The 189730-nt window shown below is 41.0% G+C and carries 172 protein-coding genes, 1 tRNA gene and 2 pseudogenes; 76 read left to right on the top strand and 99 right to left on the bottom strand.

Going from position 1 to position 189730, the window contains the following annotated elements; all coding sequences use genetic code 11:
* Positions 1-125: 125 nt before the first annotated feature.
* Together ampE and ampD are read right to left on the bottom strand one after the other, a co-directional pair.
* A complete protein-coding gene (ampE, locus tag ACHSBP_RS06050; protein ID WP_395388353.1) occupies positions 126-974 on the bottom strand; it encodes a beta-lactamase regulator AmpE in 849 nt (282 codons plus the stop codon).
* An 11-nt stretch (positions 975-985) separates the two neighbouring features.
* A complete protein-coding gene (gene ampD, locus ACHSBP_RS06045) occupies positions 986-1528 on the bottom strand; it encodes a 1,6-anhydro-N-acetylmuramyl-L-alanine amidase AmpD (RefSeq protein ID WP_395388352.1) in 543 nt (180 codons plus the stop codon).
* 245 nt (positions 1529-1773) lie between these two features.
* On the opposite strand from ampD, the gene nadC reads away from it, so the two are divergent.
* The 10 genes from nadC to yacG all read left to right on the top strand — a co-directional run bounded on the left by nadC (position 1774) and on the right by yacG (position 12248).
* On the top strand, positions 1774-2628 hold the full coding sequence (gene nadC, locus ACHSBP_RS06040; RefSeq protein WP_395388351.1) for a carboxylating nicotinate-nucleotide diphosphorylase: 855 nt from the start codon (positions 1774-1776) through the stop codon (positions 2626-2628).
* 389 nt (positions 2629-3017) lie between these two features.
* The gene (locus ACHSBP_RS06035; RefSeq protein WP_010561742.1) at positions 3018-3413 is read left to right on the top strand and encodes a type IV pilin protein; all 396 of its coding nucleotides are present in this window, start codon (positions 3018-3020) and stop codon (positions 3411-3413) included.
* Between the two features lie 58 nt (positions 3414-3471).
* Positions 3472-4584, top strand: coding sequence for an isoprenylcysteine carboxylmethyltransferase family protein (locus tag ACHSBP_RS06030; RefSeq protein WP_010561743.1), 1113 nt, complete (start codon positions 3472-3474; stop codon positions 4582-4584).
* The gene (locus ACHSBP_RS06025; RefSeq protein ID WP_010561744.1) at positions 4575-5459 is read left to right on the top strand and encodes a hypothetical protein; all 885 of its coding nucleotides are present in this window, start codon (positions 4575-4577) and stop codon (positions 5457-5459) included. The genes ACHSBP_RS06030 and ACHSBP_RS06025 overlap by 10 nt, the downstream gene beginning before the upstream one ends.
* A gap of 72 nt (positions 5460-5531) precedes the next feature.
* Positions 5532-7217, top strand: a complete 1686-nt coding sequence (pilB, locus tag ACHSBP_RS06020; RefSeq protein WP_010561745.1) for a type IV-A pilus assembly ATPase PilB — start codon at positions 5532-5534, stop codon at positions 7215-7217.
* Between the two features lie 70 nt (positions 7218-7287).
* Entirely contained in the window at positions 7288-8517 is a 1230-nt protein-coding gene (locus tag ACHSBP_RS06015) for a type II secretion system F family protein (protein ID WP_010561746.1), read from the top strand.
* Between the two features lie 6 nt (positions 8518-8523).
* Entirely contained in the window at positions 8524-9408 is an 885-nt protein-coding gene (locus ACHSBP_RS06010) for an A24 family peptidase (RefSeq protein WP_010561747.1), read from the top strand.
* Between the two features lies 1 nt (position 9409).
* On the top strand, positions 9410-10003 hold the full coding sequence (gene coaE, locus ACHSBP_RS06005) for a dephospho-CoA kinase (RefSeq protein WP_395388350.1): 594 nt from the start codon (positions 9410-9412) through the stop codon (positions 10001-10003).
* Between the two features lie 161 nt (positions 10004-10164).
* Positions 10165-11847, top strand: coding sequence for a type IV-A pilus assembly ATPase PilB (pilB, locus tag ACHSBP_RS06000; RefSeq protein WP_395388349.1), 1683 nt, complete (start codon positions 10165-10167; stop codon positions 11845-11847).
* A gap of 167 nt (positions 11848-12014) precedes the next feature.
* Positions 12015-12248: a DNA gyrase inhibitor YacG gene (gene yacG / locus ACHSBP_RS05995; RefSeq protein ID WP_395388348.1), complete on the top strand. Its 234-nt coding sequence runs from the start codon at positions 12015-12017 to the stop codon at positions 12246-12248.
* A 16-nt stretch (positions 12249-12264) separates the two neighbouring features.
* On the opposite strand, the gene ACHSBP_RS05990 is transcribed toward yacG, so the two are convergent.
* Together ACHSBP_RS05990 and ACHSBP_RS05985 are read right to left on the bottom strand one after the other, a co-directional pair.
* Complete coding sequence (locus ACHSBP_RS05990; protein WP_395388347.1) at positions 12265-12987, bottom strand: hypothetical protein; 723 nt, start codon at positions 12985-12987, stop codon at positions 12265-12267.
* 201 nt (positions 12988-13188) lie between these two features.
* Positions 13189-13644 carry a Spy/CpxP family protein refolding chaperone gene (locus tag ACHSBP_RS05985; RefSeq protein ID WP_395388346.1) on the bottom strand — a complete coding sequence of 152 codons (456 nt, stop codon included), beginning with the start codon at positions 13642-13644 and terminating at the stop codon, positions 13189-13191.
* A 154-nt stretch (positions 13645-13798) separates the two neighbouring features.
* Between ACHSBP_RS05985 and ACHSBP_RS05980 the strand changes: the two genes are divergently transcribed.
* The 3 genes from ACHSBP_RS05980 to ACHSBP_RS05970 are packed head-to-tail and all read left to right on the top strand — an operon-like array spanning position 13799 to position 16775.
* The gene (locus ACHSBP_RS05980) at positions 13799-14479 is read left to right on the top strand and encodes a response regulator transcription factor (protein ID WP_010561753.1); all 681 of its coding nucleotides are present in this window, start codon (positions 13799-13801) and stop codon (positions 14477-14479) included.
* A gap of 3 nt (positions 14480-14482) precedes the next feature.
* The gene (locus ACHSBP_RS05975; protein WP_395388345.1) at positions 14483-15862 is read left to right on the top strand and encodes an ATP-binding protein; all 1380 of its coding nucleotides are present in this window, start codon (positions 14483-14485) and stop codon (positions 15860-15862) included.
* Positions 15855-16775 (top strand): alpha/beta fold hydrolase, encoded by a 921-nt coding sequence (locus tag ACHSBP_RS05970; protein WP_395388344.1) that lies wholly within the window; start codon positions 15855-15857, stop codon positions 16773-16775. Before ACHSBP_RS05975 ends, ACHSBP_RS05970 begins: the two co-directional genes overlap by 8 nt.
* Here ACHSBP_RS05970 and ACHSBP_RS05965 read toward each other — a convergent pair.
* Positions 16753-17622: a cation diffusion facilitator family transporter gene (locus ACHSBP_RS05965; RefSeq protein WP_395388343.1), complete on the bottom strand. Its 870-nt coding sequence runs from the start codon at positions 17620-17622 to the stop codon at positions 16753-16755. The genes ACHSBP_RS05970 and ACHSBP_RS05965 overlap by 23 nt on opposite strands.
* A gap of 100 nt (positions 17623-17722) precedes the next feature.
* On the opposite strand from ACHSBP_RS05965, the gene trmL reads away from it, so the two are divergent.
* A complete protein-coding gene (gene trmL, locus ACHSBP_RS05960; RefSeq protein ID WP_395388342.1) occupies positions 17723-18187 on the top strand; it encodes a tRNA (uridine(34)/cytosine(34)/5-carboxymethylaminomethyluridine(34)-2'-O)-methyltransferase TrmL in 465 nt (154 codons plus the stop codon).
* Positions 18188-18304: 117 nt separating this feature from the next.
* Here the strand turns inward: trmL and gpsA are convergent, their stop codons facing one another.
* Genes gpsA through ACHSBP_RS05940 form a run of 4 tightly spaced genes read right to left on the bottom strand, consistent with a single transcriptional unit; the run spans position 18305 to position 20514 of the window.
* A complete protein-coding gene (gene gpsA / locus ACHSBP_RS05955) occupies positions 18305-19318 on the bottom strand; it encodes an NAD(P)H-dependent glycerol-3-phosphate dehydrogenase (RefSeq protein ID WP_395388341.1) in 1014 nt (337 codons plus the stop codon).
* Positions 19319-19324: 6 nt separating this feature from the next.
* Positions 19325-19804: a protein-export chaperone SecB gene (gene secB / locus ACHSBP_RS05950; RefSeq protein WP_395388340.1), complete on the bottom strand. Its 480-nt coding sequence runs from the start codon at positions 19802-19804 to the stop codon at positions 19325-19327.
* Between the two features lie 21 nt (positions 19805-19825).
* Complete coding sequence (gene grxC / locus ACHSBP_RS05945) at positions 19826-20080, bottom strand: glutaredoxin 3 (RefSeq protein WP_054981163.1); 255 nt, start codon at positions 20078-20080, stop codon at positions 19826-19828.
* 2 nt (positions 20081-20082) lie between these two features.
* Positions 20083-20514: a rhodanese-like domain-containing protein gene (locus ACHSBP_RS05940; RefSeq protein ID WP_395388339.1), complete on the bottom strand. Its 432-nt coding sequence runs from the start codon at positions 20512-20514 to the stop codon at positions 20083-20085.
* A gap of 204 nt (positions 20515-20718) precedes the next feature.
* Between ACHSBP_RS05940 and gpmM the strand changes: the two genes are divergently transcribed.
* The 4 genes from gpmM (at position 20719) to ACHSBP_RS05920 (ending at position 25512) form a co-directional block, all read left to right on the top strand.
* A complete protein-coding gene (gene gpmM / locus ACHSBP_RS05935; RefSeq protein ID WP_395388338.1) occupies positions 20719-22260 on the top strand; it encodes a 2,3-bisphosphoglycerate-independent phosphoglycerate mutase in 1542 nt (513 codons plus the stop codon).
* Positions 22261-22263: 3 nt separating this feature from the next.
* Positions 22264-23388, top strand: a complete 1125-nt coding sequence (locus tag ACHSBP_RS05930; RefSeq protein WP_395388337.1) for a murein hydrolase activator EnvC family protein — start codon at positions 22264-22266, stop codon at positions 23386-23388.
* 39 nt (positions 23389-23427) lie between these two features.
* On the top strand, positions 23428-24609 hold the full coding sequence (locus tag ACHSBP_RS05925; protein ID WP_395388336.1) for a S41 family peptidase: 1182 nt from the start codon (positions 23428-23430) through the stop codon (positions 24607-24609).
* A gap of 150 nt (positions 24610-24759) precedes the next feature.
* Positions 24760-25512: a divergent polysaccharide deacetylase family protein gene (locus tag ACHSBP_RS05920; RefSeq protein WP_395388335.1), complete on the top strand. Its 753-nt coding sequence runs from the start codon at positions 24760-24762 to the stop codon at positions 25510-25512.
* Positions 25513-25549: 37 nt separating this feature from the next.
* On the opposite strand, the gene ACHSBP_RS05915 is transcribed toward ACHSBP_RS05920, so the two are convergent.
* Both ACHSBP_RS05915 and ACHSBP_RS05910 read right to left on the bottom strand, forming a co-directional pair.
* Complete coding sequence (locus ACHSBP_RS05915) at positions 25550-26389, bottom strand: HDOD domain-containing protein (protein WP_395388334.1); 840 nt, start codon at positions 26387-26389, stop codon at positions 25550-25552.
* 157 nt (positions 26390-26546) lie between these two features.
* A complete protein-coding gene (locus ACHSBP_RS05910) occupies positions 26547-26945 on the bottom strand; it encodes an HIT domain-containing protein (protein ID WP_395388333.1) in 399 nt (132 codons plus the stop codon).
* Between the two features lie 107 nt (positions 26946-27052).
* On the opposite strand from ACHSBP_RS05910, the gene ACHSBP_RS05905 reads away from it, so the two are divergent.
* The gene (locus ACHSBP_RS05905; RefSeq protein WP_395388332.1) at positions 27053-29266 is read left to right on the top strand and encodes a DPP IV N-terminal domain-containing protein; all 2214 of its coding nucleotides are present in this window, start codon (positions 27053-27055) and stop codon (positions 29264-29266) included.
* 144 nt (positions 29267-29410) lie between these two features.
* Entirely contained in the window at positions 29411-31048 is a 1638-nt protein-coding gene (locus ACHSBP_RS05900; RefSeq protein WP_395388331.1) for a methyl-accepting chemotaxis protein, read from the top strand.
* A 451-nt stretch (positions 31049-31499) separates the two neighbouring features.
* Here the strand turns inward: ACHSBP_RS05900 and ACHSBP_RS05895 are convergent, their stop codons facing one another.
* Positions 31500-33026: a M17 family metallopeptidase gene (locus ACHSBP_RS05895; protein ID WP_395388330.1), complete on the bottom strand. Its 1527-nt coding sequence runs from the start codon at positions 33024-33026 to the stop codon at positions 31500-31502.
* A gap of 89 nt (positions 33027-33115) precedes the next feature.
* The gene (gene dinB / locus ACHSBP_RS05890) at positions 33116-34171 is read right to left on the bottom strand and encodes a DNA polymerase IV (RefSeq protein WP_040642292.1); all 1056 of its coding nucleotides are present in this window, start codon (positions 34169-34171) and stop codon (positions 33116-33118) included.
* Between the two features lie 392 nt (positions 34172-34563).
* Between dinB and ACHSBP_RS05885 the strand changes: the two genes are divergently transcribed.
* The 4 genes from ACHSBP_RS05885 (at position 34564) to ACHSBP_RS05870 (ending at position 38245) form a co-directional block, all read left to right on the top strand.
* The gene (locus ACHSBP_RS05885) at positions 34564-34929 is read left to right on the top strand and encodes a DUF3192 domain-containing protein (RefSeq protein WP_010561772.1); all 366 of its coding nucleotides are present in this window, start codon (positions 34564-34566) and stop codon (positions 34927-34929) included.
* Positions 34930-35071: 142 nt separating this feature from the next.
* Complete coding sequence (locus tag ACHSBP_RS05880) at positions 35072-35824, top strand: LytTR family DNA-binding domain-containing protein (protein ID WP_010561773.1); 753 nt, start codon at positions 35072-35074, stop codon at positions 35822-35824.
* A 54-nt stretch (positions 35825-35878) separates the two neighbouring features.
* Positions 35879-36265: a BlaI/MecI/CopY family transcriptional regulator gene (locus ACHSBP_RS05875; RefSeq protein WP_010561774.1), complete on the top strand. Its 387-nt coding sequence runs from the start codon at positions 35879-35881 to the stop codon at positions 36263-36265.
* 9 nt (positions 36266-36274) lie between these two features.
* Positions 36275-38245, top strand: a complete 1971-nt coding sequence (locus ACHSBP_RS05870; protein WP_395388329.1) for a M56 family metallopeptidase — start codon at positions 36275-36277, stop codon at positions 38243-38245.
* A gap of 37 nt (positions 38246-38282) precedes the next feature.
* Here the strand turns inward: ACHSBP_RS05870 and nqrM are convergent, their stop codons facing one another.
* From nqrM to ACHSBP_RS05800, 14 genes are all read right to left on the bottom strand, one after another.
* Complete coding sequence (gene nqrM, locus ACHSBP_RS05865; RefSeq protein ID WP_010561776.1) at positions 38283-38495, bottom strand: (Na+)-NQR maturation NqrM; 213 nt, start codon at positions 38493-38495, stop codon at positions 38283-38285.
* A gap of 172 nt (positions 38496-38667) precedes the next feature.
* Positions 38668-39690, bottom strand: coding sequence for an FAD:protein FMN transferase (locus ACHSBP_RS05860; RefSeq protein ID WP_040642282.1), 1023 nt, complete (start codon positions 39688-39690; stop codon positions 38668-38670).
* A gap of 96 nt (positions 39691-39786) precedes the next feature.
* Positions 39787-41013: an NADH:ubiquinone reductase (Na(+)-transporting) subunit F gene (gene nqrF / locus ACHSBP_RS05855; RefSeq protein ID WP_010561778.1), complete on the bottom strand. Its 1227-nt coding sequence runs from the start codon at positions 41011-41013 to the stop codon at positions 39787-39789.
* A gap of 20 nt (positions 41014-41033) precedes the next feature.
* Positions 41034-41642 (bottom strand): NADH:ubiquinone reductase (Na(+)-transporting) subunit E, encoded by a 609-nt coding sequence (nqrE, locus tag ACHSBP_RS05850; protein ID WP_010561779.1) that lies wholly within the window; start codon positions 41640-41642, stop codon positions 41034-41036.
* A gap of 10 nt (positions 41643-41652) precedes the next feature.
* On the bottom strand, positions 41653-42282 hold the full coding sequence (locus tag ACHSBP_RS05845) for an NADH:ubiquinone reductase (Na(+)-transporting) subunit D (RefSeq protein WP_010561780.1): 630 nt from the start codon (positions 42280-42282) through the stop codon (positions 41653-41655).
* Positions 42282-43028 carry a Na(+)-translocating NADH-quinone reductase subunit C gene (locus tag ACHSBP_RS05840; RefSeq protein ID WP_010561781.1) on the bottom strand — a complete coding sequence of 249 codons (747 nt, stop codon included), beginning with the start codon at positions 43026-43028 and terminating at the stop codon, positions 42282-42284. The genes ACHSBP_RS05845 and ACHSBP_RS05840 overlap by 1 nt, the downstream gene beginning before the upstream one ends.
* Positions 43021-44220 (bottom strand): NADH:ubiquinone reductase (Na(+)-transporting) subunit B, encoded by a 1200-nt coding sequence (locus tag ACHSBP_RS05835; protein WP_010561782.1) that lies wholly within the window; start codon positions 44218-44220, stop codon positions 43021-43023. The genes ACHSBP_RS05840 and ACHSBP_RS05835 overlap by 8 nt, the downstream gene beginning before the upstream one ends.
* A gap of 4 nt (positions 44221-44224) precedes the next feature.
* Positions 44225-45568 (bottom strand): Na(+)-translocating NADH-quinone reductase subunit A, encoded by a 1344-nt coding sequence (locus tag ACHSBP_RS05830; protein WP_010561783.1) that lies wholly within the window; start codon positions 45566-45568, stop codon positions 44225-44227.
* Between the two features lie 375 nt (positions 45569-45943).
* Positions 45944-47131 carry an enoyl-ACP reductase FabV gene (fabV, locus tag ACHSBP_RS05825; protein WP_395388328.1) on the bottom strand — a complete coding sequence of 396 codons (1188 nt, stop codon included), beginning with the start codon at positions 47129-47131 and terminating at the stop codon, positions 45944-45946.
* 133 nt (positions 47132-47264) lie between these two features.
* Positions 47265-48362, bottom strand: coding sequence for a TRAP transporter substrate-binding protein (locus ACHSBP_RS05820; protein ID WP_010561785.1), 1098 nt, complete (start codon positions 48360-48362; stop codon positions 47265-47267).
* 30 nt (positions 48363-48392) lie between these two features.
* The gene (locus ACHSBP_RS05815; RefSeq protein WP_010561786.1) at positions 48393-49772 is read right to left on the bottom strand and encodes a TRAP transporter large permease subunit; all 1380 of its coding nucleotides are present in this window, start codon (positions 49770-49772) and stop codon (positions 48393-48395) included.
* Positions 49772-50314 (bottom strand): TRAP transporter small permease subunit, encoded by a 543-nt coding sequence (locus tag ACHSBP_RS05810; protein WP_010561787.1) that lies wholly within the window; start codon positions 50312-50314, stop codon positions 49772-49774. Before ACHSBP_RS05810 ends, ACHSBP_RS05815 begins: the two co-directional genes overlap by 1 nt.
* 117 nt (positions 50315-50431) lie before the next feature.
* Positions 50432-50740 (bottom strand): BolA family transcriptional regulator, encoded by a 309-nt coding sequence (locus ACHSBP_RS05805; RefSeq protein WP_010561788.1) that lies wholly within the window; start codon positions 50738-50740, stop codon positions 50432-50434.
* 29 nt (positions 50741-50769) lie between these two features.
* Positions 50770-51381 (bottom strand): alpha-ketoglutarate-dependent dioxygenase AlkB family protein, encoded by a 612-nt coding sequence (locus ACHSBP_RS05800; protein ID WP_395388327.1) that lies wholly within the window; start codon positions 51379-51381, stop codon positions 50770-50772.
* Between the two features lie 42 nt (positions 51382-51423).
* On the opposite strand from ACHSBP_RS05800, the gene ACHSBP_RS05795 reads away from it, so the two are divergent.
* From ACHSBP_RS05795 to ACHSBP_RS05780, 4 genes are read left to right on the top strand one after another with little or no spacing between them, the layout of a single operon-like run.
* On the top strand, positions 51424-52593 hold the full coding sequence (locus ACHSBP_RS05795) for a methyltransferase (RefSeq protein ID WP_395388326.1): 1170 nt from the start codon (positions 51424-51426) through the stop codon (positions 52591-52593).
* Positions 52594-52595: 2 nt separating this feature from the next.
* On the top strand, positions 52596-53156 hold the full coding sequence (locus ACHSBP_RS05790; RefSeq protein WP_395388325.1) for a YajG family lipoprotein: 561 nt from the start codon (positions 52596-52598) through the stop codon (positions 53154-53156).
* A 12-nt stretch (positions 53157-53168) separates the two neighbouring features.
* A complete protein-coding gene (locus tag ACHSBP_RS05785; RefSeq protein WP_100913929.1) occupies positions 53169-53789 on the top strand; it encodes a peptidylprolyl isomerase in 621 nt (206 codons plus the stop codon).
* A 44-nt stretch (positions 53790-53833) separates the two neighbouring features.
* Positions 53834-55189, top strand: coding sequence for an AmpG family muropeptide MFS transporter (locus ACHSBP_RS05780; RefSeq protein WP_395388324.1), 1356 nt, complete (start codon positions 53834-53836; stop codon positions 55187-55189).
* 42 nt (positions 55190-55231) lie between these two features.
* Here ACHSBP_RS05780 and ACHSBP_RS05775 read toward each other — a convergent pair whose 3' ends face one another.
* The 4 genes from ACHSBP_RS05775 to erpA all read right to left on the bottom strand — a co-directional run bounded on the left by ACHSBP_RS05775 (position 55232) and on the right by erpA (position 60876).
* Complete coding sequence (locus ACHSBP_RS05775) at positions 55232-55471, bottom strand: helix-turn-helix domain-containing protein (protein ID WP_010561794.1); 240 nt, start codon at positions 55469-55471, stop codon at positions 55232-55234.
* A gap of 578 nt (positions 55472-56049) precedes the next feature.
* On the bottom strand, positions 56050-59166 hold the full coding sequence (locus ACHSBP_RS05770) for an efflux RND transporter permease subunit (RefSeq protein WP_395388323.1): 3117 nt from the start codon (positions 59164-59166) through the stop codon (positions 56050-56052).
* 11 nt (positions 59167-59177) lie between these two features.
* A complete protein-coding gene (locus ACHSBP_RS05765) occupies positions 59178-60266 on the bottom strand; it encodes an efflux RND transporter periplasmic adaptor subunit (protein ID WP_010561796.1) in 1089 nt (362 codons plus the stop codon).
* A gap of 271 nt (positions 60267-60537) precedes the next feature.
* Positions 60538-60876 (bottom strand): iron-sulfur cluster insertion protein ErpA, encoded by a 339-nt coding sequence (gene erpA / locus ACHSBP_RS05760; RefSeq protein WP_010561797.1) that lies wholly within the window; start codon positions 60874-60876, stop codon positions 60538-60540.
* Positions 60877-61093: 217 nt separating this feature from the next.
* Here erpA and ACHSBP_RS05755 point away from each other — a divergent pair, with 217 nt between their 5' ends.
* The 5 genes from ACHSBP_RS05755 to ACHSBP_RS05735 all read left to right on the top strand — a co-directional run bounded on the left by ACHSBP_RS05755 (position 61094) and on the right by ACHSBP_RS05735 (position 67565).
* Positions 61094-62800 carry a chloride channel protein gene (locus ACHSBP_RS05755; RefSeq protein WP_010561798.1) on the top strand — a complete coding sequence of 569 codons (1707 nt, stop codon included), beginning with the start codon at positions 61094-61096 and terminating at the stop codon, positions 62798-62800.
* 12 nt (positions 62801-62812) lie between these two features.
* Complete coding sequence (locus ACHSBP_RS05750; RefSeq protein ID WP_010561799.1) at positions 62813-63247, top strand: CopD family protein; 435 nt, start codon at positions 62813-62815, stop codon at positions 63245-63247.
* A gap of 48 nt (positions 63248-63295) precedes the next feature.
* Positions 63296-64312, top strand: coding sequence for an aspartate carbamoyltransferase (locus tag ACHSBP_RS05745; protein WP_010561800.1), 1017 nt, complete (start codon positions 63296-63298; stop codon positions 64310-64312).
* Between the two features lie 18 nt (positions 64313-64330).
* Entirely contained in the window at positions 64331-65611 is a 1281-nt protein-coding gene (gene hemL / locus ACHSBP_RS05740; RefSeq protein ID WP_395388322.1) for a glutamate-1-semialdehyde 2,1-aminomutase, read from the top strand.
* A gap of 124 nt (positions 65612-65735) precedes the next feature.
* The gene (locus tag ACHSBP_RS05735) at positions 65736-67565 is read left to right on the top strand and encodes a methyl-accepting chemotaxis protein (protein WP_395388321.1); all 1830 of its coding nucleotides are present in this window, start codon (positions 65736-65738) and stop codon (positions 67563-67565) included.
* Positions 67566-67593: 28 nt separating this feature from the next.
* Here the strand turns inward: ACHSBP_RS05735 and mrcB are convergent, their stop codons facing one another.
* A complete protein-coding gene (gene mrcB, locus ACHSBP_RS05730; protein ID WP_395388320.1) occupies positions 67594-69906 on the bottom strand; it encodes a penicillin-binding protein 1B in 2313 nt (770 codons plus the stop codon).
* A gap of 210 nt (positions 69907-70116) precedes the next feature.
* On the opposite strand from mrcB, the gene ACHSBP_RS05725 reads away from it, so the two are divergent.
* Positions 70117-71169, top strand: coding sequence for an aldo/keto reductase (locus ACHSBP_RS05725; protein ID WP_395388319.1), 1053 nt, complete (start codon positions 70117-70119; stop codon positions 71167-71169).
* A gap of 17 nt (positions 71170-71186) precedes the next feature.
* Here ACHSBP_RS05725 and ACHSBP_RS05720 read toward each other — a convergent pair whose 3' ends face one another.
* Complete coding sequence (locus ACHSBP_RS05720) at positions 71187-71882, bottom strand: hypothetical protein (protein WP_395388318.1); 696 nt, start codon at positions 71880-71882, stop codon at positions 71187-71189.
* Positions 71883-72013: 131 nt separating this feature from the next.
* On the opposite strand from ACHSBP_RS05720, the gene ACHSBP_RS05715 reads away from it, so the two are divergent.
* Positions 72014-72433 (top strand): DUF3429 domain-containing protein, encoded by a 420-nt coding sequence (locus tag ACHSBP_RS05715; protein WP_395388317.1) that lies wholly within the window; start codon positions 72014-72016, stop codon positions 72431-72433.
* A 12-nt stretch (positions 72434-72445) separates the two neighbouring features.
* On the opposite strand, the gene hrpB is transcribed toward ACHSBP_RS05715, so the two are convergent.
* From hrpB to ACHSBP_RS05695, 4 genes are all read right to left on the bottom strand, one after another.
* On the bottom strand, positions 72446-74887 hold the full coding sequence (gene hrpB, locus ACHSBP_RS05710) for an ATP-dependent helicase HrpB (RefSeq protein WP_395388316.1): 2442 nt from the start codon (positions 74885-74887) through the stop codon (positions 72446-72448).
* A gap of 30 nt (positions 74888-74917) precedes the next feature.
* A complete protein-coding gene (gene arsJ / locus ACHSBP_RS05705; protein WP_395388315.1) occupies positions 74918-76126 on the bottom strand; it encodes an organoarsenical effux MFS transporter ArsJ in 1209 nt (402 codons plus the stop codon).
* A 78-nt stretch (positions 76127-76204) separates the two neighbouring features.
* A complete protein-coding gene (locus tag ACHSBP_RS05700; protein WP_395388314.1) occupies positions 76205-77203 on the bottom strand; it encodes an ArsJ-associated glyceraldehyde-3-phosphate dehydrogenase in 999 nt (332 codons plus the stop codon).
* A 10-nt stretch (positions 77204-77213) separates the two neighbouring features.
* Complete coding sequence (locus ACHSBP_RS05695; protein WP_105170511.1) at positions 77214-77537, bottom strand: helix-turn-helix transcriptional regulator; 324 nt, start codon at positions 77535-77537, stop codon at positions 77214-77216.
* A gap of 42 nt (positions 77538-77579) precedes the next feature.
* Here ACHSBP_RS05695 and thpR point away from each other — a divergent pair, with 42 nt between their 5' ends.
* The gene (thpR, locus tag ACHSBP_RS05690; protein ID WP_395388313.1) at positions 77580-78122 is read left to right on the top strand and encodes an RNA 2',3'-cyclic phosphodiesterase; all 543 of its coding nucleotides are present in this window, start codon (positions 77580-77582) and stop codon (positions 78120-78122) included.
* Here the strand turns inward: thpR and ACHSBP_RS05685 are convergent.
* The 3 genes from ACHSBP_RS05685 to ACHSBP_RS05675 all read right to left on the bottom strand — a co-directional run bounded on the left by ACHSBP_RS05685 (position 78119) and on the right by ACHSBP_RS05675 (position 80915).
* Positions 78119-79216, bottom strand: a complete 1098-nt coding sequence (locus ACHSBP_RS05685) for a response regulator (protein ID WP_395388312.1) — start codon at positions 79214-79216, stop codon at positions 78119-78121. The genes thpR and ACHSBP_RS05685 overlap by 4 nt on opposite strands.
* Positions 79217-79333: 117 nt before the next feature.
* Entirely contained in the window at positions 79334-80566 is a 1233-nt protein-coding gene (locus tag ACHSBP_RS05680; RefSeq protein WP_010561814.1) for an ammonium transporter, read from the bottom strand.
* A gap of 10 nt (positions 80567-80576) precedes the next feature.
* Positions 80577-80915 (bottom strand): P-II family nitrogen regulator, encoded by a 339-nt coding sequence (locus ACHSBP_RS05675; RefSeq protein ID WP_010561815.1) that lies wholly within the window; start codon positions 80913-80915, stop codon positions 80577-80579.
* Between the two features lie 295 nt (positions 80916-81210).
* Between ACHSBP_RS05675 and ACHSBP_RS05670 the strand changes: the two genes are divergently transcribed.
* The 4 genes from ACHSBP_RS05670 (at position 81211) to ACHSBP_RS05655 (ending at position 84910) form a co-directional block, all read left to right on the top strand.
* On the top strand, positions 81211-82419 hold the full coding sequence (locus ACHSBP_RS05670; RefSeq protein ID WP_395388311.1) for a sensor histidine kinase: 1209 nt from the start codon (positions 81211-81213) through the stop codon (positions 82417-82419).
* Between the two features lie 18 nt (positions 82420-82437).
* Positions 82438-83541, top strand: a complete 1104-nt coding sequence (locus ACHSBP_RS05665) for a histidine kinase (protein WP_395388310.1) — start codon at positions 82438-82440, stop codon at positions 83539-83541.
* A 102-nt stretch (positions 83542-83643) separates the two neighbouring features.
* The gene (locus ACHSBP_RS05660) at positions 83644-84198 is read left to right on the top strand and encodes a histidine kinase (protein WP_395388309.1); all 555 of its coding nucleotides are present in this window, start codon (positions 83644-83646) and stop codon (positions 84196-84198) included.
* Complete coding sequence (locus ACHSBP_RS05655; RefSeq protein ID WP_010561819.1) at positions 84188-84910, top strand: LytTR family DNA-binding domain-containing protein; 723 nt, start codon at positions 84188-84190, stop codon at positions 84908-84910. The genes ACHSBP_RS05660 and ACHSBP_RS05655 overlap by 11 nt, the downstream gene beginning before the upstream one ends.
* A 110-nt stretch (positions 84911-85020) precedes the next feature.
* Here the strand turns inward: ACHSBP_RS05655 and ACHSBP_RS05650 are convergent, their stop codons facing one another.
* Together ACHSBP_RS05650 and ACHSBP_RS05645 are read right to left on the bottom strand one after the other, a co-directional pair.
* Positions 85021-86253, bottom strand: coding sequence for a diguanylate cyclase (locus ACHSBP_RS05650; protein ID WP_395388308.1), 1233 nt, complete (start codon positions 86251-86253; stop codon positions 85021-85023).
* Between the two features lie 346 nt (positions 86254-86599).
* Positions 86600-87379, bottom strand: coding sequence for a DUF2189 domain-containing protein (locus tag ACHSBP_RS05645; protein ID WP_010561821.1), 780 nt, complete (start codon positions 87377-87379; stop codon positions 86600-86602).
* Between the two features lie 321 nt (positions 87380-87700).
* Here ACHSBP_RS05645 and ACHSBP_RS05640 point away from each other — a divergent pair, with 321 nt between their 5' ends.
* The 5 genes from ACHSBP_RS05640 (at position 87701) to serA (ending at position 92388) form a co-directional block, all read left to right on the top strand.
* The gene (locus ACHSBP_RS05640) at positions 87701-89200 is read left to right on the top strand and encodes a S10 family peptidase (RefSeq protein ID WP_105170503.1); all 1500 of its coding nucleotides are present in this window, start codon (positions 87701-87703) and stop codon (positions 89198-89200) included.
* Between the two features lie 96 nt (positions 89201-89296).
* A complete protein-coding gene (locus ACHSBP_RS05635) occupies positions 89297-89821 on the top strand; it encodes a hypothetical protein (protein WP_395388307.1) in 525 nt (174 codons plus the stop codon).
* 9 nt (positions 89822-89830) lie between these two features.
* The gene (locus ACHSBP_RS05630; RefSeq protein ID WP_395388358.1) at positions 89831-90418 is read left to right on the top strand and encodes a 5-formyltetrahydrofolate cyclo-ligase; all 588 of its coding nucleotides are present in this window, start codon (positions 89831-89833) and stop codon (positions 90416-90418) included.
* Between the two features lie 68 nt (positions 90419-90486).
* Entirely contained in the window at positions 90487-91143 is a 657-nt protein-coding gene (rpiA, locus tag ACHSBP_RS05625) for a ribose-5-phosphate isomerase RpiA (RefSeq protein WP_010561825.1), read from the top strand.
* Between the two features lie 15 nt (positions 91144-91158).
* Positions 91159-92388 carry a phosphoglycerate dehydrogenase gene (gene serA, locus ACHSBP_RS05620; protein WP_010561826.1) on the top strand — a complete coding sequence of 410 codons (1230 nt, stop codon included), beginning with the start codon at positions 91159-91161 and terminating at the stop codon, positions 92386-92388.
* 239 nt (positions 92389-92627) lie between these two features.
* Here serA and radA read toward each other — a convergent pair whose 3' ends face one another.
* Positions 92628-94001 (bottom strand): DNA repair protein RadA, encoded by a 1374-nt coding sequence (gene radA / locus ACHSBP_RS05615; RefSeq protein WP_010561827.1) that lies wholly within the window; start codon positions 93999-94001, stop codon positions 92628-92630.
* A 205-nt stretch (positions 94002-94206) separates the two neighbouring features.
* On the opposite strand from radA, the gene ACHSBP_RS05610 reads away from it, so the two are divergent.
* Complete coding sequence (locus tag ACHSBP_RS05610; protein ID WP_395388306.1) at positions 94207-96738, top strand: PilZ domain-containing protein; 2532 nt, start codon at positions 94207-94209, stop codon at positions 96736-96738.
* A gap of 80 nt (positions 96739-96818) precedes the next feature.
* Here the strand turns inward: ACHSBP_RS05610 and serB are convergent, their stop codons facing one another.
* A complete protein-coding gene (gene serB, locus ACHSBP_RS05605) occupies positions 96819-97790 on the bottom strand; it encodes a phosphoserine phosphatase SerB (RefSeq protein WP_395388357.1) in 972 nt (323 codons plus the stop codon).
* Between the two features lie 83 nt (positions 97791-97873).
* Between serB and ACHSBP_RS05600 the strand changes: the two genes are divergently transcribed.
* On the top strand, positions 97874-98491 hold the full coding sequence (locus tag ACHSBP_RS05600; protein WP_395388305.1) for an AhpA/YtjB family protein: 618 nt from the start codon (positions 97874-97876) through the stop codon (positions 98489-98491).
* Here ACHSBP_RS05600 and ACHSBP_RS05595 read toward each other — a convergent pair.
* The 5 genes from ACHSBP_RS05595 to prfC all read right to left on the bottom strand — a co-directional run bounded on the left by ACHSBP_RS05595 (position 98458) and on the right by prfC (position 105778).
* Positions 98458-99237 carry a TatD family hydrolase gene (locus ACHSBP_RS05595; protein WP_395388304.1) on the bottom strand — a complete coding sequence of 260 codons (780 nt, stop codon included), beginning with the start codon at positions 99235-99237 and terminating at the stop codon, positions 98458-98460. The two genes, ACHSBP_RS05600 and ACHSBP_RS05595, sit on opposite strands and share 34 nt — an antisense overlap.
* A gap of 1 nt (position 99238) precedes the next feature.
* On the bottom strand, positions 99239-99874 hold the full coding sequence (gene pdxH / locus ACHSBP_RS05590; RefSeq protein ID WP_395388303.1) for a pyridoxamine 5'-phosphate oxidase: 636 nt from the start codon (positions 99872-99874) through the stop codon (positions 99239-99241).
* A gap of 578 nt (positions 99875-100452) precedes the next feature.
* Positions 100453-101106 (bottom strand): hypothetical protein, encoded by a 654-nt coding sequence (locus ACHSBP_RS05585; RefSeq protein ID WP_010561833.1) that lies wholly within the window; start codon positions 101104-101106, stop codon positions 100453-100455.
* Between the two features lie 1064 nt (positions 101107-102170).
* Entirely contained in the window at positions 102171-103913 is a 1743-nt protein-coding gene (gene argS, locus ACHSBP_RS05580; RefSeq protein WP_395388302.1) for an arginine--tRNA ligase, read from the bottom strand.
* Between the two features lie 281 nt (positions 103914-104194).
* A complete protein-coding gene (gene prfC / locus ACHSBP_RS05575) occupies positions 104195-105778 on the bottom strand; it encodes a peptide chain release factor 3 (RefSeq protein WP_138630344.1) in 1584 nt (527 codons plus the stop codon).
* 257 nt (positions 105779-106035) lie between these two features.
* On the opposite strand from prfC, the gene ACHSBP_RS05570 reads away from it, so the two are divergent.
* The 5 genes from ACHSBP_RS05570 to ACHSBP_RS05550 are packed head-to-tail and all read left to right on the top strand — an operon-like array spanning position 106036 to position 110020.
* Positions 106036-106941: an ABC transporter ATP-binding protein gene (locus ACHSBP_RS05570; protein ID WP_395388301.1), complete on the top strand. Its 906-nt coding sequence runs from the start codon at positions 106036-106038 to the stop codon at positions 106939-106941.
* A complete protein-coding gene (locus ACHSBP_RS05565) occupies positions 106938-108089 on the top strand; it encodes an ABC transporter permease (RefSeq protein ID WP_395388300.1) in 1152 nt (383 codons plus the stop codon). Before ACHSBP_RS05570 ends, ACHSBP_RS05565 begins: the two co-directional genes overlap by 4 nt.
* On the top strand, positions 108080-108361 hold the full coding sequence (locus ACHSBP_RS05560) for a phosphopantetheine-binding protein (protein ID WP_010561839.1): 282 nt from the start codon (positions 108080-108082) through the stop codon (positions 108359-108361). The genes ACHSBP_RS05565 and ACHSBP_RS05560 overlap by 10 nt, the downstream gene beginning before the upstream one ends.
* Entirely contained in the window at positions 108354-109439 is a 1086-nt protein-coding gene (locus ACHSBP_RS05555; RefSeq protein WP_395388299.1) for a beta-ketoacyl synthase N-terminal-like domain-containing protein, read from the top strand. The genes ACHSBP_RS05560 and ACHSBP_RS05555 overlap by 8 nt, the downstream gene beginning before the upstream one ends.
* Positions 109439-110020, top strand: coding sequence for a hypothetical protein (locus tag ACHSBP_RS05550; protein WP_100913963.1), 582 nt, complete (start codon positions 109439-109441; stop codon positions 110018-110020). Before ACHSBP_RS05555 ends, ACHSBP_RS05550 begins: the two co-directional genes overlap by 1 nt.
* Before the next feature lie 25 nt (positions 110021-110045).
* Here the strand turns inward: ACHSBP_RS05550 and ACHSBP_RS05545 are convergent, their stop codons facing one another.
* On the bottom strand, positions 110046-110492 hold the full coding sequence (locus ACHSBP_RS05545; RefSeq protein ID WP_157813501.1) for a DUF2141 domain-containing protein: 447 nt from the start codon (positions 110490-110492) through the stop codon (positions 110046-110048).
* Between the two features lie 92 nt (positions 110493-110584).
* Here ACHSBP_RS05545 and ACHSBP_RS05540 point away from each other — a divergent pair, with 92 nt between their 5' ends.
* The 5 genes from ACHSBP_RS05540 to ACHSBP_RS05520 all read left to right on the top strand — a co-directional run bounded on the left by ACHSBP_RS05540 (position 110585) and on the right by ACHSBP_RS05520 (position 116522).
* Complete coding sequence (locus ACHSBP_RS05540) at positions 110585-111499, top strand: dialkylrecorsinol condensing enzyme (RefSeq protein WP_395388298.1); 915 nt, start codon at positions 110585-110587, stop codon at positions 111497-111499.
* Between the two features lie 5 nt (positions 111500-111504).
* Positions 111505-112653, top strand: a complete 1149-nt coding sequence (locus ACHSBP_RS05535) for a beta-ketoacyl-ACP synthase III (protein ID WP_100913966.1) — start codon at positions 111505-111507, stop codon at positions 112651-112653.
* Positions 112654-112655: 2 nt separating this feature from the next.
* Positions 112656-113087: a hypothetical protein gene (locus tag ACHSBP_RS05530; protein ID WP_010561845.1), complete on the top strand. Its 432-nt coding sequence runs from the start codon at positions 112656-112658 to the stop codon at positions 113085-113087.
* Positions 113056-114066, top strand: a complete 1011-nt coding sequence (locus tag ACHSBP_RS05525; RefSeq protein ID WP_010561846.1) for a BtrH N-terminal domain-containing protein — start codon at positions 113056-113058, stop codon at positions 114064-114066. The genes ACHSBP_RS05530 and ACHSBP_RS05525 overlap by 32 nt, the downstream gene beginning before the upstream one ends.
* 167 nt (positions 114067-114233) lie before the next feature.
* Positions 114234-116522: a TonB-dependent siderophore receptor gene (locus ACHSBP_RS05520; protein ID WP_010561847.1), complete on the top strand. Its 2289-nt coding sequence runs from the start codon at positions 114234-114236 to the stop codon at positions 116520-116522.
* 97 nt (positions 116523-116619) lie between these two features.
* Here ACHSBP_RS05520 and ACHSBP_RS05515 read toward each other — a convergent pair whose 3' ends face one another.
* Positions 116620-117165, bottom strand: coding sequence for a YfiR/HmsC family protein (locus ACHSBP_RS05515; protein ID WP_010561848.1), 546 nt, complete (start codon positions 117163-117165; stop codon positions 116620-116622).
* A gap of 163 nt (positions 117166-117328) precedes the next feature.
* Here ACHSBP_RS05515 and ACHSBP_RS05510 point away from each other — a divergent pair, with 163 nt between their 5' ends.
* Complete coding sequence (locus ACHSBP_RS05510) at positions 117329-120001, top strand: hybrid sensor histidine kinase/response regulator (protein ID WP_010561849.1); 2673 nt, start codon at positions 117329-117331, stop codon at positions 119999-120001.
* Positions 120002-120104: 103 nt separating this feature from the next.
* On the opposite strand, the gene rimI is transcribed toward ACHSBP_RS05510, so the two are convergent.
* From rimI to ACHSBP_RS05495, 3 genes are all read right to left on the bottom strand, one after another.
* Positions 120105-120551 (bottom strand): ribosomal protein S18-alanine N-acetyltransferase, encoded by a 447-nt coding sequence (gene rimI, locus ACHSBP_RS05505; protein ID WP_010561850.1) that lies wholly within the window; start codon positions 120549-120551, stop codon positions 120105-120107.
* Positions 120536-120754, bottom strand: coding sequence for a hypothetical protein (locus ACHSBP_RS05500; protein WP_395388297.1), 219 nt, complete (start codon positions 120752-120754; stop codon positions 120536-120538). The genes rimI and ACHSBP_RS05500 overlap by 16 nt, the downstream gene beginning before the upstream one ends.
* Positions 120755-120842: 88 nt before the next feature.
* Positions 120843-120919, bottom strand: a tRNA-Trp gene (locus tag ACHSBP_RS05495).
* 182 nt (positions 120920-121101) lie between these two features.
* On the opposite strand from ACHSBP_RS05495, the gene ACHSBP_RS05490 reads away from it, so the two are divergent.
* Entirely contained in the window at positions 121102-122121 is a 1020-nt protein-coding gene (locus ACHSBP_RS05490; protein WP_395388296.1) for a GGDEF domain-containing protein, read from the top strand.
* Between the two features lie 55 nt (positions 122122-122176).
* Here the strand turns inward: ACHSBP_RS05490 and guaA are convergent, their stop codons facing one another.
* Both guaA and guaB read right to left on the bottom strand, forming a co-directional pair.
* The gene (guaA, locus tag ACHSBP_RS05485; protein WP_395388295.1) at positions 122177-123751 is read right to left on the bottom strand and encodes a glutamine-hydrolyzing GMP synthase; all 1575 of its coding nucleotides are present in this window, start codon (positions 123749-123751) and stop codon (positions 122177-122179) included.
* 113 nt (positions 123752-123864) lie between these two features.
* Entirely contained in the window at positions 123865-125334 is a 1470-nt protein-coding gene (guaB, locus tag ACHSBP_RS05480; RefSeq protein WP_010561854.1) for an IMP dehydrogenase, read from the bottom strand.
* A 131-nt stretch (positions 125335-125465) separates the two neighbouring features.
* On the opposite strand from guaB, the gene xseA reads away from it, so the two are divergent.
* The 4 genes from xseA to ACHSBP_RS05460 are packed head-to-tail and all read left to right on the top strand — an operon-like array spanning position 125466 to position 128195.
* Positions 125466-126818, top strand: a complete 1353-nt coding sequence (gene xseA, locus ACHSBP_RS05475) for an exodeoxyribonuclease VII large subunit (RefSeq protein ID WP_395388294.1) — start codon at positions 125466-125468, stop codon at positions 126816-126818.
* Complete coding sequence (locus ACHSBP_RS05470; RefSeq protein ID WP_395388293.1) at positions 126808-127284, top strand: transcription elongation factor GreAB; 477 nt, start codon at positions 126808-126810, stop codon at positions 127282-127284. Before xseA ends, ACHSBP_RS05470 begins: the two co-directional genes overlap by 11 nt.
* A gap of 58 nt (positions 127285-127342) precedes the next feature.
* Positions 127343-127843 (top strand): hypothetical protein, encoded by a 501-nt coding sequence (locus ACHSBP_RS05465; RefSeq protein ID WP_395388292.1) that lies wholly within the window; start codon positions 127343-127345, stop codon positions 127841-127843.
* Entirely contained in the window at positions 127824-128195 is a 372-nt protein-coding gene (locus ACHSBP_RS05460; protein ID WP_395388291.1) for a hypothetical protein, read from the top strand. The genes ACHSBP_RS05465 and ACHSBP_RS05460 overlap by 20 nt, the downstream gene beginning before the upstream one ends.
* Here ACHSBP_RS05460 and cysE read toward each other — a convergent pair.
* Positions 128132-128953, bottom strand: coding sequence for a serine O-acetyltransferase (gene cysE, locus ACHSBP_RS05455; RefSeq protein WP_100914549.1), 822 nt, complete (start codon positions 128951-128953; stop codon positions 128132-128134). The genes ACHSBP_RS05460 and cysE overlap by 64 nt on opposite strands.
* A 175-nt stretch (positions 128954-129128) precedes the next feature.
* Between cysE and ACHSBP_RS05450 the strand changes: the two genes are divergently transcribed.
* Positions 129129-130310, top strand: a complete 1182-nt coding sequence (locus ACHSBP_RS05450) for an MFS transporter (protein WP_395388290.1) — start codon at positions 129129-129131, stop codon at positions 130308-130310.
* Here ACHSBP_RS05450 and ACHSBP_RS05445 read toward each other — a convergent pair.
* Positions 130307-130999: a LysR substrate-binding domain-containing protein gene (locus tag ACHSBP_RS05445; protein ID WP_395388356.1), complete on the bottom strand. Its 693-nt coding sequence runs from the start codon at positions 130997-130999 to the stop codon at positions 130307-130309. The two genes, ACHSBP_RS05450 and ACHSBP_RS05445, sit on opposite strands and share 4 nt — an antisense overlap.
* A pseudogene (locus ACHSBP_RS05440) lies at positions 130991-131074 on the bottom strand (LysR family transcriptional regulator); the annotation flags it as partial. The gene ACHSBP_RS05445 and the pseudogene ACHSBP_RS05440, both read right to left, overlap by 9 nt.
* Before the next feature lie 203 nt (positions 131075-131277).
* On the opposite strand from ACHSBP_RS05440, the gene ACHSBP_RS05435 reads away from it, so the two are divergent.
* Positions 131278-131742: an OsmC family protein gene (locus ACHSBP_RS05435; RefSeq protein ID WP_395388289.1), complete on the top strand. Its 465-nt coding sequence runs from the start codon at positions 131278-131280 to the stop codon at positions 131740-131742.
* A 45-nt stretch (positions 131743-131787) separates the two neighbouring features.
* Here ACHSBP_RS05435 and ACHSBP_RS05430 read toward each other — a convergent pair whose 3' ends face one another.
* The gene (locus tag ACHSBP_RS05430; RefSeq protein ID WP_010561862.1) at positions 131788-132162 is read right to left on the bottom strand and encodes a hypothetical protein; all 375 of its coding nucleotides are present in this window, start codon (positions 132160-132162) and stop codon (positions 131788-131790) included.
* A gap of 203 nt (positions 132163-132365) precedes the next feature.
* Positions 132366-135239, bottom strand: a complete 2874-nt coding sequence (locus ACHSBP_RS05425) for a M16 family metallopeptidase (RefSeq protein WP_395388288.1) — start codon at positions 135237-135239, stop codon at positions 132366-132368.
* Between the two features lie 328 nt (positions 135240-135567).
* On the opposite strand from ACHSBP_RS05425, the gene ACHSBP_RS05420 reads away from it, so the two are divergent.
* Positions 135568-136527 carry a hypothetical protein gene (locus ACHSBP_RS05420; protein WP_395388287.1) on the top strand — a complete coding sequence of 320 codons (960 nt, stop codon included), beginning with the start codon at positions 135568-135570 and terminating at the stop codon, positions 136525-136527.
* Positions 136528-136565: 38 nt separating this feature from the next.
* Here ACHSBP_RS05420 and ACHSBP_RS05415 read toward each other — a convergent pair whose 3' ends face one another.
* The 4 genes from ACHSBP_RS05415 to metA all read right to left on the bottom strand — a co-directional run bounded on the left by ACHSBP_RS05415 (position 136566) and on the right by metA (position 142472).
* Complete coding sequence (locus tag ACHSBP_RS05415; protein ID WP_395388286.1) at positions 136566-137621, bottom strand: ABC transporter substrate-binding protein; 1056 nt, start codon at positions 137619-137621, stop codon at positions 136566-136568.
* A 234-nt stretch (positions 137622-137855) separates the two neighbouring features.
* Positions 137856-140471: a methionine synthase gene (gene metH, locus ACHSBP_RS05410; RefSeq protein WP_395388285.1), complete on the bottom strand. Its 2616-nt coding sequence runs from the start codon at positions 140469-140471 to the stop codon at positions 137856-137858.
* A gap of 8 nt (positions 140472-140479) precedes the next feature.
* A complete protein-coding gene (locus ACHSBP_RS05405) occupies positions 140480-141535 on the bottom strand; it encodes a homocysteine S-methyltransferase family protein (RefSeq protein ID WP_395388284.1) in 1056 nt (351 codons plus the stop codon).
* Positions 141525-142472 carry a homoserine O-succinyltransferase gene (metA, locus tag ACHSBP_RS05400; RefSeq protein ID WP_395388355.1) on the bottom strand — a complete coding sequence of 316 codons (948 nt, stop codon included), beginning with the start codon at positions 142470-142472 and terminating at the stop codon, positions 141525-141527. Before metA ends, ACHSBP_RS05405 begins: the two co-directional genes overlap by 11 nt.
* 411 nt (positions 142473-142883) lie before the next feature.
* On the opposite strand from metA, the gene ACHSBP_RS05395 reads away from it, so the two are divergent.
* From ACHSBP_RS05395 to ACHSBP_RS05380, 4 genes are read left to right on the top strand one after another with little or no spacing between them, the layout of a single operon-like run.
* Entirely contained in the window at positions 142884-143114 is a 231-nt protein-coding gene (locus tag ACHSBP_RS05395; protein ID WP_395388283.1) for a hypothetical protein, read from the top strand.
* On the top strand, positions 143104-143358 hold the full coding sequence (locus ACHSBP_RS05390; RefSeq protein ID WP_010561870.1) for a hypothetical protein: 255 nt from the start codon (positions 143104-143106) through the stop codon (positions 143356-143358). The genes ACHSBP_RS05395 and ACHSBP_RS05390 overlap by 11 nt, the downstream gene beginning before the upstream one ends.
* A gap of 2 nt (positions 143359-143360) precedes the next feature.
* Positions 143361-144962 carry a PepSY-associated TM helix domain-containing protein gene (locus tag ACHSBP_RS05385; protein WP_395388282.1) on the top strand — a complete coding sequence of 534 codons (1602 nt, stop codon included), beginning with the start codon at positions 143361-143363 and terminating at the stop codon, positions 144960-144962.
* A gap of 34 nt (positions 144963-144996) precedes the next feature.
* Entirely contained in the window at positions 144997-147333 is a 2337-nt protein-coding gene (locus ACHSBP_RS05380; RefSeq protein WP_395388281.1) for a TonB-dependent receptor, read from the top strand.
* 45 nt (positions 147334-147378) lie between these two features.
* Here the strand turns inward: ACHSBP_RS05380 and ACHSBP_RS05375 are convergent, their stop codons facing one another.
* The 4 genes from ACHSBP_RS05375 to ACHSBP_RS05360 all read right to left on the bottom strand — a co-directional run bounded on the left by ACHSBP_RS05375 (position 147379) and on the right by ACHSBP_RS05360 (position 152019).
* Positions 147379-148017: a 3'-5' exonuclease gene (locus ACHSBP_RS05375; RefSeq protein WP_395388354.1), complete on the bottom strand. Its 639-nt coding sequence runs from the start codon at positions 148015-148017 to the stop codon at positions 147379-147381.
* Complete coding sequence (locus ACHSBP_RS05370; protein ID WP_010561874.1) at positions 148017-149855, bottom strand: putative nucleotidyltransferase substrate binding domain-containing protein; 1839 nt, start codon at positions 149853-149855, stop codon at positions 148017-148019. Before ACHSBP_RS05370 ends, ACHSBP_RS05375 begins: the two co-directional genes overlap by 1 nt.
* 164 nt (positions 149856-150019) lie before the next feature.
* On the bottom strand, positions 150020-151744 hold the full coding sequence (locus tag ACHSBP_RS05365) for a sodium:solute symporter family protein (RefSeq protein ID WP_395388280.1): 1725 nt from the start codon (positions 151742-151744) through the stop codon (positions 150020-150022).
* Positions 151745-151755: 11 nt separating this feature from the next.
* Positions 151756-152019, bottom strand: a complete 264-nt coding sequence (locus tag ACHSBP_RS05360) for a DUF4212 domain-containing protein (protein ID WP_010561876.1) — start codon at positions 152017-152019, stop codon at positions 151756-151758.
* 372 nt (positions 152020-152391) lie between these two features.
* Here ACHSBP_RS05360 and ACHSBP_RS05355 point away from each other — a divergent pair, with 372 nt between their 5' ends.
* Positions 152392-155838, top strand: a complete 3447-nt coding sequence (locus ACHSBP_RS05355) for a PAS-domain containing protein (RefSeq protein ID WP_010561877.1) — start codon at positions 152392-152394, stop codon at positions 155836-155838.
* Between the two features lie 72 nt (positions 155839-155910).
* On the opposite strand, the gene ACHSBP_RS05350 is transcribed toward ACHSBP_RS05355, so the two are convergent.
* Positions 155911-156516 carry an outer membrane beta-barrel protein gene (locus ACHSBP_RS05350; protein WP_010561878.1) on the bottom strand — a complete coding sequence of 202 codons (606 nt, stop codon included), beginning with the start codon at positions 156514-156516 and terminating at the stop codon, positions 155911-155913.
* 230 nt (positions 156517-156746) lie between these two features.
* Between ACHSBP_RS05350 and purU the strand changes: the two genes are divergently transcribed.
* On the top strand, positions 156747-157580 hold the full coding sequence (gene purU, locus ACHSBP_RS05345) for a formyltetrahydrofolate deformylase (protein WP_010561879.1): 834 nt from the start codon (positions 156747-156749) through the stop codon (positions 157578-157580).
* Between the two features lie 248 nt (positions 157581-157828).
* Positions 157829-158155, top strand: a complete 327-nt coding sequence (locus ACHSBP_RS05340) for a hypothetical protein (protein WP_021032990.1) — start codon at positions 157829-157831, stop codon at positions 158153-158155.
* A 505-nt stretch (positions 158156-158660) separates the two neighbouring features.
* Here ACHSBP_RS05340 and ACHSBP_RS05335 read toward each other — a convergent pair.
* From ACHSBP_RS05335 to trmJ, 12 genes are all read right to left on the bottom strand, one after another.
* Positions 158661-160031, bottom strand: coding sequence for a Gfo/Idh/MocA family oxidoreductase (locus tag ACHSBP_RS05335; RefSeq protein ID WP_010561881.1), 1371 nt, complete (start codon positions 160029-160031; stop codon positions 158661-158663).
* Positions 160032-160172: 141 nt separating this feature from the next.
* Positions 160173-161276: an aminoglycoside phosphotransferase family protein gene (locus ACHSBP_RS05330; protein ID WP_010561882.1), complete on the bottom strand. Its 1104-nt coding sequence runs from the start codon at positions 161274-161276 to the stop codon at positions 160173-160175.
* On the bottom strand, positions 161269-162165 hold the full coding sequence (locus ACHSBP_RS05325) for an NTP transferase domain-containing protein (RefSeq protein WP_010561883.1): 897 nt from the start codon (positions 162163-162165) through the stop codon (positions 161269-161271). The genes ACHSBP_RS05330 and ACHSBP_RS05325 overlap by 8 nt, the downstream gene beginning before the upstream one ends.
* Before the next feature lie 97 nt (positions 162166-162262).
* A complete protein-coding gene (locus ACHSBP_RS05320; protein WP_010561884.1) occupies positions 162263-162640 on the bottom strand; it encodes an STAS/SEC14 domain-containing protein in 378 nt (125 codons plus the stop codon).
* Between the two features lie 130 nt (positions 162641-162770).
* Complete coding sequence (gene fdx / locus ACHSBP_RS05315; RefSeq protein WP_100914000.1) at positions 162771-163109, bottom strand: ISC system 2Fe-2S type ferredoxin; 339 nt, start codon at positions 163107-163109, stop codon at positions 162771-162773.
* Position 163110: 1 nt separating this feature from the next.
* Positions 163111-164970, bottom strand: coding sequence for a Fe-S protein assembly chaperone HscA (gene hscA, locus ACHSBP_RS05310; protein ID WP_395388279.1), 1860 nt, complete (start codon positions 164968-164970; stop codon positions 163111-163113).
* Between the two features lie 16 nt (positions 164971-164986).
* Entirely contained in the window at positions 164987-165514 is a 528-nt protein-coding gene (gene hscB, locus ACHSBP_RS05305) for a co-chaperone HscB (protein ID WP_010561887.1), read from the bottom strand.
* 81 nt (positions 165515-165595) lie between these two features.
* On the bottom strand, positions 165596-165919 hold the full coding sequence (gene iscA / locus ACHSBP_RS05300) for an iron-sulfur cluster assembly protein IscA (protein WP_010561888.1): 324 nt from the start codon (positions 165917-165919) through the stop codon (positions 165596-165598).
* A 3-nt stretch (positions 165920-165922) separates the two neighbouring features.
* Positions 165923-166306 (bottom strand): Fe-S cluster assembly scaffold IscU, encoded by a 384-nt coding sequence (gene iscU / locus ACHSBP_RS05295; protein WP_010561889.1) that lies wholly within the window; start codon positions 166304-166306, stop codon positions 165923-165925.
* Between the two features lie 31 nt (positions 166307-166337).
* Positions 166338-167555 (bottom strand): IscS subfamily cysteine desulfurase, encoded by a 1218-nt coding sequence (locus ACHSBP_RS05290; RefSeq protein WP_199775868.1) that lies wholly within the window; start codon positions 167553-167555, stop codon positions 166338-166340.
* Positions 167556-167574: 19 nt separating this feature from the next.
* A complete protein-coding gene (iscR, locus tag ACHSBP_RS05285) occupies positions 167575-168075 on the bottom strand; it encodes a Fe-S cluster assembly transcriptional regulator IscR (RefSeq protein ID WP_010561891.1) in 501 nt (166 codons plus the stop codon).
* A gap of 185 nt (positions 168076-168260) precedes the next feature.
* On the bottom strand, positions 168261-169001 hold the full coding sequence (trmJ, locus tag ACHSBP_RS05280; RefSeq protein ID WP_100914005.1) for a tRNA (cytosine(32)/uridine(32)-2'-O)-methyltransferase TrmJ: 741 nt from the start codon (positions 168999-169001) through the stop codon (positions 168261-168263).
* A 252-nt stretch (positions 169002-169253) separates the two neighbouring features.
* On the opposite strand from trmJ, the gene suhB reads away from it, so the two are divergent.
* A complete protein-coding gene (gene suhB, locus ACHSBP_RS05275; RefSeq protein ID WP_010561893.1) occupies positions 169254-170057 on the top strand; it encodes an inositol-1-monophosphatase in 804 nt (267 codons plus the stop codon).
* Positions 170058-170104: 47 nt separating this feature from the next.
* Here the strand turns inward: suhB and ACHSBP_RS05270 are convergent, their stop codons facing one another.
* From ACHSBP_RS05270 to queA, 8 genes are all read right to left on the bottom strand, one after another.
* Positions 170105-170944: an ABC transporter substrate-binding protein gene (locus ACHSBP_RS05270; protein WP_100914007.1), complete on the bottom strand. Its 840-nt coding sequence runs from the start codon at positions 170942-170944 to the stop codon at positions 170105-170107.
* Between the two features lie 91 nt (positions 170945-171035).
* A complete protein-coding gene (locus tag ACHSBP_RS05265; protein ID WP_395388278.1) occupies positions 171036-172820 on the bottom strand; it encodes a GGDEF domain-containing protein in 1785 nt (594 codons plus the stop codon).
* Positions 172821-172941: 121 nt separating this feature from the next.
* Positions 172942-173475 (bottom strand): hypothetical protein, encoded by a 534-nt coding sequence (locus tag ACHSBP_RS05260; protein WP_395388277.1) that lies wholly within the window; start codon positions 173473-173475, stop codon positions 172942-172944.
* A 109-nt stretch (positions 173476-173584) separates the two neighbouring features.
* On the bottom strand, positions 173585-174526 hold the full coding sequence (gene secF / locus ACHSBP_RS05255; protein ID WP_237130880.1) for a protein translocase subunit SecF: 942 nt from the start codon (positions 174524-174526) through the stop codon (positions 173585-173587).
* Positions 174527-174535: 9 nt separating this feature from the next.
* A complete protein-coding gene (gene secD, locus ACHSBP_RS05250; protein ID WP_395388276.1) occupies positions 174536-176395 on the bottom strand; it encodes a protein translocase subunit SecD in 1860 nt (619 codons plus the stop codon).
* Between the two features lie 15 nt (positions 176396-176410).
* Positions 176411-176746: a preprotein translocase subunit YajC gene (gene yajC, locus ACHSBP_RS05245; protein ID WP_054979570.1), complete on the bottom strand. Its 336-nt coding sequence runs from the start codon at positions 176744-176746 to the stop codon at positions 176411-176413.
* A 22-nt stretch (positions 176747-176768) separates the two neighbouring features.
* Positions 176769-177896, bottom strand: a complete 1128-nt coding sequence (gene tgt, locus ACHSBP_RS05240; protein WP_054979588.1) for a tRNA guanosine(34) transglycosylase Tgt — start codon at positions 177894-177896, stop codon at positions 176769-176771.
* 202 nt (positions 177897-178098) lie between these two features.
* Positions 178099-179136, bottom strand: coding sequence for a tRNA preQ1(34) S-adenosylmethionine ribosyltransferase-isomerase QueA (queA, locus tag ACHSBP_RS05235; protein WP_100914012.1), 1038 nt, complete (start codon positions 179134-179136; stop codon positions 178099-178101).
* Between the two features lie 253 nt (positions 179137-179389).
* Here queA and ACHSBP_RS05230 point away from each other — a divergent pair, with 253 nt between their 5' ends.
* On the top strand, positions 179390-181888 hold the full coding sequence (locus tag ACHSBP_RS05230) for an EAL domain-containing protein (protein ID WP_395388275.1): 2499 nt from the start codon (positions 179390-179392) through the stop codon (positions 181886-181888).
* Positions 181889-182016: 128 nt separating this feature from the next.
* Positions 182017-182223: a hypothetical protein gene (locus tag ACHSBP_RS05225; protein ID WP_010561903.1), complete on the top strand. Its 207-nt coding sequence runs from the start codon at positions 182017-182019 to the stop codon at positions 182221-182223.
* Positions 182224-182272: 49 nt separating this feature from the next.
* On the opposite strand, the gene ACHSBP_RS05220 is transcribed toward ACHSBP_RS05225, so the two are convergent.
* The 9 genes and pseudogenes from ACHSBP_RS05220 to ACHSBP_RS05180 all read right to left on the bottom strand — a co-directional run.
* Positions 182273-183151 carry a hypothetical protein gene (locus ACHSBP_RS05220; RefSeq protein ID WP_010561904.1) on the bottom strand — a complete coding sequence of 293 codons (879 nt, stop codon included), beginning with the start codon at positions 183149-183151 and terminating at the stop codon, positions 182273-182275.
* Positions 183152-183153: 2 nt separating this feature from the next.
* The gene (locus tag ACHSBP_RS05215; protein WP_010561905.1) at positions 183154-183771 is read right to left on the bottom strand and encodes a hypothetical protein; all 618 of its coding nucleotides are present in this window, start codon (positions 183769-183771) and stop codon (positions 183154-183156) included.
* Positions 183764-184312, bottom strand: coding sequence for an RNA polymerase sigma factor (locus tag ACHSBP_RS05210; protein ID WP_010561906.1), 549 nt, complete (start codon positions 184310-184312; stop codon positions 183764-183766). Before ACHSBP_RS05210 ends, ACHSBP_RS05215 begins: the two co-directional genes overlap by 8 nt.
* A gap of 78 nt (positions 184313-184390) precedes the next feature.
* Positions 184391-185299 carry a hydrogen peroxide-inducible genes activator gene (locus ACHSBP_RS05205; protein ID WP_010561907.1) on the bottom strand — a complete coding sequence of 303 codons (909 nt, stop codon included), beginning with the start codon at positions 185297-185299 and terminating at the stop codon, positions 184391-184393.
* A gap of 318 nt (positions 185300-185617) precedes the next feature.
* On the bottom strand, positions 185618-186892 hold the full coding sequence (locus ACHSBP_RS05200; protein WP_010561908.1) for an inorganic phosphate transporter: 1275 nt from the start codon (positions 186890-186892) through the stop codon (positions 185618-185620).
* A gap of 36 nt (positions 186893-186928) precedes the next feature.
* Positions 186929-187606, bottom strand: a complete 678-nt coding sequence (locus ACHSBP_RS05195; RefSeq protein ID WP_010561909.1) for a TIGR00153 family protein — start codon at positions 187604-187606, stop codon at positions 186929-186931.
* A 218-nt stretch (positions 187607-187824) separates the two neighbouring features.
* Positions 187825-188535, bottom strand: coding sequence for a phosphate signaling complex protein PhoU (phoU, locus tag ACHSBP_RS05190; RefSeq protein WP_010561910.1), 711 nt, complete (start codon positions 188533-188535; stop codon positions 187825-187827).
* Positions 188536-188546: 11 nt separating this feature from the next.
* Positions 188547-189374: a phosphate ABC transporter ATP-binding protein PstB gene (gene pstB, locus ACHSBP_RS05185; protein ID WP_010561911.1), complete on the bottom strand. Its 828-nt coding sequence runs from the start codon at positions 189372-189374 to the stop codon at positions 188547-188549.
* A 39-nt stretch (positions 189375-189413) separates the two neighbouring features.
* A pseudogene (locus ACHSBP_RS05180) lies at positions 189414-189730 on the bottom strand (phosphate ABC transporter, permease protein PstA); the annotation flags it as partial.

Raw genomic sequence — 189730 nt, 5'->3', positions numbered from 1 at the left:
AGGGTTCAGGGTTCAGGGTTCAGGGTTCAGGGTTCAGGGTTCAGGGTTCAGGGTTCAGGGTTCAGGGTTCAGGGTTCAGGGTTCAACAAAATTCTGAACCTGAACTCTGAAATCTCAATTCTTTTTTAACCTACCGACCCCAGTAAAGTAAGAATTGCAATTGCCGCTAGCATTAGCAGCATGTTTCGCTTTACCAAACGCACCATGCATTTAGCTTCAAAGCTGCAGCCGATAAACTCTTGTTCTACACATTCAGCGGCATGGGCAATGTCACCGATGACTCGTCGATTTGGTACTGAAAAGTTAAATACATATTTTAAATAAGTTGCCGTACCTTGGCTAAAGTTACCAATAATTAAATAACCAAAGCTGACAATGCGTGCCGGTAACCAGTCAAGCCAATAAAGGGTTTTATGAAGCACCTTTTTGTGTTTTCGAAAGGCTGATTCAGGGTCATTACGAGTCAGGTCTGCAAAATTTCGAATTAACGCATAACCAAGTGCACCACACACACCAAAGATAACAAACCAAAAAATAACCGCGCCATAATAACGGAAGTTAATCCATGCGATTGTTTGACCGACTGTTTCACCACCCTCCTGTTCAGTACGTTTTTGACCTAATTGAAGCGCATACAGTGTTGCTGCTTCTGCATCATCTCGCTGCAGCGCGTTTAAATACCCCTTGTATTTCTCACGCAAGTAAGCACAACCAAAACACACGAGTAACACAACCACGTTAATCGCTAGTTCAAGCAAAACAAAATCAAACGTTTCACTTACGGCAAAGAGCAACAGCACCGGAAGTAATAGCCAAATAAAGAAATCCACTCGACGCGAGTAAATCTTACTAAATAAACCGTTTGACTCACTTACACTAATAAAATGCTTAACATAGGTATTAAGCTGCCATGCATCTTCTTTTGCGGCTAGTCTTTCAATAATAAGTGCTAAGATTACTGAAATTAAAATCATCTTGTTCTCTGCTACGTTAATGAGGCATGAAAGCGGGCCCAATCAAAGTGTGGGCCAGGATCTGTTTTCCGACCTGGCGCGATATCACTATGACCCGTGATCGCTTTTGAATTTAACTTAGGATAATGTTTTAAAAGCATTTTGACCAGTTCTTCAAGGCTAGCATACTGCTCATTTGTGAAAGGAACATGATCGCTCCCCTCTAATTCAATACCGATACTAAAATCATTACATCCCTGCCTACCTTTATACTCAGACACACCAGCATGCCACGCCCGTTTATTAAATGGCACATACTGAATAACTTCGCCATCGCGGCGAATTAAACAATGCGCTGATACTTCAAGCCCTTCTAAATCTGAAAAACTCGGGTCCGCCTTGCAATCCAAACAGCCTAAAAATAAATCAGAAATATACGGTAAACCAAACTGACCTGCCGGCAACGAAATATTGTGAAGTACAACTAGAGAAATATCTTGTTCATCTGGTCGTTCATTAAAATGAGGAGAAGGTAAAAAGCAAATACCTTGTAATACGTGTTGTTCTATTTGCATGTTTCGAAGTAGCCTGCAGAAATTAGATTTAGATTAACACTTGCCGAAAGAAATCTGAAATCTGAAATCTGAAATCTGAAATCTGAAATCTGAAATCTGAAATCTGAAATCTGAAATCTGAAATCTGAAATCTGAAATCTGAAATCTGAAATCTGAAATCTGAAATCTGAAATCCAATAAAATCATAGCCAACTTAAAATCAACACGATAAAATTGTTACAATTTTCATTTTCTGTAATTTCACTATGGCTCTCTCTCAACAATTAATTTCTCAACTCGTTAAATCTGCACTCGACGAAGACTTAAACTACCAAAGTGCTGATGGCGATATTACCGCACAGCTTATTCCAGTAACTCAACAAGCAAACGCAAAAGTAATTACACGCGAAGCGGGTGTTTTTTGTGGTAAACAACTTATTTTAGAGGTATTTGAACAGGTAGATCCAAGCGTAACAGTGAATGTATTAGTTGACGATGGAGAAGTCATTGAAGAAAACCAAACGTTATTTACCGCGGTTGGTAATGCACGCGCTATTTTAACTGCTGAGCGCACCGCGCTTAACTTTGTTCAAACACTTTCAGGCACAGCAACGATTACCGCCCACTATGTAAAAGAGTTAGTTGGTACAGGAACACAACTGCTCGACACTCGAAAAACAATTCCGGGATTACGCTTATTACAAAAATACGCAGTGAAATGCGGTGGTGGCGAAAATCATCGCATCGGATTATTTGACGCCTTTCTAATTAAAGAAAACCACATTGCTGCCTGTGGTGGCATTGAGAATGCGGTAGCACAAGCGAAAACAAATCATCCAGACAAAAAAGTAGAAGTAGAAGTAGAAAACTTAGCAGAACTACAGTTGGCTCTTGATGCTGGTGCAGACATTATCATGCTTGATAATTTCACAGTTGAGATGATTAACAAGGCGGTAACAATCACTAACAAACGCGCCAAACTGGAAGTGTCGGGTAATATGACATTAGAGACTTTACGCACCTATTCTCAAGCAGGTGTCGACTTTATTTCTTCAGGTGCTTTAACAAAACATGTAAAAGCGCTTGATTTATCAATGCGTTTTGAAAATAATGGCGACTAATTAGTGAACTTTAACTTTTTTCATACAGAAAGAGCAATCCTTTTGTATTAATTTAGGAACATGTAAGCTAATTGTAAAAAAAGATGCTACACAAGTCATAAATGTCGTGCTAGCATCTCATTAGAAATAGCGAGTACAGGAAGTACAGGCTAGTAATAAGGAATTAGTTTTGTTCCTAGTAAGCCAACTTAGTAGTACCTTTAGGTGGTTTTTAGAGACAAATTAATAATTTTTTATGGTTTGGTATTAATCGCTTAGGGAAAAGTTACTAATACTTACTTTCTCATTAGAGAAGTTTAACTATACTAATTAATGGAATGAGTATGCTCTGTTTAACAGGCAGCTCTTTTTAATAACTTAGCCCCATAAACACTCGTTAGAGGTACATTATGAAAAACATGAAACAAACAGCCCAAAAGGGTTTCACACTAATCGAATTAATGATCGTTGTTGCAATCATCGGTATTCTTGCAGCAGTAGCGATTCCACAGTATCAAAACTACACTATCCGTGGTGCAAACAACGCTTGTTCTACTGACGCAAAGCAATGGATGACAGAAAGCGCAATCAAGCTACACGCAGCAGAAGCTGCACGTGCTTACGCTGGTAATGCGTGTACACCGAGCATCACAACTCCACTAACACTTTCAAGCACAGGCGTTACAATGGTCGCTGTAAGCCCTGGTGATAAAACTTATGTAATCGATATGACAGCTGGTACTGTAACTGAACAAGCTGCATCATCATCAAGCGGTGGTGGTTCTACTGGTGGTGGTTCTTTATAATAGTTTAATCAAAATTAAATTATGTTGAGAGGAGCTTTATCGCTCCTCTTTTTTATTTATGAACAAATTATATTTTTCAGGTGTTAGCGCCGCTCTTTTTATCAGTGTCGTTTGGCTATTATTAATAACTATTCCCAAAAGTGAAACGCCAGTAATCAATGCTGAATTTATAGCTGTTATTTTTAATTTTTGCATCGCTTTTATTCTAAGTTTAAATTTTTTTAAGATAAAAAGATTCAATATAGATACTAAGAAACTAATAGGTATTTTCTTTGTAAGTGTAGGGGTTATTGTTGTTGTTAATATAATCTTTTTAATAAACTCAAGTGGTTATTACTTTCTTGAAAATCGAACCTATTACATTCCCTTATTTCTAATTTCTCTACTATTATTTGAAGGCTTATCTCGTGATACTTATTTAGAAAAGTTTGGTGAAAAGCTCATTGCTGATAAATCAAGCGATATTAATTGGCGATATTTTGTTTTATCACTCTTCATCAAAGTATTTTTTGCGTGTTTTTTATTCGACATACAAGTAGAACTTATACAAGCACTTTCTTTAACTGATATATTAAATAAAAGTAACGTAAATTGGTTTAACTCCCTAATTCAATTAGGCTTACTTATTGATGTCAGTATTGCGTTGATCGGATATATATTCGCTGCTAAATACTTTAAAAATAGCATAAAGAGTTTTAATCCTTATTTAACGGGTATTGTTGTTTGTTTTTTATGCTACCCCCCTATAAATGATTTAGTTTCAGATTTTGTGAAAGCCCCTGATAAGTTTGTATGGACACACTGGCTCGAAAAAAACACGCTTTTGTATTGGTTTTGGGGATGTTTAATAACTGTTACTTGGACCATTTATTTTTGGGCTACTATTTCATTCGGCAATACATTTTCTAATTTAACTTATCGGCGACTTATTCACTGGGGGCCATATCGCTATTGCGCTCATCCAGCTTACTTGGCTAAAAATATTTACTGGTGGTTAATGTCAGTTCCTTTTGTTGTTACAACCAGTATCCTAGATACCATAATCGCAGTTTTAGTTATTCTATTCTGGAATGGTATATATTACTTGCGAGCGAAAACGGAGGAAATGCATTTAGCACAATACCCAGCCTATCGCCAATACCTAAAGAAAGTGCCAATAAAATGCTTATAAAATATGTAGCCTTTGCATTACTTTTATCTCCAATTTCAGTGCTTGCGGAACATCAACTTAAAATTTGGTACAAATTTAACGATGATAAAATTAATGGTGAATCGATAAATAATGTTTACCAATGGGCTTCCATTGCAAAGCCAATTACTTATAGATTGTTTACCTATCATATAACTAAAGATACAGTCTCTCTAGCAGCTTTCAGAAGCTGCCTGTATAAGCAAAGCTATAACCCTCTCATATTGCTTGATCACACATCTCAATATCCACAATTGACTAATAATATATTTGATGAGCAAGCCATAGAAGCCCAATATAAGAAAGCACTAGTTAGTAAGCCTTTTAATACCTATCGAGTTAATTATTCAAACTTGAATTATTTACTAATTGGTAAAGAGATGGAGTGTGTAACTGGTAAAGACTTTAAATATTTACGTCAAAGCGCTTGGTCAAACTGGACAAAGACAAAAATCTTGCCGAGTCGTGCGTCTAAATACCCTTTACCTCCATCGTTTGATTCTGTTGGAAATATGCTTACTTCGCCTGTAGGCCTATTTCGTTTTGCTGAAAATTTTATAAAGTGTGCCAATAAAGAGTGCAAAGAGTATCCTGTTGATTTCGACGACTGTGTTTTTGATACATACTGCAATGGTTTTTATGTTCAAAACGTATTTAACAATAAAGTTTTTCAACACAAAGGAAATCTACCAGGTTTAGAAACATTACTTTTAATTGACCCGAAAAATCACTTAATCATTCTTCTGCATTTAAACCACCCACATAACCATCGATTATTTAGCACATCTAGCTTTTTGATCATTCTGAAAAAAATATACAGTGAGTTAAAACTCATTTCTAATGATAATGTCTATTAATTTATTTACTCCTTGACTAAGAAGTAATTATTTTGTGAAATAATCGCAATATGCAGCTAAAAAAATAACTCAATGCAACTATCTTCTCCTCTAATTCGAAAACTTGAAAGCTTTGGGTATCTTGACCGCTCAACTTTAGCAAATAATCATCCCGATACCCCTCTTATTGAACGCCTTTGTAATGCGACACAGTTATCAGCGAAAGAACTGGCGTTTAAAGCTGCTAGCTTGTTTTCAGCACCTTTACTTGAGTTGAATAATTTTGACCTCGATTTTGTTCCTGACGGGAAAGAAAGAAACGAAAAGCTTATAAAAAAGCATAAAGTGCTCCCAATCGCATTAAAAGGCAAAACTCTCTATTTAGCTAGTGCGGACCCTACAAATTTTGATGCGTTTGAAGACTATGAGTTTAATACAGGTTTACAAACTGAAGTGGTGGTGGTTGCATACGATGAACTCAACACCGCAATAGATTCATTGTTTGAAAAGAGTGATGGAATAGAGCTAAGCGATGATCAGCTCAATGAGTTGAGTGGCGTAACTTCGGATATAGATAACAAAGCTGACGAAGAAAGTGATGTAAATGCAAAAGAAGATGACGCTCCAATTATTGTTTACATTAACAAAATTTTAATGGATGCAATTAAGCGCGGAGCTTCAGATTTACACTTTGAGCCCTATGAACACGTTTACAGAATTCGATTTCGTGTTGACGGCGTGTTACATGAAGTTGCTAATCCTCCTATAGGCTTAGAGAGTCGAATTTCAGCACGTATCAAAGTAATGTCTCAACTTGATTTAGCAGAAAAGCGAAAGCCACAAGATGGCCGTATTAAATTAAAAATAACGGCTAAAAAAAGCATTGATTTTCGTGTATCGACTTTACCAACGCTTTGGGGTGAAAAAATTGTAATGCGTATTCTTGATTCATCGAGTGCTATGCTTGGCATTGATGTATTAGGGTACGAACCCGAACAAAAAGAGCTTTATTTAAATGCACTTGCACAACCACAAGGCATGATTCTTGTTACAGGCCCTACAGGCTCAGGTAAAACAGTTTCTCTTTATACAGGTCTAAACATTCTTAACAAACCGGAAAGGAATATTAGTACCGCAGAAGATCCTGTAGAAATAAATTTAGTTGGTATTAACCAGGTTCAAATAAATGCTAAGGCAGACATGACCTTTGCCAATGCGCTTAGGGCCTTCCTGCGTCAAGATCCGGATATCGTAATGGTAGGTGAGATCCGTGATTTAGAAACCGCTGAAATATCTATCAAAGCAGCACAAACTGGTCACTTAGTTTTAAGTACTTTACATACTAACTCCGCACCTGAAACGCTAACGCGTTTAATGAATATGGGGGTCCCCTCATACAATATCGCAAGCTCTGTAAGCTTAATCATTGCTCAGCGTCTAGCAAGGCGTCTTTGTCCAGTTTGTAAAGAACCTGAAACTCTTCCTGAAGAAGAGCTATTAAAACTTGGATTCACAAGTGAACAAATATCTAACCTACAACTATTTAAGGCTGTAGGTTGCGATAAATGCACAGAAGGTTATAAGGGCCGTGTTGGTATATATGAAGTAATGCCAATTACACCAAAAATTGCAGAGATTATTATGCGAGGTGGTAACTCTTTGGAAATTGCAGCAATTGCAGAGCAAGAAGGTATTAATAATTTGCGAAAATCTGGATTAGTGAAAGCAGCTTCAGGTGTGACAAGTATTACAGAGATAAATCGCGTAACGAGCTATTAATGCCTAGAAAGATAAACTAGATAACACTAAACTAATAGAGCCTTTAATGATTTGAGATTAAGGATAAAAAATGGCAAAAAAAGAGAACAATAAAGGCCTAACTACATTTTCATGGGTAGGGGTCAACGCACGCGGAAAGCGCATGGAGGGAGAATTAAATGGCCCCAGTATCGCAATCGTAAAGGCTCAACTCCGTAAACAAGGAATCACCCCGTCCAAAGTTAAGAGAAAATCTCAAACCTTTGGAATGAGCTCTGCTCCTAAGATAACCCCTAGAGACATCGCTGTATTAACAAGACAGATAGCAACAATGTTAACCGCAGGCGTATCACTAATTCAGGCCTTGGATATGATAGCTAATGGGTCCGAAAATAAATCTTTACAAAAGTTAGTAGTTAAAATAGCTGATGAAGTTAAAGCCGGTGATCCTTTAAGTAAAGCACTACGAGCCAACCCTAAGTATTTTGATGAACTTTACTGCGACCTTGTTGAATCAGGCGAACAATCAGGTGCACTAGATCATATATTCGATAGGGTAGCGCTATATAAAGAAAAAGCAGAAGCCCTTAAGTCAAAAATAAAAAAGGCAATGTTTTATCCAATAGCGGTTCTTACGGTTGCATTTATCGTAACGGTGATTTTATTAATATTCGTTGTACCACAATTTGAGCAAGTATTTGCCGGTTTCGGAGCTGAATTACCAGCTTTTACACAAATGATTGTGAGTATATCTGAGTTTATGCAGGCCTATTGGTGGGTGGTGTTTGGCATTATTGGAATAAGCTTTTTTCTGTTTAAAAAAGCCCATCAATCAAACAAACAAGTTCGAGACAATACAGATAGAGCAATATTGAAGCTTCCAATTGTTGGCATGATCCTAAACAAAGCTGCAGTAGCGCGTTATGCGCGCACTTTATCAACCACATTTGCGGCAGGTGTCCCATTGGTTGACGCGCTGCAATCTGCAGCCGGAGCTTCCGGAAATGCTGTATATCGAGATGCAATACTAGAAATTAAAAATGAAGTCAGCTCTGGTAACCAAATGAACTTCGCCATGAAGAACACCGGCGTCTTTCCTGATATGGTTATCCAAATGGTAGCAATTGGTGAAGAGTCTGGCGCAATCGACGATATGCTTGGAAAAGTTGCTAGTATTTATGAACAGGAAGTAGATGATGCTGTAGATGCACTTTCTAGCCTTCTTGAACCCCTCATTATGGTTGTTTTAGGTGTACTAGTTGGTGGTTTAATTGTCGGTATGTACTTACCTATCTTCCAATTAGGTCAAGTAATTGGTTAAATATTAATGAATTATATTGTTGAAGCATTTACATTAGCACCTTGGCTATACTGCGTAACTGTTTTTCTAGTAAGCATATGCATCGGCAGTTTTCTAAATGTTGTTATCTATCGTTTACCAAAAATGATGGAAAACGAATGGAAAGCTGAATGCAGTTTGCTACTTGCTGATAATCTCAAAACACCTTACGAGGCAAGCACAAAGGCATTCAATTTAATTACGCCTAGTTCAACCTGTCCTCACTGTAATACACAAATTAAACCTTGGTTTAATTTGCCGGTATTTGGTTGGTTATTTTTGCGTGGTAAAGCGGCCTGCTGTGGTAACAAGATTTCAGTTCGCTACCCAAGCATTGAGCTTTTAACTGGTCTGTCTGGCCTTGTGATAGCGTATTATTTTGGCATAACTGAGCAAGCCGCTTTGTACTTAATACTGACATACGCACTAATATCACTTATTTTCATTGATATAGACCATATGTTATTGCCAGACCAAATTACTTTGCCATTACTGTGGTTGGTATTAATAGCGTCAGTTATGGGACTTACGATTGAACCATCACAAGCTATTATTGGTGCAGCTGCAGGCTACCTCGTTTTTTGGTCAGTATATTGGGTATTTAAATTACTTACCGGCAAAGAGGGTATGGGCTATGGAGACTTTAAGCTAATGGCTGTTTTTGGTGCTCTTTTAGGCTGGCAGTATTTACCCATGATAGTGTTAATGTCGAGCCTAGTGGGCGCGGTAATTGGGGTTACGCTTCTTTCGATTCAAGGGAAAGACAAAGCAACACCGATTCCATTTGGGCCTTATATTGCAATAGCTGGCTGGATTTCCCTGATTTGGGGTGAACAAATCCAAACCGCTTATTTTAATTTCTTAACATTATAATATGCCAGTTCCAGTAATCGGATTAACCGGTGGCATTTCCACCGGAAAGTCCACTGTATCAAACTATTTCAAAAAACTCGGTATCACTATTGTTGATGCGGATGCGATAGCAAAGCAAGTTGTTGCACCTAACTCATCCAGCCTTGAAAAAATTAAAGTACACTTTGGTTCTCGGATTCTTTTAAATAATGGCGAACTCAATCGAGCCGAACTCAGAAAGCTTATCTTCGCCAACGAATCCGAAAAACTATGGCTTAATAACTTACTGCACCCAATTATTCGCCAAGAAATCTTAAAACAATTAAATGCAGAAAGAGGGCCCTACGTTATTTTGGACGCGCCTCTGTTATTCGAAAATAACCTTGATAAGTTATGTGAAAAAACACTAGTAGTGGACATTCCCGAGGAACTGCAAATTATACGAGGTAGTGAGCGTGACGGTGTCAATCAAGAACAAATAAAACAGATTATTGCAGCTCAAATGCCTAGGAGTATAAAATTAAAAAAAGCAGATTACGTTATTGATAACGCATTATCATTGGATAACACATATGCTCAAGTAATGGCAATTCATCAAAAGCTATCAAACAGATAAAATCTCTGTATTCATATCGTAAACAATCAGTAGCGAATTCATAGTTTGCTCGCAAAGTAAAACTTCACACCCTAAAACATTATAATTTCCTGATTTTTCGTAAAACTTGCAATCCAAGTAATCTCAACAACACTTAAAGTAGATTGATTTGGAGGCAAGTGATGAATGTAAACTCTCCGCTTATTCGTAAATGTGTTGCAATGGGGTTTATCGCGCATGAACAAGTAATCTCAGCCGCGAGTTCAACCACACATATTAGCGAGTTTATCTTAAACAACAGTAAACTTTCATCAAAGCAATTAGCAGGATACTGTTCTTCTTGGTTTAACTTACCCGTCCTAGATATTGCCACGGTAGAGCCTAGCAGCATACCGCTTGATGATATCAGCGAAGAGCTAGTTAAAAAACACCATTTGTTACCCTTATCAAAGTGTGGAAGAACTTTATTCTTAGCCACATCTGACCCAACTAATTTTGATGCCTTCGAAGACTTCGAATTCAACACAGGCCTTCAAACTGAAGCTATAGTTGTTGACTTCAATGCGCTCGAGCAATTTATTGAAACAATATTTAATAAAACTGATGACTTGGCAATATCAGATGAAGAGTTTGAGCAATTTGGCGATATTGAAGTAACTGATACCGAAGCTAACTTATCTGAAGACAGCGCACCAGATAAAGACGATGCCCCTATCATTGTCTATATCAATAAAATTTTGATGGACGCGATACGTAAAGGTGCATCAGATTTACATTTTGAACCTTATGAAAAATCCTATCGTATCCGTTTTCGCATTGATGGCATTTTACATGAGGTAGCATCACCGCCACAAATGCTATCGTCACGCATTTCGGCCCGTGTCAAAGTAATGTCTCGTTTAGATATTGCAGAAAAACGTAAACCACAAGATGGTCGTATCAAATTAAAAATTACAGCAAAGAAAAGTATCGATTTTCGAGTCTCTACCCTACCCACCTTGTGGGGAGAGAAAATTGTAATGCGTATTTTGGATTCGAGTAGTGCTATGCTCGGTATTGATGTGCTTGGTTATGAGCCAGCGCAAAAAGCCATGTATTTAGAAGCACTGTCACAACCTCAAGGCATGATCTTAGTTACAGGCCCCACCGGCTCAGGTAAAACGGTATCACTCTACACCGGCTTAAATATTTTAAACAAAGCTGAGGTTAATATTTCCACAGCCGAAGATCCTGTCGAAATAAACCTTGTCGGTGTGAACCAAGTGCAAATAAACCCTAAAGCAGATATGACATTTGCAAACGCACTTCGCGCTTTCCTTCGCCAAGATCCCGACATTGTTATGGTTGGTGAGATACGTGATTTGGAGACCGCTGAAATCGCAATAAAAGCAGCGCAAACAGGTCACTTAGTATTAAGTACGCTACACACAAACTCAGCACCCGAAACTCTTACTCGCTTACTCAATATGGGCGTACCCGCGTACAATGTTGCAAGTTCTATTAGCTTAATCATTGCACAACGCCTTGCTCGACGCCTTTGCAATAATTGTAAAACACCTGAAACCTTACCGATCGAAGAACTCAAGTCGCAAGGCTTCACTGATCAGCAGATTGGCAATATTACGTTATTTAAAGCTGTTGGATGCGAACATTGTACTGAGGGTTATAAAGGTCGAGTCGGCATCTATGAAGTAATGCGAATTACCTCTGAAATATCACAAATCATTATGTCGGGCGGAAATTCTTTGGATATCGCCAAAGCATCATTAGCGAGTGGATTTAATAGTTTACGACTTTCAGGTCTAGAAAAGGCGGCGTCAGGGGTGACTAGCCTTGCCGAGATAAACCGTGTTACCAGTTACTAAACGCTTGAATTGAGGGTTTACGTTACGCAATGAACTTTGGGTTGAAGAACTATGAACCATATCCGCATTGCCTAGGCAGTATTGAACGGCTGATTTAAACCAAGCGCTTTACTCAAACATAGTTATTCTCTAACATTTGCACTATCAACGTAATTGAAGTTATTTTTATGCCAACAACAGTAAAGTGCCCTACTTGCCAAAAAGAGGTTATCTGGCAAGAAAGCGCAAAATTTCGCCCTTTTTGTTCTAAACGCTGTCAGCTTATTGATTTGGGCGAATGGTCAGAAGAAAATCATACGATTTCCACACCTCTGACCCCCGATCAAGCATTTACTCCTGAGTCTATCGAAGACATCGAAGCAATGCTTGCTGCAAACCAAGAAGGCTTTTTTAAAGATTAATTAGCCTGAACTCGGGTTAATCAGTAAAGGCCACTGAAATATGTGAAATAAGTAATTCAGATGGCCCTTCAAAACCCGAATCGCTGCCAACCATAATCCATACATCGCCATTATCATTAGCCGTGACAGGAATACTTAGCTCGGAGGTCATCTCTTTCGCAATATAACGATTTTCAGCCATACAATCGATACCGTTACTAATATCCCCTACCACCTGACTATGCTCTCCTTGTTCGCCTTGTGTGCCTACATCCCAATTAAGGCGATACATTCCATCTTTAAGGCTATTTTTAGGCTGTTCTGAATGAGTTGCGACTTTGATATAAACAGATTCACCTGGTGGCCCGCCAATGCCTGCACAATTTGATTGAATATTAGTAACTATAGTGGCTTTAAACGACAGGTTATAGCGCTTTGCTGGCCTTAAATTATCAATTTTGCCATAAAGCCCCATAAATAAATCATCTGAACGGTTACTGCCATACAGACGATAGCCATGCTTATCTTCATAAGGTGTTGGTAGCTGTTGATAAGAAGATGCCAGTTCGAAAAAATCCTCCTGCCCTTGCGGATAGTCCGAGAATAACGCTGAAAAATCATGATGGTCGGCATTAAAGTCAATAACGACCGGTTGAGATGTATCTCGATATTGATGCGAGTCACTATCACACGCAACAGACAGTACACATAATGCTGGCACAACAAATGCCGTTCCTATTTTGTTCTTTATATTATTCATAATGTAATTTCCTTATTGACCTGAAATTACATTAGCGCCTTGGGCTAGAAAAAAGTGTTTAACTTTGTGATTAAATGAATAAAATTCGTACACCTTGCACAATAAAAACTGTACAAAAATTCACAAACGTAAATTAATACAATAAAAAGATGCACTAACCAAATACAAACAATATATTTGGTTAGTTACACGATCTGTTAGCTACTTTTCTGCATGTTGCTTTGAACGCTTTTGCTTATTTTTACGTTTCATTACTTTTTTAAGCTTTTCCTGCTGCTCCGTCGTTAACGTATTCCAAACTGCATTTTTATTTTTCGCTTTCATAACAGCAAGCTCGGTGCGTTCACTTTGCTGTTTAGCAAGCATTTGTCTAAATGCCACTTCGTCAAATACTTCAGCATGCACAAGTTCTTTAACATCAGCACGTGTATTCGGATTGCGCTCTTTAAATGCTTTTAGCGCCGCTTTTTCTGCATCAGCAATACTTTTTATTTTATCTTGTTGCACCTTAGTTAAATCTAAACGTGAAATACCGCGCTCTGAAAGTAACATTCGGTACATGTTAAAGCCCTCTTTATGAGGTTTTGCCATAACTACGCTGCTTGAAAGTGCTGCAATTGATAATACTGCCGCCGAAACTAACATTTTAAATTTCATAACATTCTCCAGTTGGGTCTTATTTGGTGTTATGGTTACTTTAGCAAGCTCAATGAAAAGCAACGCAAAGCAATGTAAAGGTTGTGTAAATTGCTTTTTGGCTGCATAGATTCCCCTTAAAATAGGCGTATCCGTTGTATTGCAAGGCAAAGAAATGAACGTACTTCTAATTGATGATGACATAGAACTTAGCGAGTTACTTACCGAGTACCTTTCTTCCCATGAGTTTAATATCACAGCGTGTCACCGCGGGGATACGGGCTTAGAGCAAGCGCTTGCACAAAACTATGATGTTATTTTACTAGATGTGATGTTACCTGGCCTTGACGGGTTCGAAGTATTAAAACAGCTGCGCCAAAGTAAACTTACCCCTGTTATTATGTTAACCGCAAAAGGTGAAGATTTTGACCGTATATTTGGCTTAGAACTTGGCGCTGATGATTATTTAGCCAAGCCATTTAATCACCGCGAATTATTAGCCAGGGTGAAAGCAATCACACGCCGAATCGAAAATATTCAGCAAATGCACAGCAACGCCATTATTGAAGAAAATGGCATTAGGCTAACGCCGCATACCCGCGAAGCATTTGCTGCAGAGCAAAAAATTGAGCTTACTGGTACTGAATTTGAAATTTTGTTTTTACTGTTAAATAACCAAGGTGAAATCGTTAGCAAAGAGACAATTAGCGAGCAAGTGCTAGGTCGAAAACTCGCCGCCTTTGATCGCTCTATCGACATGCATGTCAGTAATATTCGAAAAAAAATAGCAGAGCACATCGAGCAAGAAAAAATAAAAACCGTGCGTGGTGCTGGCTATATTTTGCTTGGAAATTAACTGATGCTAAATAAATTTAACCCAAGAAATTACCTATTTTTTAAAGTGTTTAGTTGGTTTTGGTTAACCATTTTATTTACTTTAACTGTGCTGTTTGTTTTTAGTCAGCTTACTGAGTCTAATGTTGATAGCCATAAACTTCATGGGCCAAAGCTTATCAACCTAAAACGTTTAGCAAATGGTCTCGAGCGTGCACAGCATAAAAAGCCAGATAAAACGCTAGAGCAACTGGCGTCACATCCACGCATTGCCCGTCATCGTTTGTTGTATTTTACGCAAATCGATTCCAATCTGGCGTTTTTTAACCAGCAAAATACACAACAACCTGATGTAAGTTTACTCGCATTTACCCAACAGCTAGAGCCACAAATTATCACCACAGATAAATACCGCGCGTTAGGGCCAGTTAAAGTATCGTATCAGCAACAAACATTTCTAATGTATGAGATTGAACCTTGGCGTACTCCACCACTTGGTTTGCGTATTATTTTAATGCCAGCATGGCTAAAAACGCTGGTCGTTATCGGTGCAACCTTACTGTTAAGTTTACTGTTTAGTCGAACACTAATAAAACCGATAAATAAAATTAAACGCGCGACAACACAACTTGCCAATGGACAACTTGATACCCGTATTGAAATGAATCGTAAATCAGGCGATGAGCTCACAATGCTGGCAAACGACTTTAATGTTATGGCGCAGCGCCTAGAATCTTTAGTAACCAGCCAAAAGCGCCTAATGGCCGACGTATCACACGAGTTACGCTCCCCCTTAACACGCTTACAAATGGCGACAGGGCTTGCACAACTTAAACAATCAAGCGAGCAAGAAAGTTATTTATCACGCATCGAAAAAGAGGCAAACAATCTTGATCAAATGATCTCTGATGTATTAAAGCTATCTAGGTTAGAAGCGAATAATCAATATATTCAAAAAGACCTTCAGCCATTGCAATCAATTCTGCAGCAAGTGCTCAAAGATGCGGAATTTGAATCGGAGCAACAGCATAAACAGCTCAAAGTAACAGGCTCTACCAGCAAACAACTCGAGTTAGATGCTGCACTTATCGCCAGCGCATTTGAAAATATTTTGCGTAACGCTATTAGATATGCAAAAACAACGATTCACTGCGATATTACAGATTGCGATAAAGCCGTAATTGTAACAATTAGCGATGATGGTGAAGGTGTTGAAGCGTCAGAATTACCTATGCTACTTGAACCCTTTTACCGCATTTCACAATCGCGAGAGCGCAATAGCGGCGGCACTGGATTGGGTCTAGCAATAACTAAACATGCTGTAGAAATACACAAAGGTACCATTACACTCGAAAATCAACACAATTCAGGCTTAAAAGTAACCATTACCCTAAATCATGACTAAACAACATAACATCGAACAATTTTGGTCAACCGTCACTCACGCTAAATTAGCGTTTCATGGCAATCAACTTGGCTACGCGTTTATAATACCGAATAACGCCAAAGCAGCTGTGACCATAGTAAATGGTCGCTGTGAAAGCTATTTAAAATATCAAGAGCTCGCCTATAATTTTTATAGCAAAGGATTTGCCGTTTTTATGTGCGACCATCTTGGGCAAGGTGTGTCGAGCCGTTTATTACCCGTTGCAGATAAGGGCTACATTCATAGCTTCGAAGACTATATACAAGGGCTCTCTCTCTTTGTTGAGCAGGTAGTAGAGCAAAACTGGCAAGGTAAGCACTATTTACTGGCACACTCAATGGGCGCTGCGATTAGCTATTTGTACTTGGCAAATCATACACACCCATTTGAAAAAGCTGTGCTCAGCGCCCCTATGTTCGGCATTCCAACACCTGGCTTTCCATACCCTGTAGCAAAATTAATCGTAAATATACTCAGTTTACTTGGCTTAAATACACATTACTTTTTTGGCCAATCTGGATACCTAGAAAAGCCATTTCAGGACAATCCACTGATGCAATGTGAAACGCGCTACAATGCATTTCGCACTTTGTATAAAGAGAACCCAACACTGCAGCTCGGCGGGGTAACTGTAGGTTGGCTCAAACAGGCATTTCGGGCAATTGACCAGATCCAATCCACCTCCACAGCATTACCTATTTTATTGATGCAGGCTGAGCGCGATACGATAGTTGCCAACACATGGCAAGATAAGGTTGTAGCACGCAATAAACCAATGCAAAAGAAATGTTATCACGGCAGTTTGCATGAGATTTTATTTGAGCAAGATGCTATTCGCGATCTTGCTCTAAATGATATTTTTCAATTTTTTAAAACGGATCTTTGTGAATAAGCACATCCACTTCGCCATCCATGATACTGTGAATGGCCTCTTCCACCTCAACCGAAATACGATGAGCATTTGCTAAAGTAAGGTTACTATCAAGCTCTAAATGCAATTGAATAAATTTGGTAGGCCCGCTTTGACGAGTGCGTAACTCATGAAAACCAAGCACCTCAGAGTGAGATAACACCGCCTGTTCAATTTGCAACTTAATGTCATCAGCTAACTCTTTATCCATTAAATAATCAGTTGATTCTTTTGCAACATCATAAGCGTTGTAAAATAAATAACCCGCAATCAGTAAGGTAAATACACCATCACTGTATACCCAACCAAGGTTCGCCAGTATAAGGGCAACAATAACGCTTAAATTTAGCAGTAAATCGCCTTTGTAATGCACTGAATCAGCCTTTATCGCTACCGATTTAGTTTGCTTTAATGCCCAATGCTGAATTGCGATAATTAATAAGGTACACACTACGGCATAAATACTAACAACAACGCCAGTAAATACGGCTTCGCTTTTTACCGGGTTAAATAATCGCTCTACACCATAAAACGCCAGCAAGCATGCGCTACCAGCAATAAATGCTGCTTGTCCAAGCCCTACTAATGATTCAGCTTTACCATGACCAAAGCGGTGGTCATCATCTGCTGGTACAAGCGCAATTCGAAGCACCCAAAAGTTAATGGCAGATGCCGTAATATCTAGCAAGGAATCAGTTAACGAACCCAACATAGTGGTTGAGCCGGTGCTCATCCAAGCCCAAAACTTTGCTGCAACCATGGTGCTTGCTAAAACAAGGGTTAAACTGCTTGAAAGCTTAACCCAATATGCATAATCTTTTTCTTTCATTTTAAAAATGACAAACCTTACCTGCATCACGCTCAAAACATATAGTATCTAACCTGAAAGCTTTGTTAAACTAAGAGAAACTATAAATTTGAGACTTCCCATGTTAGACATTGTACTCTATCAACCAGAAATCCCACCCAACACCGGAAATATTATTCGCCTGTGTGCTAATTCTGGTTTTAATCTTCACCTTATTGAGCCATTAGGCTTTGAATGGGACGACAAAAGAGTGCGTAGAGCTGGACTAGATTACCATGAGTTTAGCCACGTTGAACGTCACGCAAATTTAGATGCCTTTTTTGCTAAAGTACAACCAAAGCGCGTTTTTGCCTGTACTACAAAAGGCTCAGGCCATTACCATAAAGCTAAATTTGAGCGTGGCGACTATTTAATGTTTGGCCCTGAGACTCGCGGCTTACCGAGTGAAGTGATTGAGTCACTGCCAACAGAGCAAAGGCTGCGTATCCCAATGATGCCAGATAGCCGAAGCATGAATTTATCCAATGCCGTTGCCGTATTTATTTACGAAGCGTGGCGTCAGTTTGATTTTGAAGGCGCTGTGTAAACCAATTGAATAGAGCTACTTTATCAAAAGATATACAAGGCTAATAAAAATAAAGGCTTTACCACATTTATGTGGTAAAGCCTTTTTAAACAGATATAGCTATTTTTGAAATTAGAACTAAGCTTCCGCTTTTTTCTGCCTGCCAAGTAAATTCATTGCAGCAAGCTTTACGTCTTGCCCTTTATAAAGCACATTGTAAATTTGCTCACAAATTGGCATTTCAATACCACTGCGCTCAGCAAGTAAAAACACTTCTTTGGTATTGCGATAACCTTCAACCACTTGGCCAATTTCTTGTTGTGCTTGCTCAACTAACTGACCTTTACCAAGCGCTAAACCAAAACGGCGGTTACGCGATTGATTGTCGGTACAGGTTAAGATTAAGTCACCTAAACCGGCCATGCCCATAAAGGTCTCAGGTTTAGCACCAAGAGCAACGCCTAAGCGCGACATTTCAGCCAATCCACGGGTGATTAACGCAGTACGTGCATTCGCACCAAAACCAAAACCGTCAGAAATACCTGCTCCGATTGCGATCACATTTTTAATCGCACCACCAAGCTGCACACCAACCAAGTCATCGTTCGAATAAACACGGAATGAACGGCCACAGTGAAGCATCTCAGATACATCATCAACTAATTTGGTATCCGTTGATGACAGTGAAATAGCGGTCGGTAAACCAATAGCCATTTCTTTCGCAAATGTAGGCCCCGATAACACACCAAGGCTCACATCATCACCTAACACTTCGGCAGCAAGTTGCTGTAACAAGCGCCCGGTATTTGGCTCTAGACCTTTGGTTGCCCATAGCACTCTTGCTCCCGCTGTTAAGTGCGGTTTAATTGCTTTAAGCGTTTCGGAAAATGCATGACTTGGCACAACCACCAGCACTACATCAGACGATGCCACTGTCGCAGCTAAATCATCATTTAATGATAGTGATTCAGGAAACTGTGCACCAGGCAAGTATTGCTGGTTTTCACGTGCTGTTGCTAATGCCTCAATATGATCTTTATTGCGGCCCCACAGGACGACATTGTGACCATTTCGTGCAAAACAAATAGCAAGGGCGGTCCCGTAAGAGCCCGCCCCTAGTACTGCAACAGCATTATCTGCTGAAGTAGTCATAATTAATTATGCGTCAGCAGCTTGAGCGGCTTGCTGTTGCACGTATTGTGCAAATAGCGCATCAAAGTTAACTGGCGCTAGGTTTAACTGTGGGAAAGTACCACGGTTAACCATGTTTGACACAGTTTCACGCGCGTATGGGAATAATACGTTCGGGCAGAAAGCACCTAGCATATGCGCAAGTTGGCCTTCGTTTGCAACACCAATTGCAAAAATACCAGCTTGTTGAACTTCACATAAAAATGCTGTTTCTTCACCAAGTGTCGCATGAACTGTTACTGAAAGTACTACTTCAAATACGCCGTCTTCTAACTTGTTAGAACGTGTATCTAAGTCAAGTTTAACTTCTGGTGTCCATTCCTTTTGGAAAATAGCTGGTGAGTTTGGTGTTTCGAAAGAAACGTCTTTCACGTAAATACGTTGAACTGCAAACTGAGGACCTTCTGCTTGTTGTTCTGCGCCTAAGTTTTGATTCTCTTCTGTCATTTTATTTTCCTAAATTTTGTTTTAAACAAGCAAACCGTCTAAACGACCAGACTGTTCTAGTGCAAACATATCATCACAACCACCAATGTGTTGGTCGTTAATAAAAATTTGCGGCACCGTGTATCCACCGTTTGCTTTAGCAATCATTTCATCGCGAAGTTCAGGCTGAGCGGCAATATCAATTTCCGTGTACTCAACACCTTTTTGCGCTAACAGCATTTTTGCTCGCACACAAAAAGGGCATGTTGGTTTCGTATAAATAACAATATTTGCCATGATTATTTTCCTGTAGTCAGCGGTAAGTTAGCGTTTTGCCACGAAGTAATACCACCCGATAGTACATTAACCTGTTCATAGCCTGCTTTAACCAGCCCATTTGCAATAGACTGCGCAGTCATGCCTGAAACACATACCAAGATAATTGGGTCGTTCTTTGACTTTTCAAGGCCTACAAATTCACCTTGCTTGGCTTTTTCAGCAGCTAAGTGAACGCTGCCTGCAATATGACCTTGATTAAAGTCTTTTAAGGCACGAATATCAACAACTAAACCGTTCTCACGGTTGACTAAATGTGTCAATTGTTGAGGATTAACCTGTTTTACCGCTGAAAAGCGAGATTTAAACCACCCAAGTACAATGGCGCCTAATAAGCCAACCCAAATTAAACATAAAATCAGGTTGTTAGTTACAAATTCGACAAATTGTGCCATCACTTTCTCAATTTTTCTTTACATTAAAAGTGGCCAAGTATACACGGATGATATGAATAAATTCTAGCTCTGCTAGAGTTTCAGTTGAAAATTTTAAATGTGAATACCTTAACTGCTGAATCTGTGGTTAAAAAATGGTATAAATGTCGCGCTATTTTGTGCGCCGTGCTGATACGCGCAATTCTATTTGGATGAGGAATGAGAATGTCGTTACAGAAAAAACCTTTGGTACTGATTATCTTAGATGGTTGGGGATACAGTGAAAAAACAGAAAGCAATGCTATTTTAGCGGCTAACACACCGGTTATGGACCGTTTGTGGCAAGAATACCCAAGTACCCTTATTTCAGGCTCAGGTTTAGATGTTGGCTTACCTCATGGCCAAATGGGCAACTCTGAAGTAGGTCACGTTAATTTAGGCGCTGGCCGCATCGTATACCAAGATTTCACACGTATTACCAAAGCGATTGATGACGGTGAATTTGCTGAAAACCCAGCAATTGTAAACGCAATAGATAAAGCGATTGCCAACGATAAAGCCGTTCACTTAATGGGTCTTTTAAGTCCAGGCGGCGTACATTCCCACCATGAACATATTATCGCTGCCATTGAAGTAGCCGCAAAACGTGGCGCGAAAAAAATCTATGTACACGGCTTTTTAGATGGTCGTGATACCGCACCAAGAAGCGCAGAGCAACCAATTAAAGATGTTTTACAAAAGTGCGAAGAGCTCGGTGTAGGCCGCATTGCAAGCCTAGTTGGCCGTTACTTTGCAATGGACCGCGATAACCGCTGGGAACGTGTAGAAAGCGCATATAACCTAATGACATTAGGCACTGCAGAACATACTTATACTTGCCCGTTAGAGGCGCTAAATGCAGCCTATTCACGCGACGAAAATGATGAATTTATTTCAGCATCCGCAATTCTTGATAACGATAGCCCTGCTACCATTAATGATGGCGACGCTGTATTATTTATGAACTTCCGTGCTGACCGCGCGCGTCAAATGACACGTGCATTTGTGGATGCTGATTTCGCTGGGTTTACTAAACAAAAATCACCACAACTTGCTGATTTTGTGATGTTGACTGAGTACGCTGCAGACATCAAAACGACCGTGGCTTTCCCACCAGAGAAACTAGCAAACGTGTTTGGTGAATGGTTAGAAAAACACAACAAAACCCAACTTCGTATTTCTGAAACTGAGAAATATGCGCACGTAACTTTCTTCTTTAGTGGCGGCCGTGAAGCCGAGTTTGAAGGCGAAGAGCGCGTACTTATTCCATCTCCGCAAGTAGCAACGTACGACCTTCAACCAGAAATGAATTCAGCAATGCTAACCGACAAATTAGTTGAAGCCATTGAATCCGGTAAATACGATGCAATTATTTGTAACTACCCGAACGGCGATATGGTTGGCCACTCTGGGGTATTTGATGCCGCGGTAAAAGCGTGCGAAGCCGTTGATAGCTGCATCGGCCGTGTTGTCGAAGCGTTAGAAAAAACAGGGGCAGAAGCACTTATTACAGCCGACCACGGTAACGCCGAGCAAATGGTTAACCCCACAACGGGTCAAGCACACACGGCACACACCAGTGAGCCAGTGCCATTTATTTATGTTGGCCGCAATGCAACACCGTTACAGGGTAAAAAGTTAAGCGATGTAGCACCTACAATGCTTCACTTGATGGGCATGGAGCAGCCAAGCGAAATGACTGGCGAAACAATTATGAAGTTAAGCTAAGCCATGCGTCGCTGTTATTTATTCGTTGTTTTATCGGTATTAGCTTGTGCTTCGCAAGCTAATACCGAGCGTACTAAAGATGATCTTAACCAAGTTCAAGAGCAACTTAAGAACACTAATAAAACCTTTAAAGAGCAGCAAGCACTGCTAGATAAAACTGAAAAAGACCTTAAAAAAGCCGATCTCGCCATTGCCGAAAGCTCTAAAAAACTAAAACAACTAAAGTTTGATGTTGAGTTAAATCTAACGGAACAGGCAACGCTTAAAGATAAAATAAAGTCGCTCGAAATCGACAAGAAAAATCAGCAGTCAGCGCTTGCCGCGCAACTGCGTAGTGCTTTTATGACCGGCAACCATGATTATGGCAAATTACTCTTAAGCCAGGATCAGGTGCAGAATGTTGAGCGCACATTAAATTACTATCAATATTTAAATAACGCGCGCATAAAAGAACTCGAAAAATTAAAAACAACACTAATTGAATTAGAAAATAGCCGACAATTACTGGCACAAAATCAAACCCAGCTTGAAGAACTGCTAAATACGCAACAGCAGCAGCAAGAAAAACTAGTGGTTGCCAAAAAAGAGCAAAAAGCGAATTACCAATCGCTTAAAAGCACCTTACAAAAAACCCAATCTCAACTTGTGTATTTAAAACAAAACGAACAAGTATTGAAACAAACCCTTGAACAACTTAATAAAGAACTCATAGAAAGCGAAGTTAAGCTAGTTGGCCTACAAAAACAAAAAGGCAAACTCGATTGGCCGTCACACGGAAAATTAGCCCACAGGTTCGGCCAGAAAAAACACGGTAGCCTGCGCTGGAAAGGCGTTTTAATGAACGGTAAAGAAGGCGCTCCGGTAAAAACAATTGCCGACGGACAAGTATTATTTGCCGATTGGTTAAAAGGATTTGGCTGGGTAATTGTAATTGATCACGGTAAAGGGTTTATGAGCCTGTACGGCCATAGCCAAGCGCTTTTGAAAGAAGTTGGCGATAAAGTAAGGGCCGGAGAACAAATTGCTTTAATCGGACAAAGCGGTGGACAATCAAATCCTAGTCTATACTTTGAAATACGGCATAAGGGAAGAGCGGTAAACCCTATTAAATGGTGTAGACGAATTTAGGATTCATAATTGGCTACACCTCATTTGAGGAGTGAGCCAATGACTTTTTTTCTTAATAGTTTAAAAATCTGTGCTTTAGCATGTTTATTTTGGGTGTCGGCTGTATCAGCTGACGCGAAGACTACATCTCATATTTCGATGGCTGAAGTGCTCGCCAACATCGAGCATTTTTACGTTGATGATATCGACGCAAACAAACTTAACCAACATGCTATCGAGTCCATTTTCAAACAACTCGATCCCCATTCTGAGTTTCTTGACCAAACTGAACTTGAAGCCTTGTTTAATGTTGCCAATGGCCGCTACACCGGATTAGGTATAGAGGTAGAGCAGCGTGAGAAGCACATTGTAATTGTAGCTGCGATTGAAAACTCACCAGCTCAAACAGCGGGCTTAACAAAAGGTGATATTCTACTGAAAGTAAACGATATTTCAGTTATCAACCAACCAATCAAGCAAGTCTCTAAATTAATTAACCAGCAGCAAAAACCACACGTTAAACTCACCATTGCACGAAATGGCCATGAACAACCATTACTTTTCGAGGTGGAACGTAAAAAAATCGACCTCAAAAGCGTAAAAGGTAATATTAACAGCCAAGGTATCGCCTACTTACGCATTATCAATTTCAACAATCATACTTTGTATGATGTTGCCAAAGAACTTGCCCATCTTTCGCAAATTGTCGCCGGTGAAATTAACGGATTAATTATCGATTTACGAGACAACCCTGGTGGCATTCTTGATAGTGCAATTGAAGTCTCTGATTTATTTTTAGAAAGCGGCGTCATAGTAAGCACTAAAGGGCGCTTTGCTGAAGCCAATCAAGAATATTATGCACAAGAGGGTGACGTACTAGGCGGCGCGCCGATTATAGTGTTAATTAACGAAGGGTCTGCATCTGCTGCTGAAATTCTTGCCGGTGCGCTGCAAGACAATCAACGAGCACAATTAGTTGGCACACGTTCATATGGCAAAGGCTCTGTGCAATCACTTATTCCACTGGGTGATGGACAAACTGCTTTAAAACTTACGACAGCTAAATATTACACCCCTAGCGGTCGCTCAATCGAAGGGTCTGGCATACTACCTGACTACCCTGTTTTACAGCATAACTTTGCCCATAATGGCGATTTTACACAGCCACAAACAGAGACATTCATTAATGCCAAAGTCCATGATCTACAACTTGAAAAAGCGTGGCAATTACTAGAAAAATAGGTCATTATTAGTAGAGTTTCGAGAAAGGCTCAGGATGAGCCTTGAATAGATAACCGTTTGTTAAGCGGCTAAGTTTCAAAGGTATCCACTAAGATATTTAGCCACTTAGGTGAATTGGTATAATAATTAAAAAGAATAATAAGAATACCTGTGCGTTCAATTACTTGTTTGTTTCTACTAGCAGTAACCCTTTTCAGCAGCAATTGTTTTGCCGCTCGTGTGGCGATTTTAATTGATGATATTGGTAACCACGCTAACGACTTAACGGCATTAAATATCTCAGGTGAATTGTCATACGCAATTTTGCCTTATACCCCTTACGCTAAACCTTTTTCAGCCAGAGCATCACAATTATCGCGTGATGTAATTCTGCATGTGCCAATGGAAGCAATTAGTGGCAAAGCACTAGGACCTGGCGCACTAACGTCAGATATGGACAAACAAGCACTGCAAACCCAATTGGTTGAAGCATTGAATGATTACCCCGATGTGATCGGAATTAATAATCATATGGGCTCGTTTTTAACACAAAAGGTAGTGCCTATGGCGTGGACCATGGAGATCCTTCGTGATCGCTCACTGTTTTTTATTGATAGTAAAACCACCAAAGACAGTCAAGCACAGAATATGGCTAAGCTGTTTGGCGTTGCTAATGCATCGCGTCAGGTATTTTTAGATAATATTCCGAATGAAAAACAGATGATGTTTCGCTTAAAACAGCTAATTCATATCGCTAAAAAGTCAGGAAGCGGTATCGCAATTGCTCACCCATACCCTGAAACAATTAAGTTCTTACCCAATGCGATTACTGCATTAAAAGAGCAAGGTATTGAACTGGTGCCTGTGTCAGAGCTAATCGGTGATAAGCCGATGCAACTCGCAAATCAAACTACGGCGGAATAGCAACACCACATAAAATGCTATGTGATGTTGTTAGTCGTTAGGCAAACATTGATTTTACATCATTGAGTAGTTCTGAGTATTCATCACTCTCTAAAACACTTACATCACTGAGCACACCTTTATTTACATAGGCTTGCAACGACTTTTCTTTGTCTGCAACATTCAGCAGGCCTTCACTAATCGCCGCCATGCGAATAAAATCAACATAGCATGAGTTTTCAGGCTTATATTCTGGGTTTGCCCAAAGTTCTGCCACTTCCACAAATTCGTCAGTAAAATCCCACGCACGCATAATATGACCACCGATACGACCACCGAGTTTTTGAATCGCTTGCGCTAAAAACTGCGGATTAGCAAATACTTCTTGGTGGCGCTCTGCTTCAGTTAAAATTGGTAAAATTCCAATATTATAAACTAATGATGCCAAGGTAATGGTGTCGATGTTAAGCGAGCTGTGCTTGTTATCCTTTAAATGCAGGCTTAACAGCGTAATTGCCGACGACGCGACATCAACTGTTTTTTGCCAACTTTTAGATAAATACTCTTTTACCACTTTGTTTTTTGAAACAAACAGTTGTTCCATTGCCATTGCTGTAGCAATGTTTTTAATTTGCCTTAAACCAATTCGTGTTACGGCTTGATTAAGTGTTGATACTTTAACGGCACGTCCTAAAAATGCACTATTGGCTACTTTAATCATACGCGCAGAAAGTGCCGGATCATGAGCAATAACATCTCCCATGTCCATTAAATTCACCTCTGGATTGTCAGCAGCTTCTCTTACCTTTACTGCAACTTCCGGAAGGGTTGGTAATACCAAGGTATCATTATTAATTTTTTCAACCAAAATGGTAAGTAATGCGTTTTCTGTCGACATATAAAGATCGTCCTTTTTATAGTTTTCTATTTGCTCGAGCGAACTCGTTGCACCGATTAACCAACAGGTCTTTACCAGCATATTCAAGTAGTTTTATGTTATATTTCAAAGCGCTTTAAACTAAGCTTAGCCTATAAATTTTGCTGCGCTAAACAATTTATTCAGTTAAGTTAAATTGCTCAATTAATTGTAGTAATTGTTCGCTACTATATGGTTTCACTGGGAAAGCTCCCCATACAGGTTGTGGCCATGCAATATCGTTTTGGTAACGCGCAATGTGATGAATATGTAATTGCTCCACTACATTACCAAGCGCTGCCACATTTAATTTATAAGGCGAGAACACCTCACGAATTAAGTGCTGTAATTGACGTGACTCAAGTTGTAATTGATTCTGCTGCTGCTCTGTTAAATCAATAATATCCCGCGCACCCTCTACTTTAGGTACCAAAATAAACCAAGGGTATTGGCTATCATTCATCAACAGCACTTTACAAAGTGACCAATCGGCAATCTCTATACAATCGCGTTTTAGCTCTTTTGCTAATTCAAACATCACATTACCTTATAATTTGTTTACGTCGTTTATAGCAATTTGTTGCCATTAATTCTATATCTTCATACCATCTGGTTATCACACATAACAGCAACTAAGAGTAAATAATGAATAAAAGATTGATTGCTTTGGCAAGTGCAAGCTTAATCAGCACAAGTGCACTGGCTCAGCCACTGTCTCTTGAGCGTATTTTTTCTGATCCAAGTTTGGCAGGAAAAGCACCGGTAAAGTTAAAATTTTCACCTGATGGTAGCCGTGTAACCTATCTGCAAGGCAAAAAAGAAGACTACAACCGTTACGACTTATGGGAATACAACCTAAAAGATAAAACCAATCGACTATTAGTTGATTCAAACAGTATTTTTTCAGGTCCAGAAACTTTATCAGATGAAGAAAAAGCACGTCGTGAACGTATGCGCGTATTCGGTAAAGGCATTATGGAGTACATTTGGTCTAAAGACGGCAAAGCGCTTTTATTTCCACTAAATGGTGATATTTATTATTACGATTTAGCTAAACAGCAATCACGCAAACTTACCGATACACCAGAGTTCGAAACCGATGCAAAAATTTCACCAAAAGGTAATTTTGTATCTTATATTCGTGCACAGAATTTATATGTACAAAACCTAACAACGGGTAAAGAAGTTCAGCTAACAACCGACGGTGCAGATACCATTAAAAACGGTATGGCCGAGTTTGTTGCACAAGAAGAAATGAGCCGAATGACAGGTTATTGGTGGAGCGGCGATGAAGCGAAAATCGCATTCACCCGTATTGATGAGTCACCTGTTTCTGAAGCTATTCGTAACGAAATTTACGCTGATGAAGTAAAACTATTTAACCAACGTTACCCATTTACAGGTACTAATAACGTCGATATTCAACTAGGTGTAGTTAGCCTTAACTCGCAGCAGATTGACTGGGTTGATATGGGCGAAGATAAAGATATCTATCTTGCACGCGCTAAATGGTTAAATGACGACAAGACACTCTCATACCAATGGCAAAACCGCTCTCAACAACGTTTAGAGTTACGTTTTTATAACAGTGAAACCAAAAAACAAAACGTTGCACTCACTGAAACCAGCAATACTTGGATTAACTTGCATTTCGATTTACGTTTTTTAAACGATAAAAAGCATTTTGTTTGGGCATCTGAGCGCGATGGTTTTAAACATCTATATCTTTATAAAGTGGATGGCACCTTAGTGCGCCAAATCACGCAAGGTGATTGGATTGTTGAAAGCATTAAGAGCATTGACGAAAAAAATGGCCTTATTTACTTTTCAGGCCGTGCTGACACCCCACTTGAAAGCCACCTTTACTCGGCAAAGCTATTTGAAAAATCAAAACCTCGCCGTTTAACCGACACAGGTAAATTCCACTCGGTAGTTATGGCAAAAGATAACAAAACCTTTATTGACCGTAGCTCAAGTGTAAACCAACCGGCACAAGTATCGCTACGTGACAACCTAGGTAATTTTATTACTTGGTTAGAACCGAATCGCCTTGATAACAACCACCCTCTTACACCGTATTTAAACGACCTAGTTGAACCAGAGTACGGCACATTAAAAGCTGATGACGGCCAACAAATGCATTATCGTTTGTTTAAGCCAAAAGCGCTTGAGGCTGGTAAAAAATACCCTGTAATGGTTAACGTTTATGGTGGTCCACATGCGCAGCGTGTTACTAATAGTTGGCGCAGTAAAAACCTCTACTTCCAATACATGGTGCAGCAAGGTTACATTGTGTTCCAATTGGATAACCGTGGTTCATACAACCGGGGTAAAAAGTTTGAAGATCCAATCTACAAACACTTAGGTGAAATTGAAGTACAAGATCAGATCAAAGGTGTCGAGTTCTTACGTACTTTAGATTTTGTTGACCCTGAGAGGATTGGTATTTATGGCCACAGTTACGGTGGTTATATGGCGTTAATGACAATGTTTAAAGCGGGCGACTACTTTAAAGCTGGCGTATCAGGTGCACCAGTAACCGACTGGGCACTTTACGATACTCACTACACAGAGCGTTATTTAGGTCACCCACAAACCAATGCTAAAGGTTATGAACAAAGTGCAGTTTTCCCGTATGCCGAAGGACTCTCTGGCCCGCTGATGATCTATCACGGCATGGCCGACGACAACGTACTATTTACTCACGCAACTAAGTTATTTAAGCAGCTACAAGACAATGCACAGCAGTTTGAAATGATGACTTACCCTGGCTCAAAGCACAGCTTGCGAGGTAAGAAAGTACAAACTCACCTGCATCAAACGATCACCGACTTTTTTAACCGTCACTTCAAACAGTAACGGCTACACAATTAGTCTTATAAACGAAAAGCGGGCTTGCCCGCTTTTTCTATTTCTTTTATAAAAATAATGTCTTAGGTCAAATTATATTTCGAAATTTATAGTCTAATATTAAAACAATAAACTTAATCTGAAGGTGGCATTATGACAACACTTCGCCGCATAAGCATCCAACAAAGATTGGCCATATTGGTGGGCCTAATCGTACTCGGCCTTGCCTTGCTAAGTGCCGCTACATTAAATTCCCAATACAATCTACTTAAAAACGAATCCTACCAAAAAACCAAAAGCGTCGTTGAAGCCGCCCATAGCGTAATCACCGCATACCACACAAGACAAATTAGCGGTGAGCTAAGCGAGCAGCAAGCAAAAGACACAGCCAAAGCAACCATTAGTAAATTACGATACGAGGGCAATAATTACTATTGGATCAACGACACAACACCAAACATGATCATGCACCCGATTAAACCTGAGCTTAATGGCAAATCACTCAGTAACGTGAAAGATCCCAATGGCGTGCGATTATTTGTCGATATGGCCAATATCGTCAGACAACAAGGTGAGGGCTTTGTGCCTTATCAGTGGCCAATGCCAGGTGCAGATGAACCGGTTGATAAAATTTCGTATGTAAAAGGCTTTAAGCCATGGGGTTGGGTTATCGGTTCTGGCATTTATCTAGATAATCTCAACAAATTATTTGTGCAACAGGCAACTGCGTTATTAATTAAAACATTATTGATTATTTTTGTTGTCGGCGCAGCGGCGTATTTAATTGGTAAAAGTATTATCTCTCCAACTATTGAAGCAACGAAACTTATGAAAGATGTTGCGCAAGGAGAAGGCGACTTGACGCGAAAACTCACCACCGATGGTAATGACGAAATTGCGCGACTTTCTGGCTACTTTAATCAATATTCTGACAAAATACGCGACTCATTAAAACAAGTCGCAAGTGCCTCAGAGCAAGTTCTGGTGCAAGCAAACACAGTATCAAAGACCAGTGATAACAGCCAAGGATATATCCAAATGCAGTCTGATAATACTACACAAGTGGCAACTGCAATGGAGCAAATGACCGCGCAAATAAGAGAAGTAAGTGATAACGCAAATGCTGCAGAGCAAGCAGCAAATCAAGCTAGAGAAAACACGCAAACAGGTAAAGAAGTCGTCACTAAAACGATCAGTCAAATAGAATCGCTATCGAATAATATTGACCATGTAAGTGACGTCGTTGCGTCACTCGCCGCAGAAAGTGACAACATTGGCGCTGTACTGGATGTAATTAGAGGCATTGCAGAACAAACCAACTTACTTGCATTAAATGCAGCAATTGAAGCCGCACGCGCAGGTGAACAAGGGCGTGGTTTTGCAGTAGTTGCAGATGAAGTAAGAACACTTGCTAGTCGTACAGGGCAAAGCACGGAAGAAATTCAACAAATGATCCAAAAGTTACAACAAGGCGCACAAGAAGCGGTGTCTGCAGTAAGTGCGTCGCAGTCAACCTCTCGCGACACTGTCACTCAGGCCAGTCAAGCCGATGAGGTGCTCAATCAAATCGATGAGTTAATGAATGTGATTTCTGAAATGAATAGCCAAATTGCCCGTGCAACAGAAGAGCAAAGCCAAGCAGCTAGCGAAGCTAATATGCGCATCAACGAATTAGCGGGCATGGCAGATGAGTCACTAAATAACACCCATCAATTAAATAGCGCAAGCAATGAGCTGATAGCCAGCAGTGAACAAATGAATGCCGTAGTGAATCGTTTTAAATTGGAGTAATACTAGGGTCTGTTGACCTTTCAAGTTCGTTTTTGCAGCAGTTTGATTGGGTTTTATACAAGGCAGAGGCTGCGTGGCATAGTTATTCTATGTGAGCCTGCCGATAACACAGTAGAAAAGCCAATCAAGCGCTGCCGAACGGTTCTTTTGAGCGCTCTTTTCTCATTGTTGCCTACACGGATGTAGGTAAGGGGCGTGAGCAGGACGCGGAAGCTTTGCTCGATATTCGCTTAGATTACTAGGCCATACATCGAGCGCCGCGATAAAAGCACGCCCAAACAGAACAAAAATAGAACAGCAAAGATCAACAGACCCTAGAGTTTATTGATACAACGAAAAAGGCCGAACAGGTGTTCGGCCTTTTTATCGCTAAGTGCAATTGCTACCGTCTTACCACGAGTTGAGATAGGTTAACCTCAGGCTCTGACAAGCAGTAACTTTACATCTAAGATTATTTACAAAATGTCGCGTAAATACTTGCAAGTGATGCTGCAGTTGGTTTGCCGTGTTGCCAGTCGCCGCCCTCAACACCACTACCAGCAATGTCAACATGAATGTACGGAATTGGCAGCTCTGAGTTTGCGCCGTGCTTATCAAGGCCTGATGCCACAGCCAAAAATGCCATTGGGAACTGGTGACCACGGGCGGTAATTGCTGATGGCGCATTGTTACTCGACAATACATCGTCTGCTAACGTTTTAGGTGCGATAAAGCTATAGTCTTCGCGGCGTTCGCGCGATACTTCAGAACCATCAGCCCATAAGTCACCTTGCATTGCGATATTGTGCGATAAGTTAAGCGCTCTTGATGCACCATTTTCAACAAGCGCAGTATAAGGGCCCATTGCTCGTGCAGCGTGTCCTGTTAATGTTGCAACGGTAAATACAACAGGGTTAACTTCACCCTTAGCGACATCTTTAATTTCACTTAAGAGATCGCCCATTGCCAAGCGCCCTTCCGCATCAGTATTACCAATACGTACGCGCACGCCTTCACGGCTTGTGATAATTTCATCTGGTACAAAACAGTCAGAGCCAATTGAATTACGAACAACTGCTAAGTAGGCTACTACTTTAACCCCTTTAGGTTGATGCTCTGCAATACTCTTCATAAAGCCAGCAACTGATGCAGCGCCACCTTTATCACGGCTCATGCCCGCCATTGCACCACCTACTTTTAAGTCTGCACCACCTGTATCGTAAACAAGGCCTTTACCAACAAATAATAGCGTACGTTCAATATCGCCTTCAGGCACATATTCAAGCTTAACAACACGCGGGTGATGACGCTCTACCGCGTATGATGCGCGCGCTACAGTGCTAAGCATCGGGTAATTTTTATCAATAAATTGAGTATCGGAAATCACCTCTACCGATACTGCGCTGTTAGCGAATAAGCTTTCACAGTATTCTGCAAATTTAGGAGGTGCCATACGCTCAGGCTCAGTACCGCAAAGGTCGCGCGCAGCGTACTGACCTTGTGCAATAGCATTTGCATAATGGCTATCAAATTCGCCAATAACAGTAATAGATTGAATTGGTTCAATTGCCGCACCGTGGAATTCACGTGCTTCTAGCGGTTGCCATAATGCTTGGCAAGCACCTAAATACGCTACTGTTGTCGCTTGCTGATAACGCTTATCTAATTGGCCTAGTACTAAAATTGCAGGATTTGTTGCACCCGCTTGTTTTGCTTCTAGTACACCTTGTTTTGCCGCATCGAAATAACGACGCACATCGTCATAGTCACGCTCTAAAGGGCCTGTTGGTGCAATCACTAAACGTTTTCCAGGTGCATTGTCATTCACCAACAATAGTGCTTTTTGGCCTATGCGCTTATCGAATTGCGCGGTAACCATTACGCTATCGCGAAAATCATTAGGGAGTAATGTCAAGTCTGGCGAGATAATAATTAAACTATCAACATATTGAGGTAAATCTGAAATTGATGCCGCTTGCAGGGCCTTTGGTGAAGTCATTTTTGAACCTTACTGAACGAATAAAAACGCGCAATGTGTCGCGTAAGTTTAGAAAAGATGGCTTAAATATGAGGGCAAATTTGTAAAAATCAAGATTCAAACATTGCAAGCTGCTCTTGTTCGTAGCTATTTTCAGACAAGCCAACACCTAAACCGAGTAATCTCACGCCTTTATTTCCGCCTCGTAAGTAGGCTTTTTCAATTAAACGAGTAAAAATATCATCATCTAAATGCGTGCAGCTGTAATCCGCGGTTGTTGTAACAAAATCGTTAAACTTAACTTTTACCGAAAGCTTAGATACTTTGTTTAACAACCCTTTACTTTGTAGCCTTGTATCAAGCTCATCTTTTAATTTTGGCAGCTCTTGTAAGCATTGTTCTAGCGATGTCTTATCATATTCGTAGGTATGCTCAACTGAAAGTGACTTTCTAATACGTGATGTATTTATCTTGCCAATCACCTCACCATTACACTTTTTAAATAACTCTGCACCCCAGGTACCAAACTTCACCTGCATTTGATTTAAACCAAGGTTTAATACATCTTCACCAACAAACAAACCTGATGCATTCAATTTCTCTAAGGTTACTTTGCCTACACCGGGAATTTTTTTAAGGTTAAGCGCTTTCAAAAACCCTTGCACCCGATGAGGAGGGATCAAACAATAACCATTTGGTTTGTTTTCATCACTGGCAATTTTCGCCACAAATTTAATGGGTGCGATTCCCGCCGATGCCGTTAATCCTGTTGTTTCAAAAATCTCATCGCGAATCGCATTAGCGATAAGTGTTGCACTGCCTGAGTGCTGTGTGCAATCGGTTACATCTAAATAGGCTTCATCTAAAGAAAGCGGTTCAATCAGATCTGTGTATTTGGCGAAAATCTCTCTAATTTGATTAGACACTTCTTTGTATACAGCCATTCTTCCGGGAACAATCAGTAATTCTGGACACAGTTGCAACGCTTTATAGTTAGACATGGCTGAGCGCACTCCATATTGACGCGCAATATAGTTTGCCGTTGCCAACACACCACGACGGTGTTTACCGCCAATTGCGATTGGCTTATCTCTCAACTCTGGATTGTCTCGCATTTCGACTGCTGCATAAAAACAATCCATATCAATATGTATAAATTTTTTCAAAATCACAAAACACTGTTTATATATACAGTTTATTATGTATCAAACTTATTTGATTCAGCAAGTTTTTATTTTGCAGCATATTAAGTTTTAAGATGTCTTTATCTGCATTCATTTTATTGATAAGAAAATGAATGCAGATAACAGCACAAGTAGCACATTGAAGTTTTGTAAACATTTATTTGGGCACAGTAAGCGACGATTAAAGCACCTTACATGGGAACGAGTACGCAGCGATGGCAATTAGCCAAAGTCGCTAACATTTCGTAAATATCACCAAAACCAGAAACAGTAAAATCAATAACTAATTGATAAATAGAGATTTAATTTTTTGGCATTATTTCTGCTAATAACTAGAAAATTATAATATTTGAAATATCATTCAAGGATCTTCTATGAAATACTTAGTTTTAGCTTCAGCTCTCACATTGCCACTTTTAACAGGCTGTGTTGTCGCAGTAGGCGGCGAAGGCAAATCAGACTATTCATCTAGCTGGGAAAGAACCCATGAAAAAAACCGCAAAGCGATTGCCAATATGGAAATTGGAAAAGAGTATCAACACGTAATCAATAAACTTGGCACGCCAAACTTTTCTGAGCTAGTAAAACAAAACGACACGGAATATCGTGTTCTTTACTATGCAACAAACTCTATTCACTCTGACGGTAAAACAACAAAAGACGAATGTACGCCGCTTGTGTTTAAAAATAATCAACTAACAGGCTGGGGCGAGCACGCTCTTGAGCAGTTAAAGAATTAATATGTGTAAGGGCGAAATGTTTCGCCCTTTTTTTAAAACCCTTTTAAATCAATCTATTTACATCCAATTACATTTATTCGTTGACTATTACGACAAGTTTCGTAATATTAATTACGAAAGGCATCGTAATTAGGTGGATAAAATGGATAGATACAATCTAGTCGTCGGTCACAACGACCCAGCATTCTCAGACATTCTGTCACAACAAATCGATAACTCACTTTTTGAGCTAACAACTGTTGAATCTTGCTTTGCCAAATTAATAACAGCCTGTAAAAAAACCAGTGCCAAAGTACTTTTTGTACAAAATGAGCTTATTCAAGAACATGATTGGCCTACTCTTCAATCATTGGCAGACTCAACTGAAATCATATTATTATCTAGTAATCGCGTTGATGCAGCTAAGGCATTTGAATGTGATTTATTTGATTTTATTTTAGAGCCTATGGTCAATTCTCGTTTAGGCAAAACATTAGATAAACTAGCCAAAATGCTCGCGCCTGAGAAACAGCAATTTGAGTTGATGAGCTCACTGGTGCAACGATTTTCGTCTAACCAATTAGATGACCAGCAAATCGTTTTAAAAGACGCTGGTAGAATAAAGTTTTTAACACCAGATGAAATATCTTGGGTTGGCGGCGCTGGAAACTACGTTGAATTGCACCTCAGCCAAGATGAGCGAACGATTTTACATCGCCAAACATTATCTTCAATGGAACAGCAGCTATCGCCATTTGGCTTTATTCGCATTCATCGCTCTGCGATCATCAAAAAACAAGCAATACGCGAAATTCGTCCTACCGATAACGGCGACTATATTGTTACCTTAAAAGACGGAGCCAATCTCAATTTATCCCGACGTTACAAGCAAAACATGCAAGGATTAATTGGTTGACAAATAAACTCTATCTCGTAGAGTAAATAACAATCTACGAAAAGCGACGTAATTATGAATAAGAATAAACGCGTACCAACAAGTGCAGAACTCAACATTCTTAATGTGCTGTGGCGTATTCAGCCCGCCACTGTTCGCACTTTGCATGAACATATCAGTGAAAGCCAAAAAATCGGCTACACCACTGTGCTTAAAATGCTACAAATCATGCACGAAAAAGGTCTTGTTACACGTGATGAATCAACTCGTGCGCATGTCTACAGCGCGGCATATTCTGTGGAACACACCCAATCATCTTTACTGTCAGACATTGTTAACAAAGCTTTTGGTGGATCACGTTTTGATCTGGTGATGCGCGCACTTGGCGATGAAAAAACCAGTGCTAAAGAAATTAATGAAATTCGTACTCTGTTAGATTCTCTCGAAAATAATAATAAGTAAGCACACGTTATGGATATACTGCCCTCATTATTAGAAAGTAATACTCTCTATTTTATTTCTCTCACTCTATTACATTTTTTATGGCAAGGCTTAGTTATTGCAGGCCTACTTTTTTGTGTAAATAAACTTACCAGCAATAAGCACAGCCAATTCCGTTATATTTTCTCATTATTCTGTTTACTGCTTTGTGTTATTGCGCCAACCATTACGTTTTATATTCTGTCGCAACCTGACGAAGTAATTAATGTAAGCACACTTGCAATAAATGACGTTATTGCGTCATCAATGGCGCCTTCAGGTATATCTAACACTGCGCATCAGATTCAGTTAGCTGATTATACGCCGCTAGTTGCCGTGCTATGGATGACTGGCATTATTGTGTTAAGCATGCGCCTTACTTTACAAATGCTGCAAGTACATAAGCTTACAACAACCAATATTGTGCAGCCATCAGACAAGCTAGAGTTAATTTTCAACCAACTTAAAGAGCGTCTTTTTGTAACTAAACGCGCCCGCTTGGTTATATCATTAACAGCACACGTGCCTATGGCAATTGGCTGGATAAAGCCCGTGGTGTTGCTGCCTGCAAATTTGGCAAGCGGGTTATCAATCGCTCAACTAGAAATGCTAATGGCACACGAGCTTGCACATATCAAACGTTATGATTATTTAGTCAACCTAATACAAACATTTGTTGAGTTAGTATTATTCTTCCACCCAGCAGTTAAGTGGATTTCTAAACAAATTCGACAAGAACGTGAATATTGCTGTGATGATTTAGCAATCCACCACTGTGGCAACCAGTTAGTATATGCCAGAGCATTAGCCGAAGCAGAAGTGCTTAGGCACAACATTCCTGAGCTTGCAATGGCAGCAACAGGTGGTGACTTGTCATCACGTATCCATCGCGCCGTAGGTCAGCACAGCTGTGCGCCACGCTATGGGAACCAATGGCTCGCCGCACTCGCTGCGGCATTCGTTATTCCAAGCATATTTACCGCCTCTAAAGTTATTGCAATGACACAGACCGAGCCGGCGCCAGTTCTACCTGCTAACCAGCAACACGTTATGGTGCTGGACGCAAAGGTTGCAGAAAATAAAAAGCCTCAGCAACCTATTGCTCAGCAAAACAATAAAAATCAGAAAACCAACAAAGAACAACAAACCAGTAACCCGCTTGAAACAGCAGTTGCTAAAGTAAAAGAAAACGCTCAAGAAAAATCGCCGATTAACACTACTGCTACAGCTAAATCAACTGAGAAAGCTCATGCTCAGATTGTAAAAACTGTGAGCGACTTAAAGCCAAAGCCTAAACTAATTACAAAGCCAATATCGCGCGCAAAAATGCGTAACTCAAGCAAAACAAGCGTTACTGAAAAAAAGGGAAAAGAGACTGCTAAACAGCAAAAAATAGCAAGTAAACAGGCGGAGCAAAAAGCGAAGTCAGCGGTGGTTGCAAAAGTTCAAGCAGATAAGGCTGCTAAATCAACGAAAGTAAAAACTCAGCAAATTAGCAAGCGCAAAAGCAATCAATTAGCGGCTAAATCAAACCAACCTGTTAAAACACCATCGGTAGCAAAAACCGAACACGCGGAAAAGTTAACTACTGCGCCAGTACTAAAAAAACAGCCCGAAAAAACAAAAGTGGAATTAGAGCCAAAATTTACTAGTGCTAAGCTCATTCATTCAGTTATTCCTGAACACCCAAGAATGCCATCATCACGACAAAATCATGTGGATGTTGCCGTAACATTTACTATTGATGAGCAAGGTCATGTTAGAGATATAGAGTACAAGGATAATGTAAATAGCCGTTTCAAGCGCTCCATTGCACGCGCACTTAAAGAGTGGCGTTTTGAGCCTGCAATGAAGGGCAATAAAAAGGTTTCAACTAAGATGAGTAAAATCTTCGGTTTTAGTGACCCAGGCCAATACCTACGACCTGTTACAGGCAGCAGAATTGCTAACAGATATAGATAAGCAAAAGGCCATCAATTGATGGCCTTTTTTATAATGATTAAATGATGCGATCTTTATTCCAGCGACGTTCTTTTGCCAAACGCTGTTTACGTGCTTCACATGGGTCGTCGCAGTCACATACTTTATCTATGCCCATCGCACCTAAGCCACCACAGCTACTCGCCATTGATTTCTTTTGTACAATTACGCCCACAGCCATTGCTAGTGCAATAATAACGAGTAATCCAAAAGTAAGAAAAAATATAGACATAGTTGGCCCCTTAAAAAAGTGTCGCAATTATACGCGCTCAAGACAAAAAATGTAATATTGAATTGGCTAATACTTGACCCAAAGCAAGCCAAAATTCAAAACCATCTCACTCGCAAATATGCAAATAGAGCAACTCAAAACACCTAGTTGTTCCGTAAAGCAAATAAATAACTTAAAGGTACGGCTGAAACGCGTTGCTGGCGTAGGTTTCTAAACCTTCTGGTGTTTTACTAATTAAGTATACTGCCAGATTATGTTGCTCTGCATATTGTTTCGCTTGCTCAGTACCCATTATAGTTAATGCAGTTGCTAAACCGTCCGCTGTCATCGCCGAGGCATGTAGTACTGTTACTGACACTAAATCTTGGCGCACCGGCTTGCCCGTTTCAGGGTGTATAAGGTGGGAGTAATGTACGCCATCCACATCATAAAATATACGATAGTCACCTGAAGTCGCCATAGCGATGTCATTTACACGAATTAACTTATGAAATTCACGTGTACCAGGTTCACTATCTGGTTGTTCAATCGCTAGCACCCAAGGCACGTTATTTGGCTTGTGGCCAGAAGTACGAATTTCACCGCCAATTTCAACCATATAATTGGTTAGCGACAATGAATCTAAATACTCTGCTACTTTGTCAATACCAAAGCCTTTCGCTGTTGCCGAATAACTTATCTCTAACCCTTCAACTGTTTTCGTCAGGCCATGCTCTGATAGCTTAAGCTTATCAACACCCATATGTTGCTTTATTTCAGCAATCTCCTCATCACTTGGAATGCTTTCAGGACGGTTATCAGGCCCAAAACCCCATAAATCGATTAAAGGACCCATAGTCACATCAAGCGTCTTTGTACTTAAACCTAAACGAATTGACTCAGCGGTAACGCGGCGGAAATCTTCAGAAATGGGAAAGTTTTGATTCGCAGCTAAACGGTTAAATTGGTTGATTTCAGAGTCAGGAATATACGTAGACATTGATTGGTTTACGTCTTTCAATAGGCTTGTTACATCACTGAATAAACTCAGTTCCTGCACTCTTTGCTCTGGCACAAATACCTTAATTGTAAAGGTGGTTCCCATAGTCTTGCCTTGCAACAACACCTCTTGCATCTTGGTCTCTTTAGCCGCTTGTTCACAGCCAACTAAAGTCAGTAGAATCAGAAAAAAAGCAAAATAGTATATTCGTTTCATAAACTTATTATCTTGTAATAAAAAAGGCTCCTAAATCATTATAGTCGATTTAGGAGCCTGAATTGTATCGTAAAAATTTATCTTTTTACCTGTGAATTAACCACCGAAGTCATCAAGTAGGATGTTTTCATCTTCAACACCCAAGTCTTTCAGCATGTTAATTACTGCCGCGTTCATCATCGGCGGACCACACATGTAGTATTCACAGTCTTCCGGTGCTTCATGATCACGTAAATAGTTTTCATAAAGAACATTATGGATAAAGCCTGTGTAACCTTCCCAGTTATCTTCTGGTTGTGGATCTGATAATGCACAGTGCCATACGAAGTTATCATTCTCAGCCTGTAGGCCATCGAAATCTTCAACGTAGAACATTTCACGCTTAGAACGCGCACCGTACCAGAAGCTCATCTTACGGTCAGAGTTAAGACGCTTAAGCTGGTCGAAAATGTGCGAACGCATTGGCGCCATACCTGCACCACCACCAACGAATACCATTTCTGCGTCTGTGTCTTTCGCAAAGAACTCACCAAACGGACCAGAAATTGTCACCTTGTCACCTTCTTTAAGTGACCAGATGTAAGATGACATCTTACCGCAAGGTAAGCTTAAATCACGCGGTGGCGGCGTAGCGATACGCACGTTAAGCATGATAATGCCTTCTTCTTCTGGGTAGTTAGCCATTGAATATGCACGGATAGTCTCTTCATCAACTTTTGACTCAAGACCAAAGAAGCCAAAGTGCTCCCAGTCACCACGATACTCTTCAGGAATATCGAAGTCTGCATATTTAACGTGGTGAGCTGGTGCTTCAATCTGGATGTAACCACCTGCACGGAAAGGTACAGATTCGCCATCAGGAATTGCAAGCTTAAGCTCTTTGATGAATGTCGCTTTGTTATCATTTGAGATAACTGTACATTCCCACTTTTTAACACCGAAAATTGACTCTTCAAGTTCAATTTCCATGTCACCTTTAACAGCAACCTGACACGCTAAACGACAACCTTCACGCGCTTCACCTTTAGTAATATGGTCAAGCTCAGTTGGTAGAATGTCACCACCACCTGAATGAACGTCTACGCGACACTGACCACATGAGCCACCGCCACCACATGCAGATGATACGAAGATACCTGCATCGGCTAATGCGCCTAAAAGTTTTGAACCTGGCTGTGTGATAATCGCTTTTTCAGGATCACCATTAACACCAATCGTTACGTTACCGCTAGGTACTAGTTTTGATTTAGCCGCGATGATAATCAGGACTAAGATCACAACAATAGCGATAAACATGCTTACGCCTAATACAACTGTTTCCATCGTATAGTTTCCTCGCTACCTTAAAGTGAAATACCAGAGAATGACATAAAGCCAAGACCCATAAGACCTACAGTAATAAAGGTAATACCTAAACCACGAAGACCATCAGGAATATCAGCATACTTCATCTTCTCACGAATACCCGCTAGCGCAACAATCGCAAGCGCCCAACCAACACCAGAACCAATACCAAATACCACTGATTCAGTGAAGTTATAGTTACGCTCAACCATGAATGCTACTGCACCAAAAATCGCACAGTTTACGGTGATAAGTGGTAAGAAGATACCCAGCGCGTTGTATAGCGGTGGGAAGAACTTATCAAGTGCCATTTCAAGGATTTGCACAAGTGCTGCGATAACACCGATGAATGTTAGGAACTTAAGAAAGCTTAAGTCAGCTTCAGGATAACCTAACCACTCAAGTGCACCAGGTGCAAGCAAGTTGTGGTAAACCAAGTTGTTTACTGGTACTGCAACACCTAATACGAAGATTACAGCAACACCAAGACCTAAAGAGGTAGTAACTTTCTTTGATACCGCTAGGAATGTACACATACCTAGGAAGAAAGAAAGCGCTAAGTTTTCAATGAAAACCGCTTTGATAAATAGATTAATATAATGTTCCATCTCTTACCTCTTATGCTTTCTCTACTTGGTCTTTCTTATAAGTACGAAGTACCCAAATGAATAAACCAATGATGAAGAAAGAACTTGGTGGAAGAATTAGAAGACCCATTGGCTGATAGAAACCACCTTCAGAAACTAACGGTAAGATTTCAACATCAAACAGCGTACCTTTACCGAATAGTTCACGAATGAAACCAACAGTTAGTAGTACTACTGAGTAACCAAGACCATTACCAACACCGTCTAGGAAAGACATCATTGGTGGCGACTTCATTGCATATGCTTCCGCGCGGCCCATTACAATACAGTTAGTAATGATTAGACCAACAAATACCGAAAGCTCTTTCGCCGTTGCGTAAACAAACGCTTGTAGCGTTTGGTCAACAACGATTACTAATGATGCAATAATCGTCATCTGTACGATAATACGTACGCTTGATGGAATATGGTTACGGATCATCGAGATGAATAAGCTCGAGAAAGCCGTTACTAATGTCAATGCGATTGACATGATAAGCGCATTTTTAAGGCTTGAAGTTACTGCTAGTGCAGAACAAATGCCCAGTACTTGAAGTGCAATTGGGTTGTTTGCAAAAACAGGACCAAACAAGACTTCTTTCATTTCTTTTGAATTAGCCATTAGTTCAATGCTCCTTCACGTACTTTCGCTAGGAATGGACCAAACGCTTTTTCGCTTGTCCAGAACTTGAATGTGTTATCAACACCTACAGAAGTAAGCGTTGCACCAGATAAACCATCCACTTTATGCACATTGTTACCCGCTGTACCTTTCACGATATCAACTGGTAATTGCTTGTCTTCCCAAGTCGCAGTCCACTTAGGGTTTTGGATTTCACCACCAAGACCCGGCGTTTCATTGTGCTTGTAGAAGTTAATCGCTTTAACTGTTTTAGTGTCAGTATCTAACGCTAAGAAACCGTACATAATACCCCAAAGGCCGTAACCTTGAACTGGTAGAATGATTGTTTCTACTTTACCGCTGTCATTTTTTGCAAAATAAACTGGCGACTCAGTTGTCATGCGCTGAACACCTGCTTTATCGTCTTGCTTGTCTAATTTGATGCTGCGTTTAGCATCGAACTTAGTCATTTCAAAATCAAAGCTGTTCGGATCAGTGTCAACGAACTCACCTGTTTTCATATCAACAACGCGAGCTTCAATGTTTGCATTGAATGTTTCAGACACATTTTTAACGTCAGCAAAACCAGCTGCAGCTAGAATATTACGCTGAACGTCTTGTGTTTTGTTTGCTTGCTGTAGCGGACGAAGTTGCACAGCGGCAAGCGATACAACTACCGCGCACACTAAACATAAGCCAACTACAACACCAAGTGTTTTGCCGATAGATTCGTTATTACTAGCCACGAGCCAATCTCCTCTTGATGTTCGACTGAACTACAAAGTGGTCGAATAACGGTGCAAACAAGTTAGCAAATAGAATTGCTAGCATCATACCCTCTGGGTATGCAGGGTTTACAACACGGATTAATACAACCATTACACCAATAAGAATACCGTATGCCCACTTACCTTTATCTGTGAAAGACGCAGAAACTGGGTCGGTCGCCATGAAGAACATACCAAATGCGAAGCCACCTAGTACTAGGTGCCAATGCCAAGGCATAGCGAACATGTTATTGGTTTCAGAGCCGATACCATTTAATAGGAATGACATTGCAACCATACCTGCAAACACACCTAGTACGATGCGCCATGAAGCGATACGGAAGTAAATTAGTGCTAAACCACCAATCATCAGTGCTAGTGTCGACGTTTCACCTACAGAACCTTGAACGAAACCGTAGAATGCATTCCACCATAGCTCCATGTTGCTGTAGTCAACGCTACCAACAACCGCTTGGCCAAGCATAGTCGCACCAGAGAAACCATCTACCGCTGTCCACACAGTATCACCAGAGATTTGTGCAGGGTATGCGAAGAATAAGAATGCACGACCAGCAAGTGCTGGGTTTAAGAAGTTACGGCCTGTACCACCAAATACTTCTTTCGCCATTACCACACCAAAGGTAATACCTAGTGCTACCTGCCAAAGCGGAATTGTCGCTGGCAGAATAAGTGCGAATAGTACCGATGTTACGAAGAAACCTTCATTAACTTCGTGCTTACGAATCGATGCAAATAGTACTTCCCAGAAACCACCTACAGCAAACACAGTCGCGTAAATTGGTAGGAAGAAACAAGCACCGTAGAACATTTTAGCGCCCCAACCCGATGTTGCAGTTAATTCACCGCCAAACATTTGGAATAACGCAACCTGCCATGAATCACCTAAAGCGAAACCATTAGCAAGCGCGATTGACGCTTGATGACCAATGTTAAACATACCGAAGAACATAGCTGGGAATGTCGCCATCCACACTAAAATCATAATACGTTTAAGGTCGATATTATCACGTACGTGAGAGCCAGTTTTAGTTACATGACCTGGCGTGTAGAAAATAGTCGCAGCTGCTTCATACAGTGCATACCATTTTTCGTGTTTACCACCTGGTTCAAAATGCGGCTCGATATCTTCAAGAAACTTCTTTAAGCCCATGGGATTAACCTTCCTTCTCAATAGTAGTCAGGCGTTCACGAAGGATTGGACCGTACTCGTATTTACCTGGACAAACGAAGGTACATAGCGCTAAATCTTCTTCATCTAGCTCAAGTGCACCTAGCGAAATCGCACCATCTAAATCACCCGCGATTAAATCACGAAGTAATAAAGTAGGAAGAATATCTAAAGGCATAATGCGCTCGTAGTTACCGATTGGCACCATAGAACGGCTTGAGCCACCTGTTGATGTCGTCATTTTGAATAAACGACTAGGCGCTAAATGCGATAGGAAAGTACGTGTTACAGAGAATTTCTTCGCACCTGGAGCAATCCAACCGAATAATTCTTTTTCACGACCTTCTAATAATGCTGTGATCTGAGTGTGGTAACGACCTAAGAAAGCGTGAGGGCCACTTGCCGTAGTACCCGAAAGTACAGAACCAGAAATCACACGGTTTTCGCCATCTTCTAACTCACCAGCAACGATGTCATCTGTAGATGCACCTAGTTGAGTTTTGATTAAACGTGGGTTTTTAACAGTAGGACCTGCTAACGCCACAACGCGATCAGTGAAGATTTCACCTGTTAGGAATAGTTTACCGAATGCAATCACATCCTGGTAACCTAAGTGCCATACCTGCTTGCTAGCAGAAACAGCGTCTAAGTGGTGAATGTGAGTACCTACTAAACCTGCTGGGTGCTTACCACCGAACTCATGTACTTCTACTTGAGCTACAGATGAAGAAGGAACAGTTGCACCAGGCGCCTTACATACAAACACTTTACCGTCAGTTAGGCGAGAAACAACCACTAGGCCTGCTTCAAACGCTTCAGCTTGTTCAGCAATAACAATTGCTGGGTCTGCTGCTAATGGGTTAGTGTCAATTGCAGTAACAAAGATCGAGCTCGGCGTTGAATCCAAAGCTGGAACTTTACTGAATGGACGGGTACGAAGCGCCGGCCATTGACCTGATTCAACCAGTACTTCTTGCACTTTTGCACGGTCAAGGCTCGCTAGCTCACCTGCCGAGAAAGACGCAAACGTTTCTTGCTCACTGCCGTTAACTTCAATAACAACAGATTGCAATACACGCTTAGCACCGCGATTGACTTCTTTAACAACACCAGAGGCTGGTGCAGTATACTTAACGCCAGGATTCTTTTTGTCGACAAAAAGAACTTGGCCTTTCTTGACTTGGTCATCCACACGAACATGCATGGTAGGACGCATACCAATAAATTCTTCACCTAGCACAGCGACTCTTTTAACGGCAGAACCGTCATGAATCACCTGCGAAGGTGCGCCTTCAATTGGCAAGTCCAGACCTTTTTTTATGTTGATCATACGCACTTGCATTACATTAATGAAAAGAAACTGAAAAATCTAACCATGTACCACCAAACATTCACGAAAGTGCAAATATTAAGCGATACAATCGAATCTATACATATTCCCCGAATTTTAACATTAATTCGGATGACTATGCGAGTCTAAATTGAAATTTATGCTTACAAATTAAAGCCTAAAATTTGTACTTTACAAGTTACTAAACGCTCTAATCTACTGGGTCGATCACCATTTCAATTAAATCAATTAGCCAAAAGTGTTATGTGAGAAATTTTCAGGGGGAAGAAGATTGGTGGGATTGAGAATTAAGAGTTCAGAATATCGGCATGCTACAACACCAACCTTCTGAACTCTAAAAGGAGACTCGGAGTTTTACACTAACTCGATATCTGCAACTGGGTTTACATCAGCGTCGTAATCCACGCTGTCGATACCAAAACCGAATAGTTTTAAAAATTCATTATGATAGCTCACGTAATCCGTAAGTTCGTCAATTGAATCGCTATCTACAGTATCCCAAATAGTTCGTACGCGAGCTTGAACGTCATCTTCCAACTCTTTGTAGTTTTGGAATAAATGGCCACCTTCGTCAAAGCGTGGGTTATCACCGTAAAGGTTTTCACGGAATAAACCATTGATCTGTTCAATTGTTCCTTCGTAAGTTCCGTCTTCTTTCATCACTTTGAAAAGACCAGAAATGTAAAGTGGCATAATTGGAATTGCTGAGCTCGCTTGCGTTACAACAGCATTTAGTGAAGAAACATACGCTTCACCATTTAGGCTCGCTGTTTTATCTTTAATTGCTGCGGCTGCACGATCTAAGTCTTCTTTTGCTTTACCGATTGTCGCATGGCCATAGATTGGCCACGTTAATTCTTTACCAATGTAGGTATAAGCTGTTGTTTTAAAACCGTCAGCAAGTACATCAGCCTGTTGCAGTGCATCAAGCCACATTTCCCAGTCTTCACCGCCCATAACTTTTACAGTATTAGCGATTTCTTCTTCACTTGCTGCGTCAACAGTTACTTCATCGATAACACGCTTAGACGTGTTTAAGTTTTTAGTTGTTACAGAGTTACCAATTGGCTTAAGTACTGATGAATAGGTTTCACCTGTATTTGGATCGGTACGACGTGGTGAAGCAAGGCTGTAAATGACTAAATCAACTTTACCTAGCTCTTCTTTAATGGTTGCAATCGTTTTTTCTTTTAATTCGTTAGAAAATGCATCGCCATTAATGTTTTTTGACCAAAGGCCAGCCGCTTCAGCTTCTGCTTGAAATGCCGCTGTGTTGTACCAGCCTGCAGAACCTGTACGCTTTTCCGTACCTTCTTTTTCAAAGAACACACCTAACGTTTTTGCGCCTGCGCCAAATGCTGCAGTAATACGTGATGCAAGACCGTAGCCAGTAGATGCACCAATTACTAATACGTTTTTAGGTCCAGTTTCTAATTGGCCTTGAGACTTCACATATTCAATTTGCTCTTTCACATGAGCTGCACAGCCTACTGGGTGCGCGTTTGTACAAATAAAACCACGAATTTTAGGCTTGATAACCATAAGTTAATTCCACTTTTACCTAATAAAATCTTTTAAAATTGTTGCTAGTTTAAAGCAAAGCACTGCCAAACAGGTCTGATCAGCAAATAATTTTCATAAAAAAGGGGCTTACGCCCCCTATCATCTTATCGTGTTATCGATTCGAATAATATTCCATTTCTGAAATCTGGTGATACGCCTTAACTTGCTGTAAGAACTCTGAGTAAGAACGCCATACTTTTGCCACGGCCTCATCATTACGTGCTTGCTCACTAATCACCTCCATAGTTGCCGCCTTTAGTGCCTGCATAACTTCTGGGGAGAATTTGCGCAGTTTCACATTGTGCTTGTTTTTCAGCTGATCAAGCGCAGTATTATTGCGAGCCGTATACTCATCTAACATATCTTGGTTTGCAGTACGCATCGCTGAGGTCACAATGGCCTGCAAATCACTCGGTAAAGACGCATACGCCTCTTTATTAATTAGAAACTCTAAATTCGCGCCTGGTTCATGCCAACCAGAATAATAGTAAAACTCTGCTGCTTTATTTAAACCAAAGGCTAAATCGTTATACGGACCAACCCACTCGGTGGCATCAATTGCACCAGTTTGTAGTGCAGTGAAAATTTCACCACCAGTTAGAGACAATGGCACGCCGCCGAGTTTTTCAAGCACTTCACCGCCTAAACCCGGAATACGCATTTTTAAGCCTTTTAAATCCTCAACGCTATTCACTTCTTTTTTAAACCAGCCAGCCATTTGTACGCCGGTATTGCCACCGGCCGCGGGAATTAAGTTGTAAGGTTCATAGAGCTCTTTCCATAATTCCATACCACCACCATGGTGCAACCAGCCGTTAACTTCTTGTGCATTCATGCCAAACGGTATTGCAGTAAAGAATTGCGCCGCAGGAATTTTTCCTTTCCAATAATAGGCTGCGCTGTGACCCATTTCAGCGGTACCGCTCGATACGGTATCAAATACCTCAAATCCAGGGACTAACTCGCCTGCGCCATACACTTTAATTTTTAAGCGGCCATTACTCATTGCCTCCACATTTTCTGCAAAACGCTCTGGCGCGGTACCTAGCCCTGGGTAATTTTTTGGCCAACTGGTCACTAGCTTCCATTTAAAGCTTTGTTGCTGTTCGACCGTGTTTGTTGTTGCATTACTGGTTTGTTGTTCTTGACCACAACCACTTAAACCAATCGCCAAGGCAATTGAAGTGATTAGTGTACTTAGTTTTTTCATGCTTCCTCCGTGCGTTCCATTGCAATAATTTTATGCATAAAGCTGGCTAGGCAACCACGTTACTAAACTTGGATACGCAGCCATTAACGCCAATAAAATCAATTGAATAATAATAAAAGGTATCACGCCTTTGTAAATTTGCGAGGTTAACACCGATTTTGGTGCAACACCGCGTAAATAAAACAGTGCAAAGCCAAAAGGCGGAGTTAAAAACGAGGTTTGTAAATTCACCGCAATCATAATGCCAAGCCAAATAGGATCTGCCCCCATCATTAATAAAATCGGTGCAACAATTGGCACTACGACAAATGTGATTTCAATAAAATCTAAAATAAAGCCAAGTAAAAACATCACTAGCATCACAACAAGCATGGCACCAAATAAGCCACCGGGCAGTGCTTCAAACATTTCAGCAATCAGTTCTTCGCCGCCAAACCCTCTAAAAACCAGTGAGAACAGCGATGCGCCGATTAAAATCATAAACACCATGGCAGTCACTTTGGTGGTGCTTTGCATTACCGCGTTTAAATTTGTAAGGTTAAACTGCTTTTGCCAAACGGCTAAAATAATGGCGCCAAATGCGCCAACACCAGCGGCTTCTGTTGGTGTGGCAATACCAAATAAAATAGAACCTAACACAATAAAAATCAGCATCAGTGGCGGCACTAAAGCGACAAATAGCGATACTTGCTTGCGCTTTTTAATATGTTCAATATCTTCATCCAATAATGCAGGAACTTGTTCTGGTTTAAATACCGCAACAAACACTGAGTACAAAATATAAAGCCCTACCAAAATGATGCCAGGGATCACAGCACCTGCGAATAAATCGCCTACACTGACATTCTCTGGCGAGAAAATTCCCATATTAAGTTGTGCTTGCTGATAGCTACTGGATAACACATCACCCAGTAATACCAATGCGATTGAAGGCGGAATGATCTGCCCAAGCGTGCCCGTTGCAGTAATAATACCGCAGCTATATTGTTCGCTATAGCCTCGCTTTAACATGGTTGGCAATGCCAATAACCCCATAGTTACAACGGTTGCACCCACAATACCCGTACTTGCGGCAAGCAACATGCCCACTAAGGTTACCGCAATACCCATGCCCGCTTTGCGTTTACCCATAACCACGGCCATGGCGTCGAGTAAGTTTTCAGCAACTTTCGATTTTTCCAGCATTACGCCCATAAAGACAAATAATGGCACAGCAATTAAAGTGCTATTAGTGACTATGCCAAATAAACGATTTGGCAACGCATGCAAAAACGCCCCATCAAAAATACCAAACAGACTGCCAATACCGGCAAAAATAAGCGCTGTTCCCGCCAATGAAAATGCCACGGGAAAACCCATTAAAAGTACAACGCAAACACATATAAAGAGTAAAATTGCCATATATTCCATTACGCATCTCCTTTATTGAAAAGCGTATTTAAGCTCTTACAGATTTCACTCAGGCTTTGTATCAGTAATAAAATACACATTAACGGGATCAAGCTTTTCAATAGGTAAACAAATGGAAGGCCGCCAGCTTCTTGCGATTGCTCTTTAATTTGCCAAGACACGGCAACATAATCGAAACTTACAAACAGAATAAAAATAGCAACAGGCCACAATAACACTAAGTGGCCTACTAAATTAACAAAGGCTTTTTTCGCTTTTGAAAAGCGGCGATAAAATACATCAACACGCACATGCTCATCGTGTTTTAACGCGTAGCTACAACCCAACATAAATAAATAAGCATGAAGATAAAGCACACTTTCTTGCATGGCTATCCAACCAAGACTAAAGCCATAGCGCAATAGCACGATTAAAAACATAATCAGCACCATCGCAAAACTAAACCATGCCACCGTTTGCCCTATTCGCTCTATAAAAGCATCAAGAAGGTTGGCGATTTTAATTAAATGTGATGAAGAGGAATTAGAGTTGACTGCACTCATTGTTAATTATTGTTATCATTTTAAAAGGAAAAATGTAACACCTAATTAACAAAGAGAAAAGTCCAACCTGTTGCACATCAAAGGCTGGACATTAGAAGATTAACGTATATTTGTTACTTACTGGTCAAATTTAGAGCCACCTAAACACTTAGGCGAATTAGGAATATCAGCATTTTGCCACTGCGATTGCGTATAAGTATGAATTGCTAACGCATGAATATGATTCGCCAGTTCATCAGCAAGGACTTCGTTGATCATACGGTGACACTGGAGTAAACGCTTGCCTTCAAAATCGTTACTAACAACAATCACTTTGAAATGTGATTCGGTGCCACGACTATGCATATGGCTTTCATTAATCACTTCTAAATGTTCACAAGAAAACGCGTTTTTTAGCTTTGATTCTATTTGCTCTAACATCGACATATTTAATTCTCATTAAAAATTTTTTCCTATTATATGCCACAAACAGTGCGAAACGTCAGATTTATTCGACCATCATTAACACGCTTTTGCACCGGTAAAGAATGTTGATAATCGCGCTGACTATCTCCTGTCATCAACAAACAACTACCGTTGCTAAGAATTAGATCCGTTACATGTTTTGAAGTGTTTTCACGTATTTTAAACTTGCGTGAGCTGCCTAGGGAAATCGATGCTATGGTTGGGGAAAACCCCAGCTCAGGCTCATCATCCGCATGCCATCCCATTTTATCTTCTCCATTGCGATACCAGTTAAGCAGCGCAGCATTAAACTGTGTGCCAAACCAATTATTAAGGCTATTTTTTAAGTTAAGTACGCTGACATGCCAAGGCTCGGGCAAAAACAATTGATTAGAATAGCGGTAGCCAGTCCCCGCATCGCCCATATAGATTTGTTTACGCGGAATAGCATGTTGTTTGTTAAAAATGGTCAGCGTTGGTTGCTGCCACTCTAAAGCCAGTAATTGTTGATACAAGGAAAGCGCTTTTTGCTCTGCAATAAAGTGTTCAAAATAATAAAAGTCTGGCGCGACACATTGCGCCTTATTTATTCGCTCAATGCTGTTAGAAACATTCCAAGCCATGATAAACTACTGCACCTTTAAAAATAAATTTACAACACCGTTATGTCGCAAACATCTTCAGACTCACAGCTAAATGAAATTGCTCAATTAGGTGAGAACACATTTACCCTATCACGCTTTCCGCTCAAACAAAAAAACGCGAGCTTACAAGCATGGGATGCGGCTGATGAATATTTAGTAAATTATATTGAACAGCAGCAGTTAGTAGAAAACAGCAGCAAAGTACTTATCATTAACGACGGCTTTGGTGCATTGGCCTGTGCATTTAACCATGCATTTATCTACCATCTGAATGATTCGTTTGTGGCAGAACAGGCTGCACATTACAACCTTGAGCAAAACCAGCTCACTGGTGAAAACACAGTGTTTTTAAAAAGCTTAGATGCTCTACCAAACGATCTTGACCTAGTTCTTATAAAAGTACCGAAAAACGCGGGTTACTTAACTTTTTTACTTAGCCAATTGAGTAAAGTTTTACGCCAAGACACCCCGATTATTGCTGCTGGTAAAGTAAAAGACATTCACTCGTCTACGATTCAGTTATTTGAACGTTTTTCAGGGCCAACTACAACTTCACTCGCAGTTAAAAAAGCCCGTTTAATCTTGAGCAAGCAACACAATAAAGCTCAAGGGAGTAAGTTTCCAATCACTTGGCCTCTTGAAAAAACGCAATTTACCATCACAAATCACGCCAATGTGTTTAGTCGAGACTCATTAGATATTGGTGCACGCTTTTTTATCAATTACTTACCACAAGGAAATAAAAAGCAGCGCATTATCGATTTAGGCTGCGGCAATGGTGTCATTGGGTTAACCACTCTTGAACGATGCCCCAACGCGCTTGTTACGTTTGTTGATGAGTCAGCAATGGCTGTTGCATCAGCTAAGCACAATGTCGCAGCAAATCTGCCAGAACAGTTAGAAAACTGCACTTTTTTACACAATGACTGTCTCACAGGCGTAGAAAGTAATAGTGCCGATTTGATTTTATGCAACCCGCCATTTCACCAGCAACAAGCAGTGACCGACCATATTGCATGGCAAATGTTTGTTGATAGTTTCCGCTGTTTACGTGACGGTGGCGAATTGCGTATTGTTGGCAACCGCCATTTAAATTACCATGAAAAGCTAAAACGCCTATTTGGTGGCTACAAGCTATTAGGCTCAAATAAGAAATTTGTCGTTTTAAGCGCTAAAAAGAGAGCATTATAATTATGAATGCAAAATATAAAGTTACCGTTTTGGCCCTCACTTTGGGCTTTCTTGCTGGATGCAGCACACCGTCACAGAAGTTTATATTCAGCCCTAACTATACGTTGACACACCAAAAAATGGTGCAGCAAGATGTAAGTTTATCAGTCAATGACCGCCGTGCGAGCTTTACCACAGTTACCATTAAAAATAGCGATGGTAACCAGACGCTTGCCGATAAATACCTTGCCGAGTCAATTACGCCAGCAATTGAGCAAGCATTAGCCCAAGTGGGTGCAAACAATAGCGGTATGGGTAAGGCACTCGATGTTAATATTCAGCGATTAGATACCACGATTAAACAGCAATTACACAAGCACACCACAATTACTAATGCTGAGCTTGAAGTAGTGATTGAAACCACAGAGCACCGGTTTGCTAAGCGCTATAAAGGCAATAAGCAAAGTGAAGCGCCACTGGGCTTTGATAAAGCAAAAGTAGAACAGCAAGTTAATCGTTTAATTGAAGAAATGATCACACGTATTGTGACAGACCCAGAATTTGTTAACGCGGTTAATCGCTAGGAGTAACATATTATGAAGTATTTAATCTCATTACTCGTACTACTAACGAGCTTTTCAAGCGCTGCTAATCTGATTAAAAAAGGCGAGTTTGTACAAAAAGATAACGCCTTCCCTTTGGTTAAATTCACCACCACTATGGGGGATATCACAGTTGAATTAGACCGTCGTAAAGCGCCTATTACGGTAAATAACTTTTTAGGTTACGTAGTTGATGGTGGCTACGAAGATACCGTTTTTCACCGCGTTGAACACGATGCAGAGCAAGAGCGTGACTTTGTAATTCAAGGTGGCGGTTACGATAAAGACTACGACGGCGCATACATGGGGCCTGCAATTCCAAACGAAAGTGGCAATGGTTTAAAAAACGATATGTACACGATCGCAATGGCCTACCAAGACCGCAAACCACATTCAGCCACACGTCAGTTCTTTTTCAATATGAACGACAATGACCATTTAAACCCTGGTCGTGAATGGGGCTTTGCTGTATTTGGCTATGTTACCGAAGGCTCAGAAACACTCGATAAAATAATGCGTGTTGAAACCGGCTGCCACGACAAACTGGGTTGGTGCTTTGTACCAAAGAAACCTGTTGTGATTTTAAAAGCACAAGTGCTTGATCCTATACAGTAAATACAACGCTCAATAATAAGAATAATAGGTAAAATAAAACAACTATGGTTACTGTTTCAGAGTATCTTGGCTATTTTAAAGATCGCCGCTTAATCAATGTATTTGCATTTGGCATCGCGAGCGGTTTTCCTTGGATACTGATTGGTTCAGTAATGTCAGCGTGGCTGAAAGACGAAGGCTTATCACGTTCAATGATAGGCCTTTTTGGCATCGTCTTTGTGTGCTACAGCGTTAATTTTTTATGGTCGCCTTTAGTTGATCGCGTAAAGTTACCCCTACTTCACAAATTACTGGGACAACGTCGCAGTTGGATTTTGCTAAGCCAAGTATTTATCTTGCTGGCAACCTTATTGCTAAGCCAAGTTGATATTCAAAACCAATTGCAAACCGTAGCGCTGTGTTGTTTTGTTATCGCGCTTGCTGGTGCTACTCAAGATATCGCTATCGATGCCTTTCGTATTGATACCCTAAACGAGCACGAGACTCATAAAACAACGGCTGCTGCGACAATGGCAACGTCAGGTTGGTGGACAGGCTATGCGTTATTAGGCGCTGTGCCTTTTTATATGGCTGATCTACCCGACTGGCAATGGACGCACGTTTACTTTATGTTGGCATTGATAATGTTAGCCCTGATGCTAGGTGTGTTTTTTGCGAAAGAGCCCGATTCAAATCGCGAATATGTTCATAAAGCGCTTGAAGCTGAGTTTATTCAGACGGACGCATCATTTTTAAAACGCATTGGCGCTTGGCTTTGGGTGACAATTGCCGAACCATTTAAAGCTTTCTTTAATCGTAACGGCGTAAAAACAGCACTCGCACTGTTGGCCTTTATATTTCTGTTTAAAATTGGTGAAGCCTTTTTAGGAAGAATGTCGATTGTCTTTTACAAAGAAATTGGCTTTAGTAATTCACAAATTGCCACCTACTCTAAACTTGGCACCGGCTTAATTACCATTGTATTTGCCTTTCTCGGCAGCTTATTTAATTCACGCTACGGTATTGTAAAAGGCTTATTTATTAGCGGTATTGCAATGGCAGCTTCTAACTTAATGTTTTCAGTTATCGCTATGGTAGGGCCAAAAGAGAGCCTATACGCTATGGCCATTTTGGTAGATGGCTTTACTCAAGCATGGTCGTTAGTCGCCATGGTGGCATTTATTTCAATGTTATGTGACCGTGCCTTTAGCGCTACACATTATGCGTTACTTGCATCGCTAGGAAATCTGGGAAGAACGTTTTTGTCTGGATCGTCAGGGTATTTAATTGACTACTTAAATGGGAATTGGGCGCTGTTTTTCTTACTTACAGCACTAATGGTAATACCGTCTTTAATTTTCTTATTTTTAATTAGAAAGCGCCTAATGGCATTGGAAGCAAGCTTTCATAGCAAGCAGTAGTGCATCCATGCATCATTAAATTACTTAAAATAAAGTGAATGTTTATTCACTTTTTAATAGCGTTAAGCCTTCAATTGGATCTATTTCAAGCGCTTGGCAGTAACGAATAAATTCAACAACATCTAAACGACGTTCTTGATTTTCAATTTTGCCAACAAATGAATGCGGTGTTCCAAGCACCTGTGCAAGGCTGCGCATAGTGTGGCCTTTCTCTTGGCGTTTTACTTTAAGCCATTGTGTTAAACGCGAATTTTCTTCCGACGCAACTGTTTTCCCCATCATAATTACTTCTCCTATTGATGATTGGAAATGCTCTATTCTATCAACCCACTTAAACCACACTGAGAATATTGGTAAGAATACACAATACCTAGCATAAAATTTTAGTTAGCACATTCTACCTACTTTGAGTAAATGCCCTACAAATTTTGCGGTTAATCTACAAATTATAGCGACCAAATGCAGGAATTAGATTGATCTAGTATAAGTAATTATTAAAAGTGCATAAAAATTTAGTACTAATATTTTCGTCTATCGGTCAAAGTGACTAGCTAAAATATAGTCAATATTTTCAATTGTGGCAGATTTCCGCGTTTTGCTATAACCTAATAAAACAATAAATAAGTATTCATCTTTATGATTAGATTGTTATTTTTACTGCCAGTTTTACTGTGCTTTGCGTGGTTTTACTTTCTTAAGGTAAACAACATCCCACTAAAACAAGGGAAGAAAGGATTTTTTTATATTCTCGGTGTTAGCTGTGTTATTTTGGCGTTTTTTACCCTAATGCTGCACCTGACAAAAACAAACTAACATAAAAAAAGAGCACCAATTGATGCTCTTTTTATTTTTAACTTAAGCTAGCTTGCCAGTTTGTGCTCAACAATCTCGGCATCTTGATATTGCATCGGCTTTTTTCTAAGTGCTAATAAACACGGAGTCAGTACTAAGGTAAGCACCGTTGCAAAGGCAAGGCCTCCGGCCACAGCCGTTGCTAATTGCACCCACCATTGCGTTGACGGCGCACCAAACGCTATTTCGCGGTTAAACAAGTCGATATTAATTTGCAGTACCATAGGCATTAAGCCCAGTATCGTGGTAACGGTTGTTAACAGCACAGGTCTTAGACGCTGAGCACCGGTTCGCAAAATCGCCTCGTGTTGGTCCATACCTTGTCTGCGAAGAACATTATAGGTATCAATCAATACAATATTATTGTTAACCACTATTCCTGCTAATGAAATAACACCGATGCCCGACATCACAATGCCAAATGGCTGTTGCAAGATAATCAAGCCTAAGAATACACCCACCGTTGAAAACAGCACTGCACTTAAAATCAGCATTGCTTGATAGAAACTATTAAATTGGGTAACTAAGATAATGCCCATTACAAAAAGTGCCACTAGAAAGGCTTTTTCTAAGAACACCATAGATTCATCTTGCTCTTCATTTTCACCACGCACTTTTAACTTCACGCGAGGGTCTAGCCCTTGCGCTTCAAGTTGCGCTTGTAGACGCGGTAGCGCTTTACCTAGTTGTTGACCGACTTTAACATCAGCATTTACCGTAACTACTCGGTGGCTATCAACACGATTAATGGTATCTACTTTTTGTACCGCTTTACGCTCAATAAAGTGCGTAATTGGCACTTGGCCATGCTGGGTTTTTACTCGCAGCGTTTCTAATCGGCCTAAATCACGTTTATCTGCTGGAAAACGGACACGAATATCAATTTCATCATCTACATCATCAGGGCGATATTCACCTAATTTCAAACCGTTAGTTACCATTTGCACGTTAGCGCCAAGCATCGTTGCGTCTGCACCGAAACGCGCGGCATCTGCACGGTTTAGTTTAAGTTGCCATTCAATACCTGGCTTTGAGGCGGAATCGTCCACATTAACAAAAGCGCCGTCGGTTTCTATCGCGTTTCGAATGCGGCGAGCTTCTTCATTTAATACACTTGGGAACTTAGAGCTGAGTTCAATTGATAAATCTTTGCCGCCGCCGGGACCATTTTCATCTTTGCGGATTTCAATTTCCACACCAGCCATATCTGAAGTATTGCCAAGCACTTCTTCAATAATTTGATCTGCCGGACGTCGTTTATCCCAGTCTTTTAAATTCATGCGCAGTGATCCGACGATATCTTTGCCACCGGAGCGAGAATACAGGGTTTTTATTCCCTCAACCGTTAAGATACGTGCTTCGATATCTTTCATGATTTGGTCTTTTTCATAAATCGACAAATCACCGTAACTGCGCACCTTTAAGTTAATGCCATTTGGCTCTACATCAGGAAAGAACTCAACGCCAAGTCCTGACATGCCATAACTAATAAACACTAAAACAGAAAAACCAATAGCGGCAAACAAGCTTAGTAAAGGACGCTTAATCGCACGGTCAAGTAAGCGAACATAACGCCCTGTTGCGCCTTTTAATTGTGTTAGATTACCTTCTTCCGCTACCAATAGGTTTTGCTTTTGCTCATCTGTCAGCGGGCGAACTTTACCAATTAAACTACCAATTGTTGGCACAAATACCAGCGCCATTACTAATGACGCAGAGAGTGTGGCAATTAAGGTAATCGGTAAATACTTCATAAATTCACCCATCATGCCCGGCCAAAAAATCAGCGGCGCAAAAGCCGCTAAAGTAGTGGCTGTTGATGCAATAATCGGCCATGCCATGCGCTTAGCGGCAACCGCATAGGCTTTTTTACGCGGCATACCTTCGCTCATCATACGGTCGGCAAATTCACTTACAACAATGGCGCCATCCACCAACATACCGACCGCCATAATCAAAGCAAACAGCACAACAATGTTGACCGTTAAACCGAATATCGCAATCACTAAAATACCGGTGAGGAAAGAGCCTGGAATGGCTACTCCCACTAAAAACGCTGAGCGCGTGCCTAAAATCGCGATAATCACAATAACGACTAAAAGCACGGCAGAAAGCACATTATTTTGTAAGTCAGACAGCATGTCTTTTACGTCTTTACTCATATCACCGGTATAAGTGACCTTGATATGATTTGGCCAAATAGCTTTGCTTTCTTCCACTTTGGCTTTGACTTGATCAACCGTATCAATAATGTTTTCACCAGCACGCTTTTTAACTTCGAGCGATACCGCTTGTTGGCCATTTATGCGAGCAATCGAATTTGGATCTTTATAAGAGCGTCTAATTTGCGCGACATCCATAAAGCGTACAACTTTATCACCCGATACTTTTACCGGTTGTTCCATAACATCTTGAATGGTTTCAAAAACAGATGGAATTTTTACCGCAAAACGGCCTTTACCCGTATCCAGTGTACCCGCTGCCACTAAGCGGTTATTATTGGTGAGTAAGCTATAAATATCATTTTGGTCAAGACCATACGACTCCATTAAAAGTGGGTCGACAACAATCTCAACCATGTCTTCGCGCTCGCCGCCGATTTCGACCTCTAACACACTTGAGATTGATTCCAACTCATCTTTTAGATTACGTGCAAGCGTTAATAAGCCGCGTTCAGGAATATCGCCCGATAGCGTTAAAGTAATTGTTGGCTGCTGATCTTCCATCAATACTTCGTGTACTTCTGGCTCTTCGGTTTCCGACGGCAGTTTTGCTTTTGCAAGCGATACCTTGTCGCGCACATCAGCAAGCGCTTCTTTTGGATCAGAGCCTGCGAAAAACTCAAGCGTAACGGATGCGTGACCTTCACTGGCAACCGCCGTCATCTCTTTTACCCCTTCGATAGCGCGCAGTTCAATTTCCATTGGACGCACTAACAAACGCTCAGCATCTTCGGGCGAAATGCCATCATGTACTATCGATACATAAATAAATGGAATGGTGACATCGGGATTCGCTTCTTTGGGAATATTTTGGTAGGTCACCCAGCCCGAAATAATCAATAAAATGAATATTGATAAAACGGTACGAGTGCGACTGAGTGAAGCATCAATTAATGTGCGCATTGTGCAGACCTCTACTCTTGCTCATTGGCAAACACAGGTTCAACCGTATCGCCAATTCGCACAAAACCTTGACCTAGAGTAATCACATTTGCGCTTTCGCCAAGTCCGGCCATCCACACGCCAGAGGCTTCTGACTTCACAACATCAATTGGCGAAAACACCACGCGGTTATTGTTATCAACCGTTTTAACACCAATATTGCCGTCTTCATCAAGCGCCATAAATGCTGGGCTTAAATGAATCGCGTTTACTTCATCATAAGTAATATCAAGCTGGGTAGAAAAGCCCGCACGATACTGCATATTTGGGTTATCAAATGCCGCTTCAATTTTAAATGTGTTAGTGCCCTCATCAGCAACGGAAGCGATGTAACGAATTTTTCCGCTGTAGGTTTTATTGTTAATAAATAAACCCGACACACTTTGCCCTACACTTAATCCCATCACTTCTTTTTGCGTTACATCGGCACGTACTACAAGCGGGTTTAAGTCAGCCAACTCTAAAATTGGGTCGCCACGCCCTAAGTAGTCACCTAGCTCAACAAGGCGCTGATTAATTACACCAGAAAACGGTGCTTTAATTTCTGTTCGTTTAAGCGATAGCTCAAGATTTGCCAGACTCGCTTTAGCCTGCTCTAAACTTGCCTTTGCACGCGCTAATGCAGATTGGTCATTAAGGCCTTTTTGCTTTAGCTTAAGTGCTCCTTGGTACTCTACTTCGCTTTGTTCAAGCAACGCTTTTGCAGCGGTAATTTGTGAATCTAAATCGGACTTATCGAGTTTAAGAATAACCGTACCTTGCTCAACAAACTGACCCTCTTTAACAAGAATCTCTATTACTTCACCTTCTTGACGAGCGGCAACACGGGCAACCTTATTTGGTTCGGTGCGACCATAAAGTTGCAATGAGCGGTTAATTGGCTTGGCCTGCAAGGTTTCTACTTTAACTTTAGCAATACGCTGCTGGGATTCTGAGGTGCTTTGCTCATTGGCATTTGAGCCACCTGACATCATCCATAAGATAATAAAAATCGTAATAAAAATAGCGATGATATAAGGCTTTTCGTTTAGCTGAGTGCGTAGCTTGTTAAATAGGTGCATTCCTGTCTCCGGAACTGATGTGGCAGATATTTCCTTATCTGATGATAATACTTCTCAACAATATATGTAAGTTAAAAAATGTAACACTCTGCACTCGAGCGTGTTGTTCTTTGTGGTCTAAATTTTGTTCAAGCCCAAAGCTGTTTAATCGTAGCATTGCTTTGTAGACCTAGTAGGCTAAGTCAAGAAGCAACAACAAAACACCGTCCAATTCAGGCACAAAAAATGCCACATAAAGTGGCATTTTAAATTTTACTATTTGTCTATTTAGTTAAACACTAAATGATGCGCCACAACCACAGGTTGTTGTTGCATTTGGGTTGTTTACAAAGAAACGTGAACCCTCTAGACCTTCGGTATAGTCTACTTCACCATCAACTAGGTACTGAAGACTCATTGGGTCAACTACTAGAGTTACACCGCTTTTCTCGATTTCTAAATCGCCAGGATTGGTTTTCTCATCAAATGTAAAACCATATTGGAAACCTGAACACCCACCGCCCGTTACGTAAACACGTAATTTTAATGCTGGGTTTTCTTCTTCCTCGATAAGCTGCTTTACTTTATTTGCAGCATTTTCGCTAAATTTAATTGGTAGTTGATCAGACATACTTCGACCCATTTATATGAATGGTCGAATTATCTAATACCTGACCAATTTAATCAAGTTTAGCGCTATTCCCTTTGGTGATATTAAAGTAACGAAGTATCTAACGCGTTTATTGCGTTAGATCATTACTCGCTATACAAATTAACTTATTTTTTATTGCTATTATGCTGTTATAATTACCTCATAATTAACCCTCTGAATTACCGATAACAATCGCATGACATTTAGCCAAAAAGTAACCGATAATTTGGCGGCCTTACGAAGGGTCGTTGCTCGTCCAAAATCGAGTATTCAATTAGCGTTACTAGGTGTGCTAGCGGGCTTAGTTGCCGCCATGTTGATTATTATGTTTCGCTTAGTGGTATTAATTGGCCAAAGCGGCTTTGTCAGCGAATACGATAACTTTACTCAACTTCCTGAAACTGAAAGATTAATACTACCTATTCTCGCCGCAGTATTTATTGCTACTTTTGCTTACCTAACAGGTTTTAAACATTATCGCCTTGGTATTCCCTACGTTATTCACCGCATTAAACAAAACTATGGCCAAATGCCTATTTGGAATGCCGTTAACCAATTTGTTGGCGGGGCAATTGCACTTATTAGCGGCTTTTCAGTGGGACGAGAAGGCCCATCGGTGCATATGGGGGCGGCAGGTGCCAGTGTCATTGCCAGTTATTTGCATTTGCCTTTTAATGCCATGCGTACCTTAACGGGATGCGGTGTAGCTGCGGGTATTTCGGCATCATTTAACACCCCGCTCGCAGCGGTTATTTTTGTCATGGAAGTGGTACTAAGAGAGTACAAAGTGCATATTTTCGTACCGGTTATTCTGGCATCGGTAACAGGTGCTATCACCACTCAATTTGTTTTTGGCTCCGATTCAGAATTGGCGCTAATTCAAGTAGTATCGATTCCGCCTTGGCATTACCCCTATTTAGTGGTCTGTGGCATTGTGCTCGGTGCGGTTGCCTATGGTTTTAACAAAAATCTGATGTTGATAATTCGCACCTTTAAATCGGTAAATATGTTTCCTCGCCTTATTTTGGCAGGCATTATTACCGGTGCAATTGGTTACTTAGTACCACAAGCCATGGGTTCAGGTATGAGCGCCATAGATATTGCAGTAAGCTCCCCTGAACAGGTTCAGTTACTGACCACCATTTTAATCGCTAAATTATTAGCAACCTTATTTGCCTTAGGCTTAGGTATTCCTGGCGGGATCATTGGCCCAGTTATTGGACTTGGCGTTATTTTAGGCTCATTAATGAGCTACTTTGCTGCGTTTATTAGCCCTGAAGTAAACATTACAGGTACTTACGCGGTACTTGGTATGGCCGGTTTGCTTGCGGCAACGCTCAATGCACCTCTCGCGGCACTGATGACAGTAATGGAACTAACCGCTAGCCACAGCATTATTGTGCCAGCTATGTTAGTAATTGTGTCTGCGTATTTAACCGCACTCCAAGGCTTTGGCAACCGTTCCATTTTCTTACAACAACTGGACTTTCAAGGGCTTAAATATCAGGTTTCCCCTGCCGTAGAAGCACTGCAAAAAGTCGGGGTTATTGAGGAAATGAGCGATAAGTTCAACTTACTTTACAGCGATGATAAATCGCTTATCGCAGAGTCTCTTGATGCAGCAGACGCACAAACCCCGCTAATTGTTTTTGATGATGAAAACGGCTATCGCCTTGCTGAGTACGACTTAAACCTTACCGCTGAAGAAAGCGTGTCAATCCGTTATATCGAAATGCAAGGTGTTACCAGCCAAGCAACCCTTGGTGATGCTTTTGAGATTTTACGCGATAATCGTTCAGGGGTTATTTACGTATATGATCAACTCAAAGACAATGATATTTTAGGCATTATCCGCTGGGATGACATTCGCCAAATTTTAATGATCCGCAACGCATTGCTTTAGGATATAACAATAATGAACACCCTATTACTGATAAAAGCGCTTCACATCTTTTTTATGGTTGCTTGGTTTGCAGGCATTTTTTACCTACCTCGTTTATTTGTTTATCACGCCCTTACCGAAGAGCGCAGTAACAGTGCCATGCTAAAAATCATGGAGCGCCGTTTACTCTTCTTCGTTACGCCATTTGCTATTTTAACGGGCGTTTTTGGTATCACTTTAATTGTAATGTATGGCCGAGAGTGGTTCCGTGCCAGCATGTGGCTGCATTACAAATTAGTGCTGGTCATTTTGCTTTATATTTACCACGGCTACTGCTTTAAACTACTGGCCGATTTTAAGCACGACAGAAACCAGCGAAGCGATAAGTTTTATCGCATATTCAATGAATTACCTGTTTTAGTACTGCTTGCGATTGTTATCTTAGCGGTAATGAAGCCAAGTTTATAAAAAATCTGCTATATTAGCGCCCGAAAATAACTGTTCAGGATCTTTATCATGTCAAACTTTGTTGGCCAGCATGTTCTGTCTGTAAATGAGTTAAACCGCGATGCGATTGAAACCATTTTTAATGTTGCAAAGAAAATGGAGCCGTACGCAAAGAAGCAAAAACGCACCAAAGTACTTGAAGGTGCTATTCTTGCAAACTTATTTTTCGAACCAAGCACCCGTACCCGCGTAAGCTTTGGTACTGCATTTAACTTGCTTGGCGGCCTTGTTCGTGAAACAACCGGCATGCAAACTTCGGCACTTGCTAAAGGTGAATCTCTGTATGATACCGCTCGTGTAATTTCATCATACGCAGATGCCGTTGCGATGCGTCACCCAGAAGCACACTCGGTTGCCGAATTTGCTAATGGTTCGACGGTACCAGTACTTAATGGTGGTGACGGTCCAAACGAACACCCAACACAAGCGCTACTTGACCTGCTAACAATTGATAAAGAACTTGCGCGCTTTGACCGCAATATTGACGGCATGCACATTGCCCTTGTCGGTGATTTAAAATATGGCCGTACCGTGCACTCACTATCAAAATTACTGTGCCATTATAAAGACGTAAAATTTTCACTTGTTGCGCCAGATGGCTTGCAAATGCCTGACTACATTGTTGATACCGTAACTAATGCAGGTCACCAAGTCGAAATCGTCAACCAAATGGAAGGTAATCTTGCAGCCGATATCGTGTATCAAACACGTATTCAAGAAGAGCGCTTCCCATCGCAAGAAGAAGCAAATAAGTATCGTGGTGGCTTCCGTATTAGCCAAGCAATTTACGATGCCCACTGCAAACCAAACTCTGTACTAATGCACCCATTACCGCGCGACAGCCGTGGTGATGCAAATGAGCTTGATAACGACTTAAACAGTAATGATAACCTAGCGATTTTCCGCCAAGTACAAAATGGTGTACTGGTGCGTATGGCGCTATTTGCATTAACGCTAGGTGTTGACGGTCTCGTCGACAAATATGAAACCGAAGTGCCATGGTTCAGCCGTAAACAAAATACCTAATCTTATTTGGAACAAATTATGACAATTAGCCAAGACTTATTTGATAGAGCGCAGGCGTCTATCCCAGGTGGTGTGAATTCGCCGGTTCGCGCATTTAACGGTGTCGGTGGCACACCGCGCTTTATTACTAAAGCCGAAGGCGCTTTTACTTATGACGCCGACAACAACAAGTACATTGACTATGTTGGCTCTTGGGGCCCAATGATTTTAGGTCACAACCACAGTGCCATTAAACAAGCCGTACTTGAAGCTGTTGAGAACGGTTTAAGCTACGGCGCACCAACAGAGACTGAAATTTTAATGGCCGAGAAAGTAAAAGCACTTGTGCCATCAATCGAAAAAGTGCGCATGGTAAGCTCAGGCACTGAAGCAACTATGAGTGCAATTCGTTTAGCACGCGGTTTTACAGGCAAAGATAAAATCTTAAAGTTTGAAGGCTGTTACCACGGTCACGCTGATTCACTGCTGGTAAAAGCGGGTTCTGGCGCACTAACTATGGGAGTGCCAAATTCACCGGGTATTCCTGAAGACTTTGCTAAACACACACTGACTGTATCGTTTAACAAACTCGATGAAGTAAAAGAAATTTTCGCTAAATTTGGTGATGATATCGCGTGTATTATCGTAGAGCCAGTGGCGGGTAACATGAACTGTATCCCACCAGTTGCCGGCTTCTTAGAAGGTTTACGTGCAGTGTGTGACGAATACAAATCAGTGCTTATTTTTGATGAAGTAATGACGGGTTTCCGCGTTGCGAAAGGCGGTGCACAGGCGTATTACAATATCACACCAGATCTCACCTGTTTAGGTAAGGTAATCGGCGGCGGTATGCCAGTAGGTGCATTTGGTGGTAAAGCTGAAATCATGGATTACATCGCACCAGTAGGCCCGGTTTACCAAGCAGGTACGCTTTCAGGTAACCCAATTGCCATGGCGGCAGGCTTAAAAGCCCTTGAGTTACTGGATGTTGACGGTCTTCATGACGAACTTGAAGCGAAAAGCAAGCGTATTTGTGAAGGCTTTAAAGCTGCTGCTGAAAAAGCAGGTATTGAACTTACCACAAACTACGCCGGCGGCATGTATGGCTTCTTCTTCACACCTGAAGAAACAGTAACTACTTACCAGCAAGCAACTGAATGTGATTTAGAGCGCTTTAAAAAGTTCTTCCACTTAATGCTTGATGAAGGTGTTTATCTTGCACCAAGTGCATTTGAGGCAGGCTTTGTTTCAACAGCACACGGTGACGCTGAAATTGAAGCAACCATTGCAGCTGCCGAGCGCGCTTTCGCTAAGCTTTAAGCAAATAAACTAGATTTAATTTATAAAACCACGCACTTGCGTGGTTTTTTTTGAACGAAAAAAGGCAAAAACTCGTTCTTCTTATAAACTTGTACCACTGTGTCACTTAACAGGATCAGAGTTTATGCCAAAGCCCAATGCCTTTATTCTTCCCGCCATTACCTTAATGGCCAAGCTAAATTACTCTAAAAAGATCATTGTAGTGGTATGCGTATTACTAATTCCCTTAGCGATCAGTTTAATTTTTTTAAACGTGCAGCTTAACCATCAAATTACACAGCACCAACGGGAACTCTCAGGACTAAAAAATTACAAGCCTTTGCTACAAGCGGTTGTCGACAACAACTTAAATCAGGTTGCCGCCAATGACTTTAATGTGTCAGCTAATAATGCGTTAGACTCGCTCAATGAAATATCGATAAAAAGCCAATTGGCAACCGATAACGATTTGGCAAGCAATTATTTAAATCGCGCCATAGTGGATGATTTCCCGTTGCTCGTTGCCAATTTTTATGCGGTAAAAGAAGCCACAGATACAGTAATAAATAGCGGCAGTTTTACCCCCGATACCTTTATTCAGCTATCTAATCAAAATAAAGCGCTACCGAGTTCAGTCACTAACCTTGAAAACAAACTAATGGTTGCGATGACGCATCATAAACCAACAGAAACCGCGCTACAAAGCGTCGTTCTCGATACCAAAAGCGCCTTGCTAAACTATCAAAGAACCATTAAACAGCAAGTGCTCGACCCCGATTCAATCGCTTTATCACGCTCGCAGTTTTCTCAGCTAAATAATAAAACAATCGAAAGTTTAGAACGCTTTACAGACACCTTGCTGCCACACCTAACTCAAAAAGTACGCCAACAAATGGCAAACGCTCAGTTTATTCGTAACAGCGTGCTAATTGCATCGATTCTGTTTACGGTAATCGCGCTTTACTTGGTGACTGGTTTTTATTTTGCAGTTATACGCACACTATCGCGTTTATCTAACACCGTAAACGAAGCAGCCAATGGCTCACTCAATATCAAAGTAAACCTTGAAAGTGACGACGAGTTAGCCGCTATCGGCCATCAAATTAATTTTATGTTAAAGCAGTTTGCTGAGCTTGTAGAACAATCGCAACACGCCGCACTTGAACTTAATCAAGCAACCTCTCTGCTTGCAGATACAAGTAACGCAAGCCGCCAAGATGCGATACAACAAGAACAAAAAATTGCTGAAATTTCGAGTCAATTAAGTGAAATGAGCAGCTCAGCACAAGCGGTTGAGCAACAAGCAACCGATGCGCAAACCTTAGCAAAAGAAGCCAGTACACACGTACAACAAGGCAGTCAGAATACGCTTAATTTAAGCCAACATATGGCAGAACTACAATTGGATTTTAAACAGAGCCAAGCTGCGCTTAATAAGCTTGCAGAAGACACACAAAACATTAGTAACGTAAGCGTCGCCATCAGTGAAATTGCAGACCAAACTAACTTACTTGCACTCAATGCCGCAATTGAAGCTGCTCGTGCAGGAGAACAAGGCAGAGGGTTTGCTGTGGTAGCTGATGAAGTAAGAACATTGGCAGCACGCACTCAACAACAAACGCAAGAAATTCATACCATTGTCAGCACGTTGCAGGTGGCTGCAAAAGATACTCAACATAAGATGCAAAACAGTGTAGATAAAATGGAGCAAGGCGTTGAACAAGCCAACCAAACTCGGGATATTTTGGCTAACGCAGAACACGATATGCAATCAATTGACCGCTCTGGCGCTGCAATTATGGAACAGGCCAGTTTACAGACCAGTAGCACATTAAATGTTGTTGCGCACAGCGATGAAATTAGCCAGCTTGCGCAACACAGTTTAAGCTCTGCGCAAAGCACCGCTTCTGAAGCGAATCATATTCTGCAAATCGCCAACAAGCTGAAACAGTCTCTTGGCCAATTTAAGCTGTAAGCTTATTGTTCGAACATCACGATACGCGCTAGTGACAGCGCGGTCGTGAATTAAATAACTCTGCTGGTATTGGCAATTTAAGCACAGTGCCACACCCTGGCGGAGCTTGTCTGCCCGTTTCTGTATTAACAAATGCCCATTTAATTGACGGTGGCCTAGGTGTCGCGATTGACTCAGGATTAAGCTGTCGCAAATAACGAATATAAAGCTCTAAGGCACCAACGCTGCCAGTTAATTTAGTCGGTTTATTATCATCACGACCAACCCAAGTAACGGTTACCGTATTTTGGTCAAACCCGGCAAACCAGCTATCACGCAAGTTATTGGTTGAGCCCGTTTTACCCGCTAACTGAATGGTTGGGAAATGTAATTTTAAGCGTTTCGCGGTGCCTTCACGTGTTACCTTTTGCATTGCGTATTTAGTCATATAACTAGTCGCTGGAGAAAAGCGCGTTTCAGGCGTACTGTTATGCTGATAAATAAGTTCGCCCACAGCATTGGTAATTGCCGCCACTGACGTTAACTTGCGATAATCGCCATCAAACGCAATGGTTGAATACATTTGCGCAACATCAATCGGTGCGAGTTCCTGCGCACCTAACAGTAGTGAGGGGTACTGGTTAATTGACTCATCAACCCCTAATCGCTTAATTGACTCAGTTACAGCAGGTAAACCTAAATCTAGCCCAACCGCCACAGCTGGCATATTGATACTTTTACTAAAAGCTTGATAAAGCGGCATTTTTCCGCGGAATTTTTGGTCGAAATTAGACGGTGACCAAGTGTGTCCGGCTTCATCGCTAATCTCCATTGGCTCGTCATCAACTAAACTACCTAAGGTGTATTTACCCGATTCAAATGCCGTCATATAAATGGCTGGCTTAACCAATGAACCGATATTACGTTTGGTATCGAGCGCTCGGTTAAAACCATTAAAATCGCTATCGCGTGCACCTACCAACGCAGACACACCGCCGTATTTTACATTAACCGACAACATTGCCGCCTCAAGTTTAGAAGTCGATTTTAAACGCTCTAAATATGGCAACCCAGTTTCAAACGACTTTTCCATCGCCGCTTGTTTTTGTAAATCGAAATAAGTAAATACGCGTACACCTGCGTCAATTGTATCTTTTGAATTTAAAATTGTTTTCAGCTCGCGGCGAACTAAGTCCATATAGCCCGGGTGCTGATTAATATCAAAGCGTGATAGTGGTTCTATTTTGATATCGCGTGCTAACGCCAGTTTATAGCTCTTAGTCGAAATTAACCCATTCTCAACCATTAAGCGCAGCACCAAGTCGCGTCTTTCCATCGTGCGCTCTTTAAAACGTCTTGGATTATAAAAACTAGGCCCTTTAACCATCGCCACTAATAGCGCGACTTGGTCGTATTCAATTTCATTCAGCGGTTTACCAAAATAAAACTCACTGGCTAAACCAAAGCCGTGTACACCTTGCGAGCGCGACTGACCTAAATACACTTCGTTTAAGTACGCTTCTAAAATTTCGTCTTTGCTGTATCTAAAATCTAAAATCAGCGCAATTAATGCTTCATTGATTTTACGTGTTAGGGTGCGATCTCGGGTTAAATAAAAGTTTTTCGCTAACTGCTGAGTTAAAGTACTTCCCCCTTGCACTGTGCGACCTGCACGAATATTTGCCACCAAGGCACGTACAATAGACCAAACTGATACCCCATGGTGCTCGTAAAAATTGCGGTCTTCTACCAACAGCAAGGTATCTTGTACCACTTGCGGAATATGACTAAGTGGCACAAATTCGCGGTCTTGCTTGCTTTCGTTGGCAAGGCGTGCCAACTGTAATGGCTCTAATCGCGCCATTGATAAATTTGCCCCTTGCTCATCTTTAATTGCAGCAAGCTTTTTCGGGCCAAACACTAAATCGAACCCAACTTGATCTTCTGCCCCATCATAAAATTCAAAAGCACGACGATAAATACGAATAGTATTGCCTTTAATAACGTATTGACCGGTATTATTGATGCGATTAACTTCAGAATAATTAAGGCGTTGGAGTTCCCATACAACTTCATCTTTTGATAAGTATTGGCCGGGATAGAAGGTCATTGCGCGGGCATAAATTTGCGCTGGTAACTGCCACTTATTACCCTCAAATTTATGGCTAATTTTGCTATCTAAGTAGATTAAATAAAGTGCTAGTGCAACCAGCAAACCAACACCTAGCTTTAACGCGAGTATTGAAAAGCGTTTTAATTTGCTCGGTTTGGTTCTAGCTTGAGTGGCTTTTTTAGCGCGCGGCTTACGCGTTGTAGTTGTCTTTTTCGTTGCCGCTTTTGGCGTTTTCTTTTTATCTGTCATTGCACTTAGAATTGAGAAAAATCCTGTTTATCATACCGATTTTTGTATCGCATTTCATTGCCAATACCTATTAAAACCCCCATTATAATTGCCTGATGTTGTTGTTTGTATTTTAAATCAGCACGGCTGAGTATTGTTCTCATAAAAAAGCATCATATCGCAACGTCATATTTCACTAAATCTAATAATTTTAAGACCAGAAGGTTCGCTATGAAATACGCAAAATTAGGAAGTTCAAACATTGATGTTTCACGTATTTGTTTAGGCACCATGACCTGGGGTGTGCAAAACAATCAACTTGATGCCAATCAACAAATTGAGTTAGCTGCCGAGCACGGTATCAACTTTATGGATACAGCCGAAATGTACGCTGTACCACCAACACCCGAAACCTACGGTAAAACAGAAGAAATTATTGGTAACTACTTTGCCAAAAATAAACAAAAACGCGATAACTGGGTAGTTGCAACAAAGATAGCAGGCAATGGCCTGTCTTGGATCAGAAATGCTTCAGACATCACTGGACAAGCGGTAATCAATGCGGTTGATGCGTCATTAAAACGTCTACAAATCGACACCATTGATGTTTACCAACTGCATTGGCCTAACCGCACTTCTCCGCATTTTGCAAAACATAGACCGAACCAAATTAGTTTTACAAATGTTGATACTAAAGCTCATAAGGCGCAAATGTTAGATATTTTACAAGGGCTAGATCACTGCATTAAAGCAGGTAAGATTCGCCACTATGGCCTTTCAGATGATACGACCTGGGGTATTCATACGTTTATTGAATTAGCCAAGGCGCATAACTTGCCTCGCCCGGTGTCCATTCAAAATGAATTCAATTTACTGCACGCTAAAGATTGGCCTTATCTAATAGAGCACTGTGTACATGAAGAAATTGCTTATTTACCTTGGTCGCCGCTAGCAACTGGAGTGTTAAGTGGAAAATACCTAAACGATGCCAGACCACACGGTAGTCGCTGGACATTAATGCAGCGCAATGGGTTATTTAGAAATACCGAAATCGCACAGCAGGCGGTTGCTGAATATTGCCAGCTTGCGGCGAAATTAGGCATCACACCAAGCCAACTTGCACTGGCATGGTGCGATAAAGTTGATGGTGTAACTTCAACCATTATTGGTGCAACCACACAACAGCAGCTAGCCGAAAACATTGCCGCATTTGAACTTAACCTACCAGATGACTTTATGGCACAAGTAGATGCTATTTGGCGTAAATATCCACTGCCGTATTAGCGCGGAAAGTTAACATACTACCGCTTAAATAATGTGTGTACTAACTGCTTTAAGTTAATCGGCATAATCACAAATAAGGCAACACCCGATGAAAAATGCGGGTTTGCCTTACAATAAAATGCAATCTCTCGTTTTTCGCTGTTAAAAAACGCCTTTAAGTCATCATCACTGTAAGCACTACTACGTCCTGTTTCCACTAAACAGCGGGTACCTGTAAGTGAGCTAACAATGCCAGCCTTATTAAATGCGTCAAACAAATCGCGTTTATGATGCAAAAACTGTGGGCTAGGATACGTGATTGCAACGCGCTTACTAATAGCGCGATACATCGCAGGGCTTAACATGGTATCAGCATAGTAAATATCTTGCCAAGGATGCATTAGCCAATACTTAAACGCTTGTTGAATAGAAAACGATAAAGTATGACCACCTTGTCGAAATTCAGGATAAAAGCCAGCGGATGCTCTTAACAGCACTTTTTTATTCGCACGCTCAAACGTAAGTAAACAATAACCAACAATGTTTCCATCAGCAAAATAAAGCCTTAAAACACGTTTAAACGCCGCACTACAATTGAAGTATTTTTCAAAATATTCGTCACTGGAAATGCCGTTAAAACAAGCAGTAAAAATATCTTTGAGCGCTGAAATATGTGATGTATCTAACCAATTATTTGGCCAACTAAAATCTTGTGTCTGTTGAATAGCCCCCACTTAACCACCTTAAATAGAGCGATAACTCTAAACAGAATATCAGAGCCTGTTTATCTAAATCCATAATAAACTAAACAAATTTGATGATTCTCGCGTACAATCACTATCAATTGAAATCGTGAATTGTACTTATGTTAAAATATAGCAATCAAACACTATTAGGTTATCTTGGTCTTATTCCATTTTTATTATTAGTAGGTGCTCACTTTCTTTTTGAGCATGTTTTATTAAGCCAAGCATTTATGTTTTATAGCATTAGCATTATGAGTTTCGTTGCCGGTACATTATGGCACGAATCAAACAGTAACAAGCTAAATTGGCTAGTTGTATTACCAACAATTCCAACGCTAGCGCTCGCACTATTTGATTTAAAACTGGCCCTACTCTACCTAGGCGCATCGTATGTTTTTGTGTTGGCAGTGCAAAAACGTACCGAAACATGGGGTAAATTAAACCCAGATTACCAACGCATGCGTGAGCGTATTACGGGTGTAGTGTTGGTTTGTCATTTATTTTTTGCCGCACAACTGCACCATGGCGTGGCCCAGTAAAAAGCAGTGGGATTACATTCTGCTTTTTACTTTATTAGTTGCCTTAGCATTGGCCGGTTCGTCTGGCCAAAAATGCTTAGGGTAACGACCTTTCATTTCTTTTTGTACTTCTCGGTAACTCGACGCCCAAAACCCTGCTAAATCTTGCGTGATCTGAAGCGGACGCATTGCCGGTGACAGTAATTCGATGGCTAACGACAGCTCACCATTCGCAAGCTTAGGTGTGGTTGCGACGCCATACATTTCTTGCATTTTTACCGAGAGCTTTGCAGGGCCATCAACTTGGTAATGAATTTTTAGTTTTGAGCCAGTAGGCACAACTAATCGCTCGGGCAATAACTCATCTAATAACGTTTGTTGTTGCCAATCGAGCAATCCTTTAAGCGGCGCTAATAAGTCCAACTTTTTAAGTGCCGCCAAACTATTTACTTCATTCAAATAAGGCGAAAGCCACGTATCAAGATGATCAAATAAGTGCTGTTTTGATAACTGCGGAAATTCATTTGGTAAAAATTGATGGGCTAACGTTAAACGCACTATGTATTGCTCAACGTCAAACGTTAGGTTTAACAGCTGCCACCCTTTTCTTGCGATAATATGACACCAAGCAGCAGCTTTTTCATCACCACTAAGCGCTTTATTACTCGGTTTACGTGACAGTATCAGTTGCCCTAAACAATATTGTGTTTCGGCAATAAAACGCCCAACGCTCTCATCAAACTGTGCAACGTCTTTATTTTCAAATAAGTACGGCAACGCCCTTTCAACTTGTGTTAAGTCACACTTACACGCATTAAATACGTGTTGCCCTGTCGCACCGCCCATATCACCAATACACAATAGGTCATCATAAATTGGAAAGTCATCATAAAGCGTTGCGCCAGCGCCATTAGCCAAGCGCAATCCGTTACCGCGTTTTTGCGCAATGCGGTCGGGAAAAGCCAACGCCATTACAATCGATAAATATTCAAGAGGTAAATGATTAACCGCCGTTAATTTTAAGCGTTTAAGCCACAGGCTTAGTTCTTTATCAAAGTTTGGCAGCGGCGATTTAAGCTGAAAATTAAGCCCAGTTGCAAGGTCATTACTGCGATTAGCCTGACTGGTGAAAAGCGCAACCAGATACACCGCCAAATGATAAATACCGGTATAATCAGCTTCAAGCTGCTTTGCTTTTATCAGCATATGAGCAAAACGCAGCTCTGTACCATAACTCAACATTTGTTGACCTAATGAGGTAATCTTGCCATCAGCCGTGATAGCTTCAAGCATCAATAACAGACTTTTCGCCGCATCAATCTGTTTGATTGATGGCTTATCAAGTAACACCAAATCGTCAATTGACGTTCCCCAATTAGCGCACTCTAAAACAAGCTGACTAATATCGCTGCGCAATATTTCAGGTATGGCATGGCTTGCTCGTCGCTCGAAATGTTCTTTACTGCCTAAGCGATACACCACACCCGCTTCGATGCGCCCTGCACGACCCGCGCGTTGAATTGCAGACGACTTAGCCACATTAACAGTAAGTAATTGGCTAATACCATTTTTAACATTGTACTGGGTTATTTTCTCTTTACCTGAATCAACAACAATGCGAATTCCATCAATGGTTAAGCTGGTTTCTGCCACATTGGTGGTGAGTACTATTTTCCGTTGCCCTTCGGAGCATGGTTTAAGCGCCGCTTGCTGTGTTTTTTTGTCTTGCTTGCCAAACAGTGCGTATATTGTTGTATCTTGCGCGATGCTTTCTGTGTTTTTGGCTGCGATAAGCTCAGACTCTATCGCTTTTATTTCTTTTACGCCGGGTAAAAACACCAGTGCGCTACCGCTTTGTTCTGCCATTGCTTGAATGGTTAACGGCGCAACTTGCGCGAGCCAATCAGCTTCATTTTTAACTGCAGTGTAATGTTCAGCGATAGGAAATTGACGCCCTTTACTTTGCACCAGCGGTGCATCGAAGTGACAACTTAAACGTTCCCCATCAAGCGTTGCCGACATAATCAGTAATTTAAGATCATCACGATAAGCCATTTGCGCTTCAAATGAGAGTGCAAGTGCTGTTTCAGCTTGAATTGAACGTTCGTGAAATTCATCAAAAATCACCAAATCTACGCCGTCTAATTCAGGGTCATCTTGCAGCATACGTGTCAGCATGCCTTCAGTCACAATTTCTAAACGGGTGTGTTGGCTGGTAAAGTTTTCACCACGAATACGCAAACCGATTGTGTGCCCTAGCGGCTCATCTAAACAGTCGGCCAGAAAGCTTGCGATATTGCGTGCAGCAAGCCTACGTGGTTCTAACATAATAATACGTTTGAAGTGATTATCTTTAATTAGTTGCAGTGGCAACCAAGTTGATTTACCCGCCCCTGGTGGCGCTTGCAGCACCACGCGCTCATGTTGCGATAATCTAGAAACCAGAGTTTGATAAACACTTTCAATCGGCAGCAAAACAACTATCCATTCATTTTTTGCTGAATTTTAACTGTTTTGCGTTAACTTCGCAGTAATTGGAATGCAAATCGCCACAAATAATGCACTCGCGATTAAACATGCTGTTAATCCATATTGCTGAAACAATAATCCAGACAACACAGTGCCAAATAAACGCCCACAGGCATTTGCCATGTAATAAAGACCAACATCCATCGAGGCACCTTCATCACGGGCGTAATGCACAATCAAAAATGAGTGAATGGCAGAGTTAATAGCAAAAATTACGGCAAATAAAATTAGCCCAAGTATCGCTACATTAACCAGTGATAGGTCGCAATAAATCGCCACCAGCATAACTACCAAAACAGCCAACAATGCAAGCGCACTGAACACCGCTGACTGCGCATTGGCCTGTTTATTAAAAGCCTTAAATACTTTTGGCGTAGTTGATTGAAAAACCCCGTAAATAATCACCCACGACGCCATCATAGTACCTACCGCTGTACTCGACCATCCCGCTTGCATGGTTAAAAAAACAGGCAAGGCAACCACAAACCACACATCGCGACTGGCAAATAAAAAGCAACGCGCAAACGAGAGTAAGTTTACTTTTTTACTTGATGAAAATACTTGGCTAAACTTCGGTTTAAATGATTTGGCCTCTAAACTTTGCTTTAACTGAAAGGCAACCAATAAAGTAATTAACCCAAGTCCGGTAGCAAGTAAATACAAACTGTTTTGATAGCCAAATAGCGCCAGTAAAAAACCACCTAAAAAGAAACCACACCCTTTTAGTGTATTTTTCGACCCTGTAAGCAGTGCCACCCATTTAAACAGAGTGCTACTTTCATCGCTTGGCACAAGCTGTTTAATCGCTGTTTTGGCACTCATTTTATTGAGATCTTTCGCGATGCCCGATGCTGCTTGCAATATCATTACATAAACAACACTTAGCCACTGAGTTTGCGCCAGCAAAATCAGCGCGCTAATTTGCAGCAGCAAGCCACTAAACAAAGTGACTTTTAAACCAAAACGGGCGCCCAACCAGCCACCAAACAAATTGGTAACAATGCCAAAAAATTCGTAAAACAAAAATAGCATTGCCACTTCAATTGGCGAATAACCGAGTGTATGAAAATACAGCACCACCAGCATACGCAGTGCGCCATCAGTTAAGGTAAATCCCCAGTAAGCTAGGGTAATTTGTATGTAGTCTTTAATTCCCTGACTGACTGTGTTTGATGCTGCTAACATAATTTAAAACTACGTGAAGTGATAAACAAAGCCTAAACCAAGGCGTTGTAACACCTTGGTTTAGGGCGAAAAGGTAAGTTAATACGCGGCAATCATATTAACAATGTCATTCATACGTGAGACATAGTTAATTTCGTTATCGTACCAAGCTAATACTTTCACTAAATGCTTGTCGATTACTTGAGTCGACAAGCCATCAACAATGGCACTGTGCGTATCACCAACAAAATCAACCGAAACCAACGGGCGCATTTCAATATCTAAAATACCCTTTAATTCACCTGATTTAGCACGCTCAAATGCATTGTTAATCTCTTCAACACTGGTTGGTTTTTCAGTTTCAATTACTAAGTCTACCAAAGAGCCGCTTAACAGCGGTACGCGCACGGCTAAGCCATCAAGCTTGCCTTTCAGCTCAGGGAAAATCGTCATAATTGCTGTTGTTGAACCCGAGCTTGTTGGAATTAACGATTCACCACAAGCACGCGCACGACGTAAGTCTTTATGGGCTTTATCAACAATCGTTTGAGTATTGGTAATATCGTGAATGGTGGTCATTGAGCCACGTTTTATGCCGACTGTTTCTTTTAATACCTTTACGACAGGTGCAAGGCAGTTAGTTGTGCACGACGCTGCCGTAACCACTTTATGTTTATCAGCTTGGTATAAATCATGATTTACGCCATAGACCAAATTAATCGCACCTTCGTCTTTTACTGGGCAAGAAACAAGAACACGCGCTAACCCTTTATCTAACAAAGGTTGAAATAGCTCCGATTTACGGTAAAGCCCCGAACAGTCAATCAATAAGTCAATATTATCAACAGGTAGATCCGTTAACTTTGACTCATGCAATAAGCTAATTTTCTGCTCAGCGACATATAAATGGCTGTCATCTGCATGAATTTCATTGTCTTTAAAACGTCCTTGAACTGAGTCAAACGCTAGCAAGTGGGCAATCGCCTCGTTTGTTGCAGCGGGATCATTAATATAAACCAACTGATGGTTTGCCTCAGCTAACACGATACGTGCTAATAATTTACCCATACGACCGAAGCCATTAATCGCAATTTTCATAATAAACAGCCTAACAATTTGAAGGTTTGAAAGAAGTTAAATCACGTTGCACTTGGCAATCGCTATTTAGTGTGTCGAGTGTTAATTTCAATATCGCTAACAGCGGCTGGCTGAGCGATTCACTTAATTGATAATAACGCCATGTACCGCGAGTAACTGACTGCACAAGCCCAGACTTTTTTAAATAACTTAAATGGCGACTAACCGTACCTTGTGGCATATCTAAAACGGCAACAAGATCACAGACACATACCTCTTTATGCTCTAAAATAAGAGCCATAATTCGAAGGCGAGTCTGTTCACTGAGTGCTTTGTGAAATTGTGCTACAACCATAAATTCGCCTAAACATATATACGCATAAGCAAATATTAAAAGATGACAGATAAAAATCAAGAAAATAAACGGCTATTTTTTGGCTTAGATTTTAGCGAAGAAGATAAATCTAAAATATTCAATTGGTTAATATCAAAAGTTGAAAGCAAACGTAAGCCTATATTAAAAAGTAATTTGCACTTAACCTTAGCGTTTTTACCGAATGTGCCAATTAAAACACAAGAAGCTTTAATTGAATTTGCACGCTGTTTATCGGTTTCACCATTTAGCTTGAGCTTTGAAGAGACAAGCTTTTGGCAAAATAGTGGAATTTTTTATTTAAAACCAACAAGCCAACCCAACTCATTAACACAGCTTGCCAATACATTACGCGATGAAGGTGAAAAACTGCAACTTTACACTAACCCGTTTGCCTATCACCCGCACGTTACGCTAATACGAAACTGCAAACAGCCCCCGCAAATAATACGAAAAATCACGCCGTTTGACGTGACCTATAGTGAATTTAAACTCTTTCACTCGACGCGCATTAACAACCAGTTACGCTATATACCAATCGAAACATTTCCGCTACAAGCCGATTAAGATAATTGGCGTTTAAAATCTTTAATCACGTTATTTAAGCTATTGATAATATTTACATGACTATAAGCAAGCTCTTCAAACTTCATTAACGTGTCATCAGTTACTTCAGTTAACTTACTTTCTTCGTCGTTGGTGAGTTCTAGTTGGCTAAAAATTTCAAAAAACTTAAGTGATTGATGACTTTGAATTTGCTGGGTTTGTTCTGTAAAAAGCCCCATTTTTTGCTGTAAATCATCTAATTCAAACGCAATTTTTTTAAAATACAGTTGTTTTACGTATTCTTGATTAAGCATATTAACTTGATGATTTGCACATTCAATATAGGCCGCTACCACATCTAAAATTTGCCCTTTTCGTACTTCGTCTTCAGGCATATTTTTAATTAAAATACAGATATAACTGTCTTTGAAAAAATATCGACGCCCAGCGTTAATAATACGTTCGTCTTTTTGCATTACTAATTTAAAAAGATCTTCTTCCATACCACATGCACGTGCATAAGGACTATCCCAGTAGCTTATCTGACTATTTTCGCTATACGCTACCGATGCCGTGAGCTCTAAACTTTGTAAGTACGAAAAAATATGAACTAAAAACTCGTTGTAGTTAGTGCAAGAAAGGCAACCTTGAATCGCTCTTGCCGTATTACCCCACATAAAGGAATCTGACATCGCAGAAAATACTGCTGTGTTTGCCTGTTGCTCAGCCTCTTTTAGGGCATCAAATTCTTGCCGGTTAGCCAGTGCTTTTTTAATTTTGATTAATAATAAAGGGGGGATAAATGAACGCTTATCAATCCAGTCTGCGGCACCTGCATTGAATGCATTCATTTTGACATCAAGCTCTTCAGATGCGCTGAGAAAAATTATAATTGGGGTTTTACCTTGTTTTTTAACATGATGAATAAGCTCAACCCCATCGCCGTCGGGAAAGTAATAATCTAAAACAATGACACTAAATTGAGACTTATCGCACAAGGCTTTCGCTTGCTCCAAATTATACGCTTGCGACACTAAGTATTCATCGGTCAAACTTGAGGCAACAAGATCATTTAAACAAATATCGTCTTCCGCAATTAGTAAGTCTATTTTCATAGTTTAAACACGTTAATAGCACCAGTACTAAGCATAGAATAATATTACAAATAAAAAAGCCCAACGCCATTAGGCATTGGGCTTTCACATATTTACAACTTCAATCAAGCTAGCTGGTTAGATATTACCTCGTACGGTAACAAACTCAGGGTACGCATCTACACCACAATCGTGCTGGTCCATACCATTAATTTCTTCTTCTTCGCCAACCCGAATACCCATGGTTTTCTTAAGTACCGCCCAAACAATAAATGAGCTCACAAACACGAAGGCAAAGATTACTACTGCGCCAATTAACTGATTTACAAATGTCGCATCACTATTTGATAACGGCACTAGCATAAGGCCTAAGAAGCCGCATACTCCGTGAACTGAAATCGCACCCACTGGGTCATCGATTTTAGCTTTGTCTAATGCCACAATGCTGAACACAACTAAGCTGCCACCTAGCGCGCCACCTAGCACTGCAAGTAACGGGCTTGGCGATGCAGGTTCTGCAGTAATTACAACAAGACCTGCAAGTGCGCCATTCAATACCATAGTTAAATCAGCTTTACGCCATAACACTTTACAAAGTAATAGTGCTGAAATTGCGCCAGCAGCCGCTGCCGCATTCGTGTTCAGTAAGATTTGACTCACTGCTGTGGCATTTTCTTTATCTGATAGCAGCAATTGCGAACCACCATTAAAACCAAACCAACCCATCCAAAGAATAAATGTACCTAGTGTTGCAAGCGGCAAATTAGACCCCGGAATTGGGTAGATTTCACCATTTTTACCATACTTCCCTTTGCGTGCACCCAGTAATAATACACCGGCAAGCGCAGCCGCTGCTCCCGCCATATGTACGATACCTGAACCTGCAAAATCAACAAACCCCATCTCAGATAAGAAGCCACCGCCCCAAGTCCAGTAACCTTCTAATGGGTATATAAAACCAGTTAACACCACACAAAAAACAAGGAAAGACCATAACTTCATGCGCTCAGCAACTGCACCTGAAACAATCGACATTGCCGTTGCAACAAACACAACTTGGAAGAAAAAGTCTGATTGCAATGCATGATCAGCATCTGCCGCTTCAGTACCAATCAGCATGCCCAATGACGGTAAAAAACCACCCTCGGCATTATCAACATACATAATGTTGTAACCAACAATCAGATAAACCGTACATGCAATCGCGTAAAGCGCGACGTTTTTAGTTAAAATTTCAGTGGTGTTTTTAGAGCGTACTAGGCCCGCTTCTAACATTGCGAAACCCGCAGCCATCCACATTACTAAGATGCCAGACATTAAAAAGTAAAATGTGTCGAGCGCAAACTTTAATTCAACTACTGTGTTTTCCATGACATTCCCCTTAAATTGCCGCTTCGTCTAACTCGCCCGTACGAATACGAACAATTTGCTCTAGGTCATAGACAAAAATTTTGCCGTCACCGATTTTGCCGGTTTGTGCCACATTGGTAATCGCCTCAACCACGCGGTCAACATTGTCACTTTGCGTTGCAATTTCGACTTTAATTTTTGGAATAAAATCAACTTGGTACTCTGCGCCTCGATATAGCTCAGTGTGCCCGCGTTGACGTCCAAAACCTTTTACATCGACTACTGTCATGCCCTCAATGCCAAGATCTGACATCGCTTCTCTAACATCATCAAGCTTAAATGGCTTAATAATGGCGCTGATCATTTTCATAACGTGTACCTGTTGTTGTTTTTTATTTGTACTTACTAAATCCAACCTTTATGCCAATAATATTTTTTTATCTAATTCATAAAGTTATGTAATTTACAATGTGTTACAACAAAGTTAACGCACCACAAAGGTGCAGCAATAGTGGGTTTGTGAACGTTTTGGTGCAAAAAATGAAACAGCAAAAACTTGCTTTGGTGACCGTTTTTGACACAATATGCTATGTCTGAGTTAGCTGTTATGCTGAGCCGTACTAACTCAATGGAATAAAAAACAATAACAAAGGATATATAAGCAAATGGCTTATTGGGTTATCCAAGCTTTAATTGCTCTCATATTATTATTTTTCGGACTGTCAAATATCGACACCGACAAGGAAATGCATGGCCTTGCAAACACATTCGCGTATGCAGGTATACGCGCTTTAAGCTTCTTTCTTATTACTCACTTTTTGATTCGCGCCCCTATTAATTTCTTGCGCAACAAAGAAACCGGATTTATAAAAGTGCTCATCTGTGGTTTGGTCTTTGTTAGTGTTGGCTCATTTATTAGCAAGAGCATTCGCGATATAAGCAGAGATGTGTTTGTGCCTATTCATAACAAAATTACCTATTATCGAGCAAACCCTGATAAAGATCCGCTTAATCAGGTTAAAACAAACAGCGAAGTTGAAGAAAACACAGACACTCAAGATGAAACATCAGCAAATGCGACAGCTAAATCTGAATTTAAAAGAGGTTTTAAAGAAGGATTTAACCAAGCACAACTAAAAGCGCGAGAGGAACTTGAGAAAATTCATAGTGGAGACCAAGAAGCGATTGATCGTGCCTCTTCGAAACAATTAAAGTCTCAATTCGGTGCATTCCTTTTTTGGTTGTTTTGCTATCTACCGTTGTCAGCATTAAAACGTCGCTTCCAAGTTAAAACACAACTTAAGCAAAGTCAGATTGCATTACTAATGAGTCAGCTTAATCCGCATTTTTTGTTTAATTCATTAAACAGTATTCGCGGTATGATTTTCGAAGATAAACAGCTTGCTAAAGAGTTAATCGATAAACTAAATGAGCTTTTTCGCTACAACTTAACAGCAAATAAGCACCCTACGGTAAAATTAAAAGAAGAATTACGCATTTGTGAATTCTATCTTGATATTGAGCATATTCGCCTTGAAGAGCGCTTGTTAATTGAAATGCATGTAGATGAAACCTGCTTAAATATCAAAGTCCCCACTATGGGCATTCTTACATTAATTGAAAACTCAATTAAGCACGGTATTGCGCCAAGGCAAGATCAAAGCCTGCTGATTGTTGATATTGCTAAACAAAAAAACCAACTTGTGGTGACCGTAAGTAATCCAATTTACACAGGCACCTATAAAGTCGAAAGCACAGGTACAGGGCAAGAAAACCTAATTAAACGCTTACAGCTAATGTATAACGAAAACGCCTCGTTAAACGCTGAGTTTAAAGACGATAAATATATCGCATGTTTAACATTGCCAATTTAAAAAGGTCAAAATCCGGTTATGAATTTCAGTTACATTCGAAATACCAGTCCTAACTATTGGCGATACCAAGGGCCGATCTTATTTGTATCAGCCTTAGTAACTCTCTTAGGTGTCTGGGGGATTTTTCAAGAACCTGACGGCCAAGAAATACCCATATTTCAACTTGGTTGGTACGGTGCATTAGCTCTCAGCACTTACCAGCTCGTAATGATATTTGCGGCATTTCATATCGTGCTGCGCGGCATTTATAAACACTATAAAACCTATGCTAAAACTAAGTGGAAACTGTTTTTACTGCTATTAGCTAGTTCCACAATCACTTCATTAGTGATTATTGGTTTAGATTTTTTACCTATATTTCTCGCATTAGTTCCTTACTCTCTTGAAGAGTACTTAAACAGTATTATGCATTTGGATGGCTTAGGCGAGTCACTCGTAGCCTATGTTATTTATAATATTGTGTTTAATTTAGTGTGGGCATACTGTTACGTACTTGCAGCTAGTATTTCGAATTATAAGCAGCTCGCATTATTGCTTAAAAAGCAAAAACTACAAATTTTAACCAACCGTGTTAACCCTGAGTTTTTATTCGATACCATGGAAGCGATTAAGCATCAAATTGATATTGATGAAGAAAAAGCGGCAGATCTTGTGACCAAAGCATCGGACCTTTTTCGTTACAACTTGATGTCGAGTAAAACAGCCGATGCAAAGCTCAATGATGAACTGGCCAGTTTAGCCAATTACCTAGAGTTACTTGAAGAACAAAAGCGTGCGCCAAGTAGTTACAGCTTAAAGCTTCATGATGCTGAGATATCACCTAATATCCCAAGTATGTCGCTTATTTTTATCTGTTCGTTTTTACTCAACACTGCGCGTAACCGCAACGGCGAACTGACGATAGCAAGCTTCATAAAACACCAAAAATATCGTATCGAAATTGCGCATCAAAGCCACGGTAAGTTCTTTTTAGATACTGAACATTTCGATAATGTAAAAAGCCGTTTAGAGCACCAGTATAGTAACGATGCCAGCATCGTTTTAGTTAAAAGCGGCAAGCGAAGAAAAGTAGTGATTGAACTGCCAATTGACTGGCAACAACAGCTAGAAAAAACAGCCTAACCATTCATCTCACTTTTTTGCCGTTTATCATTTTAATTGGCGAGATAATTTTAAAATCGATAGACTCAGAATAGTCTGTCAAAAAAGAGACTTTCTTTTTATATGTTTGAAAAAAATGCGGAAGCACCATTAAATCCACACTTCTTGTTTAATAGCATGAATGCTATCCGCTATATGATTTTCGAAAATCAAGATTTAGCGAGCGACTTACTTGGCAAACTTGCCGAGTTAATTCGCTATCAACTAAACGACGGTGTAGGTAATACCAGCGTTAGCGACGACTTAACTCAATTAGCACACTTGCTTGATTTAGAAGCGCTGCGCCTTGAAGAACGAATTACAATAACAAAACAGTTCACTAAGCTTTCCAGCCCATATCCTTTAGCATGCTCTTTGCTACTTCCTATAGTTGAGTATGTATTCATAAAAAAAGATATTTACAGCGTTAGCCACAATGAACTACTTGTAAGCACCAGTGAAACTGGCGGTGCGCTTACTTTTACACTTAAATTAACGCAAACACCAAAAATAAAGTCAGGTGACTTGCCATTAAACGAGCTTATTGCGAAGCTCGGCCTTGGTAATGTTTGCAGTGCAACACAAACCTGTGATGCAACCACTTACACGATGGAGTTAACTTTTAACAATGAGTATTAGAATAATAATTGTTGATGACGAACGTCTTGCTCGCAGTGAATTAAAACGCCTACTATCAAAACATAGCCAAATTGAAATTGTCGATGAGGCTAAAAATGCCGAAGAAGCGAGTGAAAAAATCGCTGAGCACAAACCGGATGCAATCTTCTTAGATATTCATATGCCTGGCGCAACCGGTTTAGAGCTTGCAGAATCACTCGGTGATGACGTGAATATTATCTTCTGTACTGCTTACGACCAGTTTGCCGTAGAAGCGTTTTCGCTAAACGCGATGGACTATTTAGTAAAACCAGTAAACCCTGCTCGTTTAGCCGAAAGCATTGAAAAGTTAGAAAAACGTCTTGAACAAAGCGCATCGGCAAGTGGCCTACCGGATGATCACAAACTAATGGTGAAATACGGCGAAACTATGCGCATTATTGAGCTGAAAGAGATCATTCGTTTTGAGTCAATTGGTAACCACGCGGCGATTTATACACCGCACGGTAAAGCGTACTTACACAGCTCGCTTAATAAAATTGAAGCAAAATTAGACGAAAGACATTATTTCCGTGCCAGTCGCTCTGACATTATTCGTTTAGATGCAATTGAAAGTATGGAACAGGCGATTAGCTATGGCTTAACAGCGACGCTAAGCAATGGTCAAACGGTTGAAATCTCTCGCAGACAAGCAACCAAATTAAGACAGCTACTTGAGTTTACGCAGCTGTAAGATTTCAGATTTCAGATTTCAGATTTCAGATTTCAGATTTCAGATTTCAGCAATATTAAAAGCTAAGAGTGTCAGTAGAGCACTCTTAGCTTACTCTTTAAAGGTTGGCTTTATTGGTGGATCACCACCTGATTTCGGCCACCACCTTTCGCATCATAAAGTGCCACATCAGCGCGATTAATTAGCTCTGTCAGTTCTTCATCTTGCTGCAATTGAGCAACACCCGCACTGATAGACAAGCTAATAAACTGACCCGCCGCTTCAACTTGCATATTCGCGAGTGAAAAACGCAATTCATCAAGTTTTTCAAATGCTGCATCCTGATCTTCACCTCTAAACAGCACCGCAAATTCTTCCCCGCCGAGACGTGCCATCAGTGCATCACCAAATTGCTCTGTTAACTTATTTGATAAAAAGCTCAAGACTTCATCGCCCGCTTGGTGTCCGTAACTATCATTTATTTGCTTGAAGTGATCGATATCAATGACGGCAATACTTAATAACGGTTGCTCTGCAATGATTTTCTCTGACGTTTGATAGAAGTAACGACGGTTATAAAGCCCTGTTAGATAATCTTTGTTCGCCGAATCTTTAATGGTCTCTATTAGGTTAAGCTGTTCCATTGTCATCATTACACGACAATGAAACTCTTCTGGTGCGAAAGGCTTTGTTAAAAAGTCATTCGCGCCATGCTTAATAAACTTGGCAGATAAACTATGATTGCCAGAACCTGAAATACCAATAATACCTAAACTATCACGCCCTCGTTTTGAGCGAATACTTTTAACTAATTCAAAACCATCTTTTTTCGGCATCGCAAAGTCGGTGAGTAGCAACTTAATGCTCTCATCAGCTAGTAGCTTTTGATACGCTTGCTCACCATCTTCGGCTTCCTCAACATGGTACAACAAGCGCTCTAAGTTTTGACGCATCATAGTACGGCTAGTTTGCGAATCGTCGGCAATTAATACTTTAGTTCCTTGGTTACCTAATAGTTGCCCCAACTGCTTTACTGCATAGATATATGAATCGCGATTTTCTTTTAGTACGTAATCCACCACACCCATTTCCAGCATTTGCTGACGCTTGAACTCATCAATACTGCCAGTTAAAACAAGTGTTGGAATACCACAACGTAAAGTCAGTGTGGCTACTTCACCGTTACTCGCATCAGGTAAGTTCAAATCCACCAGCGCTAGGGTATACTTATTATTTTTGATAAGTCCTGCCGACTCTCTCAGCGATGCGGCAAAATCAACGGGAACAGATAAATACTGCGCGACTAGATGGCGCAACACTTGCTGCACCATTTTACTATCTTCAACGATTAGAATTCGTTGCATAGTTACACTCCAACTAAGCTTTTGTTACCTGCACGCAGGCTTGTTATTGTGCTCCCGTTATACCACATAACCATGAAAAAAAGGGAAACAAACGTTCCCCTTTTTTTAAAATATACTAGGGCCAGCTGATCTTTTCAGTGCTATTTTTGTTCTCTCTGAGCGTATGTTTATTGCGACGCTCGATGAGTTACTCAGAAATCTAAGCGAAAATCGCTCAACGCTTAATTAGCTTTTTACGGTGTTATCGGCTGACTCACATAGCATATCTATGCCACGGAGCCTCAGCCTTGCATAAAACTCAATCAAACAGCTGCAAAAACGAACGTGAAAAGATAACCGCCCCTTATTACTCGTAACCGCGAGGGCCTTTGTGTTTTATGATGGCGATATAACCATGCCAGCTTGCATAGCTAAGCAGCGGCATTATTACAATAAACCCTGTTGCGCCAGTCAAAAAGCCTAATGCCACCAAAGCAACAATGCAAAATGCCCAAACAATCATGGCACCAATATTTTCTTTTACTGCATGTATCGATGACACCACAGCAGTCATAATATCCACTCGGCGCTCCATCATGATTTGCGGTGTAAACGCAGAAATAGCAAATACACTACCGAGCATAACGGCACCAATTAACGACCCTAAGGTTAAAAACGCCGAGAGCTCGTCAAATGTTGGATTAACACTATTTGGGTATAACGCATGCACCAGTGCCGCTAAACGCATCCAAATAATCATAATCACCATTAACAGTACCGCAAAACCCCACTCGCCAACTGGGTTTCGAAACATTGACCTTAAACTATGACTTAGTGTGGGTTTGTGCTGCTTTTCCAGTTCCCACGCAATATCGTATAAGCCAACAGCAAAAGCTGGCCCAATTAGGGCAAATGCCACGGTGGCGGGTAAAATAACGAGATGGGTACCTGATTGATAGACAAAATATAAAATCGCGACAGGGATAATACTAAACACAACACCATAAAATAGGCTTAAAATTGGCGCACTCGCCATATCTTTAAAACCAAGGGCAAGCCAATGCAGAGGGGCAAATAGTCCAACCTTATTGCACTCTAAACATCTGGCAAAAGTCGCATGCTTATCTGCTACTGGAGTTTGAGGCATAACTTTCTCCTTAATTGAATCAGTTAGCGGTGACAATATCGCTCATAGTTACTGTACGTATCGATACAAACAATGGGTTTGTTTTTTTGCTTTAACCATTTAATAGCGTTTTAAATACAATGCTTGTTACGCAGTAAAAACGACTTACATGTAAAAAGTCAAAGTGCATCATTGTTTTATATACGTCATTAATCAGTATAGGGTAGATTTAGTAATTCAACGAAAAAATGCCTATATTGGTCTCACTCTCTTTGACCGCACAAGCAAAAATTAAGTAGTCTGCTTGCTAACCTAATCCACATGTTTAACAACAGGGCCAACATGAAAAAGCTTATTCAGTTAGTCGTTTTTTCAGCGCTTGTGATATCAAACCAATCACAAGCCACTGATAGAAAAATAACAATCGATAGTAAACAAACCTCTAATCACCAAGTAAAAATCTTAGGTAACAAGGTTAAGTACAGTGCAACAATTGGCACGCAACCGGTATGGGATGAGCAAGGTAACGCGATTGCCAGTTTGCATTACACGTATTATCAAAAGTCAGGTGTGAAAGACTATGGCAAACGCCCATTACTTATTTCGTTTAATGGTGGACCTGGTTCGGCTTCGGTTTGGATGCACCTTGCTTACACAGGCCCTAAAATCTTAAATATTGATGACGAAGGCTATCCAGTTCAGCCTTATGGCGTTAAAAGTAACCCTTACTCTGTGCTTGATGTCGCTGATATTGTCTACGTTAATCCAGTAAACACAGGTTACTCTCGTGTTCTTGAAAATGACAAAGGTGAATTGCCAAGTAAAGATAAACAAAAAGAGTTATTTTTTGGTGTTAATGCCGATATTAAATACCTAGCTGATTGGATTAATACCTTTGTAACACGTAACAACCGCTGGTTATCACCAAAATTTCTAATTGGTGAAAGTTACGGTACAACACGTGTTTCTGGTCTTGCACTTGAATTGCAAAATCGCCAATGGATGTACCTAAATGGCGTAATCTTAGTATCACCTACTGAAATTGGGATTAAACGCGAAGGCCCAGTTGAAGCCGCTAATCGCATTCCTTACTTTGCCGCAACGGCTTGGTATCACAACAAGTTAGATGCTAAATACCAGAACATGCCACTAACAACGTTTTTAGCCGAAGTTGAAGACTTTACAATCAATAAAGCGATCCCTGCAATTAGCAAAGGTGGCTTTATTAATATTGATGAAAAACAACAAATTGCCGCAACCATCGCTAAATACACGGCTCTGAGCGAAACCTTTGTACTACGCAATAATCTTGATATTCCTAATGCCGCGTTTTGGAAAGAATTGCTGCGCGAAGATGGCTTTACTGTGGGTCGTTTAGATTCTCGTTATAAAGGTATCGATAAGCGTGATGCTGGCAGTCGCCCTGATTATTGGGCTGAACTAACCTCATGGTTGCACTCATTTACACCAGCAATTAATTACTACCTACAACAAGAGCTCGGCTACAAAACAGATCTAAAATACAACATGTTTGGTTCGGTTCACCCGTGGGACCGCAGCAATAATAAAACTGGCGAGAATCTGCGCTTGGCAATGGCGCAAAACCCCTATTTGAATGTAATGGTGCAATCTGGTTATTTTGATGGCGCAACAAATTACTTTGATGCCAAGTACACTATGTGGCAACTTGATCCGAGCGGCAAAATGCGTGAACGCTTAAGCTTTAAAGGCTACGAAAGCGGGCACATGATGTACCTTCGCCGCGCTGATTTAGAAACATCAAACCAAGATGTACGCGAGTTTATTTTAAACTCCTTGCCTTCAGGTCCAGCTAAGTACTAATCACATTAAAAAGCAGCAGTTCTTGCTGCTTTTTAACTTTGCAAAAAAGCTTTTAACAACTATATACTTAGCAAAACAATTAATTTTGCTAAGTATATGAGCTATCGCATTCAATTCGCCCAATTAAGTAACAATGTCACCACTGAACAGGCGAAAACAATCTTAACAACAAAATTAAAACTGTCTGATGCAAAAGCTACACAGTTTCTTGCGGGCAAGCTCATTTTTAGTCCTATCTCGCAAGATAAAGCAATAAAACAGCAAAAAACCTTCTCTGCGCTCGGCATTAAAGTCAAAATAGTCAATGCAAACAAAGCGCAAACACAAGAACCTGAGCACGATGTCGACCAGCGCATTTTGGCTGCGCTTGACTATATAACCACATCAATTATTCGCCTTGAAGAAAAAGTCGATGACTTAGCTCGCCTGCAACAAGAACAAAATGGCGAAATGGACTTAGAGCTCGAAAATAACAGTTGGGGCGAAGAGCTTGAGTTTGATGAAACCGCTGAATCAAATAACAAACCAAAAAATATCAATTGGTTGTTCTTTGCTTTAATTGCCATTTTGCTGTCTTTACTTGGTGTAATTGTCGCATTTCCTAATCTACTGCCCTTTTAATAGTTAAATATTGCTATGGAACGTCAAAATATTCGCAAGTTAATGCGAGAACGTCGCGCTCAACTTTCAGAAATTGAACAACTTGAAGCCGCGAAAAAAATTAACGTGAACATTTTTCAACACTTTAAAAACGCCAGTATACGCCGAGTTGGGATCTACTTATCAAACGATAGCGAAATTGATACCTCATTGATAATTGAGGAATTATGGCGTAAAAGCATCGAAGTTTACCTGCCTGTACTACACCCCTTTTGCCACGGTTACTTACTCTTTCAAAGGTATGAGAAAAATTCACCCATGACGCCAAATCGCTATGGTATCTTGGAACCCAAGTTAAATTGTAGTCAGGTTTGTTTGGTTGAAGACTTAGATGTGCTTTGCACACCACTTGTCGCTTTTGACCAACAAGGTAACCGCCTTGGTATGGGTGGCGGCTATTATGATCGTACGCTCGCTAAATATTATCGCGAACAACGCACCAAGCCCGAAATTATCGGCCTTGCCCATGATTGCCAACACATTGACCAATTACCGATTGAAAGTTGGGATGTACCACTTAAAACCATAGTAACGCCAAAAAAGTGTTATTTATGGTAAGCATGTAAGGTGCAACTAGGTATAATACTTACAACTCTAAAATCCGTTCAAACATTAGGCCTTTACCTATGACTCAAGATGAAATGAAAAAAGCAGCTGCATGGGCAGCACTGGAATACGTTGAAAAAGACAGCATCGTTGGTGTTGGCACAGGTTCAACGGTTAACCACTTTATTGATGCACTTGCGAGCATTAAAGATGACATTCGCGGTGCCGTTTCAAGTTCAGAAGCCTCAACTGAAAAGCTAAAAGCACTCGGTATTGAGATTTTCGAATTGAACGATGTTGATAGTTTAAGTGTGTATGTTGATGGCGCAGATGAAATCAACTCACTTAACGAAATGATCAAAGGTGGCGGTGCTGCGTTAACACGTGAAAAAATCGTGGCAGCAGTTGCTAAACAGTTTGTTTGTATTGTTGATGAAACAAAGCTTGTTGATGTACTTGGCAACTTCCCATTACCGGTTGAAGTGATTCCAATGGCACGCAGCTATGTAGCACGAGAATTAGTACACCTTGGTGGTGACCCAGTTTATCGCGAAGGCGTTATCACAGATAACGGTAATGTCATTTTAGACGTGCACAATATGCATATCGACAACGCCAAACAAACTGAACAAAAAATAAATCAAATTGTTGGTGTAGTGACCAATGGTTTATTTGCCGAGCGCGGCGCAAACACAGTGATTGTAGGTACACCACAAGGACCTAAAACGCTGAAGTAATATTTAGGAAAGGTTATGAGCAAGGTATCGTTAGCAAAAGACAAAATTAAAATTTTACTGCTTGAAGGCGTGCACCAAAGTGCCGTTGAAACACTTAAGCGTAATGGTTACACCAATATTGATTATGTTAAAACGTCCTTGCCTGAGCCTGAACTGATTGAGCGTTTACGCGACGCACATTTCGTTGGTATTCGCTCACGTACTCACTTAACTGAAGCTGTACTTGAACAAGCAGATAAACTGGTTGCTATCGGCTGTTTTTGCATTGGTACCAATCAAGTATCACTAGATGCAGCGCAGAAATTTGGCATTCCAGTATTCAATGCTCCGTTCTCAAATACACGTTCAGTAGCTGAACTAGTACTCGGTGAAATTCTACTGCTATTACGCGGTATTCCTGAGAAAAACGCCAAAGCACATCGCGGTGAATGGCAAAAATCAGCTGCAGGTTCATTTGAAGCACGTGGTAAAACCTTAGGTATTATTGGTTACGGCCATATTGGTACGCAGCTAAGTATTATGGCTGAAAACATCGGCATGAAAGTACAGTTCTTCGATATTGAAGATAAGCTGGTACTTGGTAATGCGACGCAAGTACAAAATTTAACGCAGTTATTACAAACATCCGATGTAATTAGCCTACACGTACCTGAAACAGCGCAAACCAAAAACCTAATTGGTGCTGCAGAACTAGAAGTTATGAAGCAGGGCGCCATTTTAATCAACGCGTCACGCGGTACGGTAGTGGACATTGATGCGCTTGCCAGCAGCTTGCAAGAAAAGAAAATCGCCGGGGCAGCTATTGATGTATTCCCAGTTGAGCCAAAAGGTAACGACGAAGAATTTGTTTCACCACTGCGCGAATTTGATAACGTGATTCTAACGCCACACATTGGTGGTTCAACCCAAGAAGCGCAAGAAAACATTGGTGTTGAAGTAGCAGGTAAACTCGCCAAGTACTCAGACAACGGTTCAACGGTATCGGCTGTTAACTTCCCTGAAGTATCGTTGCCAGAGCTGGCTAATCGCAGCCGCCTATTGCACATTCACCACAACCAACCGGGTGTACTAACGCAAATTAACCAAGCGTTTACCCAACACGGTATTAATATCGCAGCGCAATACCTGCAAACAAACGAAACCATTGGTTACGTAGTAATTGATGTAGAAACAGATCATTCAGAAGTGGCATTAAAAGAGCTACGCGCCATCGACGGTACGATTCGCGCACGTATTCTTCACTAATAACCACGTCAAAACAGCATAAAAAAAGCAGCGTTACGCTGCTTTTTTTATAGCTAATTCATAAGATAAAAAGAAATTATACCAACTCTGTTAAGTATGTGATCAGGGATTGCGCTGGATAAATGAAATGCTAACAAGGCGGAATTTTTCTTATGTAGTTGTTCTACATTGATAAATTCTAACGCAGTTAGCATGATATTTAGCCCGCTAGGATGATCAGCTATTTAAGTGAATTGGTATTAAAACAGCGCTTCCAACGCTTGTGACAGCGAACTTACCCCTATCACTTCCATACCTTCAATTTGCTCTTTTGGTTTATTAGCTATCGGCACAATAGCGCGTTTAAAGCCATGCTTTGCCGCTTCTTTTAATCGCTCAACACCACTTGGCACAGGACGAATTTCACCGCCTAGGCCCACTTCACCAAATACCACTAATTCGCGTGCCAGTGAGGCATTTTTAAAGCTTGAAACAAGTGCGGTAATAAGGGCTAAGTCGGCGCTGGTTTCAGTAACTTTTACACCACCCACCACGTTAACAAATACATCTTGATCAGATACTTGCAGACCACCATGGCGGTGCAATACTGCTAGTAACATCGCCAAGCGGTTCTGTTCAAGACCAACCGTAACGCGCCTTGGGTTACCAAGCTGCGAATAATCTACCAATGCTTGCACCTCAACCAGTAGCGGTCGTGTGCCTTCCCAAATCACCATTACCAGCGAACCTGGTGTTTGCTCGTCTGAACGATTTAAGAAAATAGCCGATGGGTTACTGACTTCTTTTAAGCCTTGCCCTGTCATGGCAAATACGCCTAATTCATTTACCGCACCAAAGCGGTTTTTGTTGCCACGCAGCGTTCTAAAGCGGCTATCGCTACTTCCTTCAAGTAAAATAGAACAGTCAATACAATGCTCTAGCACTTTCGGACCAGCCAAAGAGCCATCTTTCGTAACATGGCCAACCATAATAATCGCCACTTGGTTTTGCTTGGCAAAACGCGTCAAATAAGCAGCACCTTCTCGAACTTGCGATACACTGCCTGGTGCCGACTGAATATCGGCCATATGCATGACCTGAATTGAGTCAATAACCATGATTTGTGGCTTTTCTCTAAGCGCTAATTGGCAAATCGTTTCTACATTGGTTTCAGCGAGGGTTTTCAGTTTATCGGTGGGTAAACCAAGGCGTTTCGCTCGCATTGCCACCTGCTGCAACGATTCTTCACCGGTAACGTACAAGGTATTCATATTTTGTGCGAGCAAACACATGGTTTGTAGCAGTAAGGTACTTTTACCTGCACCTGGAGAACCACCAATTAAAATTGCACTACCCGGCACCACACCGCCACCCAGTACACGGTCAAATTCAGCAAAGCCTGTTGTAAAACGTGGCAATTGTTCAAGATTAACCTCATCTAAGGTTTGCACCTTAGCTTCAATCGCGCCCGCATAACCGGCTGTTGCGCCACCACTTCTTGGTGTTTGCTTAATTGATGGCACACGAAATTCAGTCACCGTATTCCACGCTTTACATTCACCACATTGACCTTGCCAACGGGCGAATTCTGCGCCACACTCACTGCAAACAAATGCAGTTTTATTTTTAGCCATAAAAACCGACTCTTATAAATTTGTACGCAATATGCACCTAACACTCGTTAAATCAATGTTTCTTGCTAGGATACTGGTATAGTAATTGCTTCAGTTAATAAATCACGCTTCACCGCTAAATGCGACAAGCTAAAATCAAAATTGTTTGATATCTTAACCTATTCAAGCAAGTAGAATAATAAAAATTAAGGAACAATCCGTTTTTATGGCTGAAGATGTATTGATAAAGTATCAATCGCTTATTGAAGAGCTCAAGCGCGACTTGGGACGCCCTAATTTTGATGCGATTTTTACTAAAAAAACCAAAACATTAAGCAGTTCGGAACGGTTCCTTATAAAAATGGAAATGAACCGTTTACTTCAGCCAATCAATCGCTTTATTGATTTACGCGGCCAAGTAACCGGTGATGTGCGCGCCTACAGCTATAACGGTAAGCAGCACTTTATGGATGAAATTGCCATCAATGTATTTGAGGCAGGAATTCGCCGCTATAAACGCTACACCCTTGCCGTTTATGAAGCGGTAATGAACACCGAAAACAATCACAAAGTAATGCAACGCAAAGCGCAAGAGCGTGGCGAGCTTGCCCCTCAACCAGTTGGCAGTAGCGAGAAAAAAGAAGAAAAGCCCAACGTCAATTGGGTATCTTTTGCCTCATACGAGTCGCGTTCAGAAGAGCGCATGAATTACTCAATTAAAGTAAAACTGTTTTTACCCTCTGGCAGCGAAATTGAAGCATCTACGTCGGATATTTCCGTCAGCGGTTGTAAAGTAAAACTCTATTCGCGCTACCAAGTACGTAAAGGCGAAACCATTCGCATGCGTCTAATGGGTTTAGAGCAAGACTTTGAGTTAGGGCTTAAAAACGGTTTGGAATACGAAGTAGTTGCCGTTGAGTCGGTCAATGCAGAGCTAAATCATGTGCGTATGAAACGCACCTTCAGCGATGACAACAAAACCATAGATGAATTTTTAAAAAGCTTTATTCACGGCAATAAACGCCGTTATAAAGTGAATCTAGATAACACCCTTGATGCCGTTGTTGTAAAAGGCTATGAGCAATATTATTTGCCGCGTGTTGCCTCACTGTTTGTATTTTTAAGTGTAAAAGACGCGCGCGTTATTCCGAATATAGTGCTGTCTAACGAAAATAATTTAAATGTTGCACGCTATTTTAATGATGAAAATCGCAACTCAGTACTGCCACAAATATTAAATTCAGCCCGCATTAACCAATTACAAAACACGCCAGGTGATGTTAAGCAAATAAATTTATACTGCTTTACACATACTAATAACGGTAAGGTTTTCTATTATTCAGCAAGCGAGAGCGAGCTAAATAACACTCCGAATTTACGTGATTTATTTTGGGGCTTTGCCAGTCAAAAGCCGAGCTTTAGAGTGTTCAATGTACAGCTTATGCCGTGCTCAAGCGAAGACAGTTATATTCCTTTATCCTTGCCAGACAGTGCTAGCAGCGAAGTTGCTAAACTCAATAAACCACCTTCTCCGCGTGTGCAAGGCATTGTAAAAGATACCAAATATTTATTGTTGTTAACTGACATCACCAGTGCATCGTCAAGCGATACGTTAAAGAAAATTACATTTGATAAAAGCCATGTTAATCACTTAAAACAATATGGTCATCAAAAACTGCGTAGCTACCCAGATGTTGAGTTTGTAGCACTTGATTATATTAACTTGCGCAACGAAACACGTTATTTATATAAAACCCCTATTCAATTAGAACAAGAAGAAAAAGGTGAGCTAACAGGCCACACATTGGATTTCTCGGTGAATGGCTTACAGCTTGAACTTGCCGCCCCTACCGATTATGAAAAAGGCGATTTGCTGCTGGTCGCGTTACCTGAGTTACAAAAACTAACCAAGAAATACCAGCTGAGTAAATTAGCCTATGAAGTAATGGCGGTTAGTAAAACCAAAACAGTTGTAAATTTACGCACCTATAAACCAACTACCGATATGGAGCATCAAGGCTCACGCTTTTTTAATCAGTTGATTGAAAACAATAAATCAAAGCTTGTTGCTTCAGAAGAGTCACCCAAAACGCCGGGGCTTTCGACCGCTTTGCGTAATATGGTGACGAAAAATGTCTGCCAGTTTCCGTTTTATTTGCACAAACGCGGCTCTCAAATCAAAGTTGGCGCCATTGCAAAAGGCCTTTACCCAAGCAGCTGTCACTTATTGCTAAGCCATATGGCCAGCTTAACTAAGAACTTTGAGTTTAAGCATTTAATTAAGCATAACGCGTTTGATAATTTAATTGGCGCACCGCTTAAAGATATGGCGCGTCATGATGCGCCGCTGCAATTTGATCTATTTGTTCGCTTACAGCCAAAAGAGCGCGATCCCGATAAAGCATTGGTTACTGAATTACTTGACTGCAAACAAGTTAATAACCGTAAAACCTTTGTTGCAGCAAGTGTTAGAGAAGATCTGTTCTTTGCCTTTCGTTTATATATTTCGCGTACTGGCCGACCAGATACCGATTATATTGCCAAAGAGTTAGGTTATATCAGCCAATATGCACAGCACAAAGCAAAAGATTTAGAAGAAGAATTGTGGTCGGTTATTGGTGTAGGTGATGCACTTGATATCACACAGGAAGTTTTAACCCGTTATGCCATTGCGCCAGACGTGCAAAGCAACCTTAATAAACGCAAAGTGCTTTGGTCTAAAACAGCGCAATACCAATTAAGCAATTTATTTGAGTAGATCTATTTAATTAGATTTAAAGCGCTGCGATGTTATTCAGCCTGAATTAGTAACACTAAATCAGGCCGTGTTTCGCTTATTTATTCAGGCAAACTAATGAAATAAAGCACCTGCAACAAGCTGCCAAAATTAACCGCTACATCTGCCGTTTCAGCAACAAGAGGCTTACCATGAACCGCAACCCCAAGGCCACTTGCAACCATCATTACTAAGTCATTTGCACCATCACCCATTGCCATCGTTTGCGACTTATCAATATTAAGCTCTTTGGCATATTGCGTTAAAAAACGTGCTTTTTCGTCGGCATCAACAATTGTGCCCAACACCTTACCGGTAAGCGTTTTACAATTATCTTCTAAGGTATTAGCGTGAATCGCATCAAGTTCAAGTAATGTTTGAACACGCTCAGCAAATGGAATAAAACCGCCTGATGCAATGGCAAGCGTCCATCCGTTCGCTTTTAAATGCTGACACAGTGCTTTTACGCCCGGCATTAACGGTAGGTTATCTTTAAGCTCTGCCATTAACTCAAGCGACACACCTTCTAACTTTGCAACGCGTTTTCGCAGGCTTTCAGAGAAGGGTAATGCCCCTTGCATTGCTTGGCGAGTAACACTGGCCACTTCGTCATACACATTGGCTAAACGGGCAATTTCATCGATGCATTCAATTTGAATAGCGGTTGAGTCCATGTCCATAACTAACAAACCAGGTTGGTTAATTGTTGGTGCATTTGCAAATACATTAACTTCTAACGCTTGATTTGGCGCCAAAAAGTCACTCAGCTGTTTTTTTACAGCTGCTACATTTGCGCTAACTTTTAAGCCCAACGCACTGGATAAGTCTGGGTGAGGTGCAATTTTTGCAACCGCTGCCACAGGCAGCGCTGAAAGCGAGGTTAATAACGCGCTGCTTGGTTCAAGCTGTGACTGCAATGTAGAAAGCAAAACAAAACATGTTTCACTTGGCTCAAAGGGCTCTGCAACTGAATGCCATTTATTATTCTCTAAGTTTGAGAAAAACTGCTCAAACTGCACCATACTTTCAAACATATGTGACACGCTCACTACTCGACTTATGTGTTGTTGCAATTTAACCAAGAAAAAAGCACACTGTCCAAAAGGCATTGAGCAAAATGAAAAAAAACCAAGACCGCAATCCGGCTTTCGCCTCAACATACCAAAGAATATCGCGCTTAATGATTGCTGCGATATGCTTTATTGCGCTTACCCATATTGGTTTTAACACTAGCTTTAAAGGCCACCAAATACTTAACAATCAAAGCCAAACCACAGCGCAAGGGCTAGCTCAGCAGTTGGCATTAAGTGCACGATTTGCCATCAAAGATCAAGATACCCAAGCGTTAACGCGCTTAGTTAACAACTTTGCACAAGATGAATTTATTCAAACTGCTGCGGTGTTTGATAAGTTTGGTAATTTACTGTCGCAAAGCGATTTTGCGGCGTCTTATCAAGATTTATTAAAAACCCCAAATGCGCTACCCGGTTTATCTAAACTAGCGACACCGATTATTGATGATGTGTTTGTTGAGGGTGAGCGTGTCGGCTTTGTTAGGCTTACCTATACTTTTCCGGCCGCCATCCGCGACGGCCATGATTATCTGCATGAAGTAAGCAAGCAAATTGCCCTTATGTTGATTTTAAGTGTGGTATTAACTTGGGTATTAGCGCGTAAAATCAAGCGCTGGCAGGTTAAACGCTATATTCGCAGTACTGAGCAAGACGAAGAGTAAAGCTGCTCGGCAAGCATTATTCGGGCGCTTTGCGTCTCGATACCTTTTAATTCGCACAACTCATCAAATACCCGCGTTATCTGCGACGGTGTATTGCGCTCACCTTGAAAACCATAAAGCGGCATTGAAGGTGCGTCGGTTTCTAACACTAAGTTTTCAATCGGCATACTAGCAATCACATCACGTGTTTTTTGCGCACGCGCGTACGTAATTGTGCCACCAACGCCTAACTTAAAGCCTTGCTCAACATAATAATTAGCCACCTGCGCTGAGCCACTAAACGCGTGAATAATACCGCCACATTTTGGTTTTAGTATTTTAAACGCTTCGGCAATTAAGTCATGACTTTTACGATGATGCACCACCAGCGGTAATGACAACTGATTAGCAAGCTCAATATGCTGTAAAAAAAGCTGCTGTTGGTAATCGAGCTTGTCGATACTACGGTCGATACCGCACTCGCCTATTGCCACTAAAAATTCGCGATGACTTTTAGCAAGCGTTGCAAGGCGCTCGAAATCACCCTGTTGATGCTCACTTAAAAAATACGGATGCAAACCAAGGGCTTTGTAAAACGTAATGCCTTGGGTATTTTCAAGGGAAAGTAGCTTGGCGCTTTGTGCAAGCGTGACGCCCGGCACCAGCAGATGCGACACGTTACACGCTGCCGCATCTGTTAACACCTTGTCACGATCATTTTCAAACTCATCAAAGTCGATATGACAGTGTGTATCAAAAAACGCCATATTATGGATTTAAGCGCTGTTTAGTCCACACGCCATCTTCAAGTTTATACATAAAGCGGTCGTGTAAGCGGTTTGCACCGCCCTGCCAAAACTCAATTTGATGCGGTTCAATGCAGTAGCCACCCCAAAATGACGGCAGTGGCACTTCGCCTTCACTAAACTTGTTTTTAATTTGCTGGAATTTTTCCATCAGCACTTTACGCGATGACACAGGACGACTTTGCGCCGATGCCCACGCCGCAAGTTGACTCTCTTTTGGACGCGATAAAAAGTACTTAGTCACCGCCAAATTGGATAATGGCTTTGCCGTACCATAAACAATTACTTGGCGCTCCAAACTATGCCACGGGAAATGCAAACTCACCTTGTTATTGCTCGCAATTTCCTGCGCCTTGCGCGACTCAGTATTGGTAAAAAAGACAAACCCATTTGGATTTACATCTTTAAGTAACACAATGCGCTGCGACGGCTGACCATTGCTATCTACCGTTGCAACTACCATGGCTGTTGGGTCATCTAGCTTAGCGTCTACCGCTAATTGCAACCAAGCTTCAAACTGCTCAATTGGATTGTCTAACAGCTTCTCTTCAGACAAACCATCCTTTAAATACTCACGGCGAATATCATCAATTTTCATCATCTTTTCCAAAAGATATTGTATAAGCTTATGGTAAACAGATACGTGTGAAATACCAATAAAGATTGGTTATATAGTTGATTTAAAATAAAGGGTTGGGGTTAGATTGTTGCCAACGTGTTTAACATCTTCATCTCAACAGAAGTGTAGTTTGACAGCATATTTGTCGCGCTGGCGACGACAGCCAAAGGGCGGCATGCGCCGGCCTCCCTTTGGAATCCCTCGGCGCCCCAAAATCAAACTAATTCTTCAAATACAATTTAAGAGTGAACATAAACGCCATGAAGCAACGTCCCTGTTGTACATGGCTTGCTCGACCGCTTCGCTCCCTGTCTCGCATTATTCATTTAAATTGTATTTTCAGGTTTGATTAATGGGTGAAGGAGTAAAGCTTAACACTGTCTGTTTTGGGCTGTTATGTGCCATAAGCGGCCAGTCGTAACGCCTAATTAAGGTGTGAGGCACACCATACCGATGTTTCCACATGCCACCTTAATCACTAAAACCACCGCATAGTAAAAAAGTCACGCGTGCCGAATCGCTCTTAAATTGTTTGTTATGTTTTACGAGCTCAGAAACTAATTCTCATGTCTAACTTCTCCCGTAACTTTTGTCAGCCTCAAAGCTAAAGCAATTGCAATAAAAAATGGGGATAGGAGATACAATATTTGCTCAAACGTATTCTTAAACGAGTTACTTTTTATTTCTAACCATGATTCTCTGTGTAAATTGTATATAGGTATCTCACGCTGTAACCACTCGTAATCCCCTAAAAGCTCTGAACTATCAAGTTTTGGTATAGGCAAATCATCAATTTTCACTTCAGGATAACTTTCTTGATTTAAATCAGAAAAAAATAACTCAGTCTCTTTCCTCCATTCACACGCTGAAGAGAATCGGTCTTTATTTAGTGCATAATCCTTCTTATCTGAGTCGTTATCAAACATCTTAAATACATTGCATTCGTAAGTACTTGCAGCATCTTTAGAAAGTCTATCAGCCACATTCCAGAATGTTTCCATGTGTGACTCTTGAATTAATTTATCTTGAGAAACTTGGCTTATACGCACATCAGAAGCTAAAGATATTAAACCAATGAATGACATACAAAACCAGATGTAATCGACTTGCTTCCATTGTTTTTTACTTAGGTTTTTTTTAAAAACTAAGAAATAATGAAATAAGCCAAGGAATACTATAAACACCAAAAGCAACTGAAAAATATTATACACAATTTATTTTCTCGATTATTACTTCATAATAAGTAACAGGAAACATGACAGTGTATTAGTGAGAATTCTCGGTTATCCCAAATTGAATACAGTCAAAAATTCTGAACACTAATACTTTTTATTTAAATATATTAATAGGTTATCAACTTTAATTTAAACACTCAATGGCTCTTTGACTTGGAGAAAACGAGAATTGGCATAACCGAGAAATTTTATGACTCGCTATGTAAAAAATGAGCATAATTAAAAGATTTAAATTCAACTCGTTATAATTTCATAAATGAGATAGACGAGAATGTTTATAATTTACATAGCGAGCCGATTGATAAAATGATTGCCGCATTCACTTATAACTGTGTCGATATACATAAAATTTAAAATAGTTATCGTGAGTGGATTACAAAAACTTCCAACGACCTTCCTCACTCAAATCTGATATTGAAAAGCGTTGCTAAGATTTATCCCCCCCCCTTTAATCAAACCTGAAAGCAAAATTTAAATGAATAATGCGAGACAGGGAGCGAAGCGGTCGAGCAAGACATGTAGGCATGGGTGAATCGCGTTTTGAGACGAACGAAGTTCGCTAGCTATGAACGCGAGAAAAGGACTTCGAGCTGGAAAGCGTACAGGGATGTTTAGCGTGGTGCTTCATGGCGTTTATGTTCACATTTAAGTGATAGATGAAGAATTGTTTGATTTTGGGGCGTCGGGGGAATCCAAAGGGGGGCCGGCGTTAGCCCCATTTTGGCTGCTGTCGCCAGCGCGACAACCATGTTTCAGAATAACTTTAGAGCCAATGGTAAGCTCTAAAGCTAAAACAGAGTCCTACAAATAGGCGAGAAATTGACAAGGCCTTACTTCCAAACAAAGAGTAAGCTTTTTAGCCGCTGAGCATGCTTTAGTATGTGAGTGAGAAATTATTGAAGAAGAAAATTGATACTATTTGCAAACTAGTTTGCATTTAGACAAGGAAGGTTTTTAATCTAGCCCCATGAGCATAGTGCGCTATGTGATTGGGGTAGATTAAAAACCTGACGCAGTATTAATGCGAAATAAGAAGCAAATTACATTTGCTCCATTACTTCGATACCTAGTAGATCCAAACCTTTAGCTAACGTCTTCGCCACTAAATTACACAGCATTAAGCGGCTTTCTTTAGTTGCTGGCTCAACACCGTCTTTTAGTACCGGACATGCTTCATAGAAGCTCATGTATAGGCTTGCAAGCTCATATAAGTAGCTACATAGAACGTGCGGCGTCGCGTCACCAATCATTTGGTCTAGCACTTCTTCAAACTGGATTAGTTTGATTGCTAACGCCTTTTCTTGCGCTTCAACAATTGAAATTGGTGCATTTAAGCTTGCAGCGTCAATACCTGCTTTACGGAAGATACTGCGCACACGCGTGTATGCATACTGTAAGTAAGGCGCTGTTGCACCTTCAAAGCTCAGCATAGTATCCCAGTTGAAGATATAGTCGCTGGTACGGTTCTTAGAAAGATCCGCGTATTTCACTGCACCAATACCTACTTTACGTGCGATTTCAGCGCGTTCTTCAGCGCTTAGGTCTGATTCGCGCTCTGCTAGCTTGTCAGTTGCACGGCTTACGGCTTCTTCTAATAGTTCAGCTAGTTTAACTGTGCCACCAGTACGGGTTTTAAATGGTTTACCATCCTCACCCATCATGGTGCCGAATGGGCAGAACTCATACGTTGTTTCGTCACGTAACAGGCCAGCTTTACGTGCTGTTAATTCAACTTGATTGAAGTGCAGACTTTGACGCGCATCTACAAAGATTAAAATACGATCTGCGCCGAGTTTGTTAGAACGGTAATCACACGCTGCTAAGTCGGTAGTTGCATATAAGAAGCCACCACCTGATTTTTGCACGATAAATACAGATGGCTCACCGTCTTTATTTGCAAGCTCATCAAGGAATACTACTTGTGCACCTTGGTCTTCAACAGCAATGCCTTTTTCTTTAAGCAGTGTAATAACACCTTGCAGCGCATCGTTATATGCACTTTCAGCTTTAATATCTTCAGGCTTAAGGGTAACGTTTAGCTTTGCGTACACTTCTTCAGAGTGTTTTACTGACGTATCAATAAACAGTTTCCACAGCTTTTCACAGTGAGCATCGCCACCTTGTAGCTTAACTACGTAGTCACGTGCTTTATCGGCAAAACCGTCTTCATCGTCAAAACGTTTTTTCGCATCGCGGTAGAAGGTTTCTAAATCAGCTAAAGCAACTGATTCAAGATCAACACCTTGGTTAAGTAAGTCTTCTAGGTGCGCAATCAACATACCAAATTGCGTACCCCAATCACCTACATGATTTTGACGGGTAACGGAGTCGCCGCGGAACTCAAGTGCACGTACTACCGCATCACCTATAATGGTTGAACGTAAATGACCGACGTGCATTTCTTTTGCAAGGTTAGGCGATGAGTAATCTACTACCACGTTTTGTGCGCTAGCATGCTCAGCAACACCCAGTTTTTCATCTTGGTTTGCAGATGAAAGCGTGTCTGCTAAAAACTCTGGCTTTAAGTGAATATTAATAAAACCTGGGCCGGCAATTTCAGTTTGCGAAGCAATATCGCTAACATCTAGATTGTCGATAATTTTTTGTGCAAGTTCTCGCGGATTCGTTTTTAACTTTTTCGCAGCGCCCATTGCACCATTAATTTGGTAATCACCAAACTGCGGGCGCGTACTTTGCGTTACCGCTGGGTTGGTATCTTCTGGTAAACCTGCTGCAACCATAGCTGCAACGGCTTTTTCTACTAATATCTGACGAATATTCATTCTCTATTTCCTGTTACACACCGCTTAGGAGTAATCTCAACCAAGCCATGTCATTTTTATTCGTTTTTAAAACTGACAACATCACACAACACGTTATCAATGTAACTTAACTTTTTGACTAAATAAATGCTGCGAGAGCCGAGTACTTAACTTATCCATCGGCAATTTATCAATTGTTGTAACGCAGCCGCCGAAGTTTTGGGCGTTAGGAGTTTAGTCCGCTAAATGACTAATGCCGAAACTGAAGGCAATAAAGTTACAACACTTTGATAATAAGCCGATTAGTGTTCACGCGTCTGGTGGAACACAACTTCTGGATAACGCTCTTGCGACAAGTTTAAGTTAACGCGTGTTGGCGCGATGTACGTTAGGTTATCACCACCATCAAGCGCTAAGTTGACTTCGCACTTACGGCGGAATTCTTCTAGCTTTTTCGCATCATCACAGGTTACCCAGCGCGCTGTTGCAACACTTACGCTCTCGTACATAGCATCTACGTTGTATTCGGCTTTTAAGCGCGCTACAACTACGTCAAACTGAAGTACACCTACCGCACCTACGATAAGGTCGTTGTTTTGCAGTGGTCTAAATACCTGTACTGCACCTTCTTCTGAAAGCTGGATAAGGCCTTTAAGTAACTGCTTTTGCTTAAGTGGATCGCGTAAGCGAATACGACGGAATAATTCTGGTGCAAAGTTTGGAATACCGCTGAACTTAATTTTTTCACCTTGCGTAAAGGTATCACCAATTTGAATCGTACCGTGGTTGTGAAGACCAATAATATCCCCTGCGTACGCTTCTGCTGCACGTTCACGGTCACCAGCCATAAAGGTTACCGCATCTGAAATACTGACCTTTTTACCAATACGCACATGGTCCATTTTCATACCTTGCTCATACTTGCCCGATACAATACGCATAAAGGCAATACGGTCACGGTGTTTAGGGTCCATGTTTGCTTGAATTTTAAATACAAAGCCTGAGAACTTTTCTTCGTCTGCCGTAACGAGGCGGTCATCTGTTTGACGCGGCTGTGGTGCTGGTGCCCACTTAGTTAAACCGTCAAGCATATGGTCAACACCAAAGTTACCAAGTGCGGTACCAAAGAATACCGGTGTTAATTCACCTGCAAGGAAAAGCTCTTGGTCAAATTCGTGCGATGCACCTACCACTAGCTCAAGTTCTTCACGTAGTAATTCAGCCAGTTCTTCACCTACTGCTGCGTCAAGCTCTGGGTTATCTAACCCTTTAACAATACGCACTTCTTGAATTGTGTGACCTTGACCTGTTTGGTACAAAATCGTTTCATCGCGATGAATATGGTAAACACCTTTAAACTCTTTACCACAGCCAATTGGCCACGTAACCGGAGCACACGCGATGTTTAGTTCACTTTCAACTTCGTCCATTACTTCCATTGGGTCACGGATATCACGGTCAAGTTTGTTCATAAAGGTAACAATTGGCGTGTCACGTAGACGCGTTACTTCCATTAGCTTACGAGTACGGTCTTCTACACCTTTCGCAGCGTCAATTACCATTAGGCACGAGTCAACCGCTGTGAGTGTTCGGTAAGTATCTTCCGAGAAGTCTTCGTGTCCTGGGGTATCGAGTAGGTTTACCAAACAGTCGTTGTACGGGAATTGCATTACAGAGGTAGTAACCGAGATACCACGCTCTTTTTCCATTTCCATCCAGTCTGATTTAGCATGTTGATTCGAACCACGACCTTTTACTGTACCTGCTTTTTGCAGAGCTTGTCCGAAAAGAAGTACCTTTTCAGTAATGGTTGTTTTACCCGCATCCGGGTGGGAGATAATCGCAAAGGTGCGACGTTTGCCAACTTCAGTTGAAATACTGGACATGAATACCCGCCAATCGCTTAAAATTCAAGGTTAAAAATGGGGCGAAATTATACCTGTTTCACCACTTTAATAGCAATTAAAGCAGCGTGAATAAGTAGGATTTTTTCGTTTGCGTGCATCACTGTGCCAATAAAAAATTACTGTCTTCGCAAGAAATCCTCATGTTAGAATGATTAACTATGTCTAATATGTTGGTTTTCTTTAAATTTAACCACGCATATTGAATTGATATCCATATATGGCAAGGGAGAACGTAAGTGCCAGATCACGACTTCATTATTAAACTGCAGCAACTCAGTTTTCGATACAAAAGTAATGATGTCGATACGCTTAATAATCTTTCTCTTGCGATAAAGCCAGGTGAATGTGTTGGTTTAATTGGGCCAAATGGTGCGGGTAAATCGACTTTAATCTCGATTATTACTGGTTTACTAAGTGCTCAAACAGGCTCTGTTTGCTATGGCGATAACGCCACACCACGACAATTTATCAAACAACAGCTGGCACTTGTGCCGCAAGAATACGCTTTTTATGAGCGTCTTACGGTTCAACAAAACCTAGCGTATTTTGCCAGTTTACTCAAAACGAATAACTGCGATGAGTTAGTTACAAACACCTTAGCCCAATGCCAACTGAGTCACGTAACTAGCAAAAAGGCCGATAATTTATCAGGTGGCTATAAACGCCGTTTAAACTTGGCGATTGCGCTGTTAAAACAGCCTAGCGTATTGATTTTAGATGAGCCAACGGTAGGAATTGACCCGGTTTCTCGTGAGCTGATTATGCAGCTACTTGCCGCATTAAAACAGCAAGGCACAACCATTATTTACACCTCGCATTTACTTACCGAAGTAGAGCAAATTTGCGATACGATTTATGGTTTAAAACGCGGTGAACTTATTCATATAACAGCTCACAGCGAAAACGCGCCACTGCAAATTAGCTTTGAAAGTGCATTGTGCGACGATGCCATCGCAGGCATTACTGCGTTATTACCAAATACACAATTAAACTCACCAAGCCAAATTGAAATAAGCTCGTGCAAAGAGCCGCTTGCTTTGCTCGCACAGCTTAGCCAGGTTTCATTACCGCCTATTAGTGAAATCAATTATTCAACACTGCACCTCGAAAACTACTATAAAGAGCTGTTTACAGAACTATGATTAAAGCGAGTATCATTAAAGAATTCCGGCTTATTTTTAACGACTTACACAGCCTAGCAGTGCTCTTTTTAATGCCGATTAGCTTTATGTTGATTATGACATTTGCATTGAGTAATAAAGCAGAAGATTTAACTAAATCAATTAATTTAAACATCACCCAGCAGGATAGCAATTTGGCAGAATCGCTGCTCAAAGCCTATTTAAGTGATGTGGGATTTAGCCAAGATATAAACCAACAAGCCGATGTTACGCTTGAGCTTGCCAGTGGCTTTGAAAATGCCCTATTTGCTGATCAGGCAAATTCAGTGATCACTTTTAGTCATGTAGCTAGTTTATCGCCTCAGATGACCAGTTTAGCAAAGCAGCATTTGCAAATTGCTTTGGCGAAAGTAAAGCTCCATATTTACTTACTCGATGCCGGGCAATTATCTGAGTCCATGCCGCTTGCAGAGCAAATGTCACGAGTGAGCGAGCAAACCAACCAATTAAAGTTAGTGTCGTTTAAGCGCGAAGAAAACTACCAAGCAGTACAGCACAGTATTCCATCTTGGTTAGTATTTGGTGTGTTTTTTATTGTTTTGCCGATTTCAATTACGCTTATTAGTGAAAGCCAAAACGGTACGTTATTGCGCGTTACCACCTTTCCAATTTCAAATACCGCATATTTTTCGGCCAAACTATTGGCGTTTTATTTAGTCAGTTTCACGCAAGCGATTGTGCTGATGATTATTGGCTTTACGGTTATACCTAAATTGGTCGATGCGCCTAGCCTTAATATAGTGCAGCTCGTGCCCGCCCTTCCTTTATTAGCCGTAACCTGTGCCACCGCCGTGACCTTTGGCGCGGTTATCGCAAGCCAAATAAAAAGCCATGAACAAGCGATTGTAATAGGCGGCGGCACTAACATTTTACTTGCGGCGATTAGTGGCTTAATGGTGCCTCTAGACATCATGCCCAAGGCGATGCAAACTATAGCGCAACTTTCGCCTATGCACTGGGCGCAATCAGGACTTAAAAATTTATTTATCTCAGACTCGGACGTACTCAGCTTAACCACTGCCCTACCTTTAATAATCTTTTCAGTGATTTGTGGTGTATTGGCACTGTGGCTATTCGAGTTAAAAGTTAGGAAATTACAATGGAAATAGAAGAATTAAAAAACAAACTTAAACAACTTATTGTTGAAGAGTGTGACAAGGAAGATGAGATAGAATGGCACGAAATCGAAGACGATGCGCCGCTGTTTGGCAATGACTCTAAAGTCGGTTTAGATTCACTTGATGCCCTACAACTTGCTTTAATTATCAAACAAAACTTTGGTATTCGTGTTGAAAGTTCAAAAGAAAGTCGTAAAGACCTTTACTCAATAAACACCATAGTTGCACTTATTGAACGCGAAAAAAGTAAAGACCTTGCCTAGTTATATTATTGCTTCTGATTCGTGGTCGGCCTGTGGCCGCGGCAATGAATTACACTTTTCCACAACGCAGTTTCAAACAGTAAAAACGGCAGAGCAAATTGACGTGCCGTTTTTTGCAATGCAAGATTTACCTGTTGATACCAGCGAAAAGCGTATTCTTTCATCGCTCTCAAGTGTTGTAGGCAATGCTGTAAAAAAAGCAGGACTAACTGCTGAACAACTTGCCAATACTGCGATTATTCTCGGTTCAACCAGCTTAGATGTCAGTGCGGTAGAAGCCAAACCTGAGCAAACTATTTGGCTTACAAATACCGACCGTTTAAGTGGTTATTTAAAACAGCAGTTTGCGACCTCTGACTTACACCTAACCATCAACACAGCATGCACTGCGGGCACTAACGCGGTTATTTTAGCCGACCAGTTGCTAAACCAAAATAAAGCGCAATATGTCATTGTTGTTGGTTGTGAGTTTTACAACCCGCTAACGGTAGAAGGCTTTTATTCACTCGATTTACAAAGTAGCCAAGGGCTACGTACCTTTAGTGAGTCTCGCTCTGGGTTGGTACTTGGTGAAGGCGTTGCTGCATTAGTTATGGCAAAACACACCACCTCACCATCGCAGTTAAAATTGATTGGTTATGGTTCAGGCTGTGATCACTACAGTTTAACCATGACACAAGAATCTGGCGTACATATTCAAGCGATTATTGAAATGGCGCTTAAAAAAGCCAACCTTGATGCTAAACAAATTGATTTGATAAAAGTACACGGCACGGCCACCTTAAATAACGATCAGGCTGAGCTAAACGCATTTAATCAATGGCTTGAGCATGCGCCTATTTTTGCCTTTAAACCTTTTACTGGCCACACCTTAGGGGCTTGTGGCGTATTAGAATTAGCATTAATGGACTACTTGCATCAGCAACAGCTTGTTATACCAAGGCCAGAATACCTAAACACAGATACGATTTTAAGACCGTTTAGTGACGCAAAGCCACTATCAAGTTACCAACATATATTACTTAATCACTGTGGTTTTGGTGGTAATAACGCGGCATTAATTGTTGAGGTGGCTTGATGACATTAAACGTACTGAACTACGCGATTGTTGACGAACCACGCGACAAAACCAATAAGCAACTGCGCCAAGAATTAAAACACGATTTTGCGATTAATGGACGTAGACTCGATAATTTTACATTAACCGCAATGAAAGCAGTTGCTAAAATTGCACCGAGCTTAAATAGTGAAAACCGTTACGCACTATTTAGTGCTGCACAGTATTTTTCATTGGAATTATTGCAAAGTTTACTGCTCGATTTAGCACAAAATACACCGCTTAAACCGCTCGATTTTGTTGCAACCGTAGGCAATGCAGCAAATTACTATTTGGCAAAACAGTTCAACCTAGAAGCAACCAATTTGTTCTTAGGGTGCACCGACAACAAACTAAGTAAAACGTTGTTAGTGGCAGAGCTGGATTTATCTGAGCAAAACTCCGACGCTGCAATTATTGTAATTTGGCAAGAAAGTGAAAAAACGCGCCGCTGTTACGCGCTTTTAGTTGAATTAGCACCACAGCAAGCAACAGACGTAAATACGCACGAACTAATCGCTCAATTGGATGCTGGTGCGAAAACACCATTTGTGGTGAACTAAGTCATTCTATTTGAAAGATAAACGATTATTTTCGTTTATCTTTCATTAATTTTATTTGGCTTTTACTGTTTTCAGATAATTTAAAGCTGGTTTTGGCAATTTTAGGTTTGCCGCCAAATAACATAGGGTTATTGGAAAAACCTACCGCTTCTTTGGGAATACCTGCGCGAGATAAATCGAGCTTTTGATTGGCGTTTTCGTCCACATATAAACGAACTGCGTACCAAGCCGTTGGCAAGTCGTTAAAATCAACCAAGACATTTTGACCATTAATCGCAATATGCTGCTCTTGATAAGGCGTAAGCGACTGCCAATCTTTTGAATCTTGCGAAAAGCCGAGTTCTGACTGAAAAAGCTGAACATGCAAAGTACCCAAAGCAGCCACATCATTTTCAACCTCGAGTGATAAGCTATTAGCATTGGAGACAGCGCTAAATAAGGCAACCGACAAAATAATACTTCGCTTAAACATTAACATACAAAACATTGTCCAATTAAGATTCACTTAGATATTAATGTTTTATATAATAACTTCTTTTTAATGGAATAAATACTGTCTTAATAATGCGCAAAGTTCTAACTGTTAACTATTCACAAACTGGGCAACTATCAAGCATTTTGGACTCAGTTGTTGGTCCTCTCAAGGAAAATAAAGAGATTACAGTTGATCACTTAGTGATCAAACCTAAGGTAGATTTCCCCTTTCCTTGGCCGTTCGGTCAGTTCTTTCGTGTATTTCCTGAAACCGTCGCAATGGATCCAATTGAGCTAGAACCGTTTGACACTCAATTTGAAAAATACGACTTAATTATCCTTAGTTATCAAGTGTGGTTTTTAACCCCTTCGTTACCAATTTCATCTTTCTTGCAATTACCGCAAACAAAACAGCTTTTTAAAGACACCCCTGTTGTTACATTGATCGGTTGTCGCGGCATGTGGTTATCAGCGCAAGAAAAAATGAAAAAGCTATTAGCCGATGCCGATGCAAACTTGGTCGATAACGTCGTGCTTAGCGATGACTGCGGGGCTGCATTTAGCTTTTTAGCGACACCTCTTTGGATGATGACAGGAAAGAAAAAGCCACTTAGTTGGGTGCCTGCGGCAGGTGTATCACAAACAGATATCGCTGATGCAAAACGCTTTGGTTATGCTATCAGACAACGCTTGTTATTGAATGATACCCAGATTACCCGCCCAATGTTTTTTGGCATGAAGGCAGTTAAGATAAATGAAAAATTGATTGCGAGTGAACGCGTTGGCAACCATAGCTTCTCTATTTGGTCGAAAATTCTTAAAAAGTTCGGCTCACAGCAAAGTTTTGGCCGTGCCGTTGGATTAAGTGTGTATGTTGTATTCTTAGTGACTTTAATCCTCACCGTCGTGCCGATTACCGCAATTATTAAAAAGCTAATAGCGCCGTTAACACGCAAAAAAATTGCAAAACAAAAAGCCTATTACGCTGAACCATCTGGAGAGTAGTACATATGGGAAGTCCTGTTTATATTACAGCGATGGCTGACGCTTTACCGAACCAGCCTGTATCAAACAAAGAAATGGAAAATCTGCTCGGAATGGCTGGCAATAAACCATCTCGAGCGCGCGCTGTAATTTTGCGAAGCAACAAAATTAAGCAACGTTATTACGCAATCGATCCAGAAACCAAAGAAATGACGCACACAAATGCGTCGCTTGCAGCACAAGCAGTAAAAGGCCTTTTTACTGATCCAACTGAACTTAATCAGATTCAAAGTTTAATTGCGAGTACCAGCCAAGCAGACCAAACATTACCTAACCATGGCGTAATGGTGCATGGTGAATTAAACAATCCGCCCTGCGAGGTGGTTTCAACATCAGGCATTTGTTTATGTGGTGTTACCGCACTTAAGTATGCCTACCTGAATATTAAAGCTGAAGAAGTTGAGAACAGCGTGGTGGTTGCCAGTGAAATTGCTTCTAGCATGATGACTGCTAAAAATTTCGATAAAGAATGCCAGCACAAAGTTGAAACACTTGAACAAAACCCTGAAGTAGCCTTTGAAAAAGACTTCTTACGTTGGATGCTGTCTGACGGTGCAGGTGCCGCATTTTTACAAAACAAACCTGTGGCGGGACAACTCAATCTGAGAATTGATTGGATTGATATTATTTCGTATGCCAATGAATTAGAAACCTGTATGTACGCCGGTGCAGTAAAACAAGATGATGGCCAACTTAAAAGCTGGACCCGTTTTTCTGCAGAAGAAGTGACACAACAGTCGATTATGACGGTCAAGCAAGACGTGCGTTTACTGAATGAAAACATTGTAAAATATACCGTAGAAGACGCACTAAGCCGCATCATTGAAAAACGTAAACTCGTTGCCAGTGATTACGCCTTATTTGTACCTCACTACTCATCGGGTTATTTCAGAGAACGTTTATATGCAGGACTTGAAAACATCGACTTTACGATTCCATACGAAAAGTGGTACACCAATTTAACTGAGCGCGGCAACACAGGGTCGGCCTCTATTTTCATTATGTTATCGGAGCTACTGCGCTCGAATACCCTTGAAAAAGGTCAGCAGTTACTTTGTTACATTCCTGAAAGTGGTCGTTTCTCAAGTGGCTTTATGCAGTTAACGGTTGAATAACGGTGAAAAAAGATCAAGTCCCTCAGGACAATTCAAAAATTTACCAAGGGCAATCAAAGCTGGTATATGCCGTTGATGAAACGGGTCATTATGCCGGTGTAAAGTCGTCTGGCTGGGATGTCGAATCATTTGCCACCCAGTATGCTGTTGACGATCTTAATCAACAAGCCGAAGATACGTTAGCCGAGGTCCAGCAAGGCAAGGTTTCAGCACTTAAGTACCATATGCTTTGCGCACGTCACGATGTGTTATCCCTATCTCAAGTTACGGGCTTTTTTCAGTGGCAAATAAAACGCCATTTTAAGCCGCGCGTATTTAACACACTTTCAGCCAAAGCCCTCGCCCGTTACTGCGAGGCACTTGCCATTACCGAACAACAATTAAAGGAAATACCAGAGCAACATGACGCCAGTTTTAAACAACCTAGTGCATAACCAATCTTCACATTGCGAAAGTGGCGTTGTATCAAATATGCTATCAACCAATGGCTTCAACATTTCTGAGCCAATGGCGTTTGGTATTTCATCGGCAATGAGCTTTGCCTATTTGCCATTCGTTAAAGTAGCCGGTATGCCACTGATTGCTTATCGCATGCCACCAAAAACCATTATTAATACAGTGACTAAAAAGCTTGGCATTACCTTGCACCGAGAAAAATTCTCAAGTGCTGACAAAGGTATGGCAAAACTAGATGAGGTTTTAGCCGAAGGCAAAGTAGTTGGTTTACAAACCTCAGTTTATTGGCTGCCCTACTTCCCTGATGAAATGCGCTTTCACTTTAACGCACACAATTTAATGGTTTACGGAATTGATGCTAACGATCACTACCAAATTAGTGACCCTGTTTTTGAACATACTGTAACCTGCCCTAAACGTGATTTAGAAAAAGCACGCTTTAGTAAAGGTGCACTTGCACCAAAAGGCTTAATGTATTGGGTTGATAATGTGCCAAAAGAAGTCGATTTAACACCACATATTTATTCTGGCATAAAGAAAACAGCAAAAATGATGGCTGGTTTACCAGTTCCGGGCATTAACTTGTTTGGCACCCAAGGTATGGAAAAGTTAGCGAAAGATATTGAAAGACTCGATCGCAAACCAAAGAAATGCCGTCATTTATTCTTGGCGCATATTGTACGAATGCAAGAAGAAATCGGCACAGGTGGCGCTGGTTTTCGCTTTATGTTTGCCAGCTTTTTAGATGAAGCTGCAAACTATACAAACAATCAAGCAATGTTTGAAGCATCGCAAATGGCAACTGAAATCGGTGATAACTGGCGTAACCTTGCGTCGCTTGCTGTTAATCACTGCCGCAGTAAGACACCTGTACCACTTAGCGATATCGCGGCGCAGTTACGTGATTGCGCTAAGCAAGAAACAGAACTTAGAGCCCGCTTACTGGCAATTAAATAACCCAGATATTAGTAAGTAATTTCTTTATTACTGCCAACCTTAAGCCTATGTGTCGAGTTGTTTACAACCACTGCCATAGGCTTTTAGCATAAATACCTATTGCAACTAAACTGTGCTATCGTTGACCTATAAATCTAATAATATTCGATATTGAATGTGTAACAGCTATGGCGAGCCGAATTAATTTTCTCAGTGTTGCGATACTTTTAGCTATTTCAGCTCAAGCAAATCATGCTGACGCTATTGATTACGATTTAGAATCTCTACAAGCACTTAGCTTAAAAGACTTGCTCAATGTGCAAGTGCAAACTGCTAGCCGCAAAAAGCGCTCACTTCTTGATGCCCCCGCAAATATTAAAATAGTCACCGCAGAGCAAATAAAGCAACGTGGATACCAAAACCTGATTGATATCTTACGTGATGTACCCGGTTTTGATTTTAGCAATCACTATGATGGTGCTGGGGAATACACTAGCCACAGTATCAATCGTGGGATCGGTGGCACCCCAGGTAATGTGCAATTGCTCATTATGATTGACGGCATTGTACAAAACCATATCGCATTTAATTGGTCGCAGCCTTGGGGCAATCAGCAAATTCTCGCTGATATTGAACGCATTGAAATAGTACAAGGCCCAGGCTCTGCAAGTTATGGTGCCAATGCGTATTCGGGCGTTGTTCACTTTATTACAAAAAGTGCAGCAAACACATCAGGGCAGCGCATGAGCTTACTTGCCGGAGAGCACGGCACACAGTCTGCGCAGTTTATGCTTAACCATCAACTTTCAGAATTGCGCTTGCAACTTGCTGGTCGTTATTTTAAACGCGATGGAGATTCAGGGCTTGAAAGCTACGACCCTGCAGGCTACTTTGCCAATCATTTATTTCCGAATTATCAACTACAGAGTTATAACGCCAACGGCTACACCACAAATACGCCACACCCATTTGCTAACCAATATCAAGGCGCGGGATTTAATAACCAAAGCGATGATTCAGCATTAAGAGGTAAACTAGTTTGGCAAAATCCACATCAGTATAAGCGTGGCATTCAACTCATTAAGGTAGGCTTTAATACTTGGCAGCAGGAACAAGGTCTCGGCAGCTATGTAACAGGTTTTGAATACCAAACACGCGATGCATCGTATAAAAAGCACCAAAGCGCACAGCACTATTACTTAGATTTTGACTATCAATATTCGCCCGAGCTGATATTGCAAACGCGGATATGGCAAAGAGAAAACGAACAAAAACCCGATACCGGCTTTAAGTACAGCTATCGCTTTGTAGATTTAATAAAAAGTTATCATAGCGTGAGTGAGCAACGCGCATTTGAACAACAACTCAATATCTCAAAGCTATACGATATAGACTGGCAAATTGGTTATCGCTTAATGCGCTCAAAGAAAATGGGCCAAGTGGTTTCGCTCGGCGATTATCAAATAGGTCAACAAGCTTCAACATCATCTGATTGGTTAGCGGCAGAGGCTGGATTAGGACTCAATGTATACAGCGAATACCCTCTTGAGCATGTTGATGAACAAGCGGTGTATGTAGAAGCCCAAGGCTACCTAAATGATCGTCTAAATTACACCTTAGGAATGCGCTATGACCACAGTGATGCCTACGGCGGAACAACGAACCCAAGAGCTGCAATTAACTATAACGCCAGCCAGAGCTTAGTGTTTAAACTGCTCTATGGACAAGCCTTCCGCGAGCCAAGTATTTTTGAGCTCAATGATGAGTTTCGTGGCAATCCAAACCTAAAACCAGAACAAGTCAGAACCACTGAGCTTGTTAGCCATTATTTTTACGAACAGCAAAAACACCAGTTAGATATAAAGACAGCATTCTACTACAGCCAAGAAGATAACCGTATTAGGCTAGATATTAGTGATGAGAATAATAATTTCCGCTACGACACTAGCAGAACAGTGAGCTATGAAAACGCAAAACACAGCGACTATTGGGGCATCACGTTAGATACGAGTTATACCTACAATCAAAGTATATCGGCGTACTTTAATTATCATTACTCCGATGGCGACCAAGATTTAACAGCGAATGCGCTTAATCACACCACAGATCACAAAATTAATTGGGGCATTAATTACCGCGTTATGCCAAACCTTACAATTGACTTACGCGCAAATCACCTAATCAATCGCAATGCACCAACCAGTAACGCTTATTTTGATAAGCATGCACCTAGTTTATCGCTATATAACTTAGTGCTATCAGCACCAAATTTAACAATTTCGGGCATAAACCTTACACCACAACTCATTGTTAAAAACCTATTTGATAAAAAATACACCTTGGTTGGTAGGCAAGATGGCGCCAGCGACATTAATGAGTATGATATTGAGCGAAATGCCGATCCTCAGGGTTTCACACCAGCCTATCACCCGCAAATGGGACGCACCCTAGCGTTACAAGTATTGGTAAGCTTTTAATCGACTATTTAAATGAAATTGAAAAGGTAGTTAAGCACGTTAGTACTTATTAAGAGGCGTGTGAAATAAAAGGGTTAATTGTTTAACCTAATAGCGGTTAGTTATAAAGCGTTGCAATATCGAGCACAGTTTTATCCCAGCTAAGTCCTGTTGCATCACTGCTCTTTTTATTAAGAAAGAACATTGGGCGGCCATTTTTAACACTTAGCCCCAATGTAATGCCCTGCTTTACCAAATCAATTTCATTAGTCACCAGCAAGCTATTAAACTTCAAACTATAAATAAGTGCATCACTTAAATTTACTTGGCTATCAAGGTAAATAATATCGTAAGCTTTGTTTGGCAGTGTGTTACCAAACTTAATATCACCTAGCTGCTCGTTGCGCTGTTTGGCCTTTAGTAAATTAAACGCCTGGAACACTGCTTGGTCATTAATAACAAAAATAGAAAGCTTAGGCTTAACTGACAATGCCTTTTCATATGGCATTAACTTGGAAAGTAATACAACCTGCAAATTTGCCGGCAATTCACTGGCCATGCAAAATGTTGATACGCTGAAAAGCACTAACGATAGTACGAATAGCCGTTTTAACTTATTAACTGAGTTTAGCAACACTGTTCGACTATCATCTTGCAGTAACACTTACACATAATGCTTATTTGATACTCCTTTTCGATAAGCTATCGTATTCCAAAACGACAATGCAACATACATGCAAATTATTGTACTGATTGTAATTATATTCTTATACTAGTACAAAAATATGCTAGATTATAGAAGAACTTTTGCTGAAAAATGGAAAACGATGAATAACAACAAGTTGAGTGTAAGACTGCTGTGGTATATTACTCCCCTTGTGATTATTCCTATGGCAATTCAAGGGGTGTTCTCCCTTTCCAACGTTACCAGTTCTTCTGAAAAACAAGCCGAAGCAATTGTTACACGCTTTGTCGAACAGCAAGTATCAAAAAGCCAAAATTACACACAGCTATACAGTTCCATTATTGAGTTACTTTCCGCCTCGCCCGACCTCAGCCAGTATTTAATTTACAGTTACGATGAGCGCAATCGTCCATCAAAACAGCGAACACAATTAGTCTCGGCACTGGTGGATGAATTTGGTAACTACGTCGATTCATTTTCTCATATACTCAGCATTGGTGTAATTAACCCGCAAGGCGAAGTACTAAGTTACTATCCCAAAGCGGTGCTTGAAACACGGGAAAGTTACCCGTTTAGCGAACAGCTGAAAAATAGCCGCAAACAACAAAATTTGTTTTTCGTTACAGAGAACGACAACACCTCGATTTACCTAACCTATCGCTTATTTGATTCACGATTTACGCTCGACTCACCCAAAGTCTTGGGATATTTAATTTTTCATATCAATAACAGTGAAATTGCGAAAAGTGTTGCCAATAACTACTTTTCTGACACGGTCAATTTCATTATGGATAGTTCAGGTAAAATCCTATTCTGCAATCAAGTTGATATTAATAACCGCTATGTATCTGAATTTGAGCTGCAATTACTGAAAAAAACAGCCAATACTGGCCTTTTTAGTCAAGTGGCACTGCGTACGTTAGCTGATGAGAAGCGTATGATCTTAGCGCATTCAATGGGCAATGATTTATACTTTGTGACCGCGCTAAATAAGGAGTCTCTCTATAAAGCAGGTAAAACCATAACCATGTACACCGCATTATTAATTCTTGCGACTGCGGTATTTTTACCTGGCATTATTTTCTTAGTTGTACGTCGCATGCTTTTAAAGCCGATTGAGTCACTTGCCGAAGCTAGCCACAAAGTGGGAGACGGTAACCTCAACGTCAAACTACCAATCGACCGCAGTGACGAATTAGGTATGTTATTTCAAGATTTTAACCATATGGTTAATCAAATTAAGCAATACCAAAATGAATTACTCGACTACCGTGAGCACTTAGAAGAAAAAGTTGTTACGCGTACTCAAGCCATCGCAAAAATTAACAAAAAGCTCGAAAAAGCAATAATTGAAGCTGAGCAAGCTAACCATTTGAAAAGCCGTTTCCTTGCCAATATGAGCCATGAAATTCGCACGCCACTTACGGCAATTATGGGCTTTACCGAAACCATCTTAACGCAAGAATCAAATAACAAAAAAGCCAAGTATTTAAGTACCGTATTGCGCAACTCTAAGCACTTGCTTGAGCTTATTAATAACATTCTCGACCTTTCTAAAATTGAAGCCGATAAACTCGAAGTTGAAACACGTGCATTGGAGCTTATTCCGTTTATTAACGATATTAAAAGCGTGATTGAGCCAATGGCGACGGATAAGAAGCTTACTTTAAGCCTAAATATCGAATACCCGTTACCAAGCATTATTCATAGCGATGAAACGCGTCTTAAACAAATACTGCTCAATATTTGTAGCAACGCCGTTAAGTTTACCGAAAAAGGCGAAGTGGCATTAAACGTTCGTTATTCACCTTCAACTGAGAAACTAATCTTTACCGTGATTGATAGTGGTATCGGTATGTCACAACAAGAACAAGAACGCGCCTTTAAACCATTTGAGCAAGCCGACATCAGTACTACTCGTAAGTTTGGTGGTACAGGGCTAGGTTTATGTATCGCTAAAAACTTAGCACAGATATTGGGTGGCGATATCACTGTAAACAGCAAGCTAAGCGAAGGCAGTACCTTTGAAATAATCGTGGCAACAAACAATCAAAATCAACAAATTACCATGATTAACAGCGCCGATTCAGCTCAAGCAATGTTAAAAGAAGAAGACACAACCCATGCCCAGCAATTTGAAGGAAACATTTTGGTCGCGGAAGATAATAAAGACAACCAAGACCTGATCCGCTTATTGCTCAGTCAATGGGGCATCTCACCTGACTTTGCCAATAATGGCGCAGAAGCAGTAGAGCAAGCATTAACCAATGATTACGACCTCATCCTAATGGATATGCAAATGCCGGTAATGGGTGGCTTAGAAGCGACGGAAATGCTGCGTAATGCAGCCTTTGATGGGCCAATTGTTGCGCTAACGGCAAACGTAATGAAAAACGATGTTGACGCTTACCTAGAAGCAGGGTGTAACAAGGCGCTTGCAAAGCCAATTGATAAATCACAGCTTGAACAAACATTACAACAATTTTTGGCACTTGATCGCAGCAGTCAGCAAAACTGGGAAGAGTTATTCCAAGGCGAGCGTTTTAAACAAATCAGTAGCAATTACAAAGCTAAACTACCTAATTTATTAGAACAAATCGCTCATTTAAATGAGCAACAAGATCTCAATGAATTACTCGCATTAGCCCACAGCATCAAAGGCAGCGCGGGTTGTTTTGGCTTTAATCATATTAGTGATGCCGCCGCGGAATTAGAATCTTGTATTCGCGACCATAATGAAGATGGCCTTGATTATCATATTCTCAAACTTGAGCAAGCAATTATATTTATTCTTAATCTAAAAGAGGAAGATTAGGGCTAGCTAAATATGTGGTTAGGTATAGCGTTGTAAGGGGAATGCTTAACCCAAAATAATGATTCGTTATCTAGATGAATTAATGAAGCAGCTGTTTTTATAACTAAAAACTAAGCGCCATTAATATCGCGTCTTCACGACCAAACTCGCTCGGATAGTAATTTTTACGCACACCTGTTTCAACAAAATCAAATGCAGTGTAAAGATGAATAGCGGCTAGATTCGACTGTCGCACTTCTAAAAATACATTCTCGCCATTTGCCGCTTTTACAACACCCAACAAATGAGTAAGCATAGCTTTAGCAAGCCCTTTACCTTGATATTCAGGGTTAACACAAATATCCATCAGGGTATAATCAGGGCCTACTTGCTCTAAAATGTAAAAGCCTTTCAGAGCATTATTATCAAAGTATCCATACGCGCTGTAACGCCCCAACAAACACGATGCCATTAGTTTTTCAGACATAGGAAAAGCATGGCATTGCTGTTCAATAGCCATTAAATTCTGCAAATAGGTTTGGTCTAATTTTACGATTAAATCTGTTGCCATAACGTGTGCCACAATGCTTTCTTTTGTTCGCCGGTTAATCCCAAATTATTTACTTTTACTAATCCTGCGCTTATTTCAAAAGGCACATTAAGATCAGTAAACACTAGCTTAAATCCGGCTGATTCTAGCATCAAATTAAGGTCAATTTGTAACTGAGCGTTGTTTTGCTGGATTAAATTGTCGCTTTGTTTGAGCTGAAGCAATTCTATATCAAAAATTGTAGCTAACCAGTTTGTAACCATAATGACAAAAAGATTATAAATTTAGAAAGTAAGAAGGTAATAAAAGAAGTGGCAGGGGCGACAGGACTCGAACCCGTAACCGTCGGTTTTGGAGACCGCTGTTCTACCAATTGGAACTACGCCCCTGCAATGACGTCGCATTATAAGGACTCTTTGCTAAAGGTAAAGAAAAAAATAACATAATTCAGTTTGGATGCTTAAAATAACAGCAAAATCAAATTTTACGATTGACCAATAATTATATTTGTTCGAAAATTAATAATTAATTATGAAAAAAATACAGAACGGAGTCTGGAGCAGAGGTAATTTTGCAAAAAGATCTCTTAAACTCGGTCGTAAAAATTACACGACACCGCGATGTAGACTCACTCGAATTAAGCTTATTGTCGACAATTAGTGAATTTCTGCAACCAACAGAAGCTGCACTTTACAAAGACCTTTCACGTTTTAATGGCAAGGGCATAGAGTCGAGTGCCTCCTTGTTATGTGACGAACAGGGAAAAATTCACTGGCGTTCACGCGAGATTATTGAAGAGCCAACAAAAGAGCTGCAATGCTGCCTTGAGTCTGCCTGCACAATCAGCTTGCAAGACAAATCAGGCAACGAAACACGCTGGATCCCCGTCGTGATTGACGACCAAGTATCAGGCGCTGTGTATATTGTTGCTAAACACCTTAGCTCCAGTGAGCAAGTCACGCTAAATGCGCTCTGTCGCATTTATGAAAACTACTTAACCATTCTTAACGAAAGTGAACGCGATAAATTAACCGGCTTACTCAACAGACAAACGTTTGAACGCAAGATAAAACAACTGCTGGAAGACCAGCTACACTCGCATAATACGCCACAATTACAGGGCAACCGTAACAAACGTTATGACGAGTCATCTTGGCTAGCTATTCTTGATATTGACCACTTTAAACAAGTTAATGATACCTACGGACATGTATGCGGTGATGAAGTACTGTTGACGCTTGCGCAAAAAATGCAGCTCTTTTTCCGCTCCAGCGATTTAATTTTCCGCTTTGGTGGTGAAGAGTTTGTCGTAGTATTTGAACCGACAACACTTGAGCATATCACAGCAAAACTGGCAGAATTTCAGCAATATGTGCGAGACAACAAATTTCCATTTGTCGAACAGTTAACATTGAGTATTGGCTTTTCGAGAATGAGCCCTTACGACTTCCCTATTTCGGTGATTGAAAATGCCGACAAAGCGCTCTATGTAGCAAAAAATAGCGGACGAAACCAATGCGTTTATTACGGCGATATTCTCGATGAAGATAGCCAAGAACACCCTTCCGCTGATGACGTCGAATTATTCTAAAACATAAAAAATGCCAGCTACTAGCTGGCATTTTTATATCTAAAACTAAGTAGGATTATTCCCACTCAATTGTCGCTGGCGGCTTACCAGAAATATCGTAAACCACACGCGAAATACCATCGATTTCGTTGATAATACGGTTCGATACTAAACCTAAGAAATCATACGGTAAGTGTGACCAACGCGCTGTCATAAAGTCGATAGTTTCAACACAACGAAGTGATACAACCCAATCATATTTACGCGCATCACCCATTACACCTACAGACTTAACCGGTAGGAAAACGGTGAATGCTTGTGACACTTTATGGTAAAGATCCGCTTTGTGTAGCTCTTCAATAAAGATCGCATCAGCACGACGTAGTAAGTCACAGTATTCTTTCTTAATTTCACCAAGAACACGAACACCTAAGCCTGGACCTGGGAATGGGTGACGGTAAAGCATGTCGTATGGCAGACCCAATTCAAGACCAATTTTACGTACTTCGTCTTTAAATAGTTCACGCAGTGGCTCAACAAGGCCCATTTCCATATCTTCAGGTAAACCACCTACGTTATGGTGAGATTTGATTACGTGCGCTTTACCCGTAGCTGATGCCGCAGATTCAATTACGTCTGGGTAAATTGTACCTTGCGCTAACCATTTAGCATTTTGACGTTTGCCAGCTTCTTCATCGAATACTTCAATGAACGTGTGGCCAATTGACTTGCGCTTAGCTTCTGGCTCATCAATTCCTGCAAGGTTTGCTAGGAAACGATCTTCAGCGTCTACTTTGATAATGTTAAGGCCAAATTTATCGCCAAACATATCCATTACTTGCTGACCTTCATTTAAACGAAGTAAACCGTTATCAACAAATACACACGTAAGCTTGTCACCGATCGCACGGTGAATAAGCATCGCCACAACTGATGAATCAACACCACCTGATAGGCCAAGAATAACTTCGTCATCGCCTACTTTTTCTTTAATACGCGCAACCGCATCTTCAATAATTGATGCTGGTGTCCATAACTTTTCACAGCCACAAATATCAATTACGAAACGCTCAAGCAAACGCTGACCTTGATGCGTATGCGTTACTTCTGGGTGGAATTGTACACCGTAGAATTTTTTCTCTTCCCAAGACATCGCTGCATGTGGGCAAGTATCTGTTTTAGCTGATGTTACAAACGTTTCAGGAATTTCAATAACCTTGTCGCCGTGGCTCATCCAAACGTCAAGTTTGCCAATGCCATCTTCGATGTGATCTTCAATTGCATCAAATAGCGCACAGTTACCTACTTTTTCAACTTTCGCGTAACCAAACTCTTTTTTATCTGAGCTGTGTACTTGACCACCAAGTTGCATTGCCATTGTTTGCATGCCGTAACAAATACCAAGTACCGGTACGCCAGCATTAAATACATACTCAGGCGCGCGTGGACTATTTTCTTCGGTCGTTGACTCAGGGCCACCCGATAAAATAATACCTTGCGGGTTAAATTCGCGAATTTGCTCTTCGGTTACATCCCATGCCCATAGTTCACAGTAAACACCGATTTCACGAATGCGGCGGGCGATAAGCTGAGTGTATTGCGAACCGAAATCTAAAATCAGTACGCGAGAATCATGAATATTTTTGCTCATTAGTTGTCTCTTTCTAAAAATCCAACAACTCGATTGAAAACGGCAATTTCAATCGGGATACAATTAACTAAGGCTAGCAAAAAGCTAGCCTTATCGATAAATAAAAGCGCGAATTACCCTAAACGGTAGTTAGGAGCTTCTTTTGTGATTTGTACGTCGTGAACGTGCGATTCACCCATACCTGCAGCGGTAACACGTACAAATTGCGGCTTAGTATTAAGCTCTTCAATTGTTGCACAACCAGTAAGACCCATAGCGCTGCGAATACCACCAACCTGTTGGTGAATAATGTTAGCAATAGGACCTTTATACGCTACGCGACCTTCAATACCTTCAGGTACTAGCTTCTCTTCTGATTTAGCATCTTGGAAGTAACGGTCAGATGAACCTTCTTTTTGGTTCATTGCACCTAAGCTGCCCATACCACGGTAAGATTTGTAGTAACGGCCTTGATAAAGCTCAACTTCACCTGGTGCTTCTTCCGTACCAGCTAGCATAGAACCAACCATCACCAGTGATGCCCCCGCAACAAGTGCTTTCGCAATATCACCAGAGAAACGAATACCACCGTCAGCAATAACCGGAATATCACGGCCTTTTAAGCCTTCAACGGCATCTGAAATTGCAGTAATTTGCGGAACACCACAACCTGTTACGATACGCGTAGTACAAATTGAACCTGGACCAATACCTACTTTAACAGCGTTTGCACCAGCATCAGCAAGTGCTACTGCGCCTTCAGCTGTTGCTACGTTACCTGCAACGATTTGTAAATCTGGGAATGCTTCACGGGTTGCTTTTACGCGGTCGATAACACCTTGTGAGTGACCGTGAGAAGTATCGATAAGCAGAATATCAACACCCGCTTCAACTAATGCAGCAATACGCTCATCTGTGCCTGCGCCAACACCAACAGCCGCACCTACACGTAAACGACCTTGTTCGTCTTTACATGCATTTGGTTTATCTTGTGCTTTTTGGTAATCCTTAACAGTAATCATGCCTTTAAGTTTAAAGTCATCATTAACAACTAAGATTTTTTCGATACGGTGCTCGTGCATTAGGCCTAAAATCGTTTCACGATCTGCGCCTTCTTTTACTGTTACCAGCTGCTCTTTCTTAGTCATTACTGTTGAAACAGGTTGGTCTAGTTTTGTTTCAAAACGCATATCGCGGCTTGTAACAATACCAACTAGGTTGTTTTCAGCATCAACAACAGGGAAACCTGAGAAACCTTTATCGTGTGCTAATTGAAGTGCACCGGCAATTGTCAGGTCTGCAGTAACAGTAACTGGGTGAGAAACAATGCCCGCCTCATACGTTTTAACTTTACGTACATTGGCAGCTTGCTCTGCAATTGTCATGTTCTTGTGAATGAAACCAAGACCACCTTCTTGCGCTAACGCAATCGCTAAACGCGCTTCAGTAACTGTATCCATAGATGCAGAAACGATTGGCAGATTTAGTTCAATTGTTTTCGTTAGACGAGTTTTAAGGTTAGCTGTATGTGGTAATACAGTTGAGTGGCCTGGTACTAATAGTACGTCATCAAAGGTTAAAGCTTCTTTAGCGATCCTAAGCATTTGCAACTTCTCATGATATCTGTGGGTGTAGGGAGTTGCGGGTGGATTTTATCAGCGAATTTCATTCTAGTAAAATAAAATTTAATGTTTTGTGGTAGAATATTTTCCATTCAGCGCTAAATCATACTGTTATGTTGCAAAATCAGATACAAAAAGTTTATACCGTTTCCTTGCTCAATAAAGAGATACGCTACTTACTCGAACAAAATTTCTTTTCATTGCAACTCACAGGTGAAATATCTAATTTTATTTCGCCGAGTTCAGGCCATTGGTATTTCAGTTTAAAAGACGATAACGCACAAATTCGCGCAGCCATGTGGCGGGGTAATAATAGAAGTGCCACATTTAAACCAAAAAATGGCGACCAAGTACTGGTGCGTGCTCGCGTATCACTTTACGAACCTCGCGGCGATTATCAGCTTATTGTGGAGCACATCGAGCCTGCAGGTGAAGGTCAGTTAAAACAACAGTTTGACGCGCTTAAAATGCAACTTGCTGGCGAAGGCTTATTTGCCAGTGAATTTAAAAAGCCTTTGCCCAACAATATTCGCCGTTTAGGGGTTATTACCTCACCTACTGGCGCAGCAATTAAAGATATTCTCACCGTATTGGAAAAGCGTGCGCCGCAACTAGAGGTAGTAATTTACCCAGCATTGGTGCAAGGAAATGAAGCGCATCTGCAACTTATTGAACAATTACAGCTCGCTAATCAGCGCAATGAAGTGGATGTCATTATTCTTGGACGCGGCGGCGGCTCAATGGAAGATTTATGGTGCTTTAACCACGAAACGCTCGCGCGCGCTATTTTCGCGTCTCAGCTGCCTATAGTAAGTGCTGTTGGTCATGAAATTGATACCACTATTTCAGATTATGTTGCAGACTTACGTGCAGCAACACCATCGCAAGCGGCCGAAATTGTCAGTCCAGATAAAAATCACTTAGTGCAAAACATCGATGTGCTACAAAATCGATTGCACCACTTTATGACAAAGCGCCTGCAAAATGCTGCCCACAGCTACCAAGTACTGGAACAGCGTTTGCTGCGTTACCACCCTAGTAACCAATTAAATCAGCAGTCTCAGTTACGAGATGAGCTTGAAATGCGCTTACTCAACAGTATCCAACGAAAATTAGAGCAAGCAAAATATACGCAACATACATTGCAAAATAAACTCGAAAAAACCACACCTGAAAAGCGATTAAGTCACGCGCAGCAACAGTTGCATAATCTGGTTAGCAGGCTTCAAAGCAGTCAAGCAAAACAATTAGAGTCTGCAGAAAAACAACTTGCGGTATTGGCGGCAAAACTCAATGCCACCAGCCCGCTTGCGGTATTAGCGCGCGGCTACTCTATGACGCAAAAAGATTCTAGCGTGGTCACCTCTGTCTCTCAAATTGCCGAAGGCGACAGCATTGTTACGCAATTTGCCGATGGCACTGTTACCAGTAAAGTCTCACATGTAAATGCTAACAATGATCAATAAATCAATTATCAAACAGGCTCTTATTGAGCAACTTGAGGCGAGCTTGTCGGTTGCAGTGCAATCGGCAAAACACGCACATCAAGATGCCACTCACGAGCAAAGTAAGGCCGAAACCCAATACGACAGCCTCGGCATCGAGATGGCTTACTTAGCTGAAGGGCAAAGTAAACGCATTGAAGCGCTTAGGCAAGAAATTCAGGTACTTAAAGAATCGATAGAGCCAATTAGCAATCAGAAAATACAACTAGGCCATTTAATTAAGCTCGAAAATTGTGACGATGAAAATGTGTTATGGGTTTATATTTTAGCCGTTGCAGGTGGTAATAAAGTCACTCTAAATAATGTTGATATTCAAATTGTTACACCAAGTGCCCCCATAGCTAAAAAGCTGCTAAAGCAATCGATTGACGATATTGTTAGCTTTGACTGGCAAGCAACTGAATATGAAATTATCGAAGTTGTTTGAGTGTTATCGATAAGTGTGTTTTATTTAAATTATAAGTGTTATCGATTGGTGTAACCTGATGTATCGCATATCCTTTTTCATCGTGTTGATGACTATTTGCTTACCAGCGTTTTGCTGTGAAATAACCATGGGTTATCGCACAAGTGCACGATTACCACTTATCGCCGCAATGCCATCCAATCAAGGGCTCTACAAAGCCATATATCAACGAGCTGCACAAAATATTAACTGTAAGTTAGTCATAAAGCGCGCGCCAAAAAAACGCACTATTAAACTGCTTAACGAAGGTGCCATCGACTTTTATCCCGGTTATGGCTTTAGTCAGACGCGCAGTGAATTTACTCACTTTTTCGAAAATGGCCTCACCAGTCATAGCGTGGTGATCACACACCGAGATGTTGCCAAGATAGATAATTTAAAACAACTGGAAAACAAAGTACTGTTAAAGCCCTATGGTGGCAGGAAGTCGGCCATTGAAGAGCGAGATATAATGGTGCGATACGGGCAAGATTTAGGTATCGCCGATGCAATCAAAGTAATTGAAAAAAAAGCAGGCTGACTTTTTTATTTACAACAAAGCGTCGATTGATTATTACCTAGCGCAGCAGCCAAATGCACAGATTAAAATTCACGACTGCTGTTATTTAGCAAAACCAATGCATTTTGGGTTTTCAAGAAAGTCGAAGCACTATGAATCGTCGCTCAACCCAAACTACTTGCCAGAGCAAGCTGTGTCGGTCAACAACGTACCTTATTTGGTAAATGAAAGAAGCGTTGCCAGCGCATTCGCTAACGCGGTCAAAGCACTGGCCGAAAGTGGAGTGATTAAACAGTTAGAGCAGCAATATTACAGTGCAGCACTCGACAGTGAACAACCAGCCTCTTCAGACATATCAGCAACAAAACACTGATCCATGGTTTCTGCAGGGCAACCTGTTGTGGTTTTGCCAACCACTTTAGCTGGCACTCCGACGACAGTAGTATGCGCATCAACATCAGCAATTACGACTGAGCCCGCGCCAATTTTCGCATCTTCACCAACATCAATGTTACCTAGTACTTTTGCTCCCGCACCTATTAATACGCCGTGGCGGATTTTCGGGTGACGATCGCCTTGTTCATTACCTGTACCACCTAACGTAACCCCTTGCAGAATCGATACGTTATCTTCAATAACGGCGGTTTCGCCAACTACAATGCCAGTTGCGTGGTCAAACATAATGCCTTTACCCACTTTACATGCAGGGTGAATATCAACACCAAACACTTCTGAGTTGCGGCTTTGAATAAATTGCGCGAGCTCTTTTCGGTCTTGGCGCCATAGGCAGTGTGCTAAGCGATGTACTTGAATTGACTGAAAGCCTTTTAGATTCAATAGCACGGTTAGGTAGTTATCAACCGCAGGGTCGCGATCACGCACCGCTTTAATATCGTGCGCAACGTTATCAAGCATGGTGTCGCAATTAACAAATGCTTGATCGAATAACTCACGGAAAGTGAAAGCTGAGACTACCGCATCAGATAATTTATTAGCGACAATAAAGCTTAATGCAGACCCTAGGCACTCATGGTTAAGTACACACGAATAAACGTGACTTGCCAATAACGGCTCTTTTCTTACTAAGGCTTCCGCTTCTTTACGTAATTCTTGCCAAATTGTATGACGCATAACAACACCAATCACTTTAACTACTTTTAGCTGTATAGCTTAATTTTAAACGAGTTTAACGCTTTTTGTTAACTTGAGTAAGTAATTAAAGATAAGTTGTTAGACTGATTTATTTGCCTTTAGATAAATGTGTGCTAGAAATAGTCCCCTTCATAACCAAACTCAGCCTCTAAATATGAACAAAAATGTTGTACTTTTAGCCTTTTGCCAAGGACTTATCACAACCGGTAATATTTTGCTTGTGACCATTTCAGCCCTTGTTGGAAAAGCGCTAAGCCCGAGTACCACATTTATTACTTTTCCCGTTGCCATGCAAATGTTGGGGCTACTAGTTACTACAATTCCTGCGTCGCTGATAATGGCGAAAACAGGGCGAAAGCTGGGCTTTAGTTTGGGCAATAGCATTGGCATTAGCGGCGCCGTGCTTGGCTTTTTTAGTTTATTGGCAAGCCAGTTTTGGTTATTTAGCTTCGCCACTTTTTTAATTGGGATTGGTATTGGCTTTGCTACGCTGTATCGTTTTGCAGCAATTGAAGCCAGTGACAAACCTGCTGTGGCAATATCTACAGTGATGGCAAGTGGTGTTGTAGCCGCGATACTCGGCCCTAATTTAGCAGTATGGGTAAACCATCACTACCCAACATTAAACTACGCCAATGCGTTTATTGCCCTTGCGTTTTTGTATTCAATTGCGCTGCTGCTATTACAGCTCGTTAAATTTAATGAGGTTCCACATAGCCAAAATAATGGTGAAAGCAGACCATTAAAAGCCATTATTAGCGCGCCTAAGTTTATGACTGCAGTGTTTATTGCCATGGTGAGTTACACGGTAATGAACTTATTGATGACAGCAACGCCACTGGCGATGCATCGTCATGGCTTTGATTTAGCACAGTCGGCACTGGTGATTGAATGGCATGTATTAGGCATGTTTTTACCGTCATTTTTTAGTGGTAAATTAATAGAGCGATTTGGCCAGGTCACCATGATGTATGCGGGAATTGTTTTAATCGCCCTTTGCTGCTTTGTGAACCTATTTGGCTTAAGTCATTGGCACTTTTTAGCTGCGCTCTTTTTACTGGGTGTAGGTTGGAATTTTATGTTTATCAGTGCGACTCAAATGGTAAGCCAAACTTACCAACCGCAAGAGCGCGCAAAAGCCCAAGCCACCAATGAATTTTTAGTGTTTAGCATGGTAACCCTCTCTGCATTAAGTGCAGGTTGGTTAGAAGCAACCGTAGGTTGGCAGACTTTAAACCTTGTTACCTTACCGATTTTACTTATCACAATTACATGGTTAACAGTTTATAAGTTAAAACAAAAAGGTAACTTACAAACCAATTTAAAAGCGAGTTAAAGGCAAAATAACCGTTCTAACCAAGTAAAAAGCAGTTTAAGTTCATCGCGCTCACTGAAATCTTTATGAGTAACAAAATAATAGCTAAAAGGCAGTGTTATTTGCTCACTGCCAATACGCTCCAGTTGGTTTTGAGATATCGCATGTTTCGCTAATTGATGCCAAGCCAATGTCTTACCCTGCTCATGCTGCGCTGCACTTAATGCAAGCCCCACCTCATCAAAAACCAAACAGGGTGATTGCATGGGAAGATTAAAGTGCTTTTGCCAATGTTGCCAGCTTATACCACCGGGCTTGTCTTCCATTCCTGCAGCATAATGAATCAAAGGCAATTCATGCTGCATTTCATAAACATTTGGCGCACATACCGGATAAACCACTTCATTTGCCAGTTTTTCAGCAACCGCATTCGCATATTTGCCATTACCAAAATGAATATGACAGTCTATATTTTGCTGCTCAAAATTTACGATTTGATGCTGGCTAATAAAATGTATTTGATAGTTGGGTAGCAAAGCTTGCAGTTCGGCTAATTTATTCACCAATACACAAGAAACAACACTCGGGATCGCCGCTATAACCAGCTTTTTTACTTTAGGTGCTTGCGCTTTCTCAATACCAAACTCTATTTCTGAAAAGGCTTTTTTAACTGAGCTATAAAGCTGCTTAGCTTCGCAGGTAAGTGCCACACCTTTTGATTTGCGAATCAACAACTTCACATCTAAATGCGTTTCTAACTGCTTCATTTGATGACTTACTGCACTTGGCGTAAGGTGCTATAAATCACTGGCACGACTAAAATTAAGCTGCTCAGCGACGACAACAAAGGTGTGTAGATTGGTTAACTGACTGCTGATCACTATTTACGATTCAAATTTCATTCATATCACTTGAAAATATTATCACTTTCTTTAACAACAGATAACAAGCAAAATTAGTTTAAACCCGTTTTAAATTAGGAAATAAGATGTCGCAGCACAGTGCACAAATTGAATGGCAAAAAGCGCCAGATGAGATGTTTACCGATGGACGTTACAACCGTGTTCACCAGTGGCATTTTGATGGCGGTTTTTCAATGCCTGCATCACCATCGCCAATGGTCGTGCCCTCGCCTTTTTCAAACCCTGAGTTTGTTGACCCTGAAGAAGCCTTTGTTGCATCACTGGCAAGTTGTCATATGTTGTTTTTTCTGCACTTTGCCGCAGAACAAGGCATTGTGATTGAGCGTTACACCGATAACGCAATTGGCAAACTTGCTAAAAATAATAATGGCAAACTATGTATTACCGGTGTGACATTAAAACCCGAGGTGATATTGGCAGATGAATCGATTACACATAAAAAAAGCTTGGCAGAGTTACACCACCAAGCTCATGAAGCCTGCTTTTTAGCGCGTTCGGTAAATTTTGAAATTTGCGTAGAGTGCGCGTAATTTAGCAGTCGCTAGTATGCTAGTTGATGAACTAGCATACGCGAATTACATTGTGAACAGCTGTGAATCAATTGTACGAATAAGGTTATTTACCCACTTACCGTATTTTTTGTGAATGCTATCACCATCATATTTCAAGTTAAGTGAATCGCGGTACTTAATCGTGTACGTCTTTGCATCGTAATGAATGCCTACTTTAACTTGCGTACCACGCCAATTAAGTAAACCTGCAATTACGCCATCGCTTTCAACTTTACATGCCCACTGACGCTGCTGGCAACCGCTTAAAATTGCCTTTTCAACTGACTCTTTAGTCATGTTTGACGCATTTACTTGTTGATTGTAGTCAGTTACAGGAATGGTTTTACATGCAGCGAGTGAAAGGGTTACTACTGCGATTAGCGCTATTTTTTTTAACATTGTTTAGTCCTTTATGTTTTGTGTTCATTTTAGCAACGTGATTATTTCATTGAAGTGCTTAATTATCCAGCATCTTTTTGTAATTACGCCAACGTTAAGCAGGTGCGCTTAGTGTTTTTTATTGCTTGATTATGTTTGTAATATTTCAAATTAAGCATAAAGAAGCCCGCCAATTGGCGGGCTGTTTACCGTGTAAAAAACGTTTATTTAAATACGTTTTTTACATCCATCACTTCGATGTTAGCTTTATCGATAGCTAGCTTGTAGCTTTCAATTACCTTATCTTCATCGGTAAGTGATTTTGGTTTTTCAGCATTGTATTTAAGCGGAGAAACCGTTTCGTTTGCTAAACGCGCTTTCATGTCTTTTGCATCACCGGTAATAAACACATAGTGAATGTTTTTATTTTGCAGGTTGTCACGAATAACACGATTTACATCTTCAACGGTTAAGCTCGCAAGCTGCTTGCGCACATAAGCAACAAACTCATCGGTATTGTAGAACTTGCTATCAAGTGCATAACCTAGCTGGCGATCTTGGCTTGCAACCATTTGCGGCACAAAGTTAGTTAAGAAGTTACGAGTTGATTCGAAATCTTCTTTGCTCATGCCATTTTCAATTAGCTTATCAAGCTCGTATTGCGCAACACGTGTTGCAAAGTGTGCATCATTATTAGAGCGTAGTGGGCGCAACCAAATTTGGAAAATCTGCTCAGAGCGTCCCAAGTTAGCATCTGGTTTAGTTTGGTACATACCACGCGGGAAGTACTCAATATACGCGTAATCACCGTAGTTCATACCACGAATTTGGCGAATACGCTGATATAAGAAGCTGTTTGAGTTACGGTGTTCACCAAAGTAAGAACGCATTAACCAAAGTGCCGCCCAATCTTTATCGCTACGAATCGTATCAATCGGGAAACCAAAACTCACCGCTGTTGATTTAGCTGGCTTTTCTACGATGGTTGCATGTCGACCTTCCAACTTAGGCGCATCAGCAATTGTTAAGCGCTTTTCACTGCCTTCAGGAAGCGTGCTTAAGTCTTTAAGCAGTTTTGCTTTTGCTGCATCTGACATGGCACCTGAAATACCGACATTTAATTTAGCTTGCGTAAATTCAGCTTTATAAAATGCTTTTAAGTCTTCAAGTGTAAGTGCTTCTAAATCAGAAATATCACCATAGTTGTAGCTTTCATAAGCGTGGCCTTGGTAAAGCTTGCTGTATAACACTTCTTTGCCAAGTTCTTCATCGTTAGATGCTTTTAAGCCTGCTTTAATGCCATCTAGCTGCTCTTTCTTTAAACGCTTAAAGTCATCTTCACGCCAACCTGGGTTAAGTAGTTGGTCACTAACAATTTTGTACCACTCGTCTACCTTGTCTTTATTAACACGGCCACGGAATGACACCATTTCTTTATCAATTTGTACACCAAAGCTACCAGCTATTGGGTAAAGCGCTTTTTGAATTTCTTTATAAGAGCGCGACTCAGAGCCACCGCGTGCAATCATGTTAGCAGTGATTGCTGCAAGGCCTTTTTTACCTTCAGGATCAGCTGCTGCACCTGTGTAGAATAATAGGTTTACGTCAACTAGCGGTGAGCTGCTACGCATATCAAGTACAGAGAATTTCGCATCGCCTTGCGGTTTGCTCATTTCGGCAACAACACCGTTTAAGTCAACCTCTTGTTCAAAACCTTTAACCGATTTAAGTGCCGACATAGTCACCGTTGTACGACCCGAATCGATAAAGTATTTATTGGCAATTTCACGAATATCTTCAGCTGAAATGCTATCTGCCGTCGCGTAAAGCTGATTAATCACTTCTGGATCTCGCTCAAAATGCATATAGCTAGCAAGTGTTGATGCAATTGCTTGTGATGAATCTAAGCCATTAACAAAGCTGTACTTTAGGTTAGACTTTAAGTTAGCAAGCTTATCAGCATCAACTAACTCAGTACGCGCTTTTGCATAAGTACGATTAATCGCATCACGTGCTTTTGCTAAATCTTCTTCTTTTTCAACTTTTACAAATACGTGTAATAAACCCGGATCTTTAGTTTCTGGGTTGTAAGTAAACATTTGGCTAGCAAGCTGTTTCTCAACAACTAACTCTTGGTAAAGCGCTGAGTTATTTGAGAAATATAATTGCGAGATTAAATCTACCGCAGCACGATCTTTTTCCGTTGGCTGCCACGCAGGGCCTTTGTAAGAAACAAGTAACCAGTGACCCGGTAAACCTTCACTTTCTTTATGAAGGTATTTTGCCGCTGTTTGCTTTGGCTCTACTGGAATATCAGCAACATAATCGCCACGCTGCCAGTTACCCCAATGCTTTTTAACCAGTTCAATGGTATCGTTCGGGTCTACATCACCGGTAATAATAAGCGATACATACTCAGGCTTATAAAACTTTTTAAAGAATTCTTCACCGTAAGCCATTTGATCTGGCATTTTTTCGATGTCTTCAAAAAAGCCCATAGTGGTGTGTTTGTAAGTATGCTTTTCAAACGCCTCATTGCGCACTGCACTTAATAGCTGACGGATTGGGTTAGCATTGTTTTTAAGGTATTCACCTTTAACTGTTAGTGCTTCTGTTCTAAATTGCGACTCAGAATATTTAAGGTTTTGGAAAATATCGCCTTTAATTTCAAGCACAGTTTCTAAATGCTGTTTTGAGAAATTAAGGTGATAGTTAGTGTAATCGTTTGTGGTGTAAGCGCGGTTATCTACACCTGAATTTTTAAGAATGTCTGAGTAAACATCTTGCGGGAATTTCTCAGAGCCTTTAAACATCATATGTTCAAAGAAGTGCGCAAAACCTGTTTTACCAGCTTCAACTTCGTTGCGTGAGCCTACTGATACTGGAATTTGCAGTGACACTACATCTGGGTAATCTGTTTTAACCACCATAACACGAAGGCCGTTATCTAGCTCTTCTAGCACGTAATCTTGTGCGAAAACTTTGTTTTCAGCTTTTACCGACGTGGTAGCTTGTGCATTATTTGATGATGTTGTGCTATTACAACCAGCAAGTGATAGTGCAATTGCTACACTTGCTGCAACCAATTTAAGTTTCATACTGTTTCCCTTGGTTTGGATTATTTTTCTATAGAATTTTTTCTAAACTGGGTAATTATGGCGATGTTCGCAATGTTAAGCGAGTAATTGCGGTAAATGGGTGTAAATGTTTTGCAACATTAAATTTCAGACTGAAGGGATAAGGGTTCAGAACTCAGAATTAAGGTTTGAGTGCGACATCTGAGACCTGAAACCTGAAACCTTCACACTATGAATTTCCCTCAAGTTCTATTTCAATTTTTTTCAGTCGCAATTTTGAATTTTAGCTATTTAGACGTCTAAAAGGCTGCTATAGTTACTGTATCGACATTATTTATGGTACGGAACAATGGCTTTATCTTTACAACAGAAAATTCAAGACCCAACACAAGGCGTTTATTTGATTGGTACTACGCCACCAAAAATGGGTACTGAAAAAGATAAAGTGACAGAAATTGCCAATAAATTATTAGGTCGTTTACATGAGATTGAATATGACGGATTAGTCATTTACGACATTCAAGATGAAAGCAGCCGTACCAGCGTACCACGCCCTTTTCCGTTTAAGCATACTGTAGACCCGCGTGAATACAGCCTGCTGTTAAGTAATTTATCAGAATTAGATGTAATTACCTATAAAAGTGTCGCGCAGCGCGGTGTTGAAGAATTTAATGACTGGCTAACAGAAACCAAAGAAAAATATGCGCTTAACAACCTTGTTTTGGTGGGTAGCCCATCGTCTGAAGGTGAGATTAAATTAAGCTTACCAAACGCCTATAACACATTAAGTGAGCATCAAAATAAGTTTTTCTTAGGTGGTGTTACCATCGCTGAGCGTCATGCATCAAAACGCAATGAGCATGAACGTCTGTTAGAAAAAACAGCGCAAGGTTGTGAGTATTTTATCTCGCAAGCGGTATATGATGCACAGGCAACAATCGACTTAATCACTAGCTATGCCCGCAGTTGTAAACAGCAAGGTTTAACACCTAACCGTATTATCTTAACTTTTACGCCTTGCGGCAGTGAGAAAACATTAGAGTTTATGCAATGGCTTGGCATTTCTGTGCCAGAAGCCACTAAGTGGCGTATTTTAGATTCTGAGCAATCGCTTAATGAATCAGTACGCATTTGCCGTGAAAATCTAAACCTTATTTTACAAAGCTGTGCTCATTTAGATGTACCACTAGGTTTAAATATTGAAAGTTTAACCAACCGTAAAGAAGAAATTGATGCATCAATTAATCTTTACCGCTTATTAAAAGCAACGATGGAACTGAACCTGGCTGAAAAGCAGTTAGCAAGTTAATTTAAGGCTTCCGCAATCAGCTTAACTTCAAGTTTTAGCTAGTTAGGATTTAATGGGCTAAGCCCTGCAATCGAGCGGCTTAATGCCACTTTTTCTTTAAGTGCTTTAAAGTCGTATTCGGCCCAATTAATTTTAACTTTATGGGATTTAAAATGTGCAACATTTTGCTTAGTGATCACATCAAGGTTAAAAGTTAGCTTTTTATTTTTTTGTTGGGCAAAAATATCGAGTCCATTGTCGTAAAGTAACAGGCTAATAACTGCCCACGCGCCCATTACTTTATGACCACCAATTGACGCACTTATTGACTGTTTTTCAACGGCTTGAATTGCGCGAGGTAACCAGTCAAAACCGCCAATAAAAATATCTTTATTGGGAATACGACCCGATTCTACCGCTGCTTTACTGGCGCCAAGTGCCATCAAATCAGACGCGGCCCAAATAATATTAACTTTAGGAAAGCGCGCTAATAGTGCCTTGCTTTGATTAAACGCAACCTGCTCAGACCACCCTGCATGCACAGCTTGATAAACAACCCCTTCATTGCCCTCGAAATACTCTCGCATGCCATTAAACCGCGCCTGTGACTCACTGCCATAGTGACCATTGATAGCCACTACATGCGTTTCTTGCTTAGGTATTTGCGCCTGTTTTAAATGTTGTAGCGCTTTTGCAAGTTGGCCTCCTGCGGTATGATTATCAAAATAAATTTCACCAAGCCAATGCTTATATTTTTGCCCAGCTATTCCTATTTTTTCCCGTTCTTCACCAAAAATGGTTTGCTCTAAAGTAACAAACTTAATCTGCTGCGATTCCAGCAATGAAATGCTCGCAGTAGAACCGCCGGGATAATTTAAAATCACTGCGTAATCTGGTTTGGGGTTTTTCGCTAAATAATGTTTTAACGCTTCTAATTGAACAATACGATTACCACCGCCATAAATCACCTGCATTTTTGTGCCGAGTTGCAGCGCTGCTGATTGCGCTATTTCTTCAACACTTTGCCAAAAAGGCTCATTGGGGATAGACGGGTTTACAAATAAAATATTTAACTCAGCACGTACCGAGCTACTAAATAAAATGATGCAGAACATCAAGTACTTAAAAAGTCTTATCATCACACCAAAAACAGATTCGATCATTATTCAAGTATTATCAAAGAACACGACAAAAGCGAATTTAAACGCGAAAAACTAACGCCAATTAATTGTGAGTTGATAATGCAGGCAAATCACTAGATGCAGAACAGCACAGGCAACGGATAAATGCCGCTAAATGCTGTTAATCATTAGCAAAAGAAAAGGGAGATATAAATCTCCCTTTGACTTTTACAAGTTAGGTCCCAGCCAACGTTCGGCTTCTTGTAAATTCATTGCTTGACGCTTGGCATAATCTTCTAGCTGATCTTGCTGAATTTGTGCAACGGCAAAATATTTCGACTCTGGGTGAGAAAAATACCAACCCGAAACTGCCGCGCCCGGCCACATCGCATAAGAGCTAGTCAGCTTCATACCGATGCGATTTTCTACATCAAGTAACTGCCAAATTTTTTGCTTTTCAGTATGCTCTGGGCACGCAGGGTAACCAGGAGCCGGACGAATACCTTGGTAGTTTTCGCGAATAAGCTCATCGTTCGATAAGTTTTCATCGGCTGCAAAACCCCAGATTTCTTTACGCACGCGCTCATGCAAATATTCAGCAAAGGCTTCAGCTAAACGGTCGGCAACGGCTTTTACCATAATCTTGTTATAGTCATCTTGCTGCTGCTCAAATACATCCGCTAAATCGTCTTCTTCTAACCCACCGGTTACCGCAAATGCACCAAAGTAATCTGGTGTACCTTTTGGTGCGATATAATCTGCTAAACAGTAATTCGGGAAATCCTTCTTCTCAGTTTGCTGACGTAACTGACAACTTGTTACAAGCACGTCGCTACGCGATTCATCGCTGTAGATTTCAATATCATCTTCAACACGGTTAGCTGGGAATATACCCATAACGCCTAACGGTTGCAGCTTGTTTGATGATGCTAAATCATCGAGCATCTCGTTAGCATCTTTAAATAGCTGCTTTGCCTCTTCGCCCACAATTTCATCTTCTAAAATGCGCGGGTATTTACCAGCAAGCGACCAGGTCATAAAAAATGGCGTCCAGTCGATATACTCGCGCAATGTCTCAATCGAAACATCTTTAAACTCTGTCACACCAAGTTTTTTTGGCACCGGTGGCGTGTAGTTTTTGAAGTCGATTGGTGCACTGTTAGCGCGAGCTGCTTCAAGTGTTATTGGCTTAGAGCGAGGACGTTTTCGCGCTTGTTGTTCGCGTACTTTTTCATACTCAGTAGTGGTTTTTGCTAAAAACTCAGGCTTTTGCGTTTTGCTTAACAAACTTGAGGCCACACCAACCGCACGCGAAGCATTATTTACATACACCACACCTTTGTCATATTCCGGCTCAATTTTAACCGCCGTATGCGCTTTTGATGTGGTTGCACCGCCAATTAATAAAGGAATATCAAACCCTTGGCGCGTCATTTCTTTTGCCACATGCACCATTTCATCAAGCGATGGCGTAATCAGGCCAGAAAGACCAATAATATCGACCTTCTCTTCAATCGCTGTGCGTAGAATGGTTTCCGCAGGAACCATTACTCCAAGGTCGATCACTTCGTAGTTATTACATTGCAGTACAACCCCCACAATGTTTTTACCAATGTCGTGTACATCACCTTTCACGGTAGCCATTAGGATTTTTCCGTTGGATGCGCCCTCTTCTTTTTCCGCTTCAATAAACGGGTCTAGATAGGCAACCGCGCGCTTCATTACCCGCGCCGATTTAACAACCTGCGGTAAGAACATTTTACCAGCACCAAACAAGTCGCCGACGACATTCATACCGTCCATTAATGGACCTTCAATTACTTGAATTGGTTTATCAGCTTGCTGGCGTGCCTCTTCGGTATCTTCGTCAATAAATTCGGTAATACCTTTAACAAGGGCATGCTCTAAACGTTTTGCAACAGACCAGCTGCGCCATTCTAAATCTTCTTTTTTCGCTTCAACGCCTTGCCCTGAGTATTTAGGCGCAAGTTCAACTAAGCGCTCACCTGCTTCAGGGTCGGTATTTAATACTACGTCTTCAACTGCATCGCGCAGTTCTTTTGGAATATCATCGTAAACCGCAAGCTGACCGGCATTAACGATACCCATATCCATACCCGCTTTAATCGCGTGATATAAAAACACCGAGTGAATGGCTTCACGCACCGGGTTATTACCACGAAATGAGAAGGATACATTTGAGACACCGCCCGACACTTTACAGTGCGGTAAATTTTGTTTAATGCGGCGCGTACCTTCAATAAACTCAACGGCGTAGTTGTCGTGTTCTTCAATACCCGTAGCTACCGCAAAGATATTCGGGTCAAAAATAATGTCTTCAGGCGGAAAACCTAATTGGTCAACTAGAATACGGTACGAACGCTGACAAATTTCAAACTTACGATCGGCCGTTTCTGCTTGACCTGTTTCATCAAAAGCCATGACAACCGCAGCGGCACCAAAACGCTTAATGATTTTAGCTTGTTGAATAAACGGCTCTTCACCTTCTTTAAGTGAAATCGAGTTAACGATTGCCTTACCTTGAATGCATTTTAAGCCTGCTTCAATGACATCCCACTTCGATGAGTCGACCATAATCGGCACGCGAGAGATGTCTGGCTCTGACGCAATTAGATTTAAAAAACGTACCATTGCCGCTTTTGAGTCCAACATGGCTTCATCCATGTTGATATCGATAATTTGCGCGCCGTTTTCTACTTGTTCACGGGCAACCTCGAGTGCGGTTTCGTAATCTTCTTCTAGGATTAAACGTTTAAAACGAGCTGAACCCGTAACATTGGTACGTTCACCAACATTGGTAAATACTGCTGTACTGCTTGTCATGTTTGCTCCTAGTTTAAATTACAGGCTTCAAGGCCAGCTAAGCGCATGCGCACTTCAATTTCGGGTAGTTGGCGCGGTGCTACATTTTTTGTGCCTTGATACATGGCATTAATATGCTCAGGCGTTGTGCCACAACAGCCACCAACAATATTAATAAAGCCCGACTCTGCCCAATCAATAATTTCTTTTGCCATTTCGTCCGCTTCTAAATCGTACTCACCAAATTCGTTCGGTAAGCCTGCGTTGGGGTGAACCGATACAAAGGTTTCACACACACGCGATAACTCTTCTACATATTGGCGTAGTAAATCTGGCCCAAGGGCACAGTTAAGGCCAATCGAAATAGGCTTAATATGACGAATAGAATTGTAGAATGCCTCGGTTGTTTGGCCTGATAAAGTTCGGCCAGATGCATCAGTAATGGTGCCTGAAATCATTACGGGTAAAGTAACACCTGCGTGCTCAAACGCTTCTTCTACTGCAAAAGCCGCTGCTTTTGAATTAAGCGTATCGAAAATAGTCTCAATCAGAATTAAATCCGCGCCACCTTCAATCAATGCCAGTGTTGATTCAATGTAGGCTTCAACAAGGGCATCAAAGGTAACGTTTCTAAAACCAGGGTCGTTTACATCTGGCGAAATAGAACAGGTTTTTGATGTTGGACCAAGCACACCGGCTACATAGCGCGGTTTTGTTGGATCTTGTGCTTCAAATTCATCACACACTTTACGCGCCAATTTTGCCGATTCAAGATTGATTTCACGGCTTAAGCTTGCCATTTCATAGTCTTCCATTGAAATAGTAGTCGCGTTAAAGGTATTGGTTTCAATAATATCAGCGCCTGCCGCAAGGTATTCACGGTGAATTTGTTCAATGATCTGTGGCTGGGTTAAACTGAGTAAGTCATTATTGCCTTTGACCAACACATGCCAATTTGCAAAGCGTTCACCGCGGTAATCTTCTTCTTCCAGTTTGTATTTCTGGATCATGGTGCCCATTGCACCATCAAGAATATGAATACGCGCTTTTAATGCAGCGGTTAATTGCTGTGATTTATTCGGCATAGTTGTTAGTCCTTACGTCTTGGCTGACTAAATTAATATCGTATGGCGTGGTTTGATAAACGTAGTAGTTTAACCAATTTGAAAATAATAAAAAGGCGTGGCTCTGCCAAGTTTTACTTGGTTTGGCGCTGGCATCATCATTAGGAAAATAATTATTTGGCTTAGGCGCATTCTGATCTTTTTCTCGGTCGCGTAAATACTCTTTATTCAAAGTATCGGCATCGTATTCTGGGTGACCAGTTAAATACACCTGCGAACCGGATTTATTCTTAATTAAAAACGCACCGACCTCTGGCGATCCGGCAATGACTTCAAGCTGGCTGTGGTTTGCAATATCAGCTTCATTAATATGACCATAGCGCGAATGCGGCACTAAGAATTCATCGTCAAAACCGCGTGTTAGCGCTGCGTGTTCAAAATAGCGTTGATGTTCAAACACACCACAGAGCTTTTTCGCTTTAAGTTTTCGCTTTAATCCATAGTGATGAAATAGCCCTGCGTGAGCGGCCCAGCACGAAAATAAGGTAGAAGTAACATGTTGCTCAGCCCAGTCGAAAATCTCTTTCAACTCTTGCCAATACGCAACATCGCTATATTCTAGGTGTGCCAAAGGCGCGCCAGTCACAATCATGGCATCGTAGTTTTCGTTTTTAACTTCTGAGAAATACTTATAGAACATATCAAGATGTTGCTCAGAGGTATTTTTGCTACGGTGAGTATCTAAACGCAGTAACTCCACATTTACCTGCAGCGGCGAATTAGCCAATAAACGAATAAACTGTACTTCAGTCTCAACCTTGTTTGGCATCAGGTTTAAAATGGCTAATCGCATTGGGCGGATCTCTTGTGTTTGCGCGCGGCTTTGTGGCATTACAAACACATTTTCTTGCCTTAATGTATTAATAGCGGGCAATTGATCGCGCACTGTGATTGGCATCATTTAATCCTTATTACTATGGTAAATTGGGTTTAACCTGACGCTAATTATGAACGGATAGCCAGAAATATCAAGCTCTAGATGTTTAGATGTCTATTTGAGATTAAAGTGAAAAATACGCCAACCGTACTCCTACCAACCAACCCATCTCGCATTTCATAATAAGTGCTTTGTAAAAGTCACCATTACGCTCCCATCGTTTAAATCAACTTTTAACTAATGCATTTGATTTTAATAATTTTTTACATTTTTCGAATAACAAATGTTGCGACAAATAAAAAACACAATTAAGATCGAATAAAAATCAATATCATTTACATTATAATGAGCTTTTTAGCAATTATCCCAATCTGGCTTGGATGCCTAGCCTGTTACTTAGGCAGTGAAAAACAACTACTGCTCAGTAAACCAATGAATAAATCTATTGCCAATTTTTTATTAGTTATTGGTTACTTTATTGGTGTAGCTATTTTCTCTGTGTCTTTTGCGCTTACATCTTCGTTACTGGCGGCCTTTGTCGCATTAATGCTTGCGCTGGTAAGCCATACAATTTTAAGCACTTATACAAATAACATTTGGCGTTTCAATACAAGCGTTGTGGCATCGCTATTGGTATTAGCGGGGGTGAGCTATGTGGCCTAAAACACTGATTGGCTTCTTTTTTGGTCTATTACTATCCATTTCTATCGTGCTCAATTTAAATTTGATTTTGCCGTTAGCAGAAGACGTTAGACTTATTTCAGGCTTGGTGTTGGCATTCCCTATTTGGGCAGGCGTACTGGTGTGGAGTTACGCATTTGAAAAAGCACGCAAAGCAGCCAAAAACATTAGCCTTGTGCTTATTCCCTCTTGCTTACTCAACGTTGTTCTTTTGATGAGTCAATAATAATGAATAATAAAACTCTGAAATCATTAACTAACGCACACGCATGGATTGGTCTTGTTATATCTATCGTGTTATTCATCGTATTTTTTGCTGGTTCAATTAGCTTATTTCGCGAAAACATTGTGGCATGGGAAAAGCTACCAATACATGCAAATCAAACTGTATCCTCAGACTCTCAAAACGTAAGTTACGATAACGCTATTGCAACCATTAATAAGCACTATGATGTATATGTCGATCACAGGTTTTATTTATTACCGCCAACAGAACATTCACCGTATATAGAAGCTTACTTTGCAAAAAACATTGAAGGTACGGATCCCGAAACAGGAGAAGATCATAGCGATGTGCATATTATGCTGGATGCACAGAGCGGCGAAATTATTGGTAATGCCGATACCATGGATTTCGGTAACTTCGTTTACCAACTTCATTACAATCTAGGCCTTGGCCGCATTGGCTTATATTTTGTTGGGATCATTACCCTGTTCTTTTTTGTTGCGGTGCTTAGCGGGTTACTTATTCATTGGCGTAAGCTTTTCAAAAACTTCTTTCAATACCGTAAAGATGGCAATAAAGATAAATGGTTAGACGCGCATAATATTATCGGCACCATGGGTCTGCCGTTTCATGTGATGTATGCCTTCACCGGATTAGTTTTTAACTTAGTGATTGTCTACCAAATTTCTTATGCGCTTGTGTTGTACCAAGGCGACCAACAAAAGCTACTCGCGGCTGCAGGATTTAACGAACCCCATATTGATATCATCGACAACAAAATGGCGATGAACGGCATCGACAGATTGCGTGCAATAGCAGAAAAAGACATGGATAACGCAATCATTGACCGCATAATGATTGAGCACTTTGGCGATGAAAGCGCTGTCGCGATTTTTACAGGGCAAAAGCAAGACAGGTTTGCCACCGAAACCGCAGTACATTACCAGCTGAGTAATCAACAACAAATCTATCTTACTAAAGACAACTACGACAATGCCGTTCGCAGTGGCTTAGGTGTAATTGCCCGTTTGCACTTTGGTGATTTTGCTGGCTACGGTTTACGGTTAGCTTTCTTTTTGCTCGGCTTAGCAACCTGTTATGTAATTTTAACCGGCAATTTAATGTGGCTAGAGAAACGTGCAAAACAGCGTAATCAAAGTCAGCGTTCACTTAATTTTGTCACGCGAATGACAAGCGGTGGCTTTATTGGCTTTATCTTTGCCATTGCTGTGGGCTTTAGTGCCGCACGAATAATACCAATTGAGATAACAACGCGTGCAGAGATTATCGAAAACAGCGTATTTGCGTCATTTTTGATGATGTTAGTCCTTGCTCAATTAATCAAAAACAACGCGAAATTCAATCAATATTCATTGCAGCTGAGCGGCGCAATATTTGCCCTTGTTGTCGTACTAGACTGGGTTTTATTGCCTAGCGCAACGGCGCAACAACTCGCAGAACACAAATTTGATGTTGTGATTACGCAAAGCATCTTACTACTGCTCAGCGGTATTAGCTTTTTTGCAGCAAAACAAGTGACAAAAAAGCCCGCATTTAAAAGCACTCAAACACAACCAAGTGTTACTGAATTAACTACTCAATAAATTATTCACACAACTACATTCTAAAAAGGACGATATGTTTACTGTTAAACGTAGAACCAATGCTGTAACGGCTGCAGTAAAATATGCACTAGCGACCAGCCTAATTGTTTCACCATTAACTATGGCTGAAGACGATAATGATATTGAAAAGATTATTGTTACCGGCCAAAAAATTGACCGCACTTTGCAAGAAACCCCTGCCAGTGTAGCCGTAATCACCAACAAAGTACTGGAAGAGCAAAAGCTTAATAATCTTTACGATGCCCTATCTGTTGTGCCTAATGTGACTGGCGAAGTTGGCGTGGGCGGCTTTACAATTCGTGGCATTGACTCTTTTAATGTATCAGGTGGTGGCAACAGCTTTTTAACCAGTGTTTATGTTGACGGTGCACCCTTGCCAATGCGTGAGATTCAACAAGGCGGTTTTTCTACTTGGGATGTAAGCCAAGTGGAAGTATTACGCGGCCCGCAATCGACACTACAAGGTCGCAACGCCCTTGCTGGTGCAATTGTTGTGAATACCTACGACCCAGCATATGAATACAGCGCCAAAGGGCGCGTAATTTTAGGCGAAAACGGACAACAAGAACTTGCTATTGCCGCTGGTGGTAGCTTAATCGATGATGTATTAGCATTTCGCTTTACCGCCGAAGACAGAGACTATGACGGCGTTATCGAAAATATTGCGCGCAACAACGAAAACTCAGATTTTTCAAACTCAAACCTGTATCGCTTTAAACTACTATTTGAACCGATTGAAGATTTTTCAGCGATTTTAAGTTACAGCAAATCTGAAACAGAAATGGGCGTTGTATGGGCAGACGCACACCCAAGTTACGATAAAGATTACCGTAAAGTAAACTTTAATGATCCAACATGGGAATTTACCGATTCAGACTTAGTGGTATTAAATCTAGATTACTACATTAACGATATTTGGTCGGCAACAGCAATCACAACTTATTCAGATATGCAGTATGGATACGAGTGGGATGGTGATGCATCGCCATTACCGATTGCACAACTGCACGATAAACGCTCTGACGAAACATTAACGCAAGAGCTAAAACTGACATTTGAATACGATAATTTAAAAGGGATTATTGGCGCGTATTATTCAAATTTAGAAGTAAAAGATAAAGCGATTGGTAATCGTAGTGCTAGCTTTAACCAACTTGGCGTACCAACATTACTGGTCGCCGCACCAGAAAATGGCGGATTAGGCTTACCACAGGCGATTGCCGATCAAGTATTAGCGCTGTACGCACCGGTTGACCCTGTACTGCTTGATACTTATTCAAATTTATATCGTGAAATTACCAACACCGCAGTATTTGTTGATTTTACTTACAGCATCAATGATCAGTTTGATGTGTTTGCTGGCATTCGCTGGGACCAAGAAAAACAAGCCAATGCGACTGAGCAAGCCTATGGTATTGGTAATGCACACTTGTTACCAAACCCAAGCGACTATGCAGCAAACCCGATGTTTGCCCAACTTGTAGCTGGTATCAATGCGAAGCTGCTTAATATGGCAAGTCAAGCGTCACAAAACGAGCCTTTAACGTCTAAAACATTTAACGAAGTCCTGCCGAAGTTAGGCGCAAGTTATCACCTAACCGATAACATCACCACCAGCTTTACCTACCAACAAGGTTACCGCTCTGGTGGTGTAGGTACCAACTCAGCGCGAGCGACACTCTTTACCTACGACCCTGAGTTTACCGATAACTACGAGCTTTCACTGCGCTCAACTTGGCTAGATGGCACCTTAGTGACGAACGCCAACGTGTTCTATCTAGATTGGCAAGATCAACAAGTTAGCGTGCAGCTGTCGGGTAACCAATACGACAGAGAAACCACGAATGCCGGTAAGTCGACGGTGCAAGGGTTTGAATTTGAATTGTTCTACTATCCAACCAATAACCTAACGCTAAGTGCAGGCTTTGGCCGTGCTAAAACCGAGTTTGAAGAGTTTTTAGTTGCTATTCCAGGTGAACTGACGCTTGATTTAAAAGGTCAGCCATTTGCGGACTCACCTGAATGGACTGCAAACTTAGCCGCAAGTTATCACACTGATTTTGGTTTATATCTATCTGCTGATGCAAACTACCAAGACAGCGCATTGGCCGATACCATGTATCAAAACAGTAATGAAATGAAAAACCTGTGGGGCGAAAACTATGTGCCGCAAAATGACGCGCGTACGTTAATAAATGCGCGTGTTGGTTATCAGTGGGAAAATTACGATATTCAACTATCAGCGAAAAACCTAACAGATAAAGTGTATGACGCACGTGGTGCGCGCACCAACAATAAAACCCTTGGCCAACCTCGCCAATTAAGTTTAAGTTTTACTGCTAGCTTTTAAGCGCGTGTAACTAACTTGCAGGGGAAGTGGTTAACACTTCCCTTTTTACATTAAGTGTTTAACTAATAGTGGTTTACCACGGCTAATTTGATTAGCTTGCGCTAAAAATAACTCAGCGGTGGCCATGGCGTCGGTAAGTGCATTATGACAATTGTATTCTGGCAAGCGATAGCGCTCGCGACAGCTGCTTAAGGTTAAGCTATCTTGAGCAATTACATGCCCTTGGCGAGCAAGGCGTTTATGTTCGATATTCATAGTATCGAGTATTGCTAAAGGCTTGTGCAATAAACCCGCATTATTAAACGCGATACGTAAAAATCCCCAATCGAGCTGTTGGTTATGAAATATTAATATTTTATCGTCGAGTAGTTCATTTAACGCTTTTAGCGCCTCATTTAACGGTACACCTGCCGCAATCGTTGTATTATCAATGCCGTGAAACACAGGGCTTTGATTTAAATTACTCACCTGATTATTAATAAAGTGCTGACATTGACCAATTTGAATGCGTTGATGACTAATTGGCACCCACGCAATCGAGACAATTTCATCTTGTTTTGCATTAAGCCCGGTTAACTCTAAATCAATAACTAAATAGTCCACCTTAAAACAGTTACTTTTCAATATGTCATTGTCTTTTTCGGGCAACACAAAAAAGCGCTTAATTGATTCAAGTATTCCCATCATAAACTGCCTCTAGCAAACTTAAAGGCGGCCGCTTGCTGTGCTTGTTTAATTAAATAAAACGCCTCTTTTAATTGGTGGCGTTCCAGTGAGGTTAAATCTTCTGGGTCGATACAATTAGCCGGTAACCCTTTTTGCTGTAACTGCACGTTTAAACGCAGCTGCGTAAGGTAGCGCCAACAATCTTTTAAATCATAAATATCCGTTTTACTCACTTGCTGTTGTTTAGACAACGCACTTAAGCGCTCTAAGGTATTAGCAGCAGTAACATTATGATGCAGCGCATAGAGGCGAACAATATCGTTAATAATTGCCACACCACGCTTTTTTAAATCAATATACGTATGTTTTTGCTTATCTTTTTCTAATTTAAACTGATTAAATAAACCGATAGGTACCGAGTTAGTATTAATATCCGTTGCCATTGAGGCAAAAAATATCTGATTTTTAGTAGTTGCTAATATGCCTTTACTAAATTCTTCGAACAAACTTTCAGAGCCATCAACAAAACGAATATCAAAAAAGATTTTGCAGTTTAAAATAGCCTGCGGCGATGGGCTTTTAATCCATGAGCCAAATTGATTTAACCATGCAGAAAGCCCCATACGACAAGCATCACGACTTGCCATAATACCACCTGGGCATTCTTTAATACCGCACGCAATTAGGTTGTCACAAACAAACTCACCTAACGCTTTAAAGTAATCTAGCTCCGTTTGCGACAGGTTGTCTGGCAGCAATAAACCGTTATCTTGATCTGAATGTAATGTTTGCTCTTCACGTGCTTGTGAACCAAAGCAGATCCAACTAAACGGCGTTGGCGCTGTGTCATTTTGCGTTTGAAATAATTGAATTAAACGCGTCGTCATGGCATCGGTGATACCGCTAAGTAATTTACCAATTAAGCTTGTATCTTCTACTCTGTCTGAAAACCCTCGCAATAACTCAGGAACTTCCAATGCATAGCGCTTAATATCAGCTACACTTTCAGCTTTATAAATACGGCCAATAAGTTGTACTGGGTCAGATTTTTGCTGGCGCAATAAATCGGTTGCAGTGATCATACCCAAGGGTTGATGTGATTCATCAAGCACAGGTAAATGATGAATATTTTGCTTTAGCATTAAATGAAATGCAGAAAATACACGATTGTGCTCAAACACATGCTTTGGCTTTGTGGTCATAATGGTTGCAACCACGTCGTTCGGGCTACGTCCTTCTGCGAGCACGCGGTTACGTAAATCGCGGTCGGTAATTACTCCCACCAGCTTGTTATTTTCAGTGATCATAAGCGATGAAACACCAAATTGACTCATGGTTTTGGCGGCATCGCTAATTTTAGTTTCAGGGCCAGCTGTTACGGCACCTTGCTTCATAATTTCACTTATGCGTTTGCTCGACCAATCATCGCTACGCTTTTTATAATTCACACTGAGCAGGCGGTTAGCATGAGCACGCACAAAATGCTGTGCAAATGCTTTATAGTGTTCGCGCAGATAATCCCAATGAGTTTGGCTAAGCAGATATACAATGCCTTCGTTTTGCACTTCTAATCGATTACTAATTGGCTCGCCTGTTAATAGCGATGGGTAGCCAAAATAATCGCCTTCAGATAAACGCGCAACCACTTCACCACTGCTATCTAAAATATCATACAAGCCAGAGCGAATTAAAAATAAGCAGGGTGCATTTGAGTTTAGCCATTGATTTTGATTTTCTGGTGTTAAATAAACCGCTTCAAGGCTTTTAATAAAGTACTCAGTGGCACTGGATTCTAGATCACTAAACGGTGCTTGCGCTTTAACAAAACGTGCTACTTCATTAAGCTCTAATGCCATGGTTACTCTCCTTAACTGTGTACAGCCTCAAAAAGGTGCGCTTGACCATCCCTTAAGGCAACTCACCTCTGTCATTTGACTCTAGCAGAGCAATAAACAAAAAAAAGCCCGACTATAGTCGGGCATTGAGTTTGATTTTTGATTTAGCTCAAATAGCTGGTTGATTAGTGAGCATGCGCTGCACTTGACCCTTTCGGGTTACGAATATCTTCAACCATTTGCTGTACTTCTTCTGGTGTTTCAGTGGTGACTTTCTGAACAGCAATTGCAACTGCGAAGTTAACTAGCATACCAATCATACCGATACCCTCAGGTGAAATGCCAAATAACCAGTGCTCAGCAGAGTTAAGCTCAGGGCTTACGAACTTGAAGTAGATAATGTATGCCGCAGTAAAACCAATACCACAAACCATACCGGCAATCGCACCTTCTTTATTCATACGCTTAGAGAAGATACCCATAATAATTGCCGGGAAGAAACTCGCCGCCGCTAAGCCAAAGGCAAATGCCACCACCGAGGCCACAAACCCTGGCGGATTAATACCAAAGTAAGCTGACACCGCAATCGCCACCATCGCAGCAAGACGTGCTGCCATTAACTCTTGTTTATCGCTAATGTTTGGCTTAAAGGTACGTTTAAGTAAATCGTGCGATACCGAAGTTGAAATAACCAATAACAGACCTGCTGTTGTTGATAATGCCGCTGCAATACCACCCGCTGCTACTAATGCAATTACCCATGCTGGTAAATCAGCAATTTCTGGGTTCGCTAGTACCATGATGTCGCGGTCAATCTTCACTTCGTTAGCACTGCTAGGATCTTCAATTTTACCCGCAGAGTACTGCATTTTGCCGTCGCCATTCTTATCATTGAATGTAATTAGGCCTGTACGCTCCCAGTTTTTAACCCACGCTGGTGCCTCTGCGTACTCTGTACCGCTGCCGTCTTTACCGTTAATTGTATCAATTAGGTTTACACGAGCGAACGATGCAACAGCAGGTGCTGTAGTGTAAACGATTGCGATAAATACTAATGTCCAAGCCGCTGAAATACGCGTGTCTTTTACTTTTGGTACAGTGAAGAAGCGAACGATTACGTGAGGAAGACCCGCAGTACCTACCATTAGTGCAGCAGTAATTGCGAATACATCGATCATCGATTTAGACCCTTCGGTGTATTGGGCAAACCCGAGTTCGGCACTGAGTCCGTCTAGTTTATCAAGTACATACATTCCCGACCCGTCAGTTAATGTTGCACCAAAACCTGTTTGCGGTAGTACGTGACCTGTCATCATCAATGAGATAAAGATAGCTGGCACTAGGTAAGCGAATACTAATACACAGTACTGCGCTACTTGCGTATAAGTGATACCTTTCATACCACCTAATACGGCGTAGAAGAATACGATTACCATACCAATGTAAACACCAGTTTCAATATCTACTTCTAAAAAGCGAGAGAATACAACACCTACACCACGCATTTGGCCTGCAATATAAGTAAAGCAGATAAAGATTGCACAGATAACCGCTACCGTACGCGCTGTTTGCGAGTAATAACGGTCACCAATGAAATCTGGCACAGTGAATTTACCAAACTTGCGTAAATAGGGTGCTAAACAAAGAGCTAGTAAAACATAACCACCGGTCCAACCCATTAGGTAAACACCACCATCGTAACCTACGAACGAGATAATGCCCGCCATTGAGATAAACGATGCCGCACTCATCCAGTCAGCTGCTGTAGCCATACCATTTGCCACAGGCGGTACACCACCACCGGCAACATAGAATTCTTTCGTTGATCCCGCACGCGCCCAAATTGCAATGGCGATATACATTGCAAAGCTTGCACCTACGATAATAAAAGTTAGCGTTTGAACGTCCATTATTATTCTCCTTACTCGTCAACGCCGTACTTTTTGTCTAACGCAGCCATCTTGTATACGTAAACAAAAATCAGGGCAACAAAGGTGTAAATGGCGCCCTGCTGAGAGAACCAGAAACCTAATTTAAAACCAAAGAAACGGATTTCGTTAAGCGCATCGACAAATAAAATGCCGCAGCCAAACGAAACTACAAACCAAACGGCTAGTAGTTTTATTACTAGCGAAAGGTTTTCACTCCAATATGCTTTGGCTTGATCATTATCTTTAAAAGCCATTTTTATATCCCCTAGTCATGCAAAATTGCATGTTAATTAATCGTCATCATTGACTCTAGCAACGCACATAAAAGATTAAAGTGCGACCTTAGTCGTAACAATTTATTAACTTAACAACCTGCTAAAGGTAAAAATTGACCACAATTTAAACGAAAGCGAGTAAAAATAAGGCTTTAAAGCACATCAAAGTTACGTTTACGTAAACGTAACACCCTATTTTCCAATTAGGTTAAGACATTAGTCGAACATCGCCATTCATAATGGCATTCAGCCTGTAAATTCAAGCTGTTGTGGTAATTGTGATTGAGATGCACAGTTTCATTAAAAAGTGATAAATTAGCGTATCAATTAAAAAGAATAACAAGAGTAACCATGACAATTGCGCTAATTTTCGTCGCTTTGGCCTATGTTGGCATTCTATTTTGGCTTGCTAATTGGGGGGATAAAACCACACCGCTCGCCAAGAAAATTAGTCACCACCCCTTTGTTTACTCATTTGCTTTAGGTATTTACTGCACCTCTTGGACCTTTTATGGTGCTGTAGGCACAGCCGCTAATTCAGGTTGGAGTTACCTCCCCATTCTATTGGGCCCTGCACTGCTGTTTATTTTAGGTCACGGCTTTTTGCGCAAGATGATATTGGTTAGTAAAAAACAAAATATCACGACCATTGCTGATTTTATTTCTGCGCGCTACGGAAAACGTCAGCTCACAGCAATTTTAGTGACCTTTATTGCACTGCTTGCAACGATTCCTTACATCGCACTGCAGCTAAAAGCACTTAGCACCAGCTTTGTATTGCTGCAAAGCGACAGCGAAATATCTGGCAGTATGATGGCTTTAATGGGCACCTTGATTATGGCAATTTTCGCCATTTACTTTGGAACACGCAAAGTGGATGTAACCGAATATCGCTCAGGTTTAATGTTGGCAGTAGCCTTTGAATCAGCTGTTAAACTGCTTGCGCTCGGTGCGGTTGCGGGATTATCGTATTATGTTTTTACGCATTACCAAGATGGCATGTGGGATTACTTTGTTACCCAAATCGCCTTTGGCCAATGGCAAAAAGAAGACTTTTTTAGCTTCAACTTTGTCGCGCAATCATTAATGGCAGCCGCTGCGGTTATTTGTTTACCGCGCCAATTCCATGTAACCGTTGTCGATAACCAAGATATTAGCCATTTAAAAACCGCACGCTGGGCATTTCCACTATATTTATTACTTACAGCGGGCATTATTATTCCAATTGCAACCGCAGCAATGCACCCTCAAATTGGTGGTAATGTTGCAGCCGACAGCTTTGTACTGGCACTACCCCTTGCTCAACAAAGTACCTTATTATCAACGTTTGTATTTATCGGTGGTCTGTCAGCGGCCATCGCCATGATTGTAGTTGCTACGCTTACACTGAGCACCATGATCTCAAACGATGTTGTTTTGCCGTTAATGCTACGTCGTAAATTTAAACGTAATCTGATCACCACCAGCTATAAACGCCGAATTTTATTAACGCGACGTTTTACCATTGCGGTTATTTTAGGGCTTTCTTACCTTTATCAACAATTGTTCGGCAACCAAGCTGCTTTGGCGAGTATGGGCCTAGTGGCATTTTCGTTGGTGACTCAATTAATCCCTGCGGTTGTCGGTGGTCTTTATTGGCGTAAAGGCCACGCCTACGGGGTTTACGCTGGCTTGCTAGCGGGGTTTGTCTGTTGGTTGCTGTTTTTAATGCTACCGCTATTTGAGGGTGCGGTAACCACTAACACCGCTATGCAACAAAGTGTTATTACCCAAGGTACGTTTATCGCGCTGATTGCCAATGTTGTGTGTTATATCGCGTTTTCATTGGGTGCCAATGAACGTTTAGTCGATAGAATACAGGCAGCTGCGTTTGTGAAGCCAAAAGAGCAGCTAAGGCTTGCTAAACATCACAGCAAACAAATTAACGCCACGGTGTACGACCTTAAAGTACTGTTACAAACCTTTTTAGGTATTCAGCGTTCTAAGCAATTAATTGTGCGTTACACCATGCGACACGATTTTGCTGACGATAACGATACACCGACAACTGACTTTGTCGATTTTTGTGAAAGAGCCCTTACCGGTGTGCTCGGCGCATCGTCTGCACGAGTATTAATTGGCGCGGTAATTTCTGGCAAGCAAATGGCGTTTGAAGAAGTCGTTAACTTCTTCGATGAAACCACACAAGCCATTCAATTTAATCAGAATTTATTGTTTACCTCGCTGGAAAATCTAAGCCATGGTATTTCAGTTGTAGACAGAAACCTAAAGTTGGTAGCGTGGAACAAGCGTTACACGGAACTGTTTGAATACCCAGAGGGCTTTTTAGAAGTAGGCCAACCCATTGAAGAAGTGATCCGCCACAATGTGAGTAAAGGTGAATGTGGACCGGGCGAAATTGACGCACAAGTACAAAAACGTGTGCAACATTTACGCAACGGCAGCTCACACCACTTTATTCGCCGCAGACGCAACGGCCAAGTAATTGAAATGATAGGTAACCCACTGCCTGATGGTGGTTTTGTTACCTGTTTCTCAGATATTACCACACACATTGAAACGCAAAATGCGCTTGAAGAAGTGAATATTGATTTAGAGAATCGCATTGAGGCACGTACGCTAGAAATCCGTTCAATCAATGAAGATTTAGAAGCGCAAATTGAAAAGCGAATCGAAACCGAAAAACAACTTAACCAAGCCAAGCTAGAGGCCGAAAAAGCTAATGACAGTAAAACCCGTTTTTTAGCGCTCGCGTCGCACGATATTTTACAGCCACTTAATGCGGCAAGGCTTTATCTTGCAGCTGTTGACCAAACGGAACTCTCTAACAGCAACCTAAGTACCATGGAAAAACTTGGTGATAGCCTTGATTCAACTGTGCATTTAATGTCGGGGTTATTAGAAATTGCTAAGTTAGAACAAGGTGCGATGACGCCGACACCTCGTCACTTCCCGATTAATGATATTTTAGCGCCGCTAAGTAATGAATACGTTATTCTCAGCAAGGAAAAAGGGCTCGATTTTAAAGTGCGCAGCAATGATGCTGTAGTGCATGCCGACACCACTTATCTGCGCCGAATTATTCAGAATCTAGTATCAAATGCCGTGAAATATACCGAAAGCGGTAAAGTGCTAGTGGCTTGTCGAAAGCGAAAACACAGCCTACGTATTGAAGTATGGGATACAGGCCCAGGTATCAGCGAAGTAGAACAAGCAAAAGTCTTTAACGACTTCTACCGCGTACAAAGTAACGACAATAAAGGGTTAGGGCTTGGTTTAGGCGTGGTAAAACGTATGGCCGATTTAATGTCGTTAACGCTAGAGCTTAAATCAACACCAAACAAAGGCAGTTGCTTTGCGCTGGAAGTGCCTTATGGCGACAGCAAACTAGTGCAAGAAAAATCAACTAACAAAGTTAAACTTGATAATAAGCAAACGCTTAACGTATTAATCGTTGATGATGAGCAAGAAAACTTAGATGCGATGGGCACGTTAATGAGCAAATGGGGTTGCCGTTATTCTGCGTTTAATAAAGTAGACGATGTATTAAATTATGCGCAAACCCAAGCTAAACCAGATTTAATTTTAATGGACTACCAACTCAGTCATGAAATGGATGGCGTTAGTTTAATTGCGCAATTACGCGAGCAGTGGCAAGAAAGTATTCCTGCGGTATTAATCACTGCGGTAAGAGATGATGAACTAAAACGCAGCACTAAAGAGCAAAACATTCACTACTTGAGTAAGCCTGTAAAACCAGCAAAACTCAAAGCATTAATAAAGCACACAAGCCGTTAAATAATAGGCCGGCAAAACGCCGGCCCATTTAATTTTTAACCCTAAATAGAGTTAACTAATTAATACTAGTAATTAAAACTGATAACTAACACCTACAGCAAACGATACAGAATCTAAATCACCCATATCAAAATACTGTACGCCTGCATCCATTCCTAAACCAAAGTCCCACACGTACTGCCAACCACCTTCAAGGTAAACACCTGTGCCCGAATCATCAATAAACGTACGATCATCTCGTGAAATTTCATAGTCATAGAAGTTAGCACCAACTTTAGCGTAAAGACTATTGCGCTGAGACAAAGGTAATGTTGCTTTACCTGCAATGACAAAGTTAGTGACCTCTAATTCATCGGCGCCAATGTTAAACATTGAATCATTGCGGTCGCGACAGGTAAAGCCATCATCAAAATCGTCGCATTCCCAATCACTGGCATCCATACCAAAATTTAAACCAACTTCGAGTGAAAAGTTTTGATCAAATTTATAGTTATAGTAAGAGTACACATTTGTATAATCTTCATCAGGTAAATCATATAACTCAACGCTACCAGTTGCGACTTTTCCACCGAACGTATGTTTTTTAAGTTCCGCTTGTTCAGAACCATTAGCAAACACCGATGACGATGAGATAAGCGAAAGTGCCAGCAACGCACGTGTAAAATTAGAAACTGCCATTATTGTGCTTCCTTTTCAAAATGAGATTACGGCTAGTTTAGTGCGCTTAACGACAATAAGTTGTAAGCAATTGTCAGAAATGGTTAAACCTCTTTAACGCCTACTAACCTTATTCATGCTACTTTTTGTAAAATTGATTATCAGACAATAAATATTAATTTTATTTATTGATTACATAATTAAAATATATAATATACCCCCATTACTTTTGCTGTCTGGAATGAGGAACCATGAAAAAAGTACTGCTTGCACAATGCCCCGATAAACCAGGACTCATCGCTAAAATAACCAATCTCTGTTTTGAGCATAAGCTTAATATTATTCGCAACGACGAATTTGTTGACCGAGAAAATCATCGCTTTTTTATGCGCACTGCACTGCAAGGTGACTTTGCCGATAATCACCTTGTTGAACAGCTCATTCATTTATTACCTGACGGTTCAAACGTCAGTTTAAAAGGCGAAGAAAAAGCCAAAGTAGTGTTACTCGCCACCAAAGAAGCCCATTGCCTTGGCGGTGTGTTATTAAAATGCTTTGAAAACGCCATGAATGTGGAGGTTCAAGCGGTAATCGCCAATTACCCAGACCTTGAGCCGCTAGTAAAAGGCTTTGATATACCATTTTATTGCATTAGTCATGACGGCCTAACGCGCGAACAACACGACGCTAAAGTGGCTGAAAAAATTAACGAGTTTAACCCTGATTTAATTGGTCTTGCCAAGTATATGCGTATTTTAAGCCCTGAATTTGTGGCCAAGTTCAGCGGTAAAATAATTAATATTCATCACTCATTTTTACCCGCGTTTATTGGTGCAAAACCCTATCACCAAGCATTCCAGCGAGGCGTAAAAATGATAGGCGCCACCGCGCACTTTGTTACCGATGAACTCGACGAGGGCCCAATCATCGAACAAGATATTTGCCATGTAAACCACGCGCAAAATGCCGAAAAGCTAGCCGCACTAGGCCGCGATGTAGAAAAAAACGTATTCTGCCGCGCTCTACAGTGGGCAGCAGAGCAACGGATATTTATTAATGGTAATAAAACGGTGGTGTTTAAGTAACCTCGGGATTTTAAGTGCTATTTAAAACGAAGTAGCACTTATCCCTTTATATCATCCATATTGATAATCAATCCCAAATTTTATTTATTTAGTTTATTAAAGAGAACGCACCTTACCCTCAAAAATCTAAGCATTTGTTTTTATGAAGGTAATTTGTTACTAATAGACAAAAAGTAAAACTAGAAAGCTCTTTCTAACTAAAACTTTTGTTATTCATAATCTATTTTATTTCAAAGGAAAATTAATAAATGGACTTACAAACAATGAGAATCCTTGTTGTTATCGGCTCGATTGCTGCCGTTATCTTATACATTTACAGAATTCGCTGTTTGGTAAATTTAATGTGTTCGAACTCCCCAAAAGTAGAAGGAAATAACAAACTAATCTACGCAGGGCTTATCCTTTTTATTCCTTTAGGCATTGGTGGCTGGATATATGATTTCGTTGTGAATAAAAAGAAAGTATCCGCTTTATTTTTATTTCCATTCGTGACTGTCATGTATACAGTTATTCAAGGTACGCTTGCCGTATTACCTCATGCGACTGAATTTAATTTTGATTATATGCTTTGGTAAACAATATAGCTTTCCGAATCAATGGGATCAGAGTCTTTGGTTTGACTCTTTCCCAACGGCAGTTTCTGGCACTAAGCTGTCTTAGAGCAACTAAGCATGTTATGGGTCTGAATAATAATTCATCCATGAAGCTTGGTTCCATCGTTCATCTCGATAATCGCTCCTGCATTATTCTAATGCCCTACTTCCATGTAGGTCACACATCTCACTTCCTCAAGCTGCGAAGCGTTGCTTCGGTCTTTCGTCACCCATTAAATCAAACCTGAAAACAGAATTTAAATGAATAATGCGAGACAGGGAGCGAAGCGGTCGAGCAAGCCATGTTCAACAGGGACGTTGCTTCATGGCGTTTATGTTCACATTTAAATTGTATTTGATGAATCAGTTTGATTTTGGGGCACGCTTTTGGTTAGTTTTTGTCGTGCAACAAAAATGAACAAGAGGACGCCATGGGGGCGTAAGATAAATGCAGGGAAGCAATCACAACTTCCCTGCTTAAAAATAGTTAAACCGTCACTATCCCTAGCGGCTTTGCACTTTGCCATGCACCACGAGTAAAATCAGGAATATCTACCGACTTTGCGCGATTATTCAGTGATTCAGCACTCAGCGGGCTAATCACCGACCATGCTGCGCCATCGTAGACATCTTGATCGAGTGGTTCGCCATTTCGTAGGCAGTAAATCATGCGCCAGAACATTAAGAAATCCATGCCGCCATGGCCGCCATTTCGCTCGGCTTCTTTACCCATTTTTACCCACAGTGGATGGTCATATTTGTTATACCAAGACTGCATATCGTAATCCCACTCATGGAAATTACCACTGCCGCCCTCTTCTAACGCGATACGATTAGGGAAGCCCGCAAATACGCCGTTAGTGCCTTGAATTAGATTATGACGAGAATACGGGCGCGGCGTTGTGGTATCGTGCTGTACCATAATAGTGCGGCCTTGAACCGTTTTAATCAGCGTAGTGCTGATATCGCCATTAATGTAGTTTAACTGGTTACGCTGATGATCGGCTGAGAACTCTTTTTGCGCATACAGTGCGCGGCCAAGTGCTGGTGAGCTCATTGAAGTAAGATAGTCAAAACGGTCGCCACGGTTAATATTCATATATTGTGACACAGGCCCTAAACCATGAGTTGGATAGAGGTTGCCGTTACGCTTTGCATGCCAGCCCGTTCGCCATGAACCTGTTTTAGTTTCAAGCTCTTTCATCTGCCAACGAAGCTCATGAATATAAGCCGCTTCACCGTGCAGTAACTCACCAAAGAGCCCTTGGCGAACCATGTTCAGCACCATTAACTCATCGCGGCCGTAGTTCACGTTTTCCATCATCATACAGTTCTTTTGCGTACGCTCAGCTGTATTAACAATGTCCCACATTTCTTCTACTGTGGTGGCCAGCGGCACTTCAACAAAGGCATGTTTACCGCTTTCCATCGACTCGATTGCCATTGGCGCATGCCATTTCCATGGCGTTGAAATAATTACAATATCAATATCTTGGCGTCCTAGCATTTCACGGTAGGCATATTCGCCATTACCGTAAAGTGCCGGCTGCTTATGACCGTTGTCTGTTAGAAACTTCGCAGAGCGCTCAAGCACTTCTTGGTGGTTATCACAAATCGCAACAATTTCAGCGCCTTCAATATGGCTCATGCGTTTAACATGGCCATAACCGCGTTGACCCACACCAATAAAACCAACACGTACCACATCCATTTTGGGCGCAATTAAGCCAATTACACTTTTGCCCTGCTGTTTTGCTGGTGTAAATTGATTATTTGACGTTGTACAAGCAGCGGTTAAACCCGCAGCTGCAGTGACAGTTGCGGCTTTTAAAAAACCACGACGATCCATATTTTTCATGTGTATTTCCTTTGAACGAACTATTTTTATTATTCAGTATTAATATCTCATTGCTTATTTCAGGGCAAAACAATGCGATTAATAAAAGCGTTAACTTTAAAAACAAAAAAGGCAGCTAGGCTGCCTTTTATCAATACAAGTTTATTTGAACAAAATTTCTTTTAGTGTTTGCTCTTTTTTAAGTAAATCTTTATACAGTGCAAACTGGTTACGCGCGCGGTCTAGATTATGATTGTCGCGGTGAATGGTAAAGTAGTTATCGCCATCTAAATAATCTGTTAAAAAGCGCACGCCAATCATAAAGCTCATCACCTTAGCGCCAAGCCAGAAACTTTGCTTTTCTTTTTCAGACAAAACATTTTTAAGCGGCTCTACATAACCCTCAACAATTGACGCAAAAATATGCTCACGTACTTTTACTTTATCTAAATTAGTTGAGTCTTCCGCTTCTGGCGAGCAAAAAGTACGTACCATATCACCAAAATCAAACATCCAATAACCTGGCATACAGGTATCTAAGTCAATAACAGCCTTGGCTTGATCCGACTTTTTACAAAACAGCATATTGTTGATTTTAGTATCATTGTGACATGCGCGTACGGGTAAATCTGGCACTATATCAGCTATTTCATCGAGCAGCTGACGTTGCTGTTGGCAAAATTCAATTTCTGCTGCACAGGTATTAACACGTGCCACTTTATCGGCAGAAACAGCCTCTTCTAACGCATTAACTCGCATTGCAAGATTATGAAAATCTGGGATCACAGTTTTAAGAGAGTCGGCTTCAAAATCGTTCAGTGCTTTTGCAAACTGACCAAAAGCACCGGCAGCAATTTTCGCTTTTTCGCTCGATTCAACCACGTCTTCACTGTAGCTACCGCCTATAAATTCAAGTGCGCGCCACGTATCGCCATTAAGACGCACTAAATGCATTTCGTCTTGAGTTGCGACATGCTTAATTACATCGAGATCATACGCGTTTTTTTGCGCTTTTTTAGTCAAGTGCTTTTCAATTTTGCGCGCATTTGATACCAAGGCCTGTGAATCCGGAAACACTTGGGTATTTAGCTTTTGCACCACTAAATGCTTTTCTGGTGAACTTAAAAGTAGCGTGGTATTAATGTGACCACTACCAATTGGCTTAATTGAAATGCCTGTTTGCCCCAACCCATATTGGTTAGATAAGGCCAAGGCTTGCTCTTGATACGTCATTGTAATCTCTTGCAACTGCTCATATTTAATCATTTAATTGCTGAGCAACGCGCGCCAAATCATCGCTATATGTTACACCCAGCCAGCAGTCCTTGGCAGGTAATAACTCGACAACTTGCGCGTGCTGCGCAACTAAATACTGGATTTGGTCTGGTAGAAAAAACTCGCTATTGATAGCGCTGTCATGCTGTTTTAAAAACGCGATAAAGCCATCTTCTAATTGGTTGAATATTTCAAACCCCAGTGCCCAAATGGTCATTGATGCGTAGGTGTTTGGTGACAGGGTAACCTGCTCACCAGAAACGATTTCACCACGAAGATCCGCATCAATATTTAAAACTTCGGTAATTTTGTTTAGCTGTGAGCCTGAAAGTTCACAGATCCCACGATTTACACCGCCTTGCTCAGTCAGTGTGCTCGCTAATGGATAACCTAATAAACGCCATGCGCCATTATTTTGCCAGTTTGCAAGTAAGGTACTAAAGGCTGATTTTCCATAATAATCATCTGCGGTGATCACCACACAATGTGCTTTTACAAATTGTTTCGCAGAGAGTAAAGCATGACCTGTTCCCCATGGCTTTTCACGCTCAGAAAACATGCCTTTGTAATGTGGTGGTACATCCGAAATCGATTGTACGGCAATATCAACCGTTAACTCTGGATGCAAACGAGGCAGTATTTGAGCCTCAGCGGTTTGCTTAATTGCAGCATTAACAACTAATACCACATGGCGTATTCCTGCATTAAACGCATCCGAAATACTGAGTTCAAGCAGCGTTTTTTCAATACCCGGTACAACGGCAAGCTGTTTATTGCCACCAAAACGTCGCCCGAGACCGCCTGCGAGAATCACTAAGCTGACGTCTTTTGGAGAAATAAGCGAGTTTGATGCGATATTACCGCGACTTCCATGCATCATGAATATTACAGAATGACTAATCTAAACAAAAAATAAATTCTACAAGGCTTTTTACGCAATTGCATTAACTAATTTCGCACGCTAAGTCACCAGGGTTTTATGCTTGCTCCAACCAAACCAATGCATCGTGATGATTATTGAATGACTCAATTTCGCCCGGCATAAACCAATTTGAAACATGCATTACCCCTTTTTGCCAACGATGTGAGCAAATAACGGCGATTTTTTCGAATTCTCGACGGTGTTTCATGCCAAACTTAAAATCATCCCACGCGGCATTCATGGTCCAGCCATCCAGCTCGGTAATATCAATTAAAACATTCAGCTTTGGCTGTGTTACTTCACTAAGCGCTGATTCAATGGTGGGCACCATGTACTGATAGTCATCATGTTGCAGTGTGCCAAATGCGCGAATATGAATAAAGAATGTCGATTTAACGCGACTTAAACCAATGCTGATCCCATGTGGTTTCATAAGCTTTCCCGCTCTTAGTTATAGTTTTAGATTAAACAAAACAGATTCAAGCATCTTTGATATTAGACAAATTTCAGGCAATAAAAAAGCGCTCTAAGAGCGCTTTTCAAAAACATTAATCACTGTGTAATTAGTGTTCCTCGTTTACAATATTCAAATTGTACTTTGGAATTTCTACGACTAGGTCTTCATCTGCGATAATTGCCTGACAGCCAAGGCGTGATTCAGGCTCTAAGCCCCATGCTTTATCCAGCATATCATCTTCAAGTTCATCACTTTCTTCAAGCGAATCAAAACCTTCACGCACAATTACATGACATGTAGTACATGCACATGACTTTTCACACGCATGTGGAATTGAAATACCATTTTTAAGCGCAACATCAAGTACCGTTTCGCCAGTAGGTGCTTCAATTGCCGCGCCTTCTGGACAAAGTTCTTCATGTGGTAAGAAAATAATTTGTGGCATATTAAACCTCATCTACCGACTGGCCAGTTAAAGCCTGTTTAATTGAATCATCCATACGGCGCGATGCAAACTCACTGCTTGCTTTATCTATGGCTTCAATGGCTGATTTTAGTTGGTCTGGCGTTGTCGCCGTTTCGCGAAGTACCGCTAATTTGCTGATTTCGCTTTCTAATTCGCTTTTTTCATCAGTTGAAAGTAAGTGACCACTTTGATCAAGCGATGCATTTAATGCTTCAATCACTCGTAGCGCTTCAACTTGTTGCTCTTTTAGCATACGTGCTTGCATATCGTCTTTAGCATTAACCAACGACGATTTAATCATATCAGCAACTTGGTTATCTGATAAACCAAACGATGGTTTAACTTGAATTTCTGACTGCACACCTGTGGATTTTTCCATTGCACTTACGCTTAGAAGACCGTCCGCATCCACTTTAAAGGTCACACGAATATGTGCCGCACCCGCCGCCATTGGTGGAATGCCTTTTAAGCTAAATTTAGCCAGTGAGCGGCAATCATCTACCAGTTCACGTTCACCTTGCAGCACATGCAGCGACATTGCCGTTTGGCCATCTTTGAACGTAGTAAACTCTTGTGCACGAGCAACAGGAATAGTGGTGTTGCGAGGAATGATTTTCTCAACCAAGCCACCCATGGTTTCTAAACCGAGTGAAAGCGGTAATACATCAAGCAGCAACATATCTGAATCAGGTTTATTACCTACTAATATGTCGGCTTGAATTGCCGCACCCAAAGCAACAACTTGGTCTGGGTCAATTGACGTAAGTGGTTCTTTACCAAAAAACTCACCTACTTGCTCACGGACGATTGGCATGCGTGTAGAGCCACCAACCATTACCACTTCAAGTACGTCTTCTTTTTCAACACCGGCATCTTTCAAAGCGCGGCGCGATGCACGTAATGTCTTTTTTACAAGGCCTTGTGCTAATTCATTAAAGAACTCTTTCGTTACTTCAATTTTAAACTGCTGCTCGCCTAGATCTAAACCGACGTTTACCAGATTGTAATTAGTAAGCGCCTCTTTACATGCGCGCGCTTTTTCCATAAATAAACGCAGAGTATCGGCGTTCGGTGCGTTAATGCCTGTTTGCTCTTTAAAGTAATTCACCAACAGTGCGTCAAAGTCATCACCACCAAGTGCCGAGTCACCGCCCGTCGCCAATACTTCAAATACGCCTTTATTCAAACGCAGAATTGACACATCAAAGGTACCACCACCTAAATCGTAAACCGCAATAACACCTTCTTTACCTGAATCTAAACCGTAAGCAACCGCAGCGGCTGTTGGTTCGTTAAGTAAACGCAGAACATTTAGGCCAGCTAGTTCTGCGGCATCTTTGGTGCCTTGACGCTGTGCATCATCAAAATACGCCGGAACAGTGATCACCGCGCCTGTAATTTCTTCGCCACCGAAGCTGTCCATTGCACGTGCTTTTAACGTTTTTAAAATCTCGCTCGACGCTTGAATTGGGTTAATGTTGCCCTGACGTGTTTGAATTGCTAATACGTCATCGTCGTTGCTAAATTGGTATGGCAGTTGATCGGCAATTTCACTGATTTCTTGGAATGATTTACCAAGAAAACGTTTTACCGAAATAAGCGTATTCGCTGCGTCTAGCGGTGCGTCTACCTTGGCTTTTTCGCCAACAGTAATTGTGTTTTCACCATAGTGAATGGCTGATGGCAAAATTGTTTTGCCCATTAAGTCTGGCAGTACTTTGGTTTCGCCACTTTGTACTGTTGCAACCAGCGAGTTTGTGGTTCCTAAGTCAATGCCAACTGCTAATTTGTGCTCATGTGGTGATGCACTTTGGCCTGGTTCTGCTATTTGGAGTAACATGTTTCTCGCGTCCTAATTAGTCGTCGAAAAGCGAATCTTCAATGCGCTCTAATTCTTCTCGTAACTTATAAATAAATTTAAGCTTGCGTACTATATCTGCGGCAATTTTAAGCTGCTCTTGGTCGTCACTGTCAATGTGCTTTTTGAGCTCTGCGTAATAGTCTTGATGAAGTTCTTTTACGTGATTTTCAAACTGTGCAATTGCTGCTTCAGGGTCTGCTGCGTCAGTAATTTCGCTTAGCTCTTCTCGCAGCTCCATCTGCTGCATTAAAAACTCAGGGTCTTGCAAAGTTTGTTGCTCAGCACGAATATCAATGTGCTTTTCTGCTAGCATGTATTCAGCGCGTTTTAACGGCTGCTTGAGAACCTGTAATGCATCGTTTAATTCTGCCGTTTTTTGTACCGCAAGCAGTTGTTGCTGTGCGCCTAAACTAGCATGACGATCAGGGTGAAGAATTTTTTGCAGTTCGAGATAGCGTGCGTTAACAGTGTTGAGGTCAACATCAAATTGAACAGGGATTGCAAATAACTCAAAGTATTTCATAGTAACGAAAAAATCCTCGCTCTTAATTGCACACAAGCCCCGCAATTGCAGGGCTTAATAAATTAGATCAAATAGTAAAGGTTATACGGTAAAGCTTTCGCCGCAACCACACTCACCATTTTGATTCGGGTTGTTAAATTTAAACCCTTCATTTAGGCCTTCTTTAACAAAGTCCAGCTCAGTGCCGTCGATGTACACTAGGCTTTTACCATCAACAATGACGGTTACACCGTTATGTTCAAAGGTTTCATCGCCTTCCGCTAACTCATCAACAAACTCAAGTACATAGGCAAGGCCTGAGCACCCTGTTGTTTTAACACCAACGCGTAGGCCTAGACCTTTACCGCGATTGGTTAAAAATGAGCGTACGCGATCAGCGGCTGCATCTGTTAAAGTAATCGCCATAAATTATTCACCGTGCTTTTTTTTGTAATCCGCAATCGCTGCTTGGATTGCGTCTTCCGCTAAAATTGAACAGTGAATTTTAACTGGCGGTAATTCTAGTTCCGCTGTGATATCAGTGTTTTTGATTTCACCCGCTTCGTCTAGGCTTTTACCTTTAACCCATTCAGTTACCAGTGATGACGATGCAATCGCGCTACCACAACCATAAGTTTTAAATTTTGCATCTTCGATGATGCCATCATCAGATACCTTAATTTGCAACTTCATTACGTCACCACACGCTGGTGCGCCAACCATACCCGTTGCAACACTTGGGTCATTCTTGTCGAAAGAACCTACGTTACGTGGATTCTCTACATGGTCAATTACTTTGTCACTATATGCCATTGCTTGTTACCTCAATACCCAATTCATTTAATTAGTGGTGTGTCCACTCAACAGACTCTAAATCAACGCCTTCTTTATACATTTCCCATAAAGGAGACATTTCGCGCAAACGGCCAATTGAGTCTTTGATTAGCTGAACAGTGTAATCAATCTCTTCTTCAGTCGTGAAACGACCAATACTGAAACGAATTGAGCTATGTGCTAATTCGTCGTTACGGCCTAGCGCACGTAATACGTAAGATGGTTCTAAACTTGCCGATGTACATGCCGAACCTGAAGATACCGCGATATCTTTAAGTGCCATTAGTAATGACTCACCTTCAACATAGTTGAATGAGATATTTACAATACCTGGTACTGATTGCTCTGGTGTACCGTTAAAGTAAACTTCTTCGATGTCCGACATAATGCCATCAATCAAACGCTTACGTAGTGCACTGATGTGTGCGTGATCTTTATCAAAATCTTCATTTGCAACTTTGAACGCCTGACCCATACCTACGATTTGGTGTGTTGCCAGTGTACCTGAACGCATACCACGCTCATGACCACCACCGTGCATTTGTGCTTCTAAACGCGCACGTGGTTTACGACGAACATAAAGTGCGCCTATACCTTTCGGGCCATACACTTTGTGGCCAGAGAAAGACATGAAGTCTACTTTAAGTGCTTGCATGTCGATTTTTACTTTACCTGCGCTTTGCGCGCCATCAACATGGAACATGATTTTACGTTCGCGACACATTTCGCCAATGGTTGCGATATCTTGTACTACACCTAGCTCATTATTTACGTGCATTACGCTCACAAGCACAGTGTCATCACGCATTGCCGCTTCAAGCTTCTTAAGGTCTAGTAAGCCGTTTTCTTCAACGTCCATATAGGTCACTTCAAAGCCTTGACGCTCAAGTTCACGACATGTGTCTAATACGGCTTTGTGTTCAGTTTTAACTGTGATTACGTGCTTGCCTTTTTTCGCGTAGAAATTAGCAGCACCTTTAATTGCCAAGTTATTTGATTCTGTAGCACCTGATGTGAAAACGATTTCACGCGGGTCAGCATTGATTAATTCAGCGATATCATGACGCGCTTGGTCAACTGCTTCTTCAGCTTGCCAACCAAAACGGTGAGAACGTGACGCAGGGTTACCAAAATTACCATCCATTGTTAAACACTGCATCATAGCGTCAGCTACACGCGGATCGACAGGTGTTGTGGCGGCATAATCTAAATAAATTGGTAACTTCATATTTACTTGCTCCGAATTGCTACATTTGGCAACTAATGTTGATATTTTCAAGCTGACTGAGTGAATTTTCAACGGCTTTTTCAACCGTTTGGTCTTGGCGACCTGCAACTTGTTGCACATCTTTTTTGGCAACTAACTCAGCTAACGTAATACTGTTTAAAAATTCTTCGATGCGCTGGCTCAATTCACTCCATAATGAGTGTGTTAAGCAGCGAACACCATTTTGGCAATCGCCTTCACCACCACAACGTGTGGCATCTACCGATTCATTGACTGCAGATATGATATCGCCAACTGAAATCTCTGAGGCTTCCTTACCTAGTAAGTAACCACCGCCAGGACCACGAACAGAGCGTACTAAATCTTGCTTGCGCAAACGCGAAAATAACTGCTCAAGGTATGAGAGTGAAATGTCTTGTCGTTCTGAAATTTCAGCGAGGGGAACTGGGCCAATTTTAGTATGAAGCGCCACGTCTAATAGTGCAGTTACTGCATATCGACCTTTCGACGTTAATTTCATGCTAAGCCCCCATCATCAATAAGAGTGCGAATTTTAATTACCTGACTAAGATAGTCAAGTATTTATTGTTCACACTTAGGTTATTCTTTAGTCTTGCTATATATAAGCTAGAACAGAATAACCCAGTAATTTACTCAAGTATTATTTTAATTACCTGAGTAAATTAGTCAAGTATTGTCTTTAAGCTATTCGCTGTCTTTTTTCACAACCGATTTATCAATCGAGGTTAAAATCCCGCGCAGAATGTTAAGCTCTTGCTCTTCTGGGCGTGCACGATTAAATAAACGGCGTAGCTTAGTCATTACTTGACCTGGGTGTTGTTTGATAATAAAGCCCGTATCTGACAAGGTTTTTTCTAAATGTTGGTAGAAAAGCTCCATCTGTTCAGAGCTTGGGTATACCGCATCATCTCGCTCAATTTGTTGTTCGCCTTTGGCAAGGTAGCGCATACGTGTTTCATAACACAGGGTTTGCACAGCCATAGCAAGATTCAGCGACGAGTATTCAGGGTTAGCTGCAATACATACGTGGAAATTACACAGTTGCAGCTCTTCATTAGTTAAGCCGCTATTTTCACGACCAAATACAAGCGCTACATCACCTTCTTGTTCTGTACCAGCAAGCAGTTTTTCGCCGCACTCAACAGGGTTAACCATTGGCCAAGATAAAGTACGAGAGCGCGCACTGGTGCCAATCACGGTATTACAATCAGCAATCGCTTCTTGCAAGGTATCAACAACTACCGCATTACCTAGTACATCGGTTGCTCCTGCTGCAAGTGCACTTGCGTGACTATCGACAGGGTTAACAGGATCAACTAAATAAAGCTTGCTAAAGCCCATTGTTTTCATTGCACGAGCAACTGAACCAATGTTACCTGTGTGCGAAGTATTAACCAGTACAATACGAATTTTATCTAGCGTCATGTTACGTTCTAAACTCTGAAATTTTATCTGGCGCGGATTTTAGCCTACTCATCATTAAATTTCGACTATTACACCGCGATTAGCGATTTTTTAGCACACCAGTTTGATTAATTGTTAACCAGAGATTAAATTTATTATTTTGGTTTACAACCGCAAAAAAGTCGCTAAAATAGCGCGGCTGAACTGAGGGGTGACCAAATTAAGGCACAACTTAGTAGTTAATGAGTTCTTTTAAAACCTAAAGGTAAAGCTATGCATCCAATGTTAAACATTGCGGTTCGCGCTGCGCGAAATGCAGGTAAAGTTATTCTTCAAAAATTTGAAGAGAAAGATAAAGTTGAAGTACTTCAAAAAGGTAGCAACGACTTTGTAACTAACGTAGACAAAGACGCGGAAGCGATGATTCGCGACACTATTTTAAAGTCTTACCCTAAGCATAGCATTGTAGGCGAAGAGCTAGGTCAACAACTTGGCAGCGACGCTGATTACCTTTGGGTTATCGATCCACTTGATGGCACGACTAACTTCATCAAGGGCATTCCACACTTCGCAGTATCTATTGCATTAAAAGTGAAAGGCCGTACAGAGCAAGCGGTTGTTTACGATCCAATTCGTGGTGAATTATTCACAGCTACACGCGGTCAAGGCGCACAGCTTAACAGCAAGCGTATTCGTGTAAATAAGGCAACTGACCTTTCAGGTACTGTGCTAGCAACCGGCTTCCCATTCAAGCAAAAGCATCATATGGAAGAATACATGAACGCATTCAGTGCATTATTCGTTCATACAGCAGATATGCGCCGCGCAGGTTCTGCAGCGCTAGATTTAGCTTATGTTGCAGCGGGTCGTGTTGATGGTTTCTTCGAAATTGGTTTAAAGCCATGGGATACTGCAGCAGGTCAACTACTTGTTAAAGAAGCAGGTGGCTTAGTAACTGATTTTGCTGGCGGCAACAACCAAGATAAGTCAGGCAATATTGTATGTGGCGCACCAAAACTTGCACAAGCGATTGTGAAAGAGCTTCGTCCACATTTAAGCGATGCATTACTTAAATAATCGCATGCTTTAACTAGGTTTTATAAATAAGGAAGCACATTGCTTCCTTATTTTTTGTACCAAAGCGCCTTATTTTGCAACAGCGCTGTATTTGTAAAATAATCATTTTCTAAATAATGTATTTCGCGCTTGGCTAAGCTTAATTGGCTCAGCCCTTCAGCAAAATAATCATCAAACAACTTATCAAATCGACCATCAGCAATCATTTCTGTTAACCCTGCTTGCAGTGCATTGGCTAACGCCGTTTTTTCTTTATTTACAAAAAAGTAGAATGCCGCAGGATAATTTATTAAATGTGCGGTCTCTATCGCCAAACCAAGTGGCTTAAACTCCAAAAGTTCATCTTGAATTTCAATGACAGAGCGGGGGAAATAATCCACCTGCCCACGAGAAACTAAAGTAAACATAGCTTTATAATGCGCAAATGCTTTTACCCGGTAACCATTTTGCGCAAGGATTTTAGTATCGGGCCAATCGTGTCCCTGAACCGCTGTAAACTGTTTTAGCTTGTCGCTATCAATCGCAGTAAAGTCACTTTGCCGATCGTCTTTAATCAACGCAATACGTTTACCAATCAACCCTTTAAAAATAGGAATAGGAATTGCGGTAGCAATGGCTTCGCGGTCAGGACTCGTCATGCCCCAATGAATATCTACATCACCTTGACTGAGTTTTAGTAAGGTACGCTGCTGGTGTGGGTGTACAGGCACATGTTGTAACTGGTAAGACTGATTGGCCAGTGCCAACTCTAACAGGCTAACAATGTAATCATCTCTTGGGTATAGCTTGCGCTGCTCTTTGGCAACTTTCACAATTTCTGTTGCTGCTACTGAACAGGTTAAAAGTGAAATAAACACTATAAAACAATATGGTACATTTGTTCTCATATTACTTGCCCCAAACATAGCTCAAGTAATAGTAAGTTAAAACAAGTTACTGTTTAGGTAAAGCGATTGTTTTTCAATCGCCACGAATAGATTATTTTGCTACCGGTAGTCTGACTATCGCCATGGTCGGGCGACGGCGTTTGCAAATAAACAGGTGACTGGTTACGAAACGCTTAGCTTCCTTTTTAGCATCGGTTGCCAGCGCTGCCACTTGATGGCTGTTTTCGCAGTGCTCAATATCAGGATTAACTAAACCAATAGATAAGGTTAACAAGGGCACAAACTTCTTTTCACCCTCGCGGTTGGTTGCCCAATAGCCCCCTGCTGCAACGTGCTCTGGCGTAAAATAGGCTCTAACGGCGGTTTCAAACTCAGATATTATTTTACGACACAGCGCTTCGCCTAAGTCACTAGGACACACTAGCATAAAATCATCGCCACCAATATGACCAATAAAGCAGTCTTTTTGATTACACACTTGGCGGCAAATTTCTGCAAGCAGTTTAATTACCATGTCACCACTGGCATAACCATAGAGATCGTTAAATTGCTTAAAGTGATTTAAATCGATATAGGCCAGTTCGAAATCTTGTCGCGCATTTAAACGCCGTTCAATATTATCATTAATTGCCACATTACCCGGCAACATGGTTAACGGATTGGCATGCTGCGCGTTTTTAATTTTCTCGTCAGTAATGTGTTTTAGAATATCGCGAATAGCAACAACACCAACGTATTGCCCTTCTTGTGTCACAATAATATAGCGGCGTATATCAAAATCTGAGTCAGTAATTTTTTGGCTCACCGAGTCCAACGCTGTCAATCTATCAACCACTAAAGGCTGGTGATCCATAACCTCATCGACTGAGCGCTTAGAGTGTAGCGCCGCCCCATAGGTTGACGAAAATATTTCGGCAAGTTGATCTCGGTGTAATATGCCAACGGGTCGATTATCTTGATTAAGCACTACTAGGCTTTGCAATAACTTATCTTGCTCGAAATACTTCTTCGCCACACCGCAATTAGTAGTGACAAAAATAGACTGCTGACTTATTAACAAATTGCCAATAAAAGGGCAATCGTCTTTCGTATTGCGTGGCATATCCACTAATTTTTGCGCTGCAATGCATTCATCAAAACTCTGACACGGCGAAAGTACCGGGCGTTCAAGCAAAAAACCTTGTGCTAGTTCAACACCCAGATTTTTTAACAGTGTTAATTCTTGCGTGCGTTCTATACCTTCAGCTATTACTCGCGTATTAGTGATTTTTGCCAGCTCTAAAATCGAACGTAAAAATTCTTTTTTCACCACACTTTTATCGCAATGATCGATAAAGTAACGATCAATTTTAACGATGTCAGGTTTTAGTTCAGACCACTGTTTTAGCCCGCTGTAACCCGAACCAAAGTCATCAATGGCGATATGCAAACCTAAATCACGGTAATGTTTAATCGCTTCAAATAATAAATCGCTTTGTGCTAACGGCTCCCGCTCAGTGATCTCAATCACAACCCGTGATGTGGCTAAGCCGTGTTTAGCAAGCAGTTGTAAAGTTTCACCTTTTGGGTGTGCGGCTTCTAGTAATGCAGACGGACTTACATTGATAAACAATTTCCCAGGCAACCCTTGGGCAACAAAGTTTTCAATGGCTTTTTCACGACAAAGAAGCTCTAGCTCTGAGAGGCAGGCATCTTTTTCAGCTTGGGCAAAGAGTTCAACGGGACTGAACAAACTTGAATTTTCAGGACCTCGCGACAAAGCTTCGTAGCCGAGCACCGTTTCTTTTTCAATATCAAGAATGGGTTGAAACAGCGTTGTGATCTGTCGCTTTGACAGAATCGCTTTAAGGCTGATTAATTGTTTCAAGTTTTGCATAATTCACCTCTTTACGGATGGCGAATATAACAAGAGATAATGACAGAATTATTTCAGAAGCTAAGTGTCAGAAAAGGTTGCAATTATTTCACTTTACAATCACAACCTTTTGAAATTTAGGTTAGTTTAATGCTTTTTCAACCTGAGAAAAGTGTGCAATAACTTCAATAATTTCCATTTCTGCACTTTCACGCATTTCAGCAGTGGTAATCCCCATTGTCGCCATTGCTTGTACCGTTGCAGGATGCACTAATAAGTCCTTCGCATGGTAACAGTTAGGGTCGTCAAACTTAGGCAGTTTACCGTCTTCATGATAACCTGACTCGATCTCTTCTAGCGGTAAGGTTGGAATGATATCCGCCGCATTATTCAGTGCTGTTAAATACTCAGTACACTTTGGGTGTTTATTTATAAACTGCGTAATGATTGTTTTAGAACCCGCTACTAACTCAGCTGACTTAGCAGCGATTTCAGTATCTGGCTTAGCTTCTTTAATCATTGTCACTAGTGTTTTAGCACCCTCTTTGTAGTCTGCTAACGCTTGATTAGCTGTAGGTGCTTTTGCTACCGCTTCGGCGTTAGTTTGTGGTTTATCACCACATGCTGTTAAAAGTGTCATTGCTGCAAAACTAGCAAGTACAGTTAGCTTTTTCATTTTAATGCCTTTGAGAATGTTTATCATTTTCAGTATCATACTAAAGACAAAAAAAAAGGCCAGTCTTAACACCGGCCTTTTTCAGAATTATTACAAAATTACCAAATAATTATGGCATATTGTCAAATTCAGCACCTTCTTTCTCAACTTCTTCAGGGATCAGATCTTCTTTGCTGATGCCCATCATTACTGCAACAGAGCTTGCTACGTATACAGATGAGTAAGTACCAATAAATACACCAAATAGTAATGCAGTTGCGAAGCCATGAATGGTTTCACCGCCCCATACAAATAGCGCCACAAGTACTAAGATAGTTGTAATTGACGTTACTAATGTACGGTTTAGCGTTTGCGTTAGTGAAATATCAACAATCTCAATGGTATCGTCGATACGGATTTTACGGAAGTTCTCACGAATACGGTCCGATACAACAATGGTATCGTTGAGTGAGTAACCTATAACCGCAAGTACTGCAGCAAGTACAGTTAAATCAAACGGTAAACCTAATACTGAGAATAAACCCACTGTTAATAGCACATCGTGTGCAAGTGCCGCTACTGCACCAATTGCAAAACGCCATTCAAAGCGCAGTGCAACGTAAAGCAAAATACAGATTAGCGCTGTTAACATCGCTAAGCCGCCTTGCTCCTTAAGATCTTCACCAACGCTTGGACCAACAAACTCTATTGAGCGGATCTCAACTTTTTGGCCTGTTTGTTCAAGAATCTCGAGTACTTGATTACTGATCATGTCGGCTTTTTCACCTTCACGTGGCTCAAGGCGAATTTTTACGTCCTTACTTGAACCAAATAGCTGTACCTGTGCATCAGGGAAGCCGTTTTCGTGTAGCGATGAACGCACAACTTTAAGGTCAGCAGCTTGTTCAAAGCCAACTTCAACTGTTGTACCGCCAGTAAAATCCAAACCAAAGTTCATACCTTTGGTAAAAAATGAAACAAATGAAGCGATAATCAGCAGAGTTGAAATCGTCATCGCGATTTTACGCAATGACATAAACTTAAGTGTTTCATTTAACTTTAATAATTGCATCACACTCTCCTAGATAGATAACTTCTCAATGCGCTTACCGCCGATTAACGCGTTAACAATCGCACGCGTACCAACAATCGCAGTAAACATTGACGTTACAATACCGATAGCAAGAGTGATTGCGAAGCCTTGAATAGGGCCTGTACCAATTGCGTACAAGATCACGGCTGCAATTAACGTTGTGATATTGGCATCAAAAATGGTGCTAAATGCACTGTCGTAACCATGGTGAATCGCTTGTTGAGGACTGCGCCCTTCAGCTAATTCTTCACGAATACGTTCAAAAATAAGTACGTTCGCATCTACCGCCATACCAACGGTTAGTACGATACCGGCAATACCCGGCAAGGTAAGCGTTGCCCCAGCAAGCACTGACATAGCACCAACAATTAACACTAGGTTTAAACCCAGTGCAATATTTGCAATCATGCCAAAGCCTTTGTAGTAAAGCAGCATAAATACCAGTACAAAAACAAAGCCAAGCACTACCGCAGTAATCCCTTTTTCTACGTTTTCTGCCCCCATGCTTGGACCTATCGTACTTTCAGCAACAATTTGAATTGGCGCAACAAGCGCACCTGCACGTAGCATTTCAGATAAATGCTGCGCTTTTGCTGGTGTATCAATACCGGTAATTTGGAAACGACGACCTAAGCGCTCGTTAATAGTTGCTTGGTTAATCACTTCTTCATGTTTGATTGGTGGTAACGCTTTACCGTTTTCATCCACCTTACCCGATGGACGGTATTCGATGAACACAATCGCCATTAAGTTACCAACTTCGTCTTTAGTAAACGCAGCCATTTTTGAGCCGCCTTTACTATCAAGTTGTAAGCTAACTTGCGGACGTTGATATTGGTCATAACCCGCTTGTGCGCCGGTAATGTGTGAGCCTTCAAGCATTACGCGTTTTTTAAGTAAAACTGGACGACCAAACTGATCGTTGATTACTTCTGAGCCCGGCGGCATACGACCAGCTAATGCATCGCGTACGTCGTTATCTTGGTCAACCATGCGCAGTTCAAGCGTCGCTGCTGAACCTAAAATTTCTTTCGCACGTGCTGGGTCTTGAATACCCGGTAATTGTACTAAAATACGCTCTTGGCCTTGGCGCTGAACATTTGGTTCTGCCACACCAATTTGGTTAATACGCTTACGAATAATGATTAAGTTTTGTGAAATTGCGTAATCGCGAATTTCTTTTAACTTAGCTTCCGTTAAACGCGCTGTAAACGCTAGCTCATTGCTGCGGTCATCGCGAAACTCAAGGCTAAGATTATTCTTTTGCAAATAACGCTCAGCGGCGTCTTTATCTTCTTCATTACGGAAAACTAATTGCACGCGATCGGCGTTTGCTACTTCACGAATGCTGCGGTAGCGAATTTTCTGCTCACGTAAGTCAGAGCGGAAATCTTGCTGCATCTGCTTTAATTGGTTATTGATAGCAGTACGCATATCAACTTCCATCGTAAACTCAACACCACCACGTAAATCTAAGCCTAACTTCATCGGCGCACCGCCCAAGTTTTCAAGCCATGCTGGCGTTGAAGGAGCAGAATTTATAGCAGCGATATAGTTAGCGCCTAGGCTGTCGCTTAGTTGGTCTTTCGCTTTTAACTGTGTTTCTACATCATTAAAACGAATTAAGATTTGCTCATTTTCTAGTTTGATTGATTTAGCATCAAATCCATCGTTCGTTAAAATTGTTTTTACTTTGTCGAGATCTGCTGTTTCAATCACAGCGCCTCGCGCACCTGAAATTTGTACGGCAGGATCACTACCGTACATATTTGGTGCAGCGTAAAGCATACCAAGCAATACAACTGCTACCACCATCAAGTACTTCCATAATGGGTACTTATTAATCACAACTTATTCCTTTGATTAAAGTGCTTTCATTGTGCCTTTAGGCAGCACAGCTGAAATTGAACCTTTTTGCACTGTTACGTTAGCTTGATCGTTAAGCGCAACAACAACAAAATCTTTGTCGTCAGATACTTTCACGATTTTACCTACTAAGCCACCAGCAGTAAGTACTTCATCACCTTTCGCCAATGCTGACATTAGGCTCTTGTGCTCTTTAACACGCTTTGCTTGTGGACGGTAAATTAGGAAATAAAATACCAAACCAAAAATACCTAGCATGATTAGCATTTCCATGCCGCCACCAGCAGGTGGAGCACCCGCACTTGCATGCGCACTTGAGATAAATAAACTCATGGTTAATTCCTCTTAAATTTTATTAGTCTTCAATTTGTTTTAATTCAGGTACCGGCATACCGCGACGCGCATAGAAGTCTGCAACAAACTCTTCTAGCTTGTTCTCAGCAATGGCATTGCGAAGCCCTTCCATAACGCGTTGGTAATAACGTAAGTTGTGGATCGTGTTTAAACGAGCCCCTAAAATTTCATTACACTTATCTAAGTGGTGTAAATAAGCGCGTGAGAAGTTCTCACAAGTATGGCAATCACATTCTGGATCAAGTGGGCCTGTATCCGTTTTATGCACTGCGTTACGGATTTTAATTACGCCACCGGTAATAAATAAGTGGCCGTTACGCGCGTTACGTGTTGGCATTACACAGTCAAACATATCAATACCACGACGAACCGCTTCAACTAAATCTTCCGGCTTGCCTACGCCCATTAAGTAACGCGGCTTATCTTCTGGCATTTTGTAAGCACAGTGGTCAAGAATGTTAATCATATCTTCTTTTGGTTCACCCACTGATAAACCACCAAGTGCATAACCATCAAAACCGATTTCTTCTAAACCTTTTTGCGAAATTTCACGCAGTTCAGGGTACATACCACCCTGAATAATACCGAATAATGCTGATGGGTTATCACCGTGACCTTCTTTCGAGCGTTTTGCCCAACGCAGCGATAGCTCCATCGAGTCACGCGCTTCTTTTTCTGTTGCAGGATACGGTGTACATTCGTCAAAAATCATCACAATATCTGAACCCAAGTCGCGCTGAACTTGCATTGCTTTTTCTGGCGATAGCATGATTTTCTCACCGTTTACCGGTGAGCGGAACATTACACCTTCTTCCGAAATTTTACGCATTTCACCTAAGCTGAATACTTGGAAACCGCCTGAATCGGTAAGAATTGGTTTATCCCAGCCCATAAAATCATGTAAATCACCGTGTTGTTTGATGATTTCAGTACCTGGGCGAAGCATTAAGTGAAAGGTATTACCTAGGCAAATTTCTGCACCTGTGCCTTTTAACTCTTCAGGAGTCATACCTTTAACGGTACCGTAAGTACCTACAGGCATAAATGCAGGTGTCTCTACTACACCACGGTCAAAGATCAAACGGCCGCGACGCGCTTTGCCATCTGTATTGTCTAATTCAAATTTCATAAAAACCTCAAATGCCGGAAAAACAGTCCAACTTTTACTCAACTTCATCAATTGAGCGTAAAATAATCGGTCGATTTTACCTGCTTTGACAGCACAATACTATGGATATAGGGATGAGATAACAGAAATAAAAGTGGAAAGTGAGATTTACGTGTAAAGCGATGTAACAGAGTTACATCGCATCGTGTTTTTAAGTGGTGTACTAAATGTCTTTTTTGGTTAAGAACATTGCATCACCATATGAGAAAAAGCGGTATTTTTCTGCAATTGCAGTGTTATAGGCGTTCATAATATTCTCTTGTCCAGCAAAGGCACTCACAAGCATTATTAGTGTCGATTCAGGAAGATGAAAGTTAGTGATCATCGCATCGACCACCTGAAATTCGTATCCCGGAAAGATGAAAATATCCGTATCACCATAAAACGGTGCAAGCTCGCCTTCTGATTTCATTGCAGCTGACTCTAATGAGCGCATTGACGTTGTGCCCACAGCAACAACACGACCACCACGTTCACGACATGCTTTAATTTGTGCAACCACTTGCTCTGGCACTTCAATATACTCAGAGTGCATATGGTGATCTTCAATTTTATCAACACGCACTGGCTGGAACGTACCCGCCCCTACGTGCAACGTTACAAAGCCTAAATCAACACCCTTGTCTTTTAACTTTGCTAATAACGCATCGTCAAAATGAAGACCCGCTGTTGGTGCAGCTACTGCGCCCGGTTTTTCACCGTAAACAGTTTGATAGCGATTACGGTCCTTTTCGTTATCCGGGCGGTCAATATATGGCGGCAGTGGCATATGACCAATACGGTCTAAAATATCAAGCACGCCCTCTTCACCTTCGAACTTCAGCTCAAATAATTCACCTTGGCGACCTTGCATTACCGCAGTTGCCGTTTCTTCTAAAATAAGCTCGTTACCAACTTTAGGTGATTTATTTGCGCGCACGTGTGCAAGTACCGTGTGTTTATCAACTACACGCTCAACGAGCACCTCAACCTTACCGCCCGATGCTTTTTGACCAAACATACGCGCAGGAATTACTTTAGTATTATTAAAGATAATCAGGTCGTTTGGATTTATAAAATCTAATACATCAGCAAACGTATGGTGTGTGATTTCGCCACTATTACCTGCTAGCTTTAATAAGCGACTTGCTGTGCGATCTTCCATTGGAAATCGAGCAATTAATTCATCGGGTAATTCAAAGTTAAAATCAGCAACACGCATTTGTCTGTCTCACTTGGTTATTAGTACTCAGGGCATACTTGGTTAAAGTCGCGCCGATTCTAGTGTTAGTGATGATTTAAATCAAGGAAAACAGGCCGCGCAAAATATAACCTACTGAATGTTAAAGTTTAAGAATCAACGGGTGAGTAAAATACCAAATTTACTTGAGTTAACTATCTAAACTAGGTATCTTTTGGCATTTGAAAATCGAACTTACCAAGGAGTGGTGAACTGATTTAGAGGTGCAGTTTAAATGCCGAATAAGCTTAAGTTGCTGGTAGTGACACCAGACATTAAGCTATCAACTCAACTAGTTGATGCATTAAAAAATGTCGATGTATTTGATATTGAGCTAAAGGGTAATAGTTTAGAGGCACTCGATTTACTGAAGAAGCACTCTTTCAACCTGATAATCACCGATCTTGCTATTGGCGAAATTGATGGTTGGCGCTTTTCACGCATGGTACGCTCAGGCTTGCTGGCAACTGCAAAAAATACACCTATCGTATTAATACCTCCTACCTATTGTGAACGCATTGCGGAATCAACCGCTCGCGCATATGGTATTGATGCCATTTTACAGCACGACAAATTAAACAAACTACCGCATTTACTCGCTAATATTTTATCTGAGCACACAGATAAAAGCAGCCGGTTACCGCTATTACTGGTTGAATCTAACGAACAACGCGCTGCACAAATTCGCCATGATTTAGAACTTGGTTTTGCCATCAGCACAACCGATAACTGCGCCGATGCGCAAACCTTAATCCAGCAATATAACTACGCCATCGTCCTTGTTGATGCTACCCATGGCAGCTTTGAGCGCGTAAATAACTTTTTGCAGCAATTACGTATTCACAAACCGAACCAAGCTGTTGTAACCATTATCGATAGCCAAGATGCTGATTTTGCGGAACAACTGCTGCTATTAGGTGTTACCGACTTTATTCGCTTGCCGTTTAATCACAACATTATTAATAAAGTATGTGAACAAGCTGCGCGCCGTGAAGATTTTATGGTGAGTTATGATGAATTCGCTGAAAAAGTAGAACTGCTTAGTAAAAGCCAACAAGGTTATAAAGACTTATTCTCTGCCCACCAACGTATTTTAATGCACTTAAATACCTCGGTAATTGAAATTGACCAAGCCCATAATATTTGTTTTTTAAATCCTGCTTGGGAAGCTTTAACTGGTAATCGATTGCAATCTAGTCTAGGCAAACCGCTAGCCAGCTTTTTCCCTCAACACGAGGCTGAAAAACTCGAAAAGCTCATTTCTGCAATTAATATGAAGCCTGGCAGCAAAGACAAACTAGAACTACAAATAAACCATAAACTTGGCCACCAAATTTGGATTGAGTGCAAGTTGCAATCAATTAAAGAGCGCCAAGCTAAAAGTAATATCACGCTAAGTATCGATAACATTGATGAACGAAAACAAGCTGAATTTAGCCTACAACATTTAGCCCATCACGATACATTGACCAATTTGCACAACCGCTACTTCTTTGACCAACAGCTCAACCTATTTTGCCAAAACGTATCAAACGGCCAACAACACGCACTGCTGTATATCGATCTAGACCACTTCAAAATTATTAATGACTCGCAAGGCCACCAACAAGGCGACAAAGTACTGCAAAAAGTTGCAGAATTATTCGAGCAATGTGTGTCTGGCGATGCCTTGGTATGTCGTTTAGGTGGCGATGAGTTTGCCATTATTTTAGAAAATACCGATTTACTCGATGCCCATATGATTGGTGAGAGCTTATGTCAAACTATTGAGAATCAGAGCTTTCGCTTTGGTGAACAAAGCTATTCGATTAGCTGCTCAATCGGTTTAACGCAAATTGATAATAAAAACTGCGATGCCAGCGAATGTTTAAAGCAAGCCGATATTGCGCTCTACGTTGCCAAAAGCCGTGGCCGCAATATCGTTCATTGTTATTCAGATTCAGATGCAAAAAGTAAGCAGTTACTATCGGGGATAACATGGGCACACAGTGTAAAAGAAGCGCTTAAAGCGCAAAGCCTTACCATGTACTTTCAGCCAATATGGTGCTACAAAGAGCAAAAAGTAAGTTATTATGAAGCGCTTGTTCGTTTAATTGTAAATGATGAAATTATTTATCCGAACCAGTTTATTCCGTCATTAGAGCTGGTGACTGATATCGATTTACTCGACCAAAATGTGATAGAAAAAACTATCGCGTTATTAGGTGAATACCCTGAATTAAACAAAGTCGCAATCAACCTTTCTGCACAAGCCTTTAATAACGCCAACCTGTTAAACACCATAGCGCAAAGTTTAAAGCTGCATAATGTAAGCCCAGATAGACTCACCTTCGAAATTACAGAGTCAGCGAGTATTAGCAATCTTGTCGCGACCACGGCGATGATCACCCAGCTGCAAAAAATTGGCTGTCAGTTCTCGATTGATGATTTTGGAACGGGCTTTAGCACCTTTAGCTACCTAAAACAATTGCCTGCGAATCAAGTAAAAATTGACGGTTCATTTGTCAAAGATATGACCCAAGATAACATTGATAAAGCGCTGGTTAACGCCATTAAAGACATCAGTCATTCACTCGGTAAAACCTGTGTTGCCGAATACGTGGAAGACCAAGAAACCTTTGAATTGCTTAAAGAAATTGGTGTTGACTACGCACAAGGTTACTTTATTGGTAAACCGATGCCGGCGATTGAAATTAAAAAGCTAAAAAACACTTCTGAAAACTCAATCGCTTAACAATTTTTACAAATCAAATTAACAAAACAATAGGAATTCGCCCAAAGATTAAGCTAAACTGGTTTTATATGGACATACAGAAAAATCATTTCATTTGAGAGTGATTTTGCATAAAAACGGGAGGGACGATGGCTCTGTTTATTATTTTACTGCTAATTGCGAATGTCCTGATTTGCTACTTTTGTTACTTTAAAGCCAGTGAAAAAGGCTACCCTAAAGCAATTTTTGCTGGGTTAGGTGCGATTCCTTATTTTAACCTTGTAGTGTTAGTGTATTTACTATTTTTACCTAACGTAAAAGCTGAAAGCTTATTAAATTCTAAAGCCGCTAGTTAAGCGGCTTTTTTGTTTTTTCTTACTGTGAATTGATTGCATTCAGTTAAAATTAAAACGTATAACTTTGCGCACTTGCAAGTAGTTTTTCCGCATCAATATCACCCACAACACACTGATTAATCTTAGCTTTGCTATAAACAAAAACAAGATCTTCTTTATTACCCGTCGCGTTATCAATAATAAAGTTAACATAGTGATTTTTACTTAAGCTTTTAAGTCCAGCACCGTAATCACACAAAGTTTGCGCCAGAGTTTGGCTTGCAACACGAATATTTTGCTTTCTAGTTTCAGCAACTTTTTTGTGCTTTTCTTTGGTCGTCGATTTTATTTTATCTTGCGCATCGTCACGCTTGTCACGTACCTGCTCTTTTTCTTTTTCAAGTTTGGCTATCTTTGCTTCGAGCTTTTCAATTTCCTTTTTAACCGACTTTTCTTCTTTATCTTTCAGTGCATGTCTGCGCTCTAAATCTAAATCTCGACGAGCACGCTCTACTTCACGTAACTGAAATTCGATTTCACGCTCTTGCTGGGCAAACTCACGGATTTTTTCAGAAGACTCTCGCAGTGCCTCCATCGCTACATGATACGCTTCGTTAGCAGCTTCAATGCGCATCTCTTCTGCACGGATCATTACGTCCTCATCATGAAACTCGATATCAGGTTCGAGAAAAAAACGTTTCCAGCTTCCGAAGCCACCAGATAACCCCGATGCACTAATACTAAAAACATAACCTTGGTCTGCAAGATAAGCTCCATTAATTTGGCGCACCTTAATACCCGGCTCCGCGTTAAGTGATGCCTTTAAGATATTATTCATAATGGTGATTTCTTTTTGGCTTTTAGCGACCATATTGCTTGCTGGTGTATTGGCAGCAACATGACCAGAAAGTAATGCGAGTGAAATCAATAAGCTTGCTTTCGTTTTCATGATTAATTCTCCCATGAGTGGTTTTTGGCAATTGATGACTGTGGTTGTTGCTCAACCTGTTGTGCCAATTCGTTTAATTGCAGGCGAATCAGCGCCTGATCTTGTTGACGGACTCGGTTTAAATCGGCAACCAAGGCGCCAATATCTTCTTTGCGCTCCACACGCCCCTGCTCTATGGCCTCTTTAACCAATGCATAAGTCGCCTGTGCGGTATTTGTCTGCTGCTCAGCCAAAAGGGTTTGCAGCTGCTCATAAGTGACTGTTGGAGCTTGCTTTTGTTGCTCTGCAAAATTAATCGCAAAGCCACTATCTGAAACGCTTACTTCGGCACGCATAATAACCAGCGAGGACATTAGAACTGAGCAGGCTAAAGCTGCTGGTGCAAACCAAGCAGCAAAACGATTACTCTTTGCACCACCGCTCGTTTTCTCAAACCAAGTGGCTTCTCGATTCCACTGCGGAACAGGCGTTTCTTGATACTTTGCCGAAAGCGACTGCCAAGTCTCACTGTTTTCGAGCATTTCTGCATAAACAGCATCTTGTTCAAGCAATTGACGCTCACTTGGTGTAAGTTCACCTGTTTCCAGCCATTTTTCAAAAATACTTTCTAAGTTAGCCATTTAACACCTCCAGTTCTTGGCGCAATTTGGACAGCGCTGTATACAACCGCGACTTTACCGTATTGGTTGATACATCAAGTTGCTGCGCTATTTGCTCAAACGTAAAGTGTTGAAAAAACTTTAATTCCACCACTTCCTTTTGTGTCCAAGGTAAGCCATTTAATAACTGTAAAACTTGCTTATTTTGCTGCGCCATAAACAACATCAAATCAGCAGATTCTGGTTCTTGCATATCCGCTATCAGCATTTCTTGCTTTTCTTCATCGAGTACCTTTTTAGCGCGATAAAACTCCACACAACGGCGATTGGTAATTGCGATTGCCCACGTTTTAAAACTCGACTCAAAACGGTAGTTATCGAGCGAACGATAAATACTCATAAAGCTTTCTTGCATGATTTCGAGTGCGTCGTCTGGGTTACTCACCATACGCAAGCAAGTGTGATAAATCGGCTTTTCGTATTGTTTTACTAAATTAAGCCATGCGCGTTTATCACCTTGTTGCGCTTTTTTGATTAACCCTTTTTCACTTTGAAAGAACACATATTCCCCAAGAGTTTTGTTTCTCTGCTTATATAGTCGAGCGAGTGCAAAAAATAGTTTTAAAAGTTTAAAATTATTTTATCGTGCACATTTTTCAGTAAAGAATGGCTTTAATTTATCGCACAGCAAGCGGAAGTCGCGTATGCGACCTGAGGTCTTGCGCCATAAAATACCAATATCACGATAAGCGGTATCTTGCGCAGCGCTAAACACCATAGGTTTATGAGATAAAATGCCCGCATTAATTGCCATTTGCGGTAGAAAAGTCACACCAAGTTGACGCTCAACCATACTTAGTAAGGTATGCAAACTTGCAGCTTCAAAGGGATTTATACACTCACTTTTACTCAAATGACACGCACTCAGTGCATGATCGGTAAGGCAATGTTCGCGCTCTAGCAAAAACACCGATGACGGTGGCAACAAGTTAAAATCAACCACACCTTCTGCCGCTTGATAATCCTTGTGCCTTACAATATTAAATGGGTCTTGTGCCAAAATATGAGTATGAAACTTATTGGTATTATAAGGCAGTGCCAATAGCGCTACGTCAACTTGGCCTTTTTCTAATTTGTCCAATAAGTTATCGCTCGTATCTTCAATTAAAACCAGTTCGAGTTCAGGAAACTCTTTTGCGCATAAGTGGTATAAATCAGCCGCAATAAAGCTTGCAACCGTGGGGATAATACCTAGGGTTAAATGCCCTTGGAGTGGATTTAAAAAGCTTTTTGTAAGCTCTTTTACACTAATTGTGTCGTCGATTATTTTACGCGCTCGCTCAACCACTTCTTCACCAATTGAGGTAAACATAATACTGCGGTTTTCACGCTCAATTAGCTGACAACCCAGTGTTTCTTCAAGATTTTGAATTGCACTACTTAAGGTAGATTGACCAATAAAACAGGCTTCTGCAGCCCTGCCGAAATGCTGATGCTGATGTACTGCAAGCAAGTATTGCAGCTGCTTAATGCTAGGAAGGTTTTTCATCGTAATAACCGATTAATTTTCAAATTAATAACGATAAAAACAAATTAACAATGGAAAATCAATTATGTCACTGAGATTTAATCAATTAATTGCGAGTGCTAATAACTCTTTTAAATAAATGAGCAAATAGCGCCTAGTGAAATGAAACCAAACAAGATTTAATTTATCTTTTAATGCTATGTTACAACGGTAAAATTACAGCGCTGTAAGTGCGCTATGTGAACCGCTAACTTGATTAGCAAGCTGCTATATACAAATTTCAGACAAAAAAAGACCCCATTGCGTATCGCATATGGGGTCTTTTCAAGCTAAAAGTCTTTACACTTGAAGGCCAAAAATAGCCGCCAATACATAGTAGATAACAATAGCTAATACCGCGCCTACTGGCAAGGTAATAACCCAAGAAACAACGATATTTCTTACAACACCTAAATTAAGTGCCGCAATACCACGGGCCATACCAACACCTAGTACCGCACCTACTAACGTTTGTGTCGTTGAAATTGGTAAGCCTGTACCCGATGCAATAACAACCGTTGAAGCAGCCGCAAGCTCTGCAGCAAAACCACGACTTGGTGTTAAGTGCGTAATACCTTCACCAATGGTTTTAATTACTTTCTTACCAAGAATCGCAAGACCGATAACAATACCTAAACCACCTAGTGGTAAAATCCACCAAACGAGTGACGATTTCTTAACGATTTCACCGTTGTGCTCAACAATGCTCACTACCGCAGCAAGTGGACCAATCGCATTTGCTACATCGTTTGAGCCGTGTGCAAACGCCATACAACATGCAGTTACAATCATTAAGATAGCGAATACTTTCTCAACATTGTTAAATTGCATTTCTTTGTCAGCTGCAGGGTCCATTTTAAGACGAGCGATCAATACTTTACCTAACAGTGCAACTAAAACAGCAGCACCGATTGCGATGCCGTAACCCATTGCTGTACCAAGGTCTAAACCGATATGCTTTAAGCCTTTCTTGATTGTTACTAACGCCATAACAAATGCTGCAAGACCCATGTACATAGGCACAAAGCGCTTTGCATTGTTAAGTGGTGAGTCAGTATCAAAAATTAGTTTCTGTGCACTCATAAAGATAAGGTAAGCAATAAAGCCTGAAATAGCAGGTGTAACAATCCAACTACCTACGATACCCGCAACTTTACCCCATTGAATTGCTTCAGAGCCCACCGCAACCAATGCAAAACCAACAATTGCACCAATAATTGAATGCGTTGTTGATACAGGCCAACCTAAATATGACGCAACAAGTAACCATACACCAGCAGCTAATAGCGCTGAAATCATACCGATCACTAATGACTCTGGTATGGCAACAAATGCCGACGAGTCAATAATGCCTTTACGTATCGTTGATGTAACCTCACCACCGGCAAGATATGCACCAGCGAATTCAAAAATCATTGCGATAATAATCGCTTGCTTAATTGTTAGCGCTTTTGAGCCAACTGACGTACCCATTGCATTGGCAACGTCATTCGCACCAATACCATACGCCATGATAAATCCCACTACGGCAGCAATCATCACCAAAGTGGTGCCGTAATTTGCAATAATATCCATCAAGTAACCTTTAACTTAATTTTTATATTAATTTAATTAACGTGCTAGCATCAGTTCTAAACGTGAACCTACACGTTCAGCGATATCCGCTAAGTCACCTACCCACTCGAGAATTTTGTATAAGAACATTACATCGATTGGGTTTAATTCATTTTCGATTTCACGTAACTGACGACGCAAAGTGATTTGCATTTCATCGGTGTCACGCTCAATTGCGTCGAGCTCTTCTAGCATGTTTTCAACTAACGTCACCTCACGACCACGGAAACCCGTTTCTAATAGCTCATCAAGTTCATTGATAGCTTTAGAAGCTTGTTTTGTCGCGTCGATGCAGCGGTTTAGGTAAGTAATAAAATCAGCTTGGATTTGCTCAGGGATTTCCATTTCGCGGCCAAGTACACGACCAGCTATGTCCTTAGCCTTATTAGCAATTTTGTCTTGTTGAGTGATCAGTTCAAGAAGATCTGTACGCTCAACTGGCAGGAATAATCCACGAGGAAGTTGCAAACGAATGTCACGCTTAAGTACATCCGCTTTGCGTTCTAAATCGCGAATATTAATGCGGATCTCAGATGCTTGTTCCCACTCTTTATTAAACGCATGTTGAAAAAAAGTCGTTAACAAAGCACTGGCTTGATGAACAATTTTTATGTGCTCTTCAATTGGTTTGATAGGAGATTTCGCAAAAACCCCTAAAAATGCATTACTAGCCATAATTGACCCTTAAATTTTAAAAGCGCGCAAATTTTACAGGAATCAGCCAAGTGAGGAAAGGCTTTAACATACAAGTATTACAGTAAGTTGAAATTCCTTAACTTAGATTATCAAACAATTAAATTTACGCTAGTTAATAGACTAAAAAAGTTATGAACACCAAAGCAAAAAAGGGTAAAAGCGAAACCGCTTTTACCCTTTTAAAATAGTTACTTAACTTATTTACCAATAATATCTCGCTCGATATCGTCTTGCGAGGTATGACGAATGTCCTTGCCTTTTACAAAATAAATTACGTACTCAGCGATGTTCTGACAACGGTCACCGATGCGTTCTAATGAGCGTACTGACCACACTAAATCCATAACCTTTGGAATTGAGCGCGGATCTTCCATCATATACGTCATGATTTGACGTGTTAACGCTTCATATTCGCGGTCAACTTTGGCATCTTCTTTATGCACACGAAATGCCGCTTCGGCATCCATTCGGGCAAATGCATCTAGTACATCGTGCAGCATTTGCGACACGTGACGACCCATATTGTCGATATTGCCCAGCAAGCCTTGCTGATCTTTCGCTGTTGATTCAAGTGCTACTTTTGCAATACGACGCGCTTCATCACCAATGCGCTCCAAATCTGCAATGGTTTTTGCAATCGCCACAACTAAACGTAAGTCACTTGCTGCTGGCTGACGCTTTGCAATAATACGTGTACATTCTTCGTCAATGCTCACTTCCATTGCATTTACTTTGTAATCGCCGTGCTCAACTTTTTTTGCAAGCTCCGCATTACTGTCATTTACCGCATCAAGCGCAGAGTTTAATTGCTGCTCTACCAGTCCGCCCATAGCTAAAACATGGTTGCGAACGTTTTCAAGTTCTTGGTTAAAGTTACCTGAAATATGCTTTGAAATATTATGATCCATAACTTTAATCCTTACCCGTAACGACCTGTAATGTAATCTTCAGTTTTCTTTTTCTTCGGCGTGGTGAATAGCGTATTTGTATCAGAGTATTCAATTAGTTCACCCATATACATAAACGCAGTTTGGTCAGACACACGTGCCGCTTGTTGCATGTTATGCGTAACAATTACAACTGTGTACTTATTTTTTAAATCGTTGATTAGCTCTTCGATTACCAATGTTGAAATTGGATCTAGCGCCGATGTTGGTTCATCTAACAGCAGTACTTCAGGTTCAATTGCAATTGCACGCGCAATAACCAAACGCTGTTGCTGACCACCTGACAAACCAAATGCGCTGTCGTGCAGACGGTCTTTTACTTCGTCCCAAAGTGCGGCGCCACGTAATGACGATTCAACCACTTCGTCTAATTTACGTTTGTCTTTTACACCTTGTAAGCGTAGGCCATAAACCACATTCTCATAAATTGATTTAGGGAATGGGTTTGGACGCTGGAATACCATACCAACGTTACGGCGAAGCGCTGCAACATCTACACTTTTGTCATAAATATTCTGGTTATGTAGCAAGATTTGACCATCGATACGACACGTATCGACTAAGTCATTCATGCGGTTAATACAACGTAATAACGTTGACTTACCACAACCTGAAGGACCGATAAATGCAGTTACCTGACCCTTTGGAATTTTCATGCTGATATTGCTCAGCGCTTGTTTGTCACCGTAGTAAAGGTCTAAGTCTTTAATTTCAAGAGCAGTTTGTTCTGCCGATAAGTTTTCTAAATCAAGCTGTAAGCCAGTTGCAGATTGATTTATTTCTGGAGCAACAGTAATCATTTTTACTAAACCTATTAAACTTTTATCACCGCAGAACAATTAATGTTCTAACGACCTAAATTTTTCACGTAAGTGGTTACGAATACCAATTGCTGTGATATTCAGTGCCACAATTACCGCCACAAGTAAAAACGCTGTGGCATAAACTAGCGGGCGTGCCGCTTCAACATTCGGGCTTTGGAAACCAACATCATAGATGTGGAAACCTAAGTGCATAAATTTTCTATCTAAGTGTACAAACGGGAAGTTCATATCAACTGGCAGTGTTGGCGCCATTTTTACTACACCCACTAACATCAGTGGTGCTACTTCACCTGCTGCACGTGCAACCGCAAGAATTAAGCCTGTCATAATTG

Origin of the sequence: Pseudoalteromonas sp. XMcav1-K, assembly GCF_044005875.1 — a bacterium.
Classification (GTDB): Bacteria; Pseudomonadota; Gammaproteobacteria; order Enterobacterales; family Alteromonadaceae; genus Pseudoalteromonas; species Pseudoalteromonas spongiae.
The sequence above is the reverse complement of the archived record's forward strand: the minus strand, read 5'-3'. Positions and strand labels throughout refer to the sequence as shown.

Excerpts from the sequence above, each read along its gene's own strand:
- ACHSBP_RS05380 (WP_395388281.1), top strand. The coding sequence starts at position 144,997 with ATGTTTACTGTTAAACGTAGAACCAATGCTGTAACGGCTGCAGTAAAA.
- ACHSBP_RS05565 (WP_395388300.1), top strand. The coding sequence starts at position 106,938 with ATGATTAAAGCGAGTATCATTAAAGAATTCCGGCTTATTTTTAACGAC.
- ACHSBP_RS05430 (WP_010561862.1), bottom strand. The coding sequence starts at position 132,162 with ATGTTAAAAAAAATAGCGCTAATCGCAGTAGTAACCCTTTCACTCGCT.
- ACHSBP_RS05835 (WP_010561782.1), bottom strand. The coding sequence starts at position 44,220 with ATGGGCTTAAAGAAGTTTCTTGAAGATATCGAGCCGCATTTTGAACCA.
- gpsA (WP_395388341.1), bottom strand. The coding sequence starts at position 19,318 with ATGACTACTTCAGCAGATAATGCTGTTGCAGTACTAGGGGCGGGCTCT.
- ACHSBP_RS05685 (WP_395388312.1), bottom strand. The coding sequence starts at position 79,216 with ATGAAAATAGACTTACTAATTGCGGAAGACGATATTTGTTTAAATGAT.
- ACHSBP_RS05670 (WP_395388311.1), top strand. The coding sequence starts at position 81,211 with ATGGCTTATTGGGTTATCCAAGCTTTAATTGCTCTCATATTATTATTT.
- ACHSBP_RS05335 (WP_010561881.1), bottom strand. The coding sequence starts at position 160,031 with ATGAAAAATATGGATCGTCGTGGTTTTTTAAAAGCCGCAACTGTCACT.
- ACHSBP_RS05700 (WP_395388314.1), bottom strand. The coding sequence starts at position 77,203 with ATGAAAATTGCGATTAATGGCTTCGGTCGTATGGGTAAATTATTAGCA.
- ACHSBP_RS05770 (WP_395388323.1), bottom strand. The coding sequence starts at position 59,166 with ATGCGCACATTAATTGATGCTTCACTCAGTCGCACTCGTACCGTTTTA.
- thpR (WP_395388313.1), top strand. The coding sequence starts at position 77,580 with ATGACAGATAAAAATCAAGAAAATAAACGGCTATTTTTTGGCTTAGAT.
- ACHSBP_RS06035 (WP_010561742.1), top strand. The coding sequence starts at position 3,018 with ATGAAAAACATGAAACAAACAGCCCAAAAGGGTTTCACACTAATCGAA.
- ACHSBP_RS05820 (WP_010561785.1), bottom strand. The coding sequence starts at position 48,362 with ATGAAAAAACTAAGTACACTAATCACTTCAATTGCCTTGGCGATTGGT.
- ACHSBP_RS05750 (WP_010561799.1), top strand. The coding sequence starts at position 62,813 with ATGAACACCCTATTACTGATAAAAGCGCTTCACATCTTTTTTATGGTT.
- rimI (WP_010561850.1), bottom strand. The coding sequence starts at position 120,551 with ATGGCAACAGATTTAATCGTAAAATTAGACCAAACCTATTTGCAGAAT.
- fdx (WP_100914000.1), bottom strand. The coding sequence starts at position 163,109 with ATGCCACAAATTATTTTCTTACCACATGAAGAACTTTGTCCAGAAGGC.
- ACHSBP_RS05390 (WP_010561870.1), top strand. The coding sequence starts at position 143,104 with ATGTGGCCTAAAACACTGATTGGCTTCTTTTTTGGTCTATTACTATCC.
- ACHSBP_RS05330 (WP_010561882.1), bottom strand. The coding sequence starts at position 161,276 with ATGATTAAATATGAGCAGTTGCAAGAGATTACAATGACGTATCAAGAG.
- ACHSBP_RS05290 (WP_199775868.1), bottom strand. The coding sequence starts at position 167,555 with ATGAAGTTACCAATTTATTTAGATTATGCCGCCACAACACCTGTCGAT.
- ACHSBP_RS05975 (WP_395388345.1), top strand. The coding sequence starts at position 14,483 with ATGCTAAATAAATTTAACCCAAGAAATTACCTATTTTTTAAAGTGTTT.
- ACHSBP_RS05830 (WP_010561783.1), bottom strand. The coding sequence starts at position 45,568 with ATGATCAACATAAAAAAAGGTCTGGACTTGCCAATTGAAGGCGCACCT.
- ACHSBP_RS05845 (WP_010561780.1), bottom strand. The coding sequence starts at position 42,282 with ATGGCTAATTCAAAAGAAATGAAAGAAGTCTTGTTTGGTCCTGTTTTT.
- pstB (WP_010561911.1), bottom strand. The coding sequence starts at position 189,374 with ATGATTACTGTTGCTCCAGAAATAAATCAATCTGCAACTGGCTTACAG.
- ACHSBP_RS05510 (WP_010561849.1), top strand. The coding sequence starts at position 117,329 with ATGAATAACAACAAGTTGAGTGTAAGACTGCTGTGGTATATTACTCCC.
- guaA (WP_395388295.1), bottom strand. The coding sequence starts at position 123,751 with ATGAGCAAAAATATTCATGATTCTCGCGTACTGATTTTAGATTTCGGT.
- ACHSBP_RS05940 (WP_395388339.1), bottom strand. The coding sequence starts at position 20,514 with ATGGCACAATTTGTCGAATTTGTAACTAACAACCTGATTTTATGTTTA.
- ACHSBP_RS05875 (WP_010561774.1), top strand. The coding sequence starts at position 35,879 with ATGAATAAGAATAAACGCGTACCAACAAGTGCAGAACTCAACATTCTT.
- ACHSBP_RS05805 (WP_010561788.1), bottom strand. The coding sequence starts at position 50,740 with ATGTCGATGTTAGAGCAAATAGAATCAAAGCTAAAAAACGCGTTTTCT.
- ACHSBP_RS05910 (WP_395388333.1), bottom strand. The coding sequence starts at position 26,945 with ATGTTTGAATTAGCAAAAGAGCTAAAACGCGATTGTATAGAGATTGCC.
- yajC (WP_054979570.1), bottom strand. The coding sequence starts at position 176,746 with ATGAGTTTATTTATCTCAAGTGCGCATGCAAGTGCGGGTGCTCCACCT.
- phoU (WP_010561910.1), bottom strand. The coding sequence starts at position 188,535 with ATGGATCATAATATTTCAAAGCATATTTCAGGTAACTTTAACCAAGAA.
- ACHSBP_RS05800 (WP_395388327.1), bottom strand. The coding sequence starts at position 51,381 with ATGGCTTGGAATGTTTCTAACAGCATTGAGCGAATAAATAAGGCGCAA.
- ACHSBP_RS05470 (WP_395388293.1), top strand. The coding sequence starts at position 126,808 with ATGATCAATAAATCAATTATCAAACAGGCTCTTATTGAGCAACTTGAG.
- trmJ (WP_100914005.1), bottom strand. The coding sequence starts at position 169,001 with ATGACGCTAGATAAAATTCGTATTGTACTGGTTAATACTTCGCACACA.
- ACHSBP_RS05270 (WP_100914007.1), bottom strand. The coding sequence starts at position 170,944 with ATGAGAACAAATGTACCATATTGTTTTATAGTGTTTATTTCACTTTTA.
- gpmM (WP_395388338.1), top strand. The coding sequence starts at position 20,719 with ATGTCGTTACAGAAAAAACCTTTGGTACTGATTATCTTAGATGGTTGG.
- ACHSBP_RS05650 (WP_395388308.1), bottom strand. The coding sequence starts at position 86,253 with ATGCAACGAATTCTAATCGTTGAAGATAGTAAAATGGTGCAGCAAGTG.
- ACHSBP_RS05675 (WP_010561815.1), bottom strand. The coding sequence starts at position 80,915 with ATGAAAATGATCAGCGCCATTATTAAGCCATTTAAGCTTGATGATGTT.
- ACHSBP_RS05350 (WP_010561878.1), bottom strand. The coding sequence starts at position 156,516 with ATGGCAGTTTCTAATTTTACACGTGCGTTGCTGGCACTTTCGCTTATC.
- metA (WP_395388355.1), bottom strand. The coding sequence starts at position 142,472 with ATGCCAATCACAGTGCGCGATCAATTGCCCGCTATTAATACATTAAGG.
- coaE (WP_395388350.1), top strand. The coding sequence starts at position 9,410 with ATGCCAGTTCCAGTAATCGGATTAACCGGTGGCATTTCCACCGGAAAG.
- ACHSBP_RS05980 (WP_010561753.1), top strand. The coding sequence starts at position 13,799 with ATGAACGTACTTCTAATTGATGATGACATAGAACTTAGCGAGTTACTT.
- erpA (WP_010561797.1), bottom strand. The coding sequence starts at position 60,876 with ATGTCTGATCAACTACCAATTAAATTTAGCGAAAATGCTGCAAATAAA.
- iscU (WP_010561889.1), bottom strand. The coding sequence starts at position 166,306 with ATGGCATATAGTGACAAAGTAATTGACCATGTAGAGAATCCACGTAAC.
- ACHSBP_RS05640 (WP_105170503.1), top strand. The coding sequence starts at position 87,701 with ATGAAAAAGCTTATTCAGTTAGTCGTTTTTTCAGCGCTTGTGATATCA.
- metH (WP_395388285.1), bottom strand. The coding sequence starts at position 140,471 with ATGACAAGCAGTACAGCAGTATTTACCAATGTTGGTGAACGTACCAAT.
- ACHSBP_RS05985 (WP_395388346.1), bottom strand. The coding sequence starts at position 13,644 with ATGAAATTTAAAATGTTAGTTTCGGCGGCAGTATTATCAATTGCAGCA.
- ACHSBP_RS05375 (WP_395388354.1), bottom strand. The coding sequence starts at position 148,017 with ATGGGAATACTTGAATCAATTAAGCGCTTTTTTGTGTTGCCCGAAAAA.
- ACHSBP_RS05655 (WP_010561819.1), top strand. The coding sequence starts at position 84,188 with ATGAGTATTAGAATAATAATTGTTGATGACGAACGTCTTGCTCGCAGT.
- ACHSBP_RS05775 (WP_010561794.1), bottom strand. The coding sequence starts at position 55,471 with ATGATGGGGAAAACAGTTGCGTCGGAAGAAAATTCGCGTTTAACACAA.
- ACHSBP_RS05435 (WP_395388289.1), top strand. The coding sequence starts at position 131,278 with ATGTCGCAGCACAGTGCACAAATTGAATGGCAAAAAGCGCCAGATGAG.
- ACHSBP_RS05595 (WP_395388304.1), bottom strand. The coding sequence starts at position 99,237 with ATGGCGTTTTTTGATACACACTGTCATATCGACTTTGATGAGTTTGAA.
- ACHSBP_RS05895 (WP_395388330.1), bottom strand. The coding sequence starts at position 33,026 with ATGACTTCACCAAAGGCCCTGCAAGCGGCATCAATTTCAGATTTACCT.
- ACHSBP_RS05405 (WP_395388284.1), bottom strand. The coding sequence starts at position 141,535 with ATGCCGAATAAATCACAGCAATTAACCGCTGCATTAAAAGCGCGTATT.
- ACHSBP_RS05900 (WP_395388331.1), top strand. The coding sequence starts at position 29,411 with ATGACAACACTTCGCCGCATAAGCATCCAACAAAGATTGGCCATATTG.
- ACHSBP_RS05520 (WP_010561847.1), top strand. The coding sequence starts at position 114,234 with ATGGCGAGCCGAATTAATTTTCTCAGTGTTGCGATACTTTTAGCTATT.
- ampD (WP_395388352.1), bottom strand. The coding sequence starts at position 1,528 with ATGCAAATAGAACAACACGTATTACAAGGTATTTGCTTTTTACCTTCT.
- ACHSBP_RS05420 (WP_395388287.1), top strand. The coding sequence starts at position 135,568 with ATGGCTTTATCTTTACAACAGAAAATTCAAGACCCAACACAAGGCGTT.
- ACHSBP_RS05815 (WP_010561786.1), bottom strand. The coding sequence starts at position 49,772 with ATGGAATATATGGCAATTTTACTCTTTATATGTGTTTGCGTTGTACTT.
- ACHSBP_RS05525 (WP_010561846.1), top strand. The coding sequence starts at position 113,056 with ATGACGCCAGTTTTAAACAACCTAGTGCATAACCAATCTTCACATTGC.
- guaB (WP_010561854.1), bottom strand. The coding sequence starts at position 125,334 with ATGCTTAGGATCGCTAAAGAAGCTTTAACCTTTGATGACGTACTATTA.
- rpiA (WP_010561825.1), top strand. The coding sequence starts at position 90,487 with ATGACTCAAGATGAAATGAAAAAAGCAGCTGCATGGGCAGCACTGGAA.
- ACHSBP_RS05205 (WP_010561907.1), bottom strand. The coding sequence starts at position 185,299 with ATGAAAAACCTTCCTAGCATTAAGCAGCTGCAATACTTGCTTGCAGTA.
- ACHSBP_RS05860 (WP_040642282.1), bottom strand. The coding sequence starts at position 39,690 with ATGAAACGAATATACTATTTTGCTTTTTTTCTGATTCTACTGACTTTA.
- iscA (WP_010561888.1), bottom strand. The coding sequence starts at position 165,919 with ATGGCGATTACTTTAACAGATGCAGCCGCTGATCGCGTACGCTCATTT.
- ACHSBP_RS05535 (WP_100913966.1), top strand. The coding sequence starts at position 111,505 with ATGGGAAGTCCTGTTTATATTACAGCGATGGCTGACGCTTTACCGAAC.
- hemL (WP_395388322.1), top strand. The coding sequence starts at position 64,331 with ATGACAATTAGCCAAGACTTATTTGATAGAGCGCAGGCGTCTATCCCA.
- ACHSBP_RS05385 (WP_395388282.1), top strand. The coding sequence starts at position 143,361 with ATGAATAATAAAACTCTGAAATCATTAACTAACGCACACGCATGGATT.
- ACHSBP_RS05665 (WP_395388310.1), top strand. The coding sequence starts at position 82,438 with ATGAATTTCAGTTACATTCGAAATACCAGTCCTAACTATTGGCGATAC.
- ACHSBP_RS05970 (WP_395388344.1), top strand. The coding sequence starts at position 15,855 with ATGACTAAACAACATAACATCGAACAATTTTGGTCAACCGTCACTCAC.
- ACHSBP_RS05795 (WP_395388326.1), top strand. The coding sequence starts at position 51,424 with ATGTCGCAAACATCTTCAGACTCACAGCTAAATGAAATTGCTCAATTA.
- purU (WP_010561879.1), top strand. The coding sequence starts at position 156,747 with ATGAAAAAAGTACTGCTTGCACAATGCCCCGATAAACCAGGACTCATC.
- ACHSBP_RS05660 (WP_395388309.1), top strand. The coding sequence starts at position 83,644 with ATGTTTGAAAAAAATGCGGAAGCACCATTAAATCCACACTTCTTGTTT.
- ACHSBP_RS05915 (WP_395388334.1), bottom strand. The coding sequence starts at position 26,389 with ATGTCGACAGAAAACGCATTACTTACCATTTTGGTTGAAAAAATTAAT.
- secB (WP_395388340.1), bottom strand. The coding sequence starts at position 19,804 with ATGACAGAAGAGAATCAAAACTTAGGCGCAGAACAACAAGCAGAAGGT.
- ACHSBP_RS05695 (WP_105170511.1), bottom strand. The coding sequence starts at position 77,537 with ATGGTTGTAGCACAATTTCACAAAGCACTCAGTGAACAGACTCGCCTT.
- ACHSBP_RS06015 (WP_010561746.1), top strand. The coding sequence starts at position 7,288 with ATGGCAAAAAAAGAGAACAATAAAGGCCTAACTACATTTTCATGGGTA.
- xseA (WP_395388294.1), top strand. The coding sequence starts at position 125,466 with ATGTTGCAAAATCAGATACAAAAAGTTTATACCGTTTCCTTGCTCAAT.
- ACHSBP_RS05365 (WP_395388280.1), bottom strand. The coding sequence starts at position 151,744 with ATGGACGTTCAAACGCTAACTTTTATTATCGTAGGTGCAAGCTTTGCA.
- ACHSBP_RS05600 (WP_395388305.1), top strand. The coding sequence starts at position 97,874 with ATGAAAAAAAACCAAGACCGCAATCCGGCTTTCGCCTCAACATACCAA.
- pilB (WP_010561745.1), top strand. The coding sequence starts at position 5,532 with ATGCAACTATCTTCTCCTCTAATTCGAAAACTTGAAAGCTTTGGGTAT.
- ACHSBP_RS05415 (WP_395388286.1), bottom strand. The coding sequence starts at position 137,621 with ATGTTCTGCATCATTTTATTTAGTAGCTCGGTACGTGCTGAGTTAAAT.
- grxC (WP_054981163.1), bottom strand. The coding sequence starts at position 20,080 with ATGGCAAATATTGTTATTTATACGAAACCAACATGCCCTTTTTGTGTG.
- ACHSBP_RS05550 (WP_100913963.1), top strand. The coding sequence starts at position 109,439 with ATGACATTAAACGTACTGAACTACGCGATTGTTGACGAACCACGCGAC.
- ACHSBP_RS05340 (WP_021032990.1), top strand. The coding sequence starts at position 157,829 with ATGGACTTACAAACAATGAGAATCCTTGTTGTTATCGGCTCGATTGCT.
- ampE (WP_395388353.1), bottom strand. The coding sequence starts at position 974 with ATGATTTTAATTTCAGTAATCTTAGCACTTATTATTGAAAGACTAGCC.
- ACHSBP_RS06010 (WP_010561747.1), top strand. The coding sequence starts at position 8,524 with ATGAATTATATTGTTGAAGCATTTACATTAGCACCTTGGCTATACTGC.
- ACHSBP_RS05905 (WP_395388332.1), top strand. The coding sequence starts at position 27,053 with ATGAATAAAAGATTGATTGCTTTGGCAAGTGCAAGCTTAATCAGCACA.
- ACHSBP_RS05680 (WP_010561814.1), bottom strand. The coding sequence starts at position 80,566 with ATGGAAAACACAGTAGTTGAATTAAAGTTTGCGCTCGACACATTTTAC.
- ACHSBP_RS05790 (WP_395388325.1), top strand. The coding sequence starts at position 52,596 with ATGAATGCAAAATATAAAGTTACCGTTTTGGCCCTCACTTTGGGCTTT.
- pilB (WP_395388349.1), top strand. The coding sequence starts at position 10,165 with ATGAATGTAAACTCTCCGCTTATTCGTAAATGTGTTGCAATGGGGTTT.
- tgt (WP_054979588.1), bottom strand. The coding sequence starts at position 177,896 with ATGAAATTTGAATTAGACAATACAGATGGCAAAGCGCGTCGCGGCCGT.
- ACHSBP_RS05425 (WP_395388288.1), bottom strand. The coding sequence starts at position 135,239 with ATGAAACTTAAATTGGTTGCAGCAAGTGTAGCAATTGCACTATCACTT.
- arsJ (WP_395388315.1), bottom strand. The coding sequence starts at position 76,126 with ATGTTAGCAGCATCAAACACAGTCAGTCAGGGAATTAAAGACTACATA.
- ACHSBP_RS05645 (WP_010561821.1), bottom strand. The coding sequence starts at position 87,379 with ATGCCTCAAACTCCAGTAGCAGATAAGCATGCGACTTTTGCCAGATGT.
- mrcB (WP_395388320.1), bottom strand. The coding sequence starts at position 69,906 with ATGACAGATAAAAAGAAAACGCCAAAAGCGGCAACGAAAAAGACAACT.
- ACHSBP_RS05395 (WP_395388283.1), top strand. The coding sequence starts at position 142,884 with ATGAATAAATCTATTGCCAATTTTTTATTAGTTATTGGTTACTTTATT.
- ACHSBP_RS05370 (WP_010561874.1), bottom strand. The coding sequence starts at position 149,855 with ATGGCATTAGAGCTTAATGAAGTAGCACGTTTTGTTAAAGCGCAAGCA.
- ACHSBP_RS05635 (WP_395388307.1), top strand. The coding sequence starts at position 89,297 with ATGAGCTATCGCATTCAATTCGCCCAATTAAGTAACAATGTCACCACT.
- ACHSBP_RS05320 (WP_010561884.1), bottom strand. The coding sequence starts at position 162,640 with ATGAAACCACATGGGATCAGCATTGGTTTAAGTCGCGTTAAATCGACA.
- ACHSBP_RS05540 (WP_395388298.1), top strand. The coding sequence starts at position 110,585 with ATGCGCAAAGTTCTAACTGTTAACTATTCACAAACTGGGCAACTATCA.
- ACHSBP_RS05260 (WP_395388277.1), bottom strand. The coding sequence starts at position 173,475 with ATGAAAAAGCTAACTGTACTTGCTAGTTTTGCAGCAATGACACTTTTA.
- ACHSBP_RS05715 (WP_395388317.1), top strand. The coding sequence starts at position 72,014 with ATGTTAAAATATAGCAATCAAACACTATTAGGTTATCTTGGTCTTATT.
- fabV (WP_395388328.1), bottom strand. The coding sequence starts at position 47,131 with ATGGTTATCAAGCCTAAAATTCGTGGTTTTATTTGTACAAACGCGCAC.
- ACHSBP_RS05220 (WP_010561904.1), bottom strand. The coding sequence starts at position 183,151 with ATGAAAACGAAAGCAAGCTTATTGATTTCACTCGCATTACTTTCTGGT.
- ACHSBP_RS05885 (WP_010561772.1), top strand. The coding sequence starts at position 34,564 with ATGAAATACTTAGTTTTAGCTTCAGCTCTCACATTGCCACTTTTAACA.
- cysE (WP_100914549.1), bottom strand. The coding sequence starts at position 128,953 with ATGCGTCATACAATTTGGCAAGAATTACGTAAAGAAGCGGAAGCCTTA.
- pdxH (WP_395388303.1), bottom strand. The coding sequence starts at position 99,874 with ATGAAAATTGATGATATTCGCCGTGAGTATTTAAAGGATGGTTTGTCT.
- ACHSBP_RS05230 (WP_395388275.1), top strand. The coding sequence starts at position 179,390 with ATGCCGAATAAGCTTAAGTTGCTGGTAGTGACACCAGACATTAAGCTA.
- ACHSBP_RS05925 (WP_395388336.1), top strand. The coding sequence starts at position 23,428 with ATGACTTTTTTTCTTAATAGTTTAAAAATCTGTGCTTTAGCATGTTTA.
- nqrF (WP_010561778.1), bottom strand. The coding sequence starts at position 41,013 with ATGGAAACAGTTGTATTAGGCGTAAGCATGTTTATCGCTATTGTTGTG.
- ACHSBP_RS05265 (WP_395388278.1), bottom strand. The coding sequence starts at position 172,820 with ATGCAAAACTTGAAACAATTAATCAGCCTTAAAGCGATTCTGTCAAAG.
- ACHSBP_RS05785 (WP_100913929.1), top strand. The coding sequence starts at position 53,169 with ATGAAGTATTTAATCTCATTACTCGTACTACTAACGAGCTTTTCAAGC.
- suhB (WP_010561893.1), top strand. The coding sequence starts at position 169,254 with ATGCATCCAATGTTAAACATTGCGGTTCGCGCTGCGCGAAATGCAGGT.
- ACHSBP_RS05870 (WP_395388329.1), top strand. The coding sequence starts at position 36,275 with ATGGATATACTGCCCTCATTATTAGAAAGTAATACTCTCTATTTTATT.
- ACHSBP_RS05465 (WP_395388292.1), top strand. The coding sequence starts at position 127,343 with ATGTATCGCATATCCTTTTTCATCGTGTTGATGACTATTTGCTTACCA.
- serA (WP_010561826.1), top strand. The coding sequence starts at position 91,159 with ATGAGCAAGGTATCGTTAGCAAAAGACAAAATTAAAATTTTACTGCTT.
- ACHSBP_RS06025 (WP_010561744.1), top strand. The coding sequence starts at position 4,575 with ATGCTTATAAAATATGTAGCCTTTGCATTACTTTTATCTCCAATTTCA.
- iscR (WP_010561891.1), bottom strand. The coding sequence starts at position 168,075 with ATGAAATTAACGTCGAAAGGTCGATATGCAGTAACTGCACTATTAGAC.
- ACHSBP_RS05215 (WP_010561905.1), bottom strand. The coding sequence starts at position 183,771 with ATGGCTAACTTAGAAAGTATTTTTGAAAAATGGCTGGAAACAGGTGAA.
- ACHSBP_RS05545 (WP_157813501.1), bottom strand. The coding sequence starts at position 110,492 with ATGTTTAAGCGAAGTATTATTTTGTCGGTTGCCTTATTTAGCGCTGTC.
- ACHSBP_RS05765 (WP_010561796.1), bottom strand. The coding sequence starts at position 60,266 with ATGCACCTATTTAACAAGCTACGCACTCAGCTAAACGAAAAGCCTTAT.
- ACHSBP_RS05610 (WP_395388306.1), top strand. The coding sequence starts at position 94,207 with ATGGCTGAAGATGTATTGATAAAGTATCAATCGCTTATTGAAGAGCTC.
- nadC (WP_395388351.1), top strand. The coding sequence starts at position 1,774 with ATGGCTCTCTCTCAACAATTAATTTCTCAACTCGTTAAATCTGCACTC.
- trmL (WP_395388342.1), top strand. The coding sequence starts at position 17,723 with ATGTTAGACATTGTACTCTATCAACCAGAAATCCCACCCAACACCGGA.
- hscA (WP_395388279.1), bottom strand. The coding sequence starts at position 164,970 with ATGTTACTCCAAATAGCAGAACCAGGCCAAAGTGCATCACCACATGAG.
- ACHSBP_RS05780 (WP_395388324.1), top strand. The coding sequence starts at position 53,834 with ATGGTTACTGTTTCAGAGTATCTTGGCTATTTTAAAGATCGCCGCTTA.
- hscB (WP_010561887.1), bottom strand. The coding sequence starts at position 165,514 with ATGAAATACTTTGAGTTATTTGCAATCCCTGTTCAATTTGATGTTGAC.
- ACHSBP_RS05755 (WP_010561798.1), top strand. The coding sequence starts at position 61,094 with ATGACATTTAGCCAAAAAGTAACCGATAATTTGGCGGCCTTACGAAGG.
- ACHSBP_RS05810 (WP_010561787.1), bottom strand. The coding sequence starts at position 50,314 with ATGAGTGCAGTCAACTCTAATTCCTCTTCATCACATTTAATTAAAATC.
- nqrM (WP_010561776.1), bottom strand. The coding sequence starts at position 38,495 with ATGTCTATATTTTTTCTTACTTTTGGATTACTCGTTATTATTGCACTA.
- radA (WP_010561827.1), bottom strand. The coding sequence starts at position 94,001 with ATGGCTAAAAATAAAACTGCATTTGTTTGCAGTGAGTGTGGCGCAGAA.
- serB (WP_395388357.1), bottom strand. The coding sequence starts at position 97,790 with ATGTTTGAAAGTATGGTGCAGTTTGAGCAGTTTTTCTCAAACTTAGAG.
- prfC (WP_138630344.1), bottom strand. The coding sequence starts at position 105,778 with ATGTCCAGTATTTCAACTGAAGTTGGCAAACGTCGCACCTTTGCGATT.
- ACHSBP_RS05930 (WP_395388337.1), top strand. The coding sequence starts at position 22,264 with ATGCGTCGCTGTTATTTATTCGTTGTTTTATCGGTATTAGCTTGTGCT.
- ACHSBP_RS05560 (WP_010561839.1), top strand. The coding sequence starts at position 108,080 with ATGGAAATAGAAGAATTAAAAAACAAACTTAAACAACTTATTGTTGAA.
- ACHSBP_RS05195 (WP_010561909.1), bottom strand. The coding sequence starts at position 187,606 with ATGGCTAGTAATGCATTTTTAGGGGTTTTTGCGAAATCTCCTATCAAA.
- queA (WP_100914012.1), bottom strand. The coding sequence starts at position 179,136 with ATGCGTGTTGCTGATTTTAACTTTGAATTACCCGATGAATTAATTGCT.
- ACHSBP_RS05990 (WP_395388347.1), bottom strand. The coding sequence starts at position 12,987 with ATGAATAATATAAAGAACAAAATAGGAACGGCATTTGTTGTGCCAGCA.
- ACHSBP_RS05725 (WP_395388319.1), top strand. The coding sequence starts at position 70,117 with ATGAAATACGCAAAATTAGGAAGTTCAAACATTGATGTTTCACGTATT.
- ACHSBP_RS05325 (WP_010561883.1), bottom strand. The coding sequence starts at position 162,165 with ATGATGCATGGAAGTCGCGGTAATATCGCATCAAACTCGCTTATTTCT.
- ACHSBP_RS05450 (WP_395388290.1), top strand. The coding sequence starts at position 129,129 with ATGAACAAAAATGTTGTACTTTTAGCCTTTTGCCAAGGACTTATCACA.
- ACHSBP_RS05880 (WP_010561773.1), top strand. The coding sequence starts at position 35,072 with ATGGATAGATACAATCTAGTCGTCGGTCACAACGACCCAGCATTCTCA.
- ACHSBP_RS05965 (WP_395388343.1), bottom strand. The coding sequence starts at position 17,622 with ATGAAAGAAAAAGATTATGCATATTGGGTTAAGCTTTCAAGCAGTTTA.
- secF (WP_237130880.1), bottom strand. The coding sequence starts at position 174,526 with ATGCAATTATTAAAGTTAAATGAAACACTTAAGTTTATGTCATTGCGT.
- ACHSBP_RS05355 (WP_010561877.1), top strand. The coding sequence starts at position 152,392 with ATGACAATTGCGCTAATTTTCGTCGCTTTGGCCTATGTTGGCATTCTA.
- ACHSBP_RS05745 (WP_010561800.1), top strand. The coding sequence starts at position 63,296 with ATGTCAAACTTTGTTGGCCAGCATGTTCTGTCTGTAAATGAGTTAAAC.
- ACHSBP_RS05200 (WP_010561908.1), bottom strand. The coding sequence starts at position 186,892 with ATGGATATTATTGCAAATTACGGCACCACTTTGGTGATGATTGCTGCC.
- ACHSBP_RS05735 (WP_395388321.1), top strand. The coding sequence starts at position 65,736 with ATGCCAAAGCCCAATGCCTTTATTCTTCCCGCCATTACCTTAATGGCC.
- ACHSBP_RS06030 (WP_010561743.1), top strand. The coding sequence starts at position 3,472 with ATGAACAAATTATATTTTTCAGGTGTTAGCGCCGCTCTTTTTATCAGT.
- ACHSBP_RS05225 (WP_010561903.1), top strand. The coding sequence starts at position 182,017 with ATGGCTCTGTTTATTATTTTACTGCTAATTGCGAATGTCCTGATTTGC.
- nqrE (WP_010561779.1), bottom strand. The coding sequence starts at position 41,642 with ATGGAACATTATATTAATCTATTTATCAAAGCGGTTTTCATTGAAAAC.
- argS (WP_395388302.1), bottom strand. The coding sequence starts at position 103,913 with ATGAATATTCGTCAGATATTAGTAGAAAAAGCCGTTGCAGCTATGGTT.
- ACHSBP_RS05360 (WP_010561876.1), bottom strand. The coding sequence starts at position 152,019 with ATGGCTTTTAAAGATAATGATCAAGCCAAAGCATATTGGAGTGAAAAC.
- yacG (WP_395388348.1), top strand. The coding sequence starts at position 12,015 with ATGCCAACAACAGTAAAGTGCCCTACTTGCCAAAAAGAGGTTATCTGG.